General features: G+C 65.8%; 229 protein-coding genes and 3 tRNA genes (2 of these 232 only partly in view). 129 read left to right on the plus strand and 103 right to left on the minus strand.

What is annotated here, in order from left to right; translation table 11 throughout:
• From AC1RT8_RS03805 to ychF, 6 genes are all read left to right on the plus strand, one after another.
• A protein-coding gene (locus tag AC1RT8_RS03805) for a TraB/GumN family protein (RefSeq protein WP_493074247.1) crosses the window boundary here: on the plus strand, positions 1 to 43 show its end. The gene continues 1103 nt to the left of window position 1, outside the view; 43 of the gene's 1146 nt are visible here — the last part of the coding sequence; its start codon lies off the left edge, out of view; it ends in the stop codon at positions 41 to 43.
• 52 nt (positions 44 to 95) lie between these two features.
• Positions 96 to 1031, plus strand: a complete 936-nt coding sequence (locus tag AC1RT8_RS03810; protein ID WP_493074248.1) for a TraB/GumN family protein — start codon at positions 96 to 98, stop codon at positions 1029 to 1031.
• A 248-nt stretch (positions 1032 to 1279) separates the two neighbouring features.
• Positions 1280 to 1984: a 50S ribosomal protein L25/general stress protein Ctc gene (locus AC1RT8_RS03815; protein WP_493074249.1), complete on the plus strand. Its 705-nt coding sequence runs from the start codon at positions 1280 to 1282 to the stop codon at positions 1982 to 1984.
• A 93-nt stretch (positions 1985 to 2077) separates the two neighbouring features.
• The gene (pth, locus tag AC1RT8_RS03820; RefSeq protein WP_493074250.1) at positions 2078 to 2653 is read left to right on the plus strand and encodes an aminoacyl-tRNA hydrolase; all 576 of its coding nucleotides are present in this window, start codon (positions 2078 to 2080) and stop codon (positions 2651 to 2653) included.
• On the plus strand, positions 2650 to 3249 hold the full coding sequence (locus AC1RT8_RS03825; protein WP_493074251.1) for a TIGR02466 family protein: 600 nt from the start codon (positions 2650 to 2652) through the stop codon (positions 3247 to 3249). The genes pth and AC1RT8_RS03825 overlap by 4 nt, the downstream gene beginning before the upstream one ends.
• Positions 3250 to 3338: 89 nt before the next feature.
• The gene (gene ychF, locus AC1RT8_RS03830) at positions 3339 to 4439 is read left to right on the plus strand and encodes a redox-regulated ATPase YchF (RefSeq protein WP_493074252.1); all 1101 of its coding nucleotides are present in this window, start codon (positions 3339 to 3341) and stop codon (positions 4437 to 4439) included.
• Between the two features lie 201 nt (positions 4440 to 4640).
• Here ychF and AC1RT8_RS03835 read toward each other — a convergent pair whose 3' ends face one another.
• The gene (locus tag AC1RT8_RS03835; RefSeq protein WP_493074253.1) at positions 4641 to 5966 is read right to left on the minus strand and encodes an MFS transporter; all 1326 of its coding nucleotides are present in this window, start codon (positions 5964 to 5966) and stop codon (positions 4641 to 4643) included.
• Between the two features lie 143 nt (positions 5967 to 6109).
• On the opposite strand from AC1RT8_RS03835, the gene cyoA reads away from it, so the two are divergent.
• From cyoA to AC1RT8_RS03890, 11 genes are all read left to right on the plus strand, one after another.
• Positions 6110 to 7102 carry a ubiquinol oxidase subunit II gene (gene cyoA, locus AC1RT8_RS03840; protein WP_493074254.1) on the plus strand — a complete coding sequence of 331 codons (993 nt, stop codon included), beginning with the start codon at positions 6110 to 6112 and terminating at the stop codon, positions 7100 to 7102.
• An 8-nt stretch (positions 7103 to 7110) separates the two neighbouring features.
• On the plus strand, positions 7111 to 9117 hold the full coding sequence (gene cyoB, locus AC1RT8_RS03845) for a cytochrome o ubiquinol oxidase subunit I (RefSeq protein ID WP_493074255.1): 2007 nt from the start codon (positions 7111 to 7113) through the stop codon (positions 9115 to 9117).
• A 3-nt stretch (positions 9118 to 9120) separates the two neighbouring features.
• Positions 9121 to 9750 carry a cytochrome o ubiquinol oxidase subunit III gene (gene cyoC / locus AC1RT8_RS03850; RefSeq protein ID WP_493074256.1) on the plus strand — a complete coding sequence of 210 codons (630 nt, stop codon included), beginning with the start codon at positions 9121 to 9123 and terminating at the stop codon, positions 9748 to 9750.
• Positions 9747 to 10109 carry a cytochrome o ubiquinol oxidase subunit IV gene (gene cyoD / locus AC1RT8_RS03855; protein ID WP_493074257.1) on the plus strand — a complete coding sequence of 121 codons (363 nt, stop codon included), beginning with the start codon at positions 9747 to 9749 and terminating at the stop codon, positions 10107 to 10109. The genes cyoC and cyoD overlap by 4 nt, the downstream gene beginning before the upstream one ends.
• The gene (locus tag AC1RT8_RS03860; RefSeq protein ID WP_493074258.1) at positions 10106 to 10786 is read left to right on the plus strand and encodes an SURF1 family protein; all 681 of its coding nucleotides are present in this window, start codon (positions 10106 to 10108) and stop codon (positions 10784 to 10786) included. Before cyoD ends, AC1RT8_RS03860 begins: the two co-directional genes overlap by 4 nt.
• Positions 10787 to 10795: 9 nt before the next feature.
• Entirely contained in the window at positions 10796 to 12109 is a 1314-nt protein-coding gene (locus AC1RT8_RS03865) for an ATP-binding protein (protein ID WP_493074259.1), read from the plus strand.
• Positions 12102 to 12638 (plus strand): response regulator transcription factor, encoded by a 537-nt coding sequence (locus tag AC1RT8_RS03870; protein WP_493074260.1) that lies wholly within the window; start codon positions 12102 to 12104, stop codon positions 12636 to 12638. The genes AC1RT8_RS03865 and AC1RT8_RS03870 overlap by 8 nt, the downstream gene beginning before the upstream one ends.
• 36 nt (positions 12639 to 12674) lie before the next feature.
• Positions 12675 to 12995, plus strand: coding sequence for a hypothetical protein (locus AC1RT8_RS03875; protein WP_493074261.1), 321 nt, complete (start codon positions 12675 to 12677; stop codon positions 12993 to 12995).
• A 53-nt stretch (positions 12996 to 13048) separates the two neighbouring features.
• On the plus strand, positions 13049 to 14431 hold the full coding sequence (locus AC1RT8_RS03880) for a hypothetical protein (protein WP_493074262.1): 1383 nt from the start codon (positions 13049 to 13051) through the stop codon (positions 14429 to 14431).
• 71 nt (positions 14432 to 14502) lie between these two features.
• A complete protein-coding gene (locus AC1RT8_RS03885) occupies positions 14503 to 15783 on the plus strand; it encodes an alkaline phosphatase family protein (RefSeq protein ID WP_493074263.1) in 1281 nt (426 codons plus the stop codon).
• A 2-nt stretch (positions 15784 to 15785) separates the two neighbouring features.
• Positions 15786 to 16235 carry a MaoC family dehydratase gene (locus tag AC1RT8_RS03890; protein ID WP_493074264.1) on the plus strand — a complete coding sequence of 150 codons (450 nt, stop codon included), beginning with the start codon at positions 15786 to 15788 and terminating at the stop codon, positions 16233 to 16235.
• Between the two features lie 19 nt (positions 16236 to 16254).
• Here AC1RT8_RS03890 and AC1RT8_RS03895 read toward each other — a convergent pair whose 3' ends face one another.
• From AC1RT8_RS03895 to AC1RT8_RS03920, 6 genes are all read right to left on the minus strand, one after another.
• Positions 16255 to 16623 (minus strand): hypothetical protein, encoded by a 369-nt coding sequence (locus AC1RT8_RS03895; protein ID WP_493074265.1) that lies wholly within the window; start codon positions 16621 to 16623, stop codon positions 16255 to 16257.
• Between the two features lie 129 nt (positions 16624 to 16752).
• The gene (locus AC1RT8_RS03900; protein WP_493074266.1) at positions 16753 to 17340 is read right to left on the minus strand and encodes an adenine phosphoribosyltransferase; all 588 of its coding nucleotides are present in this window, start codon (positions 17338 to 17340) and stop codon (positions 16753 to 16755) included.
• Positions 17315 to 18160, minus strand: coding sequence for a cytochrome c1 (locus AC1RT8_RS03905; protein ID WP_493074267.1), 846 nt, complete (start codon positions 18158 to 18160; stop codon positions 17315 to 17317). The genes AC1RT8_RS03900 and AC1RT8_RS03905 overlap by 26 nt, the downstream gene beginning before the upstream one ends.
• Before the next feature lie 15 nt (positions 18161 to 18175).
• Positions 18176 to 19453 (minus strand): cytochrome b, encoded by a 1278-nt coding sequence (locus tag AC1RT8_RS03910; protein WP_493074268.1) that lies wholly within the window; start codon positions 19451 to 19453, stop codon positions 18176 to 18178.
• Positions 19454 to 19463: 10 nt separating this feature from the next.
• Entirely contained in the window at positions 19464 to 20048 is a 585-nt protein-coding gene (petA, locus tag AC1RT8_RS03915) for a ubiquinol-cytochrome c reductase iron-sulfur subunit (protein WP_493074269.1), read from the minus strand.
• Positions 20049 to 20186, minus strand: a complete 138-nt coding sequence (locus tag AC1RT8_RS03920) for a hypothetical protein (RefSeq protein WP_493074270.1) — start codon at positions 20184 to 20186, stop codon at positions 20049 to 20051.
• 258 nt (positions 20187 to 20444) lie between these two features.
• On the opposite strand from AC1RT8_RS03920, the gene AC1RT8_RS03925 reads away from it, so the two are divergent.
• The 4 genes from AC1RT8_RS03925 to AC1RT8_RS03940 all read left to right on the plus strand — a co-directional run bounded on the left by AC1RT8_RS03925 (position 20445) and on the right by AC1RT8_RS03940 (position 22786).
• A complete protein-coding gene (locus AC1RT8_RS03925; RefSeq protein ID WP_493074271.1) occupies positions 20445 to 20651 on the plus strand; it encodes a hypothetical protein in 207 nt (68 codons plus the stop codon).
• 93 nt (positions 20652 to 20744) lie between these two features.
• On the plus strand, positions 20745 to 21197 hold the full coding sequence (locus AC1RT8_RS03930) for a tRNA (cytidine(34)-2'-O)-methyltransferase (protein WP_493074272.1): 453 nt from the start codon (positions 20745 to 20747) through the stop codon (positions 21195 to 21197).
• Between the two features lie 162 nt (positions 21198 to 21359).
• Entirely contained in the window at positions 21360 to 22199 is an 840-nt protein-coding gene (gene hemF / locus AC1RT8_RS03935; protein ID WP_493074273.1) for an oxygen-dependent coproporphyrinogen oxidase, read from the plus strand.
• A complete protein-coding gene (locus AC1RT8_RS03940; RefSeq protein ID WP_493074274.1) occupies positions 22190 to 22786 on the plus strand; it encodes a GNAT family N-acetyltransferase in 597 nt (198 codons plus the stop codon). The genes hemF and AC1RT8_RS03940 overlap by 10 nt, the downstream gene beginning before the upstream one ends.
• On the opposite strand, the gene AC1RT8_RS03945 is transcribed toward AC1RT8_RS03940, so the two are convergent.
• Both AC1RT8_RS03945 and AC1RT8_RS03950 read right to left on the minus strand, forming a co-directional pair.
• Positions 22753 to 23499 carry a hypothetical protein gene (locus tag AC1RT8_RS03945; protein WP_493074275.1) on the minus strand — a complete coding sequence of 249 codons (747 nt, stop codon included), beginning with the start codon at positions 23497 to 23499 and terminating at the stop codon, positions 22753 to 22755. The genes AC1RT8_RS03940 and AC1RT8_RS03945 overlap by 34 nt on opposite strands.
• Positions 23496 to 24326 carry a hypothetical protein gene (locus AC1RT8_RS03950; protein WP_493074276.1) on the minus strand — a complete coding sequence of 277 codons (831 nt, stop codon included), beginning with the start codon at positions 24324 to 24326 and terminating at the stop codon, positions 23496 to 23498. Before AC1RT8_RS03950 ends, AC1RT8_RS03945 begins: the two co-directional genes overlap by 4 nt.
• A gap of 108 nt (positions 24327 to 24434) precedes the next feature.
• Here AC1RT8_RS03950 and lipB point away from each other — a divergent pair, with 108 nt between their 5' ends.
• The 3 genes from lipB to AC1RT8_RS03965 all read left to right on the plus strand — a co-directional run bounded on the left by lipB (position 24435) and on the right by AC1RT8_RS03965 (position 26315).
• Positions 24435 to 25103, plus strand: a complete 669-nt coding sequence (gene lipB, locus AC1RT8_RS03955; RefSeq protein ID WP_493074277.1) for a lipoyl(octanoyl) transferase LipB — start codon at positions 24435 to 24437, stop codon at positions 25101 to 25103.
• Positions 25104 to 25204: 101 nt separating this feature from the next.
• Positions 25205 to 25456 (plus strand): hypothetical protein, encoded by a 252-nt coding sequence (locus AC1RT8_RS03960; RefSeq protein ID WP_493074278.1) that lies wholly within the window; start codon positions 25205 to 25207, stop codon positions 25454 to 25456.
• Positions 25457 to 25631: 175 nt separating this feature from the next.
• Complete coding sequence (locus tag AC1RT8_RS03965; protein ID WP_493074279.1) at positions 25632 to 26315, plus strand: hypothetical protein; 684 nt, start codon at positions 25632 to 25634, stop codon at positions 26313 to 26315.
• A gap of 3 nt (positions 26316 to 26318) precedes the next feature.
• Here the strand turns inward: AC1RT8_RS03965 and queE are convergent, their stop codons facing one another.
• The 10 genes from queE to AC1RT8_RS04015 form a co-directional block, all read right to left on the minus strand.
• Positions 26319 to 26951 (minus strand): 7-carboxy-7-deazaguanine synthase, encoded by a 633-nt coding sequence (gene queE, locus AC1RT8_RS03970; protein ID WP_493074280.1) that lies wholly within the window; start codon positions 26949 to 26951, stop codon positions 26319 to 26321.
• A 10-nt stretch (positions 26952 to 26961) separates the two neighbouring features.
• Positions 26962 to 27651 carry a 7-cyano-7-deazaguanine synthase QueC gene (gene queC, locus AC1RT8_RS03975; protein WP_493074281.1) on the minus strand — a complete coding sequence of 230 codons (690 nt, stop codon included), beginning with the start codon at positions 27649 to 27651 and terminating at the stop codon, positions 26962 to 26964.
• A gap of 171 nt (positions 27652 to 27822) precedes the next feature.
• Complete coding sequence (locus AC1RT8_RS03980; RefSeq protein WP_493074282.1) at positions 27823 to 28257, minus strand: DUF3617 domain-containing protein; 435 nt, start codon at positions 28255 to 28257, stop codon at positions 27823 to 27825.
• 95 nt (positions 28258 to 28352) lie between these two features.
• Positions 28353 to 29267, minus strand: coding sequence for an Hsp33 family molecular chaperone HslO (gene hslO / locus AC1RT8_RS03985; protein ID WP_493074283.1), 915 nt, complete (start codon positions 29265 to 29267; stop codon positions 28353 to 28355).
• Between the two features lie 126 nt (positions 29268 to 29393).
• On the minus strand, positions 29394 to 30311 hold the full coding sequence (gene argF, locus AC1RT8_RS03990) for an ornithine carbamoyltransferase (protein ID WP_493074675.1): 918 nt from the start codon (positions 30309 to 30311) through the stop codon (positions 29394 to 29396).
• A gap of 7 nt (positions 30312 to 30318) precedes the next feature.
• Positions 30319 to 31491 carry an aspartate aminotransferase family protein gene (locus AC1RT8_RS03995; protein ID WP_493074676.1) on the minus strand — a complete coding sequence of 391 codons (1173 nt, stop codon included), beginning with the start codon at positions 31489 to 31491 and terminating at the stop codon, positions 30319 to 30321.
• 128 nt (positions 31492 to 31619) lie between these two features.
• Positions 31620 to 33023: an NAD(P)H-dependent flavin oxidoreductase gene (locus AC1RT8_RS04000; protein WP_493074284.1), complete on the minus strand. Its 1404-nt coding sequence runs from the start codon at positions 33021 to 33023 to the stop codon at positions 31620 to 31622.
• A gap of 66 nt (positions 33024 to 33089) precedes the next feature.
• Complete coding sequence (locus AC1RT8_RS04005; protein WP_493074285.1) at positions 33090 to 34226, minus strand: glycosyltransferase; 1137 nt, start codon at positions 34224 to 34226, stop codon at positions 33090 to 33092.
• Positions 34227 to 34322: 96 nt separating this feature from the next.
• The gene (locus tag AC1RT8_RS04010) at positions 34323 to 35438 is read right to left on the minus strand and encodes a glycoside hydrolase family 130 protein (RefSeq protein ID WP_493074286.1); all 1116 of its coding nucleotides are present in this window, start codon (positions 35436 to 35438) and stop codon (positions 34323 to 34325) included.
• Between the two features lie 71 nt (positions 35439 to 35509).
• Positions 35510 to 36385 carry an alpha/beta fold hydrolase gene (locus tag AC1RT8_RS04015; RefSeq protein ID WP_493074287.1) on the minus strand — a complete coding sequence of 292 codons (876 nt, stop codon included), beginning with the start codon at positions 36383 to 36385 and terminating at the stop codon, positions 35510 to 35512.
• A 37-nt stretch (positions 36386 to 36422) separates the two neighbouring features.
• Between AC1RT8_RS04015 and AC1RT8_RS04020 the strand changes: the two genes are divergently transcribed.
• From AC1RT8_RS04020 to AC1RT8_RS04075, 12 genes are all read left to right on the plus strand, one after another.
• Positions 36423 to 37793 (plus strand): protein adenylyltransferase SelO, encoded by a 1371-nt coding sequence (locus tag AC1RT8_RS04020; RefSeq protein WP_493074288.1) that lies wholly within the window; start codon positions 36423 to 36425, stop codon positions 37791 to 37793.
• A 48-nt stretch (positions 37794 to 37841) separates the two neighbouring features.
• Positions 37842 to 39254 carry a succinylglutamate-semialdehyde dehydrogenase gene (astD, locus tag AC1RT8_RS04025; RefSeq protein ID WP_493074289.1) on the plus strand — a complete coding sequence of 471 codons (1413 nt, stop codon included), beginning with the start codon at positions 37842 to 37844 and terminating at the stop codon, positions 39252 to 39254.
• 283 nt (positions 39255 to 39537) lie between these two features.
• On the plus strand, positions 39538 to 40077 hold the full coding sequence (locus AC1RT8_RS04030; RefSeq protein ID WP_493074290.1) for a DUF5681 domain-containing protein: 540 nt from the start codon (positions 39538 to 39540) through the stop codon (positions 40075 to 40077).
• A 139-nt stretch (positions 40078 to 40216) separates the two neighbouring features.
• The gene (locus AC1RT8_RS04035; protein WP_493074291.1) at positions 40217 to 41029 is read left to right on the plus strand and encodes a hypothetical protein; all 813 of its coding nucleotides are present in this window, start codon (positions 40217 to 40219) and stop codon (positions 41027 to 41029) included.
• Between the two features lie 235 nt (positions 41030 to 41264).
• Positions 41265 to 42080, plus strand: a complete 816-nt coding sequence (locus AC1RT8_RS04040; protein ID WP_493074292.1) for a hypothetical protein — start codon at positions 41265 to 41267, stop codon at positions 42078 to 42080.
• Between the two features lie 61 nt (positions 42081 to 42141).
• Entirely contained in the window at positions 42142 to 42531 is a 390-nt protein-coding gene (locus tag AC1RT8_RS04045) for a cupin domain-containing protein (RefSeq protein ID WP_493074293.1), read from the plus strand.
• A 229-nt stretch (positions 42532 to 42760) separates the two neighbouring features.
• Entirely contained in the window at positions 42761 to 43153 is a 393-nt protein-coding gene (locus tag AC1RT8_RS04050; protein WP_493074677.1) for a DUF4279 domain-containing protein, read from the plus strand.
• A 248-nt stretch (positions 43154 to 43401) separates the two neighbouring features.
• On the plus strand, positions 43402 to 43758 hold the full coding sequence (locus AC1RT8_RS04055) for a hypothetical protein (protein ID WP_493074294.1): 357 nt from the start codon (positions 43402 to 43404) through the stop codon (positions 43756 to 43758).
• A 6-nt stretch (positions 43759 to 43764) separates the two neighbouring features.
• Positions 43765 to 44973 (plus strand): hypothetical protein, encoded by a 1209-nt coding sequence (locus AC1RT8_RS04060; protein WP_493074295.1) that lies wholly within the window; start codon positions 43765 to 43767, stop codon positions 44971 to 44973.
• Positions 44970 to 45842 carry a hypothetical protein gene (locus AC1RT8_RS04065; RefSeq protein ID WP_493074296.1) on the plus strand — a complete coding sequence of 291 codons (873 nt, stop codon included), beginning with the start codon at positions 44970 to 44972 and terminating at the stop codon, positions 45840 to 45842. Before AC1RT8_RS04060 ends, AC1RT8_RS04065 begins: the two co-directional genes overlap by 4 nt.
• A complete protein-coding gene (locus AC1RT8_RS04070) occupies positions 45839 to 46651 on the plus strand; it encodes a hypothetical protein (protein ID WP_493074297.1) in 813 nt (270 codons plus the stop codon). The genes AC1RT8_RS04065 and AC1RT8_RS04070 overlap by 4 nt, the downstream gene beginning before the upstream one ends.
• Before the next feature lie 35 nt (positions 46652 to 46686).
• A complete protein-coding gene (locus AC1RT8_RS04075; RefSeq protein WP_493074298.1) occupies positions 46687 to 47232 on the plus strand; it encodes an alpha/beta hydrolase in 546 nt (181 codons plus the stop codon).
• Positions 47233 to 47274: 42 nt separating this feature from the next.
• Here the strand turns inward: AC1RT8_RS04075 and AC1RT8_RS04080 are convergent, their stop codons facing one another.
• The 3 genes from AC1RT8_RS04080 to AC1RT8_RS04090 form a co-directional block, all read right to left on the minus strand.
• Positions 47275 to 49158, minus strand: coding sequence for a methyl-accepting chemotaxis protein (locus AC1RT8_RS04080; RefSeq protein ID WP_493074299.1), 1884 nt, complete (start codon positions 49156 to 49158; stop codon positions 47275 to 47277).
• Between the two features lie 235 nt (positions 49159 to 49393).
• The gene (locus AC1RT8_RS04085) at positions 49394 to 49906 is read right to left on the minus strand and encodes an SRPBCC family protein (RefSeq protein ID WP_493074300.1); all 513 of its coding nucleotides are present in this window, start codon (positions 49904 to 49906) and stop codon (positions 49394 to 49396) included.
• The gene (locus AC1RT8_RS04090) at positions 49890 to 50249 is read right to left on the minus strand and encodes an ArsR/SmtB family transcription factor (protein ID WP_493074301.1); all 360 of its coding nucleotides are present in this window, start codon (positions 50247 to 50249) and stop codon (positions 49890 to 49892) included. Before AC1RT8_RS04090 ends, AC1RT8_RS04085 begins: the two co-directional genes overlap by 17 nt.
• A 134-nt stretch (positions 50250 to 50383) precedes the next feature.
• Between AC1RT8_RS04090 and AC1RT8_RS04095 the strand changes: the two genes are divergently transcribed.
• Positions 50384 to 51538, plus strand: a complete 1155-nt coding sequence (locus AC1RT8_RS04095) for a cytochrome-c peroxidase (protein ID WP_493074302.1) — start codon at positions 50384 to 50386, stop codon at positions 51536 to 51538.
• Between the two features lie 185 nt (positions 51539 to 51723).
• Here AC1RT8_RS04095 and AC1RT8_RS04100 read toward each other — a convergent pair whose 3' ends face one another.
• Complete coding sequence (locus AC1RT8_RS04100; RefSeq protein ID WP_493074303.1) at positions 51724 to 53361, minus strand: hypothetical protein; 1638 nt, start codon at positions 53359 to 53361, stop codon at positions 51724 to 51726.
• A 211-nt stretch (positions 53362 to 53572) separates the two neighbouring features.
• On the opposite strand from AC1RT8_RS04100, the gene AC1RT8_RS04105 reads away from it, so the two are divergent.
• The 6 genes from AC1RT8_RS04105 to AC1RT8_RS04130 all read left to right on the plus strand — a co-directional run bounded on the left by AC1RT8_RS04105 (position 53573) and on the right by AC1RT8_RS04130 (position 58980).
• Positions 53573 to 54901 carry a glycoside hydrolase 5 family protein gene (locus AC1RT8_RS04105; protein ID WP_493074304.1) on the plus strand — a complete coding sequence of 443 codons (1329 nt, stop codon included), beginning with the start codon at positions 53573 to 53575 and terminating at the stop codon, positions 54899 to 54901.
• A gap of 68 nt (positions 54902 to 54969) precedes the next feature.
• A complete protein-coding gene (gene cobA / locus AC1RT8_RS04110) occupies positions 54970 to 55758 on the plus strand; it encodes a uroporphyrinogen-III C-methyltransferase (protein WP_493074305.1) in 789 nt (262 codons plus the stop codon).
• On the plus strand, positions 55755 to 56051 hold the full coding sequence (locus AC1RT8_RS04115; protein WP_493074306.1) for a DUF2849 domain-containing protein: 297 nt from the start codon (positions 55755 to 55757) through the stop codon (positions 56049 to 56051). The genes cobA and AC1RT8_RS04115 overlap by 4 nt, the downstream gene beginning before the upstream one ends.
• A 1-nt stretch (position 56052) precedes the next feature.
• Positions 56053 to 57684, plus strand: coding sequence for a nitrite/sulfite reductase (locus AC1RT8_RS04120; protein WP_493074307.1), 1632 nt, complete (start codon positions 56053 to 56055; stop codon positions 57682 to 57684).
• Between the two features lie 122 nt (positions 57685 to 57806).
• On the plus strand, positions 57807 to 58232 hold the full coding sequence (locus AC1RT8_RS04125) for a DUF934 domain-containing protein (RefSeq protein WP_493074308.1): 426 nt from the start codon (positions 57807 to 57809) through the stop codon (positions 58230 to 58232).
• Positions 58225 to 58980 carry a phosphoadenylyl-sulfate reductase gene (locus tag AC1RT8_RS04130; protein ID WP_493074309.1) on the plus strand — a complete coding sequence of 252 codons (756 nt, stop codon included), beginning with the start codon at positions 58225 to 58227 and terminating at the stop codon, positions 58978 to 58980. Before AC1RT8_RS04125 ends, AC1RT8_RS04130 begins: the two co-directional genes overlap by 8 nt.
• Before the next feature lie 116 nt (positions 58981 to 59096).
• On the opposite strand, the gene AC1RT8_RS04135 is transcribed toward AC1RT8_RS04130, so the two are convergent.
• A complete protein-coding gene (locus tag AC1RT8_RS04135; protein WP_493074310.1) occupies positions 59097 to 60587 on the minus strand; it encodes a replicative DNA helicase in 1491 nt (496 codons plus the stop codon).
• Between the two features lie 238 nt (positions 60588 to 60825).
• On the opposite strand from AC1RT8_RS04135, the gene AC1RT8_RS04140 reads away from it, so the two are divergent.
• Genes AC1RT8_RS04140 through AC1RT8_RS04150 form a run of 3 tightly spaced genes read left to right on the plus strand, consistent with a single transcriptional unit; the run spans position 60826 to position 62457 of the window.
• Positions 60826 to 61308, plus strand: coding sequence for a UPF0262 family protein (locus tag AC1RT8_RS04140; RefSeq protein WP_493074311.1), 483 nt, complete (start codon positions 60826 to 60828; stop codon positions 61306 to 61308).
• Between the two features lie 4 nt (positions 61309 to 61312).
• The gene (locus AC1RT8_RS04145) at positions 61313 to 62002 is read left to right on the plus strand and encodes a glycoside hydrolase family 25 protein (RefSeq protein WP_493074312.1); all 690 of its coding nucleotides are present in this window, start codon (positions 61313 to 61315) and stop codon (positions 62000 to 62002) included.
• On the plus strand, positions 61981 to 62457 hold the full coding sequence (locus AC1RT8_RS04150; protein WP_493074678.1) for a cytidine deaminase: 477 nt from the start codon (positions 61981 to 61983) through the stop codon (positions 62455 to 62457). The genes AC1RT8_RS04145 and AC1RT8_RS04150 overlap by 22 nt, the downstream gene beginning before the upstream one ends.
• Positions 62458 to 62466: 9 nt before the next feature.
• Here AC1RT8_RS04150 and AC1RT8_RS04155 read toward each other — a convergent pair whose 3' ends face one another.
• Positions 62467 to 62655 carry a hypothetical protein gene (locus tag AC1RT8_RS04155; RefSeq protein WP_493074313.1) on the minus strand — a complete coding sequence of 63 codons (189 nt, stop codon included), beginning with the start codon at positions 62653 to 62655 and terminating at the stop codon, positions 62467 to 62469.
• Positions 62656 to 62820: 165 nt separating this feature from the next.
• On the opposite strand from AC1RT8_RS04155, the gene AC1RT8_RS04160 reads away from it, so the two are divergent.
• Both AC1RT8_RS04160 and dcd read left to right on the plus strand, forming a co-directional pair.
• Positions 62821 to 63159 (plus strand): RcnB family protein, encoded by a 339-nt coding sequence (locus AC1RT8_RS04160; RefSeq protein WP_493074314.1) that lies wholly within the window; start codon positions 62821 to 62823, stop codon positions 63157 to 63159.
• 127 nt (positions 63160 to 63286) lie between these two features.
• A complete protein-coding gene (gene dcd / locus AC1RT8_RS04165; protein WP_493074315.1) occupies positions 63287 to 63841 on the plus strand; it encodes a dCTP deaminase in 555 nt (184 codons plus the stop codon).
• Positions 63842 to 64153: 312 nt separating this feature from the next.
• Here the strand turns inward: dcd and AC1RT8_RS04170 are convergent, their stop codons facing one another.
• The 5 genes from AC1RT8_RS04170 to AC1RT8_RS04190 all read right to left on the minus strand — a co-directional run bounded on the left by AC1RT8_RS04170 (position 64154) and on the right by AC1RT8_RS04190 (position 67259).
• Complete coding sequence (locus AC1RT8_RS04170; protein ID WP_493074316.1) at positions 64154 to 64510, minus strand: tetratricopeptide repeat protein; 357 nt, start codon at positions 64508 to 64510, stop codon at positions 64154 to 64156.
• 186 nt (positions 64511 to 64696) lie between these two features.
• The gene (locus tag AC1RT8_RS04175) at positions 64697 to 65125 is read right to left on the minus strand and encodes an ExbD/TolR family protein (protein WP_493074317.1); all 429 of its coding nucleotides are present in this window, start codon (positions 65123 to 65125) and stop codon (positions 64697 to 64699) included.
• A 27-nt stretch (positions 65126 to 65152) separates the two neighbouring features.
• Positions 65153 to 65638, minus strand: a complete 486-nt coding sequence (locus AC1RT8_RS04180; RefSeq protein ID WP_493074318.1) for an ExbD/TolR family protein — start codon at positions 65636 to 65638, stop codon at positions 65153 to 65155.
• A gap of 94 nt (positions 65639 to 65732) precedes the next feature.
• The gene (locus tag AC1RT8_RS04185) at positions 65733 to 66515 is read right to left on the minus strand and encodes a MotA/TolQ/ExbB proton channel family protein (protein ID WP_493074319.1); all 783 of its coding nucleotides are present in this window, start codon (positions 66513 to 66515) and stop codon (positions 65733 to 65735) included.
• A gap of 84 nt (positions 66516 to 66599) precedes the next feature.
• Positions 66600 to 67259: an energy transducer TonB gene (locus AC1RT8_RS04190; RefSeq protein ID WP_493074320.1), complete on the minus strand. Its 660-nt coding sequence runs from the start codon at positions 67257 to 67259 to the stop codon at positions 66600 to 66602.
• A 254-nt stretch (positions 67260 to 67513) separates the two neighbouring features.
• On the opposite strand from AC1RT8_RS04190, the gene AC1RT8_RS04195 reads away from it, so the two are divergent.
• Positions 67514 to 68323 carry a hypothetical protein gene (locus AC1RT8_RS04195; RefSeq protein WP_493074321.1) on the plus strand — a complete coding sequence of 270 codons (810 nt, stop codon included), beginning with the start codon at positions 67514 to 67516 and terminating at the stop codon, positions 68321 to 68323.
• A gap of 10 nt (positions 68324 to 68333) precedes the next feature.
• Here AC1RT8_RS04195 and AC1RT8_RS04200 read toward each other — a convergent pair whose 3' ends face one another.
• The 3 genes from AC1RT8_RS04200 to AC1RT8_RS04210 all read right to left on the minus strand — a co-directional run bounded on the left by AC1RT8_RS04200 (position 68334) and on the right by AC1RT8_RS04210 (position 69737).
• The gene (locus AC1RT8_RS04200; protein WP_493074322.1) at positions 68334 to 68675 is read right to left on the minus strand and encodes a Rossmann fold domain-containing protein; all 342 of its coding nucleotides are present in this window, start codon (positions 68673 to 68675) and stop codon (positions 68334 to 68336) included.
• Positions 68672 to 69043, minus strand: coding sequence for a dihydroneopterin aldolase (locus AC1RT8_RS04205; RefSeq protein ID WP_493074324.1), 372 nt, complete (start codon positions 69041 to 69043; stop codon positions 68672 to 68674). The genes AC1RT8_RS04200 and AC1RT8_RS04205 overlap by 4 nt, the downstream gene beginning before the upstream one ends.
• 61 nt (positions 69044 to 69104) lie before the next feature.
• The gene (locus AC1RT8_RS04210; RefSeq protein ID WP_493074326.1) at positions 69105 to 69737 is read right to left on the minus strand and encodes a glutathione S-transferase family protein; all 633 of its coding nucleotides are present in this window, start codon (positions 69735 to 69737) and stop codon (positions 69105 to 69107) included.
• Positions 69738 to 69827: 90 nt separating this feature from the next.
• Between AC1RT8_RS04210 and AC1RT8_RS04215 the strand changes: the two genes are divergently transcribed.
• Genes AC1RT8_RS04215 through AC1RT8_RS04230 form a run of 4 tightly spaced genes read left to right on the plus strand, consistent with a single transcriptional unit; the run spans position 69828 to position 72755 of the window.
• The gene (locus tag AC1RT8_RS04215; RefSeq protein ID WP_493074327.1) at positions 69828 to 70340 is read left to right on the plus strand and encodes a GNAT family N-acetyltransferase; all 513 of its coding nucleotides are present in this window, start codon (positions 69828 to 69830) and stop codon (positions 70338 to 70340) included.
• 38 nt (positions 70341 to 70378) lie between these two features.
• The gene (locus tag AC1RT8_RS04220) at positions 70379 to 70945 is read left to right on the plus strand and encodes a DUF1285 domain-containing protein (RefSeq protein WP_493074328.1); all 567 of its coding nucleotides are present in this window, start codon (positions 70379 to 70381) and stop codon (positions 70943 to 70945) included.
• Positions 70942 to 71544, plus strand: coding sequence for a CoA pyrophosphatase (locus AC1RT8_RS04225; RefSeq protein ID WP_493074329.1), 603 nt, complete (start codon positions 70942 to 70944; stop codon positions 71542 to 71544). Before AC1RT8_RS04220 ends, AC1RT8_RS04225 begins: the two co-directional genes overlap by 4 nt.
• Positions 71532 to 72755, plus strand: coding sequence for a CCA tRNA nucleotidyltransferase (locus AC1RT8_RS04230; RefSeq protein ID WP_493074330.1), 1224 nt, complete (start codon positions 71532 to 71534; stop codon positions 72753 to 72755). Before AC1RT8_RS04225 ends, AC1RT8_RS04230 begins: the two co-directional genes overlap by 13 nt.
• Here the strand turns inward: AC1RT8_RS04230 and AC1RT8_RS04235 are convergent.
• The 3 genes from AC1RT8_RS04235 to gcvA all read right to left on the minus strand — a co-directional run bounded on the left by AC1RT8_RS04235 (position 72725) and on the right by gcvA (position 77707).
• On the minus strand, positions 72725 to 74368 hold the full coding sequence (locus AC1RT8_RS04235; RefSeq protein ID WP_493074331.1) for a putative bifunctional diguanylate cyclase/phosphodiesterase: 1644 nt from the start codon (positions 74366 to 74368) through the stop codon (positions 72725 to 72727). The genes AC1RT8_RS04230 and AC1RT8_RS04235 overlap by 31 nt on opposite strands.
• Before the next feature lie 147 nt (positions 74369 to 74515).
• A complete protein-coding gene (gene parC / locus AC1RT8_RS04240) occupies positions 74516 to 76768 on the minus strand; it encodes a DNA topoisomerase IV subunit A (protein WP_493074332.1) in 2253 nt (750 codons plus the stop codon).
• A 39-nt stretch (positions 76769 to 76807) separates the two neighbouring features.
• A complete protein-coding gene (gcvA, locus tag AC1RT8_RS04245; protein ID WP_493074333.1) occupies positions 76808 to 77707 on the minus strand; it encodes a transcriptional regulator GcvA in 900 nt (299 codons plus the stop codon).
• A 114-nt stretch (positions 77708 to 77821) separates the two neighbouring features.
• Here gcvA and AC1RT8_RS04250 point away from each other — a divergent pair, with 114 nt between their 5' ends.
• From AC1RT8_RS04250 to purC, 5 genes are all read left to right on the plus strand, one after another.
• The gene (locus AC1RT8_RS04250) at positions 77822 to 78004 is read left to right on the plus strand and encodes a hypothetical protein (protein WP_493074334.1); all 183 of its coding nucleotides are present in this window, start codon (positions 77822 to 77824) and stop codon (positions 78002 to 78004) included.
• 45 nt (positions 78005 to 78049) lie between these two features.
• A complete protein-coding gene (locus AC1RT8_RS04255) occupies positions 78050 to 78955 on the plus strand; it encodes an alpha/beta hydrolase family protein (protein ID WP_493074335.1) in 906 nt (301 codons plus the stop codon).
• On the plus strand, positions 78952 to 80166 hold the full coding sequence (kynU, locus tag AC1RT8_RS04260) for a kynureninase (protein ID WP_493074336.1): 1215 nt from the start codon (positions 78952 to 78954) through the stop codon (positions 80164 to 80166). The genes AC1RT8_RS04255 and kynU overlap by 4 nt, the downstream gene beginning before the upstream one ends.
• 64 nt (positions 80167 to 80230) lie before the next feature.
• On the plus strand, positions 80231 to 81130 hold the full coding sequence (locus AC1RT8_RS04265) for a hypothetical protein (protein ID WP_493074337.1): 900 nt from the start codon (positions 80231 to 80233) through the stop codon (positions 81128 to 81130).
• 147 nt (positions 81131 to 81277) lie between these two features.
• Positions 81278 to 82057 carry a phosphoribosylaminoimidazolesuccinocarboxamide synthase gene (gene purC, locus AC1RT8_RS04270; RefSeq protein WP_372855393.1) on the plus strand — a complete coding sequence of 260 codons (780 nt, stop codon included), beginning with the start codon at positions 81278 to 81280 and terminating at the stop codon, positions 82055 to 82057.
• Positions 82058 to 82068: 11 nt separating this feature from the next.
• Here the strand turns inward: purC and AC1RT8_RS04275 are convergent, their stop codons facing one another.
• Positions 82069 to 82218 (minus strand): hypothetical protein, encoded by a 150-nt coding sequence (locus tag AC1RT8_RS04275; protein ID WP_493074338.1) that lies wholly within the window; start codon positions 82216 to 82218, stop codon positions 82069 to 82071.
• Between the two features lie 143 nt (positions 82219 to 82361).
• On the opposite strand from AC1RT8_RS04275, the gene purS reads away from it, so the two are divergent.
• The 4 genes from purS to AC1RT8_RS04295 all read left to right on the plus strand — a co-directional run bounded on the left by purS (position 82362) and on the right by AC1RT8_RS04295 (position 83676).
• Complete coding sequence (gene purS, locus AC1RT8_RS04280; RefSeq protein WP_465173797.1) at positions 82362 to 82592, plus strand: phosphoribosylformylglycinamidine synthase subunit PurS; 231 nt, start codon at positions 82362 to 82364, stop codon at positions 82590 to 82592.
• The gene (gene purQ / locus AC1RT8_RS04285; protein WP_493074339.1) at positions 82589 to 83257 is read left to right on the plus strand and encodes a phosphoribosylformylglycinamidine synthase subunit PurQ; all 669 of its coding nucleotides are present in this window, start codon (positions 82589 to 82591) and stop codon (positions 83255 to 83257) included. Before purS ends, purQ begins: the two co-directional genes overlap by 4 nt.
• A gap of 149 nt (positions 83258 to 83406) precedes the next feature.
• Positions 83407 to 83482, plus strand: a tRNA-Pro gene (locus tag AC1RT8_RS04290).
• Between the two features lie 122 nt (positions 83483 to 83604).
• Positions 83605 to 83676: transfer RNA gene (locus tag AC1RT8_RS04295), tRNA-Cys, on the plus strand.
• An 8-nt stretch (positions 83677 to 83684) separates the two neighbouring features.
• On the opposite strand, the gene AC1RT8_RS04300 is transcribed toward AC1RT8_RS04295, so the two are convergent.
• The gene (locus AC1RT8_RS04300; protein WP_493074340.1) at positions 83685 to 84032 is read right to left on the minus strand and encodes a hypothetical protein; all 348 of its coding nucleotides are present in this window, start codon (positions 84030 to 84032) and stop codon (positions 83685 to 83687) included.
• Entirely contained in the window at positions 84025 to 84768 is a 744-nt protein-coding gene (locus AC1RT8_RS04305) for a queuosine precursor transporter (protein ID WP_493074341.1), read from the minus strand. The genes AC1RT8_RS04300 and AC1RT8_RS04305 overlap by 8 nt, the downstream gene beginning before the upstream one ends.
• Positions 84769 to 84849: 81 nt before the next feature.
• Between AC1RT8_RS04305 and AC1RT8_RS04310 the strand changes: the two genes are divergently transcribed.
• Positions 84850 to 84926, plus strand: a tRNA-Arg gene (locus AC1RT8_RS04310).
• Between the two features lie 24 nt (positions 84927 to 84950).
• Here the strand turns inward: AC1RT8_RS04310 and AC1RT8_RS04315 are convergent.
• From AC1RT8_RS04315 to AC1RT8_RS04350, 8 genes are all read right to left on the minus strand, one after another.
• The gene (locus AC1RT8_RS04315) at positions 84951 to 86219 is read right to left on the minus strand and encodes an RES family NAD+ phosphorylase (protein WP_493074342.1); all 1269 of its coding nucleotides are present in this window, start codon (positions 86217 to 86219) and stop codon (positions 84951 to 84953) included.
• A 43-nt stretch (positions 86220 to 86262) separates the two neighbouring features.
• On the minus strand, positions 86263 to 86613 hold the full coding sequence (locus AC1RT8_RS04320) for a DUF1801 domain-containing protein (protein WP_493074343.1): 351 nt from the start codon (positions 86611 to 86613) through the stop codon (positions 86263 to 86265).
• A 94-nt stretch (positions 86614 to 86707) separates the two neighbouring features.
• Complete coding sequence (locus tag AC1RT8_RS04325; RefSeq protein WP_493074344.1) at positions 86708 to 87124, minus strand: DUF1801 domain-containing protein; 417 nt, start codon at positions 87122 to 87124, stop codon at positions 86708 to 86710.
• A 4-nt stretch (positions 87125 to 87128) separates the two neighbouring features.
• On the minus strand, positions 87129 to 87347 hold the full coding sequence (locus AC1RT8_RS04330; RefSeq protein WP_493074345.1) for a hypothetical protein: 219 nt from the start codon (positions 87345 to 87347) through the stop codon (positions 87129 to 87131).
• 31 nt (positions 87348 to 87378) lie between these two features.
• Positions 87379 to 87789: an SRPBCC family protein gene (locus AC1RT8_RS04335; RefSeq protein WP_493074346.1), complete on the minus strand. Its 411-nt coding sequence runs from the start codon at positions 87787 to 87789 to the stop codon at positions 87379 to 87381.
• Complete coding sequence (locus tag AC1RT8_RS04340; RefSeq protein ID WP_493074347.1) at positions 87786 to 88100, minus strand: ArsR/SmtB family transcription factor; 315 nt, start codon at positions 88098 to 88100, stop codon at positions 87786 to 87788. The genes AC1RT8_RS04335 and AC1RT8_RS04340 overlap by 4 nt, the downstream gene beginning before the upstream one ends.
• Positions 88101 to 88278: 178 nt before the next feature.
• Positions 88279 to 88761 carry a hypothetical protein gene (locus tag AC1RT8_RS04345; RefSeq protein ID WP_493074348.1) on the minus strand — a complete coding sequence of 161 codons (483 nt, stop codon included), beginning with the start codon at positions 88759 to 88761 and terminating at the stop codon, positions 88279 to 88281.
• A 146-nt stretch (positions 88762 to 88907) separates the two neighbouring features.
• Positions 88908 to 89492 carry a cysteine hydrolase family protein gene (locus AC1RT8_RS04350; RefSeq protein ID WP_493074349.1) on the minus strand — a complete coding sequence of 195 codons (585 nt, stop codon included), beginning with the start codon at positions 89490 to 89492 and terminating at the stop codon, positions 88908 to 88910.
• Between the two features lie 55 nt (positions 89493 to 89547).
• On the opposite strand from AC1RT8_RS04350, the gene pncB reads away from it, so the two are divergent.
• Both pncB and AC1RT8_RS04360 read left to right on the plus strand, forming a co-directional pair.
• A complete protein-coding gene (pncB, locus tag AC1RT8_RS04355; protein ID WP_493074350.1) occupies positions 89548 to 90852 on the plus strand; it encodes a nicotinate phosphoribosyltransferase in 1305 nt (434 codons plus the stop codon).
• A gap of 87 nt (positions 90853 to 90939) precedes the next feature.
• A complete protein-coding gene (locus AC1RT8_RS04360) occupies positions 90940 to 91374 on the plus strand; it encodes a hypothetical protein (protein WP_493074351.1) in 435 nt (144 codons plus the stop codon).
• Here AC1RT8_RS04360 and AC1RT8_RS04365 read toward each other — a convergent pair.
• On the minus strand, positions 91371 to 91574 hold the full coding sequence (locus AC1RT8_RS04365) for a hypothetical protein (protein ID WP_493074352.1): 204 nt from the start codon (positions 91572 to 91574) through the stop codon (positions 91371 to 91373). The two genes, AC1RT8_RS04360 and AC1RT8_RS04365, sit on opposite strands and share 4 nt — an antisense overlap.
• A 40-nt stretch (positions 91575 to 91614) precedes the next feature.
• On the minus strand, positions 91615 to 92280 hold the full coding sequence (locus tag AC1RT8_RS04370) for a DJ-1/PfpI family protein (protein ID WP_493074353.1): 666 nt from the start codon (positions 92278 to 92280) through the stop codon (positions 91615 to 91617).
• 178 nt (positions 92281 to 92458) lie between these two features.
• On the opposite strand from AC1RT8_RS04370, the gene AC1RT8_RS04375 reads away from it, so the two are divergent.
• The gene (locus tag AC1RT8_RS04375; protein WP_493074354.1) at positions 92459 to 92764 is read left to right on the plus strand and encodes a hypothetical protein; all 306 of its coding nucleotides are present in this window, start codon (positions 92459 to 92461) and stop codon (positions 92762 to 92764) included.
• A 113-nt stretch (positions 92765 to 92877) separates the two neighbouring features.
• Here AC1RT8_RS04375 and AC1RT8_RS04380 read toward each other — a convergent pair whose 3' ends face one another.
• Entirely contained in the window at positions 92878 to 95754 is a 2877-nt protein-coding gene (locus tag AC1RT8_RS04380) for a TonB-dependent receptor domain-containing protein (RefSeq protein WP_493074355.1), read from the minus strand.
• A 317-nt stretch (positions 95755 to 96071) separates the two neighbouring features.
• Between AC1RT8_RS04380 and AC1RT8_RS04385 the strand changes: the two genes are divergently transcribed.
• From AC1RT8_RS04385 to AC1RT8_RS04395, 3 genes are all read left to right on the plus strand, one after another.
• On the plus strand, positions 96072 to 97757 hold the full coding sequence (locus AC1RT8_RS04385; protein ID WP_493074356.1) for a carboxylesterase/lipase family protein: 1686 nt from the start codon (positions 96072 to 96074) through the stop codon (positions 97755 to 97757).
• Positions 97751 to 98491: a dienelactone hydrolase family protein gene (locus AC1RT8_RS04390; RefSeq protein WP_493074357.1), complete on the plus strand. Its 741-nt coding sequence runs from the start codon at positions 97751 to 97753 to the stop codon at positions 98489 to 98491. The genes AC1RT8_RS04385 and AC1RT8_RS04390 overlap by 7 nt, the downstream gene beginning before the upstream one ends.
• Positions 98492 to 98644: 153 nt before the next feature.
• Positions 98645 to 99907, plus strand: coding sequence for an MFS transporter (locus AC1RT8_RS04395; RefSeq protein ID WP_493074358.1), 1263 nt, complete (start codon positions 98645 to 98647; stop codon positions 99905 to 99907).
• Between the two features lie 12 nt (positions 99908 to 99919).
• On the opposite strand, the gene AC1RT8_RS04400 is transcribed toward AC1RT8_RS04395, so the two are convergent.
• The 5 genes from AC1RT8_RS04400 to AC1RT8_RS04420 all read right to left on the minus strand — a co-directional run bounded on the left by AC1RT8_RS04400 (position 99920) and on the right by AC1RT8_RS04420 (position 107348).
• Entirely contained in the window at positions 99920 to 101629 is a 1710-nt protein-coding gene (locus tag AC1RT8_RS04400) for a thiamine pyrophosphate-binding protein (protein WP_493074359.1), read from the minus strand.
• Between the two features lie 178 nt (positions 101630 to 101807).
• Positions 101808 to 103520, minus strand: coding sequence for a hypothetical protein (locus tag AC1RT8_RS04405; protein ID WP_493074360.1), 1713 nt, complete (start codon positions 103518 to 103520; stop codon positions 101808 to 101810).
• Positions 103521 to 103681: 161 nt separating this feature from the next.
• The gene (locus AC1RT8_RS04410) at positions 103682 to 104545 is read right to left on the minus strand and encodes a glucosamine inositolphosphorylceramide transferase family protein (RefSeq protein WP_493074361.1); all 864 of its coding nucleotides are present in this window, start codon (positions 104543 to 104545) and stop codon (positions 103682 to 103684) included.
• Entirely contained in the window at positions 104542 to 106674 is a 2133-nt protein-coding gene (locus tag AC1RT8_RS04415) for a GNAT family N-acetyltransferase (protein WP_493074362.1), read from the minus strand. Before AC1RT8_RS04415 ends, AC1RT8_RS04410 begins: the two co-directional genes overlap by 4 nt.
• Entirely contained in the window at positions 106671 to 107348 is a 678-nt protein-coding gene (locus tag AC1RT8_RS04420) for a class I SAM-dependent methyltransferase (protein ID WP_493074363.1), read from the minus strand. The genes AC1RT8_RS04415 and AC1RT8_RS04420 overlap by 4 nt, the downstream gene beginning before the upstream one ends.
• A gap of 173 nt (positions 107349 to 107521) precedes the next feature.
• Between AC1RT8_RS04420 and AC1RT8_RS04425 the strand changes: the two genes are divergently transcribed.
• Positions 107522 to 108199, plus strand: coding sequence for a hypothetical protein (locus AC1RT8_RS04425; protein WP_493074364.1), 678 nt, complete (start codon positions 107522 to 107524; stop codon positions 108197 to 108199).
• Here the strand turns inward: AC1RT8_RS04425 and AC1RT8_RS04430 are convergent.
• Positions 108196 to 109347 carry a glycosyltransferase family 4 protein gene (locus tag AC1RT8_RS04430; RefSeq protein ID WP_493074365.1) on the minus strand — a complete coding sequence of 384 codons (1152 nt, stop codon included), beginning with the start codon at positions 109345 to 109347 and terminating at the stop codon, positions 108196 to 108198. The two genes, AC1RT8_RS04425 and AC1RT8_RS04430, sit on opposite strands and share 4 nt — an antisense overlap.
• A gap of 125 nt (positions 109348 to 109472) precedes the next feature.
• Here AC1RT8_RS04430 and AC1RT8_RS04435 point away from each other — a divergent pair, with 125 nt between their 5' ends.
• Positions 109473 to 110693: a hypothetical protein gene (locus AC1RT8_RS04435; protein WP_493074366.1), complete on the plus strand. Its 1221-nt coding sequence runs from the start codon at positions 109473 to 109475 to the stop codon at positions 110691 to 110693.
• A 32-nt stretch (positions 110694 to 110725) separates the two neighbouring features.
• On the opposite strand, the gene AC1RT8_RS04440 is transcribed toward AC1RT8_RS04435, so the two are convergent.
• From AC1RT8_RS04440 to AC1RT8_RS04455, 4 genes are all read right to left on the minus strand, one after another.
• Positions 110726 to 112327, minus strand: coding sequence for a hypothetical protein (locus tag AC1RT8_RS04440; RefSeq protein WP_493074367.1), 1602 nt, complete (start codon positions 112325 to 112327; stop codon positions 110726 to 110728).
• A 67-nt stretch (positions 112328 to 112394) separates the two neighbouring features.
• On the minus strand, positions 112395 to 114260 hold the full coding sequence (locus AC1RT8_RS04445; protein ID WP_493074368.1) for a WD40 repeat domain-containing protein: 1866 nt from the start codon (positions 114258 to 114260) through the stop codon (positions 112395 to 112397).
• Positions 114247 to 115005: a hypothetical protein gene (locus AC1RT8_RS04450; protein WP_493074369.1), complete on the minus strand. Its 759-nt coding sequence runs from the start codon at positions 115003 to 115005 to the stop codon at positions 114247 to 114249. The genes AC1RT8_RS04445 and AC1RT8_RS04450 overlap by 14 nt, the downstream gene beginning before the upstream one ends.
• Positions 115002 to 115640, minus strand: coding sequence for a RibD family protein (locus AC1RT8_RS04455; RefSeq protein ID WP_493074370.1), 639 nt, complete (start codon positions 115638 to 115640; stop codon positions 115002 to 115004). The genes AC1RT8_RS04450 and AC1RT8_RS04455 overlap by 4 nt, the downstream gene beginning before the upstream one ends.
• Before the next feature lie 595 nt (positions 115641 to 116235).
• Here AC1RT8_RS04455 and AC1RT8_RS04460 point away from each other — a divergent pair.
• Positions 116236 to 116733 carry a DUF5681 domain-containing protein gene (locus AC1RT8_RS04460; RefSeq protein ID WP_493074371.1) on the plus strand — a complete coding sequence of 166 codons (498 nt, stop codon included), beginning with the start codon at positions 116236 to 116238 and terminating at the stop codon, positions 116731 to 116733.
• A gap of 129 nt (positions 116734 to 116862) precedes the next feature.
• Here the strand turns inward: AC1RT8_RS04460 and AC1RT8_RS04465 are convergent, their stop codons facing one another.
• Positions 116863 to 117876, minus strand: coding sequence for a LacI family DNA-binding transcriptional regulator (locus tag AC1RT8_RS04465; RefSeq protein ID WP_372851145.1), 1014 nt, complete (start codon positions 117874 to 117876; stop codon positions 116863 to 116865).
• 55 nt (positions 117877 to 117931) lie between these two features.
• Between AC1RT8_RS04465 and AC1RT8_RS04470 the strand changes: the two genes are divergently transcribed.
• From AC1RT8_RS04470 to AC1RT8_RS04495, 6 genes are all read left to right on the plus strand, one after another.
• Complete coding sequence (locus AC1RT8_RS04470) at positions 117932 to 119473, plus strand: MFS transporter (protein WP_493074372.1); 1542 nt, start codon at positions 117932 to 117934, stop codon at positions 119471 to 119473.
• Positions 119474 to 119826: 353 nt separating this feature from the next.
• Entirely contained in the window at positions 119827 to 123243 is a 3417-nt protein-coding gene (locus AC1RT8_RS04475; protein WP_493074373.1) for a TonB-dependent receptor, read from the plus strand.
• Positions 123244 to 123311: 68 nt separating this feature from the next.
• Positions 123312 to 124832, plus strand: a complete 1521-nt coding sequence (locus AC1RT8_RS04480) for a tryptophan halogenase family protein (RefSeq protein ID WP_493074374.1) — start codon at positions 123312 to 123314, stop codon at positions 124830 to 124832.
• Entirely contained in the window at positions 124829 to 126310 is a 1482-nt protein-coding gene (locus AC1RT8_RS04485) for a tryptophan 7-halogenase (RefSeq protein WP_493074375.1), read from the plus strand. Before AC1RT8_RS04480 ends, AC1RT8_RS04485 begins: the two co-directional genes overlap by 4 nt.
• Complete coding sequence (locus AC1RT8_RS04490) at positions 126307 to 127347, plus strand: cupin-like domain-containing protein (protein WP_493074376.1); 1041 nt, start codon at positions 126307 to 126309, stop codon at positions 127345 to 127347. The genes AC1RT8_RS04485 and AC1RT8_RS04490 overlap by 4 nt, the downstream gene beginning before the upstream one ends.
• A gap of 33 nt (positions 127348 to 127380) precedes the next feature.
• The gene (locus AC1RT8_RS04495; protein WP_493074377.1) at positions 127381 to 129843 is read left to right on the plus strand and encodes a glycoside hydrolase family 31 protein; all 2463 of its coding nucleotides are present in this window, start codon (positions 127381 to 127383) and stop codon (positions 129841 to 129843) included.
• Positions 129844 to 129855: 12 nt separating this feature from the next.
• Here the strand turns inward: AC1RT8_RS04495 and nagA are convergent, their stop codons facing one another.
• From nagA to AC1RT8_RS04510, 3 genes are read right to left on the minus strand one after another with little or no spacing between them, the layout of a single operon-like run.
• A complete protein-coding gene (gene nagA / locus AC1RT8_RS04500; protein WP_493074378.1) occupies positions 129856 to 130992 on the minus strand; it encodes an N-acetylglucosamine-6-phosphate deacetylase in 1137 nt (378 codons plus the stop codon).
• Positions 130992 to 132026 (minus strand): SIS domain-containing protein, encoded by a 1035-nt coding sequence (locus tag AC1RT8_RS04505; protein ID WP_493074379.1) that lies wholly within the window; start codon positions 132024 to 132026, stop codon positions 130992 to 130994. The genes nagA and AC1RT8_RS04505 overlap by 1 nt, the downstream gene beginning before the upstream one ends.
• Complete coding sequence (locus AC1RT8_RS04510; protein WP_493074380.1) at positions 132023 to 132766, minus strand: GntR family transcriptional regulator; 744 nt, start codon at positions 132764 to 132766, stop codon at positions 132023 to 132025. The genes AC1RT8_RS04505 and AC1RT8_RS04510 overlap by 4 nt, the downstream gene beginning before the upstream one ends.
• Positions 132767 to 133023: 257 nt before the next feature.
• Between AC1RT8_RS04510 and AC1RT8_RS04515 the strand changes: the two genes are divergently transcribed.
• From AC1RT8_RS04515 to AC1RT8_RS04545, 7 genes are all read left to right on the plus strand, one after another.
• Positions 133024 to 135678 carry a TonB-dependent receptor gene (locus AC1RT8_RS04515; RefSeq protein ID WP_493074381.1) on the plus strand — a complete coding sequence of 885 codons (2655 nt, stop codon included), beginning with the start codon at positions 133024 to 133026 and terminating at the stop codon, positions 135676 to 135678.
• Positions 135679 to 135737: 59 nt separating this feature from the next.
• Positions 135738 to 137987 carry a family 20 glycosylhydrolase gene (locus AC1RT8_RS04520; protein WP_493074382.1) on the plus strand — a complete coding sequence of 750 codons (2250 nt, stop codon included), beginning with the start codon at positions 135738 to 135740 and terminating at the stop codon, positions 137985 to 137987.
• Complete coding sequence (gene ptsP, locus AC1RT8_RS04525; RefSeq protein WP_493074383.1) at positions 137984 to 140437, plus strand: phosphoenolpyruvate--protein phosphotransferase; 2454 nt, start codon at positions 137984 to 137986, stop codon at positions 140435 to 140437. The genes AC1RT8_RS04520 and ptsP overlap by 4 nt, the downstream gene beginning before the upstream one ends.
• Positions 140437 to 142077, plus strand: a complete 1641-nt coding sequence (gene nagE, locus AC1RT8_RS04530; RefSeq protein ID WP_493074384.1) for an N-acetylglucosamine-specific PTS transporter subunit IIBC — start codon at positions 140437 to 140439, stop codon at positions 142075 to 142077. Before ptsP ends, nagE begins: the two co-directional genes overlap by 1 nt.
• A 319-nt stretch (positions 142078 to 142396) precedes the next feature.
• A complete protein-coding gene (locus AC1RT8_RS04535) occupies positions 142397 to 143461 on the plus strand; it encodes a Glu/Leu/Phe/Val family dehydrogenase (protein ID WP_493074386.1) in 1065 nt (354 codons plus the stop codon).
• Positions 143458 to 143718 (plus strand): ACT-like domain-containing protein, encoded by a 261-nt coding sequence (locus AC1RT8_RS04540; protein WP_493074387.1) that lies wholly within the window; start codon positions 143458 to 143460, stop codon positions 143716 to 143718. The genes AC1RT8_RS04535 and AC1RT8_RS04540 overlap by 4 nt, the downstream gene beginning before the upstream one ends.
• A 107-nt stretch (positions 143719 to 143825) precedes the next feature.
• Positions 143826 to 144296, plus strand: a complete 471-nt coding sequence (locus tag AC1RT8_RS04545) for a GNAT family N-acetyltransferase (protein ID WP_493074388.1) — start codon at positions 143826 to 143828, stop codon at positions 144294 to 144296.
• Positions 144297 to 144562: 266 nt separating this feature from the next.
• Here the strand turns inward: AC1RT8_RS04545 and AC1RT8_RS04550 are convergent, their stop codons facing one another.
• Positions 144563 to 144907: a RidA family protein gene (locus AC1RT8_RS04550; RefSeq protein ID WP_493074389.1), complete on the minus strand. Its 345-nt coding sequence runs from the start codon at positions 144905 to 144907 to the stop codon at positions 144563 to 144565.
• Positions 144908 to 144939: 32 nt separating this feature from the next.
• On the minus strand, positions 144940 to 145065 hold the full coding sequence (locus AC1RT8_RS04555) for a hypothetical protein (protein ID WP_493074390.1): 126 nt from the start codon (positions 145063 to 145065) through the stop codon (positions 144940 to 144942).
• Between the two features lie 279 nt (positions 145066 to 145344).
• On the opposite strand from AC1RT8_RS04555, the gene AC1RT8_RS04560 reads away from it, so the two are divergent.
• The 17 genes from AC1RT8_RS04560 (at position 145345) to AC1RT8_RS04640 (ending at position 163802) form a co-directional block, all read left to right on the plus strand.
• On the plus strand, positions 145345 to 148488 hold the full coding sequence (locus AC1RT8_RS04560; RefSeq protein WP_493074391.1) for a TonB-dependent receptor: 3144 nt from the start codon (positions 145345 to 145347) through the stop codon (positions 148486 to 148488).
• Positions 148489 to 148663: 175 nt separating this feature from the next.
• On the plus strand, positions 148664 to 149380 hold the full coding sequence (locus AC1RT8_RS04565; protein WP_493074392.1) for a SapC family protein: 717 nt from the start codon (positions 148664 to 148666) through the stop codon (positions 149378 to 149380).
• A gap of 16 nt (positions 149381 to 149396) precedes the next feature.
• Positions 149397 to 150425, plus strand: coding sequence for a cupin-like domain-containing protein (locus tag AC1RT8_RS04570; protein WP_493074393.1), 1029 nt, complete (start codon positions 149397 to 149399; stop codon positions 150423 to 150425).
• 1 nt (position 150426) lies between these two features.
• On the plus strand, positions 150427 to 151926 hold the full coding sequence (locus tag AC1RT8_RS04575) for a tryptophan halogenase family protein (protein WP_493074394.1): 1500 nt from the start codon (positions 150427 to 150429) through the stop codon (positions 151924 to 151926).
• A gap of 118 nt (positions 151927 to 152044) precedes the next feature.
• Positions 152045 to 152740 (plus strand): endonuclease/exonuclease/phosphatase family protein, encoded by a 696-nt coding sequence (locus AC1RT8_RS04580; protein WP_493074395.1) that lies wholly within the window; start codon positions 152045 to 152047, stop codon positions 152738 to 152740.
• Positions 152740 to 155034, plus strand: coding sequence for a patatin-like protein (locus AC1RT8_RS04585; protein WP_493074396.1), 2295 nt, complete (start codon positions 152740 to 152742; stop codon positions 155032 to 155034). The genes AC1RT8_RS04580 and AC1RT8_RS04585 overlap by 1 nt, the downstream gene beginning before the upstream one ends.
• A 189-nt stretch (positions 155035 to 155223) precedes the next feature.
• Positions 155224 to 155568 (plus strand): hypothetical protein, encoded by a 345-nt coding sequence (locus tag AC1RT8_RS04590; protein ID WP_493074397.1) that lies wholly within the window; start codon positions 155224 to 155226, stop codon positions 155566 to 155568.
• Positions 155565 to 156239, plus strand: coding sequence for an orotidine-5'-phosphate decarboxylase (pyrF, locus tag AC1RT8_RS04595; protein WP_493074398.1), 675 nt, complete (start codon positions 155565 to 155567; stop codon positions 156237 to 156239). The genes AC1RT8_RS04590 and pyrF overlap by 4 nt, the downstream gene beginning before the upstream one ends.
• Positions 156240 to 156242: 3 nt before the next feature.
• Entirely contained in the window at positions 156243 to 156752 is a 510-nt protein-coding gene (locus AC1RT8_RS04600) for a GNAT family N-acetyltransferase (protein WP_493074399.1), read from the plus strand.
• A gap of 16 nt (positions 156753 to 156768) precedes the next feature.
• Positions 156769 to 157407, plus strand: coding sequence for a phosphoribosylanthranilate isomerase (locus AC1RT8_RS04605; RefSeq protein WP_493074400.1), 639 nt, complete (start codon positions 156769 to 156771; stop codon positions 157405 to 157407).
• A 74-nt stretch (positions 157408 to 157481) separates the two neighbouring features.
• Complete coding sequence (trpB, locus tag AC1RT8_RS04610; RefSeq protein ID WP_493074401.1) at positions 157482 to 158711, plus strand: tryptophan synthase subunit beta; 1230 nt, start codon at positions 157482 to 157484, stop codon at positions 158709 to 158711.
• Entirely contained in the window at positions 158708 to 158902 is a 195-nt protein-coding gene (locus AC1RT8_RS04615) for a hypothetical protein (RefSeq protein ID WP_493074402.1), read from the plus strand. Before trpB ends, AC1RT8_RS04615 begins: the two co-directional genes overlap by 4 nt.
• Positions 158899 to 159711, plus strand: coding sequence for a tryptophan synthase subunit alpha (gene trpA, locus AC1RT8_RS04620; protein WP_493074679.1), 813 nt, complete (start codon positions 158899 to 158901; stop codon positions 159709 to 159711). Before AC1RT8_RS04615 ends, trpA begins: the two co-directional genes overlap by 4 nt.
• A complete protein-coding gene (gene accD / locus AC1RT8_RS04625) occupies positions 159708 to 160562 on the plus strand; it encodes an acetyl-CoA carboxylase, carboxyltransferase subunit beta (RefSeq protein WP_493074403.1) in 855 nt (284 codons plus the stop codon). The genes trpA and accD overlap by 4 nt, the downstream gene beginning before the upstream one ends.
• A gap of 119 nt (positions 160563 to 160681) precedes the next feature.
• Positions 160682 to 162019, plus strand: a complete 1338-nt coding sequence (locus AC1RT8_RS04630) for a bifunctional folylpolyglutamate synthase/dihydrofolate synthase (protein ID WP_493074404.1) — start codon at positions 160682 to 160684, stop codon at positions 162017 to 162019.
• 70 nt (positions 162020 to 162089) lie between these two features.
• On the plus strand, positions 162090 to 162521 hold the full coding sequence (locus AC1RT8_RS04635; protein WP_493074405.1) for a DUF6628 family protein: 432 nt from the start codon (positions 162090 to 162092) through the stop codon (positions 162519 to 162521).
• 78 nt (positions 162522 to 162599) lie between these two features.
• On the plus strand, positions 162600 to 163802 hold the full coding sequence (locus tag AC1RT8_RS04640) for a M23 family metallopeptidase (RefSeq protein ID WP_493074406.1): 1203 nt from the start codon (positions 162600 to 162602) through the stop codon (positions 163800 to 163802).
• 23 nt (positions 163803 to 163825) lie between these two features.
• Here the strand turns inward: AC1RT8_RS04640 and AC1RT8_RS04645 are convergent, their stop codons facing one another.
• Together AC1RT8_RS04645 and AC1RT8_RS04650 are read right to left on the minus strand one after the other, a co-directional pair.
• Positions 163826 to 164575, minus strand: coding sequence for a tetratricopeptide repeat protein (locus AC1RT8_RS04645; protein WP_493074407.1), 750 nt, complete (start codon positions 164573 to 164575; stop codon positions 163826 to 163828).
• Positions 164572 to 165900, minus strand: a complete 1329-nt coding sequence (locus tag AC1RT8_RS04650; RefSeq protein ID WP_493074680.1) for an AmpG family muropeptide MFS transporter — start codon at positions 165898 to 165900, stop codon at positions 164572 to 164574. The genes AC1RT8_RS04645 and AC1RT8_RS04650 overlap by 4 nt, the downstream gene beginning before the upstream one ends.
• Positions 165901 to 166362: 462 nt before the next feature.
• On the opposite strand from AC1RT8_RS04650, the gene AC1RT8_RS04655 reads away from it, so the two are divergent.
• The gene (locus AC1RT8_RS04655; RefSeq protein ID WP_493074408.1) at positions 166363 to 167502 is read left to right on the plus strand and encodes an aromatic ring-hydroxylating oxygenase subunit alpha; all 1140 of its coding nucleotides are present in this window, start codon (positions 166363 to 166365) and stop codon (positions 167500 to 167502) included.
• A 185-nt stretch (positions 167503 to 167687) separates the two neighbouring features.
• On the opposite strand, the gene AC1RT8_RS04660 is transcribed toward AC1RT8_RS04655, so the two are convergent.
• Positions 167688 to 168119, minus strand: coding sequence for a response regulator (locus tag AC1RT8_RS04660; protein ID WP_493074409.1), 432 nt, complete (start codon positions 168117 to 168119; stop codon positions 167688 to 167690).
• A 144-nt stretch (positions 168120 to 168263) separates the two neighbouring features.
• Here AC1RT8_RS04660 and AC1RT8_RS04665 point away from each other — a divergent pair, with 144 nt between their 5' ends.
• Together AC1RT8_RS04665 and rsmD are read left to right on the plus strand one after the other, a co-directional pair.
• Entirely contained in the window at positions 168264 to 169601 is a 1338-nt protein-coding gene (locus AC1RT8_RS04665) for a pseudouridine synthase (protein WP_493074410.1), read from the plus strand.
• Positions 169602 to 169604: 3 nt separating this feature from the next.
• Positions 169605 to 170144, plus strand: coding sequence for a 16S rRNA (guanine(966)-N(2))-methyltransferase RsmD (rsmD, locus tag AC1RT8_RS04670; protein WP_493074411.1), 540 nt, complete (start codon positions 169605 to 169607; stop codon positions 170142 to 170144).
• A gap of 485 nt (positions 170145 to 170629) precedes the next feature.
• On the opposite strand, the gene AC1RT8_RS04675 is transcribed toward rsmD, so the two are convergent.
• Together AC1RT8_RS04675 and AC1RT8_RS04680 are read right to left on the minus strand one after the other, a co-directional pair.
• Entirely contained in the window at positions 170630 to 171892 is a 1263-nt protein-coding gene (locus AC1RT8_RS04675) for an MFS transporter (protein WP_493074412.1), read from the minus strand.
• Between the two features lie 267 nt (positions 171893 to 172159).
• Positions 172160 to 173812, minus strand: a complete 1653-nt coding sequence (locus AC1RT8_RS04680; RefSeq protein WP_493074413.1) for an inorganic phosphate transporter — start codon at positions 173810 to 173812, stop codon at positions 172160 to 172162.
• A 254-nt stretch (positions 173813 to 174066) separates the two neighbouring features.
• Between AC1RT8_RS04680 and AC1RT8_RS04685 the strand changes: the two genes are divergently transcribed.
• Positions 174067 to 176382 carry an ATP-dependent helicase gene (locus tag AC1RT8_RS04685; protein WP_493074414.1) on the plus strand — a complete coding sequence of 772 codons (2316 nt, stop codon included), beginning with the start codon at positions 174067 to 174069 and terminating at the stop codon, positions 176380 to 176382.
• A gap of 71 nt (positions 176383 to 176453) precedes the next feature.
• Here AC1RT8_RS04685 and AC1RT8_RS04690 read toward each other — a convergent pair whose 3' ends face one another.
• From AC1RT8_RS04690 to AC1RT8_RS04705, 4 genes are all read right to left on the minus strand, one after another.
• Positions 176454 to 177251 carry a hypothetical protein gene (locus AC1RT8_RS04690; RefSeq protein WP_493074415.1) on the minus strand — a complete coding sequence of 266 codons (798 nt, stop codon included), beginning with the start codon at positions 177249 to 177251 and terminating at the stop codon, positions 176454 to 176456.
• Between the two features lie 69 nt (positions 177252 to 177320).
• Positions 177321 to 178097: a DUF4304 domain-containing protein gene (locus AC1RT8_RS04695; RefSeq protein ID WP_493074416.1), complete on the minus strand. Its 777-nt coding sequence runs from the start codon at positions 178095 to 178097 to the stop codon at positions 177321 to 177323.
• A 141-nt stretch (positions 178098 to 178238) separates the two neighbouring features.
• A complete protein-coding gene (locus AC1RT8_RS04700; RefSeq protein WP_493074417.1) occupies positions 178239 to 179294 on the minus strand; it encodes a phosphotriesterase family protein in 1056 nt (351 codons plus the stop codon).
• A gap of 271 nt (positions 179295 to 179565) precedes the next feature.
• The gene (locus AC1RT8_RS04705) at positions 179566 to 180582 is read right to left on the minus strand and encodes a hypothetical protein (protein ID WP_493074418.1); all 1017 of its coding nucleotides are present in this window, start codon (positions 180580 to 180582) and stop codon (positions 179566 to 179568) included.
• Between the two features lie 218 nt (positions 180583 to 180800).
• Between AC1RT8_RS04705 and AC1RT8_RS04710 the strand changes: the two genes are divergently transcribed.
• The 5 genes from AC1RT8_RS04710 to AC1RT8_RS04730 all read left to right on the plus strand — a co-directional run bounded on the left by AC1RT8_RS04710 (position 180801) and on the right by AC1RT8_RS04730 (position 185169).
• Positions 180801 to 181253 carry a hypothetical protein gene (locus tag AC1RT8_RS04710; protein ID WP_493074419.1) on the plus strand — a complete coding sequence of 151 codons (453 nt, stop codon included), beginning with the start codon at positions 180801 to 180803 and terminating at the stop codon, positions 181251 to 181253.
• A gap of 130 nt (positions 181254 to 181383) precedes the next feature.
• On the plus strand, positions 181384 to 181515 hold the full coding sequence (locus AC1RT8_RS04715; protein WP_493074420.1) for a hypothetical protein: 132 nt from the start codon (positions 181384 to 181386) through the stop codon (positions 181513 to 181515).
• A 158-nt stretch (positions 181516 to 181673) separates the two neighbouring features.
• The gene (locus AC1RT8_RS04720) at positions 181674 to 182891 is read left to right on the plus strand and encodes a hypothetical protein (protein WP_493074421.1); all 1218 of its coding nucleotides are present in this window, start codon (positions 181674 to 181676) and stop codon (positions 182889 to 182891) included.
• Positions 182891 to 184129 (plus strand): DNA cytosine methyltransferase, encoded by a 1239-nt coding sequence (locus AC1RT8_RS04725; RefSeq protein ID WP_493074422.1) that lies wholly within the window; start codon positions 182891 to 182893, stop codon positions 184127 to 184129. Before AC1RT8_RS04720 ends, AC1RT8_RS04725 begins: the two co-directional genes overlap by 1 nt.
• A 236-nt stretch (positions 184130 to 184365) precedes the next feature.
• Positions 184366 to 185169: a DUF6454 family protein gene (locus AC1RT8_RS04730; RefSeq protein WP_493074423.1), complete on the plus strand. Its 804-nt coding sequence runs from the start codon at positions 184366 to 184368 to the stop codon at positions 185167 to 185169.
• Between the two features lie 307 nt (positions 185170 to 185476).
• Here AC1RT8_RS04730 and AC1RT8_RS04735 read toward each other — a convergent pair whose 3' ends face one another.
• The 3 genes from AC1RT8_RS04735 to AC1RT8_RS04745 all read right to left on the minus strand — a co-directional run bounded on the left by AC1RT8_RS04735 (position 185477) and on the right by AC1RT8_RS04745 (position 186802).
• Positions 185477 to 185875: a response regulator gene (locus AC1RT8_RS04735; protein ID WP_493074424.1), complete on the minus strand. Its 399-nt coding sequence runs from the start codon at positions 185873 to 185875 to the stop codon at positions 185477 to 185479.
• A 71-nt stretch (positions 185876 to 185946) separates the two neighbouring features.
• Positions 185947 to 186225: a hypothetical protein gene (locus AC1RT8_RS04740; protein WP_493074425.1), complete on the minus strand. Its 279-nt coding sequence runs from the start codon at positions 186223 to 186225 to the stop codon at positions 185947 to 185949.
• Between the two features lie 97 nt (positions 186226 to 186322).
• Positions 186323 to 186802 carry an Lrp/AsnC family transcriptional regulator gene (locus AC1RT8_RS04745; protein ID WP_493074426.1) on the minus strand — a complete coding sequence of 160 codons (480 nt, stop codon included), beginning with the start codon at positions 186800 to 186802 and terminating at the stop codon, positions 186323 to 186325.
• A gap of 94 nt (positions 186803 to 186896) precedes the next feature.
• Between AC1RT8_RS04745 and AC1RT8_RS04750 the strand changes: the two genes are divergently transcribed.
• Positions 186897 to 187856, plus strand: coding sequence for a threonine ammonia-lyase (locus tag AC1RT8_RS04750; protein ID WP_493074427.1), 960 nt, complete (start codon positions 186897 to 186899; stop codon positions 187854 to 187856).
• Positions 187853 to 188212 (plus strand): VOC family protein, encoded by a 360-nt coding sequence (locus tag AC1RT8_RS04755; RefSeq protein ID WP_493074428.1) that lies wholly within the window; start codon positions 187853 to 187855, stop codon positions 188210 to 188212. The genes AC1RT8_RS04750 and AC1RT8_RS04755 overlap by 4 nt, the downstream gene beginning before the upstream one ends.
• Positions 188213 to 188228: 16 nt before the next feature.
• Here the strand turns inward: AC1RT8_RS04755 and AC1RT8_RS04760 are convergent, their stop codons facing one another.
• Positions 188229 to 188612, minus strand: a complete 384-nt coding sequence (locus AC1RT8_RS04760) for a VOC family protein (protein ID WP_493074429.1) — start codon at positions 188610 to 188612, stop codon at positions 188229 to 188231.
• A gap of 12 nt (positions 188613 to 188624) precedes the next feature.
• Positions 188625 to 189359, minus strand: coding sequence for a methanethiol S-methyltransferase (gene mddA / locus AC1RT8_RS04765; RefSeq protein WP_493074430.1), 735 nt, complete (start codon positions 189357 to 189359; stop codon positions 188625 to 188627).
• Positions 189360 to 189519: 160 nt separating this feature from the next.
• Between mddA and msrB the strand changes: the two genes are divergently transcribed.
• Together msrB and msrA are read left to right on the plus strand one after the other, a co-directional pair.
• On the plus strand, positions 189520 to 189969 hold the full coding sequence (msrB, locus tag AC1RT8_RS04770) for a peptide-methionine (R)-S-oxide reductase MsrB (RefSeq protein WP_493074431.1): 450 nt from the start codon (positions 189520 to 189522) through the stop codon (positions 189967 to 189969).
• Positions 189966 to 190475 carry a peptide-methionine (S)-S-oxide reductase MsrA gene (gene msrA, locus AC1RT8_RS04775; protein ID WP_493074432.1) on the plus strand — a complete coding sequence of 170 codons (510 nt, stop codon included), beginning with the start codon at positions 189966 to 189968 and terminating at the stop codon, positions 190473 to 190475. Before msrB ends, msrA begins: the two co-directional genes overlap by 4 nt.
• 45 nt (positions 190476 to 190520) lie before the next feature.
• Here the strand turns inward: msrA and AC1RT8_RS04780 are convergent, their stop codons facing one another.
• The 3 genes from AC1RT8_RS04780 to AC1RT8_RS04790 all read right to left on the minus strand — a co-directional run bounded on the left by AC1RT8_RS04780 (position 190521) and on the right by AC1RT8_RS04790 (position 192335).
• The gene (locus tag AC1RT8_RS04780; RefSeq protein WP_493074433.1) at positions 190521 to 190823 is read right to left on the minus strand and encodes a hypothetical protein; all 303 of its coding nucleotides are present in this window, start codon (positions 190821 to 190823) and stop codon (positions 190521 to 190523) included.
• A gap of 76 nt (positions 190824 to 190899) precedes the next feature.
• Entirely contained in the window at positions 190900 to 191343 is a 444-nt protein-coding gene (locus AC1RT8_RS04785; protein WP_493074434.1) for a GFA family protein, read from the minus strand.
• Between the two features lie 59 nt (positions 191344 to 191402).
• Positions 191403 to 192335 (minus strand): hypothetical protein, encoded by a 933-nt coding sequence (locus AC1RT8_RS04790; RefSeq protein WP_493074435.1) that lies wholly within the window; start codon positions 192333 to 192335, stop codon positions 191403 to 191405.
• Between the two features lie 227 nt (positions 192336 to 192562).
• Here AC1RT8_RS04790 and AC1RT8_RS04795 point away from each other — a divergent pair, with 227 nt between their 5' ends.
• Positions 192563 to 192718: a hypothetical protein gene (locus AC1RT8_RS04795; protein WP_493074436.1), complete on the plus strand. Its 156-nt coding sequence runs from the start codon at positions 192563 to 192565 to the stop codon at positions 192716 to 192718.
• A 13-nt stretch (positions 192719 to 192731) separates the two neighbouring features.
• Here the strand turns inward: AC1RT8_RS04795 and AC1RT8_RS04800 are convergent, their stop codons facing one another.
• Entirely contained in the window at positions 192732 to 193244 is a 513-nt protein-coding gene (locus AC1RT8_RS04800) for a DUF2867 domain-containing protein (RefSeq protein ID WP_493074437.1), read from the minus strand.
• A gap of 123 nt (positions 193245 to 193367) precedes the next feature.
• On the opposite strand from AC1RT8_RS04800, the gene AC1RT8_RS04805 reads away from it, so the two are divergent.
• Positions 193368 to 195155 (plus strand): aspartyl protease family protein, encoded by a 1788-nt coding sequence (locus tag AC1RT8_RS04805; RefSeq protein ID WP_493074438.1) that lies wholly within the window; start codon positions 193368 to 193370, stop codon positions 195153 to 195155.
• A gap of 24 nt (positions 195156 to 195179) precedes the next feature.
• On the opposite strand, the gene AC1RT8_RS04810 is transcribed toward AC1RT8_RS04805, so the two are convergent.
• From AC1RT8_RS04810 to AC1RT8_RS04820, 3 genes are all read right to left on the minus strand, one after another.
• Complete coding sequence (locus tag AC1RT8_RS04810; RefSeq protein WP_493074439.1) at positions 195180 to 196697, minus strand: hypothetical protein; 1518 nt, start codon at positions 196695 to 196697, stop codon at positions 195180 to 195182.
• A 113-nt stretch (positions 196698 to 196810) separates the two neighbouring features.
• Positions 196811 to 198745, minus strand: coding sequence for a S9 family peptidase (locus AC1RT8_RS04815; protein WP_493074440.1), 1935 nt, complete (start codon positions 198743 to 198745; stop codon positions 196811 to 196813).
• A 192-nt stretch (positions 198746 to 198937) separates the two neighbouring features.
• Positions 198938 to 199108 carry a hypothetical protein gene (locus AC1RT8_RS04820; protein WP_493074441.1) on the minus strand — a complete coding sequence of 57 codons (171 nt, stop codon included), beginning with the start codon at positions 199106 to 199108 and terminating at the stop codon, positions 198938 to 198940.
• Positions 199109 to 199209: 101 nt separating this feature from the next.
• On the opposite strand from AC1RT8_RS04820, the gene AC1RT8_RS04825 reads away from it, so the two are divergent.
• Entirely contained in the window at positions 199210 to 199677 is a 468-nt protein-coding gene (locus AC1RT8_RS04825) for a hemerythrin domain-containing protein (protein WP_493074442.1), read from the plus strand.
• Here the strand turns inward: AC1RT8_RS04825 and AC1RT8_RS04830 are convergent.
• Positions 199674 to 200183, minus strand: a complete 510-nt coding sequence (locus AC1RT8_RS04830; protein WP_493074443.1) for a hemerythrin domain-containing protein — start codon at positions 200181 to 200183, stop codon at positions 199674 to 199676. The two genes, AC1RT8_RS04825 and AC1RT8_RS04830, sit on opposite strands and share 4 nt — an antisense overlap.
• 231 nt (positions 200184 to 200414) lie before the next feature.
• Between AC1RT8_RS04830 and AC1RT8_RS04835 the strand changes: the two genes are divergently transcribed.
• From AC1RT8_RS04835 to AC1RT8_RS04845, 3 genes are all read left to right on the plus strand, one after another.
• Positions 200415 to 201413 (plus strand): phosphatase PAP2 family protein, encoded by a 999-nt coding sequence (locus AC1RT8_RS04835; RefSeq protein ID WP_493074444.1) that lies wholly within the window; start codon positions 200415 to 200417, stop codon positions 201411 to 201413.
• 67 nt (positions 201414 to 201480) lie between these two features.
• Positions 201481 to 202302 carry an alpha/beta fold hydrolase gene (locus AC1RT8_RS04840; protein ID WP_493074445.1) on the plus strand — a complete coding sequence of 274 codons (822 nt, stop codon included), beginning with the start codon at positions 201481 to 201483 and terminating at the stop codon, positions 202300 to 202302.
• On the plus strand, positions 202299 to 202715 hold the full coding sequence (locus AC1RT8_RS04845; RefSeq protein WP_493074446.1) for a cupin domain-containing protein: 417 nt from the start codon (positions 202299 to 202301) through the stop codon (positions 202713 to 202715). Before AC1RT8_RS04840 ends, AC1RT8_RS04845 begins: the two co-directional genes overlap by 4 nt.
• Here the strand turns inward: AC1RT8_RS04845 and yfiB are convergent.
• The 6 genes from yfiB to AC1RT8_RS04875 form a co-directional block, all read right to left on the minus strand.
• Positions 202712 to 203203 carry an outer membrane lipoprotein YfiB gene (yfiB, locus tag AC1RT8_RS04850; protein ID WP_493074447.1) on the minus strand — a complete coding sequence of 164 codons (492 nt, stop codon included), beginning with the start codon at positions 203201 to 203203 and terminating at the stop codon, positions 202712 to 202714. The genes AC1RT8_RS04845 and yfiB overlap by 4 nt on opposite strands.
• 22 nt (positions 203204 to 203225) lie before the next feature.
• A complete protein-coding gene (gene dgcN, locus AC1RT8_RS04855; protein ID WP_493074448.1) occupies positions 203226 to 204446 on the minus strand; it encodes a diguanylate cyclase DgcN/YfiN in 1221 nt (406 codons plus the stop codon).
• Positions 204443 to 204988, minus strand: coding sequence for a regulatory sequestration protein YfiR (gene yfiR / locus AC1RT8_RS04860; RefSeq protein ID WP_493074449.1), 546 nt, complete (start codon positions 204986 to 204988; stop codon positions 204443 to 204445). The genes dgcN and yfiR overlap by 4 nt, the downstream gene beginning before the upstream one ends.
• Before the next feature lie 211 nt (positions 204989 to 205199).
• Positions 205200 to 206759 carry a tryptophan halogenase family protein gene (locus tag AC1RT8_RS04865; RefSeq protein ID WP_493074450.1) on the minus strand — a complete coding sequence of 520 codons (1560 nt, stop codon included), beginning with the start codon at positions 206757 to 206759 and terminating at the stop codon, positions 205200 to 205202.
• Positions 206756 to 207253, minus strand: a complete 498-nt coding sequence (locus AC1RT8_RS04870; RefSeq protein WP_493074451.1) for a type II toxin-antitoxin system VapC family toxin — start codon at positions 207251 to 207253, stop codon at positions 206756 to 206758. The genes AC1RT8_RS04865 and AC1RT8_RS04870 overlap by 4 nt, the downstream gene beginning before the upstream one ends.
• Positions 207253 to 207501 carry a type II toxin-antitoxin system Phd/YefM family antitoxin gene (locus tag AC1RT8_RS04875; RefSeq protein WP_493074452.1) on the minus strand — a complete coding sequence of 83 codons (249 nt, stop codon included), beginning with the start codon at positions 207499 to 207501 and terminating at the stop codon, positions 207253 to 207255. The genes AC1RT8_RS04870 and AC1RT8_RS04875 overlap by 1 nt, the downstream gene beginning before the upstream one ends.
• Positions 207502 to 207729: 228 nt before the next feature.
• Between AC1RT8_RS04875 and AC1RT8_RS04880 the strand changes: the two genes are divergently transcribed.
• Positions 207730 to 209106: a cation:proton antiporter gene (locus AC1RT8_RS04880; protein WP_493074453.1), complete on the plus strand. Its 1377-nt coding sequence runs from the start codon at positions 207730 to 207732 to the stop codon at positions 209104 to 209106.
• 70 nt (positions 209107 to 209176) lie between these two features.
• The gene (locus AC1RT8_RS04885) at positions 209177 to 210391 is read left to right on the plus strand and encodes an alginate export family protein (protein ID WP_493074454.1); all 1215 of its coding nucleotides are present in this window, start codon (positions 209177 to 209179) and stop codon (positions 210389 to 210391) included.
• On the opposite strand, the gene AC1RT8_RS04890 is transcribed toward AC1RT8_RS04885, so the two are convergent.
• Positions 210388 to 210726: a hypothetical protein gene (locus AC1RT8_RS04890; protein WP_493074455.1), complete on the minus strand. Its 339-nt coding sequence runs from the start codon at positions 210724 to 210726 to the stop codon at positions 210388 to 210390. The genes AC1RT8_RS04885 and AC1RT8_RS04890 overlap by 4 nt on opposite strands.
• A 297-nt stretch (positions 210727 to 211023) precedes the next feature.
• Between AC1RT8_RS04890 and AC1RT8_RS04895 the strand changes: the two genes are divergently transcribed.
• The gene (locus AC1RT8_RS04895) at positions 211024 to 212415 is read left to right on the plus strand and encodes an MFS transporter (RefSeq protein WP_493074681.1); all 1392 of its coding nucleotides are present in this window, start codon (positions 211024 to 211026) and stop codon (positions 212413 to 212415) included.
• On the opposite strand, the gene AC1RT8_RS04900 is transcribed toward AC1RT8_RS04895, so the two are convergent.
• The 5 genes from AC1RT8_RS04900 to eno all read right to left on the minus strand — a co-directional run bounded on the left by AC1RT8_RS04900 (position 212412) and on the right by eno (position 217563).
• The gene (locus tag AC1RT8_RS04900; protein ID WP_493074456.1) at positions 212412 to 213023 is read right to left on the minus strand and encodes a cytochrome P460 family protein; all 612 of its coding nucleotides are present in this window, start codon (positions 213021 to 213023) and stop codon (positions 212412 to 212414) included. The genes AC1RT8_RS04895 and AC1RT8_RS04900 overlap by 4 nt on opposite strands.
• 61 nt (positions 213024 to 213084) lie before the next feature.
• Complete coding sequence (locus tag AC1RT8_RS04905; RefSeq protein ID WP_493074457.1) at positions 213085 to 214077, minus strand: GlxA family transcriptional regulator; 993 nt, start codon at positions 214075 to 214077, stop codon at positions 213085 to 213087.
• On the minus strand, positions 214074 to 215804 hold the full coding sequence (locus AC1RT8_RS04910) for a DUF885 domain-containing protein (RefSeq protein ID WP_493074458.1): 1731 nt from the start codon (positions 215802 to 215804) through the stop codon (positions 214074 to 214076). Before AC1RT8_RS04910 ends, AC1RT8_RS04905 begins: the two co-directional genes overlap by 4 nt.
• Before the next feature lie 92 nt (positions 215805 to 215896).
• The gene (locus AC1RT8_RS04915; protein ID WP_493074459.1) at positions 215897 to 216211 is read right to left on the minus strand and encodes an FtsB family cell division protein; all 315 of its coding nucleotides are present in this window, start codon (positions 216209 to 216211) and stop codon (positions 215897 to 215899) included.
• A gap of 74 nt (positions 216212 to 216285) precedes the next feature.
• Positions 216286 to 217563, minus strand: a complete 1278-nt coding sequence (gene eno, locus AC1RT8_RS04920; protein ID WP_493074460.1) for a phosphopyruvate hydratase — start codon at positions 217561 to 217563, stop codon at positions 216286 to 216288.
• A gap of 145 nt (positions 217564 to 217708) precedes the next feature.
• On the opposite strand from eno, the gene AC1RT8_RS04925 reads away from it, so the two are divergent.
• The 5 genes from AC1RT8_RS04925 to AC1RT8_RS04945 all read left to right on the plus strand — a co-directional run bounded on the left by AC1RT8_RS04925 (position 217709) and on the right by AC1RT8_RS04945 (position 219785).
• Positions 217709 to 218302 carry a hypothetical protein gene (locus tag AC1RT8_RS04925; protein WP_493074461.1) on the plus strand — a complete coding sequence of 198 codons (594 nt, stop codon included), beginning with the start codon at positions 217709 to 217711 and terminating at the stop codon, positions 218300 to 218302.
• A gap of 22 nt (positions 218303 to 218324) precedes the next feature.
• A complete protein-coding gene (locus AC1RT8_RS04930; protein ID WP_493074462.1) occupies positions 218325 to 218684 on the plus strand; it encodes a phage holin family protein in 360 nt (119 codons plus the stop codon).
• Positions 218681 to 219058, plus strand: coding sequence for a DUF3618 domain-containing protein (locus tag AC1RT8_RS04935; RefSeq protein ID WP_493074463.1), 378 nt, complete (start codon positions 218681 to 218683; stop codon positions 219056 to 219058). The genes AC1RT8_RS04930 and AC1RT8_RS04935 overlap by 4 nt, the downstream gene beginning before the upstream one ends.
• Positions 219055 to 219474, plus strand: a complete 420-nt coding sequence (locus tag AC1RT8_RS04940; protein ID WP_372851350.1) for a hypothetical protein — start codon at positions 219055 to 219057, stop codon at positions 219472 to 219474. Before AC1RT8_RS04935 ends, AC1RT8_RS04940 begins: the two co-directional genes overlap by 4 nt.
• An 80-nt stretch (positions 219475 to 219554) precedes the next feature.
• Positions 219555 to 219785 carry a DUF4170 domain-containing protein gene (locus tag AC1RT8_RS04945; RefSeq protein WP_493074464.1) on the plus strand — a complete coding sequence of 77 codons (231 nt, stop codon included), beginning with the start codon at positions 219555 to 219557 and terminating at the stop codon, positions 219783 to 219785.
• Positions 219786 to 220098: 313 nt separating this feature from the next.
• On the opposite strand, the gene AC1RT8_RS04950 is transcribed toward AC1RT8_RS04945, so the two are convergent.
• From AC1RT8_RS04950 to AC1RT8_RS04960, 3 genes are all read right to left on the minus strand, one after another.
• Positions 220099 to 220659, minus strand: coding sequence for a YkgJ family cysteine cluster protein (locus tag AC1RT8_RS04950; RefSeq protein WP_493074465.1), 561 nt, complete (start codon positions 220657 to 220659; stop codon positions 220099 to 220101).
• A 183-nt stretch (positions 220660 to 220842) separates the two neighbouring features.
• Entirely contained in the window at positions 220843 to 221313 is a 471-nt protein-coding gene (locus AC1RT8_RS04955; protein ID WP_493074466.1) for a DUF1801 domain-containing protein, read from the minus strand.
• A 38-nt stretch (positions 221314 to 221351) separates the two neighbouring features.
• Positions 221352 to 221486: the 3' portion of a hypothetical protein gene (locus tag AC1RT8_RS04960; RefSeq protein ID WP_493074467.1), read on the minus strand. It continues 567 nt past the right edge of the window; the window shows 135 of its 702 coding nt (coding positions 568-702); its start codon lies beyond the right edge, outside the window — the gene reads right to left on this strand; the stop codon is at positions 221352 to 221354.

The raw sequence follows: 221486 nt of genomic DNA on the forward strand, positions 1-221486 counted from the left end.
CTTGCTCCGCCGGCGCGGAATCGCGGTAAAGCGGGTGGAGTGACGCCCCGATTGCCGATAAGCACCGCCAAATTTCTTTCGGGATTCCCATCAAGATGAAGATGCTCGGCAAGCTGATCGCGCCGTTGACCCTGTTGTTCGCGGCCCCGGCCTGTGCCCAGCCCGCCCCTGCCCCAAAGCCGACACCGACCCCCGTGGCCGATGCCGGCAAGCCGGCGGTGCGCGATGCCGATCCGGCGCTCTGGGTGGTCAAGGACAAGGACACGACCATCTATCTGTTCGGCACCATCCATGTGCTGAAGCCGGGACTGAGCTGGTTCGACGACGGGGTGAAGAAGGCGTTCGATGCCTCAGGCCAGGTCGTGCTCGAGCTGGTCATGCCCGATGCCGCGGCGATGCAGGCGCTGATCATGGCAAAAGGCATCGCGCATGACGGCACGACGCTGACCCAGAAAATGCCCGAGGCGAAGCGCCCGGCTTTAGCCAAGGCGCTGGCCGACCTGAACCTGCCGGCGACGGCGTTCGATGCGATGGAGCCCTGGTATGCGGCGACCAACCTGTCGCTGCTGCCGCTGATGAAGAAGGGCTACGACGTCAGCAACGGGCCGGAGCAGTCGATCAGCAAGGCAGCCGCCGCGCAGGGCAAGCCGGTTATCGGACTCGAGACGGCGGAGGAGCAGCTGAGCATCTTCGACGCGCTGTCGATGCCAGCGCAGGTCGCTTTCCTGTCGAGCACGATCGACGAGCTGCCCAAGCTCGATGCGACGATGAACACCATGGTCGACAGCTGGGCCAAGGGCGATCCCGATGCGCTGGGCAAGACGCTGAACGACGATCTCGACGCCTCGCCCGAGGTGAAGAAGGCCCTGCTGACCGATCGCAACAAGCGCTGGGCCTTTTGGATCAACAACCGGATGAAGCAGCCAGGTACGGTGTTCATCGCGGTCGGGGCCGGGCATCTGGCGGGCAAGGACAGCGTGCTGGAGCAGCTTCGGGGGTATCGGCTGAAGGCGAAGCGGGTGAAGTACTAAATCCTTCTCCCATCGGGAGAAGGTGGCGCGAAGCGCCGGATGAGGGTGAACAATGGAGGCGCTACGTTCGCCCTCGCCCTCCCACCGCTTCGCGGCGGGCCCCTCCCTCTCCCGCTGGGAGAGGTGTAAGGGAGAGGGAGTGAGAGCTTGCCTCCAGCCCCCCTCTCCCCTATAGGCGCCCGCTTCCGGTCAGGGTCATCCCTGGAGGCCTGCCCGGAGATTTGAAACCAAGCATATCGGAGACTGCAATGAGCGAACAGCTTACGCTCGCAGCCGAGACGCGTGGACAGGTTGGCAAGGGAGCCTCCCGTTCGCTTCGTCGTGAAGGCCGCGTACCCGCCGTGATCTACGGCAACAAGCAAGACCCCGCCTCGATCCATGTCGAGGAAAAGGCGCTGATGCGCCTCCTCATGACGGGTCATTTCATGAATTCGGTGGTGATGGTGGAAGTCGACGGCAAGGCCGTCCGCACCCTCCCCAAGGACGTCGCGTTCGACGTCGTGTCCGATCGTCCGGTCCATGTCGACTTCCTGCGCATCTCCGAGCACGCGACCGTGCACGTGAACGTGCCGGTGGTGTTCACCGATGAGGACGAATCGAAGGGCATCAAGCGCGGCGGCGTGCTCAACATCGTGCGCCATGAGCTGGAGCTGATCTGCGACGCGGCCGAGATTCCCGACGAGATCGCCATCTCGCTCAAGGGCACCGACGTGGGCGATTCGATCCACATCTCGCAAGTGAAGCTGCCCAAGGGCACCAAGTCGGCGATCGACGACCGCGATTTCACCATCGCGACCCTGATCGCGCCGTCGGCGCTCAAGTCCGAGACGCTCGAGCAGGTCGCCGAAGAGGCAGCTCTCGCCGAAGCGGCGCATGAAGAGCATGTCGCCGAAGTCGAAGCCGAGGAAGCTGCTGCGGAAGCCGCTCCCGACGGCGAAGCCTCGGAAGGCTGAACGAACGATCCGCGCCGCTCGCGGCGTGGGACAGGATCGGGGGCAGCGGAAGCAACGGCTTCCCTGCCCCTTTTCTTTGGGTAAAGGACTTCGATGCAACTCTGGGTCGGCCTCGGTAATCCCGGCGCGCAATATGCGCTGCAGCGGCACAATGTCGGCTTCATGGTCGCCGATACGATCGCCGACCTGCATGATTTCGGCCCGGTGAAAAAGGCATTCCAGGGCTGGACCCAGGAGGGTCGGATCGGCGCCGAGAAGATCCTGCTGCTCAAGCCCGCGACCTTCATGAACGAGAGCGGCCGCTCGATCGGCGAGGCGATGCGCTTCTACAAGCTTGAGGTCGGCGACGTGACGGTGTTCCATGACGAGCTCGATCTCGCGCCGTTCAAGGTGAAGGTGAAGATCGGGGGCGGCACCGCGGGGCATAACGGCCTGCGCTCGACCGAGGCGCATATCGGCAACGAATTCCGCCGGGTGCGGATCGGGATCGGCCATCCCGGGCACAAGGACAAGGTCAGCCCCTATGTGCTGGGCAATTACGCCAAGGCCGAGATGGATCCGCTGGCGGACCTGCTCGGCGCGGTGGCGGCGGAGGCGAAATGGCTCGCCGAGGGCAATGATGCCCGATTCATGAGCGATGTCGCATTGCGGCTGGGGGATTCCAAATGACGGTGCGCAACCTGTTCGCGACGCGGCTTTACGAGGGCGTGCTGGGCGACGCCGCTTTCGTGGCGGAACTCGACCATTCGTGCCGCGTGCTGGCCGAGGACGACCGTGCCGGGCGGCACTGGTCCAAGGCGAACGGCTATCGCGGCTATACCAGCTACGCCTCGCTCAACGACCTGCCGCAGCGCGACCCGGTCTTCGGCGAGCTGGTGAAGCGGCTCAACAGGCATGTCGCGGCCTTCGCGGCCGAGTGTGCGTTCGATCTCGGGAGCAAGCTCAAGCTCGACAGCTTCTGGGTGAATGTCCTGAAGCCGGGCGGCACGCATTCGGGCCATATCCATCCGCACAGCGTCGTCTCGGGCACGGCCTATATCGCGGTGCCGCCGGGCGCCGGGCCGCTCAAGCTGGAGGACCCGCGCCTGCCGCTGATGATGGCCGCCCCGACCCGGCTCGACGATGCGCCGGAGGATTTGCGCAGCTTCGTCTATGTCGAGCCCGAGGCCGGCAGCGTGCTGCTGTGGGAGAGCTGGCTGCGCCATGAGGTGCCGGCGGGTACGGCGAAGGACGAGCGGATCAGCATCAGCTTCAACTATCGGTGAAGCTGGCATTGAGGCGACGAAACGCCTATCTGGCCGCGCAATCACGGCGACCTGAAAGACCGGTCGCGACACTCTGACAAGGAACGAAGATGGGTTTCCGTTGTGGTATCGTGGGCTTGCCCAATGTCGGCAAGTCGACGCTGTTCAATGCGCTGACGGAGACCGCCGCGGCGCAGGCGGCGAACTATCCGTTCTGCACGATCGAGCCGAATGTCGGCAACGTCGCGGTGCCCGACAAGCGGCTCGACCAGCTTGCGGCGATCGCGGGCTCGGCCAAGATCATCGAGACTCAGCTCGGCTTCGTCGACATTGCCGGCCTGGTGCGTGGCGCCTCCAAGGGTGAGGGTCTCGGCAACCAGTTCCTCGGCAATATCCGCGAGGTGGACGCGATCGTCCATGTGCTGCGCTGCTTCGAGAATGGCGATGTGACTCATGTCGAGGGCAAGGTCGATCCGATCGCCGATGCCGAGACGGTCGAGACCGAGCTGATGCTGTCCGACCTGGAGAGCCTCGAAAAGCGCGTGCCCAATTATGCGAAAAAGGCCGCGCAGGGCGACAAGGAAGCGAAGATCGCTGCCTCGGTGCTCGGCCAGGCGCTCGAACTGCTGCGCGAGGGCAAGCCTGCGCGCCTGACCAAGCCGAAGGACGAGGAAGAGCAACGCGTCTTCGCTCAGGCGCAGCTGCTGACGTCCAAGCCGGTCCTCTATGTCTGCAACGTCGATGAGGGCGATGCGGCGCACGGCAATGCGCTGTCGGCAAAGGTGTTCGAAAAGGCCAGGGCCGAGGGCGCCGAGGCCGTTGTCGTCTCCGCGGCGATCGAAGCCGAGATCGCGACCATGGCGCCCGACGAGCGCGGCGAGTTCCTGTCCGAGCTGGGGCTTGAGGAGACCGGCCTCGCCCGCGTGATCACCGCCGGCTACAAGCTGCTCCACCTGCTCACCTTCTTCACCGTCGGCCCAAAGGAAGCGCGCGCCTGGACCGTCCATGTCGGCGCCAAGGCCCCGCAGGCAGCGGGCGAGATCCACACCGATTTCGAACGCGGCTTCATCCGCGCCGAGACGATCGCCTTCGACGATTATGTCGCGTTCAAGGGCGAAGCCGGCGCGCGCGATGCGGGCAAGCTGCGGTCGGAGGGCAAGGAATATGTCGTCCAGGACGGCGACGTGCTGCTGTTCCGGTTTAATGTCTGAGGTTGAACGACTAGCACAATAAGCACCTTTCCTCTCCAGTGGGAGAGGATACGAAAGCTTAGCAGCTTGCTGCTTAGCTGAAGTTGGAGAGGGGCTCCGGAAGCTATCGAGGGCTCCCGGAGCCCCTCTCCAACTTCGCCTAATTCGCTGCGCTCATAAGGCTCCGTATCCTCTACCACTGGAGAGGAAGAGCAGTCCTTCCTAGGCTGTCTTCCCCGCCAGGTTCCGGTTCACCAACAGCGCCACCAGCGTCCCGAGCGCGCCCGACAGCAGGTACAGCCCCGCCGCGATCAGCCCGAGGCGGGTCGCCAGCAGCAGGGCGACGAGCGGCGCGAAGCCTGCCCCGAACAGCCAGGCGAGATCGGACGTGAGGGCCGATCCGGTATAGCGCGACTGGAGCGAGAAGCTCGACGCCACAGCGCCGGACGATTGGCCGAAGGAGAGGCCGAGCAGCGCGAAGCCGACGATCATGAACGCCGCCGCGCCCAGTTCCCCGGTCGCGAGCAGCTGCGGCGCAAACCCGCTATAGACCGCGATCGCCGCCGCCGAGACGCCGAGGACCGAGCGCCGGCCATAACGGTCCGCCAGCAGCCCCGAGCTGACGATGGCGATCAGCCCGACCACCGCGCCGGCGATCTCGACCAGCAGGAAGCGCGCCGCGGTCTCGTTGGTGAACAGTACGACCCATGACAGTGGGAACACCGTGACCATGTGGAACAGCGCGAAGCTGGCAAGCGGGGCGAAGGCGCCGACGACGATCTTCCAGCCGTCCGATCGGATCGTCGCGGTGATGCGCGAGGGCTTCAGTTCGTCGTTGCGGAACAGGGTTTCGTAATCGGGCGCGACGACCATGCGCAGCCGCGCGAACAACGCCACCACGTTGAGCGCGAACGCCACGAAGAAGGGATAGCGCCAGCCCCAGTCGAGGAAGTCCGCCGTCGACAGCGCGTTGAGGAAATAGGCGAACAGGCCACTGGCCACGATCAGCCCGAGCGGTGCCCCGAGCTGCGGGATCATCGCAAACCAGCCGCGCCGATTCTCGGGCGCGTTGATCGCGAGCAGCGAGGCAAGCCCGTCCCACGCCCCGCCCAGCGCGACGCCCTGGCCGATGCGGAAAGCACAGAGGATGATCGCGGAGAGGCTGCCGACCTGGGCATAGCCGGGCAGGAAGGCCACCGCGACGGTCGACGAGCCGAGCAGGAACAGCGCGATCGTCAGCTTCGCACTGCGCCCGTAATTCCGGTCGATCGCCATGAAGATGGCCGAGCCGAACGGGCGTGCGACGAAGGCGAGCGCAAAGATCGCGAACGACCAGAGCGTGCCGTTCAGCCGGTCGAGATAGGGGAACACGACCTGCGGGAACACCAGTACCGAGGCGATCGCATAGACGAAGAAATCGAAGAATTCCGACGTCCGCCCGATGATCACGCCGATCGCGATCTCGCCGGGCTGCACTTTGGAGTGGCCCTTGGCATGCAATGCCAGCGCATCGCGTTCCAGCGCGTTGGAAGGTATCTGATGGGCCATCCGGCAGCTCTGTTCCTTGATTCCCGCCGCGCAGGCGATCGGTATCGTTTCTCTTGCGCCCTCTTAGCCCCAGAGCGGGTTTCGAGGGCATAGGACAAATTGTCCAATCGTGCGGACACCCGCTGCGGGCGTAGGCGGCGGTCATGACCTCCCATGGCCTCTTCCCCTTGCGCATGATCCGCCGGATTGCCCCCCTGGCGCTGCTCCCGCTCGGCGGGTGCAGGTTTCAGGTGCTCGATCCGGCCGGCGACGTCGCAAGCCAGCAGGCGCAGATCCTGATCATCTCGACGGTGCTGATGCTGGTCATCATCGTGCCGGTGATGGCGCTGACGATCTTCTTCGCCTGGCGTTACCGCGCGTCGAGCACAACGGCCGAGCATCGCCCGGACTGGGACCATTCGACTGGGCTCGAGCTGATCATCTGGTCGGCGCCGCTGCTGATCATCATCATGCTCGGTGCGATCACCTGGATCAGCACGCACACGCTCGATCCCTATCGCCGGCTCGAACGGATCGCGCCGGGCCGCGCCGTCGCGGCACACGCCAAGCCGCTAGAGATCCAGGTCGTCTCGCTCGACTGGAAATGGCTGTTCATCTACCCCGAACAGGGCATCGCCACGGTCAACCAGCTCGCGTTGCCGGTCGATCGTGAAGTCCGGTTCCGGCTGACCTCCGGCAATGTGATGAACTCCTTCTACGTGCCCGCGCTGGCCGGGCAAATCTACACCATGGCGGGCATGGAGACGAAGCTCCACGCCGTGCTCAACCAGCCGGGCGTGTTCGAGGGCTTCTCCGCCAATTACAGCGGCGCGGGCTTTTCCGGCATGCATTTCAAGGTCGCCGGGATGGACGATGCCGGCTTCGCCCGCTGGGTGGAGAAGGCCCGCAAGGGCGGCGGCCTGCTCGACCGCAAGGCCTATCTGGCGGCGGCCCGCCCGAGCGAGAATGTCCCGCCCGGTTACTGGTCGTCGGTCGATCCGCAGCTGTTCGCCCGCATCGTCGACATGTGCGTCGAGCCGGACAAGCCCTGCATGACCGAGACGATGAAGCACGACATGGCCGGACCGCACGCTGCCCATGACATGCCCATGCCAGCTGCCTCCGCCCAGCCCCCCGCACACCCATCGCATCGCTGAGGACCATCATGTCCCCCGACCTCTTCAAGACCATCTTCGGCCGCTTCACGCTGGAGGCGCTGCCGCTGCACGAGCCGATCGTGGTGATGACCTTCCTCGCGGTCGCGGCGGGCGGCATCGCGCTGCTCGCGGTGCTGACCTATTACAAGTGCTGGAGCTATCTCTGGAACGAGTGGTTCACCAGCGTCGACCACAAGCGCATCGGGGTCATGTACATGATCCTCGGCTTCATCATGCTGCTGCGCGGTTTTTCCGACGCGATCATGATGCGCCTGCAGCAGGCGATGGCGTTCGGCCCGAACCAGGGATATCTGCCCGCCGACCATTACGACCAGATCTTCACCGCGCACGGCGTGATCATGATCTTCTTCGTCGCGATGCCGTTCGTCACCGGGCTGATGAACTTCGCCGTCCCGCTGCAGATCGGCGCCCGCGACGTGTCCTTCCCCTATCTCAACAATTTCAGCTTCTGGATGACCGCGGCAGGCGCCGCGATCGTCATGATGAGCCTGTTCGTCGGCGAGTTCGCGCGGACCGGCTGGCTGGCGATGGCGCCCTTGTCGGGGATCGACGCCTCACCCGATGTCGGGGTCGATTACTATATCTGGGCGCTTCAGGTCGCGGGAGTCGGGACGCTGTTGTCCGGCATCAACCTGATCGCGACGATCGTGAAGATGCGCGCGCCGGGCATGACGATCATGAAGATGCCGGTGTTCACCTGGACGGCGCTCTGCACCAACATCCTGATCGTCGCCGCCTTCCCGGTGCTGACCGCGGTGCTCGCGCTGCTCGGCCTCGACCGCTATTTCGGCACGCATTTCTTCACCAACTCCATGGGCGGCAACCCCATGATGTATGTGAACATGATCTGGATCTGGGGCCATCCCGAAGTCTACATCCTGATCCTGCCTGCCTTCGGCATCTTCTCCGAAGTCACCTCGACCTTCTGCGACAAGCGGCTCTTCGGCTATACCTCGATGGTCTATGCGACGGTGGTCATCACCATCCTGTCCTATCTGGTGTGGCTCCATCACTTCTTCACCATGGGCTCGGGCGCGAGCGTCAATAGCTTCTTCGGCATCACGACGATGATCATCTCGATCCCGACGGGCGCGAAGATCTTCAACTGGCTGTTCACGATGTACCACGGCAAGATCCGCTTCGAGTTGCCGATGATGTGGACCATCGCGTTCATGCTCACCTTCACCGTGGGCGGCATGACCGGCGTGATGCTCGCGGTGCCGCCCGCCGATTTCGTGCTGCACAATTCGCTGTTCCTGGTCGCGCATTTCCACAACGTCATCATCGGCGGCGTCGTGTTCGGCATGTTCGCCGGCATCACCTACTGGTTCCCCAAGGCGTTCGGCTTCAAGCTCGATCCCTTCTGGGGCAAGGTCAGCTTCTGGTTCTGGGTATCGGGCTACTGGTTCGCCTTCACCCCGCTCTATGTGCTCGGACTGATGGGCGTGACGCGCCGCCTGCGCCATTTCGACGATCCGTCGCTGCAGGTCTGGTTCCTGATTGCCGCGTTCGGCGCGGCACTGATCGCGCTCGGCATCCTCGCCCAGCTCGTCCAGTTCTATGCCAGCATCCGCGACCGCAACACCGATCGATTGCGCGATACGACCGGCGATCCCTGGGGTGGCCGCACGCTCGAATGGGCGACTTCCTCGCCCCCACCAGCCTATAATTTCGCGTTCACGCCGGTGATCCACGATCTCGACGCCTGGTACGACATGAAATCCCGCGGCCATGTCCGCCCGGTCGATGGTTTCCGCGCGATCCTGATGCCGAAGAACACGCCCACCGGCCTGTTCCTGGCCGGCCTTAGCTTCACCTTCGCGGTCGGCATGATCTGGTATGTCTGGTGGCTGGCCGCCGCGAGCCTGATCGGCGTGGTCGCGGTCGCGATCCGCCACAGCTTCAACTACGACCGCGAATTCCACGTGCCCGTCGAAGAAGTGACCGCGGTCGAAGGCGACCGCACCCGGCGGCTCGCGGCGCTGGGAGCCTGAACCATGGCCCATGCAGCAACCATGACCGAGAGCGGCGAGCCCGCCTTCTACCTGACCGACGAGCACGACCACGAAGCCGGCGGCAGCACGATGCTCGGCTTCTGGATCTATCTGATGAGCGACTGCCTCATCTTCGCGATGCTGTTCGCCTGTTACGGCGTATTCGGCAGCGCCTATGCCGGCGGCCCGAAACCAGCGGAAATCTTCGAGCTGCCGCTGGTTGCGGTCAACACCTCGATGCTGCTGCTATCGTCGATCACGTACGGCTTCGCGATGCTGGCGATGGCAGAGGATCGCAAGGCCGGTACGCTTACCTGGCTGGCGGTCACCGGGCTGTTCGGACTGGCGTTTGTCGGGGTCGAGCTGCACGAATTCTCCGCGCTGATCGCCGAGGGCGCGACGCCGCAGCGCAGCGCTTTCCTCTCCGCCTTCTTCACGCTGGTCGGCACGCACGGCCTGCACGTCTCGCTCGGGATCGTCTGGCTGGTGACCTTGATGGTCCAGGTCGCGAAGCATGGGCTGGGCGCCGCCAACCGGCGCCGGCTGATGTGCCTGTCGCTGTTCTGGCACTTCCTCGACGTGATCTGGATCGGCGTGTTCACCTTCGTCTATCTGCTCGGAGTCATCAGATGAGCGCTGACAGCCACAGCCACGACGCCCCCGCGCACGGCACGCGCCGCAGCTATCTGACCGGGTTCGCCCTGTCGGTGATGCTGACCGCCATCCCCTTCTGGCTGGTGATGACCGGCGCGCTCGGCAACAATCAGGTCACTGCGCTGGTGATCATGGGCTTCGCCTTCGTCCAGGTGATCGTCCACATGATCTTCTTCCTCCACCTCGACACGCGGTCGGAGGGCGGCTGGAACATGCTGGCGCTGATCTTCACTTTGGTGCTGGTGGCGATCGTGCTGATCGGATCGCTCTGGGTCATGTACCACATGAACCTCAACATGATGCCGGCCATGGGATCGCATGACGCGAGCGTGATGTGAAACGCGTCCTTCTGGGGGTGATTGCGCTCCTGGTCGTGGCTGGACTGGTATCGCTAGGAGTGTGGCAGCTCGAACGCCGTCAATGGAAGCTCGCCCTGATCGAGCAGGTCGACCGCCGCCTCGCTGCGGCGCCCGTCCCTGCCCCCGGACCAGCGCTCTGGCCGCGCATCGCGCGTGGCGACGCCTATACCCGCGTCACCGTCCACGGCAGTTTTCGCAACGACCGCGAGACGCTGGTGCAGGCAGTGACCGAACTGGGCCCGGGCTATTGGGTGCTGACCCCGCTGGTCACCGATCGCGGCTTCACTGTGCTGGTCAATCGCGGCTTCGTACCCACCGACCGGAAATCCTGGGCGCGCGCCGCCGCTCCCGTGACGATCACCGGCCTGCTCAGAATCAGCGAACCCAAGGGTGGTTTCCTGCGATCGAACGATCCGGCCGCCGGCCGCTGGTATTCGCGTGACGTTCCGGCGATCGCCGCGGCAAGGTCGCTGGGCACAGTCGCTCCCTATTTCATCGACGCCGACGCCGCGTCGACCACAGGCTGGCCGCGCGGCGGGCTGACGGTGATCGCTTTCCCCAACAACCATCTCCAATATGCGCTGACCTGGTTCGCCATGGCCGCGCTGCTCGCCGGGGCAAGCCTGCGCATGGCGCTCCGCCGCAAGGCCGCCTAGATGTGGCCGATGGCCGCCACCGACGCCCTTCCGCCCGCCGAGCGATCGACGCAGAGCGCCGCGGTCGCCAGCGCGCGCAACATGCTGTTGCTCACGCATCTGCGCTGGCTCGCGGCGGTGGGGCAGCTCGGCACGATCCTGTTCGTCAATCTGGTGCTCGGCGTGGCGCTGCCGATGGCTGCGATGATCACGGTGGTCGGCGGGCTGATCCTGCTCAACCTCGGCACCTTGATCACCCTCGCGCAGCGTCGCCCGGTCTCCAACTGGCATCTGTTCCTCGCCCTGCTGGTGGATTTCGCCGCGCTGACCGCGCAGCTCTATATGAGCGGCGGCGCGACCAACCCGTTCGCCCCGATCGGCCTGCTTCAGGTGGTGCTCGGTGCAGTGCTGCTCGAAGCATGGTCGAGCTGGGCCTTGCTGGCGCTGCACAGCGCCGCGTTCGGCCTGCTCGCGATCTACCACGATCCGCTCGACCTGCCGCTGGCCTATGCCAGCACGCTGTCGCCAGCCCATCTCTTCGCGAGCTGGGTCAATTTCGTGCTCGCGGCGGTGCTGCTCGTGTTCTTCGTCACGCGGATCGGGCGCAATCTGCGGCGGCGCGACGCGAGCCTGGCCGAGATGCGCCAGCGCGCGGCGGAGGAGGATCATATTGTGCGCATGGGCCTGCTCGCCTCGGGCGCGGCGCATGAGCTGGGCACGCCGCTCTCCTCGCTCTCGGTCATCCTCGGCGACTGGCGCAAGCAGCCCGCCCTGCACGCCGATCCGGCGCTGTCGGTGGAGATCGAGGAGATGCAGGCCGCCGTCGCGCGCTGCAAGGAGATCGTCGGCGGCATCCTCTATGCCTCGGGCGAAGCACGCAGCGAGGATCTGGAGCGCACCACGCTCCGGGCCTTCCTCGCCAGCGTCACCGGCCCCTGGTCGGCACAGCATCCGGGCAAGTTCGCCTTTATCGACCGGCTGGAGCGCAATCCGGCGATCGCCGCCGACCGCACCCTGGCGCAGATCGTGACCAACGTGCTCGACAACGCCGCCGAAGCGGGCGCGAGCCGGATCGCGATGACCGCCGAGATCGCCGAGGGCAACCTTATCCTTGCCGTCCACGACAATGGCGGCGGTTTCCCGCCCGACATGCTCGACCGGGTGGGCAAGCCCTATGCCTCGACCAAGGACCGGCGCGGCGCCGGGCTCGGCCTTTTCCTCGCGGTCAATGTGATGCGCAAGCTCGGCGGCAGCCTCGACGTCCGGAACGCCGAGGACGGGGGTGCGATGGTCACCCTGTCGGTGCCGCTGGCCGCACTCGCGCTGGACGATGCCCATGGCTGACCCAAGGCTGCTCATCATCGAGGACGATGAGGGTTTCTCGAAGACCTTGTCGCGGTCCTTCGAGAAGCGCGGCTACGACGTCCGCGTGCTGAACGACCCGGCCAGGCTGACCGCACTGCTCGAGACGTTCACGCCCGCCTTTGCCGTGGTCGACCTGCGGCTCGGCGGCGCGTCGGGCCTCACCTGCGTCCAGGCGCTGCATACGCATGACGCGACTACCCGCATCGTCGTGCTGACCGGCTTTGCCAGCATCTCGACCGCGGTCGAGGCGATCAAGCTCGGCGCGACCAACTATCTGACCAAGCCGTCCGACAGCGACGATATCGAGCGCGCATTCGACCGGGTCGAGGGCGATGCCAGCGCCGACCTCGCGGTGCGCCCGACGTCGATCAAGACGCTCGAATGGGAACATATCCACCAGACGCTCGCCGATGTGGACTTCAACGTCTCGGCGGCCGCGCGGCGCCTCGGCATGCATCGCCGCACGCTCGCGCGGAAACTGGAAAAGCGGCATTTGCCGCGCGATTGAGTTGCCGGGGCGCCCGCACCTCCCTATTCTTGTCCCATGATCGCCCGGTTGATCCTGTCGCTACTGCTAGCCGCCCTCACGCTTCCCGCGATGGCGGCGGCATCGTGCCATGAGGCGCCGGCAACCGAGATGGCGACATCGCATCACGGCATGCCGATGCCGGCCGCGCCCGCCCATGACGACAAGGCAGTGGTCGGGCACGCGTGTATCGGCTGTATCCCGCCATCGACGCTGAAGAGCGCCGCTGCGGACGCGCCCGTGCCGAGGAGCGCCGAAATCCGCGTCGCGCGCACCGCGACCTTCGATCCCGGCAAGGCGCCGGCGCCCGACACCCCACCTCCGCGCGCAGAAGCATGATCCCGGGGGCAGCCCTGCCCCGATCATGTTCCTCCTTGCGAGAGTTTCAGACGATGATTCGATATGAGTTGCTCGCGGCTACGGCCGCGGCGGCGCTGATCCCCATGGCTGCATCGGCGCAGACCATGGACCATGGCATGCATATGCCGGCGCCGACACCTACGCCCGCACCAGCCGCCCCGGCGATGGCCCCCGATATGCCCATGCCGGCCCCCGCACCCGCGCCCGAAGCGCCGCAGGACCATCACGACCATCATCCCGGCATGGTCATGTCCGGTGATGCTCCCGCGATGGATGTGCCGGCGATCGCCTATGGCTCCGGCACGTCGCGCCTGCCCGCCAATGAAGGCGCGATGCATGGCGTGCACATCCCGGCGGGCGACTGGATGGTGATGCTCCACGGCTATGTGTGGGCCACCTATACCGACCAGGGCGGCCCGCGCGGCGATAACGAGGCCTTCGTCCAGTCGATGGCGATGCTCAGCGCGGCCGGCGAGGTCGCGCCTGGTGTGCGCCTCGGATTCCAGTCGATGCTGAGCCTCGAGCCGCTGATGGGCGCAAAGGGCTATCCCAACCTGTTCGCCACCGGCGAAACCGCCGACGGCACCACGCATCTGGTCGACCGCCAGCATCCGCACGACCTGTTCATGGAATTGTCGGGCCGGATCGATGTGGATGTGGCGCCCGGCGCCAGCCTGTTCCTCTATGGCGGCCCGGTCGCCGAGCCCGCACTCGGGCCATCCGCTTTCATGCACCGCGCCTCGGCGCAATATCTGCCGCTCGCGCCGATCACGCATCACTGGTTCGACAGCACGCATATCACTTACGGCGTGGTGACGGCGGGCGTGGCGACGCCGCGCTTCCAGATCGAGGCCTCCGCCTTTCGCGGGCGCGAGCCGGACCAGTTCCGCTGGAACATCGAAACGCCGAAGCTCGACAGCTGGAGCGTGCGCGCGACCTGGACGCCCTCGCCCGCCTGGGCGCTGCAGGTCAGCCATGGGCGGATCGAGAGCCCCGAACAGCTCGAACCCGCCCGCAACGAGGCGCGCACCACGGCAAGCGTGCAATATGCGAAGGGCGGGCTTTCCACGCTGGTCGCCTTTTCGGCCAAGAAGGACCTGCCCGGCCGCACCTCGACCGCGTGGCTGGCCGAGGCCAACTGGAACATCGGCAAGCACCACACGCTGTTCGGCCGCGCGGAGAATGTCGCCAATGACGAACTCTTCCCCGATCACGCCGATCCGCTGCACGATCGGATGTTCCGGGTGAGCAAATTCGAGGGCGGCTATGCCTATCGCTTGCCGCTGCCCGGGCCGTTCGGGCTGGCGCTCGGCGGGGCGCTGGCGGCCTATGCCAAGCCGGCCGCGCTCGATGCGGCCTATGGCGACGCGCCGGTCAGTTATACGCTGTTCGCCAAGCTCTCGCTGGGGCAATAGGCAAACCGCGAATCCCACCGTCACCCCGGACTCGTTCCGGGGTCCACCGAGCGGCGGGCGCTGGAGGTCACATGAGCCAGTACGCCAGGCCGCAGAGTGGATGCCGGAACAAGTCCGGCATGACGGGGTGGGTATTGGCTCTGGCGGCACTGGCGCTTTCCGCCTGTGCCGCCACACCGCCACCCGCGCCGACCGTGCAGGCACCGGCCGAACAGCGCGCACCCGTCACCATCCTGATCTCGATCGACGCCCTCCGCCCCGATTATATGGGCCGCGGCGACACGCCGGTGCTCGACGCACTGGCGCAGCAGGGCATGCGCGCGACGATGCGGCCGAGCTTCCCGACCCTGACCTTCCCCAACCACACCACGCTCGTCACCGGGCTGCGCCCGGATCGCAACGGCATCGTCGCCAACACCATGTATGACCCCAAGCGGCCGGGCGTGCGCTTCTACAGCAAGGAGCTGGAGAGTTCGGATCCCTTCTGGTGGGCCGAATCCGAACCGCTCTGGATCACCGCTGAGAAGAACGGCGTCCGGGCTGGCACGATGTTCTGGCCGGGTGAGGAAGCGGCGCATGGCGATGTCCGGCCCTATGACTGGATTCGGTTCGACCCGAATTTCACCAGCGCGCAACGGGTACGCACGGTGACTGACTGGATGCGGCGTCCAGCCGATATCCGGCCCGGTTTCGTGGTGATCTACTTCGACGATGTCGACAAGGCGGGCCACAAGTTCGGGCCGGCAGCCCCGGAAACGCGCGACGCGGTGCGGCTGATCGACCGGTTGATCGGCGATCTCAAGGCCGGGCTGGACTCACTGGGCCAGCCGGTGAACCTCGTCATTGTCTCCGACCATGGCATGCGCGCGATCCAGCCCGAACGCACCGTCTCGCTCGACAGGATCCTGCCCCGGGAAAGCTATCGGCTGGCAAGCTATGGCCCGTTCGCGACGCTCGATCCGGTCCCCGGCCATGAAGAGGAGGTCGCCCGCGCCCTGCTCGCGCCCAACCCGGACATGACCTGCTGGCGCAAGGCGGACGTCCCCGCGAAATTCCATTACGGCGCCAATCCCCGGGTCGGCGCCTTTGTGTGCCAGGCAGCCGCGGGCGGCGAGGTGATGCCCGGCATGCCGACCAACAAGGGCGACCATGGCTATGAGCCCGACGATCCCGAGATGACCGCCCTGTTCCTGGTCAATGGTCCGGCCTTCCGTCGCGAGGCGCGCGTGCCCGCCAAATTCGACAATGTCGATCTTTACCCGATGCTGGCGCGCCTGATCGGCGTCCCGCCTTTGCCCAATGACGGGGATGCGGCAACGCTCGCTCCCCTGGTCGCCCCGACGGAGAAATGACCATGCAATATTTCGAGGACATCGAGGTCGGCGCGACGTCAAGCTTCGGCCGCTACGAGGTGACGCGCGAGGAAGTGATCGAGTTCGCCTCGAAATATGATCCCCAGCCCTTCCACCTCTCCGACGAAGCGGCCGCGGCCACGCATTTCGGGCGCCTGTCGGCCAGCGGCTGGCAGACCTGCGCGATGACCATGTCGATGGTCGTCGCCAATCTGAAGGCACACAAACAGGCCGGGCTGGGCTCGCCGGGCGTCGACGAGTTGCGCTGGCTCAAACCCGTCTATCCCGGCGACGTGCTCCGCTGCGAGACCGAGGTGCTCGACAAGCGCGCGTCGCAGAGCCGGCCCGAAATGGGCAGCTATCGCAGCAGGATGACGGTGCTCAACCAGGACGATGTCCCGGTGATGACCTTCACCTCGATCGGCCTGATCCGGACTCGCCCGGCCGGCTGACCGACCGGGCTGTCGCCCCTCAGCGGCGGCGGCGGCCGCCGCCATTGTTGCCGCGCGTCACGCCGTAATCGCGCCAGACCGGGCGGATGTCGCGGCGATCGCGATGCCAGGTCTGCGAGCGGCCCTGCCAATAGCCCCGCTGCCCGTCGTTCCAGCGGTGGCGGCGGTTCTGGCGATCATAGACGTAATAGCCGGTGCCCGGATAATAATAGTCGTTGTACCAGCCCCAATAGGGGCTGCCGCTATAACCGCCATAATAGGGATCCCAGTCGGTATAGCCGTAACCCGCAGACACGCCGCCATAGCCATAACCGTCGGTGGCGCAGCCGGAGAGACCAAAGCCGGCAGCAAGCGCTAAACCGGCAACGGAAAGCTTGAAGGGTGACATTGACGCAACTCCCGTGATGGGAGCGCCGATGTGGTGCGGCAGCGGCGCTTCGATGCGCAATCAACGGGAAAAACCCGTACCGGTTCCAAAGTGCGAAATGGGAAAGCGATGCCCGCGAGGGCGCGCCGATCAATGCCCTTCGAACGCCACCAGCGAACGAACGGCGATCCCGTCCTCGCGCAACGCCTCGGCGCCGCCAAGCTCGGGCAGATCGACAAGGAACCCGGCTTGGGTCACCACGGCCCCGGCCTTGCGCAGCAGGCGGACGGCAGCACGCGCAGTACCACCGGTGGCGATCAGGTCGTCGACCAGCAGCACGGTCGCGCCGGGCGCGCAGGCATCGGCGTGCATCGCAATCCGGTCGGTGCCATATTCAAGCGCATAATCTTCGGCGATCGTCGCGCCGGGCAGCTTGCCGTCCTTGCGGATCAGCAGCACGCCGGCGTTCAGCGGCGCGGCCAGCGCGGCGGCGAAGATGAACCCCCTCGCCTCGATCCCGGCAACCAGGTCGACCTTGCCCTCGACCGAGGCCGCCATCCGCTCGATGGCGAGGGCGAACCCCCGCGCATCGAGCAGCAATGTCGTGATGTCCCGGAACATGATCCCCGGCTTCGGAAAGTCGGGGATCGTCCGGATCAGTGCCCTGAGATCGTCATTGGCGCCAGGCGCGCCAATGTCGGAGCCTTCAGCCTCAGTGCTTAACGTTGCGCCAAACATTCTGATACGCTCCCCACGCAAGGAAGACGAAGATCAGCAGGAAGATGATCACCGGCCAGCCATAGGAATGGCGCGCCGTCAGGTTCGGCTCGGCGGTCCACACCAGGAACGCGGAAACGTCCTTCGCCATCTGGTCGACGGTCGGCTTGGTGCCGTCGAGATAGGTCACCTGGCCCTCGCTGGTCAGCGGCGGCGGCATGGCGATGTTCATCGTCGCGAAATAGGGATTCGCGTGCAGGCCCTCGGGCGTCTTCACGTCCGGGAATTCCTTGAGCATCTCGGCCGACTGCGGCTCATAACCCGTCAGGAGCGAATAGACATAGGCCGGGCCGTCATGGCGCGCCTTGGTCATCAGCGACAGGTCGGGCGGGTTCGCGTTGTTGTTCGCGGCCCGCGCGGCGATCTCGTTCGCGAAGGGCGACGGGAAATGATCCGACGGCACGTTCTTGCGGGTCGCCGGCTCGCCGGTCTCCGGATTGATCGAAGGCTGCTCGATCACCCACTGGTTGGCGATCGCCTTCACCTGGGCTTCGCTATAGCCGATCTTCTGCAGGTCGCGGAACGAGACGTGATGCAGCGAATGGCAGGCCGAGCAGACTTCCTTGAACACCTGGAAGCCGCGCTGCAGCTGGCGGTTGTCGAACTTGCCGAACACGCCGTTGGATTCGAGTTCGAGCTCCTTCGGGTGCTTGTGCCATTCGGTCGTCTCGATCGACGCCGCCGCCGGATCGGTGATCTGGCCCTGGACGGTCCAGAAGAGAGCCCAGCCGAGCACGACGACGAACGCCGCACCGACCAGCATTGCAAGATTGCGGACCATTGTACCTATTGCCCCTTATTCGGCCGCGAGCGCGGGCTGGCCACCATGCTTCGCCAGCACCGCCTCGGTGATCGAGTTTGGCAACGGCGTGGGGCGTTCCGCCCGCGAGATGATCGGCAGGATGATCAGGAAATGCGCGAAATAATAGGCCGCGCAGATCTGGCTGAGGATGACGTAGAGCGGAGTCGCGGGCGAACCGCCGCACCAGCCCAGGATCAGGACGTCGACCACCAGGATCCAGAAGAAGGTCCGGTAGGTCGGCCGGTAATTGGCCGAGCGTACCGGCGAGCTGTCGAGCCAGGGAAGGAAGAACAGCAGCAGGATCGACCCGAACATCGCCAGCACGCCCCACAGCTTCGCCGGGAGGATGAAGTCCGAGGTGAAGGCCCGCAGGATCGCGTAGAACGGCCAGAAATACCATTCGGGCACGATATGCGCCGGCGTGGAGAGCGAGTTGGCCGGGATGTAATTGTCCGGATGGCCGAGATAGTTCGGCGCCAGGAAGATCAGCACCGCGAACAGCACCAGGAACACGCCGAGGCCGACGCCGTCCTTGGCGGTGTAATAGGGGTGGAACGGCACCGTATCCTGCTCGCCCTTCACCTCGACGCCGGTCGGGTTGCTCGAACCCGGAATGTGCAGCGCCCAGATATGCAGGATGATGACGCCCGCGATCACGAACGGCAGCAGGTAATGGAGCGAGAAGAAGCGGTTCAGCGCCGCCTGGTCGGGCGCGAAGCCGCCGAGCAGCCAGACGCGGATATAGTCGCCGACCACGGGTATCGCCGAGAAGAAGCCGGTGATCACCTGCGCGCCCCAGAAGCTCATCTGACCCCAGGGAAGCACATAGCCCATGAAGGCGGTCGCCATCATCAGCAGGAAGATGACCACGCCGAGCAGCCAGACCATCTCTCGCGGTGCCTTGTAGGAACCGTAATAGAGGCCGCGGAAGATGTGGATATAGACGACGATGAAGAACATCGCGGCGCCGTTGGCGTGCGCGTAGCGCAGGAGCCAGCCGCCGTTCACGTCGCGCATGATGTGCTCGACCGAGTTGAACGCGCCGTCGGCCGTCGCGCCATAATGCATGGCGAGCACGATGCCGGTGATGATCTGGATGCCGAGCGCGGCACCGGCGAGAACGCCGAAGTTCCAGAAATAATTGAGGTTGCGCGGCACCGGATAGCCGGCGCCGACCGCGTTATAGACGAGGCGCGGGAGAGGCAGCCGTTCGTCGACCCACTTCATCAGCGGGTTGGTGGGTGCGTAATGCTTGGCCCAGGGAAAGCTCATGATGCGTACCTCAACCGACCGTTACGGTGGTGGCAGAATTGAAGGTGTAGTCGGGCACCGCGAGATTCTTCGGGGCCGGGCCTTTGCGGATGCGCGCTGCGGTGTCGTAGGCCGAACCGTGGCATGGGCAGAAATAGCCGCCGAACGGCCCGCGATTCTCGCCTTCGCCCGCACCCAGCGGCACGCAGCCAAGATGGGTGCACACGCCAAGTGTGATCAGCCAGTTGGCGTGCCCCGCCTTGGTACGCTGCTCCAGCGTCTCCGGGTCGCGCAGCTCGCTCAGCGGGACCGCATCGGCCTCGGCAATCTCCTTCGGCGTCAGGTTGCGCACGAACAGCGGCTGCTTGCGGAACGAGGTCTTGATCGCCTGGCCGGGCTGAATCTTCGACAGATCGATCTCGGTGGTCGACTGGGCGAGCACGTCGGCCGACGGGTTCATCTGGTTGAGCAGGGGCAGCACGGTGATGGCACCGCCGACGCCGATCCAGGCCACAGCCGCGATATTGATGAAATCGCGGCGGCGGGGATCCTCCACCTCCTCATGGAACGGTGCCGGGTCTTCCCCAGGCGGTACGGCGGTATCAACAATTGCCATTCACTTGCCCTTGCACTTCAGGTCGCGGCGACGTTCGGAGAAGCGCGTTGCGATTGGTCCGCGCACGCCCGCCGATCCTCCGTCCCCACGGAGGCTGGCGGCCTGATAGACGCGGGCGGCACGCTTTGCCAACTGCATTTTCGAACACTTTTCCCGTCCGATCTCCGTTCCCTCGCGCGGCGCCCGAAAATGCCGCGCACAATGCCGCATTTCCCCCGCTCATGCCGTGAGTATCGACCACGGAAGCAAGGGGCGTGATCGATGTCAGGGTGAGGATCTCGATAAAAGGGCGGCCTGAACGCCCATGTCGCGACTGCCCGACCCCATCCGGACGTTCCACCAGCCTGGTGGAGCGGCGGAGGGACCTCTCCTTCGACGCAATGCAAGGAGAAAACCATGTCACTTCATCATGTTGGTCACGCAGTCCATGTGGTACGCGAAGGCATCAAGGAAGGCGGCGTCAAGGGTACGGCGATGGCTGCCGCCGGTACCGCGCTCGGTGTGGCGGCGGCGGTCGGCACCATCGGGCTTGCGCTTACGCCGCTCGGATGGGCGACGGCGGCCGGTATCGGTGCCGCGGCGGTCGCGAGCAGGAAGCGCTGAGGCGAAGTCGAAGGGGGGAGCAAGCACCGCGCCTGTTCCCCTCCCGATTGTCCGGCTTGTCGATCGGAAGCGGCACTTCTATCGCACAGCATCATGCGCCTGGCCCTTTACCAGCCCGACATCGCCGGGAATGTCGGCACGATCCTCCGGCTTTCCGCCTGTCTCGAGGTCGGGGTTGACCTGATCGAACCGATGGGATTCGCCTGGGGAGATCGCGCGCTGGCCCGGGCAGGCATGGACTATCTCGATACCGCCCAGGTGGTCCGCCATGTCGACTGGGCAGCGTTCGAGGCACAGGTAGCGGGCCGTATGGTCCTGCTGACGACACGCGGCGGCGTACGCATCGACGAGGCTGTGTTCCAGGCGGACGATGTCCTCCTTCTCGGCAGTGAGAGCGCGGGCGTGCCGCCGGACGTCCATGCGCGCGCCGATCTGGCCGTCCGCATTCCGCTGGCATCGGACAGAAGATCGCTGAACGTCGCCGTCGCCGCGGGAATCGCGCTGGGCGAGGCGCTACGACAGACCAAAGGCTGGCCGGTCGACTGACCCAGCGCCAAACATGTTGTGTTCCCGCGAAGGCGGGAACCCAGGCTGGGCTCCCGCCTTCGCGGGAGCACAACATGTGAGGTCGATTCAACTGTTGTCGGGCTCGTCCTAGGACAATCCGTCTTCTCGACTTCAACCGAATCCATCGGCAAAGGCTGGCGCATGGAACTCGACTCCGAACAATCCACCGCCCGTACCTGGTTCGAAAGCCTGCGCGACCAGATCTGCGCCGAATTCGAATCGATCGAGCGCGAGGCCGGATCGGACGCTCGGTTCGACTATATCGCCTGGGACCGCACCGATCCCTCGCGCGAGCCGGGCGGCGGCGGCGTGCGCGGTGTGATGAAGGGCAAGGTGTTCGAGAAGGTCGGCGTCAACGTCTCGACCGTCGGCGGCACCTTCGAGGGCGATTTCGCCAAGTCGATCCACGGCGCCGGCGAGGATCCGCGATTCTTCGCGACCGGCATCAGCCTGGTCGCGCATATGGCCAATCCGCAGGTGCCGGCGGTGCATATGAACACGCGGTTCCTGGTCACGACGAAGCGCTGGTTCGGCGGTGGCGCGGACCTGAACCCGCCATTGCCCCGCCCCGAGGATACCGAGGATTTCCATGCGACGCTGAAGGCAGCGTGCGATGCGCACGATCCGGCCCATTATCCGCGCTTCAGGAAATGGGCCGACGATTATTTCTATATCCCGCACCGCCAGGTGCACCGCGGCGTCGGCGGCATCTTCTACGATCACCTCGAAGGCGATTTCGCGGCGAATTTCGCCTTCACCCAGGATGTCGGGCGCGCCTTTCTCGACGCTTTCCCGCGAATCGTGCGGCGGCGGATGGGCGAGCCGTTCACCGATGCCGATCTCGCCACGCAACGCGCCTGGCGCGGGCGCTATGCCGAATTCAACCTGGTCTATGACCGCGGCACGCTGTTCGGGCTCAAGACCGGCGGCAATATCGACGCGATCCTGATGAGCCTGCCGCCGGTCGCCACATGGGACTGACGCCGGTCTCGCCGAACGAGGTGGCGACGATCGTCACCACGCTCGAGATGCGGCAGCGGCCACCGCTGCGACCGATGCCGGCCTCGCGCCTGCACCTCGTCGCCTGGCCGACACCATCGCCCGACAAATATCGCACGCTGTTCAAGCGAATCGGTGCGCCTTGGCTATGGTTCTCCCGATTGGCGATGGACGAGGCGGCCCTGACCCGGATCATCCATGACCCGGCTATTGCGATCTTCGCGGCGGTCGATCCTGCCGGCGTCGAGGTCGGCATGCTCGAACTGGACTTCCGAGCCCAGCGCGAGTGTGAAATCTCCTATTTCGGCCTGATTCCCGAGCTGGCGGGTCAGGGCCATGGCCGCTGGCTGATGGCCGAGGCGCTGGCACGCGGCTGGACCAGGGGGATCGAGCGGGTGTGGGTGCATACCTGCACGCTCGACCATCCCTCGGCGCTCGGTTTCTACCGGGCGTCGGGCTTCACCGCGATGTCGCGGACGATCGAAACCTTTCCCGATCCGCGCGCGACCGGTCTGCTCCCGCCCGAGGCGGCGCCTCAGGTCCCCCGGCTGGACGTCAGCCGCCGGTAGAGCGCGACCTGGACCAGGATCCCGCCGAGCACGCCGATCGTAGCGCCCGCCGCCGACCCGATATCGAGCAGCGCGGCGACCACCGGATTGGCCATGGGGGCGCCGTCGAGCGTCCCGCCGATCGCCTCGAACGGCCAGGAGAGCAGGTTGCCGGCCAGCAGCGACATGCAGCCGAACCCGGCCAGGATCAGGCCGTGGCCGCGGGTAAGCGCCAAGCTGCGCGACATGGAGCCCAGCGCGCCATAAGGCTGGTCGGCCACCGCCACCGGTGTCGCCAGCAACAACCGCCCCTGAGCGTAGAAACCCGGTAGATAGAAGAGCATCAGGCCGAAATAGACGGGTATCGCGACGAGGATGCTGAGCAGCAGGAGGCGCGGAAAGAGACGCAGGGCGCGCACCAGCCCTCGTCCGACATCCGGGCGTTCCGGATCGAGGTACAGGGTGAAGACCGCCACGATACCGAACAACGATACCAGCGCGAGCAGGACGACCAGCAGGCTGTACTGGTTGGACCAGGATTCCATGGCATCCAGCCACGCCTTGAGCGTCGCCTGATCGAGCGTGGCGGGCGTCTTCGGCGGCAAGGCGACGAACAGCTTCATCGCCAGCTCGGGCACGAACAGGAAGAAACCCGCCACGCCGATCAGCAAGTCGCGATCGCGCTTCCACAGCCGCCAGGCGTCACCGAAGACGCCGTTCACATCGAGGGTCATAGCGAGTCGACGATCGCCTCGCGCGCATCGCGCACCGCCAGATAGAGTCGCCCGATGAACGCGGAGGCGAGCACGCTGAATATGGTGGCGATGAGGCTGACCACGACCGCGGTCAGCACGGTGCCGATCGTGACCGGGCCGTCGCTCCATCCGATCAGCCTGAAGATCGACCCGAAGACCAGATTGGCGGCCAGCACCGAGACGCCCCACACGATCACGTACAGGATCATCACGCCGACGATCTTCAACGTGATGGGGCGGGTAAGCCTGAACGAGCGCGCAAGGGCGCCGAACCAGCGCCCCTCCATCAGCAGGACCGGCGTGATCAGCGCCAGGCGCGCGCCGAGCCAGATCAGGATGACCGCCAGGAAGAGGCAATAGAGCAGCAGGAATCCGCCCACGCCCGAGGGAAGCTCCGCCGCGCCCGCGCCGCCGTTCATGGCCGCCTCGAAATCGAACCCGGCAAGGCCGAGCGCGACCGGGATCGGCAGCATGGGAATGAACAGGCCGATCAGCAGGACCAGCATCAGGCCGATCACCGGAACGAGCCGCTTGCTGGCGAGCGCGGTCGCGGCGCTCTTGCCCGAACCTGGGTCGAGCACCAGCGCGGTGATGGCGAGCTGCCCCCAGAGCGAGACGATCATCAGCACGAGGGAAAGGGCCTGCACCGTCATCGCGGTCGCGCCGGGCTGGGCGGTCAGCGGCTGAAGGCTTGACGACAGGGCGGACGGAAGGAAGATCGCAAAAAAGGCGATCGGGGCGATCGCGGAGAGATTGTCGCTCAAGAATTCGGTCGCGCGATCCCAGACCGTTCCCATGCTTACCATATGCGTCACGTCCTCCCGTGGCGCATCAGCGCCGCCGCCCTGTTAGCGCAGCTTCCCGCGGCACGCCAATGCTTGCGCAAGACGCGCGACTGGCGCAATCGGGCCCGCGTGACTGCCCTTCCCGACGAGATCGAATGGCGCGTCGAACCGGCGCCTGTGCCCTATGACGAGGCGATCGCCGTGATGGAGGCGCGCGCGGCGGCCGTGGCCGCTGGCGAGGCGCGCGAGTTGATCTGGCTGCTGGAACATCCGCCCGTCTATACCGGCGGCACAAGCGCGGACCCAGCCGAATTGCTCGACCCGCGCTTTCCCGTCGTCCAGACCGGACGCGGCGGCCGTTACACCTATCACGGGCCCGGCCAGCGGATCGGCTATCTCGTCCTCGATCTCAACCGGCGCGGGCGCGACGTGCGGCATTTCGTCCACAGCCTGGAAGGGTGGCTTATCGCGGCGCTGGCGGAGATCGGCATCGCGGCGTTCCGCGCGCCCGGCCGGATCGGCATCTGGACCGATATGCCCTCCCCCTTCGGCGGCGCGGCCGAGGCCAAGATCGGCGCGATCGGCGTTCGGGTACGGCGCTGGACCACGCTCCACGGCTTCTCGGTCAACCTCTCGCCCGACCTGTCGCACTTTGGCGGGATCGTCCCGTGCGGGCTGCCGGATTATCCGGTCACCAGCGCGGCGGCGCTCGGCAAGCCGTCGGATTTTGCAACTTTTGACGCCGCGCTGGCGTTGGCGTGTTCCGCGTTCCTCCAAACTCTTTCTTCTGGCCGATAAAACGAGGCTTGAGGGGCGCTCGATATCAGACTAATGTCCACCACGGTTTGGGTATTAAGGGTCTCGAGACCATCCAAATCCACTATCTAGGGAGCTTTCCAATGCGTGCATTCATTTCCAAGGTCGTTACCGGTTCGATGATCGCCGGCGCGGCGCTGATGGTTTCGGCGTGCGGCCCGAAGACCGAGACGACCACGACCAACGACACCACCATCACCGAGATGGGCAACGACACCACGATCTCCGACAACATGACCACCGTCGACAGCACCTCGATGGACGGCAACATGATGGGCAACGACACCGCGGTCGTCACCAACGAGACCTCGACGACGACCACGAACGTCCAGTAATCGCCCGCCAGGGTTTGATTATTCGGGGGCCGTCCGGGAAACCGGGCGGCCCCTTTCGATTCAACCCGCGCCAGAAATCGCTACGAAGGAAAAGGCTTGGGTTGGGAATCGAAAAGCCTTAACCACGCCGCATAATGTGCCTGAATACTGTACCTGAGAGGATGACGAGGCGATCATGAAGCTGTTGCGTATCCTTTGTTCGTCCGTCGTCGCGATCGGCGCCTTTGCCGCTGCCCCCGCTTCGGCGCAATTCTTCCTGGTCGAGAAGGACATGTCCGGGGTGGCCGTGCGCGGCCATGAGACGGGCCTTGGCCAGGAATTACCCGGCGCGACCGAGGCCGAACAGCGCGCGGCGCTGGTGTGGAACATGCGTGCCGCGCTCAATGTGGCGGCGCTGCAATGCCAGTTCGAGCCGACCCTGATGACCCAGGCCAATTACAACGTGATCCTGATGAATCACGCTGACGAGCTGAAAAAATCCTACGACACGCTGACCAAATATTTCACGCGCACCGGCAAGACGGTGAAGGCCGGCCAGACCGCGCTCGACCAGTTCGGCACCCGCACCTATTCCAGCTTCACCACCGTTTCCGCGCAATATGGCTTTTGCCAGACGGCCGCCCGGATCGCCCGTGACGCGATCTTCGCACCGCGCGGCTCCTTCTACACGATTGCCGAGGGCCGCACGCGCGAGCTGCGCAACAGCCTGATCCCGACCGGCGAGCAGCGCTTTCCGCGCGGCATCCTGTTCACACGCCAGGCAGGCACCCTGCCCCGTTTCGACGAGATGTGCTGGGACAAGAAGGGCTATTGGATCGCCAAGAAGTGCGGCGCCTTCCAGTTGAGTTCCATCAACTAGGTCCTAGCGCAACCCCAACGCCTTGTGCGCCTGCAGGGTCAGGCGCCAATGCGGCCGGGCGAGCACGAAATCGATCGCTGCGGCCTGGTTCGCGGCGAGCCGGGCATCGTCCATCGGCTGGACCAGGAAATGGGTGAAGTCCCAGCCCTCGATCGCCGCGACATCGGTGCCCGCCTGCGGCCAGACCAGCTTCAGCTCATCGCCTGACCGTTGCACGACCGCACTGCCCGCCTTGGGGCTGATGCAGACCCAGTCGATGCCCGGATGCGCGGCAATGGTGCCGTTGCTCTCGATCGCGATGGTGAAGCCGGCCGCATGGAGCGCATCGACCAGCGCATCGTCGACCTGCAGCATCGGCTCGCCGCCGGTGAGCACGACGAAGCGCTCCGCTCTGCCCTCGCCCCAATGCTCCACGACCGCCGCCGCCAGCGCGCCCGCGTCCGCGAACTTGCCCCCGCCCGCCCCATCGGTACCGACGAACTCGGTGTCGCAGAAGCGACATACCGCGGTCGCGCGGTCCTGCTCGCGCCCCGACCAGAGGTTGCAGCCGGCAAAGCGCACGAATACCGCGCGACGCCCGGCGTTCACGCCCTCGCCCTGCAGGGTGAGGAACATCTCCTTGACCGCATAGCTCATCGTCAGGGTCTCAGTAGAATTCGGCGTAGCGGGTAGGATCGGGGACGCCGGCTTCCTCGAAACCCTTGGCGCGCAGCCGGCAGCTGTCGCACAGCCCGCAGTGCACCCCGCCGGGCGCCGGATCGTAGCAGGACCAGCTGATCCCGGCGTCCAGCCCGAGCCGGGCCGCCTCGCGCACGATATCCGCCTTGGTCATGTGCTGGAGCGGCGCATGGATGCGGAACGGCTGCCCTTCCACCCCGGCCTTGGTGGCGACTTCGGCGAGCTTCTCGAACTCGGCGATGAATTCGGGGCGGCAATCGGGATAGCCCGAATAATCCAGCGCGTTGACGCCGATATACAGGTCGCGCGCGCCCGCCGCCTCGGCCCAGCCCAGCGCCAGGCTGAGGAAGATCGTGTTGCGCGCCGGGACATAGGTGACCGGGATACCCTCCTCCACGCCGGTCTTGGGCACGGCGATGTCGGAGGTGAGCGCCGAGCCGCCGAATTCGGAGAGATCGAGCGGCAGGACGATGTGGCGCTCCACCCCAAGCAGCTTCGCGATGCGCCGCGCCGCGGCGAGTTCGAGCCGATGGCGCTGGTTATAGTCGACCGACAGGGCGAGCAGGCGATGCCCGTCCTCGCGGGCGCGCGCCGCCGCCACCATCGAATCCAGACCGCCCGACACCAGGGCGACCGCCAGGGTCGTTGAGCTTGTCATGATGCGGCGAGAGTTAGGGCCTGCATCGCGGCTCCGCAATCCCGCGCCGACCTCCCACAAAAAACGGGCCGCCCTGAAGCGACCCAGTGATGCCCCTCAGGGCCTATTAGGGAGAAAACCGTGCCCACGAATGACACCCGCCCTAGATAGCAGGATGCGGTAACCAACGCGTTAATGCGCGGCCATTGCCTTGGGCACGCAGGCGCCGGTGCGGCGAGCCTCATAGTCCAGGTCGAAGGGCGCACCGCTGGCGATGCCCTGGGTCTGCAAATGCAGCAGGCGCGGCGTTTCCAATGTCAGCGAGGTGCGGCCATGGCCGGCACCCGGGCAAGTATAATGGACCGTCGCGCTGCCCGGCGTATCAGCAATGACGAAGCGCGAACATTGCGCGCCGAGATGGCCGATCTGCAGCAATATCGCGGGATCGGACACACAGAGCGAGCGCGGAGCCGCAGTCGATCCGGCTTCGCGGAGCTGCCACTGGCCGGCCTCAATTTGCCCAAGCACTGCGAGCTGCGGCGCGCGCGCGGGGGCGGCCGTGCCAAGGCCCGCCGCAAGGAGCAGGCCGGCCAATGCGCGCCGCGCGATACGCTGAACATCGATCATCTAGAACCTCGCTCGCCACAGGTGCCCCCTGCAGGGCATCAAGCCAGCGACCCTGATCACTGTCTGCCGCAGTTGCGAACGAGATTCAACACCGTTCAGGCAGCGTAATGATCGGTCACGGGCACCGGAAACTTCCGCGCGCAAAAGGCGCAATCGACTATGATCATGCCGTTCTCGTCCGCCATAGAGCGTTGTTCTTCAGGTGGAAATTTCGACAGGACCGAGGCGATATAGTCGGGCGAGCAGCGGCAGCCGCGGACCAACGCTGCGTCGGCCTGCAGGCGGACCTCGTCCTCCTCGTTGAACAATCGCCATACCAAGGCGTCGAGCGGGATCGACGAATCGGCGAGTTCGTCGACGCCCATGGTCTGACCGAGCACCGCCACATGCTCCCATTCGGGATGGTCAAGCCTCGTATGGATGCGGTCGCGCCCATCCTCGCCCTCGGGCAGATGCTGCAGGAACAGGCCGCCCGCGACATGGTGGCCATCCGCCCCGCGCGCGATACCCACACGGACCAGCGTCGGGATCTGCTCCGACTGGACGAAATAATTCTGCGCGGCCTCGGCGAGCGTGGCGCCGTCAAGCGGCACGATGCCCTGGTACCGCTCCTTCGTCGCCGCCTGATCGAAGGTGATGGCGAGATAGCCCTGACCGAACAGGGCGAACAGCGTGGGATCCTGCGGCCCCTCCGCGAGGCGTTCCTCGTCGAACTGGACATAGCCGCGCAGTTCGCCGCCACGATAATCGCAGACGAGCAGCTTCACGACCCCGCCATCGGTCTGGGCCTGGAGGGTGAGCTGGCCGCCCGCGTCCTTGAGAGTCGAGCCGATCAACGCGGCGAGCGTCAGCGCCTCGGCGAGCAGCGCCTCGATCGCGGGGGGATAGGCATGAGCGGCCAGGATCTCGTCGAGCACTGGGCCCAGGCGCACGATCCGGCCGCGCGCATGGCGTGCGGGGATGGTGAAGCCGAGCGCGCGATCCAGGTCCCGGGATTCTGTCTGAGTCATTCCACACCGTTCGGACTGAGCTTGTCGAAGCCCCGCTCTTTCTTCGGCGAAGAAAGAACGGCCCCTCGACTGGCTCGGGGCGAACGGGATTCCATCAAGCGGAAGATAGGTGCGCCGGTGCGCCGATCAACCAATCTGGCCGAAGCACCAGCGCAGGACGGACTTCTGGGCGTGGAGACGGTTCTCCGCTTCCTCCCAGATCAATGATTGCGGGCCGTCGATCACTGCGGAGACGACCTCCTCCTCGCGGTGCGCGGGCAGACAATGGAGGAACTTCGCTTCCGGCTTGGCCATGCCCATCAGCGCCTCGGTGACCTGATAGGGCATCATCGCCGCGAGCTTGGTCTCGGCGTGTAGCTGGCCCATCGAGATCCAGGTGTCGGTGACGACGACATCGGCGCCCTCGACCGCCTCGCGTGGATCGCCCACGACGCGGGCGCGGCCAGCCGCGCGGGCAATGACGTCCTCCTCGGGCTGGAAGCCCTGCGGGCAGGCCGCCGTGACGTCGAAGTGCAGCAGCGTCGCGGCTTCGATGAAGGAGGTCAGCACATTGTTGCCGTCGCCCAGCCAGGCGACCTTGAGCCCGGGCAGCGACTTGCCGCTTTCGACGATCGTCAGCAAGTCGGCAACGAGCTGGCAGGGATGCGACCAGTCGGTCAGGCCGTTGATGACCGGCACGCTGGCATGGGCGGCCATCTCCTCGACCTTGGCATGATCGTCGGTGCGGATCATGATCGCGTCGCAATAGCCCGACAGCACGCGTGCCGTATCAGCCACCGTCTCGCCGCGGCCGAGTTGCATCGTACCGGCATCCATCACGATCGAGCTGCCGCCAAGCTGTCGGATCGACATGTCGAACGACACGCGGGTGCGGGTGGAGTTCTTCTCGAACACCATCGCCAGCGTGTGGCCGGCGAGCGGGGCGTCGGCATCCGCCCTGCCCTTCGGCCAGGCGGCGCGCGCCGCCTTGCGATCGATCGCGTCAGCCAGCATCGCGGCGATGCCGTCAGCACCTGCGTCCGACAGGTCGAGGAAGTGGCGGATCGCCACGCTAGTCGTCCGAAGCGGGCACATAGACCCGCGCGGCCTCGGAAAGCTTCTCGATGCACTCGGCGATATGGCTTTCGTCGATCACCAGCGGCGGCAGGATGCGCACGACATTCTCGCCCGCCGCCACCGTCAGCAGGCCGTGATTGTCGCGGCAATGCGCGACGAAGCGGCGGCTGTCGGACTTGAGCTTGATGCCGAGCATCAGGCCCTTGCCGCGCACGCTGTCGAACAGATGATCATGGTTGGGGATCATCTGCTCCAGGCCCTGGCGCAGCCGGTCGCCCATCTTGGTGACGTTTTCGAGGAAGCCCGGCTCCTGCAGGACATCGAGGATCGCCTCGCCCGCTGCCATCGCCAGCGGGTTGCCGCCATAGGTCGAACCATGGGTCCCGATGACCATGCCCTTGGCCGCTTCCTCGGTCGCAAGGCACGCGCCGAGCGGGAAGCCGCCGCCGATGCCCTTGGCCACCGACACGATATCCGGCGTCACGCCGTAATGCTCATGCGCGAGGAAGGTGCCCGTGCGGCCATAGCCGGCCTGGACCTCGTCGAGCACCAGCAGCAGTCCGTGCTCGTCGCACGCCTTGCGCAGGCCCTGGAGGAACTCGTCGGTCGCGACACGGATGCCACCCTCGCCCTGGATCGGTTCGACCAGGAAGCCGGCGGTGTTGTCGTCGATCAACGCCAGCGCACCTGCGAGATCGTTGAACTTCGCATAAGCGAAGCCCGGCAGCAGCGGTTCGAACCCATCCCGCATCTTCGGCTGGTTGGTGGCGCTGATCGCCCCCAAAGTACGGCCATGGAACGCGGTGTCGAAGGTGATCAGCGTGTGACGCTGCGGGTTGCCATTGGCATAATGATAGCGCCGCGCGGCCTTGATCGCGCATTCGACCGCTTCGGCACCCGAATTGGTGAAGAACACGGTGTCGGCAAAGGTCGCGTCGACCAGCCGCTGCGCGAGATGCTCGCCCTGCGGGCTGCCGTACAGGTTCGACACGTGCATCAGGGTCGCGGCCTGATCTGCGATCGCCTTGACCAGTTTCGGATGGCCGTGGCCGAGCGCGTTGACCGCGATGCCGCTGGCGAAATCGAGATAGCGTTCGCCCTGCTCCCCGATCAGGTAGCAGCCCTCGCCTCGCACCGGCCGCACCCCGCAGCGGGGATAGACGGGCATGAGTGGGGTGATGGGCACCGCAGGTCTCCTCAATAGAAAAGGGCGGCCCAGCCGGGCCGCCCGGAGCGGGTGTTTACGAGGGAGGGGCCACCTGCGTCAATATTGCAGGCAGAGCGCCCCCGATACCATCAATCGCCGGTCAGAATCCGGTCGACGAGCTGCTTTACCGTCGGCACGAAGCCGTTCGAGTAGAACGGGTCCTTCTTGAAATTATAGGCGCCGTGCCCGGCGAACATCAGGTTCTGTTCGATCGGCCCGCCATGGGCGATGTCCTGCAGCGTCTTCTGGATGCAGAAGCTGCGCGGATCGGCAAGGCGGCCGGTCGAGTTGGTCTCGCTGTCGGCCCAGGACGAGAAGGCGCACTGGCTGAGGCAGCCCATGCAATCGGCCTGATCCTTGCGGATCACGCCCTTTTCCTCGGGCGTGACAAAGACGAGTGTGTTGTCCGGGGTCTTGAGCGCGTCGGTGAAGCCTTCGCCGAACCACTGCCGCGCGCGCAGCAGATCATTGCGGGTCACCCAGAAATTCTTGCCCTTCACGCCCACGTCGAGCTGGAAGACATGGTCGCCGGCTTCCTGGGTGGAGAAGGCGATCTGACGCTCTGATCGCGCCTCGAGCGCGCGCAGGAAGGGATTACGCACCGCGCTGGAATAGAAGCCGGTCGGTGAAAAGCGGTGAAGCAGGACCTCGCCTTCCTCGATATCGGTGAGCTTGGCTTTCCAGCCTTCCGGGATCGGGCTTTCCTGGGTCAGCAACGGGCGCGTGCCGAACTGGAAGGCGATGCTGCCGAGCTCAGGATTGTCGATCCAGTTGTTCCAGTCGCGCAGATACCAGACGCCGCCGGCCATGATGATCGGCACATCGTCCGAAATGCCGCCCTCCCGCATCGTCTCGCGCAGCGCCTTGACGCGGGGATAGGGATCCTCGGGCTTCAGCGGGTCCTCGGCATTGGACAGGCCGTTATGGCCGCCGGCGAGCCAGGGATCCTCGTAGACCACCGCGGCGAGCCAGTCGGCCGCCTTGGAATAGGCCCGCTTCCACAAGGCGCGGAACGCACGGCCGGAGCTGATGATCGGCAGGTAGTTGACGTTGTAGGACGCAGCAATCTCGGACAGCTTGTACGGCATGCCGGCACCGCAGGTGACTCCAGCGACCATGCCGCGGGTCCGTTCAAGCACGCCGTGCAGGATGCGCTGGGCACCGCCCATTTCCCACAACACGTTGATGTTGATCGCGCCCTTGCCGCCGGCGATGTCGAACGCGCGCTTGACCTGCTGCACGGCGCCCTCGATCGCATAGTCGATCAATTCCTCGTGCCGCTCGCGGCGATTGAGCGCGCGGTAGACCTGCGGAATGATCTTGCCTTCGGGGTCGTAGCTGTCGGCGTTCACGGCGGACACGGTGCCGATTCCGCCGGCTGCCGCCCATGCACCCGCTGATGCGTGGTTGGTCGCGGCAACGCCTTTTCCACCCTCCACCAGCGGCCAGACTTCCTGACCGTTATAGATGATGGGCTTCAGACCTTTGAACACACGACCTCCAATCTTAACATACGTTCGATATAGCGCCTGGGTTGCGCTTAGCGAGAAAATTGCGACTCAGCCGAGAGCCCCTGGCCTGCCCATCGCCTCTTCGTAAAGCGCGGTGTAGCGGGCGATCATCACGGCCTCATCATAGTCGGCCACGGCCTTTGCCCTGTTTCGGGACCCGACAAAGGCGCGCGCGGCCGGCGCGCACCCGGCTAACGCCTGGAGCGAGTCCCGCAACCGGACCTCGCCGCGATCGACAATATACGCCTCATTCTCGGGCGCGACCATGTGGGGGATATCGCCGACCTTGGGCGCCACGATCGGCAGGCCGGCGGCCATGCCCTCGATCACCGCGATAGGGAATTGCTCGCTCTTCGACGACAAAGCGAGGATGTCGAACAGGCCGATATAGCGGTGCGGATCGGGCAAAAAGCCGGGCAGATGGAGGCGATCCTCCATGCCCATCGCCTCGGCGGTATCCATGATCCGCTCGCGTTCCGGCCCTTCGCCGACGATCACCAGCCGCACGCGGGCGGAAACGCCGCCGGTTGCCCGGACCAGGGCGGGCAGATCCTTGACCTCGCGCAGGCCGGCAAGCGTGCCGATCACCACTTCGCCAGGCTTGCGGCGGAAGCCGGGGATCGCCTTCGGATCCGGCTTGCCCGCATAGAGCGCGGTGTCGATGCCGTTGGGGATGCGGTGGAGACGGTTCGCGGGCTGCTTCCAGCTACGCTCGGCGATCTTCTCCAGCGTCTGCGACGGCACGACCAGGGCGTGCGCCGCCGGCAGCGCGAGGCGGCGATACATGTTGCGCTCGATCTTCAGCCCGCCAGCCTCGTCGGCGTTGAAGCCGTCCTCGTGATGGACCAGCGGCGGCATGGCTTTCGAGAAGACGCGCCGCGCCATCACCCCGTCGACCGCGCCCCAGTTGTATGTGAGCACGAGGTCGAAGCGGCGCATGAACTTCGCCAGTGCCTCGTAGCGCGAGACCGAGGGTTTGCCGGTGAGCGGCGGCGGGTTCTGCGCGATCTCGTAGATGATGCCGGCCGCGATGGCGTCGCGTGCGCCGAGCTGGTCGGGCATGCCCGAGACGATGGTGTGGCGCGCACGATCGCCGAACGCGTTCATCAGGCGGACCGCCCGCGCCTCCTTGCCGCCCAGGCTGAAGGTCGAATGGAGGTGCAGGATGTTGACGGGCTGCGGCATCGGGAGGGTGCGTTAGCGGGAAATGATTGGTGCGTCATTACCTGCCGCTCGTCCTACTCCCCTCCCGCAAGCGGGAGGGGGATCAGAAGAAGGGGATCAGGCGAACGCAGTCTTCGGCACATGCGTGATGCGGCAGGCCAGGTCAGCCTCGCCGCTCGCCACGATATAATGATCGCCCGCATCGGCGATGCCGGTCGTGAACACCACATTGTCGAGGTACATCAGGTTCTTGAGCGGCTCGGTCAGTGCGGGCGCCGGCTCGATCAGCGGAGCGTGGCTGGTGCGGATCACCTGCGACGGATCGTCGCGGTCGAGCAGCGACCAATAGGTGCGGTAGATGCCGACCACGCCGAGCGGCTCCACGCCGTGCCACAGGCTGAGCCACCCGTCATCGGTCAGGATCGGGGGCGTGCCGCCACCCATGCGCGCGGTCGCCATGGTCGCCGAATGCGGGCGGATGCCGGGATGGTCATGCGGCTTCCAGTGCAGCGCGTCGGGGGAGGTGGCGAGGTTGATCGACGGCCCGGCCCGCCATTCGGCGCCGGGCGGATAGGCGAAATAGAGATCGCCGAGCGGACGGGTCTGCGCCCAGTGCTTGCCGCCGATCAGGCCTTCGAAGATCAGCATGTCCTTGTTCTGATGATCGAGCACGATGCCTTCGAGCACCCACTCCACCGCATCTTCGGAGCTGTAGAGCGTGGTCGAATGGCGTTCCGGGCTGACCGAGCAGGTCGTCATCAGATAGCGGTCGCCGACCTTGCTGATCCGCGCATCCTCGACGCCATAGCATTGGTACGGCGCGCGCGGCGTGATCGCGCGGTCGTAATGCACCATGACGACACCACGGCCGTCGGCGGACAGCTCGACCGGGAGCAGCCAGGACAGCGAGGTCAGCGCCATCACCTTCCAGCCGCCGCCGCGCATCATGAACTTGCGCGGATCGGAGGTATCGACGAAATCGAGCGGCCAGGCATCGAGCACATAGCCGTCGCCGTCGCTGCGAATGGCATGGATATGCCCGTCGGCGATCGGCGTGCGCAGCGCCTCCGCCACGCGGACCATGAGCAGCAAATTGCCGTTGGGAAGCCGGGTCATGCCGGGATTGAACGCGCCAAGCACATAGGTCTCGGCGCCGAGCTTGCCGGCGAGCGGCGAACGCGACAGGTCCACGTCGGTGGGTGCGAAGACGAGGCGATCGAAGGAAAAGGTCATTCTTCAGCCTCTATGCGGGGCACGATCGTCATGAGCATGGGGTCTCTCGCGGATATGGGAGGAAGACGCGCTCAGGCAGTGGCCGGTTCCCTCGTCGTGCGATCGAGCAGGCGCCCGATCGCCGCGATCGCCTCGGGCTCGTCGAGCGTCGGCGTGTGGCCTACCCCCTCGACCGTCACCAGTTCCGCGTCGTCCAGCGTGGCCACCATGCGTTCGGCCGTCCGCGCCCCCAGCACGTCCGAACGGCCGCCCCGCACGATCAGGGTCGGTACCTGCTTCAGCTGGCCGAGCGCGCTCCACATGTCCGGCCCGGCCTCATTGCCGGGGACCCGGAACGGCTCGGCGATCTTCATATCGTAGTCGAGCACGATCCTCCCCGAGCTGTTGAGCCGGTAGAGCCGCTTGGCCATGGCCAGCCAGTCCTCGATCTCATAGGCCGGATAGACGTCCGCATTGGCCTCCGCCACGGCGCGCGCGGCGTGCATCCAGGTCGGCCAGGTGTTCGACTTGCCGACATAGGTGCGGATGCGCGACAGGCCGGCCGCCTCGATCTCCGGCCCCACATCGTTGAGCAGCGCGCCCACGATCTTCTCCCGCGCCGTACCGGCGAGCAGCATGGTGACGATGCCGCCGAGCGACGTGCCGAACGCGATGTAGGAGGACACGCCGAGCTCGCCGAGCAGCCCCTCGACATCCTGGACATAGGTCAGCGGGACATAGGTCATCGGGTCCTTAGCATAGGCGCTTTCGCCGCGCCCGCGCAGATCGACCGCGATCACGCGCCATTCGGGCGACAGCCGGGCGGCCAGATCCTCGAAATCGCGCGCATTGCGGGTCAGGCCCGGCAGGCACAGGATCAGCGGGCGATCTTCCCGCCCGGGATAATCGCGATAGTGAAGCCGCAGGCCGTCGTTCGACCACCAGTAACGATTTTCATACGCCGACATGGTTGCATCCTGCGGTTTGCGCCTCCCATATCGCCGGATGACCCGCCCCCCGCAAGCATATCGGCCCGAAACCGCAATTCTGGAGCTGGGGGACGGATTCTACGACCCGGTCGACGCCGCCGATTTCCCGGAAACCCGGCTGCGCTTCCGCAACGACCGGGCCGCGGCGAGCCTGGGACTCGAGGGGCTGAGCGATACCGAATGGATCGCGCATTTCGGGCGGTTCCAGCCGCTGGAGGGCAGCCTGAGCCAGCCATTGGCGCTGCGCTATCACGGGCACCAGTTCCGCGTGTACAATCCCGATATCGGCGACGGCAGGGGTTTCCTGTTCGCGCAGTTGCGCGACGATCGCGGGCGGCTGATGGATTTGGGCACCAAGGGATCGGGCCAGACGCCGTGGAGCCGGTTCGGCGACGGGCGGCTGACCTTGAAGGGCGGCGTGCGCGAGGTGCTGGCGACCGAGATGCTCGAGGCGCTGGGCGTGGGGACGTCGCGCAGCTTCTCGCTGATCGAGACCGGCGAAGCGCTGGAGCGCGGCGACGAGCCCTCCCCTACCCGCTCCGCAGTGCTGGTGCGGCTGAGCCATGGGCATATCCGGATCGGGACGTTTCAGCGGCTGGCCTATGGCCGCGACGAGGACGGCATCCGCCGCCTGACCGCTTATGTGTTGCGCCATTATTATGGGGAGGAAGCGGGCGATGACGCGCCCGTCCGGCTGCTCGACCATGTCGTCGGGCGCACGACGCGGCTGGCGGCGAGTTATATGGCGGCAGGCTTCGTGCACGGCGTGCTCAACAGCGACAATATCAACGTGACCGGCGAGAGCTTCGACTACGGCCCATGGCGTTTCGCTCCGACCTGGGACCCGGGCTTCACGGCCGCCTATTTCGACCATGCCGGGCTCTATGCCTTTGGGCGGCAGCCCGAAGCGATCCACTGGGACGCGATGCAGCTTGCCGTCTCGCTGCGGCTGATCAGCGCGGCGGAACCACTGATCGAGGTGCTGGAGCGGTTCGGCGAGCAGTATCAGCCGGCGGTATCGACCGCGATCCTGTGGCGGCTGGGCATCGTGCCGCGCGATCCGGAGAGCGACCGCGCCGTGGTGCAGGCAGTCGAGCGCGCCCTGCGCAGCGGGAATGAGTCGATCGACCGGTTCTTCTTCGACGCCTTTGGCGGGGCGCTGCCCGACAGCTATGACGCGGCGTTCGACGAGGTACGCGCGATCCTCGGCTCCTATCAGGCGCGCGGCGATCGCAGCCATGCCTATTGGCGCGGCGCGCCCTGTTCGATGCTGATCGACGAGGTGGAATCGATCTGGTCGACGATCGATGAACGCGACGACTGGTCCGTCTTCAACGCCAAGATCGCCGCGATACGCGAAATGGGTGACGCGCTGTCGGCCGGCTGAGCGGATCAGTGGAATTCGCCGGCAAACTAGGGCAAGACCGAACGCAATATGGCATCCGAGATCGTTTCGACTGAACCCGCAACCGGCGCGATCCTGTGGCGGCGCGAGATCGGCGACGTCGATGCCGAGGTGGCGATGGCCCGGGCGAGCTGGGCCGAATGGGCCGCCCGCCCGCTCGCCTATCGCATCGAGACGCTGCGCCGCTTCGCCAATGTGGTGCGCGCCAAGGCCGACCCCCTTGCCGACCTGATCGCCCGCGAGACCGGCAAGCCGCTGTGGGAATCGCGGACCGAGGTCGAATCGGTGATCGCCCGGGTCGATATCTCGGTCACCGCTTATGCCGAGCGCACCGCGCAGCGCCGGCTCGACGCGCCGATGGGATCGCGCATGGCGCTGCGGCACAAGCCGCACGGCGTGCTGGCGGTGCTCGGCCCGTATAATTTCCCGGCGCATCTGCCCTGCGGGCACATTTTGCCCGCGTTGCTGGCGGGCAATGCCGTGGTGTTCAAACCGTCGGAGAAGACGCCCGCGGTCGGCGCCTTCCTGGTCGAGTGCTTCCATGCCGGCGGGGTGCCGGAAGGGTGCATCCGCGTGCTGATCGGCGGGCCGGCCGAGGGCAAGGCGCTGGCCATCCATGACGGCATCGACGGCCTGCTCTTCACCGGCTCCGCGCATGCCGGCGTCTCGCTCCACCGCGCCTTCGCCAACCGGCCGGAGAAGATCCTGGCGCTGGAGATGGGCGGCAACAACCCGATCATCGCCTGGGACACGCCCGACATCCACAGCGCGGCGATCGTCATCGTCCAGTCCGCCTTCACCACCGCCGGCCAGCGCTGCACCGCGGCGCGCCGGCTGATCGTCGACGAGCGGCTGTACGACCCGCTGATCGATGCCGTGAACAGGCTCGTCGGCCGCCTGATCGTCGGCGAGCCGCATGCGACGCCCGCGCCCTTCATGGGGCCGGTGATCGACAATGAAGCGGCCGACATGCTGACCGAGAGCTTCCTCGAGCTGATGATGCGCGGCGGGCGGCCGATCCGGCATCTCGAACGCGTGGTCGAGGGGCGGCCCTTCCTGATCCCCGCGCTGATCGACACGACCGAGATGCGCGAGCGGCCCGATATCGAGCTGTTCGGCCCGATCCTTCAGGTGATCCGCGCCAAGACCTTCGACGAGGCGCTCGCCGAGGCGAACAACACGCGCTACGGCCTGTCCGCCTCGCTGCTCAGCCAGGACCCGAAGCTCTACGACCGGTTCTGGGCCAATGCCCGTGCCGGCATCGTCAACTGGAACAAGCCGACCAACGGCGCCTCGTCGAAAGCGCCGTTCGGCGGGATCGGCTGGTCGGGCAATCACCGGCCCAGCGCCTTTTATGCTGCGGATTATGCTGCGTATCCGGTCGTGTCGAACGAGGCGGACCAGGCGCGTGCTTCGATCGGGGTGGGGTTGCGCGAGGGCTGAGGCGGCCCCCTGGCGGCGCGGGCCGAGGCGGCGCCGCGCCCTGTTATCGGCCAGGAACAGGGCAGAACAGGGCGCCGATTTTTTTCTGCCCTGTTATCTCCAACTTTGTTGGATATATTATTCTCATATCTCAGATACATAGCTGGCATCCGCCCTGTTCCGGCATAACAGGGCAGAAAAATCGCGGAACAGGGCACGGCCCGGCACCGAACAGGGCGCGTCGATTCAAATATCCGGCAGAAACTGGTCTCATGCTGCGATCCTTCATTCAGGGGACGATGACATGACGCGACAGAACATTGAATCGAAGAAACCAGCTGATGCCGCGAGCGGGAGCAAGCGCGCGGAGCGGGACAAGCCCCCGGTCGAATATCAGTTCCAGCCAGGGCGATCGGGCAATCCGGCGGGCCGGCCGCGCCGATCCGGGGCGCCGGGCGACCGGCTGCGCGGGGCGACCGAGCCGACGCGGCAGCTGATCCTCGAGGAAGCGTACCGCATGGTCGAGGTGCGCGACGGCGACAGCGTGATCCACATGACGATGAACCAGGCCGTGCTCCGCGCGATCGGCGCCGCGGCGCTGAACGGCAATCCGAGCGCGCAACGCCGCTGGGCAGCACTGGTGCAGGAAGCCGAGGCACAGCAGAAGCGCGCGCAGCTGGCGATCTTCAATGTCGCCGAGCGCGCCGACAAGGAATGGGAAGTGAAGCGGTGGGAACGCGACGGGGAAGGCGATTATGATCCCTATGCCGAGGAGATTTTGATCGATTCTCGGTCGGGGTCGGTGGTGATCCGGGATGTTGGGGATGGGGACGAGGGGGCCTGATCCGAGATCCATGGCCACCGCGTGCGGTGACACTCCACTTTACTACCGTACACGCTGACACGGAGATCTATTGAGTGGAGTGTCACCGGAACCACAGATAAGGTCTTCCAATCACGCGATCATGTGAAGGGCAATTGATATGCGAAGCTGGCGCGCGTTCGTCTCCGCATTTATCCTGTTGCAGATGACCGGCCCGGCGAGCTTCGCGAGAATGGCTGTGCTTCCCGAGTTCGTGGGCCCACCCTCCTACATGGCGAACGTCGATTGCCCCACGCAGATTGCCAGGCCGGGCGGGACGAAGACGGGGACGGCGATCCCGGTGCCGGCGCTACGCCTGGGTTCCTTTGTGCAACGCGCGAAGGACTCTTTCGCGACCGGCGGTAGCGGCACCGCCAACGCAGCTGAATTTGCGCGCCGCAGGAGTCTTGGCCTGCCCACCGCGCCCAGGACGTTCGATGTTGCGGGATCCGCGCTCCCCACAGTCTATGCTCCCGACGCGGCTCAATCGGCGTCGGGATTCTATCCGTATCAGCGACTGCCCCTGAAGACGGCATCGAAAGCCTATTGGCCGAACGGGTTGATTTATGCGCAGCCGACTTCCGCAGCCATGGGGCGTATCGCTGCGCTGGCGCTTACGCTTTCACGGCCACCTGCCGCCAGGGCAAAGTTTCGGATCACGACTGCCCAAAGAACGAATGAAGGCGTTTGCCAGCGACAACCGAGCATCGACGTCTTCGCATCCGCCATGTCGGCCGACCAGCTCGGCAGGTTGTTCTCGTCATCGGGGTGTAGCTGGCGCCAGCTAGCCTCCTGCAAGCCCACCGAGTGGCCGCGCGGGCAGGTCTTGTTCGTTCAAAAGACGCGCAGTGGTGTCGGCTATGAGCATCGCTGGGTCGATTACGACATGCTGGCCGCAGCGCGTTTCGGGACCCGCACGAGCGCCCATCGCTGATTGTGCTCCGATCTGCGTCCGACCTGTTTGCGCATAGCCAGGCCTGAAGCGCTGCAGATAGTTTAGTATAGTGTCCCCCAAATCATATAGCCGCTAGCAGAATGGCTGGTTTCGGGAATTAGGATGATACAAGCGGTCGTTCGCCTTTTGGCAACCGCCTGAAAGCTATCGAATGGCTGATCGTCGGTCGCCAGATAGGTCGTCCAGTCACGCGATCATATGAAGGGTAACCGATATGCGAAGCTGGGGCGCGTTCGTCTCCACAGTGATCCTGTTCCAGATGGCGGGCCCGGCGAGCTTCGCGTTTGTGGCTGTGCCTCCCGAGATCGTAGGACCACCATCATCCTACATGACGAACGGCGATTGCCCCACGCAGTTTGCCAGGCCGGGCGGGACGACGATGGGCACTGCGATCCCGGTGCCGGCGCTACGCCTGGGTTCCTCCGTGCAACGCGCGAAGGAGTCCTTCGCGACCGGTGGTAGCGGCACCGCCAACGCTTCTGAAGCTGCACGCCGCAGGAGCCTCGGCCTGCCCACCGCGCCCAGGACGTTCGATGTGGCGGAATCCGCCCTACCCGCGGTCTATGCTCCCGACGCGGCTCAGTCGGCGTCGGGCTTCTATCCATATCAGCGGCTGCCCCTGAAGACGGCATCGAAGGGCTATTGGCCGAACGGGATGATTTATGCGCTGCCGACTTCCGCAACCATGGGGCGTATCGCTTCGCTGGTGCTTACGCTTTCAAGGCCGCCCACCGCCAAGGCAAAGCTTCGGATGACACCTGCGTTGAAAACGAATGAAGGCGTTTGCCAGCGACAACCGAGCATCGACGTCTTCGCATCCGCCATGTCCTCCGACCAGCTTCGCAAGCTGTTCTCACCATCGGGCTGCAACTGGCGCCGGCTCGCCGCGTGCAAGCCCGCCGAATGGCCGCGTGGGCAAATATTGTTCGTTCAGCAAACGCGCAGTGGTGTCGGCTATGAGCATCGGTGGGTCGATTACGATATGCTGGCCGCGGCGCGTTTCGGGAACCGGACGAAGGTCCATCGCTGATAGCACTCTGCAAGCATCTACGGCCGCATAATGAAGGTCAGTCGCACCCAGGAGAGGACAGATGTCACGGAAGGATTTCGACCCCGCAACGGTTGAGGCAGATGGACGACCTGCATCGCAGGCCAGGCTCTTCGATCCTGCGCAAGGGGGTCCGTGGAGGGGCTCTCTCGACGGGATCGCGTTGGGCGGGCCGGTGACGGTGCTTGCTTATGGTACGGATGAAATCGGTGCCGGGCCGCGTCTTCACGTGCACCCGTATGACGAGACCTTTATCATCATCGAGGGCCATGCACGATTTTTTGTCGGGGATACGACGCTTGATGCATGCGCGGGAGAGGTGGTTCTAGGTCCAGGAGGGGTACCACATACCTTCAAGAATCTGGGGCCTGGCCGCCTCCAGACGATCGACATTCACCACTCCCCAAGATGGATCCAGACGGATCTGGAGTAGGCCGCTGTGACCCTGCGCTGCAGCGATGTGATATGAAAGGCAGGTTTCGGGGTCGAGATGAGCAGCGCTAAATCGCTGGAAGTGAATTGCGGTGGCAGTACACCGTAATTCCGGATCAACGAACTGCCGCCTTGGAACTGGGCAGGCGTTTTGGGATGACCGACATGAGGTAGATAACCGGCGTACCGACGGGTATAGCACCGGTATGGCTGCGATATACGAAACAAGAATGTGCCTCAGATTGTTCGGTGACGAGCTCGATCCCGACGAAATCACTTCACGCCTTGGCCGCCCTCCTTCGATCGGAATGAAGAAGGGAGCCACTTGGATTACGAAGTCGGGGGTGGAAAAGATCGCTCGCAGCGGCTCATGGCGTCTGGAAGCCGTTGATTGTCAGCCAGGAGACTTCGATAATCAAATCGCTCAAATTCTCGACGGCTTAAGCGATGACTTAACCGTATGGGAGGACTTGACCGCGCGGTTTCGAGCGGACGTCTTTTGCGGTGTTTTCATGAAGGAAAGCAATGAAGGCCTGAGCCTGTCCGCAAAGTCGATGCTGGACCTCGGCGCTCGTCGCCTGTCGCTTGACTTCGATGTCTATGACCCAGGCACACCAGACTGAGGGTAGCGTAGACCAATGGTCTCGGGTTCGGGTGACACTCCACTTAACTACCGAACGCACCGGCGCGCTGGTCAATTGAGTGGGGTGTCGCCGGAACCCCCTGCCGGAACCCCTGTGACAACAGAAGCGGGCGCTGACGCCGGGGCGGTGCGATCGGACGTCACGCTCTCGAATTTACATGAAACAAGGTCGGGTGTAGCCTTGCCCTTCACGGGGGGGTGCTGAGGATGCGGGCTGTCTTTCCGGTCGTGGCGCTCGCGGCAATGCTGGTTGTCGGGTCCTCGGCGGCTGCCTGGCAGACCCGGCGCGCGCAAAGCGGGCGAAGCGGCACGCCGGATGCGAGGATCAATCCCGGCGGAACCCAGGGAAATCCCACCGGAGGCTCCGGCGTGGTATGGAACACCGACCTGGGCGGCACGATCCGCACCTTTCCGGCGCCGACCCCCGACCAAAATACCGGCGGCACGACGCAGGGAAGCGTTGACGAGACATCCGCCGCCGCCGACGTCCCGGCCGACCCGGTTACCGATCGCGCCGCGGATCGCGCCGTCGATCAGTTGATCGAGCGGCTGCCGCTCGTGGCGAAGCAGCGCCGCTATGAATGAACGCGGATGCGCCGCTTCCTGCTGATCGCAGCAGCGCTGCTGCCCGGCGGGGCGGTGGCGCAAACCGCGCATCCCTGGTTCGACCTCTATGTCGAGCAGTCCAACCGGCCGGCGGGTAAGATAGCGCGCGAGGTCGTCGCCAAGGGGCTGATCGGCACCGTCAGCACCAACCCGCTCGGCTGGATGGCGGCCGCCACGTGGAAGGGGGCCGACCTGCTCGCCTCGCTCGGCGACGGGGCGCTGCATGCCGAGGACGAACACCGCCGGACGCTCGTGCTCTCCACCAACGCTGACGCCCTGCTGCTCAAGGCGCTGCACGATCAAGAAGCCGATCTGAACACCGATCCCCGCGCGATCGCGGCGAAGGCGCGGTTGAAGCAGGCCGGCGAACGGATGAGCGCTTCGGGGCTGAACTCGGGCGCCTTCCTGTACCGCGTGACCCAACGCCATTTCGGCGTTGCCGTGTCGCGCGTCGCGATGAAGGAATTCGCCTCCTGGGGGCTGGGAAGGATCGTCGAGCTTGGCCCCGGCCGCTGGCTGACCGGGCGATGGTATGGCCGCGGGGTCGCGGGGCTCGTCGACGGACGCGGGCGCTGGCGCAACCAGCTGCGCGCGAACGGCTGGAGCCGGTTCGACGACCGCGCGGAAGCGGCGAAGGCGATGGTCGAGAACGTCGCCAAAAAACTGAACGACATCGCAGCCGACAGGATCGTCGACGAGTTCCTCGACCTGGACGGCGCCGACGGCTTCGACCTGCTCTGCCGCCGGCTCAATTGCTTCGAGCGCACCACGCCGATCTACCGCCCGCTGCTGCGGATCGAGGCCGCGCGGCTTGCACTGCCGATCCCGCCCCGTGCCGCGGTGCCGCTGCCGCAGCCCGTGATGGCCGCCGCGCCCGCACGCGCGCCGGAAATCCAGCCATACTGGTCGCCGCTGCCGCACGCGGCGATGGCCGCTGCTCCGGCGGCTTCCGGGCCCGACCCGCAATGGGCGGTCATCGACCAGGAGGATCGTTCCACCTGGCGCTCGCAGGGCCTGGCGACGCCCACCCCGCCTCCACCGCCGCCGCCCGAGCCGGAAATCCGGCAGGGGCCGACCGCGCAGGAGCTTCGGTGGAGCGAGGAATGGCGGTGCGCGGGAGGCTTCGCCAAGCCCGGCTGCGGCGATCCCGATTGGGACGGGAGGAACCAGCGGCCGGGCGGTCAGGGGCAATGAAGCGCCGCACCGCCATCCTGCTGACGCTGGCCGCCGCGCTTGCCGGCGCGACTGCCTGGGCAACGCCGCAGTTCCTGCGGGCCCGGGCGCAGACGCCGATCGAGCATCTCGCGGGGCTGAGCATCGATTATCTGCTGGCCCCCGAGCACTATGCGGAGCTGGGGCCGCTGGGCGCGGATTACGGCATCGCCGCGGGCGGCGACGCTTTCGTGCGATCGCCGCACGGCTTGATCGAGATCACCCCCGGCGGCTCGGCCTCGCGAGTCGATCCGGAGGGCTCGCCGAAGATCGACAGCCTTGCGATCGGCGCCGACAATTCGCTACTCACCATCGCCGACGGCTTCCTCGGCACGCTCGGCGACGACGGCGCGCCCGTCGGGGGCGTGCCGTTGCCCTATGCCGGGGCCCGGCTGGCGCCGTCGGCCGCACAGGGTTCGGTCTATCTGTTCGGGCCCTCGGGCACGGGACACCGGCTCTATCGCTTCTTCGAGGACGGCAAATACCGCATCCTGCTGCAGGCGGACGCGCCGATCCGATCGGTATCCGACACACGCGATTCGCTGTTCATTGCCAGCGATCGCGCTGTGGTGCGGCTATCGGCCGGGGGACAGACGCTCGTCTTCCGCCTCCCCGAGGAGGCGGACCCCAGCCCCATCGTCTCGATCGCGGCGCGCGACGACACTTTGCTGTTCGTCGCCACCGCGTCGCGCGTCTTCGCCGTGGTGGGCGGCGAGGCGCTGTCGATCGTCAACGACAGCGGCGGCCAGCTGCGCCTGTCGGGGGAGAATCTGTTCGTGCTCGATCACAAAAGGGGGCTCTTCTACCGCCTCTCACCCGCCACACAGCGCATGTTCGAGGGGGCAAGATGAGAAGCAGGCCGCGCTGGATCACCATGATCGTCCTCGTGCTGGCGGTCGCCTGGCTGGAGGGGTGCGGCGGCGGGAAAGACCTGTTCTCCGCCGTCAGCGACGGCGACGTCACCATCATCGCAGCCGCCGAGCGGCCTGATCGCGCCCGGGTGACGGTGACGCGGACGAGCGGATCGGAAGCGCGGAGCTTTACACTGCCCGCGGGGACCATCCTGATGCCCTCGAACGAGCGCACGCAGCGCCTGATGACCGCGGCAACGGTGACGGTGCGCTTCGCCGCGGGCGAGACCGAGACGGCGATCGACGTCGAGACCTATTGCCTCGACCAGTTCAAGGCGCCGCCGCTCGAACCCACGCCGATGGCGCCGATGGCGCCCGATCAATCCGTCGCGCAGGAAAATAGCGAGTTCGCGAAGCTTGCCGACTGCCTGCAGGACAAGGACGCACCGCTGCGCCGCCGTCAGGTGGCGATATGGATCGTCAAGAGCGGCTTCCTCGACAAAAGCTATGACGAGGCAACGGACGAGGCGACGCGCCAGTTCGAGGACGAGCTGTCGCTCGAGCTTCAGGAGCGGATCCGGGGCGAGTTCGGGACCCGGCTGCGGCGGGCCCGCCCGGGCATCAGCGATGTCGAGGTGCAGCGCCAGCTCGACCGCTTCACGCCCGAGACGCTCCGCGAGCGGGTCCGCGCCAAGGCCGCCGCGATGACGCGCCAGGCCTTTGGCCATGCCAAGGCCGACGCGCAGACCCTGCTGGAGCGGTGCGGCTATCCCGCCGCCACGGCGCACTTCTTCCAGACGGCGCCGTAGTGCCAAGATGCCTGCTTCCCGGGCTACTCGCCTTGATGGGTGCGATGATGGCGCCGGGCGCGTCCGCCGCCGAGCCGTTCACCGCGGGCGAGCGGCACCTGGTGACCACCTCGCCGACGGCCGCCGCGCGCCATCGGGGCGACGCCGCCCTGCGGCTCATCCTGTGGTACCCGGCCTCGGCGCCGGAGGCTCGGGTGGCCACCGGCCCGCCCGGGTCCCCGATCTTCATCGCCGGCACGGTGGCCAGGGACGCCCCGTTCGCCGATGTCGCGCGCCATCCCCTGATCCTGCTCTCGCACGGCTTTGGCGGCTCGGCCCGGCAGATGCCCTGGCTGGGCACCGCCCTGGCACGCCATGGCTATGTGGCCGTCGCCGTCGACCATCCGGGGGCCAACAGCATCGACGGCGTTTCGGATGCCGGCGCCATATTGCAGCGCGACGGGGCCGATGGCGTGCGCAGGGTCGCGGGCGGAATCGACCGTCTTTCGACCGTTCAATGCGATGGAAAGACGTCGCCGCACGCGCGGCTACCGAACGCACCGGCGCGCCGGTCAATCAAGTGGGGTGCTGCGAACAATTAGTATAGTGTCCCGAAATACCCCCGAAATACCTGCGCCTCGCCGTCACGCAGCGCGCAAGGTCGCCGCGAACCGAGTCAGCGTCGCGGTCAGTTGTTCGGCGCCGTCCCGCACCAGGCCGGCGTTGCGGCGGGTCAGTTCGGCCTGCTCGCCAATATCGTCGAGCGCCGTGGTGAACGCGCCTGCGCCCTGGATCACGGTGTCCGCCTGTTCGTCAACGCTGTGCGAATTCCGGCCGACTTCGTCGGTCATCGCGCACTGGTCGTTGACGATCCGCAACGTCACCGCCGCCGATTGCGCCAGCGCCTCGAGCGACAGGCGGACGCCCTCGCTCAGATCCGAGCTCGCCTGCGCCGCGATGCCCATCTTCGAAACGCTCACCCCGACGGTGGCATTGAGCTGGTTGGTCTGGGTGGCGAGCGCCTTGACCTCGTCCGCGACGACGGCAAAGCCACGCCCCGCCTCGCCCGCGCGCGCCGCTTCGATCGTGGCGTTGAGCGCCAACAGGCGGGTGCGCGTCGTGATCGCCGCGATCTGATTCGCCGCCTTGCCGATCATCTCGACCTGGTCGCACATCGCCTGATTGGCATTGCGCGCCACCGCCGACCGATCGGCCGAATCCTGGATCGAATCCCGAGTCCGCGCCGTTTCCGCGCTGACATTGCCCAGCATGTCGCCCATCGCCCTGACGCTGTTCATGACGGCCCCGATCGCGGTCGCCGCCGCGCGCGAGCTGTTGGTGATGCGCAGCGCATGGCCGTGCTGCGACTGGACGCTGCCCAGCGTGCTGTCGGCGCTGGCCTCGAGGTTGCGCGCCGCCTTCATCAGGTCGCCGGTCAAGGTCGATACCATCTGTTCGATCTGGTCGGCGGTGCGCGCGTTGGAGTCGCGGAGCTGGCCGCGATGCTGGATCTGCTCGTCGACCTCCCGGGCTGCCAGATGGGCCGCCAGTTCGCGATCGCCAAGGGACTGAGCAAGGGCGGCGTCGGCGCATCGCCGCGCCTCCTCCGCCACGCGCATGCTCTCCCGTGCGTCGCGACCGCTTGATTCCAGGCCGTCGCGGTTCCGCGCCACCAGCAGGGTGGAGATCGTCGCGGCGAGCACGAACAGCAATGTCACCACCACCGCCATCGGCCAGAGCTGGGCGATCGCGTCGCGGCCGGGTGTCGGCGCCTGCCAATCGAGATATCCCAGGGCTGGCGAACCGCCGGGATCGACCGCCAGGTTCGCCTTGCCGGAATCGTCGGCGGGCGCGCGGTGCCATGACAGCCCGGCAATGCCGAACGTCCGCTCCCACTCCTTCAACAGACCGGCATCGATCTCCCGCACGCTGACCAGATAGCGAAAGCCGCCCGCCGGCGGCGCGATCTCCGGCGATTCACGCACGATGGTCGATGCAGCGATGATCGCCGCGCGCCCGTCATAACGCGCGATCATCCCGACACCGCTGCGAAGCGCTGCCAGTGCGGCGGCGTCGTGCGGCAGTCGCGCCAGCAAGGCCTTCATCGCGACCGGCGCGGCCACCGCCAGCGGCGGTGTCGCCTTCCTGTCCCACCGCAGCGCGAACAGCGATGTGCCGCGCTCGTCGATGACATAGATATGTTCCGGCCGCGCCGCGTTCATCACGATGTTGGAAACGGCCCAGCGCTCGTCCAGCGCGCCGTAGAGATTGGCGGCGGCATCGTTCCAGCGCGAGGTGCTGAAAGTGCTCTTCTCGATCGATGCCAGCCTGGCCTTGACGGCGCCCGCGACCGTCGCGTGAAGCGCGATTTCGGCATTGTCGTTCATCCGGCCGACCAGCGCATTGACGAGCAGCGCGCATCCCGCCAGCGCAACGACGAACGCGCCGATCAGAACGCGGTTCAACATCGCGTTGCTCAGGCGCCGGCTGGCCGATATCACGGGAATGGCCTTGAAGAAGGTCAACATCGCGCGACCCTGTGCCGGATTGATTAAGATCGCGCCGCAGACACCTAAGTGAATATACCAAGGCCAGCGGCGATATCCGCACTCTCAACGGACTGATCGCCATCGCGCTCGACAGCGTCGACGGCCATCGGTTTCCGGATCGTGCGTTGAGCCCGATCCGCCCCCAACGTCACCATATTCCGCCCATGGTTCACCCCCGGCTCCCTGAAACCGACCGTGAGAGTGAAGTCGGCGCTTACGATCCTCCCGCGTTCGCGCCCAGGCTGGCAAGAAGCTCGTCCAGCTGCTCCAGCTGCTCGGGCATCCCGCCCTCCATGCCGATAAAGGCTTCGTCGAGCGCTTCTTTCGATGGGTAGAGTTCGTGGAAGGTCAGCAGCGTCTTGCCGTCCTTTTCCTCGAAGGTCACCGTGGTCACGGCGCCGTCCTCGCCCTCGTCATTGGTCCAGACGATCCGCGAGTCCGGGATCACGTCGATATAGTTGCCGAAAAAGGCAAAGGCGCTGGCGGCATCTTGCCCGAACGCGATACGGTATGTGCCCCCGATACGAACGTCCATCTCGCAGGACAGCAGGGGCACGCCCATCGACCTGGGTGCCCACCACCGCATGAACAGCTCCGGCCTGGTCCAGGCCTCGAACAGGATGCGCGCGGGAGCGTCGAAGGTACGCGTGACGACCAGTTCCCGGTCGGACTTCCGTTCCACCCTGGTGCGGCCCTGCATGCTGGGCTCATTACCGCTCAGACCCATCTACTCTCTCCTTGAGTTTCAATTCCTCGACCACCTTGTCAAGCTCGTTGAAGCGCGCGTCCCAGAGCCGCTGGTGGTTCCCGATCCATGCCGCCTCTGCCTCCAGGCCGCGCAGGCCGAGCTTGCAGGTCCGCACGCGCCCGACCTTCTCGGTCGTGACGAGGCCTGCCCGCTCCAGCACGCCGACATGCTTCTTCATGCCCGTGAGGGTCATGTGGAATTTCGCGGCAAGGTCCGTGATCGACGCTTCCGCGCGGCCGAGCTGCTCCAGAACGCCGCGTCTCGTGGCGTCCGAGAGCGCGGCGAACGAGGCATCGAGGCGAGCGGCTACATGCTGAACCATATGGTTCAGTGTTTAACGCGCAAATCGGCGACGCGCAAGGGCCTCGAAATCAAGCCCTGGGGTCGCGCAGGGCGATCGCGGCTCGCCCCGGCGCCGGAACGGCAGTACGATCGACGGCGGACAAAGGGGTGAAGATGCGTTTGGGGAGCATGGGATGGCTGATCGCGGGCGCCTTGACGCTGGCGGCGTGCGGCGACGGGGGCAGCGCCAAGCGGTCCGCCACGCCCGCGGGCGTCGCGGCGCGCACCACCATCGATTTCGCCAATGTCGCCCCTTATGCCGCACCGACGCTTCCCGCCTATTTCGACCGGACGGTGACGGCGCTCGACCACAGCCCGGCGTCCAACCCCGCCAATGATCGGGTGGCGACGCTCGGGCGGGTGCTGTTCTACGATTTGAGGCTGAGCACCAATGACCGGGCCTCATGCGCCTCCTGCCATCGGCAGGCATTTGGTTTTACTGACTCGATGCGGTTCAGCAACGGGATCAGCAGCGCCGCCACCACCGACTTCCACGCGATGCGGCTGGGCAATCTCCGTTACTGGAAGCCGGGCTCAATGTTCTGGGACAGGCGCGCGGCCAGCGTTGAGGCGCAGGCGAGCCACCCGTTCCACAGCCTGGTCGAACTGGGCTGGGGCGGCGCGGCGGGCGGCTTCGACGCCCTGATACGGAAGATGGGCAAGACGACCTATTATCCGGATCTGTTCGCCTGGGCGTTCGGCAGCTCCGCGATCACCGAACCGCGTATCCAGCAGGCGCTCGCCCAGTTCGTGCGCGCGATGGTCTCGAGTTCGAGCCGGTGGGACACGGGCTATGCGCAGGTCTTCTCGCCCACCCGGCCGAACCGCGCGCTGGACGTCGACCTGCCCAATTTCACGCCGGCGGAAAATCGTGGCCGGCAGCTGTTCATGACGGCGCGCGCGCAGGGAGGCGCCGGCTGCTCCTCCTGCCACCTCCCCCCGACCTTCGCCCTGGCGGCCGATGCGCGGAGCAACGGCCTGGACGCCGGCGAGACACGCTTGTTCAAGGCGCCGTCGCTGCGGAGCGTCGGACTGACCGGGCCTTATATGCATGACGGCCGGTTCGTGACTCTGGCGGAGGTCGTCGACTTCTACGACCATGGCATTCAGGAGGGCCCAGCGCTCGATCCGCGCCTGCGCCGGGGCCGCAGGCCGCAGCGCCTGAATCTCGGCGCGGCGGACCGGGCGGCGCTTGTCGCCTTCCTGATGACGCTGAACGACGGCGCGCTAACGACGGATGCGCGCTTCAGCGACCCGTTTCGCCGGTGAAGCGTCCGCTCAGGGTGAGGCATCGCGATCGCGCCGAACTCTAGAGTCGAATGCGGTCAGGGCCTAACGTCATGCCGGACTTGTTCCAGCATCCACTGCGCCGCACAGCTATCAGCCTTTGGCTTGCTGCACTGTGGACCCCGGAACAAGTCCGGGGTGACGGTCAGAGTCGATCGGACGTGACTCTACGTGGCGCGGATCGAATACAGCGTCGCGTTGCTGATCGCGTAGACAGCGCCATCGGCGCCCACCAGCGTCGGCGTATAGGCTTGCCCCAGTCCGGCGTTGAGCCGCACATTCTGCGACAGCGTGTTCGTCGTGAGGTCCCAGCGGTAGAGCACGCCGTCCTCGTTGTTGGCGAGGATCGACTTGCGCGCCGGATCCGCGGCCATGGTGTTGATGCACCATTCGCGCCGCGACGTGGCCGTGGTGCCGTCCAGCGTCGGCCCGAGGATCGTCAGCACTTCGCGCATCACCTGCACGCCCGGCGCGATCGCATCGGTCTGGCTCGCCTTCGGGTCGAGCACGGCGATCCGGTTCAGCCCGTCGCCCGTGCCCACGCCGGCATAGTTGTTGTACTTCTGCGCGAGCAGATAGGTCGAGGTGCCGGCATAGGACGGCACCATCGAGGCGGGGATGACGCTGGGCGACACGTCCCAGCCGAAGCTGCCCGGAACGCCCACCGGATTGAGCAGGGCATCGAACTGCAGCAGCCAGCCCCGCGCGTTGTGCGTCGGAAACACCGATTCCAGCACGCCGTAGAATACCCGGCCGTCGGGGCCGATCACCGGCGATGCCGTACCGTCGTCGCTGAGGCGCGCAGGAGTGAGCAGGTTCGGATCCGTCAGCGCGACCCTGGCACGCGTCGCGAGCGTCGTGCTGTCGAGCGCGAGCAGGAAGCCCGTCTGCGTTGCGCTGGTCGAGCCCCGGTTCACCGCGATATAGACCGTGGTGCCGTCGGTCGAGATCGCCGGCGCGCAGTTCATCACGGGTTTCTGGACTGAAGGATCGGTCGCCGCCGCGGCCGCGCCGACCCAGATGCCGGTGCCGTCGGGCGCGACCCGCGCGATGCCGCTCACCAGCCCCGCCGGGTTCGCGCCGGTCACGTGGAAGCCGAAGAAGATATTGCCGTTCGCATCCGCGGTGAGCGGCGTGTTGACGAAGACAGTGCCGTCGAACGCGGCGGCATTGGCGTTGTAGGTGGCGGCACCGAAGAAGACCTGCGCGGCGAAAGTGCCGGTCGCCGCATCCGCGTCGGCCCGCATCATCAGCTTGCCGCCGGCACCGGGCGCGTAGAGCCGGCCCTGCTGGGTGAGAAGCACATTGTACGGCGGCAGCCAGTTGCGTGGCGGCATGACATAGTCGGTGGTGGCCGACCAGATCAGCACGCCATTCGCGCCGTTGCGGCCTTCGACCCGGTAGCTGCCGGTGGCGGCCGTCTTCACCGGGATCACCACGGTGTTGTGAGTCGTCACGACCGGCGAGCCGTAATGGGTGAGGAGCGCGCCGCCAGGCGTGTATTGCGGCGCGAGGTCGACGGCGGACGACCAGGCGATACGCCCGAGATCCTGCGACGCGATCGCGCTCACGGCGGTATGCTGCGCATCATGGCCATAGCCGAACCAGGCAGGGCCGGTCACCGGCGCGGGGGTCGGCGTCGGCCCGGGTGTCGGGGTCGGCGTAGGGCTCGGTGCGGGCGTGAGCGACCCGCCGCCACCGCCGCATGCGGCGAGCAGGACGGTCGAGGACAGCATCGCGAGCGTGTTGCGACGCGAAACCAGAGTGAGAGAAAAGGGATCGGGGCGGACAGGATCGTTGCTCATGGGCGCCAGCATATCCTTCCGCCACCCGAAATACACTGCTTCCTATGCCCGATGGCGCTTTTGGGTGGTTCTGTGTCCCCCAGCCATCAAATATCGCTATTCCTGTGACTTGCCGGAGCCGGGCTTCCTCAACCGCTGGTGGCCAGCCCCCGCCCCTTCCAATTCCCGACCTCCGCGTTATCTTCTTGTCCAACGATAGACAGGAGGGGTCATGTTCACGCGCAGAGAGGTGGTAGGCGCCGGTGTTGCGATCGCGCTTGCCGGACCGGCAATGGCTGCAAAAGCCCGAGACCGCTTCGTCCGCCGCGAGGGCATGCGCTTCACCATCGACGGCAAGCCTTATCGCTATGCCGGTGCGAACATGTGGTACGGCGCGTGGCTCGGGGCCGATGCGCCTTATGGCGACCGGGACCGGTTGAAGCGCGAACTCGATGCGCTGGTCGCGATGGGCGTCACCAATCTGCGCGTGCTTGCCTCTTCGGAGAAATCGCCTTTGCTCAACGCGGTCGAGCCGGCGATGCATGACGGGCGTGGACAGTACGACCCGGCGCTGCTGGGTGGGCTCGATTTCCTGCTGGCCGAGATGGGCAAAAGGCACATGCGCGCGGTGCTGTACCTGACCAATTTCTGGGAATGGTCGGGCGGGATGATGACCTATCTCAGCTATGTCGATCAGGGGCGCTTCATCAACATGGGCGATCCGGCGCACCCCTGGCCGGAATTCCCCGACCATGTCTCGCGCTTCTACGGCCGGGCGGATGCGGTCGCGCTGTATCACCGCCACATCCGCGCGATCGTCGGGCGTACCAACCGGGTCACCGGCACGGCCTATGCAGACGATCCGACGATCATGGCGTGGCAACTCGCCAACGAGCCGCGGCCGGGCGGGAGCGACACAATGGGGCTGGCCGCCCTGCCCGCCTTCCAGGCCTGGGTGCAGGGCACCGCGCGGCTGATCCGGTCACTTGCGCCGCGCCAGCTCGTCTCGACCGGGAGCGAGGGGCTGAAGGGGGCGCTGGAGCGGGAGGCGATCGTGAAGGCGGAGCATGCGATCCCGGAGATCGACTATCTGACCTGCCATATCTGGCCGCTCAACTGGGGCTGGGTCGACGCCGCGAACCTGGCGCGTACCGAGGAAGCCGGCGCAGTCAAGGTCGCCGATTATATCGCGCAGCATATCCGCATCGCCACCGAGCTGGGCAAGCCGCTGGTGATCGAGGAATTCGGTTATCCGCGCGACGGGGGCAGTTACGATCCCTCGGCGGCGACGGCGTTCAAGGACCGTTATTACCGGCAGATCTATGGCGCGGTGGAGGCCGATGTCGCGCGCGGCGGCCCGGTTGCCGGGAGCAATTTCTGGGCCTGGTCGGGCGAAGGACGGGCGGCGCATGCCGATCATCGCTTCATGGCCGGCGATAAGGCATGGCTTGGCGATCCACCGCATGAGCCGCAGGGTTGGTACGGCGTGTTCGACAGCGACGCCTCGACCCGGGCGATCATCCGCGCACACGCCGCCGCCGTAGCTACGCCGGCGGCATAGATTCGCTAAGGGCGCCCCAAGCAAGCATCCGTTGCGGCTTGCGGGCCCGGGGACCATCTGCACTCCCCATGGCAAGCCTTCTCGATCCTTCCGCGCGCGGGCGCGTGATCCTCGTTGGTGCCGGCCCGGGCGACCCCGGGCTGCTGACCGTTCGTGCGGTCGAGGCGCTGAAGACCGCTGACATCCTCGTCCATGACGGGCTGATCGATCCGCGCGTGCTCGATATCGCGCCCGCCTCGGCGCAGCGCATCTCGGTCGCCAAAAGCCGCGCGCGGCACACGTTGCCGCAGGAGGCGATCAACGCGCTGATCGTCGCGCATGTGAAGACCGGCGCGATCGTCGTGCGGCTGAAGGGCGGCGACCCGTTCATCTTCGGGCGGGGCGGCGAAGAGGTCGAGGCAGTGCGCGCGGCCGGGCTGCCAGTCGAAGTCATTCCCGGCGTGTCGGCGGCTCTCGGCTGCGCGGCCGAAGCGATGCTGCCCCTCACGCACCGCGACCATAGCAGCGCGGTCAGCTTCGTAGCGGGCCAATGCAAGGGCCTGACCGAGCAGGATTGGTCGGGGCTCGCCGGCAAGGGCCGCACGCTCGTCATCTATATGGGCGTCGCGACCGCGAACGACATTGCCGACAAGCTGATGCGCGACGGCGTGGCGCCGGACATGCCGGTGGCGGTGCTCGAGCGCGGTACCCTGTCGGGCAGCCGCGCGATCAAGACCTTGCTCGCCGATCTCGGATCGATGGTCGATCGCGAGAAGGTGGCGAGCCCGGCGATCATCGTCGTGGGCGAAGTCGTCGAGCTGTCGGACGCCCAGGACAAGCTCGGCCGCTGGGCCCGGATTGCGGAGAGTGTAGCGTGAAATTGCTGACCGGGAACGACCTGCCGACCGGCGACGTGATCTGGTGGACCGGCCAGGGCTGGTCGCGCCATGTCGAGGATTCGGTCGATGTCGGCGACCAGGGCGAAGCGATTGCCGGTGCGGAAGAAGGCGCCCGCCGCGTCAACGCCCCCTATGTGATCGATGCGACCGCAACGCCCGAAGGGCCACGCCCCGCGCATATTAAGGACCGCGTCCGTGCGCTCGGGCCCACGGTGCGGCTCGACCTGACATTGAAGCCCGCCGATCCGGCCGCGGGGAGCTGGGTGATCTGAGATGTATAAATACGACCAATATGACCAGGCGATCGTCGATGCCCGCGTCGAGGAATTCCGCGACCAGGTGAAGCGCCGTCTTGCCGGGCAGATCACCGAGGACCAGTTCAAACCGTTGCGGCTGATGAACGGCCTGTACCTCCAGCTTCATGCGTACATGCTGCGCGTCGCCATCCCGTACGGCACACTCGACGGGCGGCAGATGCGCATGCTCGGCCACATCGCGCGCAAGTACGATCGCGGCTACGGCCATTTCACCACGCGGCAGAACATCCAGTATAACTGGATCAAGCTGGCGGATGCGCCGGATATCCTGGCCGATCTCGCCACGGTCGAGATGCATGCGATCCAGACCAGCGGCAATTGCATCCGCAACATCTCGTCGGATCAATATGCCGGTGCCGCAGCGGACGAGGTCGCGGATCCGCGCCCCTGGGCCGAGCTGCTGCGCCAGTGGAGCACATTCCACCCGGAATTCAGCTATCTGCCCCGGAAATTCAAGATCGCGGTGATCGCGGCGGATGAGGATCGCGCGGCGATGCGGCTGCACGATATCGGCATCCAGCTGCTCGAACGCGACGGGGAGTTGGGCGGCAAGATCTTCGTCGGCGGCGGCATGGGCCGCACGCCGATGGTCGCGCCCGAGATCAAGGATTTCGTCGGCGCCGACGATCTGCTCAGCTATGTCGAGGCGTGCCTGCGTGTCTATAATCGCTATGGCCGGCGCGACAATATCTACAAGGCGCGGATCAAGATCCTGATCCATGAGCTTGGGGCGGACGAATATCGCCGCCAGGTCGAGGAGGAGTTCGCGCTCGTAAAGGCGCTGGGCATCGATCCGCCCAAGGCCGAGTTCGACCGGATCACGGCGTTCTTCGCCCCGCCCGCCTTCGAGCAGGACGCGAGCGAGCTGGTCAACCGCGGCGACCCCGATTTCGCGGTGTGGATCGACCAGAACGTCAAGCCACACAAGCAGCCGGGCTATGCGATCGTCAATATCAGCCTGAAGCCGGTCGGCGGCATTCCGGGCGATGCGACGGCCGAGCAGATCGACCTGATGGCCGCGCTGGCCGAGCGTTATTCGTTCGACGAGCTGCGCGTGACGCATGCGCAGAACATCGTGCTGCCGCATGTGCGCAAAGCCGATCTCTACGCGGTGTGGCAGGCGCTGAACGAAGGCGGGCTGGCCGAGGCCAATCTCGACCTGATCAGCGACATCATCGCCTGCCCCGGCCTGGATTATTGCAGCCTCGCCAATGCGCGCTCGATACCGGTCGCGCAGAAGATCGCCGCGCGTTTCGCCGATCCGGCGCGTCAGCGCGATCTGGGCGAGCTCAAGCTGAAGATCAGCGGCTGCATCAATGCCTGCGGCCATCACCATGCCGGTCACATCGGCATCCTTGGCGTCGACAAGAAGGGCACCGAGAATTACCAGCTGCTGCTCGGTGGATCGGGGGCGGAAGATGCGAGCCTCGGCAAGATCACCGGCCCCGGTTTCGACGAGGACGGCATCGTCGATGCGGTCGAGCGTGTGACCGACCGTTATGTCGCGCTGCGCGAGGAGGGCGAGCGTTTCCTCGACACCTATCGCCGCGTCGGCATCGACCCGTTCAAGGAGGCGATCTATGGGTGATCGGCTTCCTTTCGCTCTCTCTTCTCCGTTCGTTTCGAGCGACGTCGAGAAACAGGCAGCGGGCGCGCATTCAATGTGTCTCGACTTCGCTCGACACGAACGGATGGGGACGGAGTCTTATCATGGGTGATCTGCTGCGCTTTCGCGACGACGCGGCGCATGACGAGCCCGCGGTCACGCTCGATGCGTTCATGGGCCAGACCAACGCCACTGCGGTCCGCATCGAAGCGGGCGACGACGCGCGCGCGCTGATCCCGCATCTCGGCCAGATCGCGCTGATCGAAGTGAGCTTCCCCAAGTTCCGCGACGGGCGCGGCTATTCCTCGGCGCGGGTGCTGCGCGAGGCGGGCTATACCGGCGAACTGCGCGCGGCGGGCGATGTGCTGGTCGACCAGATCCCACTGATGAAGCGTTGCGGCTTCGACAGCTTCGCGCCCGAGGCGGAGATCGACGCGGCGACCTTGCAGGCGTCGCTCGCGCGCTACGAGCATGTCTATCAGGCGGCGGCCGATGGCGCGGTGCCGGTGTGGAAGCTGCGGCATGGCTGAGGCCGCGCGGAAGATCGACGTCATCGACGCCCGGCCCGCCTTTACGCAGGGTGACGCGGACGCGCTCAACGCGCGTTTCGCGGGGGTCGATACGCTGACCATGCTGAAGGCGCTGTTCGCCGAGGGCATTCTCGGCACGACGGCGGTCGTCTCCTCGTTCGGCACCGAAAGCGCGGTGCTGCTTCACCTGGTCGCGCAGGCCGATCCGAGCGTGCCGGCGATCTTTGTCGATACGCTCAAGATGTTCCCCGAGACGCTTGCCTATCGCGAGACGCTGGTGAGCGCGTTCGGGCTGACCAACAGCTGGGTGGTCGAGCCTGACACGGCGGTGCTCGCGGCGAAGGACGACAAGGGCCTGCGCTGGTCCTATGACCCCGATGGCTGCTGCGACATCCGCAAGGTCGAGCCGTTGAAGCGCGCCAAGGCAGGACTCGACAGCTGGATCTCGGGGCGCAAGGCGTTCCAGTCGGTCACCCGCCAGAACATCCCGCGCTTCGAGGTCGAGGACGGCCGGCTGAAGATCAATCCGCTCGGCGACTGGGTGAAGGCGGATCTCGAGGCCTATTTCGCTGAGCACCACCTGCCACGGCATCCGCTCGAGGCGGAGGGGTATCTGTCGATCGGCTGCCAGCCCTGCACGAGCAAAGTGCAGCCGGGCGAAGATCCCCGCGCCGGGCGCTGGCGCGGGTGGGACAAGGTCGAGTGCGGGATTCATGTCGACAAGCCGGGCGAAGAGCCGGTTTTCTAAAGCCCCTCCCCTTCAGGGGAGGGGTTGGGGTGGGGGACTCCGAGCCGCCCAAACGCGCTGCGCTTGCGGGACTGCCTCACCCCCAACCCCTCCCCTGAAGGGGAGGGGCTTTTAGGCTAGTACCCCACGAAATCGCTGAACCTGGTCACGCTCGGCTCGAACTTCAGGATTACCTTGCCGGTGGCGCCGTGGCGTTGCTTGGCGATGATCAGTTCGGCCAGGCCGAACACGCGCTCCATGTCGGTCGCCCATTGCGCGTGATCCTCGAAGATCTTGGCGCTGTCGCCTTCGACCGGGCGCTTGGGCTCCTTGGCGGCGACGTAATAATCCTCGCGGTACACGAACATCACGATATCGGCGTCCTGCTCGATCGAGCCGGATTCGCGCAGATCCGATAGCTGGGGTCTTTTGTCCTCGCGCTGCTCAACTGCACGGCTGAGCTGGGAGAGCGCCATCACCGGCACGTTCATGTCCTTGGCGAGGGTCTTGAGACCGCGGCTGATCTCCGAGATTTCCTGCACGCGGCCGTCGCCCGAGGCCTTGGCCGATCCGGTCAGCAGCTGGAGGTAATCGACCACCACCAGCCCGATCTGGTTGTTGTGGCGCCGCTGCAGCCGCCGCATGCGGGTGTGGAGCGCCGCGATGCTGAGGCCGGCGGTGTCGTCGATATAGAGCGGCAGATTCTCCAGGTCGGCGGCGGCGGCGGCGAGCTGGTTGAACTCGGCCCGGCTGATCTTGCCCATGCGCAGTGCCTCGGAGCTGATCCGGGCCTGTTCCGACAGGATACGCGTCGCGAGCTGGTCGGCGGACATTTCGAGACTGAAGAAGGCGACCTTGGCGCCGACCGATTCCTCAGGCGATATGCCATCCTGCATGTCGCGCATCCAGCGTTGCGCCGCGTTGAACGCGATGTTGGTGGCGAGCGAGGTCTTGCCCATGCCGGGGCGTCCGGCGAGGATCATCAGGTCCGAATGGTGCATGCCGCCCATCTTGGCGTTGACTGAGTCGAGCCCGGTGGTGACGCCGGACAGGTTGCCGCCCGAGTTGAGCGCCCGCTGCGCCATCTTCACCGCGAGGGTGGTCGCCTGGGCGAAGCTCTTGACCTGGCTCTCGGTGCCGCCATCGGCCGCGACCTTGAACAATTCCTCCTCGGCAAGCTCGATCTGAAGGCGTGGATTGACCTCTTCCGAGGTGTCCAGTGCGCGATCGACCAGGCCGCGGCCGACCGTCACCAGCGTGCGCAGCATGGCGAGGTCGTAGATCTGCTGGGCGAACTGGCGGGCGCCGATCAGGCCGGCGCCCGAGCCGGTGAGCTGGGCGAGATAGCTGGGGCCGCCCAGCTCCTTCATGCCCTCGTCAGCTTCGAACATCGGGCGCAGCGTGACCGGGGTCGCGAGCATGTCGTTGCCGCGCGCCTGCTTGATCGCGGCGAAGATGCGGCCGTGCACGGGCTCGTAGAAATGATCGGGCTCGAGCTTGTCGACCAGATCGTCTGCCAGCCGGTTGTCGATCATCATCGCGCCGAGCATCGCCGCCTCGGCCTCGACATTCTGCGGCAGAGTCTGGGCTTCGGGGAGAATCGGTGTGGTGAGGATCGCTGTGGCCATGGCGCTCCTTTCACAGACCCGGTGAGTCTGCTCAAGCGTGGAACCCGTGGATAACATATTTTCCCTCTCCCGGCGGGAGAGGGAGGGAGCCGCGAAGCGGCGGAAGGGTGAGGGTGACGGTTGCGAATAAAACTCGCCCTCACCCTCCCATGCTGCGCATGGGCCCCTCCCTCTCCCGCTGGGAGAGGGATAAAGCGAGATTGTTGTTCCGCACGCGCTTCCCCGATAGGGCCTCATCATGGCCGACCCGCGCATCATCGCCGTATCCCTCGACGAGCGCACCATATTGTGGCGGTCGGCGGATATCGAGCAGGAACGGCGAATCGCGATCTTCGACCTGGTCGAGGGCAATTATTTCTGCCCGCAGCGCCCCTATCCCGATGGCTATGCCGGGCCATTCAGGATCGCGCTCGCAGTGGAGGAAGGGCGGCTCGCCATCGCGATCCACCGCGAGGACGAGTCGCATCTCGAAACCTATGTGCTGGCGATGGGGCGCTTCCGCCGGCCCATCAAAGACTATTTCGCGATCTGCGACAGCTATTACGAAGCGATCCGAAACGCGACACCTGCCCAGATCGAGACGGTCGACATGGCGCGCCGCGGCATCCACAACGAGGCGGCGGCGTTGCTGAAGGAACGGCTGGAGGGCAAGATCGAGATCGACTTCGACACCGCGCGGCGGCTGTTCACCCTGATCTGCGTCCTGCACATCAAGGGCTGACGGCGTGGCGCTGCGCCTCTGGGGCCGCCGGATCGGGCGGATCGGCGCACTGGGCATCGTCCTGGCGCTGACCGGCGTCGTCGCCTGGACCTTCGCGCTGAGCTGGCGCCCCTCCGACAAATACGCTTTCCAGGGCGTCGACGTGTCCGAGGACCAGGGCGTGGTCGAATGGTGGACGGTGAAGGCGGGGGGCGCGGATTTCGCCTATCTGCGCGCGACCTATGGCGCCGATGGCCGCGACGAGCGGTTCGCGACCAACTGGGCTGACACCTATGCCACGGGCATGCGGCGCGGGGCGCTCCACGTCTATTCGCTGTGCCGCCTCGCCGCCGACCAGGCGAATAATTTCAACACCACGGTGCCGCGGGTCAGCGACGCCCTGCCCCCCGCGGTCGAGATCGATTTCGATCCCGATTGCGATTCGCGGCCGGTGCGGGGCGTGGTGCTCGGCGAGATCCGGCGGTTCCTGACCATGGTCGAAGCGCACAGCGGCAAGCCGGCGCTGATCAAGATCAGCAAGCGGTTCGAGGCGACCTATCAGGTGACGAGCGCGATCCCGCGGACCATCTGGGCGGTGCAGGATTTCTTTCCGCCCGATTATACGGCAAGGCCGTGGCGGATGTGGCAAGCGAACGACATGCGACGGATCGACGGGATCACCGGGCCGGTGCGCTGGAACGTGGTGGCGCCATGAGTGAGGATACCGACATTCGCGATCGGCTGGTCGCCGCCGCGCGCGAGGCTGCGCTCCAGGCCCATGCCCCCTATTCGCGCTTCGGCGTCGGCGCGGCGGTGCTGCTGACCGATGGCAGCGTGGTGACCGGCACCAATTTCGAGAATGCAAGCTATGGCCTGTCGCTCTGCGCCGAGACGGTCGCGCTCGCCACGACCAATGCCCAGGGGCGGCTGCGCGACGTGGTCGCGATCGGCGTGATCGGCGGCGTGATGGACGCAGCGGGCAAGCCGACCGGGACCAAGCCCGTCGGCCCGTGCGGCCGCTGCCGCCAGGTGATCAACGAGGCAGCACAGCTCGGCAAGCGCGACATCGTGGTGTGGTGCGCGGGGGCCGAGGGCGACGCCCATGAGCGGCATCTTTTGTCGGAACTGCTGCCGCACGCCTTTGGGCCGGGCGATCTCGGGATCGACTGACCCTGTCCATCAGCGGAGCACGGCTCCTACGAGGCCGATCGCGAACAAGGTTCCGGCATAGATGAAAGCGATGCGGCGCAGACTGGAGGCATAGCCCCGGCGCAGAAAGAACCAGACGGATACTGTCGGAAGCAACAGCATACCGGCGAGCAATAAGGCACTCATGCGCCTCGGCTCGCTCTGATCGTCGCGCTTCATTGCTCTTCCCCCCGTCGAGCGACAGATGGTCGCACGCCCGCCGGGGATCATCAACCTGGCGCCGCATGTCGTTATTTCAGCGAAATAAAATGGCCCCATCGGGCCTATTGGAACGTCCTGGCGCCGCGGCCGTATTGACCGGGGTTAACCAGGAGAACCTCCCCCATGAAGAACAAAATTCGCGCCGGCGTCATCGCCGCCCTGCTCGCCACCTCGGTCAGCGTGCCCGTAGTCGCGCAGCAACGCCAGCCTTCCCATCCCCAGGCCCATGGCCAGCAGCAGCGGCCGTCCTGGCGTGAGGTGAGCGCCTCGCGCGGCCACAAATGGCGCAAGGGGCAGAAACTCGCACGCAACCAGCGCCGCTATGTGGTGAGCGACTGGAACCGTCGCGGCCTGCGCACACCGCCACGTGGCTATCAATGGGTACGCGAGAACAACAATAGCGGCGACTATCTGCTCGTCGCGGTCGCGACCGGCCTGATCGCCAGCATCCTTACCCAGTAAACGGTAGCGACAGGCATGGCGGCCGGCGCGCCTCGCAAAGGCGCGCCGGCCGTTGTCGTTTTGGCGCGATCGGTCTTGCCCCGGACGGCCATTCCCGCGAAAGCGGTCGGCCAGAGGGAGGCGCTTTATGTCGATCATGTCGGACCGGTGGATTCGCGAGCAGGCGCTCGCCAACGGCATGATCGAGCCGTTCGTCGATGGTCAGAAGCGCGACGGATGCATTTCCTATGGCCTGTCATCCTATGGCTATGACGCCCGGGTTTCCGACGAATTCAAGATCTTCACCAACATCGACAGCGTGATCGTCGACCCGAAGGATTTCGCGGCGAACAGCTTCGTCGACCGCAAGACCGATGTCTGCATCATCCCGCCCAACAGCTTCGCGCTGGCGCGGACGGTCGAATATTTCCGGGTACCGCGCGACGTGCTGGTCATCTGCCTCGGCAAATCGACCTATGCGCGCTGCGGGATCATCGTGAACGTCACGCCGCTCGAGCCCGGCTGGGAGGGGCATGTGACGCTGGAATTCTCGAACACCACGCCCCTGCCCGCGAAGATCTATGCGAACGAAGGCGCCTGTCAGTTCCTGTTCCTGGAGGGCAACGAGCCCTGCGAGACGAGCTATGCCGATCGCGCCGGCAAATATATGGGACAGCGCGGCGTCACCCTGCCAAGGCTCTAGCGGAAACATCTGCAGGACGGCACCCGCACTTGCCCATGACGCCGGCCCGTCGCGAAGCCGCGATTTCCCTGTTCCGGGTCACGTAACAGGGAATTTTCCCGGAATAACAGGGAATTTCCTCCCCGCCGGCGTTCATCCTGAGCCCCAATATCATCTCGTCACAAGAAAGAGCCGGACGGACACCAAGGCATACCGTCCAGCCCCATGATGCCCCGATCTCTACCCCGGTTGAATCGATGCCCTATCGCGGCGATCGACAGCCCGGTTACGGCTCCCTGAACCCTGGCCCGCCCCGAAAAGGGCATTGCGCGATCAGCGTGAGGACAATTGTCGCGCGTCGAGCCGGGCAAGCCCTGCATTGGCCAGCATATGCGACGACGCCGTACGCTCGGCCGTGACGTCCATCAGCGCGTCGGGCTGGGCCAGAACCGCCTGGTACAGGGCGCGTGCCTCTTCCTGGCGACCGGTGCTGCGATAGACCGCGGCCAGGTTCAGCATCAGTTCGGGACGCGAGGGGAAAATCCGGCGCTCGGCGAGCAGGGTCCGCTCAGCCGTGTTGAAATCACCTTGCTTGATCGCGGTGAACCCGGTGCGGTCGCTGGCGACAGCCGCGCTTCCCGCACCAGCCAGGACAATTCCCGCAATCAGCACTCCAAAACCGATACGCATTGCTCGTCTCCTACCGACCTTTCCACGAAAGGTTTCACTTTTGTGACACTGTTGTGTCACTTCCATGACTCCACCGCAACAGTTTTGCGACAGATCGGTTACGGATATGCGTATCGTCTTCGGACAACAAAAAAGGGGCGGTCCCGAAGGACCGCCCCTTTCCTGTTTCGCCCCTGATCGACGCGATCAGAAGTCGTTGCGATACTGCTCGTTGCCGATGAAGCCGAGCTTCGTCACGCCAGAGCGCTTGATCACCGCGAGAACCTCGTCGACCCGCGCATAGCGCGCCTGAGGATCGGGCTGGAAGTGCAGCTCCGGTTCCGGGTTGATGGCCTTGGTCGCCTCCAGATATTGCTGGAGAGTGACCTTGTCGACCGGCGCGCCGTTCCAGGCGATCGTGCCTGCCGGGTCGATCGTGACCTTGTTCTTCTGCGGATCGATCGGCGGCGGCTGGTTGTTCGGGTCGTTGATCGGAAGATCGACCTTCACCGCGTGCGTCTGGATCGGAATGGTGATGATGAACATGATGAGGAGCACGAGCATGACGTCGATAAGCGGCGTCGTGTTCAGATCCATCATCGGCTGGCCATCATCGGAGCCACCGCTCATTGCCATATCAAATTACTCCTAAGCTCTGACCGGTCACATGCGCTCGGCGTTACCGCCGGGCGGAGGCTCGGAAATGAAGCCGACCTTGGCAAAGCCTGCCATCTGCATCGTGTAGATCGCACCGCCAACGCAGCGATACGGCACGTTCACGTCACCACGGATATGTGCTTCGGGAAGCTCCAGATCGGGATTGCCGACGCCACCCTGGCGCGCAATCTCGGCCTTCAGCTTCGCCACCGCGCGATCGAGCAGCTCCGTATGCGTCACCGGTGCGGTGCCCCAATAGATGCCGCAGGTACCATCCGGCTTGGTCAGGATCGAAAGCGACACATTCTCGGGCTTCGTGGTCGTGGGGTCGTAACGAATGTCGGGAAGCTTCAGCTTCACCGCCTGCAACACGACGGGCACCGCGATCAGGAAGATGATGAGCAGAACCAACATGACGTCCACCATCGGAGTCGTGTTGATGTCCGACATCGGCTTTTCTTCGGCGCCATCGCCGCCAACGCTAATTGCCATTGAGGACTATCCTATCCTTGCAACTGCGCCGCCGGGAAACTCCGGCGGCGAGGAGGCGGGGCAGCGCCGACGTGGCGCACGCCCCGCCCCGTCATCAGCGTGCCGCCGTGGTGGTCGCAGCTGCCGGCTTCGCTGCCGGAGCCGCCGCACCCTTGCGGGCCGCAACCGTCGGGCGAACCGCACCGTCGGACGCCAGGTAGCCGAGCACGTCGTTCGAGAACGCGTTCAGGTCTTCGGCGATCGACTTGTTGCGACGCTGCAGCCAGTTGTAGGCGAGCACCGCCGGAACGGCGACGACGAGACCGAGGGCGGTCATGATCAGTGCCTCACCGACCGGGCCGGCGACGGCGTCGATCGATGCCTGACCGGCCGCGCCGATCTTGATGAGCGCGCGGTAGATGCCGATAACCGTACCGAACAGACCGATGAACGGCGCGGTCGCGCCGACGGTCGCGAGGAAGGCCAGGCCCGAGTTCAGCTGCGAGTTGATCGAAGCCTCCGAACGCGCCAGCGAACCGTGCAGCCAGTCATGAGCCTCGACCGGATCGGTCAGACGGGTATGCTGCTCCTGAGCCGACAGGCCGTCGTCGACGATCTGCTTGTAGGCCGAGTTCTTCTCGAGCTTGGCCGATGCCTCACGCAGGCTGTTGGCGTTCCAGAAACCGCTGCGCACGCGCTTATGCTGGTTGATCACCTTCTGCTGCTCGAACAGCTTGGTGAACAGGATGTAGAGCGAAACGAAAAGCATCAGCACGAGAATGCCGAACACGGTCTGGGAGATCAGGCCGCCTTCACGAAGGGCGGGGACCAGGCCGTACGGGTTGTCGCCCTTGGGGGCGGCTGCTGCGGCGCCGGCCGCAAGGATGGTGGTGAGCATTTTGGTTGGTTTCCTCTAGGCTGTATTACTGTAAATTCATCGAGAAACGGCCCGGGCACGATGCGCCGGGCCGAATCCCTACCCTCAATCCTCGGGCAGCACCCACTTCACCGGCAGGTTCGCGGTCGAGACGATCGGCTGACCATTCTCGTCCTTTGCCGGGGTGTAGCGCACCCTGCTGCGCGCGATACGGCACGTCGTATCGTCCAGCGAGCTGTTACCGCTCGACGTGGAGATCGTGCACGCGCTCACGCGGCCATCGACACCAACGGTCAGCCTGGCAACCACACGACCCTGTGCACCGGCGCGAATCGCCTCCGACGGGTAGGAATCGTTGTTGAAGAACTGGCCCGGGTTACCCTTGAGACCGGCAGCCTGCGAAATGCGGGGCGGTGCCGGCGGTGGGGGCGGCGGAGCAGCGACCGGCGTCGGCACATATACCGGCGGCGGAGCCTGCACCGTCTGGATGACGACTTGCGGCGGCGCCTGGGTCTGCACGATCGGCGGCGGCGAGACGACCGGAGGCGGCTCGAGCGGCTGATCTGGCGGAGGGGGCGGCGGCTCGTCAGGCGGCGGGGGCGGCGGCTCCTCGACGTCGAAGGTCTTCAACTTCTCCGACATAGCCTTCACGTATTTGTACGTGAGACCGGTGACGAAGGCGTAACCCATGACGGCGACGATCACCGACACGATCACGATCGCCACCACGCGGTTGCCGCTTACATTACGGTCAGCATAAGCCATTCAGAAACGAAACTCCTCTATCCGTACACGACGCGTATCGCCGATCCGTAACGTCCGTTCGTTCGATCCGCCTGTCATGGGCTGATGTATCCTTGGACAGGGGCGATCCTATATGACCCCCAAAACCCTGACGCAAACGCTTTGTCTCGCGCAACAAACGTACAAACCGAACATGGCAGAATTATTTCTGTATAATATCGGTACGAAAGCGTAACCCCCGGCGCATGATTCCCGTTCCGAAACTCATGCTTGCGATGGCCTTCGCGGCCGCCGCAAACACCGCTTCCGCCCAGCAGCGCCCGCCGATTCCCGCCGATTCGGTGGTAGTTACCCCCCCTTATGCCGACTATGCGGACCTGGTCCTCGCGGCCCCCGCGATCGTCGATGCGAGCATCCGCAGCACCACCCGGCTGAAAGGCCCCGATGCGGCAGGCGTCGCGGCCGGAAAGGCCCGGCTTTATATAGAGGCCGACGTGCTGGCACTGATTCGCGGCGCTGCAGCATTGCCGCCGCGAATCGCCTATGTCCTCGACGTACCGGTCAATGCGCGGGGCCAGCTGCCCAAGTTACGCAAGCTTCGCGTGCTGCTCTTTGCCCGGCCCGTTCCGGGTAACGCGGCGCTCGTCCAACTCGTCCGGCCCGACGCCCAGCGCGACTGGTCGCCCGGCGCCGACGCGCTGACCCGCCGAATCACCCAGGAAACGCTCGGCCCCGACGCCCCGCCGCAGGTGACGGGCATCGGCAACGCCTTTCATGTCGCGGGCGACCTGCCCGGATCGGGCGAAACCCAGATCTTCCTCACCACGGCCGATGGCCGGCCCGTGTCGCTGGGCATCCAGCGCACGCCGGGCGAACAGCCGCGCTGGTCCGTGGCGCTGAGCGAGCTGGTCGGCGAAGGCGCGACGCCGCCGGCGCGCGATACGCTCTTATGGTATCGCCTCGCCTGCGCCCTGCCGCCGGCACTGCCCGATGCGAGCGTGGCGTCGCTTGACGAGGGCGATGCCGCCATCGCGCGCGAGGATTATCGCCTGGTGATTCGCTCGCTCGGGGCCTGCGCCCGCTAACCTGCGCCCGCTAACCTTCCGGGGCGACCGTCAGGACCTGTCCCGTAGTGGAACGTGCGGCGACCAGGAAGCGAGCGGCGGCGGCGACATCGTCCGGAGCGGCCCCAGCCGCCACGTCGATCGCCCCGATTCGGACGCGCGGCGCCCGCTCGACCGCAAGCGGACCGATCGCGGCGACCAGCATCGCACGGTCGACCGGCGGGACCGACGAGTCGATCAGCAGCAGGACGACCCCGTCCTCAGCCGCGCGCAGCAATTCCACGACCTCCCCTGCCCGCCCCGCTCGAGCGCTGACGAGGGTTGCGCCGGACACCGTCGCAAGCGAATCGCGAACGGCCTCCTCCAGGGTCATTTCCGGTGGCGGACGAGCGTGATGCCGATCGATTCGCCATTTTCGGCGATCGCCAGCTTGACGATCTTCACCATCACCCGCGCGACGCGCTTGTCCTGCAGGAACAAGGTTTCGGCGATATGATCGGCGACACCTTCGACCAGGGTGAAATGCACGCCTTCGGGCAGCGCCGTCGTCGCCGCGCGCTTCAGATCGAGATAATTCTTGGTCGCGCCCAGGGGTGAATCCGGCGCGAAATGCGCCGGACAGTCGAGATCGACGGTCAGCGAGATCCGCAGCGGCTGCGGCAAATGGGTTTCTTCGGAATAGATGCCAGTCAACACCGGCACCTCGAGATCATGCACTTCAAGGCTGAGACGATCGTCCAAGCGCGGCCCTTTCATTCTGTGGCGGGCGCCATAGCAGATGGCGGGGCGGTGGAAAGCCGCGTCAGGCGGCGGCGCTTGGCCGGGCGCTGACGGCGGCATGCCAGCGCACGACCGCCCGGCAGCCATCGGGCACCTGGAATTTGGCGGCGCGGGCGAAATCGATCGTCACCAGCGCGGTGATGTCGGCAAAGCTGAAGGCGTCGGTCGCGATCCAGTCGCGATCCGTCAGCCGCGCGTCGAGGGAGTCGACAAAGGCGCCCCACATGATGAGGCCCCGCGCGCCCAGCTCCGGTATCTGCGGCATGGCCGGCCATTTGCCAGGCGCGGCGCGATCCTGGAAAGCGGGATGCACGTTACGAAAGGCATAGACGGCGGCGGCATAGCCGTCCGATTCGATTCGCCTGGTCCAGGATTCGATTCGCCCGATATCGAGCGGGGTGGTGCCGAACAGAGACGGCGCCGGCTGCATGGCCTCGAAATAGCGGCAGATCGCGGCCGATTCGCAGATCACCTCGCCATCGTCGAGTTCGAGCGCCGGCACGGCACCGCGCGGATTGACCGTGAGATAGGGGTCGGTGAGTTGCTCGTTGCGGCGCAGATCGACCATCACGCGTTCGATCTCGATGCCCTTCTCCGCAAGGAAGATGCGCACGCGCCGCGGGCTTGGGGCGAATTCGGCATCGTACAGCTTCATTGGACGACTCAATTCGGCTTGCGTTCAGGCCTGCCAAGGCTAAAGCGCGCGGCCCCGTGCGTCCATGCCGGGACTCGCAGGAGCACTCTCTTGATCAGGATCGCGCCGATTTCCGAAGTTGAACCGCAGGCGGTGGAGCATCTGCTCGATCGCGCGTTCGGCACGGACCGGCACGAGCGAACCGCCTATAGGATTCGCGAGGGCATGCCCGCGATTCCCCGGCTGAGCTTCGCCGCGTTCGAGCATGACGCGCTGGTCGGCACCATCCAGTGCTGGCCGATCCTGTTCGACGGCGATGACGGCCGGGACGTGCCGCTGGTGATGGTCGGCCCGGTCGCGGTCGAGCCGGCACGCCAGCGCGACGGGATCGGGCGCGACCTGATGCTGTCGGCGCTGAACGCGGCGGTCGCGACAGGCGATGCCCATGCGCTGATGCTGATCGGCGACCCGGAATATTATGGCCGTTTCTTCGGCTTCACCGCCGACCGCACCGCCGGATGGCGCGTGCCGGGTCCGGTCGAACAGCGCCGGTTGCTCGCCATGGGCGATGCGGTGCCGGACGGCGCCGGGATGCTCGGTCCGCGAATCGCCGCGCTCGCCTGACGCTTTACGCCCGGGCGGGCCTGCCGTACCGCGACCCAATGCCGATGGACCCCCTGCCCGATCTTGCCGCACTGTCGCTCGCCGACATCGCGCGCCTGGCCGAGGAGCGGAAGCTGCCGCCGGTCGAGCGCTGGAACCCGACTCATTGCGGCGACAGCGAGATGCGCATCGCGCGCGACGGCACCTGGTTCCACCAGGGATCGCCGATCGGGCGCCAGGCGATGGTGCGGCTGTTCTCGACCATCCTGCGGCGCGAGGCGGACGGGAGCTATGTGCTGGTCACCCCGGTCGAGAAGCTCGATATCGCGGTGGAGGATGCGCCCTTCGTCGCGGTCGAGATGAAGGCCGAGGGCGAAGGACGCGACGCGCGGCTGGCGTTCCGACTGAACACCGGCGACCTGGTGACCGCCGGGGCCGAGCATCCGCTTCGCTTCGAGGAGCGCGAGGACGGCCCCCGCCCCTATCTGCATGTCCGCGGCGGGCTCGAGGCGCTGGTCGCCCGCCCGGTCTATTACGATCTCGCCGCACTGGCGCTGACGAACGACGATGTGCCGCCCGGCGTGTGGAGCGACGGCGCCTTTTTCCCACTGGAGCCGACCGAATGAGCCTCGCCGACCGCCTGCGCAACGCGCTCGAGACCGGGCATGGCATCGACACCGTGTTGCTGACCGGGGATCACCGGGACCTCGAGCTCGACCAGTCGGTGCCGCTGATGAACGCCGCAGTGCTCGTCGCGGTGACCGACCGGCCGGAACCCGGCGTGATCCTGACCCAGCGCACCGACACGCTGTCGCGCCATCCCGGCCAGGTCGCCTTTCCCGGCGGCCGGATCGACCCCGGCGACAGCGACGCGATCGACGCGGCGCTGCGCGAGGCGGAGGAGGAGATCGCCCTGCCGCGCGACCGGGTGATCGTGATTGGCGAGGCCGACCGCTATCGCACCGTCACCGGGTTCGAGGTGACTCCGGTGATCGGCATCGTCCCGCCCGACCTGATCCTGATCCCCAGCGCGGCCGAGGTGGCGCAGGTTTTCGAGGTGCCGCTCGATTTCGTGCTCGATAGCGCCAACCATGTCGAGGCGACCGTCGAATGGCAGGGCCGCAACCGGCATTTTTACGAGATCAACTGGGACGGCCACCGCATCTGGGGCGCGACCGCTGCGATGATCGTCAACCTTTCCCGGCGGCTTCGATGGAACGGGTGACCCTGCCCCAGGCTGCCTGGCGCGCCCGCGAAGGGCTGACGGAACTCTGCGACGTGCTCGGCGCGGCGGAGGGCAAGGTGCGCTTCGTCGGCGGCGCGGTGCGCGACACGCTGCTCGGGATCCAGGTCGCCGATGTCGATCTGGCGACGACTCATTCGCCGGAGCGCGTGATTGCCGTGCTCAAGGACAATGGCATCAAGGCAGTGCCGACCGGCCTGGCGCACGGCACGGTGACGGCGGTGTTGCCGGGCGGCGTTCCGGTGGAGGTGACGACCTTGCGCTGCGATGTCGCGACCGATGGCCGGCACGCGACCGTCGCCTTCACCGACGACTGGCGGGAAGACGCAGCGCGGCGCGATTTCACCATGAACGCGCTCTATGCCGATCCGCTGACCGGCAAGATCTTCGATTATTTCGGCGGGATCGACGATCTGGAGGCGCGGCGGGTGCGCTTCATCGGCGATCCGTTGAAGCGGATCGCCGAGGATCATTTGCGTATCCTGCGCTTCTTCCGCTTCCACGCCCGGTTCGGCGATGCGCCGGATGCGGCAGGGCTGGATGCCTGCACCGAGCGCGCGAACGACCTGATGGCGCTGTCGCGCGAAAGGGTCGCGGCCGAGATGTTGCGCCTGCTGGTCGCAGTGTACGCGGTGCGGGTCGTTGGTTTGATGATCGAGCGGGGCATCCTTGCGCCTGTCTTGCCCGAGATCGGCGCGGAGGGTGTTGACCGCCTCGCTCGTCTCGCCAGCTTCGAAGAGATGGCGGAGATCACGCCGGACCCGATTCGTCGTCTCGCCTCGCTGTTGCCCAGGGATATCGCGATTGGTGAAACAATTGGCGCCCGGCTCAAACTGTCGAAAGAACAGCGCAGGCGGCTGGTTTCAGCGCTATCGGATTCGGTCGGATCGCCGCATCCCCTCGCCTATCGCCTTGGTACTGAGCTGGCGATCGATCGCTGGCTACTGAACGTCGAGGAACCGATGGATGCGGTGATCGGTGCGCGGGACATCAAGGCGTGGCCGGTGCCAGCCTTCCCCCTCACTGGTGGCGCACTGGTCGAACGCGGCCTGCGCAAGGGTCCGGAAGTTGCAGCGACGCTGCGCGCGATCGAAGACCGGTGGATCGCGGAAGGCTTTCCCGATGCGACACGCGTGGAGCAAATCGCCGACGAGACGGTGGCTCAGTTCCTGCGGGCTTCCAACAGCGCATAGGCCGCGTCGGCCTCGAGCGGCCGTGCGTAGACGAACCCCTGGCCATAGGTGCAGCCGAGCGCCGCGAGCGTCTGGCCGAGTTCGTTGGTCTCGATCCCTTCGGCGGTGGTCTGCATGCCCAGTGCCTGGGCGAGCGACAGGATGGCGCGCACGATCGCGATCTTGTCGCGATCGGCGAGCATGCCGGTGACGAAGCTGCGGTCGATCTTCAATATGTCGATCGGCAGTTTCTGGAGATAGGCCAGGTTCGAATAGCCGGTGCCGAAATCGTCCATCGCCAGCGTGGTGCCCAGGCCCTTCAGCGCGTGCATGATACCGGCGATTCGATCGGGATCGGTGACCAGTGCGCTTTCGGTGAGTTCCAGGGTGAAGCGCGATCCTTCGAGCCCGTTGGCGCTCAGCGCACGCTCGACCACCGGCGCGATGATGTCGCGCTGCAGCTGGATCGCCGAGAGGTTGACCGCGAGCTTCACGCCGCAATTGCCCCCGGCCCGGCGATCCCACAGAGCAAGCGTGCGCGACGCCTCCTCGATCGCCCAGCGGCCCAGCGGCACGATCAGGCCGGATTCCTCGGCGACCGGGATGAAATCGCAGGGCGAATATTCGGTGCCGTTCTCGTCAGCCCAGCGCGCCAGCGATTCGAAGCAGACGATCTGCCCGGTCGCGAGATCGCAGATCGGCTGATAGGTCAGACGCATCTGGCCGCGATCAAGCGCGCGGCGCAGCGCCGTCTCCATGCCGAACTGTTCGCGCGCGATGTCGAAGGCCTGGGTCTGATAGGCTTCGGCGCGACCGCTCGTTTTGGAGCGCCGCACCGCGAATTGCGCGTGGCGGATCAGCTCCTCGGCATCGTCCACATCGCTCGATCCGAAGGCGATGCCGATCGAGCAGGCGACGCGGATCTCGAAATCGGAGAGGCGGAAAGGCGTGGACAGCGCGTTCTGGATTCTTTTCGCCAGATGATCGGCATCGCCCGGCCCCTCTTCCAGGGTCATAAGGATGCCGAATTCGTCGCCGCCGGTGCGGGCGAGCACGTCATGTGCCCGGAGCGCGCCCTTTAGCCGGCGGGCAACGGTGATGAGCAGCTCGTCGCCCGCCATCGAGCCGAGACAGGCATTGACCCGGCTGAACCGGTCGAGATCGACGATCAGCACGGCATAGCGAGCACGCTGCGCCGTATCGTCGATCAGCGTTTCGAGGTGATCGCTGAAGCCAGCGCGGTTGGCGAGGCCGGTGAGGCTGTCGGTCATCATCTCGCGGCGGAGATTATGCTCGGTGCGCAGTTCCGACGTCTGGTCGATCAGGGTGATCAGGCACCGCCCCTCGGGATTGCGACTCAGCCGAGCGAGCGTGACCTGATAGTAACGGCAATCGACCGCGTCGCCGAACTGCCAGGGGAAATCCTCCCGCAGCGACTCGCTTTCGATGAAAGTCGTGATGCGCGCCGCGATCAGCGCGATCAGCGGCGATGCGCCGGTCGCGGCGCCCAGGCCGGCAAGACGAAAGGGACGGTTCGCCATCTGGATCGCGACCTTCCCGCCGGACGCGACGACGATCGCGGCAGGAATCGGAAGAAGATCGAAAGTCGCGGCGATGCGGTCCGCGTCGCTCATGCGTGATTCATCGGCCTCCATCGCCATGGGAGGCTCTTCCGTCTTCAAGACCCTGGACCTGAATGACATCATCCAGGGTAGCGCTACTTGAAACAGGTTAAGACCGGCTGAAGCTTGGGCCGTATTTCAGCCACTTGATGTGGTGAATTAGAACCGATTGTCTCGGGGAAATCCCGTAGGCGGCATGCGCCCCGCCGCGCCGCGCGCCGCGCGCCACGGCGCGAGATCGGTTTCGGTCCGGGTCCGCCCGGTCTCGCCACCCATCGCCCAGCTGAGGCCATTGGCGAAGACGAAGGTGATGGCGTCGGACAAGCCGCCGTCGCGATAGCGCTGGAGCTGCACCCCCTGCCCGCGCGACAGCTCGGCCAGTTCGGCGAGCGGAAAAACGAGCAGGCGGCGATTGTCGCCGATCGCGGCGACATAATCCGCCGCCGGATCGACCGGCCGGACGACCTTGAGCTTCGCGCCAATTCGCGGGGTCACCACCGTCTTGCCCTTGCGTGTCTCCGCGATCGTATCCGCCGTCCTGACGATGAAGCCGCGCCCATCGGTGGCGGCGACCAGCAGTTTCTCCGCGCGGCTCGCCGGCATCAGCTCGACGATGCCGACATCGCCGTCGAGGTCGATCATCGCGCGCACCGGCTCGCCGAAACCGCGCCCGCCGGGCAGCTTGTCGGCGGCCAGCGTGTAGAAACGACCATTCTCGGCCGCGAGCAGGATCTTGTCGGTGGTCTGCGCCGAGAAGTGCAGGAACGGCGCATCGCCTTCCTTGAACTTGAGCTCAGCCGCGGCGGCCGCGTCGATATGGCCCTTCATCGCGCGGATCCAACCGCGCTGCGAGAGGATGACGGTGATCGGCTCACGCTCGATCATCGCCTCGAGCGGGATTTCGCGCGCGGGCGCGGCTTCCTCGATCGTGGTGCGGCGCTTGCCCAGCGCCGTCTCGGGGCCGTAGCGGTCGCGCAGCTTGGCGAAATCGCGCTTAAGCCGGGTGCGCTGGCGCGCGTCGCTGCCCAGCAGCGCTTCGAGCCCGGCCTTTTCGGTCTCCAGCCCCTCGCGCTCCTTGCGCAATTCCATCTCCTCGAGCCGGCGCAGCGACCGCAACCGCATGTTGAGAATGGCCTCGGCCTGGCGGTCGTTCAGCTCGAACTCGGCGATCATCACCGGCTTGGGCTCGTCCTCGGTGCGGATGATCGCGATCACCCGGTCGAGGTTGAGGAAGGCGATGATATAGCCGTCGAGCAGCTCCATCCGGTCGGCGATCTTCGCCAGCCGATGCGCGGTGCGGCGCTGGAGCACGATGAACTGATGATCGACCCAGCCGAGCAGGGCCTCACGCAGCGACATCACGCGTGGCGTGCGGCGTGCGTCGAGCACGTTGAGATTGAGGCTGACGCGATTTTCCAGATCGCTCATCCGGAACAGGCTTTCCATCAGCAGGGTCGCGTCGACCGTGCGGCTGCGCGGCTCGATGACGATGCGGATCTCGGAATCGGATTCGTCGCGGATATCGGCGAGGATCGGCAGCTTCTTGTCGTTGATGATCGTCGCGATCTGCTCGATCAGCTTGCCCTTCGGCACGCCGTACGGAATTTCGGTGACGATCGCGTTCCAGGTGCCGCGGCCCTGATCCTCGACATGCCAGCGCGCGCGGACGCGGAAGCCGCCGCGGCCGGTGGCATAGGCCTCGGCAATGGCCGAGGCACTGTCAACGACGAGGCCACCGGTCGGGAAATCCGGGCCGGTCACATGCTCAAGCACCTGCGTGTCGGTCGCGTTCGGCTGTTCGATCAGCAGAATCGCCGCGTCGAACAGCTCGGCGGCATTGTGCGGCGGGATGCTCGTCGCCATGCCGACCGCGATGCCGGCCGCGCCATTGGCGAGCAGGTTCGGGAACATGCCCGGGAACAGCTCGGGCTCCTGCTCCTCGCCATTATAGGTAGCGCGGTAGTCGACGGCGTCCTCGTCCAGGCCGTCCATCAGGTCGATCGCGACCTGGGTCAGCCGCGCCTCGGTGTAGCGATAGGCGGCGGCGTTATCGCCATCGATATTGCCGAAATTGCCCTGGCCGTCGACCAGCGGGTAGCGCATGGCGAAGCTCTGCGCGAGGCGAACCATCGCGTCATAGACCGACTGGTCGCCGTGCGGATGATATTTGCCGATGACGTCGCCAACGACGCGGGCGCATTTCTTGTAGCCCTGCGCCGGATCGAGCCGCAGCAGCCGCATCGCCCATAACAGGCGGCGGTGCACCGGCTTCAGCCCATCGCGGACATCCGGCAGCGAGCGCGCGGTGATCGTCGATAGCGCATAGACGAGATATCGCTCGGACAGCGCGCTGTCGAACGGTGCATCGACAATGGCATTGAAGGGATCGGGTTCTAGGATTTCGGTAGGCATTGCACCCCGGTTAGCAGGCGGAATCGGGCAAGGCTAGGATCAGACGGGGCTGGGAAGATCGCGCGCCAGTTCGGCGAGCAGCCATTCGCGGAATCGCTTGATCTTCGGCACGCTGCGTCGCGGCTCGGGACAGACCAGCCAATAGGCATAGCCGCGGGTCGAGACCTGATCGAACAGCCGCACCAGCCGCCCCTCCGCCAGATCGTTGCGCCAGAAAAAGGGCGTCAACATCGCCATGCCCTGCCCCGCCATCGCGGCATGCCCCTCATGCGCCTGGGAATCGAGCCTGACGCCGACGCGGAGCGGCCCGTCCGGCGTATCGACGCCGGCCTCGTTCAGCCAGTGCGACCACCAGGGATCGTGCGGGCTGATCAGCGGCAGGCGCAGCAGATCGGCCGGTTCGAAGGTCGGCCCGTGCCGTCGGAGAAAGCCGGGGCTGCACATCGGGGTGAAATCGATCGGGAGCAGCAGATCCTGCGACAGGTCGGGCCAGGGGCCGCGGCCGGCGCGAATCGCGATGTCGACATCATCGGTGGCGAAATCGGACAGGGCGTCGCTGGTCAGCAGGCGCACCGCCATGTCGGGATGCGCCATCTGGAAGCTGCCGAGCCGCCAGGCGAGCCAGGTGTTGGCGAAGGTGTTGGAGGTGGAGACGGTCAGCAGCCCCTCATCCTCCGACCGGATCGTGGCAAAGGCGGAATCGAGCGCGTCAAAGGCGCGGCCGACCTGCGGCGCGATGCGGCGCGCTGCCTCGGTCAGCACGACGCGCTTCTTCTCGCGGCGGAACAGCGGCACGCCGAGCCGCTCCTCGAGCAATTTCACCTGATAGCTGACCGCCGCCTGGGTCATGCCGAGTTCGGCCGCGGCAGACGTGAAATTCTCGTGGCGTGCTGCCGCCTCGAACACACGTACGGCAGAGAGAGGCGGGATGCGACGCATGCGCAAAAAGATAAGGCAGCCTTATGGATCATGTCCAACGATTTGTTGGCGCGGCACGGCGCGCAGGCGCATATTCCTCCTGTGTTCAACGCCAAAGCATAGAGGAGAATGGCGATGCGCGACGATTTCCACAGCCAGGCCTGGGCCGAGAACCACCGCCAGCTCAGCACCGCGATCCATAAGCTGGTTCGCGCGGTGGCCGAGACGTTCGACAAGCTGACCGCTTATCAGTTCGAGGCGCCGTGGCTCGTGCGCCGGAACAAGCGCGAGAAGGCGACCTGCGGACCCGCCGCCTGAGGCGACCGGCTTCGACAGCATGGCGTGAAGCGCGTATCGGGGAGCATGTTACGGCTTGCCTCGATCGCGCTTCTCGCGTTGATCCCCGCGGTGATGACCGCAACCGACCCACCCCTGCTCACCTGGGACGATCTTTCGGCCCGACCCCGACCCAGTCCGGATGCAACGATCGCCTATGGCGATGACGAGATGCAGAAGGCCGATGTCTGGATACCGGCGGTTGCTCCTGCTTCCGGGGCTTCCTTCCCGACCGTGCTGATGGTCCATGGCGGATGCTGGACGACCGGCATCGCCGACCGCAGCCTGATGAACTGGATCGCCGGCGACCTCCGCGCCCAGGGCATCGCGGTCTGGAATATCGACTATCGCGGCGTCGACCGTCCGGGCGGCGGCTATCCGGGCACCTTTCTCGATACGGCCGCCGCGGCTGACGCACTGGCCGCGAACGCCGGGCGCTTCCGTCTCGATAGCAGCCACGTCGTCGCGGTCGGCCATTCCGCCGGCGGACACCTTGCCTTGTGGCTCGCGGCGCGACCGAAATTGCCCAAGGACAGTCCGCTCCGAACCGCCGCGCCCCTCCCGATCGTACGTGTGATCAGCCTGGGCGGCCTGCCCGACCTCGAAGCGACGGCCGCCAGCCCCGACAATGGCTGCGGCGTCGACGTCGTCGCCCAACTCGTCGGCGCACCGGGCACGCGGCCAGATGTCTATGGCGACACATCCATTCCGCGCCTGCTGCCGATCGGCGTGCCGCAGGACCTGATCAATGGCCGCGCGGACCGGATCATCCCGGTACGGCTCGGCACGGGCTATGAAGCGCAGGCAAGAAAGGCCGGCGACACGGTCGCGCTTCACTTCGTGCCCGCAACCGGCCATGTCGAGCTGGTGACACCCGATACCAAAGCATGGACCGAGACCACGCGGCTGATCCGCGCGGCGTTCGACCGATGACCCTCGACGACGCACGCGCGCTCGACGACGCCGACCCCTTGCGCGCTTTCCGCGACCGGTTCGCCCTGCCCGAGGGCGTGATCTATCTCGACGGCAATTCGCTCGGCCCCTTGCCCCGTACCAGCAGCCCGGCGCTCAGCGACGCGATCGAGCGGCAATGGGGCGAGCGGCTGATCCGAAGCTGGAACGAGGGCTGGATCGAAGCACCGCGCCGCATCGGCGCCAAAATCGCCCCGCTGATCGGCGCGGGCGCGGACGAGGTGATCGTCGCCGATTCGACCTCGGCCAACCTGTTCAGGCTGATCGTCGCAGCGCTCCGGCTCGATCCGGCGCGCAAGACCGTGGTGAGCGAGCTCGGCAACTTTCCGACCGACCTGCACATCGCCGAGGGGGCGGTCGGATGCGTGCCGGGCGCGACCCTGAAAGCGGTGCCGCGCGAGTCGATCGGCGAGTCGCTGGACGACGACACGGCGCTGCTGCTGCTTACCCATGTCCATTACAAGACGGCCGAGCGGTTCGACATGGCTGCCTGGACCGAGCAGGCGCATGCCGCCGGCGCACTTGTCCTGTGGGATCTGAGCCACAGCGCCGGCGCGGTGCCGGTCGACCTGAACGGTGCGGGCGCCGATCTCGCGGTCGGCTGCGGCTATAAATATCTGAACGGCGGCCCGGGTGCGCCGGCTTTCCTCCACGTCAACCGCGCATGGCAGGAAAAGCTGGGCAATCCCCTGTCGGGCTGGATGGGCCATGCCGCCCCCTTCCTGTTCGAGGATGGCTATCGCCCCGCCTCAGGCATGACGCGCTGGCTCACCGGAACGCCGCCGATCCTCGGCCTCGCCGCGCTCGAAGCCGGAGTCGATATCTGGTCCGACGTGCCGACCGATCAGGTCTGGGCCAAGAGCGCCGCACTGTTCGATGCCTTCGCCACAATCGGCGACGACCTCGGTCTCGAATGCGTCTCGCCGCACGATCCGGCGCGGCGCGGCAGCCATATCAGCTTCCGCCATCCCCAGGCCTATGCGCTCTGCCAGGCGCTGATCGCCGGCGGCGTGATCGGCGATTTCCGCGATCCCGATATCCTGCGCTTCGGCCTGACGCCGCTCTATCTCGGCTTCGAAGACGTGGTGCGGGCCGGCGAAAAGCTGCGCGATCTGCTTGAAACCGGCGCCTATCTCGATCCGGCATTCTCGAAACGGAACGCCGTCACCTGATCCATCGTTTCCGCGTTAACCATTTCTATACTATGTTCCGCCGCGATCGACGGGGGAAACATCGATGCGAATCGTGGCAGTGGCGGTGGCGTTCCTTTTGCTCGCCGGATGCGAACAAGTGCCCAGCCAGGGCGCGGGCGCGGCCGGTAGTTCTCCCGATCCCTCCGCAAGCCTCGGATCGTCCAGCGCTTTCGATTATCGCTATGCTTTCCGCATGCCCGCCTCGCGCATCGCGTCCGTGCAGGAAAGCCATGCGCATGGCTGCGACCAGCTCGGCCCTGCGCGCTGCCGAATCACCGCCATCCGCTACAATGTCGACGACCAGAACCGGGTCGAGGCAGCCTTGACCCTCAAGCTCGATCCGACGGTCGCCCGCGCCTATGGCAAGGCCGCCACCGACACGGTGACTCGCGCCGGCGGATCGATGACCAGGGCCGACATCGCGGGCGCCGATTCGGGCGCCGCGGCCGGGCGCAGCGACCGGGTGATAGCGCGCTTGCGCGATTCGCTCGGCAATGCCGAGGCGCAGCTGCGCGGCACGGTCTCCCCCGAGCAGCGCGTGCAGCTTTCGGCCAAGGCGGACCGGCTGCGCACCGCGATCGCGACGATCGGCGAAGTCGATCAGGGCGCCGGCACCTCCGTCGCCACGACGCCAGTGATCCTCACCTATGCCTCGGGCGGGGCTGGCGGCGCCTTGGGCGCTTCGGACGCGACCTTCGACACGGCGGGCCAGACCCTGCTGTCGTCATTGGCGGGGCTGGCGACGGTGCTCGCGGGCGTAGGTCCCTGGCTGTTGCTGTTGCTGGGCGGCGCGCTGGTGCTGCGCAGGATCGTCCAAGGGCCCGCCGACCAGGCCCTCGCGCCGGAACTGCCACCCGCACCGCGCGAAACCGGCGAGGACCGCAACGTGATCCAACGGTGGTTCGCGCGCGACGAGCATCGGGAACGGGAAAGCGTCGACTAGGCAGCGCAAACCGCCGCCCTATCCGTAGAACCCCGCGGCCAAGCTGATTGCGCCACTGCCGCCCTTCCGATATAGCGCCGGTCTTCCGGCCCCGGCCCGCGCTTCCGCGCCGCCGGGGCTGCTCATTTTCCCAAGGGTAACGCCATCATGGCTCGCCGCCGCCAGATCTACGAAGGCAAAGCCAAGATCCTCTACGAGGGTCCCGAACCCGGCACGCTGATCCAGTATTTCAAGGACGATGCGACTGCGTTCAACGCCCAGAAAAAAGGCACGATCAGCGGTAAGGGCGTGCTCAACAACCGCATCTCCGAGCATGTCTTCACCCTGCTCGGCCATATCGGCGTACCGACCCACTTCATCCGCCGCCTCAATATGCGCGAGCAGCTGATCCGCCAGGTCGAGATTATCCCGGTCGAGGTGGTGATCCGCAACGTCGCAGCCGGATCGCTGTCGACACGCCTCGGGATCGAGGAAGGCACGCAGCTGCCCCGCACGATCATCGAATATTATTACAAGGACGATGCGCTCGGCGATCCGATGATCACTGACGAGCATATCGCGGCGTTCGGCTGGGCGAGCCAGGAGGAGATGCACGACATCGCCGACCTGGCCATCCGCGTGAACGATTTCCTGTGCGGCCTGTTCGCCGGCATCGGCATCCGCCTCGTCGACTTCAAGCTCGAATTCGGCCGCATCTGGGACAATGACTATGCCCGGGTGATCCTCGCCGACGAGATCAGCCCCGATGGCTGCCGGTTGTGGGACATGGAAACCAACGAGAAGCTCGACAAGGACCGGTTCCGCCGCGATCTCGGCGGCGAAGTCGAGGCCTATCAGGAAGTCGCGCGCCGACTCGGCCTGCTGCCCGAAGGCGCCGACGGTGCGGTGCTGGATCTCGAAAAGCACCGATTGAGCAAGGGCAAGTAAGCCCCGGGGCTTCAGCCCCTCACGCGGTAGCCGCCGATGATGCCGAAGATATAGGCGCTGAACAACGCAAGCTGGACTCGGCCGCCCGGGTCGCTCCAGCCGAAATATTGCCCGCCGAACGCGAACAGCGCGATGAACATGATCGTTGCCAGAGTGGCCATGGCCGAAACTCCCCTACCCGCCCTGCCCTGCACGGGACGCAGCCGGGAGGCTGATCCGCCCGCGTAAATTTTCCATGAAGCTTGCGGCAGGGCGCCGCGCTCGCCATAGGGTCGCCAACCAATCCCAAGCTCAGGAAACGCCCATGAAGCTTCGCATCTTCGTCACGCTGAAGAACGGCGTGCTCGATCCGCAAGGCAAGGCGATCCACAAGGCGCTGGACGGCCTCGGCTTTGCCGGGATCAACGATGTCCGCGCCGGCAAGCTGATCGAGCTCGACGTTGACGACGGCACCAGCGACGCGAGCATCGACGAGATGTGCCGCAAGCTGCTCGCCAACACCGTGATCGAAAACTACCGGGTGGAACGGGCATGAAGACGGCGGTCATCGTCTTTCCGGGCTCCAATTGCGACCGCGACATCGCCGTCGCGCTGGAAGCCATCACCGGTGTGAAGCCGGCCATGGTGTGGCATGGCGAGACCAGCTTGCCCGACGGCACCGGCCTGGTCGCGCTGCCCGGCGGCTTCTCCTATGGCGACTATCTCCGCTCCGGCGCGGTCGCGGCACGATCGCCGATCATGCGCGCCGTGATCGAGGCGGCAGAGGGCGGCCTGCCGGTGCTCGGCATCTGCAACGGCTTTCAGGTGCTGACCGAGGCGGGGCTGCTGCCGGGCGCGCTGATGCGCAACGAGGGACTGGATTTCGTCTGCCGCGATGTCGAGTTGACCGTCGCCAATGCGCAATCCGCCTTCACCAGCCGCTATGGCCAGGGCGAGACGATCACCGTCCCCGTCGCGCACCACGACGGCAATTATTTCGCTGATGCGCAGACGCTCGACCGGCTCGAAGGCGAGGGCCGGATCGCCTTCCGCTATGCCGGCCAGGTCAACGGGTCGGCGCGCAAGATCGCCGGTGTGCTCAATGCCGCGGGCAACGTGCTCGGCATGATGCCGCATCCCGAGCGCCGCATCGAGGCGGCCCATGGCGGCGTTGACGGCCGGCGGCTGTTCGAAGGCCTGCTGGAGACCGTCGGGGCCTGACGCGCCCCGGCGCAACCATTATCCAAATAGGCTCTTGCGCTCCACGCGTTACGCTGTCATAGCCCAATCATGGCTATCACCATTCTCTCTGCGCGACCGCGGCCCGATACCTGTCGACATTGACGGACGCTTTGCTGCGCCCTGTCGATAAGGGTGTAGCTCAAATGGTAGAGCGCCCGGTTTGGGACCGGGAAGTTGTGGGTTCGAGCCCCGCTGCCCTTACCATCTAAAATCCCCAGAATTCTGCTGCCTTCAGGTGTGGCCGAACGCAATGCAGTGCGCGGCCGGTCTGTGATTCCGGTGCTAGCGGGTGCAAATCCCGCCGGCCACCCCTGAGGGCAGCAGCCGTCCGAGTGGCGAAATGGGAACGCAGCGGACTGCAAATCCGCCAGGAGCCGGTTCGATTCCGGCCTCGGACTCCCTTTGACTATAACCTATTTGGTTTCTCTTCGGCGCGGAACAGGCGCGTGTGACGCACCAGCAGAGTGAGCACGGCCGGCCAGAAACAGCTATTCCAGATATCATGCCAGTTCGCCGCGAGATCGGGCTTCACATTGACGACGATCAGGTCGCGAATGTCCCAGGCCTCGCCCGCCAGGGCGAAGGCCGCGACCACTAGAAAGGGGCGCCAATCGCCCACCCGCCATTTGAACAGCCGCGCTACCCCGAGCAGGATCAGCAGGCCGATATAGACGTGCAGGGCATCCTTGGAGAGCCCGGTATGGTTGGTCAGCCAGAGTTTGCCTTGCTGGAAGGCGCTGAGATGATCAAACACGCGCTTTGAACGGTGTGAAATCGGTGCCTTCGTCGAACACGTCCACGCCCTCGCGGCGCTTCAGGAAATTGACGACGAGATAGGTGACCGGCGTGAGCAGCACTTCCCACGACACCTTCAACACCCATTGCGTGACCAGCACCTTCAGCACCAGGTCGTTGGTCCAGCCCTCGGCATAGAGGAAGGCGAGCGGATAGAAGATCAGGCTGTCCACCCCCTGCCCCGCGATCGTCGAGCCGATCGTGCGAGTCCAGAGGTGCTTGCCCTTCGTCCAGATCTTCATCCGCGCAAGGACATAGGAATTGACGAACTCGCCCGCCCAGAAGGCGATCATCGAGGCGAACACGATGCGCGGCACCTGGCCGAAGATGACTTCGTATGCCGCCTGGTTCTTCCAGTCGGGCGACGGCGGCAGCGCGACGACAACCCATGACATGAACGCCATGAAGGCGACCGCGACGAAGCCAGCCCAGATCACACGGCGCGCCCGGGCATAGCCATAGACCTCGGTCAGCACGTCGCCGATGACGTAGCTGATCGGGAAGAACAGGATGCCGGCGCCGAACGGCCACAGGCCGATGCCGGGCAGGTTCACCACCGCGACCTTGCCGGCGCCCAGGACGTTGGACAGCAGGATGATCGCGACGAACGCGGCCATCACGAAATCATAATAACGGAAATGGCCCCCGGCCACCTCCCCCGCGCTGACCGTCTTCAGTCCGCTGCCTTCCGCCATGCCGTCCCCCGATGTTCGTGCAGGCATTTTATGAAGCCGGTTTCGCCCCCGCGCAATCCGCGCTAATCCCCGCGCCATCGCGCGCCCGTAGCTCAGTTGGATAGAGCACGAGACTTCTAATCTTGAGGCCGCAGGTTCGACTCCTGCCGGGCGCGCCATTCCGCCACCGACCCTTTCCGCATTCAGAAGTCGGGCTCTCCTTTGGGCGGAAGATTCTCCTCCTCGCTGATATAGTTGGCGCTCGTGATCGAACGGACTCGAAAGGATCTCGCCACCACCTCCAGGGCCGGCTCGGGAGTTGCGGCTGCCGGAAGCATGGGGATGTCGCCAAAGTCGAAGTCGCCGCTGCTGGGCGGAGCGCCCCGGCCGTGACCATCGATGACCAGCCCGGCATCGCCGAACAACACCAGGTTGCGTCCGCCGGCATGCTGCGCCGATCGAAACACAAGCCCCTCGATCCGCCGCTCTGCGTTCCGGAACATGACGACTTTGCTGGTGAGATATTCGGCAACCACCTGAGCCGGCACATATTCGAGATGCTCGTCGTCGGGCAGAATCGGCTTGCTGATCTCATGCTGGAAGCTCTGCATGAACGCCCATTGGGTGGTGCGGCTAGCATAGTTTTTCGCGAAGATATCGATGTGCCTTCCGGGCTGCTCGAACCTCGTGAAGTCCAGCACGTAGACAGGCCGTTTCAACCTGAAGGTGGCCAGGCAGACGAGGCTGCCGACCGGGGGCCTGAGTTCGGCCAGGCATGTTTCTTCGTCGAGCGCACCATAGAAGGCACCGATGCCCGCGGCGTTCATGCGCCCGGCTCGGCGGAGCAGTTGCGGCGGCGGCCCGATCGTTTCCGCCGGATTGACACTCACTCGTTCGGCCTCCGCCATCGTCTTCACCCGGCGCGCCCGATGAATGTCGGTCACCGTTTCGATCATGTAGAAGGCTGGTCGCCCTCCTTCATCCGACTGAAAATGGACCTTGTCGAAAATTTCGTCGAGCAGCGCTCTGGCATCGTCATTGAAGAACCGCCGCCCGTGGATGATCGAGAAGCGGAACTCGGCCCATAGCTGGCTTTGCAGCCAGCCATCGGGTTCGATCTGCTCGTAATTCTGGTCCTCGCCATAGAACGGGAAATCCCCGTCGCGCTCATCGACCTCGTCCGCATCGATCAACGCGTCGGACAGGGCCTGTACGATCCGGTCATCCACCGCTCCGGTCACCTCCGCCAGCAGTTCATGGAAGCTACTGCCTGGTGCGATACCGAACGCGTCCTCAGCGATCGTATAGTTGGACCTCAGGACGGCATCGACGAGGCGCGCGACCTCGGCAACCGGGACGCCCTTGAATCCCTTGTGGAACGAACAATGCGGCAACGTCCGCTTGATCCGAAGTTCGGCGATACGGCGCTTGAGGATGCTTTTTTCGAAGCAGTTCGGGCACAGATGAGTCATGCGCTGCTTCTAGGCGCCGCCGCCGGTCCGGTCGACGGTACTCCTAGCTCTTCCGCGAACGCACAGGGCGAACCGACGACCTGTTGAGCGCCACCGCGGCGCGAACCAGCGCCTTCACCGCATCCTCATCGACCCTGTCACCCTCGCGGAAATCGATGGCGCGCCTGACATTGCCGTCGAGGCTCGAGTTGAACAGGCCCGACGGGTCCTCCAACGACGCCCCCTTGGCGAAGGTCAGCTTCACGACCTGCTTGTAGGTCTCGCCGGTGCAGATCATGCCGTCCCGTTCCCACACCGGAACGCCGCGCCACTTCCACTCCTCCACCACATCTGGCTCGGCCTGTTTGATCAGGCCGCGGAGCCGGGCAAGCATCTCGCCCCGCCAATCGCTCAATTCCCTGATCCTTGCATCGATCAACCGGGAGGGGGAATCTCCGCCCTCTTCCTTCGAACTGCTCATCCTCTGCTCCATGCTTGTTCGGAATCACTCACATCCGCTCGCCGGGCAATTGGCTGGCCTGCTTCACCCAGGCGGCGAGTTGCTCCTCGAAGTCATCGCCTTCGCGGATATGGAAATACCGCGTGTCGTTGCTCTTCGACTCGACCGGCGGCACCGGGCTCAGCGACGTGCCGCGGAAGAAGGCCAGCTTCACATAATCGGTGAAGCAATGCACGCCGAGGAACCAGCCCTCACCCTCCACGCCATACAGCGGTGAGTTCCATTTGACCGCCTTGCGCACGCCGGGGACGGTGCGTTCGATCAGCGTGTCGAGGCGGCGCCCGACCTCGCTCTTCCAGCCCGGCATGGCCGCGATATAGGCCTGCACCGGGGCGTCACCCTCGCCCTTCGCGATCTGAGGATTGCCGCCCGCGAGGAGGGGCGGCCCTTTTGATCTGCCGGACATCGCCCTATCCGGCGACACGTCGCCCGCTGCGCCACCGGACGGCATAGGGCAGGAAGAACATGTACAGGCCGCTGAACAGCAACAGGAAGAGCGGGAGCAGCGGCGAATAGACGATCCAGGGCGGCGGCGTGCCCAGCGTCATCGCCACGAAATTGGCGATGACAGTTGTTGTGAAGATGATCGACAGCCAGCGATGGGTCTGCCGAATCCAGATGCTCAACATAGAATCTCCTTTTCGAAGAATGTCGTCGACCTTAGTCGATCCGTGCCAGCAGTTGCTCCAGATTGCCAAAGAAGCGCGGCCACCCGGCCTTGGCTCCGAAATAGGCCTGTTGCTGATCCGGCTTGAAGCCCGTCTGCTCCATGCGCAGGCGCGTGCCCGTGTCGGTGGCGCTGAGAGTCCAGGTGACCACGCTCTCGAGGCCCATGCCGCCCCAGCTATAGGACAATGTCCTGTGCGGCTCGACTTCCAGGACCTGGCAATCCACGCCGCCCCAGTCCGCACTGAAACGGAACTGATGGTCCACGACAGGCTTGAAGTCGGTCTTCATCAGCCACTCCGCGATCAGATGCGGTTGCGTGAGCGCGCGCCAGATCTTTTCCGGCGGATACGCTATCTCGCGTTCGACGGCGACGGTGCGCGTTTCGGTCGCGGTATCGGTCATTGGTCCATCCTTCTGAGCAGGTCTTCGAGATCGTCGAACCGGCTCTGCCAGAAGCCGGCCATCTGGCTCGTCCAATCGATCAGGGGAGCCAGGGCGCCAGGCTGCGCGCTATAGTGCGTCAGGCGGCCATTGGGCCGGTCGCGCACCAGCCCGGCCTGTTTCAGGACTCCGAGATGCTTCGACACCGCCGGCTGCGAGACCCCGGCCCGCGCCGTCAGCGCCCCGACCGTCTGCTCTCCCTCGCGGCACAACCGCTCGAAAATGGCGCGGCGGGTCGGATCGGCGAGCGTCCTGAACAGTACGTCCTGCATGTTCATCATTCGGGATCGATAACTCTCTGGCTATGATTTAACTCATAACCAGCGAGCTATGAGTGAGTCAAGTGAGCTGGGCTGAGCGCCATGATCATCGGCATCAGAACCGGGCGGCGGCCGGCAAGGGCGGCCCGATTGTGTCGCTGGTATTGAATGGGTCGAGGGCCAAGCCCCCTTATTTGGCTGTTCGCCCCAGCGGCCAGCGGGCCGCCTTGTCCGAACGTGCGCTCGCCCGGGCCAGGGTATCCTGGCACGCACGGCTTCCATCGTGCAGCTCGCGTTCGCCCGCGAGATAGTCGCCGCGCAGCCCCTGCAGGCTCGACGCGGTCATTTGCAGCGCACCGCGGACCATCTTGATCGTCGCGAAGTGCCGGTCGGCATAATCGTCATCGAACCTCGACCAATCGACATCGCCCCACAGGCGATCATGGTCGAGGAATTCGGTCAGCTCCTGCCCGGGCAGCCGCCCGAACGCGTCATGATATTCCTGGAAGGATTCGATCAGGGCCATGGCCTGGCTGCCGACATCCTTCGCCTGGCCTGCACCGCGCGATACGAGGATGAGATTTGCCGTCAATTCCCGGATTGCCGAGGCGACGGACGTCATGGCCGCCTCCTGCGCGATGACTGCCTCGGAGCGTTCACTGACCAGCTTCATCTAGCGCCCTCATTCGTCGGGCTGTCCCGCCGCGATCTTTCGACCGGACAATAGCGCGGGCGTTGCGCTCGCTCCAAGGGCAAGCACGGGCCTCCACCATCCCAAAGCGGCACGGTCAGGTCCATATTGGTGCAAGGGCCCGCGCCTCAGACCAACGCAACCGCCTGTCCCGCAAAATCATCGGCCAGGACCTGGTCGATCGGACGGGCGATACCGCGCGTGAGCGCTTGCGGCACGGTGACGCGGAAACCACGCTCGACCAGACCATCGATCGCCCAGCGCACGCAATAATCCGCCGCCACGCCGATCACGACGGCTTGTTCGACGCCGGAGGCTTTCAGGTCGCGGAAAAAAACGTCGCGATCGATCCGCGTACCGCCGCCGATCGGCTCGACCGTCAGTCCCTCTTCCTGCCACATCGCGAACACGCCCTTTTCCAGCCGCCATGTCGGAATGGCGGGATCGACCTTCGTTGCGTCGAGCACATTGTGCCAGCCAGGCGTCTCGCGGACGCAGTGGATCGGAAACTCCTTCGCCTCTTCCGAGAGCGGATAGGTATCGGCGAAATGCGTGTCGAAGGTGAACAGCACCCCGGCCGTATCGTCGGGGCTGAGCGCCCCGAGCCAGGCGTTCATCGGCCCGGCCAGCGCATCGGCACCGCCCACCGCCAGCGCGCCGTCCGGATTCATGAAATCCGCCTGGGTGTCGACGACGATCACGATCTTCTTCATCTCATGCTCCAGCATTGGGGTAGACGCCCGCGGCGTTTGCCGGGAAAAGCTTGCCATGGTCCTGACTGATATCGCGACGCGCACCTATAATCACGGCTGGCGGCTCGACCCGATCGTGCGCAGCCTGCTCGATACCGATTTCTACAAGCTGCTCATGCTGCAGATGATCCGGCATCTCCATTCGGATGTAGAGGTGACCTTCTCGGTCCTCAACCGCACGAAGACCGTCAGGCTCGCCGACACCATCGACGAAGGCGAATTGCGCGCGCAGCTCGACCATGCCCGGACGGTGCGCTTCGGCAAGAAGGAACTGATCTGGCTCGCCGGCAACAGCTTCTACGGCAAGGAGCGGATGTTCGCGCCCGACTTCATCGCCTGGCTCGCCGAATTCCGGCTGCCACCCTATGAGCTGCACACCGTCGACGGCCAATATGAGCTGCGCTTCGCCGGGCCCTGGACCCATACGACGATGTGGGAGATCCCGGCGCTCACCATCATCAACGAGCTTCGCTCCCGCGCGGCGCTGCGCAATCATGGCCGCTTCGAACTCGACGTCACCTATGCCCGCGCCAAGGCGAAACTGTGGGACAAGGTCGAACGGCTCAGGCAATTGCCCGATCTCGTCCTGTCGGATTTCGGCACGCGGCGGCGCCACGGCCATCTCTGGCAGCGCTGGTGCGTCGAGGCGTTGAAGGAAGGACTTGGCGACCGGTTCATCGGCACCTCCAACATATTGCTGGCGATGGACGGCGACCTGGAGGCGATCGGCACCAATGCGCATGAATTGCCGATGGTGGCCGCAGCTCTCGCCCGCGACGATGGCGAGCTCGCCGCCGCGCCCTATCGTGTGCTCGAGGAATGGCGCCAGCATTATGCCGGCAATCTGCTGATCGTGCTGCCGGACGCCTTCGGGACGACCGCATTCCTGGCCGATGCGCCTGATTGGGTCGCCGACTGGACCGGCTTCCGCCCCGACAGCGCCCCGCCGATCGAGGCGGGCGAGCAGATCATCGCGTGGTGGGTGCGTCACGGAGTCGATCCGCGCGACAAGCTGCTGATCTTCTCCGACGGGATGGACGTCGACTCGATCGAGCGGACCTATCGCCATTTCCACGGCCGCGTGCGCATGAGCTTCGGCTGGGGCACCAACCTCACCAATGATTTCCGCGGCTGCGACCCGCACGGCAATGAGGGGCTCGAGCCCATCTCGCTGGTGTGCAAGGTGACGAGCGCCAACGGGCATCCAGCGGTCAAGCTTTCCGACAATCCGGCCAAGGCGACCGGCGATCAGAACGAGATCGCGCGCTATCTGCGGGTTTTCGGGGATGCCGGCCGTGTCGAGAGCGAGGTCGTCGTTTAGCGACCGCCTGCCGCTTTACGGGCCTTTAATCCCCTCCGGCTACGCACCCCGATCAGTGGCACCCGGTGCCCGGACATGGGGAATATCGTGCCGCAGCCACTCTCGATCCGCCTGTTCGCGCTGTTCTTCGGTTGCTCGGTCGTGCTTTCCATCGCGCTCGCCCTCTATACCGCACGATCGATGAGCTTCGGCTTTGCGATCACGCCTGAGGCAAGCGCTACCCTTGCCGGCAGGATCCTCGCGATCAGGATGTTCGGTGCTGCTTTCGCCGTGTCGCTGATGCTGCTCGTCTTCTTCTTCAAGTCGCGACCCGCGCGCGGCGCTCTGGTTGCGCGCTGGGTGCTGGGCGTGGTGACGAGCGTCGCCTTTCTGCGCAGCATCGGTGTGGTCGATCCGGTCAATGACGGCGGCGCCGCGGCCCTGGTTGTATCGCTCGTCCAGCTGACCATGGAAGCCTTTGCCATCCTGCTGCTCTTTGGTGAGGAAGCGGCCGACTGGTTCGATGCGCGGGTCTGGCGCTAGCCCTCGATCAGATCCAGATACGCCACCACATCGTTATCCGTCGCCAGGAACAGGCCCTCCTGCACCTCTTCCGGCTGGGCCGCGGCGATGACCATGGCCTCGCTGAGCGGCCCGTAGAACAGGGTCGAGGCCCCTCCCCCGTCATTGCCGTCGGATAAATGATACAGGCGTACGGACACGCTGTCGGAGGTGGTTCGCATCGACGCTAGATGCGGCGCATGGCAGCCCGCCGCAAGTCCGTCAGCAGGGAATGCAGAGCGGCACCTGATCGCCTGCCGTATCCAGCGGACAATCGTCGGTATCCGGAATGGCGCCGCCCACCGGCGGGGATGGATAATATTGAGTCATCAGCTGGACCTGCTCCGCCGCGGCTGTGCCGTTGAGCAACTCGATCAGCCGCAGTGCCTCATCCAGACCCGAGGAGATGCCGCCCCCGGTGAGCCGGTCACGGTCGAGATGGTAACGCGGATGGCCTTCGACCACTTTCACGCCCTGGACTCGCTTGAGGCACGGAATGAACGCCCAGTGAGTCGTCGCCTCATAGCCGTCGAGCAGGCCCGCCGCCGCAAGCAGCATCGCCCCTTCGCACACCGAGGCGACGAGGGGCGTCACCGCCGCCTTGTCACGCAGGAAGCCGAGATAGGTCTCGTCCTTCATCAGCACGTTAAGCGCGGCGGGGTCGCCGCCCGGCACCCATAGCGCAGCATAGTCCGGGCTCGCCTCGGCGAAGGTCTTGAGCACCTCGAAGCGGAAGCCCTCGCGGAAGCAGTGCATGCGGCTTTCCGCCGCGACCAGCTCGATCTCGAACCCCGCCCAGGTGAACATCTCATACGGGCCGGTCACGTCGAGCATGTCGACTGAATCGTACACCGGCATGCCGATGATCTGCTTGACGTCGCTCTCCATGCTGCCCTCCTTCGCCCCTATGTCCGCACACCATAGCGCGTCGCCGTTTGGGCCGATGCGGTGTTGACGCCAAATCGGGGCCTTTTGCGGTCGTAGAAGCGGGCAAAGCGCTTCATGATGCCCCGGCTGATAGGCTGCGGATCGCCGCCGCTTCAGGAAAGGGCTTTGCGTGCCGGCCGTGGAAGAGAGCCTTTGCGACGAGGATGAGGCCGGCCCACGTCGTCGCCTGTCCGGCGAGCGCGTGGGGCTGATGCTGGTCGGGCCAGCGCTTTTCGTGCTGTCGGCATCCCCGGTCCAGGCGGCCGGGCCCGGACAGCATTTCGTCGAACTCTGCACCGCGGAGGGCATCACCTGGATGGCGCTTCCCGACACGGGCCAGATCCCGGCGGACGAATCGGACAAGGCGAATGGTCACGCCACCTGCGCGCATATCCTGCGACCGCGTGCCTTGCTGCGCGCCCGCGGAAACCGCACTGAGACGTGATCCCTGCTATCCTGCGGCCGCTCGGTTCTTTGGCATGCCGCCCGGAGTTCGCAGGACAAGAAAAAGCCCCCGGCTTTTGGCCGGGGGCAGCGAAGGGATCTTGATCCGTATGGCTAGAATTTCACGCGGAAGCCGGCGGTGAAATAGCGGCCGATCGGGTCGTCGGTGATGACGAAGCCGCCGAACCCGCCGGGCGAGGTCGCGGTGCCGGGCGCATTGGCCGCCGGCGGAATGGCGTCGAACAGGTTCTGGACGTTGAAGAATAGTTCGCCCTTGGTCGATCCCTTGGTCGGCAGCTCCCACGCGACGTTGAGCGAGGCCTGCCCATAAGGCGCGATCGTGCCTTCTCCCGGCGCCCAGACGACCGTGGGGTCACCCCATAGCTTCATCCGGTTGCGCCAGCGGTACATCGCGCTGACCTTCAGCGCGTTGGTGACCGCATAGTTGGCGATCGCGGTGAGCCGCCATGACGGACTGGCGGTCAGGCCGGCCGAGCCGAACGCAACGCCCCCCTGATCAATCGTGGGCACCGACGGCTGGATATATTTGATATGGGGCTGGTACGCGGCGAGGCCGCGCACGCTGAAGGCCTGCCCAAAGAGCTGGCCGGCATAATTGGCCTCGAAATCCACACCGTGCGTTTCGATCGTCGCCAGGTTCACCGGCCTGACGAGCCATGAGGTCACCACGCCCGCCGCGTTGCGCACGATCAGGTCGCAATAGAGCGCCACGCCGTTGAGGTTACAGCCATTCTGGATGTTCGGCTGAAAGCCCTGAACGGTCGTGATCGCGCCGTTGATCTTGATATTGTAATAATCGACCGCGAAGCTCAGGCCCGGCGCAAAGCTCGGCCGGTACACCGCCCCCACCGTCTTGGTGTTGCCGATCTCGGCCGTCAGGTTGGGATTGGGCAGGTTGACCGACGGAACCTGGTTGGTCGCCCCGGTGAGCAGATCCTGATTGTTGACGATCACCACCGAGACCGGCGCGTACAAATCGTTCAGGGTAGGCGCGCGAATGTCGCGCGAGATCGTGCCGCGGAAGCGGAGGTCGTCGGTCAGGTGCCAGTCGGCGCCGATTTTCCAGGTCCAATAGCTGCCCACCGTGTCGTATTTGGTGTAGCGGACGGCACCGTTGACGTCGAAGGACTTGGCGAGCGCGAAATCCTTCAGCAGCGGCACATTGGCCTCCGCCGCGACTTCCCACACCGACTGCTTGATCAGCGGACTGGACGGGAAGGTCGATCGATACAGGAAGGTACCGGCGCCGGTCGCTGTGTTCTGGGGCGTACAATTGTAGCGCAGGTTCGTGCAGTCGGCATACATCGACGGCGTGGCCGCGCTGGTTGATGCGAAGGTCTGGCGCCGCCACTCGCCCGAAAGTGCCACGGTCAACGGCCCGGCCCAGGTATCGATCGGCGAGCCAGAGATATCGGCGGTGATGTCGTCCTGCTTGGTGCGCGCGACATACAGCGTGTCGTCGAGGATATAGTCGATCGCGGCGGCGCTGGCCGATGTCGGCCCGAACAGGTTGAGCGGCTGGCAATTGGCATAGGCAGCGGCGGTCGCTGCCTGGGTCGCCGCGTAGCAGGCCACGCCTCCGCCGGGTACGGCGACCACATCGAGCGCCGCGGACAGCTTCTGGTTGTTGACGTTGTTGCGCAGCAGCGTCTCGAGCCGCGAGTCACCATGCGTATAGGCGAGGTTCCAGGCGAACCCGCCGATCTTGCCGTCGAGCCCGGCCGCGAACATGAGCTGCCGCGATTCCGGCACGGCGTTGGCGCGCACCGGCTGAGTGAACATCCGGTTGAAGGTGAAGGTCGCGGTCGGAATTTGCGCGCTGTACGCGGCCGGGAGGAAGCCGTTGGTCTTGCTGAGCGTGATGCTCTGGAGCTGGACTTCGTCGGTGTAGAAGGAGTTGCGCTTGAAGGTCCCGCTGCCGAGCACGTAGAGATGCACGTCGTCGCTCACGTCGAAGTCGAAGCGGCCATATATCTGATGCATCCGCTGCTCGGCCTTGAGCGTCAGATCGACATAGCCCCCGCTCCCACCGACCTGGGTGTTCGCGGTGCCCGGATAGGCGGTGCCGTTGACGAACGGGCTCAGCACGCCGTCCGAAGCGAAATACTGGCCGTTGATCGCACAGGCGCCGGTGCAGGTGATGCGTCCGCCAAAGGGCAGGTTGGCGAGCGTGGCGTTGGTGATCAGCCGATACGGCGCGGCCGCCGTGCCGCTGCCCACGACCACCGGGCGCGTGTACCAGTCGCGGGCCGAGCGGCGGTCGACGCCCTGGTCGTCGCGATATTCGTAGCTCGCGGTGAAATGGCCGCGGCCGTCGAACAGGTCAGCACCGGCGGCGATGCCGGCCGCCATCTGGCCACCGTCGCCATATTCGGAAAGGCCGCCCTGCGCATAGGCTTTGACGCCCTTGAACTTCTTGTTGGTGATGAAGTTGACCACGCCGGTGACCGCGTCGGAACCATAGACCGCAGACACGCCGCCGGTGACCACGTCGACCCGCTCGATCAGCAGCTGCGGGATGACGTCGGCGTCGACGATGTTGCTGATCGACGTCGGCGGCACGCGGCGGCCGTCCATCAGGACCAGGTTGCGGTTGGCGCCGATGTTGCGGAGGTTGAGCTGCGCGGCGACGCCGTTGCCGCCGCCGACGCCGCCGGTGGCGGAAGGATTGCTCGTCTGGCTGCGCGAGCCGGAAAAGACCGGCAGCACCTGAACGGATTCGGTCAGGCTGGTCGGGCGGACATTCTGCAGCGTGTCGGTGGACACCACGGTGACCGGCGTCGGGCTGCTGTTGCCATTGGTGATGGTGCGCGAGCCAGTGACGACGATGTCGTTCGCAGCCTCTGCGGCCGGCGCATCCGCCTGGGTTTCGGGGTCGGCCTGGACAGTCGCTTGCGCGAAAGCCGTCGCGCTGAACACGAGCAGGCTGGCGCCGGCAAGCAGGGTCGAACCGATCTTGAAACGAGTCACTTTCATCTCCTCCCGTGCAGGTCCCCGCAGCCTGGTTCTCGTCGCGGGCGATGACCCGGAACCCGGTCTGCCGCCGAGGCATATCCTGCACAGCACAGCGCACTGCTCTCGACTGTGACAACGATGACAGCTCGCCACGCCCGGCGCTCATTCATTTCCGGGCGACGCATATTGATAATGGAACCGTTTCGGTGGCGCCCGCCGCGGCGCCGACCGAAATTATCGAAGCGTGCGCGAAACCTATTGTCCGGTCGGATCGGCCGGACCCTATGGGTGCGGATCGACGGCCAAAATATTGCCGGCAATGGAGAGTGACTATGCTTCGCAAACGCGTGTCGAAGGGACGTGCCGCCCTCGTCCAGGGGTTGCTCGCCACCACCCTCGTCATGGCGACCCAGGCCGACGGAAAGGTCGCGCAAGCGCCGGGCCTGAAGACGGTCCGTATTGACAGCGGCCGCCTCTCCGGCACGCCCGGCCGGAACAAGTCCATTCAGGTGTTCAAGGGCATCCCCTTCGCCGCACCGCCCATCGGTGCGCTGCGCTGGCGGCCCCCCGCCCCGGTCACGCCCTGGAGCGGCATACGCAAGGCTGACAGTTTCGGCCCTGTCTGCCCCCAGCCCGCCTCGCGGATTGGGTCGGTCCCGATGAGCGAGGACTGCCTGACCGCGAATGTCTGGACTGGCGCCAGGTCGGCGACCGAACGCCGCCCCGTCTTCGTGTGGATCTATGGCGGCGCCTTCATCGAAGGCCATGGCTCCAACCCGCAGTTCGACGGCGAAGGCCTGGCGCGCAAGGGGGTGATCGTCGTCACCTTCAACTACCGGCTGGGCGCGCTCGGCTTCCTGGCAACCCCGGAGCTGAGCCGCGAATCCGGCCACAACGCCTCGGGCAATTACGGCATCATGGACGATATCGCGCTGCTCAAATGGGTCCAGCGCAACATCGCTGCCTTTGGCGGCGACCCGAAGCGCGTGACGATCGCGGGCCAGTCGGCCGGCGCCGGCTCGGTCGGTTTCCTCTCCAATTCGCCACTCGCCAAGGGCCTGTTCCAGCACAGCATCGCCGAGAGCCAGGTCCGCCATCCCGGCGATCTGGAACTCCGCTATCTCAACACCTCCTGGCGCCCGCTCAAGGGCGCCGAAGAGGCCGGTGCCAAATTCGCGCAGGAACATGGCGCCACCTCGGTCGAGCAGCTGCGCGCGCTGCCCTGGCAGAAGCTGCTCGAAGGCGGCGAAGCGGTCGATGACGGCGTCTATACCGGCAGCGGCTCGCGCCCCCCGATCTTCCGCCCCGTGGTCGATGGCTGGATCATCCCAAAAAGCTATAGCGAGACCTATGCCGCGGGCACCCAGAACCAGGTGACCTATGCCGCCGGCAACAATCTGGACGAGAGCGGCGCAGTGCCGGAAACCGCGTTCGCGCGGCTGCGCGCCAACCCCAACCCGCCCCGCGCCGGCATGCCCAACACCAGCGTCACGCTCGATGCCTATCTGAAATGGGCCAGGACCAAGTTCGGGCCGATGTCCGACGAATTCCTGCGGCTCTATCCAGCGACCAACGACCTGGAGGCGGCACGCGCGAACAATGCCGCGGTGCGCGACAATTCGCGGACCTCGACCTATCTCTGGGGGATCGAATGGACCCGCACGGTGAAGAAGCCGGTCTTCACCTATTTCTGGACCCATGCCCTGCCCGGCCCGACCCGCGAGATGCGCGGCGCCTTTCACGGATCCGAGATCAACTATATGTTCAACAATCTCTACGCGACCGATCTTCCCTGGACCGACGACGACCGCCGGATCGCCGACACCATGTCGTCCTATTGGGCGAACATCGCGAAGACCGGCAATCCCAACGGCCCCGGTCTGCCCGTCTGGCCCGCTTATGACCCGGCGTCTCCGGTGGTGATGGAAGTCGGCGCCCGCTTCGGCCCGATCCCGGTTGCCAGCCCCGAGAGGATCTCCTTCTGGAAGCGGTTCTTCGAAAGCCAGCAGCAATGGTGACCCGGTTCGATGTCGGTACAGCTGACGGGCTATGTCCGAGCTATCTCCACACGCGGGATGGAAAGGGCCCCTGGCCGGCGATCCTGATGTTCATGGACGGGCCGGGCATGCGGCCCGCCGTGCAGGAGCTGGCCGGCCGGCTGGCGGACAATGGCTATGCGGTCCTGCTGCCAGACCTGTTCTATCGCTCCGGCACCTATGAGCCGGTCGATCCGCGTGTGGTGTTCGCCGACCCGAAGCTGCGCGAGGCGCACCGCGAAAGGTTCATGGCCCTCGCGACCCCGGCGAAGATCATGTCGGACACCGCGGCCCTGCTCGACTTCCTCGAGACCCGCCCCGAGGTGATCCCCGGTCCGGTCGGCGTGGTCGGTTATTGCATGGGTGGCCGCCTCGCGTTGATCGCGGCGGGGCGGTTCCCCGATCGCATCGCCGCGGCCGCATCCTATCATGGCGGCGGCCTGGCGAACGACACACCGTCCAGCCCTCACCTCCTCGCGCCGGACATGAAAGCCAGGATATATGTCGCCGGTGCGATCGAGGATCCGAACTTTCCCGACGAGATGAAGGATCGGCTCGAGGCGGCGCTGACCGAAGCGGGCGTGGATCACCGGATCGAGACCTATCCGGCGAAGCATGGCTGGGTCCCCCGCGACACGCTGGTTCACGATGCCCGAGAAGCCGAGCATCATTGGCAGACGCTGGTGCCGTTCCTCGATGGGGTGCTCAAGGGCTGAGAAACTCAGGCTCCGATCAATCCCCACTCGCTGAGACCGGCGGAAAAATCGACGAACGGTTCATTCCCGCAACGCTTCCTATCAACATCGGCTGCCGTTGCGCGCTAAGGCGCCACCGACTCAAACGCCTGGTGTCGAGAAGGACGAATCGAATTGGTCGGCAATCGACATCCCTTCGCCTACCGCGATTTCCGCTTCTTCTGGACGGCACGACTATGCTCGACGATCGCCCAGAATTGCATGGTGATCGTGATCGGCTGGCAGGTCTACGACATCGCGCGGCGTACCATGGGGCCCAAGGACGCCGCGCTTCAGCTCGGCCTGATCGGCCTGTGCCAGTTCATACCGCTGTTCGCCCTCACCCTGATCACCGGCTGGACCGCCGACCGGCTCGACCGGCGCCTGATCTCCCGCCTCTGCACGGCGCTTCAACTATTCTGCGCAGCCATCCTCGGCTGGTACAGCTTCACCGGGCAGATATCGCTCGAGATCCTGTTCGCCGTCGCCGCGCTGCTGGGGGTCGCGCGCGCCTTTGCCGGCCCGGCGCTGAACGCGTTGGCGCCGAATCTCGTCCCGCTTGAGGTGCTGCCGCGCGCCATCGGCACCAACGCGATCGCCGGGCGCGTCGGCGGGATCGTCGGGCCCGCCGCAGGCGGCTATCTCTACGCCTGGACGCCGCATATGCCCTACACGGTGAGCGCCGGGCTTTTCGCCATCACCCTGTTCGCGACATTGCTGATACGGCCGACCGTCCGCACCGCGATGAGTGCGAGCAATCCGTGGAAGCAGATGGTCGAGGGGCTCCATTATGTCCGCAACCATCAACTGGTGCTCGGCGCGATCTCGCTCGACCTGTTCGCCGTGCTTCTCGGCGGCGCGACCGCGATGCTGCCCATCTTCGCCCGCGACATTTTGCAGGTCGGCCCGGCCGGGCTCGGCCATCTCCGCGCCGCGCCTGCCGTCGGTGCGATCCTGACCGCAACCTGGTTCTCCTACCGCCCGCTCAGGCATAATGTCGGGATGAAGATGCTATTGTCGGTCGGCATCTTCGGGCTCGCGACGGTGGTGTTCGGCCTGTCGCGCTGGCTGCCTTTGTCCCTCGCCTGTCTCGCGATCCTGGGCGCGGCCGACATGCTGTCGGTCTATGTCCGCCAATCCCTGATCCAGCTTTCGACGCCTGACGAGATGCGCGGGCGGGTCGGCGCGGTCTCGTCGCTCTTCGTGTCGGCCTCCAACGAACTGGGCGAAGCTGAATCGGGGTTCCTCGCCGCGCTCGTCGGGCCGGTCGCCGCGGTCATCGGCGGAGGAATCGGCGCCATCGCGATCACCCTGTTATGGGCGAAATGGTTCCCGGCGCTTCGCCTCGCGCGAAGCTTCGACGAGGCGAAAAGCCATCGCGAGAGCGCTCAGGCATAGGGATTCCCGACCTCAGCCCATCCACTGGCTGACCGGTACGGCCGATTCCTCCAGCGGCTGGGCGATCACGTCGATCAGCGCCGGCCCGTCATGGGCGATCGCCGCGCGCATCACCGCGTCAAGCTCGGCCGGGTCGCTCACCTTCCACGCCCTGAGGCCGAACGCCTCGGCGATGCGCGCATGGTCCGAACGGTTGAAATCCACCGAGAAATAGCGCCCGCCATAGCCGTCCTTCTGGCTCGCCTTGATCCAGCCATAGGAGGCGTTCGAAAAGACGATCAGCAGCAGCGGCGCCTGTTTGCGCACGATCGTCTCAAGCTCGCCGACGGCGAAACCGAAGCTGCCGTCGCCCATCACCGCGACCACTTTCGACGACGGGCTGCCATACCATGCGCCCAGCGCCGCCGGCAGCGAATAGCCGAGCGCGCCCTGCGCCCGGTTGGTGATGAACCGACGCCCGGCACTGTTGAAATCGAAATGACCCGACAGATAGGGACAGGGCGTGCCGGGATCGGCGACGATGATCCCGTCCGGCGGCAAGGCGGCCTGAAGCGCGGCAAGCACCCGCTCGGGGCGGATCGGCCGGTCGGTCGATCGTGCGAGCCGGTCGAATGCGGCGCGCTTCGCCTGTTTGAGCGCCCGCAACCGGCCGGCAGCGCCCGTGTCGCGCGCGCGTCCCTCGAGCCGCCGCGCGATCTCGCCGCCGAGCGCGGCCAGGCACAGACGTGCATCGCCGACCATTCCAGCCTCGATCCGGTAATTGGCGCCGACCACCATCGGGTCGATATCGATATGGACGATCGGCACGCCGGGGCGCGGCACCTTGCCATGCTCGGTCGTGGTCGAGCCCGCGCGGCATCCGACGAAGATCACCAGGTCGGCCGCGGTGACCATTTCACGCGTGTGGACCGTGCCGCCATTCGCCCCGACGACACCAACTGCGAGCGGATGATCGTCGGACACCGAGCCATGGCCGCTGACCGTCGAGGCGATCGGCGCGTCGAGCACTTCGGCCAGCGCCGCCAGTTCCGCCGTCGCGCCAGCGATGATCACCCCGCCGCCGCAGATGAACACCGGGCTTTTCGCAGCGAGGATCGCCTCGGCGCAGGCAGCGACCGTCTCCGGGTCGGGCGCGGTGCGAAAGGCCGGGAAGCGCGCATGCTCGGCCTGCGCCCAGACCGTATCGGCATCGAGCGCCTGCTTCTGGAGATCATAGGGCAAGCCGATATGAGTCGCGCCCGGGCGGCCCGTCGTCGCCGCACGGAAGGCGGTCCGGAACAGATGCGGGATCTGGCCGACATGATCGGCCACCGCATTCCATTTGGTCAGCGGCGCGAACAGCGCCTTCTGGTCGAGTTCGGTCAGCGGGTAGCGGCCCCGCGCGGTCACCGGCACGTCTGACGTGATCGACAGCAGAGCGATGGAGGATTCGTTCGCCTCGATCACGCCGGGCAGGATATAGGTCGCGCCGCCCCCGCTCGGCCCTTCGCAGGTGCCGACCCTGCCCGTCACGCGGGCATAGGCGTCGGCCATATAGGCGGCGCTGCGCTCGTCCCGGGTCAGGATATGCTCCATGCCGTGATCGAGCCGGCAGAGCGCATCGTAGAATGGCAGGCTGGTATCCCCGCACAGCCCGAAGATATGCTTCACGCCGTGATGCTGCAGCATCCGGACCGCGGCTTCCGCACCCGTCATCGTCGACACCTGATCGTCCTCCGTCACCCGGAGCAGTACAGGGGCGACAGACGAACCCGGCTATCCAAGCTGGGCCCTGTGCTATCGGATCAGGTTCCGGACCGAGGCGGCGGGCTCGCACCATGGCGTGCTACGCTCCACGGATGCCGCCCTGATGCCAAGGGAGCGGCCATGGCGCGGCCGCTTTCTCCCGTTGGTTCGACAGCTATTTCTGGAAATACTTCTTCTTCGCCAGCCGCACCGCCGCGACCTGGGGCGTCGGCAGGCCCGCCGTCTCCGGCGTGAAGCCGCCCCCGTTCACCCCGAAGAACAGGAAGCTGAAGTCGAACCCGTTCTGGGTCTGGGCGATGCCATGACAGCCCTGGCAACCGCCGCTGGAGGTCAGGGTCGGGGCGAGAGTCGAGGCCCCGGTATGATAGTCGATGACATTCACCTGGTTGCGGATATTGGTCAGCGTCGGAACCTTGGTCTTGGGGTTCGGTGCGATCGGCGGGAAGCCACGGAACAGCTGGATGCCCGGCTGGCTGCTCTCGACGACGATATTGGCCAGATAGAAATCCCGGGTGGTTTCGTCACTGGTCGGGACTGCCTGGACGCCGGTCAGCTTGTAATATTGCCATATGAAATTCTGGTTGAAGCCCGGAATCCCCTTCATCGCGGCGAGCGTCTGGTTGTTCACCGCGGCGACTTCAAGCACGGTCGGGACTGGCGAGGTCACCGGAATGGCCACCCTGCCGCCCCCCACCGGCTTGGCGCCGGGAAAGCCCAGGGTGTTGCCGAGCGGCAAGGCCACCCCGCCCGGAACGCCATAAGGCATCGCCTTCGGCGCAGCGGTGTTGAAGCCGATATTCGGATTCTGCACAGTCTGGCCGCTGGGCGGGAAGGTCGTGGTGGGAGGGGTCGTGTAGGCAACCGCGCCGTAAGCCGGCACATAATAGACGCCGGTCGGCTGCCCGGTGACCTGGTTCGTGAAATCGTCGACCTGCTCGAAGGTCGCGAAGATGAAGGCGGGATAATTGGGCGTCTTGTGGATGATGTGCAACGCGATGAGCGCATAGGGCACCACCTTCGGCACCGGCGCGGCGTCGGTGCCGGCATAGGTCAGCACGTTCGCGATATGATAGCGATAGCGCTGGTTCGACGGGATCGACGAGACCGGACGCCAGGCCGCCTTCACTTCCACCGTGGTGTTCGGGAGGGTGATTCCCGGCGACAGATGGAACGGGCCGAACTTCGGGATGAAGCTCGCATAATTCTGGTTCACATAATTGGATTCATACTGGTTCACCTTCGCCTCGAACAGAACCTGGGCATCAGTGGCCGGTTGCGGGCTTCCCGGCTTGGTCGGGTAGAACAGCGTGTTCTGTCCGATCTGGTTGGCCTCATCCAGATTGTTGAAGGGAAGCGGCCCGCCACCCGGCAGGGTGATGGTGCTGCAGAGCTGCGTGCTCGAGGCCGTCGTGACATATTTTGGCGGCGCGCCCCAAGGCTGGGGCGCTATCGGCGATGTTGTCGGCCCCGTCGGCGAACTCATCGCATTGCAGGGGAAAAGTTCGGTCCGGTGTTGATAGGTCTCCCAGACCAGCGGCCCGTTGCTGGCGCCGCTGCCCGAGGCCGCGAAGCTGCCGCCCGGCACGCCGCGGAAGCCAGCTGCGTTCGGCGATACCGCGGAGATGAACTCGAGCCAGGCGAAGGTCGCCAGATCCGAATGCGCGACCGCGCCACTGCGATAGATATCGCCGGGGATCAGCGGGTTGGTGTTGGTCATATCGGCCGTCTGCAGAGTCCGGCCCGGTCCAACCACCGGCCCGAAGGGCGGCGGTGGCGGCGCGGCGGACGAAGATGACGAAGAGTCCTGAGCCACAGCGGCGACAGCCGCCAGCGATCCCGCACAAAGCAGCAAAGTAAGAGTCTTCATGACGGCCCCCATGTTAGAGAGATCGACGAACGCCTTTAAATTCTGAAAATATCTGTATTGCCTCAACCTATAATGTGGCCTGAGAGGCAGCAATCGAAGAAGAGGCCAGAATGGCTACATCCGTGAAGGAAACTCTTTCGCGATGGTAACCGGATCGGAAATCATTTGATGCGAATGCCGTCAACGGCGGCGATCCATCGACCCGGCGCGATCGGCCAGGCGTCGACATGATGCATACCCTTGCCGTTCCATCCCTCGCCCGCCGGGCCGAGGATCGGGCTTTCGGCGCATTCCCGCTCGGCATAGAGATCTGGTGTCAGGCAGGTGATCTCGAATACCCGCACGCCACTGCCATAGCGCGGCCCGCAATCCTGCGCGAAGCGATAGAGACGGCCATCGCAAGCGACCACGCGCCCACCCGGCCGGGACCTGCTCCTGTCGCCGGTCAGCGGCGGCCTGGCGGGATGTTCGCGCCAGAGGCCGTCAAGGGCATCGGCGCAGAACAGCGAGAGCGCATCGTGGCTGGACGGGGCCGGACAGGCGAACATCCACCAGCGCCCCTCGAACTGGAACGGGGTCGGATCGGCCAGCCGCCCGTGGATCAGCTCGGCAACCGGCACCCAGCGGATCGGGAACGGATCGGCGCGGTAGAGGCGGACCGCGCCGGCATCGAGCGTCTCGGGCATCATGAAGACCTCGCCCTCATGCTCGAACACGCATGGGTAGGACAGATGGAACGGCTCGCTCAGCACGATCCCGCGATAGGTCCAGGCGGTTGCATCGGGGCTGCTCGCCCAGCCGATCTCTCCCGTCCGCCGATCATGGTTCAACACCTCGAAGAACAGGTGCCATTCCCCCCGATAGGGCAGCAGGAACGGGTCTGCGACGAACGCGGCCGGTACATCGGTCACCTGCTCGCGCGTCATGATCGGATTGGCGATGTCGGGCGGCGGCGCGAGGTGCAGCGGATCGGGGCCGGCATAAAGGCCGATCGACCAGGGATCGTCGGGTAGCGGGTCGGTCATTCCAGTCGGCCGATTTCGCGGCGCCCGGAGCACCAGCGCAATTTGTAGGCTTCGAGACCGCGGAGATAGTCGAACTCGGCCACGCCCAGCGCGCACGCCTCGCGCACCGCTGCATCGGCCATCAGCATGCCGGGAGAATAGGTTGCGAAGTCGGCGATGAACCCTGCATTCCAGTTGCCGAGGCTGTCGGCACCCAGCATGCAGATGTTCAATCCGATCAGCCGGTCCCCGGCCCACAGGCCAAACAGCGGTACAGCCCCTTCACGCCACAGCGCCGGGAGCATATTGCTGGCGAAAGCCCGAGCCGCCGGATCGCGCAGGAACAGGCTGCGATCGCCGAAGCGGGCGCGCTGCATCTCGAGGAAGAAGGCGCCGGGATGGACCGCCGTGTCGCGCTCTGGATCGAGCCGGCGGGCGACAAGGCCGTTGCGCGCCGCGCGGCGGATGACCAGCGCCAGCTCGCGCTGGAAGCCGGGGCTTCGCGCGGCGAACCAGCCATCATAGCCACCGGAAAGATCGGCGGTCGGGCAGATGAATTTCTTCTCGATCAGCACCGGCGTCCTGCCCTCGGCCGTCGCGCAGTTGGCATCGACGCGGATGCAGGTGAGGTCGAGGCGCGGGAAGCGGTGCCGCGCGAAGATCATGAGCCGCCGCGCCGCCGCCAGGTCGCCGTCCGCCACAATCAGGTCGTTATAGTCGCTCAGCAGCGTGGCGAAGCGCGCCGTCTCGCCCTTGGGGTCCGAGACCAGCGGAAAAATGCCGGCAAGGCGCCCGGCTCGCCGAGCGGCGATCACGTACGGCGATAGGTCCGGCCAGGCATCGAGCGCCGCGAGATACCAGGTCGGCCCGCTAAAGGCGCGGTTGCACCGCGAGCGCTCAAGCAGCGCGCGCCACTCCGGTGCGATGGCTTCGATTGCCGCACGACTGTCGAGCAACTCGCAGGCGACCCCGCCCGTGACGATCTCGAGGTCAGCCACGACCGTATCCCGGTCTGCATGGATCAGTGTGGCGACGCCGGCCACCGGCGGCTGAGGTTCCCCGGGCGGTGCGTTCCAGGCAATGCGCTGGGCGGAGGGCAGATTTTCGATCTGTCCCCTGAGGCTGTCGTCGCGCAGCAGCGCCATCGCGGTGCCTGCGGTTAGCGTGTAGCGCCGCGAGACCCCGTCGAGAAAGCCCGCCGGATCGAGGCAGGATTGCACCAGCAGGTCGAGCTGGCTGGTCCCGGTCGCCGCCCGGCACATGAGATGCGCCGGCGGGCCGCCATGCAGGCGGGCGCCGATCTCCACCAGCGCGGGCCCGTCCCCGTCGACGATCACCTCGCAATGCCCGGCGCCGTGACGGATCTCCAGCGCATTCAGTACCCGGATGGCGAAGGCGAACAGCATGTCAGCCAGTTCGCCTTCCGGCGGCAGCAATTCCTTGGTGGAGAGAAGGCCGATCGAGTCGAAGCCCGGCGTCGGCTTGCCATAGGCCCATAACGCCGCAAGGCGGTGGCGCCCGTCACGGCTGACGGTGTCAACGACATATTCCCGACCGGCCAGGAACTCCTGCACCAGCACGGTCTCGTTGCGGTAACCGAGCCGGTCGACATGGTCGTGAACGGCGTGGAAGGCACGCGACACCTCTTCACGCGACGCGCACAGATGCACGCCGTCCGATCCCTTTGCCAGGCGGGGCTTGAGCACGGCCGGCCAGTGACCGCCGGTATCGATCCAGGCCATGATGTCGTGGAGGCTCCCGGACTCGATCTGGCGTGGCACCCGGATGCCGCTCCCACCAACCGCCTCGATCATGCGGGCCTTGTCGCGGCGTGCCTGGCTGAGGCGCGTGCCGTTGCTCGCTACGCCCAGCGCCTCGCTCAGCCGGTCGGCCAGCATCACGCCCCTCTCCGACCCGGCAAGGACGTGACCGACCCCATGGCCGCGCAGCGCGGCAATCGTTTCCGCGCTATCGTCGTGCCAGAAGAGCAGGTCATGAAAGGTGGCCGGATCGAAGGATGACGCTGCCTCCTGCGGAACCTCCGCCGTGCTGCCCACCATCACCGCGGCGACGCCGTGCTCGGCAAAGGCGGGCGCCAGCATCGAACCGGCATCATAGGGATCGACGATGGCGATGGTGCGCGGCGTCACGGTTTGCGGAAGGCCCCGCGCCAGACATTCTTGATCGGACTGCCATCCGGATCGAAGCTCGTCGCCGGTTCCAGCAGGAGTTGCTCCCAGTCGGCGAGCAGGGCCTCGCAGGTGTCGCGGCCGAGGAAATGCATGGTCTGGCCGCCGGCCAGGACATAGGAGCCCGGACCGAGCTGGCGTTCGGGCGGCTGCACCGCCAGCCGCCGTTCGAGATCTTCGACGGAATTGGCGTGGAACAGGAAAAGACCGCCTGGCCGGAGCGTGCGACCGACCTCCGCGACGATCCGCCGAAGCACGGTGTCGTCAAAACTGTGCAGTACCAGGTTGCTGATCACCGCGTCGAACGCGCCGTCCGCATAGGGCAAGGGCAGGCCGATATCGCCCTGACGGAAATCGATCGCGAGCCCTTCGCTCTCGGCCAGGCGCCTCGCCTGGTCGATCGCGACCTGAGCGAAATCCATGCCCTCGACCTGGAACCCCTGCCGCGCCAGGGCCAGCGCGTCATAGCCGGTGCCGCACCCGAGATCGAACACGCGGCGGCAATCATGGCCGTTCAACAGCGGCAGGAACGGTTCAACCCATTGGCTCGACCGGTCCGGTTCCCCTTCGGCGATGATCGAGCGGAAGCGTGAATCCCAGACGCTCGCCGCTGCGTAATGCTCTTCAATCGCCATGACAGGAAGAAGGCCCTTTCTCCGATACCGCGAGCGAGGCTAGACTTCCCACCCGAACAGTTCATGCCTTGTTGGCGCAGTCCTTCCTGGAGCGAAAGATGACGAAACCACCGGAAGCGGTTCGATTCATCATCTTGAATGCAACCAGAACCGGCAGCAATTTCCTGTGCACGGTGCTGAACTCTCATCCGGGCATCCTGTGCCATCATGAAATCTTCAACCCGCACGTGATCGGCGTCGCGCGGCATCTTCAGGACAGCGATTTCCGGCTGGGCAGCATGGAGGAGCGGGAAGAAGACCCGGTGGCGTTCCTCGACCGCGTCTGGCGCACCCAACTCGGGCGGGCCGCGGTGGGGTTCAAGATGTGCCTCTGGCAGCATGAACCGGCCTATCGCGCGGTCGTGCCGGATGCTTCGGTGCGCAAGATCATCCTCAAGCGGCGCAACCGGGTGAAGAGTTTCGTGTCGCTGCTGCTCGCGCGGCAGACCGGGGAATGGGTCGTCTATGATGATCGCGGCGCACCGGCGCCCCGCCCTCAGGTCCATGTCGATCCGGCCGACCTGTTCGAGAACATCGCGCTGCACGAGCGCTTCTATGCCGAGACCGAGCGCGCGCTACACGAGTCGGGGCAGGACCATGTGCTGCTCTGGTATGAGGATCTGTTCTCGCCAGACGGGATCGAGCCCGTCCTCGCCTTTCTGGGCGCCGAAGGCCGGCCGGCCCAGCCGGAAGGCCAGACCTGGAAACTGACCCCGGTCGCGCTGCGGGAAACGATCGCGAATTTCGATGCCCTCAGCCAAGCATTGCGGGGAAGCGATCTCGAAGCGGAATTGCACGAGACGGGGCGCTAGAGCGATTCCAGATAGCGCGCGAAATGACCGGCATCGGTTTTCGGCAGGAAGCGCAAGGCCGCTTCCCGGGAAACGCTCGAACAGCGTTGATAGGCCGCTTCGTCCGACAGCAGCTCATGCAATGCGGCTTGCCATGGCGCGATATCCTGCGGTGGCGCGACATGGCCTGTTTCGGTCCGGCGCGCGGGTGCCAACGGCAGGATGAAATCGACCCCGAGCTTGGCTTCGGGCTGACCGCCGAGATTACCTGCGAGGACTGGAATGCTGCGCAGCATCGCGTCCAACGCGACATAGCCGAATGTCTCGGGAACCAGCGACGGTGCGACCAGAATGCGGGTGTTGTGAAGGACGGTGCCGATATCGTCGGCCGGTTCGAGCATTGTCATATTCGGCAGGCGCGCGAGTTGCTCCCGGACGGCAGCATCGCCGCCCCAGGTCGGCACCGCGGCGAAGGGCGTATCGGGGAACAGCGCCGCCAGTTCGAGGAAGATCGGCAGCCCTTTGACGAGGCAGGGATTGATCATCGTCACAGTGCCGGAGTCCGGGTGCCCGGGCGGTTCGAAGGGACCTTCACCGAATACCGGGAAATGCAGCACGACCGAGTCCAGGCCGCCGAACTCCCGGAGATAGGCCCGGCTATGCTCGCTCACCGCGACGATGCTCCGCACGCGCCGCAAGCGCTCATGTTGTTCTGGATCATGGGTTTCGGCCTCAGGGCCGAACGGCAGGTGGAAATGGGTGTGCACCAGCGCCACCACCCGGTCCGGCGCGCAAGCCAGCGCGATATCGAGCAGCATGGCAGGGCGATCGTCAGAGACGAGGATCCAGTCGGGCTCGATCCTCCGGATCACTTCAGCGATCCGCTCGGCAACTTCGGGGGCGCCGAGATCCAGTGCCTCAACGCTCACTCCGTCGTGGCGATAGGACATGCTGCGCGCGCCGGTTTCGACCTCGATACCGCGTGCGGTAAGGGCCTCGGCGCTGAACCGGTCGGACAGGACCCGTCCTGCACCGGGCATTCGCGAGACGGCGCGACACTCGAAGCCGCGCGCCGCCAAGGCCGTCAGCAAGAGGCGGTTGGCCTTGTTGCCCCCGCCATAGGACGGAAAATACGCGGCATCCTGCAGCAGGAGTATCGTGGCGCCCATTGCCTCCACTACGCGCCGCGGCACCGCGCACGGTCAAGCCGGGTTAGCTGTCAAAATGGGGGCATCGACTATGCGCCTCCCCCGATCCGCCCGGTAGAGTCCGGTATCGACCTGGGGAGAGACATGTGCGCGACCTGATCTGCGGATTGCTCGGTTCACCGGAAACCGCGGGTGCCGGTACGGCGGCGGGCCGGGCACGCGACCTGACCGTATCGTGGCTGCGCTGGCATTATTTCGGCGAGATCGTCGAGGATGTCGACCTGCACCAGCTTCTCATCCGGGCTAGCGCAACGAGCGCCCGCTATTGCCTCGTTCAGGGCTATGGCCATGTCGTTGCCGAGCATGCCGGCCCGAATGGCGGCAAGGCACGCAGCTTCTTCGATGCGCTGGAGGAATGGACCCGCGACCATGAGTTCATCTTCGCCGGCGTGCCTGGCCGCTGCCTGCTCGTCGACCTGACCGCCTGGACGCGGAACGGAAAGCCAGGCCTCGACGCCGCAATGCCGTTCGGCCCCGGACTGGAAGGGCATCTGATCGACCTGCGGCCGGACCTCACCAATGCGGCGGGTTTCCTCGGCTTTCTCGATGAGATGTCCGAAAAGGCGGGCCGCGGCGTGTTCGTGCTGAACTATGAATCCTATGACGATATCGCGGAGCCCCCGCCCGGGTTCGCGGCGCCTGTATCGACCCTCTACTGCGTCGCTGCCGGGCTGAAGCCCAACCGAATCCTTGCGACCCACGGCGTGGATGCGGACAGCCGGGTGGTGTTCTTCGACTATAGCAGCCAGGCGCTGGATTTCCGCCGCCGGCTCGACGGTGAATGGGACGGGCGTGACTATCCGCACTTCCTGCGCGGGCTGTTCGAGCAGCAGAAGGGCGCTCATTATTATCTCTGGCCCGGCGCCTCGCCGGACAACATGGATTGGGCCGAACTCGAACGGCTATGGGCGGCCGAGCTGGTCCGCTGGGGCGGTGCGGAGAGCTTCGAGGAGCATTGGCAGCAGTTCCGAACGCTGAAGCGGGAGTATCTGCTCTGCAACATCCTGGAGGCCGACGCCCTGCTCGCGCGCATCCGCAATGAGCCCGGCGCGCTGATCTGGTGGAGCAACGCCTTTTGCACGATCTTCAGCGCGACGCATTTCAGCCTGGAACAGAAGCGCCGCCTCTATGAGGACTGGATCGTCCGCCTCGCCGAGGCCGCGCCGGACATCTTCCTCTACGGATCGGACCACAGCAACAGCAGCGTCAACGCCATCACCGCGCGCGACTATCGCGAGCGCTATTTCGCGCATGGCGGCGATCCCCTTCTCGCCCGCGCCTTCCACCGCCATTCGATCAGGTTCTGACCCCGCCGCGAACGGCGGGGTCAGAGTAGAGATCAGCGGAACACCACCGTGTTGGGGAAGACGTGGCTGATGCTCGTCCCCTGCGTTCCGTTGAAGTCGCCATGGCAGCTGAAGCAGTTGCTCGCCGTGGCGTTCGGATCGGGATTGCCCGGGCGCACCTGCTGGAAAGTCTCCATCGTGGTGTTCGCCACGAACAGCGAGCCGATCTGCTTGCTGCCCGGCTGGGGCGGGATGATACGGTTGCTCCAGAGCGCGCCGACCAGGAAATAGTTGGACAGCGCCTTGCCGGCACCGCCCGACGCGGCGAGCTTCGGCTGGAGCGACTGCATCAGCGACACCAGCAGGGTGTTGTTGAGCACGGCCGGATCGGTCGGTGACGGCGTCGCCGGCTGCTGGCTTCCCCAGGGATTGAGACGCGCCACGCTGGTCGCCGTCAGGGTCGGCCCCGCCGAGACGACGCTGCTGTCATCACCCGACGATGCCGTCTCGGCGATCACCTCCGGTGCGGTCGCCGCCCCCTTCGGCCCGTTATAGAAGATCGAGGGCTGGCTGCTCGTCGTGCTGAAGCTGACGGTGTTGAGGCAGGTCGTGCCCGATTTGCACGCCTGGGTGGCCGGATCGTAATTCTGGTTGAGATAGGAATAGGTCGCGTCCGGGCTGTTGAAGTTCGATTCGAAGGTCGCCCAGACCATTTCCGGATGATGGTTGACCGACCCCACCACATGCATGCCGACCATCGCCAGAGTGCGCGTGACCATGGTCTCGCCATCCCAGCTCAGCACCAACTGCCCCTTGCTGTTGGTCGATTGCGTGAAGGCCGGGACGTCGGACTTGATCCGGATGAGGCTGCCGGCCTGGGCGGTGGTGAGATAGGCGGTATCGACCCAGGCGCTCTTCACCTCGATCGCCAGCTGGCTGAGATTGGGAAGCGTCTTGCCCGAGGCCTTCTGGATTTCCTTGGCCTGGTCGAGCGTGATCGGGAAATTCGTCTTGTTCGGGCCGGCCCGGTAATAGGGCACCTTGCGCCAATCCTCCTTGAGCGCGGTGAAGACGTCATTCTCCTGGATCGCATAATAGACGACCGGATAGGTCGAGAGGCCGGGCTTGCCGGGCGCGGCGATGGGCGATCCATTGACGACCAGTACGCCGCCGCCCGCCTGGCCGGTCGAGTCGGTATCGCCCGCCGGGCCGGCGGCCAGGTTGGTGGCGGTGTTGGCCGACTTGAGCAGCAGCACCTTGGCCTTGTTGACCCGCACCCGGAACGACACGTTGGACTTGCCCTGGGCATCCAGGCCGGTGCTGTTGACCAGCTGGAAGGCACCGGTGCTGACATCCTCGACCGCATTGTCGAACTTCGGCGAGAACATCAGCAGGTTGCCGCGCGCGTCCTTGGTCGTCAGCCACAGGAACATCTGCGACGACCATTTGTAGAATTTGCAGTCCGATGACGGATCGAAGCTGGCGCTGTCCGGCGGGATGAAATTGCCGCCGGCTTTCCAGGTGGCGAATTCCGCGCTGGTGACCGCGCAGAGCGGCGCCGGGCCGATCGGCGTCTGGGACTGGACGGACGATTTGGCGGCGACGCCCACGAACAGAAACAGGCACGCCGACAATAGCCATTTGCTCGGTTTCATTTCGTATGCTCCTTCAAGAACCGATGAAAATCTGGGACGCTGACACGATGGGGCGATTGCTGCCGGGCTAGGTGCCGCCGACCCGCTGGGTCATCGCGCGGTAGACGTTGCGCACGGCGAGATCGGCGACCGACACGAGATAGACCCCGCCGTCATAGGAGGAGGCGACCATCCCATCGCCGCTGCGCGACAGGGAACTGATGCCGTTGGCGGCGATGGTCCGGCGGGTGACCCGGCCAGTGCGCAGGTCGGCCTTGATCAGCGCACCCCAATAGTCGCCGACGATGACCGTATCGGCGTCCCAGAAGCAGAGCGATTTGGGAGAGCGGCGGCCAAGCTCGATCGAATGGGTCAGCCGCGCGTCGGCCATATCATAGACGTTCAGGGTGAAATCGCGCGACGCGCTGGCGATCCGGTCGCCCGTGGGGGAGATATCGACATCGTCGACGATCGCGGTGTGACCGGGGAAGTGGTTGAGGATCTCGCCGTCGAGCGTCCAGGAGAGCAGCCCGCCATCGGCGCTGCAACTCACGCCCAGCGCTTCGCTCGGATGCAGGCGGAGCGCCTTCACCGCGCCGTCGTGCAGCGCATGGGCCAGTATATCGCGCCCGTCCGGCGAGACGCGGACGATGGCGCCGCTATAACAGGCGGCGAACAGCGCGCCCTCATGGCCCGCGCACCGCGCGACGCGGATCGAATTGATCGGCCCCTGCCCCAGCGCCACCTCGGCCTGACTTTCCAGCCCGCCGCCGAAGATGTGCAGCTTGTGGTCGTGCGAGCCGGCGATCACCCGGTCCGCGCCAGGATCGCGCGTCACCGCGTTCATCAGCCGGCGCCCGCCCGGCGGTGCGGTGCGCGCGACGAGTCCGGCTTCCCGATCGGTCAGGCGGATGAGCCGCACCATGCCGTCATCGGCGACCAGCGCGACGCTGCCGTCCGAAGCGGCCGAGCCCTCGTTGAAACAGGCATTGCCCTGGTCGTCCGGCGCGCCGCCGATCTCGCGCAGGATCCGGCCCGACGCAGCATCCCATTGCACGACGGTGCCGTCGAAGGTGCCGGCCAGGATCGTGCCGCCATCCGGCGACCAGCCGAAGGACCGCTCCCATTTTGCCGCATGGTTTTCCAGATCGCCCTTGGGCGCGAAGGATGCCGCATCCCAGATCCTGATCCGCTGGTCATAGGCGCAGGACAGGATGTCGCCATTGACCGGCGAGACAGCGACCTTCTTGATCCCGGAGCTGTGCGCCTCGATCGAGGCGAGCGCCGTGCCGTCGCGGCTGTCGAAGATGCGAATGACGCCGTCGTCGCAGCCGAGCACCACGCGGCCGTTGAGCATGTCGATGGCGCAGGTGTCGGTTTCGGTCTCGAACGGACCCCAGGTGCGGATCAGCGCGCCGGTGGCGAGATCCCATTGCCTGAGCGTCATGTCGTCGCCCGACGAATAGATCAGCCCGTTGCGGCAAGCGACAGACAGCACATCCTTCTCATGCCCCTCGATCGTCCGGCGGATGGCGCCGGTGACGAGATCCCACACGATGATCCGCCGGTCGCGCGAGGCGGAAACGCCGGTCGACTCGTCCACAAAGGCGAACCCTTCGACATCGTCGCTATGCCCACGCAGCACGAGGGCCAGCTTTCGCGCGTCGAGATCCCAGATGTAGATGTCGTAGTCGGACGAGGAGGAGGCAGCCCAGGCGCCATCCTCGCTCACCGTCACGTGATTGGCGAGATGGCGGTGATAGCCGAGCAGGTCGGCCGTGCCGGCATCCAGATCGAACAGGCTGACCGCGCCGTCATAGGCAACGGCAACGGCGGCGGCGCGGCCCGGAATGGCGGCGACCGAGGTGACGGGCCCGCGGTGACGGGTGAAGCCATCGGCTGCGATCGGGGCAAGACTGGCGTTGAGCATCGGCGGCGTCCTACGGGGTGACATCGTGGTGATGGAGTTCGGGCATGTCGCGGCGGTAGAGATCGTCGAGCAGCGCCGTTCCCCGCAGGGCGCCGGCCAACTCGTCGAAATTCTCCACCACGGCGCCCAGATCGTCCGGCCCGCGCTTGTGGCTGGCGGCCGACAGCGGCGCAGGAGCCGCGATTCCGAGGAAAGAGAGGATCCCGGCCATCTCGTCCGGGTCGCTCAGTGCTTCATAATGCGTGTCGAGCCAGCGCTGCCCGGTCGGGCGGAGCGAGTCCTCGATCTTTCCATAATAGGCCGCGTTCAGGGCACAGTGCCGGATCAGATCGTCCACTTCGATATGCACCGCCGGCAGCGTCGCATCGAGCGCGTCGTAGCTTTCCCAGATGCCGGTCAGTTTCGCGATCTCCTCGGACACATAGGTCCGCACGCGATTGCGCCGCCTGAGCAGGACCTTGCGCACCGACGGGTCGCGCAGCAGGGCGTGGACCGCATCGTCATTCTCGTCCCGGTTCATCTTGAAGCCGACCGCCCGGGCATCGCCGCCCGAGGCCCAGATTTGGGCGATGAAGCCAGCCGGATCGCGGTCCCGATCGGCCATGCTGCCGCTGCCCGGCCAGCCTCGCGCCCAATGGATCCCGCCGGGATTGAACAGGCCGTGATGGCACAGCATTTCGGGATGGGCATTCAACAGGCTGCACAGCAGGTTGCTGCCCGTTCGCGGCGCCGCGAAGATGACGAACCGGACAGCGTCGCCGCTCTTCATCGCCCCGCTCCCGCCGCGACCGCAACCTCCACGTTGCCGGACTCGGGGCCGGACTCGAGCAGGAATCCCTCCCCGAACGCGCTGGCCCGAAATGCGACGGGCAAGGTGCCGAGCGTATCGCGGGCACCACGGTCGGCGCCTTCGGCATCGCCGGCACGGACATAGATGGTCACACGGTCAGCGAAGCCCTGACTGAAGAAGGACCGCAGCAATGTCGGGCCGCCCTCGACCAGCAGGCTTTCGATGCCGTGATCGAAGAGCGAGGTCAGCGGCCCGTGCAGGTCGTGGCCGCTCATCGTCAGCGCGACGGCGCTCGGATCGACATGATCGTGCGAGCTGATCACGAAGGCGGGCGCGCCCGGGTGCGACATCGCGCAAGGCTGCGACCCGGCGAAGATGACGCGGTTCGGCTGGCGCCGCGGCTCGCGCCCGAGCTTTTCGGGGCGAACCGTCAGCCGGGGCCGATCGATGTTCCAGGTCTTGCCGCCGACCGCGATGGCGTCATAGCGCTCCCGCAGGACATGAACCCGGTGCCAGTCGGCACCGCAGGAGATGTTCCCGGAAATGCCCTGCGGCCGGGATATGCTGCGAATGTCTTCGGTGGCGAAGTTGATGTGGATGAAGGGCCGCCGCATTCACTTCTCCAATGCTTTTCCACCCAGGATTGCCGTTGCCGGCGACAAAGGGTTTTTGAAGGAAACGGGGCACCACACCCGCGCTGAATAGCATGGAGAGAAAGGCGAGAAAGAAGTGTTGCAACCAATTTAGAATGGAATTGCATGAGACTAGGCAAATTCTGTCAACCAGGCATAGTTGATTGGAATTTTACCACCAATCATGCGGTATATTACCACCATATATGCGCCATCTTATATGGACTTTCGATTTCTTAACTGCCGCGACCATTTCCCACTATAAAGATATACATTAGCTTTGGCACCCGCCGACTCAAGTGAGCGGCCTGGGTCCGTGAGGGAAATCGGCCGCCCGCGGACCTGTTCCACCTGTTTTTACAGGCGGAATTTTTTCTGCACCTGTTATGTTGGATTTTGCATGCCAAATTATCGTTTCGATCCAGAGCCTTGCGCCGGTCCACCTGTTATTCCCGGAACAGGTGGGAACAGGTGCGATAACAGGTGAGATCGCCGCCGGAACAGGCGCGGCTTGATTCAAATCTTCGGCGCGATCGGGTTTGAAGACAGTGGGATCAACCATGGCCGGAACGATGACATGACCAGGCACAGATTTGAATCAAGCGTCGACAGGGCGGATAACCAGGATGCGCCGCGCGTCCGGGGACGGTTCGCCAAGGGCAGATCAGGCAACCCCGCCGGCCGCCCGCCGGGGCGGCGCGCGACGGGCGCGCCGGGCGATCGCCTGCCCGGATCGGATCAGCCGACGCGTGCGATGATCCTCGAAGAGGCCTATCGCCGGGTGACGATGAACGACGGCGATGCCGTGATCGAGTTGCCGGCGCACCGGGCCATCTTCCGATCGCTGACAGAAGCGGCGATGAAGGGCAACCAGGCCGCGCTGCGCCGCTGGACCGACCTGGTGCGGCAGGCCGAGAACGACCAGATGCGCGACCAGCTCGCACTGTATAACCTCATGGAGCGGGCACCTTATGGGCGCGAGCCCGAGGCTTCCTATGAAGATGATATCCTGGTGGATTCGCGATCGGGGCGGGTGGTGATCAGGGGTGGGTTGGATGAGGAGGAGGATGGGTAGGACAGGGCCCCGCTAGCTAAGAACCCTTCCTCCGTTCGGGCTGAGCTTATCGAAGCCCTGCCATTCTCTTCCGCAGAAGAAAGAACAGCCCTTCGACAAGCTCAGGGCGAACGGGGGGTGGAGGATCGTCTACCCCCCACAGGATTCCCTGACGATGAGCTCGGTCGGCAGATAGCCGGGCGAGCGGTCCTGGCTCGGCTCGAGGATGCTGGTGACCAGCAGCTGACCGGCATGGAAGGTGTCCTGCCGGATCGTGGTGAGCGCCGGCGTGCTGAGTCGGCTGAGCAGCATGTCGTCATAACCGACGACCGATACGTCCGACGGGACCGACAGGCCCGCCTGGCGCAAGGCGCGGATAGCGCCGAGCGCGATGAGGTCGCTGGCGGCCACCACGCCGTCGAATGCAATGCCACGCCGCAGCAATCGGGTGATAGCGGCCTCGGCGGATTCGAGTTCGAACTCGACCTGGGCGACGAGCTTCGGGTCGAAGTCTATCCCGTTTTCCGCCAGCGCCTCGAGATAGCCGCGCCGCCGCTGCTCGGCCTCGGGATCGCTGCCGCCGATGAACAGGATCGCCTTGCGGCCGAGCCGGGCCAGATGCGACGTCGCACGGCGGCCGCCGAGCAGATTGTCCGAGCCGATCGAGCGGTATTTCTGCCCCGGCATATGCGCGCCCCACACCACGAAGCGGGCATTGGTCTCGGCGAGCTGGTTGAATTCCTCGTGCAGCATGCTCTGGCCGAGAAAGATCACCCCGCTGGCGCGGCTGGTGGTGGTCGCAAGCACGAGGTCGTCGAGGCTGGCCGGCGCGACATGGCTGACGGTGAAGTCGCAGCTGCGCGCACGCGCCGCCTCGCCGATGCTGGCGAGCAGTTCGAGGAAGAACGGATGCGACAGCGGCAGCGCCCGGCCGCGCATATGCGGTGTGACGATCGCGATCGACCCTTCCGCCCCGATCGGCGCGGTCGGCATCGAGGCGCGGAACGGATAATTGTGATCGCGCGCGAGCGCCCAGATGCGCTGCTTGGTGCGCATGCTGATCAGCGGCTGATCGTTGAGTGCGCGCGACACCGTCGAAATGGAGACCCCGGCGAGCCGGGCCAGGTCCTCGAGCGTCGTTTTGCTGTTGCTGTTATCGGTCATTGCGATCAGTTTGAACCGTAAGAGGATGGGGCCTTAGGACACCGAAGGGGCGGCTTTGCAAGCGGGGGCGGCGTCGGAGCGCGAAGCCGGGGATCCGGCCATCAGACCAGCGCTCTCGCGGATCGCACTGGCCAATATGTGCTGCGGCCTGCTCGGCGTGCAGATCGTCTGGGGCCTGCAGAACGTCAACACCAGCCGCATCTTCCAGACATTGGGCGCCAATCTCGACGAACTGCCGATCCTGTGGATCGCGGCGCCGATCACCGGGCTGCTCGTCCAGCCGATCATCGGCCATCTGAGTGACCGGACCTGGGGGCCGCTCGGCCGCAGGCGCCCCTATCTGCTCGGCGGGGCGCTGGTCAGCGCGGTGGCGCTCGTCCTGATGCCCAATGTCCAAAGCGTGTGGGCGGCGAGCGTCATGCTGTGGCTGCTCACCGGATCGATCAACGTCGCGATGGAGCCGTTCCGCGCGCTGGTCGCCGATGTCGTGCCCGAGGAACAGCGCACCACCGCCTTCTCGCTTCAGGTCGTCTTCATCGGCATCGGCGCGGTGTTCGCATCGGCCATGCCGTGGATGCTGGCGAATTGGGTCGGCCTGTCGAGCGAAGCGCCGCCGGGCATCCTGCCGCCCTCGCTCCGCGCCGCCTTCTATATCGGCGCGGTCGGGTTGCTCGTCAGCGTCGGCATCACCGTCGCGACGACCAGGGAGCGGCCACCCGCAAGCCTCGTCGCCGATCCCGCCCCGCTCGCGCGTGCCGAATGGGCGAGCGGCAGCCAGGCGTCGCTTGTCCGCAACGGGGCGCTGTGGGTGCTCGCGGGCGCAGCGATCGCGCTGGCCACGGGACTCGAGGGATATCGCCGCGAACTCTATCTGGTCGCCGGGATCATCGGGCTGCTGGGCATCGGGCAATGGGCCACGGCCTGGAGTGCGCGGCACGGCATCCGCCCGACCGGCCTGCTCGAGATCGTCGACGACATCATCCACATGCCCGACGTGCTGCGTCGGCTCGCCGTGGTGCAGTTCTTCACCTGGTTCGGGCTGTTCGCAATGTGGATCTACGCAGTGCCGGCGATCGCCGTCGACAGCGGCGCCGGCAGCGACCCGACCAGTGCCGCCTATAATGCCAGCGCCGACTGGGTCGGCGTGATGTTCGCCTTCTACAATGGCGTGGCGGCGATCGGGGCATTCGCCCTGCCCTTCCTCGTCGCGCGGATCGGACGGCGCGAGGCGCATGCCGCCTGTCTGTTCCTCGGCGCGGCGGGGCTGCTCGGCCTGGCGCTGGTCACCGATCCGCAATGGCTGTGGATTCCGGCGCTCGGCATCGGCCTTGCCTGGGCGTCGATCCTGTCCGCGCCCTATGCCATGGTCTCCAGCGCGGTGCCGCCGAGCCGGATGGGCGTCTATATGGGCATCCACAACGTCTTCCTGGTGCTGCCGCAACTCGTGGCGGCGGCTCTGCTCGGCTGGACGGTCGATCGTCTGCTGGGAGGCGAGCCGGCGCGGGCCCTGGTGCTCGCCGGCATTTCCCTCGCGCTTGGCGCGGTCATCGCGCTGACCATTCCCGATCGCGCCGGTCGGCCCCACGCCCGCGCTTGAGCGGACCAACCGGGTGCGCGGCCGGCGCGTCCCGGAATTCCCGTCGAAAAGGTGGATCGGGGCCATGCCGTCGCTTTTATAACGCGATTCGAATTTATGCAAACTTTTGCATAAATCGCCTTTCCCGATCGATTTCCCTGCAAACACCCGTTGCATTTTTGCCGCACGACTCGGCCAGATCGAGCATGATTCTGGCCACAACTATATGATAATACTGCACTAAAATTGAATCTCGCAAAGATGCTTGCGCAACAAGCAAATTTGCGCAAATTTACGCAAATAGAATTGAGCCGCGGCAGATTCGTCTTCGCGCGCCAACAGCCCGGCAAGGGGCGAAAAGAGAGGGGAGAGGGATGAATCGCATCGTATCGACGCGTCGCTGCAGTTTGCAGGGCAGTGCTTCACTGCTGGCACTCACCGCGATGGGGCTTGCCGCACCGGCTTATGCCCAGACGGCCGACAACACGGCCCGGCTGCAGCAGATATCCGCCACCACCGCGCCGGAGGACGACCCCACGCCCGAGTCGGACATCGTGGTGGTCGGCGTGAAGCAGGCCCTCGCCACCTCGCAGAACATCAAGAAGAATGCCGACACCTTCGTCGATTCGATCACCGCGACCGATATCGGCGCCTTCCCCGACAAGTCCGCCGCCGAAGCGCTGCAGCGCGTTCCCGGCATCACGGTCAACCGGCTCCAGTCGGCCGACGACAGCACCCACCCGTCGGGCGAGCCGACCGGCGTGCTCATCCGCGGCCTTCCCCAGGTCCGCACCGAATTCAACGGGCGCGACAGCTTCTCCGCCGATTCGGCGCGCGGCCTGAACTTCAACGACATCTCGCCCGAGCTGCTGGCCGGCGTCGATGCCTACAAGAACCAGACCGCGGAAATGATCGAGGGCGGCATCGCCGGCACGGTCAATCTGCGCACACGCATGCCGTTCGACCAGAAGGGGCTGGTCATCGCGGCCAATGCCCGGGCGAATTACGGCGACCGGTCGGGCAAATGGACGCCTGAATTCTCGGGCCTGATCAGCGACACCTTCGAAACCGGGATCGGCCGCTTCGGCATCCTCGGCGATTATGCCTGGTCGCACGTCATCACGCGCACCGAGAGCGTGATCATGGACAAGATCGACACCTATTGCACGACCGGCGCGGTCGACGGCAGCGGCAAGGCGATCGTCTCCAACGGCGTGCCCCAGTGCGGCGGCAATCCGTTCGGCGGCAGCAGCTGGGCCTATGTCCCGGACGGCGTGCGTTTTTCGGAGGTCGATTACGACCGCAAGCGCCACGGCTTCGTCGTCGCCGGGCAGTTCGAGAATACTGCCGGCAATTTCCGCGCGTCGGTGCAGTATACGGACTCGCAGTATCGCAACGCCTGGCTGGAACGGGCGAGCCATACGATCTTCGAAGGAGGCTATTTCAACACGCCTTCCTACAATCCGCGCACAGGATCCGTACTCGGCCCGGCCGACGGGACCCCGGCTTTGTCCTTCGGGCCCGACGGCATGCTGCGCTCCGGTGTGCTGACCCGGCCGCATGGCGACTGGGCGGGCTCCTATTCAAGCCTTCAGGATGCGATCAATACGGGATCGGCCGTGCCCGGCATGCCGTTCGTGAATTTCTGCGGCGTCGGATCGCCCTGCACGACGTTGCGCGACGGCCTGTATCTGCAGAATGAATCACGCGATTTCGACCATCGCGAAGGCACCAAGGATCTGTCGGGCAACATCCAGTGGGATGTCGGCGACCGGCTCCATCTCAACCTCGACGTGCAGCACATCACCGCATCGACCTATAACAACGACATCCTGGTCGCGACGGGCTCGATCGCCAATTTCGACTATAGCGTGAACAAGGACGGCACGCCGCAGGTCAAGCTGCTGCCCGGCTCCAACGTGAACTATGCGGCGGGCGGCCTCGCCAACCCGCACAATTACTGGATCCCATTCATCCAGGGCCATGTCGAGGACAATGACGCCGACGAATTCACGATTCGCGGCGACGTTGGCTATGATTTCGCCGAAGGCGGGTGGCTCGACTCGCTGAAGGTCGGCGTGCGCTATGCCGATCGCCGGCAGACGGTGCGTTATTCGACCTTCAACTGGACGCCGATCGCGGCGAACTGGAACTGCAACGGCCCTGGCTTCAACGCCGACAACACGACGGGCGGCGCCTATCCCGCCTGCGCCGCCGGGCATGCGCCGTTCAAGGGGTATGGCGCGGGTATCTTCGGCCCCTATCCGATGGGCGGCCTGTACGACGGCGATGTCTTCCCCAACGGGTCGCTCGCCTTCGTCAACCAGTCGATGCTGACCAATTATCAGGCGCTGATGACCGGCCTGAGCGGTGCGACGACCAACTCGCCGCTCGGCACGGGCTATACCCCGATCTGCGACCGCCCCGAGGCGACCGTGGACGAGTGCTTCACCCCGTCCGAGGTGATGCATCTGCGCGAGGAGACCCAGGCAGCCTATGCGATGCTGCGCTTCGGCGGAGACGACAAGACGATCTTCGACGGGATCAGCGTGGTCGGTAATATCGGCGTCCGCGTGATCCGCACGATCGAGCATAGCGACGGCGCCGCCGGCTTCCCGCAGAGCAGCGTGCTCGACCAGCTCGTACCGTGCAATACGCCGATCACGAACCCCAACACCGTGGTCAATCCGAGCTGCTATGTGACGCCGGCGATCCGCGCGTTCGCCAGCGGCGGGGGTGCGCCCAACAGCTACAAGAGTTCGTTCACCAACTGGTTGCCGAGCTTCAACGTCCGGTTCGGGCTCGACACCAAGAACTTCGTGCGTTTCGCCTATTCGCGCGCATTGTCACGGCCCGATATCGGGCTGCTCCGCAACTTTGTCGCGATCAACCCGCCGACGATCAACACCACGCCGGACTCGCCCTATGTCGTCTACAATTCGCCGACGGCGGCGCACGTCAAGGAGAACGTCGTCGGCTACAACTTCGTCTTCCAGGCCAATGCCGGCAATGCGGCGCTGAGACCGCTGATTGCCGACCAGTTCGACCTCTCGTTCGAGCGCTATATGGGCAACAGCTCGTCCCTCACCCTCAGCGGCTTCTACAAGAAGCTGAGCAACAGCGTCTCCTATGGCCAGACGTTCCGCAACTTCACCAACAACGGCTCGACCCAGCTCGTCCAGGTGAACGGCCCGCATAACGTCAAGGATGGCGGCGAGCTGTACGGGTTCGAAGCCGCCTACCAGACCTTCTTCACCTTCCTGCCCGGCCTGCTCAGCGGATTGGGCGCGCAGCTGAACTACACGTTCGTGCAGCAATCGGGGATCAACAACTCCAACCTGATCAACGCCACCTCGGGCGGTGACGTCGGCGCGGTCGGCATCGGCATTCCCGCCGCCGGCGGCGCAGGCCCGGTGATCGACTCGCACCAGCTGGCGGGCATCTCCAAGCACACCTTCAACGTGGTCGGGCTGTACGAAAAGGGCCCGATCGGCTTCCGTCTCGCTTACAACTGGCGGTCGCGTTACCTGACCCAGAATCTCGACTGCTGCATCGGCCTGCCGGTGTTCCAGAAGGCTTCCGGGTTCCTCGACGGGTCGCTCCGTTTCTCGGTCAACCGCTATATCGAGCTGTCGGTCGAGGGCACCAACCTGCTGAACACGACGAGCGTCTATCAGCAGCAGATCTTCGGCGACTCCCCCGTCACGCCCGGCGCGAAGCCGGTCTACCGCGACTCCGCCTGGAGCAGGGTCGACCGCCGCTTCCAGTTCGGGGTGCGCGCGAAGTTCTGATGAGGCACCTCCCTAACTGCGCTGTCGTCCCATGGACGGCAGCGCAGCCCTTGTGAGAGGATTGTCTGATGCAGGACACTCGATATCGCATCGTCATCATCGGCGGCGGCACCGCGGGATGGATGACCGCCGCCGGGCTCGCCCGGCAATTGCCCGGGGCCGACTATAGCGTCACGCTGGTCGAATCCGACGAAATCGGCACCGTAGGTGTCGGCGAGGCGACCCTGCCGCATATCAAGCTGTTCAACGACATGCTCGGGCTCGACGAGGCGCAGTTCATGCGCGAGACCCGGGCGACCTTCAAACTGGGCATCGAGTTCTGCGACTGGGACAAGCCCGGCGACCGCTATATCCATCCGTTCGGCGCGTTCGGCGAGCCATGGGGCGGCGTCGAGTTCCAGAACCACTGGCTCCGCGCCAAGGCGAGCGGACGCCAGGTCGCGCCGTTCGGGGCCTATTCCTATGCCGTCGCCGCGGCACGCGCCAACGCGTTCGAGCTGCCCGACGAGGATGCCAAGTCGATCCGCTCGACCTATTCCTATGCCTATCATTTCGATGCGGGTCTCTATGCCGAGTTCCTGCGGCGCTGGGCAACCGCGCGGGGTATCGTGCGGATCGAAGGCCAGGTGAACCAGATCGATCGCGACCAGACCTCCGGCGCGATCACCCAGGTCACGCTCAAATCGGGCCAGTGCATCCCGGGCGACCTGTTCATCGACTGCACCGGTTTCCGCTCGTTGCTGCTCGCCGGGCAGTTCGAGGTGGGCTGGGAGGACTGGACGCCTTGGCTGCCCTGCGACCGCGCGCTGGCGGTGCCCTGCGCGCATGGCGGCGATTTCACGCCCTATACCCGCGCGACCGCGAGGCCGGCCGGGTGGCAATGGCGCATCCCGCTGCAGCACCGCATCGGCAACGGCTATATCTTCTCGAGCAACTTCCTCTCGCAGGAGGACGCGCAGGAAACGTTGCTCGCTCATCTCGACGGCGCGGCACTGGCCGAGCCGCGATTGCTGCGCTTCTCGCCCGGCCGGCGTGCCCTTTCCTGGCGCGGCAATTGCGTGGCGATCGGGCTGGCCAGCGGGTTCCTCGAACCGCTCGAATCGACCAGCATCTATCTGATCCAGGCGGCGGTGATCGACCTGATCAATTTGATGCCGACGCCGCGCATGGCGAAGGACGGCATCGATCCCCGGCTTGCGGACGAGTTCAATCGCCTGACCGTGATGCAATATGAGCGGGTGCGCGATTTCCTGGTGCTTCACTACATCGCCAACCGGCGCGAGGGCGAGCCGTTGTGGGATTATCTGCGCCATATGCCGATCCCGGACAGCCTGGCGCACAAGCTTGAGCTGTTCCGCGCCCGGGCGACAGCACCCAATTACCAATATGGCCTGTTCGCGCGCGACAGCTGGCTGTCGGTGCTGGTCGGCCAGGGAGTGATGCCCGAAGGGTATGACCGGCTGGCCGATACGTTCGATCTCGACATGGTCGCGGCCAGGCTCGATGATTTTGCCGGGCGGATCGACAGCGGCGTCGCAGCGATGCCGTCGCATGCCGATTTCATCGCCAGCTATTGCGCGGCGGCATGAGCGGCGGGCCGGCCCGCCTCGTCATCGTCGGGCGCGATGCGGCGCTGTGGCTGAGCGCGACGGTGCTGCGGCGTGCGCTGGCAGCAGCTGGGGTGTCGATCGTCGCGGTCGAGCTGCCGACCGAACTGACGCCCGCAAAGGCCTATGCGTCGCTGCCGCCGCTGGAGGCGTTGCACAACAAGCTCGGGCTCGACGAAGCCGCGCTGCTCCGCACGACGGGCGGAAGCTTCTCGCTCGGCCAGAACATCGTCGGCCCGGCCGGTCCTTTCTTCCTTGCTCATGGTTCCTATGGCGCACCGATCGATGGCGGGGGCTTCTTCCCTTTCTGGCTGAAGGCCCGGCAGTTCGGGCTCGAGGCGGCCTTCGAGGATTTCTGCCTGACCGCGATGGCCGCCCGGCAGGGCCGGATGCTGCTGCCCGACGAGGAGACCGAGCTCTTCGGCCGGACCGATTACGGCTATCACCTCCCCGCCCTCGCCTATGTCGCGATGCTCAAGGCACGCGCATCGAAGCTCGGCATCGCGGTGCACCACAGCCGCGCGATCCAGGTCGAACGCCAGGCGGAAAGCGGCGCGATCGACACCATCCGGCTCGACGACGGGACCCGCGTCGAGGGCGATGTGTTCGTCGATGCGAGTGGCGCGGAGGCGGTGCTGACCGGCCGGTCGCTCGATAGCTGGCGGCCCGCCTTCGCCGCCGATCGCCGCCTGACGGCGCGCGCCGCGCCTTTCGCCTCGGTTCCGGCCTATGCCGAGATCCGGGCGGGTGAATCCGGCTGGGCCGCGCTGCACGCAACCCAGGCCGGGACCTATGTGACCCACGCCTTCTCTTCCCGCGATCAGGACGACGAGGCGGCGTTGATTGCCGCCGGGAGGCTTACCGGTCTTAAGCTGTCGGACGCATCGACTTCCTCCATCGAGCCTGGCATCCGGGCACAAGCCTGGACGGCCAATTGCGTCGCGATCGGTGCTTCGGCCTGCACTTTCGATCCGCTGTTCGATGTCGAACTGCATGCGATCCAGCTCGGTATCGTGCATCTGCTGTCGCTGTTTCCTGTGGCGTCCGCCTTCGCCGCGGAGCGCGCCGAATATAACCGCATCACCCGATCCGCGTTCGAGCGCGTGCGCGACTTCCAGTCGGCCTTCTACGCGACCAATCGCTTCGGCTCGTCGGGCTTCTGGTCGGCTGCACACGATGCCACTGCCCCGGCCTCGGTCTTGCACAAGATCGCGACCTTCCGCGCACGCGGCGACATCGCGCCGATGGAGGATGAGAGCTTCGCGCCCGATCTCTGGCAGGCGCTGTTCCTCGGCCTGGGCGAGGTGCCGGAGAGCTGGCCGCCGGCGATCGACCGCACCCCGCCCGAGCGCATGAAGGAGGATTTCCGCCGAATCCTCGGCTTCATCAAGCGCAAGGTGCTCGAGCAGCCGACCCATGACGCCTATCTGCGCGGCCTGTGCCGGAGCGAGGCGGCATGACCGCGGCATCGCGCGCCACCCCGTCCGATCCGCTCGACACGCTCCCGCCGGTCGCGACGGCGACGGTGCAATCCGTCGCGGATATCGACGCACTGCTCATCGCAGGGACGCCCGTGATCCTCAAAGGGCTGATCGAGCATTGGCCCGCGCTTGCTGCCGGGCGCCGCTCGCCGGCAGCGCTCAGCGCCTATTTCCGCGCGATGGATCGCGGCGCTCCGGTGCCGGTGATGGAGGCATCGCCGGCCAGCGACGGGCGGTTCGGCTATGCTGCGGATCTGCGCGAGTTCAGCTTCACCAAGCGCCAGCGCCCGCTCGGCGAGACGCTGGACCGGATCGAGCGCGCGGCCTCAGCCCCCGGCGCGCCCTATATCGCGATCCAGATGCTGCCGCTTGCCGCGCAGCTGCCGGATTTCGTGCGCGACAACGCAATGCCGCTGGTCCCGGCTGGCACCGAGCCGCGCTTATGGCTGGGCGGGCCGGTCAAGACCCAGATCCACAACGATCGTGACCATAATCTCGCCTGTGTGATCGCCGGGCAGCGCCGTTTCGTGCTGTTCCCGCCGGAGCAGGTCGCCAACCTCTATGTGGGCCCGATCGACAATCCGCCGCCGCTCTCGCTGGTCGACCCTGAATCACCGGACTTCGACCGCTTTCCACGCTTCCGCGCGGCGCTGGAGGCGGCGCAGGTCGCGCATCTCGGGCCGGGCGATGCGTTGCTGATGCCGCGCTACTGGTGGCATCACGTCACCTCGCGCTCCCCCTGGAACGCGATGGTCAATTACTGGTGGGGCGATGTGCCGCGCGGGCTGGGTCACGCCCAGGATGCGTTCCTGAGCGCGCTGCTCGCGATCAAAGCGCTGCCGCCGGGCGAGCGGCGCTACTGGCGCGCGATGTTCGAGGCCCATGTCTTCGACGGTGGCGGTGAGGCCGTCACCCATATCCCTCCTGCCCTGCGCGGCCCACTCGGGGAGATGCGTGCTGACCAACGGGCCGAACTCAAACGTCAGCTCCGCATGACGATCCTCAAATCCTCGTGATCGCCCATGCGTATCCGTAACCGGGAGTTTTTCATGTCAGTATCGAGCCTGTGCCTGCGTTCCCTGTTGCTCGGAACGGCGATGGTCATGGCAACCCCCGCCCCGGCGCAGGCCGGGCAGGCGGCGCCGGCGGGCCTCGCGACACGGCCGGACGGCGTCGAGGTGCGTCAGGGCCAGATGCTGCTGAGCGTGAAGGCGCTGACCGACTCGATCCTGCGGGTGCGGATCGGCCGGGACGGCACCCTGCCCGAGGATTCAAGCTGGGCGGTATCGAAGGACCGCCGCGCGCAATCCGTCGCGGTCCAGCGAACGGCGGACGGCTTTGCGACGGCGGCGCTGCGGGTTCATGTCGGCCCCGATCTGCGCCTCAGGATCGAGGATAAGGACGGCAAGCTCATCACCGCCGACGATGACTCGCCGGTCAAGCTCGACGGCAGGGGCTTCGCCCTGCGCAAGGCGCTGGCGCGGAGCGAGCATATCTTCGGGCTGGGCGACAAGACCGGCGGACTCGATCGCCGCGGCAAGAGCTTTGTCGACTGGAATACCGACGCCTATGCCTTCACCGGCTCGACCGATCCGATCTACAAATCCATCCCCTTCTTCATCAGCGCCGGTGGCGCGGGCGGGAGTTACGGCGTGCTGCTCGACAATACGTGGCGCGCCTGGTTCGATTTCGGCCACCGCGAGGACGAGGTCACGGCGTTCGGCGCGCCGGACGGCCCGATCGACTATTATGTCATCGCTGGGCCAAGCACGGCGGAGGTGGTGCGCCGCTATACCGATCTGACCGGCAAGGCGCCGCTCGCGCCGCTCTGGTCGCTCGGCTACCAGCAGTCGCGCTACAGCTATATGTCCGCGGACGAGACGCGGGAGATCGCCGCCAGGTTGCGCAAGGACGCGATCCCGACCGATGTCGTGTGGCTCGATATCGACTTCCAGGATCGCAACCGGCCCTTCACGATCAACCGCACGACCTTTCCCGACCTGAAGGGGCTGACGAGCGATCTCGGCAAACAGGGCATCCGCCTCGTCACCATCGCCGACCTCCATGTCGCGGCGGCGCCGGGCGAAGGCTATGCGCCGTACGATAGCGGCACGGCGGGCAATCATTTCGTCCACAATGCCGATGGTTCGGTGTTTGTCGGCAAGGTCTGGCCGGGACCGTCGGTGTTTCCCGACTTCACCGATTCCGGCGCCCGCAGCTGGTGGGGCAAGCTCCACGCACCCCTGCTCGCCGATGGCGTCGCGGGCATCTGGAACGACATGAACGAGCCGTCGGTGTTCGAATCGCCGAACCTGACGATGCCGCTCGACACGGTGCACAGAATCGCGAGCGACGATTTCGCCCCCCGGTCGGCCAGCCATGCCGAGATCCACAATGTCTATGGCATGCAGAATACGCGGGCGACCTATGACGGATTGCGCGCGCTGAAACCCGATGAGCGCCCCTTCGTCATGACCCGCGCCAGCTATGCCGGCGGCCAGCGCTATTCGGCCACCTGGACCGGGGACAACAGCGCGACCTGGGATCATCTCAAGCTGTCGGTGAATCAATTGATCAATCTCGGCCTGTCCGGCTTCTCCTATGCGGGGGCGGATGTCGGGGGCTTCACCGGCGGCCCGAGCCCGGACCTGCTGACCCGCTGGTACGAGATCGCGGCGTTCACGCCGGTCTTCCGCAATCATTCCGCCAAGGACACCCCGCGCGTCGAGCCTTGGCTGGACGGGCCGGAGCATCTTGCGATCCGCCGCCGCTTCGTGGAAGAGCGCTATCGGCTGATGCCTTATCTCTACGGCCTGGCCGAGGCGAACGCCCGCACCGGCGATCCCATCATGCGGCCGGTATTCTACGATTATCCCCAGGCGCTCACGGCGCACTGCGACCAGTCGATGGCCTTCACCCTGGGCAAGGCACTGCTGGTCGCGCCGCCGCCCAAGCCCGAATCGCCGCAGCAATATGACATCTGCCTGCCCTCGGGTGGCTGGTACGACCTGTGGACCGGGATGCCGGTGACGAAAGCCGCTGCAGGTGGCGCGGCGTTCGATACGATCAAGGAGACGCCGAAACTCGATCGCCTGCCGGTCTATGTGCGAGCCGGCACCATCCTGCCCCGACAGCCTCTGGTGCAGAGCACGTCGGAAACGCCGTCGGGGCCGCTCTCGCTCGATGTCTATCCGGGAGCTGATTGCACCGGCACGCTCTACGCGGACGACGGTCACAGCATGGCGTTCGAACGTGGCGCTTATCTGCGCCAGGCGATTCGCTGCGAGGTGTCGGACACTGGGCTGCGCATCGTCTTCGCCAAGGGCGAGGGCAGCTACCGTCCATGGTGGCATGACATCGCCGTCACGGTCCATGGCATACCGGCCGAGGCCCGCGTCTCCTTGCGAGGCAAGGCCGTCGCCGCGAGCCATGACGGTGCCGCGCAGACGCTCGGCTTCACCCTGCCCTATGTGCCGGGCGCCTCGGGAATCGTCATCGGTGGCGTGAAGTAGCGTCCGGAGCGATCAGTCCGCGCTCTGGCCGCCAATCCAGGTCGCCAGCGCACGCCCTTCCGGATCGAGCGCGACGAGATCGGCGGCATACCCCGCCGCGATCCGGCCATGGCTTGCCTCCAGGCGCAGGAAGCGCGCGGGGTTGAGTCCCGCCATGGTCAGCGCCTCGGCCTGGGACACGCCCAGCATGGTCTCCGCGTTGCGCACTGCCTGGGCCATGTCGAGGTCCGACCCGGCAAGCGTGCCGTCCTCGTTGACGCAGACGCCGTCGATCACCTCGACCCGGTGGCCCTGCAGCACGAAGCTCTTGTCGGTCTGGCCCACGCTCGGCATCGCATCGGTGACGAGCATGATCCGATCGGATTTCGCATTCACCGCCACGCGCATCGTCGCGGGATGGACATGCCGCCCGTCGACGATCAGCCCGCACCAGCTTTCCCGGTCCTCGAGCGCAGCGCCGACCGCGCCGGGCTCGCGCGAGGCGAGCGGCGACATGGCGTTGAACAAATGGGTGAAGCCGGTCATCCCCGCATCGAGCGCAGCGCGGATCGCGTCATAGCTGCCATCGGTATGGCCCGCGGCGACGATCAGGCCGGCGGCGGCGAGCCGCGCGATCATCGCCGGGCTGGTCTTTTCCGGCGCGAGCGTGACCAGCGTCACGCCGTTCTTCAGGCCGGTGACCGCGGCATAGCCCTCATCGTCCAGGGTGATGATCTTGTCGGGATCATGGATGCCCTTGCGATCGATATTGAGGAACGGGCCCTCGATATGGATGCCAAGCACACCCGGCACGCCCCGCGCGATCGCCTCGTCCACCGCAGCGACCGCCGCACGCACCGTGGCCAGATCGTCGCTGATCAAGGTCGGCAGGAACCCGGTCGTCCCGTAACGCCGATGCGCGGCACCGATCGTCGCGATCGTCTCCACCGTCGGCGAATCGTTGAACAGCACCCCGCCGCCGCCATTGACCTGGGTGTCGATCAGGCCCGGCGCCAGCACCGCGCCTTCCAGGTCGCGCCGTTCGGCCGATACGGGAATGTCGCGCTCGGCGATAACGGCCGCGATCGCGCCGCCGTCGATGAGGACGGCCATGCCGTCGACCAGCGCGTCGTCGATCAACGTGCGGCAATTGAAAAGGGCAGTGGCCATCAGACGGTTTCGGTCACTTTGCGCAGATGAGGCGGCGAATCGGGATCGAACCCGCGACGCACCGATAGCGCGTTGACCGCGCGGTAGAAGGACTGGATCTGCAGCATCGGCTGGATCGCCGGCGCGGCATCGACCGTCGGCAGAGTCACCGCGCCGGCAATGGCACCGCCCGCGCAATAGACGATACCGCCCTGCCCCAGCGCCTCGCGGACCAGATCGTCGATACCCGGCGCGGTTTCGTCGTCCTGGCGGAACACCAGCACGGGAAAGTCGGGGCCGATCAGCGCCATCGGCCCGTGCCGCACCTCGGCCGCGCTGAACGCTTCGGCATGAAGCCCGCAGGTTTCCTTGAACTTCAGCGCCGCTTCCTGCGCGACGCCGAGCCCGAGGCCACGCCCGATGACGTACAAGCCCCGCGCGTCGACGAGCCCATCGACCAGCGAAGTCCAGTCCGCCTGCCAGGACCGGCTCAGCAAGGCCGGCGCTTCGTCGAGCGCTGCCGACAGTGCGCCGTCTTCGGCCCAGGCTGCGACCAGCCCGACGATCGCCGCCAATGAGGCGATATAGCTCTTGGTCGCCGCCACGCTCTTCTCGGCCCCGGCATGGAGCGGCAGCGGCGCATCGGCCAGCGCGGCAAGTGGCGATGTGGCATCATTGACCATCGCCGCAAGATAGGCGCCGCCGGCCTTGCCCGCCTCGACCATGCTCAACAGATCGGGGCTGCGGCCGGACTGCGAAATGGCCAGCAGCAGCGTGTCGTCGAGTTGCGCCGCGGCATGGTAGACCGAGGACACCGATGGCGCGGCCGAACTCACCGGCACGCCGATCACCGTCTCGATCAGATATTTGGCGAAGGTCGCCGCATGATCGGAAGAACCGCGTGCGCAGGTCGACACCGCGCGCGGCGGTGCATCGCGCAACCGCGCGCCGAGCGCCTCCACCGCCACGCGATTGGCCTCGCGCTGCCGGACAATGACCTGCGCGGCCTCGGCTGCCTCGACGAACATCAGGGTCGATTCGGGGGAGATACTCATGCGAGCGCGTTCAGCTCTGCAACGAAGTCATAGGCGTCGCCCCGGTACCAGCTGTGAGTCATCTCGATCGCGCGGCCATCCTCCAGGAAGCCGCGGCGCTCGATGAACAGGCCAGGCGCGCCGGCTTCGATGCCGAGCAGTGCTGCCTGATCCTTGTCGAACAGCACCGCCCGCAGCCGCTGCAACGCGCGCACCGGGCGGTGCCCCGCACCCTCGAGCGCTTCATAGAGCGATACGCCGACCGCTTCGAGCCCGGGCAGGCCGAAGCCCGGCACCGTCGAATATTCGAGCGCCATGGGCTGATCGTCGGCGTAGCGGATGCGGTGGAAGCGGAACACGCGCGACCCGGGGCTGAGACCAAGGGTGAGCGACTCGTCGGAATTCACCGTGCTCTCGGTCTGCATGATCCATTCGCTGCGCGCGGTGCGGCCCCGCGCGGCCATGTCTTCGGAAAACGACGTGAGCTTCGAGAATTGCTTCTCGACTCGCCCGCCGACAAAGGTGCCCGCGCCCTGGCGCCGGGTCAGCATGCCGTCAGCGACCAGTCCGTCGACCGCCTTGCGCACGGTGATGCGAGAGATGCCGAACTCCTTGGCGATATCGCGCTCGGGCGGCAGCGCCTCTTGCGGCCGAAGCGATCCGGTCTCGATCCCGCGGCGCAGGGCGTCCTGCATCTGCTGATAGAGCGGCGCCCGCGCATTGCCGTTAAGCGACCCGATCTTGTCGGCCAGATTGGTCATTCGCGCATCCCTGCTCCTGCTCGCCAGCCGCTGCCGGCACAGTCCCTATAAGACCAATCAAATACCATTTTCCACAAGAAAATTGCACCAACTCGACTTGACTTGCAAAAATCCTGCTTGACGCTGTCATTGGTATGGCACATGTTTCACTAATTGGTCTGCGATTGGTCCGCAATTGGCATGCCAACAGGGACAAGAAGGGGAGAACGGCAATGACCGCAATACGACTTCTGGCTGCATCCGTTAGCTCGTTAGCATTGGCCGCCACCGCGCAGGCCCAGAGCACCGCCACCGCCAACAACACACAGCCCGGCCCGGTCCAGGCAGCCGAGGGCGATACCGCAGAGCCGGACATCGTCGTCACCGGTATCCGCGCATCGGTCCAGGCATCGATCGCCGCCAAGCGCGAATCGAGCGTCATCTCCGATGTGCTCACGGCCGAGGACATCGGCAAATTCCCCGACAAGAACGTCGCCGAGGCGCTGCAGCGTATCCCCGGCATCGTCATCAATCGCGAATTCGGCGACGGCGAGCGCGTATCGCTGCGCGGCACCGCGCCGAACCTGACCAAGACCCTGGTCAACGGCCATTCGATCGCCACCGCCGACTGGTTCATTCTCGACCAGGTCGCCTCGACCCGCAGCTTCAACTATCTGACCCTGCCAGCCGAGATCGTCGGCCAGCTCGAAGTGTACAAGAGCCCGCAGGCGGATGTGGAGGAAGGCGGCGTCGGCGGCACGATCAACGTCCACACGCGCAACCCGCTCGACCTCAAGCCGCTCACTCTCTCGGCATCGGTGCAGGGCGTCTATTCCGACCGTTCGGGGAAATTCGATCCCCAGATCTCCGGCCTGGTGAGCTGGAAGAATGCCGACGAGACGTTCGGCATCCTGATCGGCGGCATCTACCAGAAGCGCCAGACGCGCCGCGACGGCATCGAGATATTCGGCTATGCACCCTTCCCCGTCGCCGGCGGCACGGCGCTCGTGCCGACCCTGATCGGCTCGACCATCTTCCAGCAAGACCGCGAACGCTACGGCGGCAATATCGGCATCCAGTTCCGCCCGACGGACACGCTGGAGATCAACGTCACGGGCCTTTATTCGCGGTTCGGCGCGAACAATTTCAACCAGAACTACCTTGCCTGGCCGGACCGGGCACTCGGCAGCGGCGGAACGATCACCAATGCCACGGTGCAGAACGGCGTCGCCGTCGCCGGCACCGTCACGTCGAGCAACAATGCCGCCAGCGGCGCGCGCGCCATGGTCTTCGATGCCATCGACCGCCAGGCCTTTGCCGAAACCTATTCGGCCGATCTCGACGTGACCTACAAGCCGACCGATCAGCTGAGCGTGCACCTCAAGGCGGGCTGGACCAAGGCGACCGGCGAAACGTCGAACGAGAACTTCCTCGAAACCGCGGCCACCGGCTCGTTCCGCTACGATCTGCGCGGCAAGGCGCCCCAGGTGACTTTCACCTCGCCCAACCCGACCTCGCCGGCGGGCGCGCTCATCGATTTCGCGCGCATCCAGTCGGTGAGCAACGAGGACAAGGAGAAATACGCCTATCTCGATCTCGAACAGGAGGTCGATTGGGGGCCGATGACCGCGCTGAAGGTCGGCGTGAAATATACCGATCATGACCGTTCGGCGCTTCGCCTCGCCACCAATGGCGGCGCGCTCACGCCCGGGCTGCTGTGCAGCGGCGCGCCGTGCACTGCGGCCAGCTTTGCGAGCGGCCATGGCACGCCTGACGATTTCCTGGACAATATCGGGGACTCGGGAACGCTGAAGGATTATTGGACGGTCGATCCCGCCCGGCTCCGCCAGATCTACGGATCGCAATCGGCCGCCATCAGCGCGAAGTTCCTCGTGCCCGGCAACACCTATTCGATCAACGAGAAGGCCTATGGCGGCTACGCCATGGCCAAGTTCGGCGGCGAAGGATGGCGCGGCAATATCGGCGTCCGTGTGGTCAGGACCGACCAGACATCGACCGGCAACCTGATCGGCGGCGCCAATCCTCAGTTCACCAACCCCTTCGGCGGTTACACCCCGATCACGTCCGATCGGTCCTATACCGACGTGCTGCCGAGCGCGAACCTGTCGATCGACCTGTCGCCGAAATTCGTGCTGCGCTTCGCCGCGGGCAAGACGGTCACGCGTCCCGACTTCGTCGATATCACCCCGGGCGTCGACCTCAACGGAACCCTGCTCACCGGCCAGGGCGGCGACCCCAATCTCCAGCCCTATCGCGCCAACCAATATGACGCGTCGCTCGAATGGTATCCCGACGCCGAGACGATCGTCGCGCTGGCCGTGTTCTACAAGGACATCCAGTCCTACATCGTCAACCGGACATCGACGGAGATCCTGCCCGGCGTGTTCGTCCCAGGTACCCAGCCCGCATCCTGCGTGGTGGCGCCGGGCGGCAACCCGAACCTGTTCAACTGCCCTTATCAGATCAACCGCCGCTCCAACGGCAGCGGTGGCCGGAACCAGGGTTTCGAATTCCAGGTTTCGCGGCCGATCTGGGGCGGGTTCGGCGCGATCGCCAACTACACCTATTCCGATGCGAAGGCGAGCAACGGCGATCAGATTCCCGGCAACAGCAAGCATTCGGTGAACCTGACCGGCTATTACGAGAACGACCTGCTCACTGCCCGGGTCTCGTATAATTACCGCTCGGCCTTCTTCATCGACATCGATCGTTCGGCCCCGCTCAACCAGGCGGCATTGTCATCGCTCGACGCATCGCTCGGCATCAATGTGACCAAGAACATCACCCTGACGGCCGATGCGGTGAACCTGACCAATGAAAAGATCGTCCAATATTCGGGCACGCCCGATCGTGTGCGGGCGATCTACGACAATGGGCGCCAGTTCTTCGTTGGCGCGCGCTTCAAGTTCTGATCTGAATAAGCGGGCCGGCCCTGCCGGCCCGCTATCCTAGGTTCGTAAAGGCGCCCGGCGTGTCGAGCATTCAGATCCTCCGGGCCCTTCCCCTGCTAGGCGGGGTCCTTTTCTCTCCCGCCGCCATCGCGCAGCCCGTCATACTGCTGCCGGCGCCGCAATCGTTGAACATGGCCGAAGGCGGCTTCACGCTGTCTGCTGCAAGCGGCATCTCGGTTCCAACTGGAGACAATGGTGCGCGCAACGCGGCCGACCGGCTTGGCGAGTTGCTCCTCCGCACTGGCGGGCCGAAGCTGGCGGTGACCGACGACGGCAAGATCCGTTTCGAACGCGTCGCCGGCCTTCCCGCCGAAGGCTATCGCCTGACCACCTCGCCCTCCGGCGCGACGATCAGCGCGAGTGACGATGCCGGCCTGCTCTATGGCGCCGTCACGCTTTGGCAGCTCGCCCGCGCAGGGGAGGCCAGCCCCTTCATCCCCGCTGTCTCGATCGACGACGCCCCCCGTTTCAAATGGCGCGGGCTGATGCTCGACAGCGCACGGCATTTCCAGTCGCCCGCCTTCGTCAAGCGCCTGATCGACGCGATGGCGGCGAACAAGCTCAACACGCTGCACTGGCATCTGGTCGACGATCAGGGCTGGCGCATCGAGATCCCGAAATATCCGCGCCTGACCAGCGTCGGCGCCTGGCGCCGCCCGGCGACCGCGCCCGGCGCGCCCGCCCTGCCCGTCATCGGCGGTTTCTACACCCGGGCGCAGATCCGCGACGTGGTCGCCTATGCCGCTGCGCGCGGCATCACCATCGTGCCGGAGATCGAAATGCCCGGCCATGCGCTGAGCGCGATCCGGGCCTATCCGCGGCTCGGCATGGGCGTCCCGATCCCGCCGGGCACGGAGAGCGACTGGGGCGTGTTCCCCTGGCTCTACAACACCGACGACGCGACCTTCGGCTTCCTGCAGGATGTGCTCGACGAGGTGATGGCGCTGTTCCCGTCGCGCTATGTGCATGTCGGCGGCGACGAGGCGGTGAAGCAGCAATGGGCGGCCTCACCCGAAATCCAGGCGAAGATGAAGGCGCTCGGCATCACGTCCGAGAATGCATTGCAGAGCTGGTTCATCCAGCGCATCGGCCGCTATCTCGCCGCGCATGACCGGCGGCTGATCGGCTGGGACGAGATTCTCGACGGTGGGATCATGGCGGACGCGACCATCATGTCGTGGCGCGGCCTGGACGGTGCGATCGCCGCGGCCAAGGCCGGCCATGATGCCGTGCTGAGCCCCGCGCCGACGCTCTATCTCGACAACCGCCAGGGCACCACCGCGGCCGAGGGCACCGGACGCGGCAACCTCATCGCGCTCGCGGACGTCTATGGGTTCGATCCGGCCCCTGCCTCGATCCCGCAGGAACAACAGCGTCACATTCTCGGCCTCCAGGGCAATATCTGGACCGAGCATCTGCGGGGCGAGGCCAATGTCGCCGCCGCCGCCTTCCCACGCGCTGCCGCCATCGCCGAACTGGGCTGGTTGGGCAGGAAGCGCGATTTCAGCGACTTCGTCCGCCGCCTCGCCCCGCAGATGCAGCGCCTGACCAAACTCGGCATTGAGCCCAGCGCTGCCGTGTTTCGTCCCGTGGCAAGGCTCGCCCCGGGGGGCGACCGCGCCAAGGTCATACTCAGCGGCCAATCGGACTTGCCGGTTCGTTACACGATCGACGGCACTCTCCCCGGCCCCGCATCGCCACTCTACGCCGGACCGGTGACCGTGAAGATGCCGAGCCGCCTGCGCGCCGCGACCATGCTCGACGGCGTGGCGCTACCGGGCGCGATCGACCTGCCCCTCACCCCAGCCTCGATCCGCCGGCGCGATGATACCCAGCTCAAGCTCTGCTCCCAGGGCATCGCGCTGCGACTGGCCGATGACGCGCCGGCCAAAGGCCCGCGTGCCGCGCTGCTGATCGACGTCGCCAACCCGTGCTGGATCTATGACGCGGCACCGATGGACGGGGTGCGTTCGATCGCCGTCTCGGTCGGGCAAGTGCCGTTCAACTTCCAGATCGGCGCGGACAAGGACAAGATCACCTTCCGCCCGCCCGCGACGCCCGCCGGCGAGATCGAGATACGCGACGGATGCGACGGCCCGCGTGTCGCGACCCTACCCCTCGCCCCCGCGGCACACCGGCCAGGGATCACCTCGCTGACCGCGCCGATCGCCCCGCTCAAGGGCGCGCATGACCTGTGCATCACCTATACCGCCAAGGGCGTGAACCCGCTCTGGGCGGTGAGCGCGGTACAACTGGTGACCGCTCCGTGATCGTCCGCCTGCACGCGCCCATGGCCGGCTGGGCGCTCGATCTGGCCCAGGTGCCCGATCCGGTCTTTGCCGAGCGCATGATGGGCGAGGGTTTCGCAATCGATCCGCTCGAGGGCACGATCCGCGCGCCGTGCGACGCCATTGTCATCGCGGTCGCGCCGACCCGTCACTCGGTCACCCTCAAGCTGGCCAACGGTGCCGAGTTGCTGATCCATGTCGGGCTGGAGACCGTCGCGCTGGCGGGAGACGGCTTCGTCGCCAGGGTGCACGACGGCGACGCAGTCGCGCTTGGTCAGGTGCTGCTGGAGGTCGATCTCGATCCGGTCGCCGCCAGCGCGAAAAGCCTCGTGACGCCGATCACCATCACGAGCGAGGGATTTGCCATCACGCTCCACGACCTTGATGCCCGGGTGAAGGCCGGCGACCCACTCGCCGAGATTGCGCCGCTGGCCACCGACGGCGTCGCGGCCGAGCTTGGCGAGGACACAGCGCGCTGCACGATCCGCGTGCCGCTGCCCAGCGGCATCCATGCCCGCCCCGCCGCGCGTATCGTCGCGGCGCTCAAACCCTTCACGGCGGAGGTGACGCTCTCAGCCCATGGCAAGACCGCGAACGCGCGCAGCATCGTCGCCTTGCTGTCGGCCGGCATCCGCAATGACGACGAGATCGAGATCGCCGGACTCGGCCCCGATGCCCGCGCCGCCATCGCCGCGATCGCCACCCTCATCGAACAGGGCATGGAGGAGGAGGCGCACCAGCCCGTCGCCCCCGTCGCCGCACCCGCTGCCGGCGGCCTGATCCACGGCGTCCGCGCCGCGCCCGGTCTCGCGATCGGCCCGGTCTTCCAGTTCCGCCCCACCGATATCACCGTGCCCGAACAGGGCAACGGCGCCGCAGCGGAGAGTACCTCCCTTGCCACCGCCCGCGCGCAATTGCTGGCCGACGCCGGAAATGGCCATGGCACCGGCGCAGACATCGCCGCCACACACCGCGCTCTGATCGACGACCCCGAATTGCTCGCCGCCGCGCAACGCCTGATCGCCCAGGGCAAGAGCGCCGCCTTTGCCTGGCGCGGCGCGATCCGTGGCCACGCCGAAGCGATCCGCGCGACCGGCGACCGTCTGCTGATCGAGCGTATCGCCGACCTGAAGGATATCGAGCGCCAGATGATCGCGCTCCTCGTCGGCGCCGATATCGCCATGCCGGTGCCACCACGCGGCGCCATCCTGATCACTGACGAACTGCTCCCCTCGCATTTCGCCGCGCTGACCGATGCAGGCGTTGCGGGCATCTGCACCGCTTATGGCGGGCCGACCGCGCACGCCGCGATCCTCGCCGCTTCGGCAGGCATCCCCATGCTGGTCGCCGCTGGTCCGACGGTCCTCGATCTGGAGGATGGTCGCGACGTCGTGCTCGATGCCGATCGTGCCTCACTCGATCCAACGCCCGAACCGGCCGCCCGCGAACGAACTGCCGCGCAATTGCTCCGCCGGCGCGATCGCGCCGTTGCGCAGGCAGCGGCCGCGCAGGACGATTGCGTGATGGCTGACGGCACGCGGATCGAGATCTTCGCCAATCTCGCAGCGAGTGCGGAAGCGGCCCCCGCGGTTTCGCTCGGCGCCGAAGGCTGCGGCCTGCTGCGTACCGAATTCCTCTTCCACGATCGCAGCTCGGCTCCGGACGAGGAAGAGCAGCGCGCTGCCTATGCCGCGGTTGCCGAAGGGCTGGCCGGCCGCCCGCTGATCGTCCGCACGCTTGATATCGGCGGCGACAAGCCGGTCGCCTATCTGCCCTTTCCCCATGAGGAGAATCCGGCGCTCGGCGCGCGCGGCATCCGCTTCTCGCTCGCCAATCCCGCCCTGCTCGCGATCCAGTTCCGCGCCATCCTGCGCGGCATCCCGGCCATGCAATGCCGCATCATGCTGCCGATGGTGGTGGATGCGGGCGAACTCGCCGCCGCCCGGGCGATCCTCGACAAGGCCCGCGCTGACCTAGGCATCGACACGCCCGTTCCGCTTGGTGTCATGGTCGAAACGCCCGCCGCCGCCCTGCTCGCCGACAGTCTCGCCCGCGATGCCGACTTCCTCTCGATCGGCAGCAACGATCTCACTCAATATGCGCTCGCCGCCGATCGCGGCAATCCGACCGTGGCAGCAATGGTCGATGCGCTTCATCCGGCCGTGCTCCACCTCATCGCCTGGGCCGCCGAGGGTGCGAAGGCGCATGGCCGCTGGCTCGGCGTGTGCGGCGGCATCGCCTCCGATCCGGCCGCCGCGCCGATCCTGATCGGCCTCGGCGTCACTGAACTCTCCGCAACGCCCGCGACCATCCCCGGGCTGAAGGCAGCGGTCCGCGCGCTCGACATGCCCACCTGCCGCGCCCTCGCGGCAAAGGCGCTGTCGACGTCCACCGCCGCCGGGGTACGCAAGCTGCTGGAAGGAACCGGATGATGCGCCTGCGGATCGACGCCCTCCAGCCGCTCGGCCGTGCGCTGATGCTGCCCATCGCGGTGCTGCCGGTGGCGGGCCTGCTGCTCCGCCTTGGCCAGCCGGACATGTTCGACATCGCCTTCATCGCCGCCGCGGGTGAGGCGATCTTCTCCAATCTCGGCCTGATCTTCGCGATCGGCGTCGCGGTCGGGCTGGCGCGCGAGAATAATGGCGCAGCGGGCCTGGCCGGCGCGGTCGCCTTCCTCGTCACCGTCGAGGGCGGCAAGGCCCTGCTCACTGTCCCACCCGAGGTAACCGCCGCCTTTGCCGATCAGGCCGCCCGCGATCTCGCCACCGCCGCGTGGAAAGCGAAGGAGCTGGGCAAGCTCAGCGTACCGGCGGGCATCCTCTCGGGGCTGGTCTCGGGCTGGCTCTACAACCGTTATTCCGGAATCAAACTGCCCGACTATCTCGCCTTTTTCGGCGGACGCCGCTTCGTGCCGATCGCGGCGGGGTTCGCGGGGCTGATCGGCGCGGCTTTGTTCGGTCTCGGATTCCCGGCACTCGAAACCGCGATCGATACGCTGAGCCGCTGGGTGGTCAGCGCTGGCCCGGTCGGCCTGTTCATCTATGGCGCGCTCAACCGGCTGCTGATCGTCACTGGCCTGCACCATATCCTGAACAATATCGCCTGGTTCATCCTTGGCGATTTCAACGGCGCGACCGGCGACCTGAAGCGTTATTTCGCGGGCGACCCGAGCGCGGGCGCGTTCATGAGCGGCTTCTTCCCGGTGATGATGTTCGGCCTGCCAGCTGCCTGCCTCGCCATGTACCGCTCCGCCCTGCCGGAACGGCGCAAGACCGTCGGCGGCATGCTGCTCAGCCTCGCGCTCACCTCGCTGCTGACCGGCGTGACCGAACCGATCGAGTTTACCTTCATGTTCCTCGCGCCCCTGCTCTACGCGGTGCATGCGGTGCTGACCGGCCTGGCGATGGTGATCATGGACGCGCTGGGCGTCAGGCTCGGCTTCGGCTTTTCGGCGGGGCTGTTCGACTATGTCCTCAACTACGGCCTGGCGACCCGTCCGCTGTTGCTGCTCCCGGTCGGCGCTGCCTATTTCGCCATTTATTATTTCGCTTTCCGCTTCTGCATCGTCCGCTTCAATTTGAAGACGCCCGGGCGCGAAATGGAGGTGGACAAGCCAGCCGGCTCCGGCACCGCGGGCGACCAGGCGGCCGGACTGGTGCTTGCGCTGGGCGGTGCCGCCAATCTCCAGTCGATCGACGCCTGCACGACGCGCCTGCGGCTGATCCTTGTCGATCCGGCCAAGGTCGATGAAGCCGCGCTCAAGGCGCTGGGCGCGCGCGGTGTCGTGCGGCCCGGCGGCAATGCGCTGCAGGTCGTGCTCGGCCCCATCGCCGACCGTGTCGCCGGTGAAATGCGGGCATTGGGGAAAACCGCCCCCGTCATCGAGGCAAAGGACGACATGTGGCTGGCAGCGCTCGGCGGCCGGCAAAATGTCCTGGAGATCGCAGTGAACGCGGGGCGGGTGCGAGCGCGGATCGCCGATATGGCAGCGATCGATCGCGCGGCGCTGGACAAGGCCGCGCAGCGGGGCTGGAGCGAGGTATCGCCCGGTATCGTACACGCCTTGACGTGAGCGTTTTCGAAAAAAGTTACGGATTTTTCGTTCTCGCCCGTCTATGATTGCGCCAGCGATGAAGAATCGCGCCGTCGAAACGAGGACCACCGGACCGTGCAGGGCATGTTGGCAGTGACGAAGAAAGCAGCGGCTTACGCCCTGTCTTCGCACGCCCGAATGCCCGGCGTCCCCGCTCGCGCCTCGATCCGACTTATTATCCGGACCCGAATTACGACCGGGCAGATCTCCGCGATCTGACCCCAAAGGTCACAGGCGCTGGCGCGGGACGCATCCGCCACGCCGACTTACATAATTCAGTGTTTTCCGGAGCTTTACCATGGACTTTTCCCATGCGCGCGATGCGCATCCGCCCGAGCAGGTCGTGCGCCTGCAGGATTCCGCTAGCGGCCTTGACGGCGTCATCGCCCTTCATTCCACCCATCTCGGCCCGGCCGCCGGCGGCTGCCGCTTATGGACCTATCCCGACTTCAACCATGCCACGCAGGACGCGCTCCGCCTCGCCGAGGGGATGAGCTACAAGAACGCGCTGGCCGGCCTGCCGCTCGGCGGCGGTAAGGCGGTGCTGCGCCGCCCCGAGGGCGATTTCGATCGTGCCGCCCTGTTCCGTGCCTTTGGCGAAGCGGTCGAGGAGCTTGGCGGCCGTTATGTCACCGCCGAGGATGTCGGCACGACCGTCGGCGACATGGCCGAGGTGGCGCGGCACACCCGCCACGTCGCCGGCCTGCCGCCGCGGGATGGGCGGCCCGGCGGCGATCCGTCGCCCTGGACCGCGCTCGGCGTGTTCCGCGCGATGCAGGCGGCGGCCGAGCACCGGCTCGAGCGGCCAATCGGCGACTGCACGGTCGCGATCCAGGGGCTCGGCTCAGTCGGCGCGGCGCTCGCCTATCTGCTCCATGACGCGGGCGCGAAGCTGATCGTCGCGGAGCCCCGTTCCGCCGTTGTCGCGGCGGTGGCGACACGTACCGGCGCCGACGTCGCGTCGCTGGGCGGCGTGCTGGAGGCGCGGTGCGACATCCTCGCGCCCTGCGCGCTGGGCGGCGTGCTCAATGCGCGAAGCATCCCGAAGCTGCGCGCCGCCATTGTCTGCGGCGCGGCGAACAACCAGCTTGGCAACGAGGAAGACGGCACGGCCCTGGCCGAGCGCGGCGTGCTCTACGCGCCGGATTATGTCGTCAACGCCGGCGGGATCATCAATGTCTGCGCCGAATATCTCGGCTGGGACAGCGACGAGGTCGCGGCCCGGATCGACGCGATCCCGGATCGCCTCCACCAGGTCTGGGCCGATGCCGAGCGCAGCGGCATCGCCGTCAACCTCGCCGCCGACCGATTGGCGCGCACGACGATCGCGCGCGGCCGATCGCCAGCCATGGCGCTTCCATGATGGAGTACCAGCGCCCCGTCGCGCGGTACCGGGTGCACGGCAACGACGACCCCGAATTGGTCCCGCGCGTGTTCGGCCAGTTCGCGCGGCGCGGGCTCGTGCCCGCTTTCGCGCTGATACGGCGTTCGGCCGGACTGATCAGGATGCAGATCGAGGCCGATGTCGTGGATCCCCACGTCGCGCATATTCTGGCGGAGACCTTGCGTGCCCAGTTCCTGATCGAGGAAGTAACACTCGACTATGGGGACCCGGCGTGACGGCATGATCAGGAACGCCGTCGAAGCGGATCGATGCCCGACATTGCCTATTCCGCCCTGACCGCGAGAGGCTGGCGAAAATCCGCGTCAAAAGGCAGAGAGGGTTCATGTCCTTTTCTCCCACCGACGCCCCGCGTATCGAGACCTTCGCCGGCACCGCGGCTGAGGCCGTCGCGCTGCTCCTGCCGTTATGCGATGCGGTGTTCCCCAGCTTCGACCCTGCCTATCTGGCGGGCAGGCTGCCGCATGTCGTCGATCCGCACCTGCTGCTCGCCCGGCGCGAGGATGGCCTGCCGGTCGGGTTCAAGCTCGGTTATCGGCGGGGCGAGAGCCTGTTCTACAGCTGGCTCGGCGGTGTCGCGCCGGAGGCTCGCCGCATCGGCCTCGCCGCGCTGATGATGGAGCGCCAGCATGCGGAAGCGCGAGCGCTCGGCTATCGTCATGTGGAAACCCGCACGCGTGCCGCCAATAACCCGATGATCCTGCTCAACCTGCGTCACGGATTCCACATCGCCGGATTCGAGGTCGATGCGCACGGCAATGCGGTGGTCACCCAGCGCAAGGCGCTCGAGGAATAGCGCGCCACAATCTGCGCAAGTCCCATGCCGAGCATCGCCTATGCTGCATTAAATATCTGATGTACAATGATATTATAAAGAAACGCTCGCCGAGGCGGCGGCGGAGATATGGGACATGGTGGTGTCCCATATCTCCCGCCGCTCACCCCCACAGCCCTGTCATCGGCATCGATTCAAGCGCGACACGGAATCTGGCATGCCATCGCTTGCCGGACGTGCCCGGCTCGCTCTTTCTTATCGCCGGAACAACATGGCAAAGAGCTGCGTCAGCGCGCGGCGGTGACGATGATCTCGACCTTGTACTCGGGCGTCGCCAGCTTCGCTTCGCCGGTGGCGCGTGTCGGGGCGTCCTGACCGCCGATCCACGCGTCCCACACCGCGTTCATCTCGCTGAAATCGGCCATGTCGGCGAGCCAGATCGTCGCCGACAGCAGCCTGGACTTGTCGCTGCCCGTCCGCGCGAGGAGATCCTCAATCTGCGCCAGCACCGCCCTGGTCTGCTCCGTCACGCTCTCGCCCGGCGCACCGACCTGACCTGCGAGATACACGGTGTCGCCATGAACCACGGCCTGGCTCATGCGCGGGCCTGAATCGATGCGAGTAATGGTCATGCTTCAAATCTCCCGGCGCAGGCGCGCGCTCTTCAGGTGCAACGGACGATCGCGCGGTCGCCCGAGTCGATCGCGCGCTGCCTGCCGGAGATGCCATCGGCACGCAACGCCCCTGTCGGGGGATGGCCCGACAATTGCCGCGCCGCATCGTCGGACACGCTATTCGCATCATGAACGACACGCCAATCCGCGTATTTGGGCGGGAATCATGCTGCTCGCGGTCCGACAAGGCCTTTGCTGCGCACGCTAACATTCCTTAGCCGAAAACCCTTCTCCGCGGAAAACAGCGTCATTCTGGTTTTATTCGCTGCGCCAAACCTGCTTTCGTGCCGTTGACAACGTCAGACAATTTGGTACCGTTACCATCAAGCAGCGCGAATCTGCTTGCAGAAAACAATATCGGCCGCCTTGGAGCGCGCCGTTGAGGAGGGGTGATCATGAAAAGTTTTGGGCGTTCGTCGGCGTTTGCGCGGTCCACATCCGCAATCGCGGTCGCGGTGTGTCTGATGATGCCGGGCGCGGCACTGGCGCAAGCGGCGCCGGCAGCAACGGCCGACGGACAGGCTGGCGACGGCGAACAGGACATCGTTGTCACCGGCATCCGCGCCAGCCTCGAGCGCTCGATCGCGATCAAGCGCAACTCGTCCGGCGTCGTCGATGCGATCTCCGCCGAGGATATCGGCAAGTTCCCCGACACCAACCTGGCCGAGTCGCTTCAGCGCATCACCGGCGTCTCGATCAACCGCACCAACGGCGAAGGCGCGCTGGTCACGGTGCGCGGCTTCGGCCCGAACTACAACCTCGTCACGCTCAACAGCCGCACCCTGGCGACCTCGATCGTGTCGGTGGTCGGCGGCGACCAGAATTCCGACGGCGCGCAGGGCACCAGCCGTTCCTTCGACTTCTCCAACCTCGCTTCCGAAGGCGTGAAAACGCTTGAAGTCTACAAGACCGGCCGCGCCGCGATCCCGTCCGGCGGCATCGGCGCGACGATCAACGTCGTCTCGCGCCATCCGCTCGACGGCCCTTCCGGCCTGTCGGGCAGCATTGGCGCCAAGGCGGTCTATGATACCAGCGTCAACGGCTGCCTCGATTGCGGCTCCAAGGTCACGCCCGAGGTTTCCGGCGTGCTGAGCTGGAGCGATCCGTCCGACATGTTCGGCGTCTCGCTGTTCGGCAGCTACCAGAAGCGCAATTACACCTCGATCGCCGCGACGTCGAACAACTGGAACATCATTCCTTACAGCACCTTCCTGAGCGGCGGCTTCGCCCGTTCGGGCGGCGCCTGCGCGGGCACGACGCCGACTCCCACCTGCACGGTCGTCAACAACGCGCCGACCAATGCGAACCAGCTCGTCGCGATTCCGAACGATAGCCGCTATCACTATGCCGAGGGCACGCGTGAACGCTTCAACGGCCAGGCCGTCCTGCAATTCCGCCCGACCGACTCGCTCACGCTGACTGCCGACGCACTCTATGCCGAGAACAGGCAGCGCGAAATCCGCTCGGATCTGTCGAACTGGTTCAGCCGGCCGTTCGATGTCGTGACTTTCGACGGGAATACGACGGTCGCCACCGCCACCTATCTGCACGAGACGATCAACGGACAGAAGGACGAGGGCTTCGAGGCGCAGAACCGCGCGCAGCGTAGCAAGCTCCAGGATTACGGCCTGAACGCCAAATGGGATTTCGCCGAGAATTTCTCGCTGAACCTCGACGGACATATCAGCAAGTCGTCGAGCCGGCCGGACAATCCGAACGGCAACAGCTCGACGCTGGTCGGCATGGGCGCCAATGTGATCGCCGCGCACTCGGTCAATTATAGCGGCGGCATCCCTCAACAGGTGATCACCATCGGCAGCGCCGGCAACGGCCAGCTCGACATCAACGATGTCGGCTCGCAGGTCGGGCGTACGTTCCGGTCGACCCAGGACCAGACGATCAAGGAAGCCCGCGCCGATTTCGGCTGGGATCTGGGCGGCGGCAGCCGTTTCGATTTCGGCGGCAACTATCGCAACTCGGACATGCACCAGACTTTCGTCGCGACTCAGCAAACGCTGGGCGACTGGGGCATCACCCATCCGGGCGACGTGAACCAGCTCGCCCCGGGCGGGCTCCAGGCCTTCTGCCTCGAATGCAAGTTCAACCAGTATAATCCGGGCGGTGATCCGCCGTCGCAGCTCGCCTTCCGCGGCGATGCCGCCAACCTCTATTCGATCCTCTCGCCTTATTATGCGACCGCCGGCAACGCCGTCGGCGTCACGGCGAACCAGGACAATCGCGTGAAGGAAACCATCTGGGCCGCCTATGGCCAGATGACCTGGAAGGGCGAGATCGCCGGTCGCAACGCCAGCATGGTCGCCGGCGTGCGCTACGAGAGCACGAAGTCGACCTCGACCTCGCTGGTTGCCGTCCCCGCTGCGATCAACTGGGTGTCGGACAATGACTTCACCGTGGTCATCTCGAACCAGAACAGCTTCCTCACGGACAAAGGAAGCTACAACAACCTATTGCCTTCGTTCGATTTTCAGATCGAACCAATCAACAATTTGATCGCGCGCTTCTCGTTCAGCAAGACGATCGCCCGGCCCAACTACAGTGACCTGTTCACCTCCACCACGGTGGGTGGACCGCCGCGGCCGATCAACAATGGCGGCGTCGCCTCTGGCGCCACAGGGAACGCGCGCCTCTCCCCGCTGACTTCCGACAATTTCGACGTCTCGCTCGAATATTATTTCAAGCCTGACAGCTATGTGTCGGTCGGCCTGTTCGAAAAACGGGTGCATAACTTCATCGGGCGCGGCCAGTTCACCACTGACCTGTTCGGTCTGCGCGATCCAAGCTCCGGCGCAGCCGGTACGCGTTCGGGCGCCGCCAAGACGGCGCTTACCGGGCTCGGGGCGGATATCAGCGACGTGAACCTCTTTGCCATGACGGCGCTGATCCAGTCGACCGGATCGGTGGCGGCAGCGACGGCGCAGTTCAACGCGCATTTCAACCCGGTCACGCGCACGCTGGACGATGCCTATGTCCAGACGATCAACAACACGCTCGACGTGATGGCCAACTCGTCCGACCCGCTCTACCAGTTCCTGGTGACGCGTCCGATCAACAACAGGGACGCGAAGATCTGGGGCGTCGAGATTGCCGGCCAATATTTCCTCGGCAATACTGGGTTCGGCGTGTCGGCCGCTTACACGATGGTCCGCGGCGATGTCGGCTTCAATCTGGGCGCACCCACGAACGAGGATCAGTTCGCGCTGCTTGGGTTGAGCGACACGTTCAACGCGACGCTGATCTACGACAAGAACGGCCTCTCGGCCCGGCTTGCCTATAACTGGCGCGACAAGTTCCTCTCGGGGATCAATCGCCAGGATTCGCGCAATCCGGAGTTCACGGCGCCGTTCGGTCAGCTCGACATGAACATCAGCTATGACGTCACGAAGAATGTGTCGGTGACGCTGGAAGCCATCAACCTGCTCGAGGAAAGTGTGCGCACCTATGCCCGCGCCGAAACCGAATTGTGGTTCGCGCAGGAACTCGATCGCCGCTTCATGTTGGGTGCCCGGTTCAAATTCTGATCCGAGGTTCCGACGCCAGGAGGGGGAGAAAGGCCGCTGTTCGCAGTGGCCTTTTTTCCCGTCCGGAATTGAGCTGGCGCGGCCTTTGCCGCATCATGACTGCCAACGCCCGCCTCGGCGGTTGGAGAGCCGCCCGGTCGAGAGACCGCATGCTCCACGGGCTGGAAAAGATCGCATGACCAACCGGGTACCGCTGAACAATGTCGATCACCCGGACCTGAAGGTGATCGCCCATCATCGGGCCGAGTTCGGTGACAGCGTCAACCAGGTGCTGGTCTTCCCGACCGAGTTCGAGGAGATTCAGCGTGAATACCCGATCTTCTTCCGTCGCGAGGAGAGTGGCGCGCTCCAGGCCGTCGCCCTGCTTGGGCTGGACCGCGACGAGAATCTCTTCCTTGGTGAGACTGGCTGGCAGGGCCGCTACGTCCCGGCCACGTTGCAGCGCGGGCCGTTCCTGATCGGCTTCAAGGATGGCGGGACGGAAGGCGAGCCGATGATCCATATCGACCTCGATCATCCCCGCGTCAGCCAAACCGACGGCCTCCCACTCTTCCTGCCGCATGGCGGGAATGCGCCCTATCTCGAACATATCGCTGGCATTTTGCGGACGATCTATACCGGCCTCGAAGCGAACCGGCCCATGTTCGACGCGTTCGACCTGGCAGGCCTGATCGAGCCGGTGGCGGTCGAGATCGAGCTGGATGAGACGCGCAAATATGTTCTGCCCGATCTCTTCACCATCTCCCGCAGTGCCCTGGCGCAGCTCGATGGCGCCAGGCTCGAGCGGCTGAATGCCAGCGGCTTCCTGCCCCTCGCCTTTTTCGTGATCGCGTCCATGGGCAATATGGGCCGCCTCATCGACCTCAAGAACCGAAAGGCCAGCGCCGACTGACCGGCGCGAACCCATGATGATCAGCCTCAGCAAAACCAGGGTGTTCGAGGGCGTCGCACCGGACGCGATCCCGCTCGACGCGCTGATGGAAGCCCAGCAGCCGACCATCCTGAAGGGCGTCGCGCGCGATTGGCCGCTGGTGCGCGCCGGGCTGGACTCGCCGGAAGACGCGATCGGTTATCTGAAGTCCTTCTACCGCGGAAATCCGGTTATTGGTTTTGTTGGCAAACCCGAGATCGAAGGTCGTTTCTTCTACAATGACGCCGTGACGGCGATGAACTTCGAGGCCGGCCGCGTGCGCCTCGACGAGCTGCTCGACCGGCTCCAGGCGGAATGGCACCAGGACCGGCCGCCCTCCTATTATGTCGGCTCCACCGACCTCGACACCTATCTGCCGGGCCTGCGGCAGGAGAATGAACTCGGCCTCGATCAGGCGACGCTCGGGGACAGCCCGCCCATCGTCAGCATCTGGATCGGCAATCGCACGATCGCGTCGGCGCACTACGACATGTCGAACAACATCGCCTGCTGCATGGTCGGCCGGCGCCGCTTCACCCTCTTCCCGCCCGAACAGGTGCATAATCTCTATCCCGGGCCGCTCGAACCGACCCCCGGCGGCCAGGTCGTCTCGATGGTCGATTTCCGCAATCCGGACCTAGATCGTCATCCACGTTTCGCTGAGGCGCTGGCGGCGGGCCAGGTAGCCGATCTGGAGCCGGGCGACGTGCTCTTCTACCCAGCGCTCTGGTGGCATCATGTCGAGGCGCTTGATCGCTTCAACATACTGATCAACTATTGGTGGAACGCCTCCCCAGCCTTCATGGACACGCCGCAGAACACGCTGCTGCACGCCCTGCTCAGCCTGCGCGATCGTCCCGAGCCGGAGAAGCGCGCCTGGCGCGCTCTGTTCGATTATTATGTCTTCGGCCCCGCCGATCAGGCGGGCGCACATCTGCCCGAGGCGGCGCGCGGCAACCTCGCACCGCTCGACGAGACCAGGGCACGCCGCTTGCGCGCCATGCTGCTCAACCGCCTGAATCGCTGACATGGAAGATCCTGGCATGGACGGACAGATCGTACGCAAGGTCGTCATCGCCGGCGGCGGCACCGCGGGCTGGCTCGCTGCCGCGGCGCTTTCGAAACAGCTCGGCGGGCTGCTCGACATCACGCTGGTCGAATCCGACGAGATCGGTACGATCGGCGTGGGTGAATCCACCATCCCCACGGTCCGCGCGTTCCACACGCTGCTCGGCATCGACGAGCAGGACTTCATGCGCGCCACCCAGTCCAGCTTCAAGCTGGGCATCGGATTCGAGGATTGGAGCCGGATCGGCGACCGCTACCTCCACTCCTTCGGCGTGCTCGGCAAATCGACCTGGATGGCCGATTTCCATCATTTCTGGCTTCAGGCCCGGACTGACGGCTTTGGCGGTGACATCGGCGAGTATTGCTTCGAGCTGCAGGCGGCGAAGGCGAGCAAGTTCGCGACCGGCGAGAATGCCCAGATCAACTATGCCTATCATCTCGACGCGACGCTCTATGCCCGTTTCCTGCGCGCCCGGAGCGAGGCGGACGGGGTCAAGCGCATCGAGGGCAGGATCGCCAAAGTAAAGCAGAATGAAACCGGCTATATCCAGTCACTTGTGCTGGAGTCCGGGCAAATTGTCCCAGGCGACCTGTTCATCGACTGCACCGGCTTTCGCGCCCTGTTGATCGAGCAGGCACTTCAGACCGGTTATGAGGATTGGGGCCATTGGCTCACCACCGACGGCGCCTATGCGGTGCAGACGGAGTCGGTCGGCCCCGCCGTCCCCTATACCCGCGCGATCGCGCACAAGGCCGGCTGGCGCTGGCGTATCCCGCTCCAGCACCGCATCGGCAACGGACTGGTCTTCTCCAGCGAACATATGGCGGATGAAGATGCCAAGGCGCTGCTACTCGACCAGATCGAGGGCGAACCCTTGTTCGATCCGCGCCTGATCCGGTATCGTACCGGCGCGCGCCGCAAGGTCTGGAATAGGAACTGCATCGCGCTCGGCTTGGCCAGCGGCTTCATCGAACCGCTCGAATCCACCAGCATCCATCTCATCATGATCGCGGTGACGCGGCTGATGCAGTCCTTTCCCTTCAACGGCTTCGATGAGGCGCTGATCGATCGCTACAACCAATTGTCGCGCACCGAGCTGGAGGGGGTGCGGGACTTCGTCATCCTGCATTATTGCCTCACCGAACGCGACGACAGCGCCTTCTGGACTCGGTGCCGGACCATGGAACTGCCGGCGTCGCTCGTACGGCGCATTTCCCTGTTCCGCGAGAATGCCCAGGCCTATCAGGCATCGGACGAGCTGTTCCGGGTGGATTCCTGGGTTCAGGTCATGCTCGGCCAGCGGATCGAGCCGCGCGGCTATCACCACCTCGCCCGCCTGATGCCACCGGGCCAATTGCGCCAGGCGCTGGGCGATCTGAAAGCCAATATCGCCAGCGCGGTCGCGAAGATGCCGAGCCACCAGGATTTCCTCCAGCGCTACTGCGCCACCCCTGGGTGAGGTCTTGCCCGTCATTTTCGCGCTGGCTTGGCGCGAAACTGGGCATATACGGCAGGAAAGCCGGGCGTATCGTGACGCGCGGCGAACCAACTTCACCGATCGGCGTTGCATCACGCACATGATCAAGGTCGCCAGCTACAATATCCACAAGGGCATCGGCCTCGATCGCCGTCGCGATCCCAACCGGATCCTCGAGGTCCTGCGCGAGGTCGATGCCGACATCATTGCGCTGCAGGAGGCGGATCGCCGCTTCGGGACCAAGGCTGGCGTCATCCCCCTCCACACGCTGGAGGAGCACAGCCCGTGGAAGGCGGTGCCGCTCGGCGCGCACACCGGCAGCATGGGCTGGCACGGCAACGTCCTGCTGATCCGCAAGGATTCCGTCGTGATGGATTGCGAGGCGATCCACCTCCCCGCGCTCGAACCGCGCGGCGCGGTCATGGCCGATGTCCGCGCCGCCGGCGTGCCGATCCGCATCGTCGGCATGCATCTCGACCTGTCGGGCCTGTGGCGTCGCCGCCAGGCGCATGCGATCCTTGCCCATGTCGATTCGAGCACCACGCGCCGCCCAACCGTGCTGATGGGCGATCTCAACGAATGGAGCGCGCATGCCGGCTGCCTGCGCGATTTCGGTCGCGACTATAGCTTCGCCTCCACTGGCCCCAGCTTCCATGTCCGCCGCCCCGTCGCCCGGCTTGACCGGATCATGGTTTCCGCCGACCTTCGCGTCGCCGATTGCGGCGTCCATCACAGCGCGACAGCGCGCAAGGCATCGGATCATCTGCCGATCTGGGCGATGGTGGAGCCAGCCTGATGCGCCAGAAGGAGCTTCGCCTCGCCCTGGTCTGCTATGGCGGCATCAGCCTCGCCGTCTATATGCACGGCATCACCAAGGAGATCTGGCGCCTCGCCCGGGCGAGCCAGGCCTTCCACAAGGGCGAGACGCCCGCCGGCGGCAGCCAGGGCGTCTATCGCGACCTTCTCCAGGAAATCGAGGAAGAAACCGGCCTGCGCATGCGCGTACTGGTCGACATCATCGCCGGGGCCAGCGCCGGCGGCATCAACGGCGTGTTCCTGGCTCAGGCGATCTCGACCGGCCAGTCGCTCGAACCGCTGACCAAGCTGTGGCTCGATTCGGCGGATATCGAGGCACTGATCGACACGCACCAGGCCCCGTCCTCGCGTTTCTCCAAGATGTGGGCACTGCCAATCGCCTGGTATGCCGAGAAACGCAGCGGCGACAACATCGACGAGCTGGTCGAGGCCGGCGCGCGCACCGAAGTCCGCGCGAAGCTGTCGCACTTCATCCGCTCGCGCTGGTTCGAGCCGCCCTTTGGCGGCGCGCTGTTCACCGGCCTGATCCTCGATGCGCTCAACGCCATGGCGTCGGCACCGCGCGGTGCACGCCTGCTGCCGGAGGGCCAGCCGCTAGACCTGTTCGTCACCGTCACCGATTTCCGCGGCCATCCCGAGCGCCTGATGCTCAACTCGCCGCCCGAGGTGCTGGAAACCGAGCATCGCCTTGTCGTTCCCTTCACCGATCACGGCGTGGCCGGCGATACCCTGGCCCATGCGGCCGAACTCGCCTTTGCCGCACGCTCGACCTCAAGCTTCCCCGGCGCCTTCCCGCCCTTCATGGTCGGCGAGCTCGACAAGGTATTGAAGCACCGCAAGGTCGAATGGCCCGAACGCGCCGGGTTCCTGAAACGCGTCCTGCCGCGCCAGTTCGCCGCCAATGCGGCCGACCAGGCGGTGCTGATCGACGGCTCGGTCCTCGCCAATGCGCCCTTCCGCCCCGCGATCGAGGCCCTGCGCGAACGCCCCGCCCGCCGCGAGATCGACCGCCGCTTCGTCTATATCGACCCCTCACCCAATGTGAAACTGCGCTTCGGCCCGCACAATCCCAACGCGCCCGGTTTCTTCCAGACGATCATCGGCGCCGTGTCGGAGCTGCCCCGCCAGCAGCCGATCCGCGACAATCTGGAGGACATCGCCGAACGCTCCCGCACGATCGAGCGCATGCGCGGTATCGTCGCGAGCATCCGGCCCGAGGTCGAGGCGCGGGTCGAGGCGTTGTTCGGCTATACCCTGTTCCTCGATTCACCGACCGTCTCGCGTCTCGCGACATGGCGCGCCCGGGCGCAGTCCGCTGCGGCCAAGGCCGCTGGCTATGGCTATGCCGCGTATGGCCATCTCAAGATCGCCGGCGTGGTCGAGGCGCTGACATCCCTCCTCTACCATGCCGGCGGCGAACCGGGGCCGCAGCGCTGGAACCGCATTCGCGGCCATATCGCCGATGCGGTCAGCGAACGTGGTTTCGACGATCTGAAGCCAAGCTTCTCGGACGGCGCGAGCCCGACCACGATCGGCTTCCTGCGCTCCTACGATCTCGGCTTCCGCATCCGCCGCCTCCGCCTGCTCGCCCGCCGCCTGACCGAGCTGGAAGCCGATCACGACGAGGCCGACCTCGAGCCGATCCGCGACGCGATCTACGCGTCGCTCGCCGATTATCTCGAATGCAAGCGTACCGACCGGCATGCCCATCTGCGCAAGGACGTGCGGCTGCTGCGCGGCGATGCCGGACCATTGCTCGACAAGCTCGCCGCATCGCTCGACCTCAAGCAACTCGACACCGATACCGAAGAACGCCTCGCCGCCGCCTTCACCGGCCTGCCGCGCGAATTGAAGCGGCCGATCCTGCTCACCTATCTCGGCTTCCCCTATTTCGATGTCGCCACCCTGCCTTTGCTCCAGGGCGAGGGGCTGGACGAGTTCGACCCGATCAAGGTCGATCGCATCGCCCCCGACGACGCCAAGTCGATCCGCGCGGGCGGCGCCGAAGCGACGCTCAAGGGCATCCAGTTCAACAGCTTCGGCGCCTTTTTCAGCCGCGCGTACCGCGAGAACGACTATCTCTGGGGCCGTCTCCACGGCGCAGAGCGGATGATCGACATCGTGCTGTCCTCGCTCCCAGCCACCGCAAATCTGAAACCCGGCCGCGTCGCGGCCATCAAGCGCGCCGCCTTCTGCGCCATCCTCGACGAAGAGGAACCCAAACTGGAGGCGATCCCGGGGCTGATCGCGTCGCTCCGCAAAGAAATCGGGTAGCCACTGCTTCTCGTCCCGTCACGCCGGACTTGTTCCGGGGTCCATCCCTCAACGCGCGATGATTGCACTTGCGGCACGATGGATACCGGAACAGGTCCGGCATGACGAACTTGGCGGCTAGGCTGGTCAAAGCGGCACCGGAGACGTAAGAATTCCCCATATGGGAAATTTTGGAGGCCACAGCGCTCGATGCAGTTCCTGAAGATCCTGTTCTGGTGCCTGCTCGCCTTCGTTGCCGCGGTGTTCACCCTGGGCAACTGGACCACGGTGCCGATCAAGCTGTGGGGCGGCTTGATCGCCGAGGTGAACCTGCCGCTCCTACTGTTCGTCACCTTCCTGATCGGCCTGGTGCCGACCATGATCTATTACAACGCGATCCGCTGGCGGCTGCGCAACCGGCTGTCGACGTCGGAACGCACCCTGGCCGATCTGCGCGGCGTACTTGCCCCCGCCACGCCAACCCCGCTCGAGCCCGACGCGCCGGTCATCCCGCCCGCCGCCGTGCCCACCGCCGTTCCGCCGGGGGGCGCATGACCAGCCGCATCTTCGTCGCGCTCGATACGCCCGACCTCGAAAAGGCGAAGGCGATCGCCCAACGAGTCCACCATCATATCGGCGGCATCAAGCTCGGCCTCGAATTCTTCATGGCCAATGGCCGCGCCGGGGTGCGCGAGATGGCCGAGCTCGGCCTGCCGATCTTCCTCGACCTGAAATTCCACGACATCCCCAACACCGTCGCCAAGGCGATCATGGCGCTGCGCCCGCTCGAGCCGGCAATCCTGACGGTACACGCAGCCGGTGGCCGCTCGATGCTCGAGGACGCCAAAGCCGCCGCACCGACCGGCACCAAGGTGGTCGCGGTCACCACGCTCACCAGCCTCGACGCGCGCGATCTCGCCTCGATCGGCTGCCCCGACGATCCGCACGATCAGGTGCTGCGTCTGACCGAGCTTGCGATGAAGGCGGGTGTCGACGGCGTGGTCTGCTCCGGCGCCGAAGTCGCGGCGGCCAAGGCACTGTGGCCCAAGGGCTTCTTCGTCGTCCCCGGCGTCCGCCCCGCCAATGGCGCGGTGGGCGACCAGAAAAGGGTGGTGACGCCGCGCCAGGCGCTCGACGCCGGCGCCTCGATCCTGGTCGTCGGCCGGCCGATCACCCAGGCCGACGATCCCGACACCGCTGCGCGCGAGATCGGCGCGACGCTCTAACCCATGTCCGATCCTGTTATTCGCCTCGCCACGCCGGACGATTTGCCGCGCCTGCATCCCGTGATCGAGCGGGCCTATCGCGGCGACACCGCTCGTATGGGCTGGACCCACGAGGCCGACCTGCTCGACGATACACGGACCGACCTCGCAACGCTTCAGGCAGCGCTGACCAACCCGGCCGAACGCCTGCTGATCGCGCTCGACGGCCACACGCCGATCGGATGCGTCGAGGTGACCGATCGCGGCGACGGCCTCGCCTATCTCGGCCTGTTGTGCATCGAACCGGCCCTGCAGGCCGCCGGCCTCGGCAAGCGGTTGATCGAGGCAGCGGAAAAGCTCGCCGGCGACACTTTCGGCGTCTCGACGATGGAGATGACCGTCATCGAGAACCGGGTCGAACTGGTCGCTTATTACGAGCGTCGCGGCTACACCCGCACCACGGAACGGCGCGATTTCCCCGTCGCGGTCGTGCCGCCGCTTTACATGACGGTACTGGTCAAGCCCCTCCCCTGACGACTATGGCGGCGCCATGCCCGTCACTGCCAAGATCTGCGGCCTTTCGACGCCCGAAACCCTCGACGCCGCGATCCGTGGCGGGGCGAGCCATGTCGGCTTCGTCTTCTTCCCGCCTTCCCCGCGCACCCTGAGTCGCGAGCGCGCCGCGCAGCTCGCCGCGCGCGTCCCCGGCCATGTCACGCGCGTCGGCGTGTTCGTCGATCCCGACGACGCGCTGCTTGAGGCGTCGATCGGGGCCGGCCAGCTCCAGGCGCTCCAGCTCCACAATAGCAGCCCCGCCCGCGCCGCTGCGATCAAGTCGCGTACCGGCCTCGCCATCTGGGCCGCCATCGCGGTCAAGACCCGTGCGGATCTCGCGGTCGCCGAGACCTACACGGGCGCCGCCGACCGAATTCTCTACGACGCCAAGACTCCGCCCGGCGCGACGCTCCCCGGCGGCATGGGCGTACGCTTCGACTGGAGCCTGCTCCAGGGTTTCCGCCACCCCCTTCCCTGGGCGCTTTCGGGCGGACTCGATCCGCTGAACCTCGCTGAAGCCGTGACGGTCACTGGCGCGACGATGGTCGACGTGTCCTCGGGCGTGGAATCCGCGCCCGGTATCAAGGACCTGACGAAGATCGCCGCCTTCCTCGACACGGTCAAAACCCTCTGACGTCGCCAGCCTTCATCGGAGAAGAGTTTTACTCAACTCGACACGCCCATCCGAGGTGCTAAAGCGCCCGCACCATGAACGTCCCCAATTCCTTCCGCGCCCAGCCCGACGAACGCGGGCATTTCGGCGAGTTCGGCGGCCGCTATGTCGCCGAGACGCTGATGCCGCTGATCCTCGAGCTGGATGAGGCCTATCGCGCCGCCAAGGCCGATCCCGCCTTCGCCGCCGAGTTCGAGGATTTGCTCGAACATTATGTCGGGCGCCCCAGCCCGCTTTATTACGCCGAGCGGCTGACCGAGGCGCTCCGCGAGTCAGCGCCCGAAGGCAAGGGCGCGCAGGTCTGGTTCAAGCGCGACGAGCTGAACCATACCGGCGCGCACAAGATCAACAATTGCATCGGCCAGATCCTGCTCGCGATGCGCATGGGCAAGACGCGGATCATTGCCGAGACCGGCGCGGGCCAGCACGGCGTCGCCACCGCGACCGTCTGCGCGCGCTTCGGCCTGCCCTGCGTCATCTATATGGGCGCGCGCGATATCGAGCGGCAGCAGCCCAATGTGTTCCGCATGAAGCTGCTCGGCGCCGAGGTCCGCCCGGTCACCTCGGGCGCGATGACTCTCAAGGACGCGATGAACGAGGGGCTGCGCGACTGGGTCGCGAACGTCCACGATACCTTCTACATCATCGGCACCGCCGCCGGCCCGCACCCCTATCCCGAGTTGGTCCGCGACTTCCAGAGCGTGATCGGAAAGGAAGCCCGCGCGCAGATGCTGAGACGCATCGACCGCCTGCCCGACCTGCTCGTCGCGGCAATCGGTGGCGGATCGAACGCGATCGGCCTGTTCCACCCATTCCTCGACGATGCCGACGTCGCGATGCTCGGGGTGGAAGCTGCCGGCCACGGCCTCGACAAGCAACACGCGGCGAGCCTCGCCGGCGGATCGCCCGGCATACTCCACGGCAACAAGACCTATCTGCTGCAGGACGAGGACGGCCAGATCGCCGAAGCGCATTCGATCTCGGCCGGGCTCGACTATCCCGGCATCGGCCCGGAGCATAGCTGGCTCCACTCGATCGGCCGCGTGCAGTATACCAGCGCGACCGATACCGAGGCGCTCGACGCCTTCCAGCTGCTCTGCCGCACCGAAGGCATCATCCCCGCGCTGGAGCCGAGCCACGCCATCGCCGCCGTCGCCCGCGTCGCGCGCGAGATGAACCGCGAGCAGATCATCCTGTGCAACCTGTGCGGTCGGGGCGACAAGGACATCTTCACCGTCGCCGAGGCGCTCGGGGTCGAGATATGAACATCCCCAACCTCGTGACCGGCGCCGTGGTGGGCGCCGCGGCCGCGCTTATCGTGCGCGAGCTGAACCAATATGGCCTCGCGCTTTCCGACTGGCGCCTGCCGCTGCCCCGAGGGCTTGAAGCCGTCGAAATGGGCGCCCTGGTCGGCATTCTCTCTCAACTCTTCAGCCAATGGCGCTCCGCACGATGACCCGCCTCTCCACTGCCTTCGACCGCGCGCGACACCAGCATCGCGCTGCGCTCGTCACCTTCGTCACCGCTGGCGACCCGGCGCCCTGGACCAGCGGCGCGATCCTCGATGCATTGATTGCCGGCGGCGCCGACGTGATCGAACTGGGCATGCCCTTCACCGATCCGATGGCCGACGGCCCGGCGATCCAGGCCGCAAACCTGCGCAGCCTCGGTGCCGGCACCACCACCGCCGACATCCTAGCCATCGCCAAGGCCTTTCGCGAGCGCCATCCCGACGTGCCGGTCGTGCTGATGGGCTATGCCAACCCGATGCTCCGCCGCGGCGCCGACTGGTTCGCCAACGCCGCGCGCGATGCGGGCGTGGACGGCGTGATCTGCGTCGATCTGCCGCCAGAGGAGGATGACGAACTCGGCCCGAATCTGCGCGCCGCCGGGATCGACCTGATCCGCCTCGCCACTCCGACCACCGACGTGGCCCGCCTGCCCGCGGTGCTCGGCGGCGCAAGCGGCTTCCTCTACTATGTCTCGGTCGCCGGCATCACCGGCCTCCAGCAGGCCGCGCAGGATTCGATCGAGAGCGCCGTCTCGCGCCTCAAGGCCGCGACCGACATCCCCGTCGCGGTCGGGTTCGGCATCCGTACGCCGGATCAGGCGGCCGCCATCGCCCGTGTCGCCGACGGCGTCGTGGTCGGCTCGGCGATCGTCGAGCTGGTCGGCCAGTATGGCGAGGGTGCAAGCGCGCCCGTCGAGGCCTATATCCGTTCCCTGTCCACGGCGATCGCCGCGGCCCGAAAGGAAACAGTATGAGCTGGCTCACCAGCGTCAGGAACGCGCTGTCGTTCGTCGTTCCCAAAAAGGATTCGCCCGACAATCTCTGGCATAAGTGCAAGGGATGCGGGAACATGGTGTTCGTGAAAGAGCTGGAGGACAATCTCCATGTCTGCCCTAACTGCCAGCATCACGAGCGTATCGGGCCGGTCCTGCGCTTCCAGTACGTCTTCGACGCCGGCAGCTACACGATCATCCCGCTGCCCCGGGTGCAGGACGATCCGCTCAAGTTCCGCGACACCAAGCGGTACGTCGACCGCATCAAGGCGGCCCGCCTTGCCACCTCGGAGGGCGACGCGCTGATCAACGCGCGCGGTACGATCGAGGGCCGCAAGGCGGTCGTCGGCGTGCAGGATTTCGCCTTCATGGGCGGATCGATGGGCCTGGCGGTCGGCGAGGCGTTCGTGCGCGGCGTCGAGAACGCGATCGAGGATAATTGCCCGTATATCATCTTCACCGCCGCCGGCGGCGCGCGCATGCAGGAGGGCATTCTCAGCCTGATGCAGATGCCCCGCGCGACGGTCGCGATCCAGATGCTGCACGATGCCGGCCTGCCCTACGTCGTCGTGCTGACCGACCCGACCACCGGCGGCGTCACCGCCAGCTATGCGATGCTCGGCGACGTGCAGATCGCGGAGCCCGGCGCGCTGATCGGTTTCGCTGGCCAGCGCGTGATCGAACAGACCATCCGCGAAAAGCTCCCCGAGGGTTTCCAGCGCGCTGAATATCTGCTCGAGCACGGCATGCTCGACATGGTGAAGCATCGGCGCGACCTGCGCGCCACGCTCGCCAGCCTGATCGACTATCTGTGCACGAAGAAGGCGGCATAGCCTTCCCCCTCCCGCTTGCGGGAGGGGCTGGGCTCCCGCTCTCCGCTGGCGGAACGCTTGTTGTTGCCGGGCGCCCACCCCCAGCCCCTCCCGCAAGCGGGAGGGGAGGAAGTTTTAGAATGCTAGACTCCGCCACCTCCACCTCCCCCGCCGTCCAGCACCAGCTCGACCGCCTCTGGTCGCTCTCCCCCGGTGCCGACATCCTCGGCCTGGAGCGCATCACCGAACTGCTCGATCGCCTCGGCAACCCGCAGGACAGCCTCCCGCCGGTGCTCCATGTCGCCGGCACCAACGGCAAGGGCTCGACCTGCGCCTTCCTCCGCTCGGCAATCGAAGCGGCCGGCCTGACGGTCCATGTCTATACCAGCCCCCATCTCGTTCGCTTCAACGAGCGGATCCGCATTGCCGGTACGCTGATCGAGGACGATGCCCTCGCCGCCTTGCTCGAAGAAGTGCTCGATATCGCTGGAGACATCGGTGCGAGCTTCTTCGAGGTCACCACCGCTGCAGCCTTTCTTGCCTTTTCGCGCACCCCGGCCGATGCCTGCATCGTCGAGGTCGGCCTGGGCGGCCGGCTCGACGCGACCAACGTCATCGCCCGGCCGCTCGTCACCGGCATCGCCCAGCTCGGGGTCGACCATCAGAGCTTCCTGGGTGACACCGCCGAAGAGATCGCCGGCGAAAAGGCCGGCATTGCCAAGCCCGGCGTGCCGCTGGTCACCATGCGCTACCCCACCCCCATCGCCCAGCGCGTCGAGGCGGTCGCGCGCGCGGCGCGCGCGCCGGTGTCGGCCGCCGGAGACGCCTGGTTCTTCGCCGCGGACGACGGCAAGCTCGGCTACCGCGACGCCGCCGGCCGTGTCGAAACCCCGCTGCCCAGCCTGGCCGGCCCGCACCAGCCCGAGAACCTCGCCCTCGCCATTGCGATGCTCCGCCACCAGACCCCCCTGGTCATCCCGCCTGAGGCCTATCGCATCGCCGCCGAGACGACCCGCTGGCCCGCGCGCATGCAACGCCTCGGCACCGGACCGCTGGCCGACCTGCTCCCGCCGGGCAGCGAACTCTGGCTCGACGGCGGCCACAATCCCGCCGCCGCTGCCACGGTCGCGGCGACGCTCCGCCAGATCGCCTTTCCCGGTATTGGCCGGAGCGAAGTCCATCTCATCCTCGGCATGTTGTCCAACAAGGATCCTGCCGGTCTGCTCGCGCCCTTCGCCGATCTCGCCACCACGCTCCATGCTGTTCCGGTGCCCCATCACGAGCACCATATGCCCGAGGCGCTGGTCGCCATCGCCCGCGGCCTCGGCATGATCGCGAACACCGCCACCGACGTGCCGACCGCTCTCGCCGACATCACCGCTGCCGCCGATCCAGCCGAGCCGCCGATCGTCCTGATCCTCGGCTCGCTCTATCTCGCGGGCGAAGTGCTCGCCGCAAACGGGGAAGCTCCGAACTGACATCTTATTGCTATTGACTTGCAATAACTGAAACGCGAGGCTGCTATTCCAGCAGATGGAGTCGCGTATCATGACGGTCACCCCAGCCCCAGCCCCCACCCAGATGTTGCCACACGCCATGCCGACCTGCCCGAACGGGCGGCTCGCCTTGTTCGCGATCCGGCGCATCGGCGCACATGGCCTGGCCGACGCGCATGCCGCGCACGCCATGCTCAATGGCTTCGGCGAAGGCTTTCGCCGCCCGCTGGTGCTGATGCGCGCGTTGATGGCCGATCTCGCTGCCACCGCGAACGGCCCCATCGCGATCGCGCCCTGCTGCTGCATGCGCATGACCGCGGCGGAGGGCGCGGTGCTGACCGTCCTCGCCCGCGCCGAGACAGCGCCGGAGACGGCCCGGCTGCTCCTCGCCGACCTGCTCGGCATCCGCCGCATCGACGGCGTGCTCGCCAGCGCGACCGCCCTCGCCGCCGCCTTTGCCGATGCGGGAAGGCCAATATCCTGAGCATGCGCGCCAAGGCGGGTTGACTGCGACGACACCATCCGGCCCAAGTCTTCGACCATCCCGGAAGAAAGGCCGCCAATGAGATTCCGAGTCATGGTGCTGGCCGCGAGCCTGCCCTGGATGGCACCCGCCCATGGCGATACGCCCTCTACGCCGACCATTGCCGCCACGACGATCCACCAGGCCCAGATCGAAGCCCGTATCCCATGGGAGCCACGCCCCATCCCCGGCAGCGATGGACGACGCCATCTCGCCTATGAACTCCACATCACCAATTTCAATTCCGGCGACGGGCCGCTCATACTGACGGGAATCTCGGTTTTCGCCGACGACTCTTTGCAGCCCTTGCTGAGCGCCGACGGGGAAAGCGTGAACGCCCTGCTCGCCCATCCCCAGGAAAAGGGGGCCGCCAAGGGCGTCGCGATCGAGCCGGGGCATCGCCAGACCCTGTTTCTGTGGCTGACCCTGCCCGGCGGTGCCATGCCGAAGCGGATCCGTCATCAGCTCGATTTCCGGACCGCGAGCGGCGACCTGCAACGCGCGGAGAATGTGACCGGTCCGGTCAGCGACCGGCCGCCGGTCCCGCTTGGGCCGCCGTTGCGCGGCGGCTCCTGGCTGGCGATGGAAGGGCCGGGCAATCGGCATTCCCATCATTGGGGGAGCCTCGTCGCGGTCGATGGAGCGCTCACCATCCCCCAGCGGTTCGCGATCGACTGGTTCGGGCTCGATCAGGGCGGGCATTCGATGCGGGGAAGCCATGCATCTCCCGCCGGGACGACTGATGCCGACTGGGTCGGCTTCGACAGCGAGGTGCTCGCAGTTGCCGATGGCGTGGTACGGGACATGCGAAACGATGCTCCGGACGGCACGCCGCTCGCCCCTCAGCCAGTGCCCGAAGACCTGACAGCCCGCACCCTTTACGGCAATTTCGTCGTGCTTGAGATCGCACCAGGCGTGTTCGCCCACTATGCGCATTTCCGAAAAGGGAGCGTCACCGTGAAGATCGGCGATCGCGTCACGCGCGGGTCGGTCATCGGGCGCCTTGGGCAGAGTGGGGCCACCGGTGCGCCTCACCTGCATCTCCATCTGAGCGACAGGCCGACCTTCGAGGAATCCGAGGGCCTGCCCTTCACGATCGACGCTTTCTCGCTCCTCGGCAAAACCCGGATCGAAGAGACCTTCGACACTGCCGTTCCGGTTTCGCTGGGCGGCGCGGCGCCAACCGATCGCCGCAACGAGATGCCGCTGGACGGCGATGTCGTCCGTTTCGGTCAGCCGTAACGGTCCAGACGACGACGCCATCGTCACCGCGCCGCGCGGAGTTCGCCCAGCCGGTCCATCGCCCAGCGATACATGTCGGCCTCGGCCGCGCGCTGCTGCCGGTCGAGCCGCTTCATCCGTGCCTCGACTTCCTCCAGCACCGTCCGCGCCTTCTTCTCCCAGCCCTGGTCGAGCAGCAGCGCGGCGTAGCGGCATCGCCCCTCCTCGCCCGGCAGGCGCGTGACGAGATCGGCATAGAGCGCCAGCGCCTCCTCCTTGCGCCCGAGCGCTTCCAGGATGCGCGCGCGGAGCAATCCCTGCCGGTCGCGGTCGCTCTGCGCGCTTGCCGGATCGTTGGCGTCGAGCACCGTCAACGCCCCGGCCGCATCGTCCGTCTCGAACAATGCCCGCGCAAGCTTTTCGCCCGTCCGCATATCGGCCGGCCCACGCTCGATCGCCTCGCGCAGCAGCGGCAGCGCCTCGTCGTACCGACCCAGCGCCGCCAGCGCGTCAGCCAGCCGGATGCGGTTGGCCGCCGTATCGGCGAGGTCGAGCGCATCGCGCGCCGCGCGCACCTCGCGCTCGGGATCGAGTGCCGCCACCGCCTTGGCCCGCGCGGTACGGACGTGGCGATTGCCCTGCAGCCGCGGATAGACCTCGATTACCAGATAGGCGATCGTGCTGGGCCCCGGCAGGAACATCAGCGCCATGATCCACAGCTGGTTGCGCCCGTTGCGGATAACGTCGATCACCAGCATCACCTGGATCGCCAGGATCGCGAGATAGATGATCATGCTGCCGGCGGCTCCGATGCCTCCGCCGTTCCGGCGTCACCGATGGAACTGTCCACCAGCCCGGTTCGGATCATCCACCAGAACAACAGCACACCCGGCAGGGCCACGATCGTGGTGAGCCAATAGAAATTAACATAGCCGAATCGCTCTACCAACGCCCCGGCAGTGGTCGCCGTCAGCAACCGTCCGACAACACTCGCACCGGCGGAAATAAGAGCATATTGCGCGGCGGTGAAGCGGAGGTCGCAGAGCGCTGCAAAATAGGCAATCACGGTAACGCCGCCAATGCCGCTGGCGATATTCTCGAACCCGATCGCACCGGCCAGGCCCCAGTTGCTATGGCCCGCACCTGCGAGGAGCGCGAAGCTCGCGTTCGACACAGCCATGAGGATCAATGAAATCAGCACCGAACGCTTCATCCCGAGGCGCGCGTACATCGCGCCGCCGATGAAGATGCCGATCAGATAGGCGAAGAACCCGATGCCCACATCGTAAAAGGCGATCTCGTCATTGCTGAAGCCCAGATCGTTGAGCAGCAGACGCAGCACGATCTGGCCGAGCGTGTCGCCGATCTTGTGGATCAGGATGAAGATCAGGACGATGATGGCGCCGTTCCGGCGGAAAAACTCCAGGAACGGCCCGACGATCGACGCAAACATCTCTCCTATTCCGCGTCGTGCAGTTGGCTCGCGCCGGCGCTCCGGTTCGCCGAGCACGAGCCCGGTGATCATCGCAGGGAGAGCGAACATCGCGCAGACAAGATAAGCGCCGGTCCAGCCGATCCGGGCCGCCAGCACCAGCGCCAGCGCGCCGGCCGCGACCGAGCCCATGCGCCAGCCATATTGCGTCATGCCGGATCCGACACCCAGCTGATATGGCTTCAGCGTCTCGATCCGATAGGCGTCGATCACGATGTCGTAGGTCGCCCCGGCAAAGCCGACAAAGATGGCGGCGGCGATCGTCGCACCGATGTTCGAAGCCGGATCGACGAACGCCAGGTTCGCGACGGCGACGATCACCAGCACGCCCGACAGGATCAGCCACGATACGCGCTGCCCCAGTCGTCCGAGCAGTGGAATATGCACACCGTCGACTATCCAGGCCCAGAATGGCTTCAGGTTATAGACGAGGAAACCCATCGTGAACGCAGTGATGGTGGCCTTGTCGATCCCGTCCTGCGCCAGCCTGCTGGTCAGCGTCGCGCCGATCATCGCGTAGGGGAATCCCGATGAAATGCCGAGAAAGAAGGCGGCGAGTGGCTCGCGCTCGACATAGGGCCGGATGCCCTCGGGTAATTCTTCACGCCAGCGGTCCGCGGCGATCAGATGGCTGCACAGGATCGCCACCGCCAGCATCGTGATGCTGGCCCAGAAACCAATCGCCGGTGCGTTGGTCTTGGCGAAACCGAATACCATCGCCAGCACGATGATGATCACCGCAATGGCCAGGCCGACCAGCGATATAGCCGCGCTGCGGATTCGGCTTCCGACGAAGCTATATACGAGGCAACCGGCAATGAGGGCGACGGAGAGGATCAACGGGATCGACGGCCGCGGAGCATCCGCGACCGTGACATCCCAGTTCCGGGTCAGAATCTGCAACCCGGTTTCAGCCGCCATCAGCCCGTCAGCAGAAGCGAGCCAAGGCAGCAGCAAGGCGAGTAACGACAGGGCCATCGCCATGCGCGCGGCATAGGACCAGGTCCGTTCGGTCACATCGCTCATTCGGACTTGCTCCCCCTGGTGATCGCGCAGACACTAGCGTCAAAAATCGGGAGAGGAAGCGAGATGAACGCGCCCGCGAAGATTACCGTGCCGACCGAGGGCCAGCTTGCGCTTGCCGCGCAGCTTGCCGCCGGCGGCACCCGGCCGACGCTCGGCATCACCCATGTCGATGCCCGCGCCTATACCGCGCCTGAGCGCCATGCCGCTGAACAGGCACGCATCTTCGCCAAGGTGCCGCTGGTCATCGCCCCCTCCGCCCTGCTGCCGCAGAACAACATGGCCGTGCCACATGACGGCTTCGGCAAGCCCCTGCTCGTCGCCCGCGACAAGCAGGGCAAGGCGCAGGTCTTCCTCAATGTCTGCCAGCATCGCGGCACGCGGCTGGTCGAAGGCAGCGAGCCCGTCTGCGCGCCACGGCTGATCTGCCCCTATCATGCCTGGAGCTATACGCTCGACGGCGCACTCGCCGGCTTGCCCCGGCCGGACAGCTTCCCCGGCCTCGACAAGAGCGGTTTCGGGCTGAAGCGTCTGCCCACCTGCGAGGCGGGCGGCCTGATCTGGTTCGCCTTCGACGAGCATGCCGACTTCGCCGAGGCCGAAGCGCTCGGCCATGATTTCGATGCGTTCGATCTCGCCGGCCAGCATCTCTTCCGTAGGCGCACGCACGATGTTGCGGCCAACTGGAAGCTGATCATGGACGCCTTCCTCGAGAGCTATCATGTCCAGCGGCTCCACGCGGAGACGATCGGCCCCTTCTTCAAGGACGGCGTCTCCACCGGCGACCATATCGGCCCGCACCAGCGTTCCGCCGTCGGGCGCGAGGCCGCGCTTGCCGCCTGTTCGGCCGAGGACTGGCCGACGCTGCGATCGGCGATCACCTACACTTATCAGATGTTCCCGGGCACCGTGCTGATCGTCAGCCCGGATTACATGAACCTGATGGTGTTGATGCCGCAGTCCGAGGGCCGGGTGCTGGTCGAGGACTTCATGCTGATCCCCGAGGCGCCGACGACCGAAAAGGCGTTGGCGCATTGGGAGAAGAGCTGGAACCTGCTCGATGCCGGTGTTTTCGCTGCGGAGGATTTCCGCGCGGCTGCCCTGGGACAGGAAGGTCTCGCCTCGGGCGCGATTGACCGCGTCACACTCGGCACGCTTGAAACCGGCATCCGCGCCTTCCACGATCAGGTCGAAGCCCGCCTCTAGAGTCGGTCGAATCGTCACCCCGGACTTGTTCCGGGGTCCACCATGCCGCAAACCAAGGTGCCGATGGATGTGCATCGCCGTGGATGCCGGAACAAGTCCGGCATGACGGTTTAACCCGATCGCCAGCAACCCTATTCCTTTATCCCTCATGATGCTCCCGTATCGCGGCGAGAGGGAGATTTGAATCAAGCCGCCTTTTCGAACAGGCTGAACCCGTTCGGCAGCTTTTTGGGCTTCTTGCCCTCGATCACCGCCTCGATCGCGGCGATCGCCGCCAGCAGATCGCGTTGCGCATAGGGTTTCGACAGGCATCCCGCCGCCACGTCGCGCGCGCCTTCCGGGCAGGCACCGGTGACGAACAGCACCGGAATGCCGACGCCATGCGCCGCGTGCGCCACATCGAGCCCGCTGCCATCGGCCAGGCTGATGTCGACCAGCACCAGGTCGAGATCCTCCTCTGTGCGAATCACTTCCACCGCCGTGGCGACGCGGTCGACCGTCGCGACGATCTCGAATTCCGCCTCGCGCAGGAAATGCTCGGTGTCGAACGCGACAAGGGGCTCGTCCTCGACGATCAACAACCTCGAAATGCGCCGTTTCTTCCTGCCGAACAACATCGTCCGGTACCCGCCTTTTTTACTGGGCCGCTGGAAGCAACTTCCCCCGACCTTGTTACGCACCCGTCCCTTAACGCGCGGCTTCGGGATCGGGCGCAACATTTTTTTCATGTCGTCGCGAAGAAAAGCGGTATCAGCGCGTCCGTGTCCATTTTCAGAGAATCCAAGGAGCAGCAGCGCATCGCCAAGCTGCTCGCCCGCGCCGGTATCGCCTCGCGCCGCGAAATCGAACGCATGATCGCCGAGGGGCGTGTCGCGCTCAACGGCACCGTCATCGATACGCCAGCGACGATCCTCACCTCGCTCCACGGCGTGACGGTCGACGGCAATCCGGTGCAGGCCGCAGCGCCCGCGCGCCTGTTCCTCTATCACAAGCCGAGCGGCCTGCTCGTCACCGAGCGCGATCCCGCCGGCCGGCCGACCATCTATGACAGGCTGCCCAAGGACCTGCCGCGCCTCGTCCCCGTCGGCCGGCTCGATCTCAACACCGAGGGGCTGCTGCTCCTCACCACCGACGGCGAGCTGAAGCGCCAGCTCGAGCTGCCCGCGACCGGCGTCGAGCGCGCCTATCGCGCCCGTGCCTATGGTGCGGTCACCCAGGCCCAGCTCGAGGAGCTGATCCACGGCGTCGAGATCGAGGGCGTGCGCTATGGATCGATCAACGCCAATCTCGAACGCCGCACCGGCGCGAATGTCTGGATCGAGATGATCCTGACCGAGGGCAAGAACCGCGAAGTCCGCCGCGTGCTCGAATATCTGGGCTTGCGCGTCTCCCGCCTGATCCGCACCCGCTACGGCCCGTTCGTGCTCGGCGACCTGCCGGTGGGCGAAGTCGGCGAGGTGCGCCAGGTCGATGTGATCGCCTTCCGCAAGAACCCGACGAAGAACATCACGCCCGAATCCACGCCCCCGGAGTTGAAGCGCCACGCGCCGGCGCCTTCCCCGGTTCCCGGCGACCGGTTGAAGCAACCGCGCGGCATCACGCCCCAGCGGGCCCCGCGTCCGCGCCACGAAGAGCGGCCCGCCGCCGCCCGCGACGCGCGGCTGGCACAGGAGGCGCCGAAGCGTGCCGTCCGCCCGGCGGCACGCATCACGCGCGAGGACGCGGCCAAGGCGGACCGCGCCGCGTTCGACGTCCGCCCGGCCCGCCGCGCCCCGCGCGATGGCGACAAGCCCTCGACCTGGTCCCCGCGCGACAGCCGCCCGGCCGAGGAACGCGCCGCCCGCCCGGCCGCGTCGCCCGCCGGCGTGAAGCCCAAGCGCTTCTACGACGCCAGGGCGAAGGGCGGCGGCAAGGCCCCGCCCTCCGGCGAAACCCGTCCGGCGCGCGTGTTCAATCCGGAACTCGGCCGCAACGTCCGCGCCAAGCCGCCGCGCCCTCCGCGCGAAGAAGGCGACGCACGCCCGGCCAAGCCCGCCGGCAAGCCGCGCCCCAAGGCCGGCTGGGCCAAACCCAAGCCCAAACCCCGCACCCGGAAATAAGTCATGCGTATCATATCCGGCCAATGGCGCGGCCGCGCCATCGTCGCCCCCAAGGGTGACGCCACCCGCCCCACCGCCGATCGCACCCGCGAGGCCCTGTTCTCGATGCTCACCAGCCGCCTCGGCAGCTTCGAGGGGCTGGCCGTCGCCGATCTCTTCGCCGGCTCCGGCGCGCTCGGGCTCGAGGCGCTGTCGCGGGGCGCGGGCTCGTGCATCTTCGTCGAGCAGGATCGCGCCGCGATCGACGCGCTCAAGGCGAACATCGCCAAGCTCGGCACGAAAGCCGATGTCCGCGCCCAATCGGTGCTGGCGCTGCCGCCCGCCACCCAGCCGCTCGACGTGATCCTGATGGACCCGCCCTACGGCACCGGCGCCGGCATGGTCGCGCTCGACCGGCTCAACCGGCTCGGCTGGGTGAGCGATGCGACCTGGATCAGCATCGAGACGGCCAAGACCGAGACGGTCGAGGTCGAAGGCTTCACGGCGGACGCCGAACGTACCCATGGCAAGATGAGGATCACCCTGCTCCGGCGCACCGCCTAATATTCCGCCATCCTCTGCGGAGCGCCGTCCGTATTCGTGCGGGGCGCGGCAGGCGTACCCGCAAATAAAGACGGAATTATGCGACCCACTTAGGAGGGGGCGAAAATCGAGCGCTATTTGGCGCCGGCGCGCGGCCTCACGACGAGGCCTTTCGCTGTTCGAGGCGACTCCGCATGGCATAGTGACGAGTATTCGACTCCCTTCAACAGCGCTTCGGACAAACGACTTGCCGAATTGTGCGAGGGGTATCGGAATTTCTTCCGGCTTTACTTGAGGCCCCTCGTAACGAGCGCGTCCACGGGTCTAGCGCGATGTTGAGTTGGCTTGAATCAGGCCCTTCCCCCGTTCGGCCCCGGACTTGATCCGGGGTCGTCGAAGCCCTGCTCTTCGCTTCCGCAGAAGAAAGAACAGCCCTTCGACAAGCTCAGGGCGAACGGAGTGGGGGATCAACCAGCTCGACGAAGCGTCAGGCAGAGTTGGTGTCGTCAGCGCGGCTTGTGCAGCAGTGCCAGCCCGCCGAAGCTGAGCAGCCCCGCCACCATCAGATAGACGCCGACCAGCCCCAGCCCGCCCTTCCCCGCCAGCCAGGACGCGGCGATCGGCGCCATCGCGCCGCCCAGGATGCCGCCGACATTGAAGGTCATCGACACGCCAGTATAGCGTACCTCGGCCGGGAAGAGTTCGGGCAGCCAGCCGCCGAGCGGGCCATAGGCAAAGCCCATCACGAACAACGCGAAGGCAAGCCACAGGAACACGATGAAGAGCGATGCGGCGCCGAGCATCGGCCCCATCAACAGCCCCGCCACCGCGGCGCCGGCAAAGCCCCAGCGCAGCATCGCCATCGCGCTGTGCCGGTCGGCGAGCACGCTCGCGACGATCACCCCCAGGGCCAGGAACAGGATCGCCGCCAGCTCGACCGCGAGGAACGCCTGGCGGTTATGGCCCAGCGTCGTCGTGCCGTAGCCGAGCGCAAACGCCGTCGCGAGGTAGAAGAGCGCGAAGCACGCCACCACACCGAAGATACCCGCAAGGGTCGGGCGGAGATGATCGCGGAACAGGGTGACGATCGGCACCCTGGGCAGCTTTTCTTCCTTCGCCGCCTCCAGAAAGGCCGGCGTCTCGGTCAGCTTCAATCGCACCCATAGCCCGAGCGCGACCAGCACCGCGCTGGCCAGGAAGGGCAGCCGCCAGCCCCATTCGCGAAACTGCGTATCGGTGAGGGTGGCGCCGAGGATCAGGAAGAAGCCGTTCGCCGCGATGAACCCCACCGGCGCGCCGAGCGGCGGGAACATGCCGTAGCGGTTGCGCCAGCCCGGCGGCGCATTCTCCACCGCGAGCAGCGAGGCCCCGCCCCATTCGCCGCCCAGCCCCAGCCCCTGGCCGAAGCGCAGGATGCACAGAATCAGCGGCGCGACCCAGCCGATCTGGGCATAGGTCGGCAGGAACGCGATCGCGACGGTCGATCCGCCCATCAGCATCAGCGAGGCGACCAGCGTCGACTTGCGCCCGATCCGGTCGCCGAAATGGCCGAAGATCGCGGCGCCGACCGGGCGGGCGATGAAGGCGAGGCCGAAGCTGGCATAGGACAGCAGCAATTGCGCGCCCTGGTCCTCGGCCGGGAAGAACAACGGCCCGAACACCAAAGCCGCGGCGGTCGCGTAGATGTAGAAATCGTAGAACTCGACCGAGGTGCCGATCAGGCTGGCGAGCAGCACGCGCTTGTGTGCGGTCATGGGGAGCGAGGTCATCCCCGCTGGTTCGCGCGGGGGTGCACGTTGGTCAAGAAACTATTCCCTTCTACCCCTCCCTTCCCTTCACACCTCTCCCAGCGGGAGAGGGAGGGGCCCGTTCGGCGAAGCCGAATGGGAGGGTGAGGGTGAGTGGTGCGTAAGAGGGTCGCCCTCACCCTTTCCGTCGCTTCGCTCCTCCAGTGTCGGGTGAACAGCGCCCCGCGCTGTTCAGGTCATGCCGGGGGCATGACCGACCCGACACTCTCTCCCGCTGGGAGAGGGAAATTACCGCGTCGCGAAGGCATCCAGCAGGGTCAGCATCAGCCAGTACAGCCCGCCCGCCAGCAGCATCGCCGCCGGCAGGGTCATCACCCAGGCAAGCGCCATGCTGCCGATGGTCCGCGCGCGCAGGCCCGCGCCGTTCGCCACCGAGGAACCGGCCACGCCGCTCGTCAGGATATGCGTGGTCGATACCGGCAGGCCGTAATGCTCGGCCGCGAAGATCGTGCCCGCCGCGACCAGCTCGGCCGAGGCGCCCATGCCATAGGTCAGGTGAGTCTTGCCGATCCGCTCGCCGACCGTGACGACGATCCGCTTCCAGCCGACCATCGTGCCCAGCCCGAGCGCCAGCGCAACGGTGATCTTCACCCAGAGCGGGATATAGCGCGTGCCCTGCTCCAGATGAGTCTGATAGCCGCCGATCGTCTTCAGCTCGGGTTCGGAGAAAGTCTTCGCCGCGGCCGGATCCTTGGTCACCAGGCGCGTGGTGTCGAGCACCAGATACATGTCGTTGCGCAGGTTCGGCGTCGCCGCGGCGGGCACCTTGTCGAGCGACCCGAAGCCGCTGATCCGCTGGCTCACGTCGCGCGACAGCGTGTCGACCGCGGCATAGACCTGCGGGCTCGCCGCCTGCTTGGTCTGGAGCGCCCGGGTCAGGGTATCGCGCGCCACGCCGACATCGTTGCTGGCGGCGCCCGCGGAATGGGCGCTGAATGCCGAGGCCGCGCTGGTCGCGCTGGCCACGAACGCCGGCGTCGCGCTTTCGGGCATGGTGCGGTTGAGCGCATAGGCCGTCGGCGCGCAGCCGATCAGGATGAGCATGATCAGGCCCATGCCCTTCTGCCCGTCATTGCCGCCATGCGCGAAGGAGACGGCGGTGCAGGTCGCGATCAGCAGCGCGCGGATGCCCCGGGGTGGCGGCGCATTGGCCTCCGGCTCGCGGTACAGCTTGGGATTGCGCAGCACCATCCGCATCACGAACAGCAGCGCCATCGCCGCGAAGAAGCCGATCAGCGGCGCCATCCACAGGCCGGTCAGGATCTTGTACGCCTGGCTCCAGTCGACGCCCGAGGTGCCGCCCTTGCTCGCCGACAGCAGCTGGTTGGCGAACCCGACGCCCAGGATCGACCCGATCAGCGCGTGGCTGGAGGAATTGGGCAGCCCGACATACCAGGTCGCGAGGTTCCAGATCACCGCCGCGAGCAGCAGCGCGAAGATCATCGCGAAGCCGGCATTGCTGCCGACATGCAGGATGAGATCGACCGGCAACAGCGTGATGATCGAATAGGCCACCGCCCCGCTGGAGAACATCACGCCGAGGAAATTGAAGAAACCCGACCATACCACTGCGACATGGGCGGGCATGGAGTTGGTGTAGATCACCGTCGCGACGGCATTGGCGGTGTCGTGAAAGCCGTTCACGAACTCGAAGCCGAGCGCGATCAGCAGCGCGAGGCCGAGGAACAGGAACACGCCCGTCGCCATCTGCTCGCCGACCTGCGCGGTATCGGTGAAGATGCTGAACCCGGCATAGGCAAGGCCGCCGAGCAGCACCGCGAGGAACAGCCAGCGCCCGGCAGGGTGCATCGCGTGGTCGAGCCGGGGCCCGCTGGACGGGCGCTCGACCGACTCGGGGAGCGCTGAAACGATCGTTGCCATGGTGAACCGCTTTGCGCGCTTATGTGACAGGTTGATGACAATGGGGCGGGGCGCCCTGACCCTATCTCGGAATCCCTCTCCCAGCGGGAGAGGGAGGGAGCCGCCGGAGGCGGCGGAAGGGTGAGGGTGAGTTCGAGCCTCACTATCCAGTCGCCCTCACCCTCCCGTCGCCGCGCTCCTCCTTCCCCTCTCCCGCTGGGAGAGGGAGCTAAGCACGCTTGCCCCAAACCGCCGCGTTCCCTACCTGTTCACCGATGAGTCTTCCCGCGCCTTCCCCCCCAAATCCTTCTGGCGACCCGCCCTATCTGGCCGGCCTCAACGCCCCGCAGCGTGAGGCCGTGCTCACCACCGAGGGCCCGGTGCTCGTCCTTGCCGGCGCCGGCACGGGCAAGACGGCCGCGCTTACCGCGCGCCTTGCGCATCTACTGTTCACCAAGAAAGCCTGGCCGTCCGAGATCCTGTCGGTCACCTTCACCAACAAGGCCGCGCGCGAGATGCGCGAGCGGGTCGGCCGGCTGGTCGGCGATGTGGTGGAGGGCATGCCGTGGCTCGGCACCTTCCATGCGATCGCCGCGAAGATGCTGCGCCGCCATGCCGAGCTGGTCGGGCTGCAGAGCAATTTCACCATCCTCGACACCGACGATCAGCTGCGCGTGCTGAAGCAGCTCATCCTCGCCGCCGATCTCGACGAGAAGCGCTGGCCCGCGCGCCAGCTCGCCGGCTTCATCGATCAGTGGAAGAACAAGGGCCTCACGCCTTCCGATGTGGATGCCGGCGAGAGCGAGCTCTACGCCAATGGCCGCGGGCGCGAGATGTATGCGCAATATCAGGCCCGGCTGAAGGCGCTCAATGCCTGCGATTTCGGCGACCTGCTGCTGCACATGCTGACCATCCTGAAGCGCGACCGCAGCGTGCTCGCCGATTACCAGCGCCGCTTCAAATATATCATGGTCGACGAATATCAGGACACCAACAGCGTCCAGTATCTCTGGCTGCGCCTGCTCGCGCAGGAGAGCAAGAATCTGTGCTGCGTCGGCGACGACGACCAGTCGATCTATTCGTGGCGCGGCGCGCAGGTGGAGAATATCCTGAAGTTCGAGAAGGACTTCCCCGGCGCAAAGGTGATCCGGCTCGAGCAGAATTACCGATCCACCCCGCACATCCTCGCCGCGGCCTCGGGCGTGATCGCCAATAACAGCGGGCGGCTCGGCAAGTCGCTGTGGACCGATGCGCGCGAGGGCGAGAAGGTCAAGGTGCTCGGCGTGTGGGACGGCCCGGAGGAAGCGCGCCGCGTCGGCGAAGAGATCGAGAGCTGCCAGCGGGCGGGCAAGAGCCTCGACGATATCGCCATCCTGGTCCGCGCGCAGCACCAGACGCGCGAGTTCGAGGAACGCTTCATCACCATCGGCCTGCCGCACAAGATCCTCGGCGGGCAGCGCTTCTACGAACGGCTCGAGATCCGTGACGCCATCGCCTATCTGCGCGTCGTCGCGCAGCCGGCGGACGACCTTGCCTTCGAACGCATCGTCAACACGCCGAAGCGCGGCCTTGGCGACAAGGCGGTGCAGAAGGTCCACCAGCTCGCCCGTGCCGAGGGCGTGCCGTTGACCGTCGCCGCCGCGCGCATCCTCGACACCGACGAGCTGACCGGCGCCGCGCGCCGCGCGCTCGGCAATCTGGTCGGCGACATGGCGCGCTGGCGCGGCATGGCGGGCGACATTCCGCATCCCGAGCTTGCCCGCCAGATCCTCGACGAGAGCGGCTATACCGGCATGTGGCAGGCCGAGAAATCGGCCGAGGCCGCGGGCCGGCTGGAGAACCTCACCGAACTCGTCCGCGCGATGGAGGAGTATGAGAATCTCGGCGCCTTCCTCGAGCATGTCAGCCTGGTGATGGATAACGAGGCGCAGGCGGGCGAAGCGCGGGTGACGATCATGACGATCCACGCCGCCAAGGGCCTGGAATACGACACCGTGTTCCTGGTCGGCTGGGAGGAAGGCCTGTTCCCCTCGCAGCGCTCGCTCGACGAGGGCGGCATCGCCTCACTGGAGGAGGAACGCCGCCTCGCCTATGTCGCGATCACCCGCGCCCGGCGCCGCGCGATCATCCTCCACGCTGCCAATCGCCGCATTTACGGCCAATGGACGTCGAGCATCCCGAGCCGCTTCGTGAACGAACTACCCGATGCGCATATCGAGCAGGAAAATTCGATGAGCGGCGGCGAAAGCCTGTGGCGCGCCAACTGGTCCGAACGCGCCGATCCCTTCGCGGACGTGGCGCGGGGGACGGGGCGTGGACCGGGGTGGCAGCGCGCGGCGGGGGTGGCGCCCAATGGGGGTGGGTTCACCAGCCGGACCTTCACGCGGGAGCCGTCGCGGGTGGTTGAGGCGCGGGCGAGCGCGGTGAGTATCGGGAACAAGGGGCGCGATGATCTGTCCGTGGGGATGCGGGTGTTTCACCAGAAGTTTGGGTACGGATCGATCGCGGAGATCGAGGGAAACAAGCTTGAGATCGATTTCGAGAGCGCTGGTCGGAAGCGGGTGATGGATAGTTTTGTGACGCTGGGGTGAAGGAGCCACGCTCTAAGACCACCGATTAATACCTCACCACACAACCTCTTGGATGAAGATAAAGCCAATTGTCAGAAGTTCCCACTTTTAATCCTGAACGCAAGATCATTCGCCAATAAATCGACCTGCTCATGATTAAGTATTGGCGCGTCGCGCCAAATTTGTTCCGCCCCGGGCCATTCCGGAAAAATAGGAATAACGCCGAATATTTTGGCATATTGCAATTCGTCTACATCCAGGGTACCTGGAGGGCAACTAAGACAATGCAATATAAGCTTATTCAGCTTAATAGTCATAATTTGCGCGTTATAATCCCCGCTCGGGTTAACATTGGATGACGCCGGCATTAGACTGAATGTCCGATGATACTCGCCGATGGTATCTCCTCCAGTAGCCCGTCCGATCCAAATTTTCCAGTTATCTGGTGGCTTACGGGTCGCGAAGAAACTATGGCGTTCTTCCGGCGTTATCCCAGGTTTTCCATCGGGAGTCGCTGCATCAATATTAATAGTAGTCATCGTAGACCAAGCAGCAATATCGCGAAAAATATTGGCATCAAGGTGAGACCAATCACCTTGGATCAGAGGCGTTAACAGTGGCTTGGCTACTCCTTGAAGTGCACTCATCCAACCATTGTTACAGACTTCACATACCGTTCTAATCTTTCGCTGGCCAAGCGATCCTTGAAATTCTGTTATGGGAAGGGCGGCAGGTCCGTGTTCGCTAAACGCATCCTCAAGAGAAGCTGAAGCTGCCTCGTACGCATCGCCATGCGGAACCAAACGACTGACCCAGTCGGCAATCAAATGCTCCTTGGACATTTTACGTCGCAAACTACAATAAATGCATTCCGCCGCCGCCTGTTTCATCGACATTTCCTCAAAAAAATTCGGAATTACGGTGGGAATTACGGTGACAGTTTACTAATTAGCGCTCCGTTATTCAGAAAATCGCAAGTCGGTCGCAACTGACAGAGCTGCAAGATCGCGGGCAAGATCGCCCTGAGGACTCACTACATTTTTCTGCGACAATTCTAGAAACGCCCTCTCGAATCGACGCTTGATAAGGGGATGGGCAGCCAGGTACGAAGCGCCCGCCTCGCTCGCCGCGTCAGGCCCCGCGACGACGAGAAGATATTCCACGAGCGACGGCTGCCCAATGACCATATGGTTCACCAGGGGCAAGACCGTTTCGGCCCGCTCGAACGCTGCGAAGAAGGGGAAGATGATCTCCCGGATTGCGTTAGCGGCATCCTGCGCAATCCTCGTGCGGCTGGCCTTGTCCGCGAAATCCCACTCCCTCCAATCGAGACGCGGCGTCAGGTTGCCGATTTGCGCCCCCACGACATGGCCGGCGAAGGCGCCCTTGCGATGAAGGACAGGTTGCGTTTGCTCCTCACGCCAGGCCTTTAATCGCCGCGAGTACACCGCGGCGTGGATCCAGACGGCAGCGCGAACGCCCGCGATATTGTGGCGATCGGACTGGAAAATGATTTCGAAAGTAAGGTCGCCGCTTTCCTTCTTGAACTTCGGGCCGCTCTTCAGGAACCGGAAACCTTCCGGGATCACATCGTTTCCGATGATCGAGATCGCCTCGAGGATGGCGTCCTTGGGTTTCTCGTCTGACACCGCGGAGCCACGCCGCGCCTGCGCCGCCGCCAGCTTTCTGCGAGCAGTCGCAGCGAGAAGGTCCATCAACTGTCCGTGTCCCGCCATCAGCTCATCCTACTTATGGTGCCAAGTGCAGTGCCGGTTTACTTGACCCCGAGACCCGCGCCACAGCGGGCGTGACGAAGAGATAGAACAAGCTCCCACTGTTTGACCACGATCCGGGTGACGATGACGTGCAATTACCCCTTAACCCCCGGCCCCGCCCAGGCGCAGCCGCACCGTCAATGCGGCGGCCGGATTGGTGACCAGCAACAGGTGTATATCGGCGGCCGTGAAGCCCTTCGCTTTCAATGCCGGGACAAAATCCGCGATGAGGATTTCATAGCTTCGCGGGGTTCCTCCATCCGGCTTGGCGACGTCGTACCAGCCGGCATCCTGTGAAATCAGCACATGGTCCAGCAACCCCGCCTGTTTCATCGCGCCGACCAGCTCGACATGGAGCGGCAGGGAATCGCGATCGATCCCGTCGAACTCGACCCAGGCGCCGCGCCGCGCCGCCTCGACATGGCGGCCCCGGTCCTTTTCGTTCTGGGCGTGGATCCAGATCCATGCTGACGGATGCACGCCTTCCTGCTCCAGAATCGCGAGCTGTTCGAACGCGGAAACGGCGGGCCCCGTGTGCGCGCCGATGGTGAGCCCGGTCTTCCGGTGCGCCATCGCCGCCGCGCGGATCAGCTTCTGCTCGACGGCGCTGAGCTTGCCTTCGTTGAAGCCGAGCTTGATGAAGCCAGGCCTGATCCCGGTTCCGCCGATGCCATGCTGCCATTCGTCGATCCACCGCCCGGCAAGCTCCACGGGCGTGAGATCATGGACCCAGGGCGGCAGGAACCGGTTGTCGAAGGCCGCATAATTGCCCGTGACCGTCAGGATGTTCAGGCCGCTTTTCTCCGACAAGTGCCGCAACAGGACTGGGTCTCGCCCGAGATACGCGGCCGTCGCGTCCACGAAGGTCCGAACTCCCTGATCGGCAAGGCGGCGCATTCGGGGCAGGACGATGCCGGTGACCGTATCCAGATCATAGGGGATGGGTGCGCGGCTCCAGGATTCATAACCCTGGAAGTTCGCCAACGCGTGTTCATGCATCAGAGTCGTGCCGAGCGTGGCAGCATCGATCCAGCCGCGCACGGTCATGATCCCGTTCGTCGGCACGGCGCCTTGCGGCTCGGCCAGCGCGCTTCTTGCCGGAAAGATACCGAGCGCGGCGATGCCCCCGGCGGCGTTCAGAAAATCGCGCCTGCGCATCGGTGCTTCCCGTCGAGATGATTGAGTGGCGAAGCGATTTTATCTGCGCCTGTCGCGTGAGCGCAACCCCCGGACCTGCTCGAAACCGCCCAATGCCTCTTTCCGGCGGCCCGCCGCGCGGCGCGGACCTTTACCCGCATTTTTTTCGACGACGGTCGCGTGCCCATGGCCTGCGGGCCACCAGTTCATGCTGCTCGCGACACCTGATCCGGGAATCCCGGTGATGTTGCCCTTTTAGCCACCGGAAAGCCGCCATCGGCCGGGCGTGGCGTCACGGCCCAACGTCAGGGCAGGTGATACCGAACGAGCCAGCCGTCACCGCCCGTACCCTCATACCATAGCGATCCAGGCGAGGCTGACCGGTGCGCCGATCCGGAGCCACGTCGAATGCGATGTCGTAGAGCCGCCGCGAGGCTCCCTGGAGGAGATCGGCGCGGATCGTGACCTTCGGTTTCTGGCCCGCGGGAATACCCGCCCAATCGCCCCCGAACGTAACCGCGCAGGTAAAGAGCGTGCTCCAATTCGCCGGGATGTTGAGATCAATCCACGCATAGGTGAAATTGTTGTCGATCGTGTTGGCGTCGCCATGGCTGAGCACCTGACCGTTCAGCGGCGTTCCCGAGGAAATGGTATAGCTGCTGCCCTTGGGGATGTTCTCGAATTTCACCGAGAGGTCGACCAGGTCTTCCTCGGAGCCCTGATCGTACCGTGGTTGAAAAACGACCTGGGGGATTTTTCCGCGGATCGTATGGACATTGCGCTGGGCGATGTTCGCGTTGCGCGACAGCGCCTCGGCGAGTCTCGTGATATCGCCGATGCCCTGGAGCGGATTGCCATGCCCGGGCGTCGCGGCGATCGCGATCAGGCAGTAATGGTCCTCGATATCGTGCGGCACCCAGAAGAAGGGATCGGTCGTGGCGCCGACCGCCCCCGGGTCGATCTTGAAGCCCGGGAGCATGTTGCCATCCGAGGTGCCGAGCTGATTTTGCTCCCACAGATAGGGATAGAGCAGGATGTTCGGCGGCGCCCAGAACAGGTTCCACATGCCCGACAGCGCATCCGGCGTGCAGTTCTTTCCCCGCACATAAAGATAGTTCGGCCTGCCGATATAGAGGCCGTCGTCATAGACGGTGCCGTAATTGCCAGGATCGGTGAGGAAGCCGGGATCCGGAAATGGGGCCCTGCCGGCGAGAGCGATGTCCGGCGAAGTCGCCGGGGCGGAGCGCGGGACCATGCCCTGCTCGCTCAGGGTGGCCCGGGTGACGATCCCGTCCCATTGCTTCGTCATCGCAATTCTCCTCCCCCGCCGATTGCTTCCACTTGGCCGAGTGAATTGCGGTGCCAGTTCGCTTAGCCCCAAAATGATCCGCTGGCGGCGGAGATAGAACAAGCTTCCGCTGTTTAACCACGATCCGGGCTTACCCGACCGACCCGACCATGGCCTCTTGCCGCCGGCTCCCCGGACCTCGCCGCCCCGGCGCTCCCGCGAGCCCGATGGAGGTGCTTATGAGCGATGCACAACCGATGAGCGACACGGCCCCGACCGATCAGCCCAGCGTCACGGGGGCGGATTTCACCTCCACCACCTGCGGCAACGACAATGGCGGCGCGGCGGTCGGCACGACGCCGTTGCTGCCCGAGGCCGGGTGGCTCGCGATCAATGGCAGCACCGATCTGTCGGGCTGCGTGATCGGGCCGCACGGCGCCTCCGTCACCAGCGCCTATGTCACCAATCAGCCGCCGCTGACGTATGAGCGCTTCGCTTTTGGTGTCTGGGTCTATGGCCAGGGGCCTTCCGGCTTCGGATCTGGCTCGCTGGAGCTGACCTTCACCGATCAGACCGGATCGGACTACAGCGTGAAGCTCTATTCCTCGACGCCGGCCTGGCATTATGTCGATTACAACTCGACGTCGCCGGGCATCACCGCGATGCGCTGGGAACCGAGCGAACTGGCCTGAGCCTGGGGTTCGCCCGCGATCGCCGATGGGGCCGGGAACACGGGCGTCCGTTTACTTTGCTTCTGAACATTTTGGGCGCGGTGGGGAGCCTAGCTGACATGTGCAATTCCCCCGTGGAAAAGGGGTCAGAGTGATTTATTGCTCGCGCCGTATCGGCAACAAGGGGCACGACGACCTGTCGGCGGGGATGCCCGTGTTCCATCAGAAGTTCGGCTATGGCGAGATCGCCGTCCTCTTCGGCGACAGGTTCGTCAACCAGTGACGATAGCCGGCCTCGCGCACAAAAATCCTGACAGTCCAGACTCTTGATCGGCGGACCTTGGGTTCGAGTTCAGACGCGTATCGAGCACCCCTTCAAGAGCGTAGCGCCACCAAGCCACACATGCGCGCTTTTCTATCGCCTCGTCCTCGGCCACTATCATGACCATGATTCTGGGACTTCGCCGCTACCGAGTCCAGCGCGCCGCGCGGGCGCCGTTGGTCGGCTTCATGCTCGACAGCCTGCGCGCGTCGGGCTGCCGCATCCTGCACGCGTCCGATCCTGGCGAGGCGCCGTTCGTGATCAACTTCGAGACGGCAACGGGCGAGCGAATGGGCGTCGTCGCCTATGCGTTCCTCGCCAACGAGTCACCGACCAAGGTCAATCGCCCGCAGGACGAGCGCAGCTTCCAGATCAAGTACGGGCCGAACGACGGCAAGCTGCATACGCTGTTCCAGGACCCGCTTGGACTCTACACGACGTTGTTCCTCGGAATCGACCCCAAAGAGGGCTTCTTCGTCGCGGCCGACCCCGAGATGCATAACCCGACGCGATTCTATATCCGGCTCGAGTTCAAGGAACGCCACGCGCAGGCGATCAGGCGCGACGGCTGGCATGCCTGGGAGCGCGAGAGCCGTGGGCGCAAGGATCTCAAGCCCGGCGAGCGCACCTACGGCTTCGAGACGCTGGTCGGCGGCACCAGGGATGCGTTCCTCGACCTCATCCGCTTCGAGCGCGCCGCGCAAGGCTTGTCGCCGGGCGACCGGCACCTGCTCGCGGTGCGCCCCGAACTGTTCGCGAGCGGCGCGCCCGACACGGCAGGCGACGGTCCTGCATTTTCCAATGCCGCCATTCATCCGCTCGCCGCCGAGTTCGAGCTGGAGCCCGAGCAAATCCTCGAGCTGATCGCCGGGGCGAGGCGACTCAAGATGGCGGTGCGCGGCTGGGTCGCCGAGGAGAAGCTTCGCGACGTGCTGAGCCGTACCGCGGGTGTCACATACTGCGAGCGACTCGACGAGGAAGGCGGCGCCGATCTCAGGGTGCGCTGGCGCGAGGGCCCGCCCCTGCTCATCGAGTGCAAGAACGTGCTGCGGCAGACCAACGCCGCGGGGCTTGCCAAGATCGACTTTCAGCGCACCCGTGCCTCCAAATCCGACCCCTGCTCGCGCTATTATGCGCCGACCGACTTCGACGTCGTCGCCGGATGCCTGCACGCGATCAGCGAGGAGTGGGAGTTCCGCTATGTAGATCCCTATCTGCTCGATCCGCGCTCCGGCTGCCCCGGAAAGCTCGACAATCGGGTGCTGATCGACAGACGGTGGACGAGCGAGGCCGGACGGGCTTTCGAGGTCGCTTATGCGCGTGTAGGGACCACGTGATGGAGCGTCTCAAGGCAATCAGCTTGTTCACGGGAGCTGGCGGGCTCGATCTCGGATTCGAGGCGGCGGGGTTCGACACTGCGGTCGCGGTCGAGATGGACGGGCGCTGCGTCGAGACGCTGCGCGCCAACCGTTCCTGGCCGGTGATCGCGCGCGATGTCGGCCAGGTGCCGACCGAGGAGCTGCTCGAAGTAGGCGGGCTTGAGGTTGGCGAAGCCGACATCCTCATCGGTGGCCCTCCCTGCCAACCCTTCTCCAAGTCGGGATTCTGGGCGACCGGAGAAGCGCGCAGGCTCGACGACCCGCGCGCGACCACGATCGACCACTATTTGAGAATCCTTGAGGAGGCGCGCCCTCGTACCTTCCTGCTCGAGAATGTCGAAGGGCTCGGCTTTCGCGGCAAGGATGAAGGCCTGGCGCACATCCGCGACGCGGTAGCGGTGATCAACGAGCGCTACGGCACCGCGTACAAGCCGGAGATCGCGGTGCTCAACGCTGCCGATTACGGTGTCCCGCAGCTACGACGGCGCCTGTTCGTTGTGGCGGCGCGCAACGGAACGTCCTTCCGTTTTCCCGAGGCCACACATGTTGGCCCTGACGGGCAGCGCCCCGGCGACAATCGGCGTCGCTGGCTGACGGCGTGGGACGCGCTGAATGACCTACCTGCCCCGCACGACGCCACGCTGGAACTAAAAGGCAAATGGGCAGGCCTGCTTCCCTCGATTCCGGAGGGTCAGAACTATCTCCATCATACCGACCGCGGCGGCGGGGAGCCGCTTTTCGGGTGGCGCCGGCGGTACTGGTCGTTCCTGCTCAAGCTCGCAAAGGATCAACCGGCCTGGACCCTGCAGGCACAGCCCGGGCCTGCCACTGGCCCGTTTCATTGGACCAGCCGGCGCCTGAGCATGCGTGAGATGGCCAGGCTCCAGACCTTTCCGGACGACTTCGTGGTGCTTGGCTCGGTGATTGATGCGCAGAAGCAGCTGGGAAATGCCGTGCCGTCGCTGCTGGCAGAGGTACTTGCGCGCGCCATCCGGACACAGTTGCTAGCAACCCCCGCCTCAACGCAGGAGTCGAAATTGCAGCGAGCGCGCGCCGAAACCACGCCGTCGGCGGAGGCGCCAGCGTCGGTTCCCGCTTCCTATCTGGCACTCAAGGGCGAACATACTGCGCACCCTGGCACAGGACGCGGATTTCGTGCGTCCGAGAGGGATCATGTCGCTGTCGCTGCCGAATAGCGATCGGATTGCGGTATAGTCCACGTGCAATAACCAATTCAAAATAGCGAGGTCGCTCGACCAGCACCCATAGCACCCCGGATCAGGGGTTTTTGCGCGTGCACCGAGATCCAGCCGCCCACGTCACCGTCGGTCAAACAATCAGCCCCACCGCCCCCATTCACATCACCGTCGCATAACGACGCTACCGGGCGCGCATCCAGTGCGGATGAACCGAAAGCCGGGAGCGACACGATATGCCGCGCAAGACGATACGGACCGCTCTGACCGCCCTCTCCCTGCTGTTGCTGAGCCTGACCGCGGCGGCGGCGCAGCAGGAGAGCAGCGACCCGATCGAGCACGCGCAGCTCATGGGCACCCTCCCCCTCGCCGGGGAGTTGTTTCACGTCCAGGGCGTCGATCTCGACAGCCGGCGCATCTGGATCACCTCGGTCGATCTCGCCAAGCACAGAGGCTATCTCCATGAATTCGACCGGCATAGCGGCAAATTGCTGCGGCGGCTGGAGCTGACGGACGGCCCCCGATATCATCCGGGCGGGATGTCGCTCCACCAGGGGTCGATCTGGGTTGCCGTGGCGGAAATGACGCCGAACAGCTCCGCCACGCTGATGGAGATCGACACGGACTCCCTGGCGGTGCGCCGCAGGATCCCCGTCGCGGACCATCTCGGGTGCGTCGCGGTATCGGGTGACACGCTCGTCGCGGGCAATTGGGACAGCCAGTTGCTGCGCATCTTCGACCTGCCCAGCGGGAAGCAGGTCCGGGTCGTGCCCAACCCCTTCCCCACACGCTATCAGGACATCAAGTTCGTCGATGGTCAGCTCGTCGCGGGCGGCGTGGTGACGCCGATCAGCGGGACGATCGACTGGATCGACTGGCCGTCGATGAAGCTCGTGCGGACGGCACGCACCGGCGTCACCGACCGCGCCAGGGCCTATACGGGCGAAGGCATGGCAGTGAAGGGCCACGACCTGTTCCTCGTGCCCGAAGACGGCCCGAGCCGGTTGTTCCATTTCCGGCTGGGGGATCGGGAGGTTTAGGTATCCACGATTCGACATCGTGTTTATCGGTGCGCCTACCGCCCATCACGCGCCAAAAAACGGAGTTTTCTTGGAGGATCCGGTGCCAGAGGAAGCCAATTCGCCGCCGGTAGAAGACGGCCGCGGCAGGGACAATGGCTGTGGCACTTGGGGTGTTATTGCTGTTCTAGTCCTATTCGCGGTTATCTTTCAGGTCGACAGTTGCGTGAGGATCACTCACCCTTCCGGACTGCGAACGAAAGAGTCTTTGGACTGATAGGTCGTTGCTCTCAGGACGCCGGTACAAGCGGCCTTGTACGTTCAGCCCCTACGCCGCCCCGATCCGCTGCAGCTTGGCCAGCAAGGTCTGCTCGTCGAACGGCTTGGTGACATATTCGTCGGCCCCGGCGCCGATGCCCTGATAGATGTCGGGCGTCTGGGACTTGGAGGTGCAGAACACCACTTTCGGGGTCACCCCGCCGTCGATCCGGCGCAGCGCGGCGACGAATTCGACCCCGGTCATCACCGGCATTTCCCAGTCGAGCAGGATCAGGTCCGGCATCGCCGCCTTGCAGCGGGCGAGCGCCTCCTCGCCATTCTCGGCCTCGATCACCTGATAGCCGAGGCCGGAGATGATGCGATGCGCAACCTTGCGCATCACCCGCGAATCGTCGACCAGCAGGCAGCGCCGCTGGCGCGGCGGCGCGGCAGGTTCGGGCGCCGCCACTTCCGGCTGCTGGGGGTCCGCGGGGAGGGGCGCGGAGCGGCCGATGGCCGCCGGGCTCCCCAGGCGCTTGATCAGACCGTGAATGACTGCGGTTCCCTTTGGCTGAGGACCTGGCTCGCGGCGGCGACCACGGCCTTGTCCGCTTCGGTCATGCGGACGTGGATATACGGCACCCAGATCTCGCCGAACTCGGCCTTCTGGTACCACACATCGATGACATCATAGGACGCCCAGAAGCCGTCCGGCTGACGCAGCCGCAGGCCCTCGCCGATCCGCGGGACGGCGGCGAAGCGCAGCCCGACCTGGGTCTGGTGCGTCTCGTTCTGGACTTCGATCTCGATCAAGGACAACAGCCTCCAGTGCGACGGGGCATCCTAGCCTGCAATCCTTGCCGAAAAGCGAACGGCGTTGCGGTGGCGCGCGCTCTCCGTTTCCCGCGAGCGTCCGTCAATCGTCCAGTGCGATCGGGATCGCCAGGCTGCGCTTGGCGACACCAAGCGCGACATTGGTGGTGAAGCGCCGCACGTTCGGGTTTTCCGCCACCAGCCGGCTCATGAACGCGTCATAGGCCTCGATGTCCGGCGCGGTCACGACCAGGATGAAGTCGGCCGTGCCCGTCACGTAGAAGATCTCCTGGATGCATGCCTCCGCCGTCATCCATTGCCGCAATCGCCCGATCAGCTCCGGCCGCTCGCGCTCGATCTCAAGCGCGACGATGAAGAAGGCGGGCTTGCCGGCCCTGGCGGGATCGACCACCGCGACATTGGCCAGGATCACCCCGTCCTGCCGCAGCCGCTTCAGCCGCCGCAGCACGGCCGAAGCTGACAGGCCGACCCGCTCCGCGAGCATCTCGGCGGTCAGGTCGTTCTCGTGCTGCACGATCTGCAGCAGCTTGCGGTCGAATCGATCCAGGTCAGTCTTCGCCATGATCCGTCATCTATAGCGATATTGCGCCGAATTCCGGCAATTCGACGTACGCCTTCGCCGATTTCCGGTGCCCGGCCGCGATATCCTCCCGGTCATGCACTATCCCTCCGCTACCGCCATCGCCGCCGCCCGCGACACGATCGATGGGGTGTTTCTCGACACCCCGACGCGCCGCGCCGCCTCGCTCGACCGCGCGCTCGGCATCACGGTGCAGTTCAAGGACGAGACGGCCACCCCGATCCGCTCCTTCAAGGGGCGCGGCGCCTGCGCGTTCGTCGCCGGGCTGGCCCGTGCCGAGCACCTGGTGTGCGGATCGGCCGGCAATTTCGGCCAGGGCCTCGCCTGGGCCGCACGCCGCCGCGCCATGCCGCTCACCGTCTTCGCCGCCACGGGCGCGACCGCCTGCAAGGTCACCGCGATGCGCGATCTCGGCGCCGACGTAAGATTGGCCGGCCACGATTATGACGCCGCCAAGGCCGAGGCGGAGGACCATGCCCGCCGCACCGGACGGGTTTATGTCGAAGACGGCGCGGCGCGCTCCATTGCGGAGGGTGCGGGCTCGATCGGCATGGAATTGTCGCGCGATGCGGATGCCTTCGATCACATCCTGCTGCCGCTCGGCAACGGCGCGCTGGTCTCGGGGGTCGGCGCCTGGTTCCGCCACGCCGCGCCCGGGGTACGGATCGTTGCCGTCGCTGCCGCCGGCGCGCCCGCGATGGCGCGGGCCGTGCTCACCGGCGAGGCGGCCATGGGCACGCAGGCCGACACCATCGCTGACGGCATCGCGGTGCGTGTGCCGATCCCCTATGCCGTCGCATGCGTGCGCCGCGTCGTCGACGATGTCGTGCTGGTCGACGACCATGCGATCCGCACCGCGATGGCGCTGATTGCCGACCATCTCGGCCTCATCGTCGAACCCGCCGGCGCGGCCGGCCTCGCCGCCCTGATCGCCGAGCCCGACCGGTGGCGCGGGCAGAAGGTCGTCGTCCCGCTGTGCGGCGGCAATGTCGACGCGCCACTCTCCCTTCACGATCCTAAGGAACGACCGTCATGATCGACCATCTCGAGCTCAAGACCCGCGATCTCGCCGCGAGCCAGCTTTTCTATACCGACCTGCTCGCCCTGCTCGGCTACACGCTGACGGTCGACGGCCCGGCCAAGGGGTTCGGCGACGGCCTGTCGCTCGATCTCTTCCTGATCGAGGGCGATCCCTCGGCCAATGTGCATTTCGCCTTCCGCGCGGCCGATCGCGCCACGGTCGACCGTATCTATGCGATGGGGCGGGACGCCGGCCACCGGACCGACCGCGAACCCGCCCTCGCCCCGCATATCCACCCGAATTACTATGCCGGCTATCTCCGCGACCCGGACGATCGCCTGGTCGAATTCGTCTGCCACGGGCCGGAGTGACGGAGGGGTCGCCGCCTCACCTCTCCTCCCAGGCGAAATCGTAGAACACGCGGAAGATGTTCCCGTCCAGGTCCTCGGCATAGAATTCGTACAGCTTATAAGGCTGGGCTTCCGGTGGTTGCTTGATCCTAGCGCCGGCGGCCACCCATTCGGCATGCAGCGCATCGATCTCGGCTCGATTGTCGAGATTGAGCCACAGCACGATCGGCGCCCGGTTGCCGAGGTTGGTCCGATACCCGGCGCTGGTCATGAACACCCGCGTCGCACCCCGCGACAACCCGGCAAGACCAATCCCGGGGTCAGCCCAGTCGATGGTGAAACCGAGCCTGTCGCGATAATAGGCCGTGCCCTCGGCGATGCTGGCAACGGGGATTTCCGGGCATATCGACGGGAATTGCACGGGTGAGCCCCTTCAGCGGCGCAGCTTCGGCGCAAGCATGCCGACCTCGTCGCGATACTGGACATAACGGTCGCCGAACATGCCGACCAGATCGCGCTCCTCATGCCGGATCGCGATCAGGATATAGACGAACATCGCCATGGCGAGCAGCAGATGCCCCGCGGTCATCACCGGGATCGCCCAGAAGGCCAGGATGAAGCCGCTATAGAGCGGATGCCGGACGAGCTTGTAGAAGAAGGGCTTGCGGAACACCGGCGCGACCGGGGCGGCATTGCGTGCATGGCCCCAAACCTGCTTCAGGCCGAACAGCTCGAAATGGCTGATCAGGAAAGTGCTGAGCAGCACGATGCCCCAGCCCGTCGCGAACAGGGCATAAATCGCGATCACGGCCGCCGGATTCTCGACCGACCAGATCACCGTCGGGATCGGCCGCCAGAACAGGAACAGGATGATCAGCGCGATGCTGGCCAGCAGTACATAGATGCTGCGCTCGATCGGTTCCGGCACGATCCGGGTCCAGTGCCGCTTGAACGCCGGACGCGCCATCACGCTGTGCTGCACGCCGAACAGCGCGACCAGCGCGAGATCGACGAGCGCGGCGAGCGCCACGCCGCCGACCGGTCCGCCGCGATCGACCGTCAGCGGCACCCAGGGCAGGTTGCCGACAAAGGCGACGAGATAGAGGAAGGTGGCAAAGAAGATCAGATAGGCGGCGAGGCCGAACAGCAGGAAAAATCCGCGGGTCATGATCACGCTCCGACGGCAATGACGCCCTATCAGCGACGGCGCGATGCTGCGACCGATCAGTCCCGGAATATAGGCGGGAATCGACATCAGGCCCGCGCCGGCGTCCTCTGGAACAACGGAGTCCGCCACCCCATATCCCTCGCCGAAACGGAGGTACCCAATGACCGAGTATCGCAAGACGGCCGAGGCCGTCGCCGCCCTCACCCCCGAAGAGTTCTACGTCACGCAGAAGAGCGGCACGGAACGCCCCGGCACGGGCAAATATCTGAACAACAAGGAGCCCGGTATCTATGTCGATATCGTCTCCGGCGAGCCGCTGTTCGCCAGCAGCGACAAATATGAATCCGGCTGCGGCTGGCCCAGCTTCACGAAGCCGATCGAGCCCGCCAATGTGAACGAGTTGCGCGATGCCAGCCTGGGCATGGTCCGTACCGAAGTGCGCTCGGCGGGTGGCGACAGCCATCTCGGCCATGTCTTCGACGACGGCCCGCGCGATCGCGGGGGTTTGCGCTATTGCATCAACTCGGCCTCGCTCCGTTTCGTGCCGCGCGACGAGATGGCGGCTCAGGGCTATGGGGCATATCTCGACCAGGTGGAGGAAGTGGCATGAGTCAGGAAACCGCGATCCTTGCTGGCGGCTGCTTCTGGGGCGTGCAGGATCTGGTGCGCCGCCAGCCCGGCGTGATCTCGACCCGCGTCGGCTATTCCGGCGGCGAAGTGCCCAACGCCACCTATCGCAACCATGGCAACCATGCCGAGGCGATCGAGATCGTCTTCGACCCCGAGGTGACGAGCTTCCGCACCCTGCTCGAATTCTTCTTCCAGATCCACGATCCGAGCACGAAGAACCGCCAGGGCAATGATGTCGGCGCCAGCTACCGCTCGGCGATCTTCTACACGAGCCCGGAGCAGAAGGCGGTTGCCGAGGACACCATCGCCGATGTCGATGCCTCCGGCCTGTGGCCCGGCAAGGTCGTCACCGAGGTGACTCCAGCCGGCGATTTCTGGGAAGCTGAGCCCGAGCATCAGGATTATCTCGAGCGCATCCCCAACGGCTATACCTGCCACTTCGTCCGCCCGGGCTGGAAACTCCCGCACCGCGCCGACGCAGCATGACGCTATCGCGGGGAGGGTGGCCCTCCCCGCTTCATTCCGCAATGATCAGCGGCAGCGGCGTTTCTTGGTGATCGTGCGGTCGATCGCGCGACCGGCCAGGGCGCCGCCCACACCGCCGGCGGCCGTGCCGAGCAAGCCGTGGCCGAAGATCGACCGACCAACCAGCGCACCGCCGACACCACCTACGACGAGTCCTGTAGTGCCCTTCGAATGGCGGCACCCATGATGCCGGTAGGTGCCGTGGTTGTAATGATGCCGCGTGCGCGCTTCCGCGGCACTGCTCGGGAAGGCCAATGTCGCCGGGATGGCGAGCGAAAAGGCGCTGAGCGCAAGGATGGCGGTACGCATCGGATGCTCCGGATCGAAGAGGACGATAGCGGCAAAACCGACAAACCGCCCCGAAAGTTGCGTTCTCGCCAGCCGGTCAGGCACCCCGAGGGAGCGGATTCTCCTCGAACGTCTCGATCCCTTCCGGAAGGCTCAGCCAGCCATGGCCTTCCCTCGTCCACACCGCCTGCACCGGCATCGGAAAATCCGGATCGGCGAAGGCCCCCGCCGCGACGCCGATCAGATGCGGCATCCGTGCCGGTTCCCAGAAGACGTTGGACCCGCACGCCGCGCAGAAGCGGAAGGTCACCGGGAAACCGCTTGCCGATGCGCGCTCGAAGCTGCCCATCGCCCCATGTTCGATCGTCACCTTTTCCCGCCCGTAGAACACGGCAACGCTGAACAGGCTCCCGGTGCGGCGCTGGCACTGCAAGCAATGGCACAGGGAGATCTTCTTCGGCTCCCCCGCACAACGCAGGACGAGCGCGCCGCAATGACAGCTGGCGGTGCGAGGAATCATGCGCTGGGCCTGCCGATCCATGAAGGAGGTGCCGGGCAGTCTATGCCGCCCGGCGTCCCACGCAAAGTGCCGGCGATCGCCTAGCCACTGGCTGCCTCATCCTCGCTCGCCGGCGCTGCCACCGCGGCGCGCTTGCGCGGCCGGAAACGGCGCCACGCCAGCCAGCCGAGCAGCAGGACGATCCCCGGCGGCCCGAAAAAGGCGAGCAGGCCAAGAATGACGGCGATCGTCACCTGCACCGATCCGATCGCGGTATCCGCCGCGCTGGTCAGCGGCGAGCTCGCGTCGAAGCCGCGGACCGCCTTGCCCGATCCATAATCGAACACCATCGGCGTATCGGCCAGGCTCTCCTGCTGCTCCGCCGTGCTGTCCTTGGTCGCCTCGATCCTCTGCGTGATCTCGGCGCGCTGGCGCTGCAATTCCGCGCGCTCCTCCTCGGAGAGCTTGGGCTTGGCCAGTTCGGCATCGATCCGCTTCAGCTCTTCGGCGGCGCGGCTCCGCTGGGTATTCAGCCGGCTGATCGCGGCGCCCGCATCGTTGCCCGTGATCTCGGCATCGACCAGAGTGCCCTGCGCGGCCTCGACCACGCCGATGCCCTTCTTGCCGAAGTCGCGGGCGATCGCCGGATCGAGCTTGAAGGCGAGCATCGCCTCGACATTGTTCTCGCCGATCAGCCGGTATCGCATGCCGGTGATCCGGCACCGCGCCACGCCGAGCTTCTCGCAGGCCTGGGCATGCGCCTCCTGTGCGGCGGCGATGCGGGTCGAGGGCAGGCGGAACGCGTAATGATAGGAAAAGGCGACGCCCGGCGCGGCGGTCACCCCGATCCCGCCCGGCGCAACGGCAGCGGGTGGAGCAGCCACATCATAAGTCATCGCCCGATCGGACGTCTGGGGCGGCTGCATCTGGGCGGTGGGCGCAGAGGAGGTCGACGCTGAATCGGCCTCCCCGTCAGGAGCCTTGCCGCAGGCCGCGAGGCACAGGCAGGTCGTCGCCAGCAACAGGGTACGCATCGTCGATCTCTCCCGTTATTTGATACATCATCACATCGATGGAGTATCCCGTCAATGGAGGTTGTGCGGAGGCAGATCGAGGTTTACCTTCATTTTCAGACGGCATTCCGGGTCCAGACCGTTGCCGGATCCGCCTTTCGCCGGTCTGCCCCGCAACCCCGACAGGATGCGGAACCGGTCCTCGTCGCCCCCGTTCATCGGGCGGAACGCAACGCATGGAGGCACATATGTCCATCAATGGCGCACAATGGGAAAAGGAACTCCGCGCCCTGCTCGACCAGATCCAGGCACATCCCTCCCGGGACTGGAGCGCGGAACGCCAGCGGGTTGCCGTCCTGAAGAACCTGCTTGCGGCGCGGGGCAAGGCGGCGGTCGCCGCCTGATCGTAGCGGTCGCCTAGGGCCCGACCGGCCAGCCCCGCTGCCCCGCCCGCGTCAGATAGGATTTCACGATCACCCGGTGGAACGGCGTGATCACCGCCAGATAGATGCGCCCCAGCACATTATGGCAGTGCACCACGGTGGTCGCGACCAGTTCCCGCCCCTCCCCCGCCGCATCGCGGATCAGCGTGGAGGTGCGGAAATCGAGATGCCGGTCGTCTTCGCCCAGCACCAGTTCGCGCGGCGAACGACCCTGCACCGGGAAGAAATCGATCCGCTCGCCCGGCCGGTCCCGCGCGATCGCGGCCGATGTCTTCACCCCGAGCGGTGCCATCACCCCATCGCGGATCCGCATCAGCCCCCGCACCCAGCCCGCAGGCCGGCCAAGCACCGCGCGCGCCAGCCGCTCGATATCGCCCGTCGCCTCTGCCGGCAGCGCGATGGCATAGGCGTCCACCAGGTCGGCGCCCGCATAAAGCGGCGCCAGCATGCTGTCGGTCGGGGCGGGTACCTCGCGGGCTTTGCTCATGGTGCTGCGTAGCACGAACCCACGGCACGGCCGAAACAACCAATCCGCACGACACCCTGTTGACCGCGCCGCCCCGGCGCGCGACCAATGCCCTGCGATAGCGCGACAAAAGAAGGACCTCAGGTGCGGACTCTCCCCATTCTTGCCGCGCTCGCCGCCGGCGCCGCCACCCTTCCCGCGTCGGCCGAAACCAAATGCTCCGTCGGCAAGATGCTGGAGCTGCCCGTCACCATGTCCGGCCTCCGCCCGATGGTGCCGGCCAGGATCAATGGCCATGATGTCAGGTTCATCGTCGACAGCGGCGCCTTTTACAGCAACATCTCGCCGGGCTCGGCCGCCGAGCTGGGCTTGAGGCTCGGCGCCGCCCCGGGGAACATTCGGGTGACCGGCATCGGCGGGGATACGCGCATTTCCATCGCCCGGGTGAAGGATTTCGGGCTGGGCGAGGCCAATCTGCACAATATCGAGTTCATGGTCGGCGGCGGCGAGATGGGCGGCACCGGACTGCTCGGCCAGAACGTCCTCGGCATCGGCGACGTGGAATATGATCTTGCCGGCGGCGCGATCCGGCTGATGAAGTCGAAGAACTGCGGCAATGTGAACCTCGCTTATTGGGCGTCGGAAAAGAACCTCGCCGTTTCCATGATCGAGATCGACGCGCCCACGCCGCTTGCGCCGCACACCACCGGCACCGTGATGCTGAACGGCGTGAAGATCAGGGCAATGTTCGATACCGGCGCCGCGACCACGATGCTGACCAAAAGCGCCGCCGCGCGGGCCGGGATCAGGCCGGACTCGCCCGGCGTCGAACCCGCCGGCGAGTCCGGCGGCATCGGGCGGCGCACCTATGCCAGCTGGATCGGGCCGTTCCAGAGCCTGAAGATCGGCGACGAGGAGATCCGCAAGATCCGCCTGCGTTTCGCCGACATCAACGAGACCGATTTCGACATGCTGATCGGCGCGGACTTCTTCCTGTCGCATCGGGTCTATGTGTCGAACGCGCAACGTCGCATCTTCTTCACCTATAATGGCGGTCCTGTATTCGATCTCAGCGTCAGGAAGGCCCAGACGATGGCCGCCGCGGCGGAAGCGAAGACCGCGCCTGGCTCGGGCGCGACCGGAACCGCCGCCGGCCCTGCCACCGCGCAGGACTTCAGCCTTCGCGGCAATGCGCGCGCGGCGCGCAGCGACTTCAAGGGTGCCTTGGCCGACCTCACCCGCGCGGTCGACCTCGCACCCGATAATGCCGATTATCGCTATCAGCGCGCACTGGTCCTGATCCGCACCGAGAAACCCGGCGACGCGCGGAGCGATCTGGATCGCGCGCTGACCTTGAAGCCCGCCTATCCCGAAGCGCTGCTGATGCGAGCCGGACTGCGCTTCCGCGCGGAGGACAGGGCCGGCGCGCGCGCGGATGTGGACGCGGCGGAGCATATGCTGTCGGAATCCTCCGATATGCGCCTGTCCCTCGCGGGCCATTACGAATCGCTCGACGATCCAGGCGCCTCAGTGGCCCAATTTGATCGCTGGATCGCCGCCCATCCTGCCGACAACCGCATGCCGATGGCGCTCAACGGCCGCTGCTGGGCGCGTGCCCTTGCCGGCAAGGACCTGGACAAGGCGATCGGCGATTGCGACCGCGCACTCAGGCTCCGTCCGAAGACCGCCGCCTTCCTCGACAGCCGCGGCCTCGCCCGCCTGCGCAACGGCGATCTCGACAAGGCGCTGGCCGATTACAACGCCGCGCTCGCGCTTGAACCCAAAATGGCCTGGTCGCTCTACGGACGCGGCGTGGTCGAGCACCGCAAGGGCATGACCGCCCAGGCCAAGGCCGACATCGATGCCGCCGTGGCCCTGCAGAAAGACCTGCCGGAAAGAGCGAAGAAGATCGGGCTCGAGGTTCCGGAATAACGACGCACGCTCGCCGGTTCGCCGTTACAATTCCACGTTCTGGAGATGGATTCGACGGGTGCCACCAGCATGCGCGATCGCGGCCTGTACATCCGGTCTGGCCCTGACCTTTTTCAAGTTCACCTCAATGGGATCGGCCGGAAGGACCACCGGCGGCTCGTCGAAATCACTGAGGTCGACCAATGTAGCGATGCGCCGCTCGGGGTCTTCGAGCTGCCGGATGATGGTGGCTGCGGCGCCGTCCAGGTCGTCCATGCATAGCTGGAGCTCCGCCAGCGCACGACGACTATCCGTTTCATGCGCCTTGGCATAGGCGAGGTCGGCCGCTGCGGCCTCTTTCCTCCCCGCGAGGATATTTGCGCATCCTCGGGTGCTGCGCAGCGCCATCTCCCCAAACGGGCTGACCGGGCGTTTCGAGGCAGCGAACGGCGTTAGTGTCGTCAGGGCGAGTTCCGGCTTGCCAAAACGCGTTTGCACGCTGGCAAGATTGATCAGCTGGCTGACATTGATTCCACCCTGCTCCTGCGCACTGGCACCGGACTTCATGGCCGCGACGGCCTCGTCATACTGCCCGAGCATTGCATGACTGTTGGCGATCCCGTCCCACCACCAGTTCAGCTTAGTCGACACATCGGTGAAGGCGCCCTCACGTCCGACCAACGGCCGTGCCGTTTCCAGCACGGCGAGCGCTTCTTTCGGCCGCCCCAACTGGCGCAGGCGGATTCCGGCCTGGACGATCGGCGCCAACTGATCGGGATGCTGCCGCATCAACGACCGCGCCTCTTCAAGGCGCCGCTCGACATTGGCGCGCACATCGAACGTGGGGGACAACATCGATCGGAACCTGGCATCGAAGCTGATCTGGTTGGCCAGATAGGGCTCGACGATCTCTCGAATCTGCGCCGCCGCACTCGGCTTGTCGCCCGCCGCAAACAATATCTCGGCATATTGGTGGCGAAACAGGTCGACCGGCTCGAAAGGATCATCGGGCAAATAGCCATTCTCAAGTAGGGCTTTGAGAAGGCGACGACGAGCGTCGCCCTGACGGCGATCCTTCAACTCTCGCGAAAGGTCGATCAGCCATCGGATGGGCGTACCGTTCAGCACGGCGGTGCGTCCCTGAGTCAGCGCTTCGATGGTCACTACAGCAGGGGCATATTGTTGCTTTTGCAGTTCGGTCGCGAGGCGGAACCGCCAGATCAAGTCGGAAGCTTCGTTCAGCGCGGTGCCCTCGACCGCATACCGATATGCGGCATCGCCTTCTCCATTCCTGATCGCGCAGCTAACTGCCATGTCGTATCCCATCGCCAGCACCTTTTCAGGCGCTTCCTTTGCGAGGGGTGGTTTCAGGCGTGGCTCCACCACCTTCATCGCCGTCGCGCAGTCGCCGCGATCATATGCCGCGGCGGCCTGAGCCCACACCGCCAAATCCTGCCGTGTTAATTCTGTTCGATCCGGCGGAAAGGCGCGCGCGGGAGCGGCGGCCGATCCGCCGATTGCCATCAGCAACATCAACAAACCGGCATGATTGACAGACGACATAACTTCCCCCGAAATCCGATTCGCCTCACCGTGCGCGAAATCTCATTCGGAGCCAATCGGTTCGCGCCGTGATCGTCTCGACTCTCGATAGATCGGCACGTTCAGCGCGAGTCTCAACGCTTCAGCGCCTTCGCCAGAAACGCATCCGATTGCGCCAGCATGTCGGTGCGCACCGTGCTGTCATGGAGCTGATGATCCAGCCCTGGAAAGATGACCAGCCGGGTTGATTTGCCTGCCGCCCGCAGCGCCGAATCCATCTTCCGCGAATCCTTGATGTCGACGTTCAGATCCTGGTCGCCATGGAACATCAGTACGGGTGCCTTGAAGATATCGGCGTGCCGCACCGGCGATCCTTCGGCCGCGTTGGCGTTCGACCCGACATATTTCGAAACCAGCACGGCATTCTGCGATTCACGTGAATCATTCCGCAATGCCTGCAGATCGGTCACGGGCGCCACCGCGACCACTGCCTTGAACAGTCCTGGGTCGAGATAATTGACCTGGAGCGCCGCATAGCCGCCATAGGACCAGCCGAAGATGCCGAGCCGCTCCTGATCCGCAATGCCCTGTTTGGTCAGCCAGCGCCCGGCATCGGTCACGTCGCCGATCGCGGTGCGCCAGGATTTGAACCCGCTCTCGTTCAGGAAGGCATCGCCATAGCCGGTCGATCCGCGGAACTGCGGTTGCAACACGGCATAGCCCCGGGCCGCGAAGAACTGGGCGAGCCAGTCGAAGCCCCAAACGTCGCGCGATGCCGGTCCGCCATGCGGCATCACGATCGCCGGCAACCCCTTCCCGCCCGATCCCACCGGGAGGGTAAGGTACGCCGGGATCATCGTCCCGTCCGCGGCCGGATAGGAAATGGCGCGCTGCTCCGCCAGTTTCCGCTTCTCGAGCTCGGGGCGCGCCACCAGCACCTCGGTCAGTCGCTTGGTGTCGCGGTTGAACAGATAATAATGCCCCGGATCGACATCGCTCGCGGCGAACACCAGTAATTTGCGCTCGTCAGCGCTCGCCCCGGAGAAGACGATCGTCGGCAGGTTCGGCAGCACCTTGGTCAGGCTGACCGCCAGGGCGTGATATTCCGGATCGAAATAGACGACATGCTGCCGGTCGGTGATGTAGCGATAGCCGATCGGCCGTTCGTGCCGGCCGATCGTCTCGACCCCGCCGACATCGACCTGGGGGTGGGCGAAGACCAGGTCGGTCTTCATCGTGCCGTCCAGCGCGACGCTGTACAGCGCATCGCGCCCGTCGAGCTTCTGAAAGGCATAGGCAATGTTCTTCTGCGCGTCGATGACGGCCGGCCTCAGGCCCTTTTCGTCGGCATCGATCTTGCTGAAGACCTGCCAGTCGTCACCGATCCTGGGCCGATAGCGATAGGTGACCTTCCCCGTATAATTATACTGGTTGTTGAAGTTGTATTCAGCGGTGATACGGACCACGCCATTGCCGTCGGTGATGTAGCTTTGGGCGTAGGGATAATCCTTGATCCTCTCCCCATTCGCCGTGCGCGTGTCGACCCGCTCCAGGCCCATCGAGCCGTCCTTCAGGAAACGGACCATCAGTATCTGGCCGTCTCCCGACAGCCAGTCGACAACGCGGCCATCATAGGTCCTGGGGCCATAATACATGGAGCGATTGGGCTTTCCCATCGCGAGCGGCCTGGTGCCATCGGCATTGACCGCGACGATGCGATTCCAGCCGAGCTTGCGATTCTCCAGGACCGAGACACCGTAAAGCTGACAGACCAGCCGGTCGTTGGCGGACCAGCCGCAATCGGTGATCCTCAGCGGCTTGCCGTCCGCATAGGTGATGGTCTTCCTGTCGCCGGTGGTGACGTCCTCCACCATCGCCACGTTCATCGGTCCGGCGCCGGGCGACACGAAAACGACATGCTTGCCGTCCGGCGACAGGCTGACGCTCTGCACCCAGGGCTGGGCGCCGAATGCCTCGGCGACTTTCGACGGATCATCCGCGAGAGGCGCCGCGCCGCTCCCGGCAACCGCGACCAAGCCGAGAGCTGCAAATCGCCGTAATTTCTTCACCGGAATCATCCCCCGCACTCCGGAGCGACTCTATCCGCCCACCAGGACCAGTGACAATGAAATCCGCGTCACGATGGAGCGAGAGCGTTGGAATACCGGCAATATGCCAGATACCCGACTATGCTGCCCTCGCCGACTTTCTTGCCTGTCCTCGCCAAAGGGGGGCGCGACACAGGATCGCGCCGCACCGGATCAATGCCAGAAGATCAGCAGCAGGATAATGATCGGGAGCGGAATGCCGATCAGCCACAGCAAGATGCCTTTACCCACGATATGCTCCTCTCGATTGTTTCGTTGGCAACACAACAGTCTCACAAGCTGGCCGTTCCATTTGGCGACCGACCTTCCGGGTGCGTTTTCCATTGCGGCAGAATTGGCGTGCTACGTATTTTCACAATGCCCCCCGTCAACACCTTGGTTGCCGTCACGCCGCTAGGCGTCGAGTCCAACGCAAGGGGAAATCGATGCCGATCGCAAAGCTGGAAGCGGAGCACCGCCGTGTCCTGGAAATGGCCGACGCGCTCGACGCCATGGCGGCAGGCCCTTTCCCGGAAGCGCCCGGTATCTTCACCCAGAAATTATGGAGCTTCACCCGCGAGGTACTGGCCCATCTGTCCAACGACGAGGCGCTGGTGGTGGTGCCGCTGATGGACGACCGGCGCCCGCATATCGCCCAACTCGCCGCCCAGTCCTACGCCCAGCTACGGACGCTGCATGCCGATTTCGAACGGCACATGGCAGATTGGAGGGGTCTTCCCGAAGCCCGGGACTGGCCGGGTTATCGCCGTAGCGTGCAGACCCTCATCCGGCGTCTGCGCGCCCGGGTCGCGGCGGAGGAAACGGGCATCTATCACTTCATGCCGGTGCAGCGGGTCGACCGGCAACCCGATCTCCCCGCCAATTGCGCCAGTGCCGCCTCGAAAGCAGCCTAGACCGTCACCGTCTCCAGCGTCGTCGTTTCCGGCCTGGGCAGTCCGGACACCTGGTAGGTCGCAACCAGTTCCTCCTTCCGCGCGCGGAGCTGCTCGCCCAGCGCATCCATGTCGATCCCGGCGTGCCGCGCCTGGGAGAACATGCCCTCCATGCGCTTCTCTTCCTCCTCGACATGGTGCTCGATCTGCTCGGACAGCACCTTCACCTTCGCGTCGTAATAGTCGTCGTCGGGGCTGCCCGCCTCGATCTCGGCGATCAGCACCTTGGCGCCGTCATGCTCGACATAGGCTTCCTTGAGCAGGTCCTCCTCGATCTTGCCTTCGCAGGCCGGATAGAAGATCTCCTCCTCGATCCGGGCATGGACGGTCAGCTCAAGGCAGATCTGCATCGCGATCTTCTGCTTCTTCGTCGAGCCGGTCGCGCCCTCGAACTGCTCGAACAATGCCTCCACCATGCGGTGATCCGCCTTGAGGAGAGCGATCGCATCCTGTTTCGTATCGGCCATGAGAACCTCCTGCTTGTCGCGGAATCAACCGCAGCGCATCGGGTTCGTTCCGCGATCTCAACCTGTTGCGAGTCGTTAGCGATCCGCGTTGATGCAGATCAGGTCGGATGCATCACGAACGACAAGTTCATGCAGACGTCACGGACAGTTCACGCTATCGCGGGCACATCACGGCGATCGTGAACCAGATCACAGGACCGCCGCTCACGGCGCCCCATTCGAGGCACGCGCTTGCTCCACTTCTCCCGATCGGCCTTCCGTACCGCACGCCTCCAGAATCCCTCGCTTTCCGACGCCGCGGCCCATGCGATCCCCGGTACATGGGTGATGGGCGGGACCTTGCTCAGCCTCGCCACCCTGATCGGGCTGATGGCGTGGCAGGGGCTCAGGATCGATCCCTGGGCATGGAGCACGCTCGTCTTTTCCACCCTGGGCATCGCCGCGGCCGCTACCCGTTACGCCCTGCGCCACCCACCGACGAAAGGACGCCGCATCGTACGCGACGTGGCCGAATATTTCGGGCTGTTCATCCTGATCTCGCTGATGGGCGCGACCGCGACCTATCCGCTATCGGCCGGCAGCCACGGCTTCATCGATCCGACGTTGCAGCGGATCGACGCGATGCTGCGCTTCAACTGGATCGCCTGGTACGATCTGGTCGCGGCGCACCGCTCGCTGCAGCTGCTCGGCATTGCCGCCTATCAAAGCATCTTCGTGACGCCCGCGATCCTGCTCGGCTATTTCGCCTGGCACGACCATCGCGGTGCCGCGCGTTCGTTCATCGCCTCCTTCTGGCTCGCCGCGGTCATGTCGCTGATCCTGTTCCGCTTCTTCCCGGCGGAGGGACCGCTCGCCTTTCTGTGGCAGGGCCCGATCCCCTATATGCCGGTCAGCCAGCTCTCCGAATCCACGATCATCCCGGAACTGCGCCTGCACCTGATGAGTCACGTCGACCTGGGTAACCTGCGCGGATTGGTGTCGGCCCCCAGCTTCCACACCGCGAGCGCGGTGCTCTACATCGCCGCCGCCTGGCCGTTCCGCCGGCTGCGCTGGCCACTGACCATCCTCAATATCGCGATGCTGCTGTCGACGCCGGTCGAGGGCACGCACTATCTGTCTGACATGATCGCCGGAGCGCTGGTGGCGCTCGTCGCGATCGTCGCCGTCAAGCACCTGGAAGCACGCCGTTCATCCTTAGGGATGATGGAAAGTGTCATCATGCCGGCCTAGATCACGCCCATCGCGGACGGACGGTCCGGCCCGCGACCCATCTTCATCCCCCCGAGGAGATACCGCGATGAGCACGATCACGACCAGGGACGGTACCGAGATCTTCTACAAGGACTGGGGCACCGGACAGCCCATCGTCTTCCATCACGGCTGGCCGCTGACCGCGGACGACTGGGACGCGCAGATGCTGTTCTTCCTCGCCCAGGGCTACCGCGTGATCGCCCATGATCGCCGCGGCCATGGCCGTTCGAGCCAGCCGTCCTTCGGCAACGAGATGGACACCTATGCCGACGATGTCGCGGAGCTGACCGCGGCGCTCGACCTGAAGGACGCGGTCCATATCGGCCATTCCACCGGCGGCGGCGAAGTCGCCCGCTATCTCGGGCGGCATGGCACGTCGCGCGTCGCCAAGACGGTGCTGATCGGCGCGGTGCCCCCGATCATGGTCAAGAGCGACAAGAACCCCGGCGGCACGCCGATCGAGGTGTTCGACGGCTTCCGCACCCAACTCGCCGCCAACCGCGCGCAACTCTACAAGGACGTGCCCTTCCCCTTTTACGGCTATAACCGCGAAGGCGCGCAAATTTCCCAGGGCATCATGGATCATTGGTGGCTGCAGGGCATGACGGGTTCCGCCCAGGCGCATTACGACTGCATCAAGGCCTTTTCGGAGACCGACTTCACCGAGGATCTGAAGAAGATCGACGTGCCCTGCCTGATCCTGCACGGCGACGACGACCAGATCGTGCCTTACAAGGATGCGGCCTTGCTCTCGGCCGAGCTGGTCCAGAAGCCGACCTTGAAGATCTACCCCGGCTATCCGCACGGCATGTGCACGACTCATCCCGACGTGCTGAATGCCGACCTGCTGGCCTTCATCAAGGCATGACCGACGCCGCCGCTCTCATCGCCCGGCTAGGGCTCGAACCCCATCCCGAGGGCGGATGGTATCGCGAGACGTTCCGCCAGCCCGCGCACGACCAGGCGCGCGGGCTGGCGACCGCGATCCTGTTCCTGCTCGACCTCGGCCAAAGCTCGCACTGGCACCGCGTCGACGCGGTGGAGCTGTGGCTGTGGCACGCCGGCAGCCCCTTGCGGCTGCTGATCGACGACGGCACGCCGCAGGAGCATCTGCTCGGTGGCGATGTGCTGGCGGGGCAGCTCCCCCAGGCGATCGTTCCGGCCAATGCCTGGCAGGCGGCGGAAGCGCAGCTCGGCTGGGCGCTGGTGAGCTGCATCGTCACTCCGGCCTTCGAATTCTCCGGCTTCGAGCTCGCACCGCCCGGCTGGTCGCCCCGCTAGGGCGCGGCGATCAGGATCACGACGCGGCGATTCTCCTGCCGGCCCGCCGCGGTCGCGTTGGTGTCGATCGGATGGTGTTCGCCCAACCCTTCCACCAGGATGTTGCCGCGCGGCATGCCGCCTCCGGCCATCGCTTCCGCCACCGCCGACGCGCGGCGCACCGACAGTGCATCATTGTGCCGCGCGGTCCCGGTGTCGTCCGCATGCCCCTCGACCTGCGCCCGGCGGATGCCGACCGCGACCAGGCGGCCGGTGATATTGCGAATGATCGTCACCTGTTCCGGCCGGATGTCGCTCTCGTCGCTCGCGAACAGCAAGCGGTCCTGCATGCCGAATTCCCAGCCGCGCGGCGTCTTCACGAATCCGCCGGAGCGGAGTGCCGCGATCTGCGCCCTCGTCCAACCGCCATGATCGGCCATGGTCTGGCACGCCGCGAGCAGCAACAGGCCGATGCCGAGCAACATCTTCGGAAGCAGTCGGGGCATCATGGTCGAACCGCCTTTCCCTTGGTCATGATCGTTGTGCACGGGCCTGCTTGCTCGCGTACATCACCGCATCCGCCGCGTTGAGCAGCGTCGCGGCGTCCCTGCCATCCTCCGGGAACACCGCGGCGCCGACGCTGAGCCCGAGGATAAGCGTCTCGCCCGAGGACAGCGAGATCGGCTCCGCCATGCGCTGGGCCAGGCTCTCGCATACCCGCGTGACGGCCTCGCGACCGCTCGGCGCGGGCAGCAGCACCGCGAACTCGTCGCCGCCGAGCCGCGCGGCGATATCCTGGGCGCGTACCGACGCCTTCAGCCTTGCCGCGATCTCCACCAGCACATGGTCGCCCGCCGTATGGCCATATCGGTCGTTCACCGCCTTGAAGCCATCGCCGTCGAGATAGAGGATCGCAAAGGGCTCGCCGTCGCTGAGCGCCTGCTCAAGCGACACGGCGAGGTGATGCTCGAAATCGGCGCGGTTCGGCAGGTCGGTCAGCGTGTCGTGCCGCGCCTGGTGGCTCAGTTCCTCATGCTCGCGCCGCAGATGCGCGTGCCATTTGTCCAGTTCGTCGAGCAGGGCGTTGAAATCGTCGCCCAGCGCGTCGATCTCCGCGATCCCTGCCGGCGGCGCGCGGCGGCCGAAGCTGCGCTCCTCCCGCACGCTGTGCGCGACGGCGGCGATCTCGCGCAGCGGCCCGATCACGCTCTGCTGCAGCCGGCTGGCCAGGAAATGGGTCGCGATCGCGGTGATCACCAGGCAGGCGAGCGCCCCCGCCAGGCCGCTGCGAATATAGCCCGCGACCACTGCCGGGTCGCCGCGCACCCGCACCTCGCCGATCGTTACGCCGCGGTGCACGACCGGCGCCGTGACGATCGTCGGGAAGACGAGCCGCTCGGTCAGCCCGTCGATCCCCAGCATGTCGCGCTGCTCTCGCCCATGCGCCAGCCGGACCAGCTCGCGCCCGCCACGCGACGCGATGACGATCTCGGCCACGCCATTGGCCGCCGCGAGCGGGGCGACGCTTTCGCGCGCGGCATCCGGATCGTCGAAGATCACCGCCGGCGCGACGGTATAGCTGGCCGACTGCGCGATCAGGTACAGGTTCTGCTGGGCATAGCCGGCGATCGTCGCGAAGCCGGCGAGCAGCACCGTCAGCCCGGCCATGCCGACCGCGAACAGCGTGACGCGGAAATGCACCCGCGCGAGCACCGCGCGAAGGGTCGGGAGCTGGCGTGCGGCCGGGCTCACGAATCGTCTCCATTGGCATCCGACAGACGCAGGACACGGGGATCGACCCGCACCGCCCCCCGCGAAATGGCATCGACGCTGAGCCGGAACGATATCTCCAGCTGGTCGATCTCGAGGCAGAACATCGCACCGCCCCGGCACAAGGGATCGGACTCGGCGATCGACAGCACCCCCCGGCCACGGATCGAAGCGATCGCCCGCTGGCTGCCTTCCGTGGCCATCGCACCAAGATACAGGACGTCGCACCCCTGGCCGATCGTCGTGGCCCCGGCCGCGAGATAGTTGACGGAGACGGTGCGCCCCACGACCTGGCCTGCCTCACCCAGCCGGCCGGCGAAGCGCGCCTTGCCCATCACGCACAGCCGCGTCGCCGCGACGGGCTCGTCCGGCCAGCGCGTATAGCTGATGATCCCGCCGACCATGCGCGCGACGGCACGGGCCTGCTGGTCGGGGCCCGGCGCGATCCGGGTCCGGACGGGAAAACCAGCAGCAGTCGGCAGTGTCGAGAACAGGTACGCGATCAGCGCGATCGGGGTCAGCATCGCGGCAGCCCTGCCACACGCACGACCGCACATTCCCGAAGGAGGTTCGCGGATCGCGAAGGGTGGTTGGCTGGACTAGACAACAGGCGGATGAGTTTGGTTACACAACTGGTTACTATACCGTCACAGCCTTACAGGCGCCGGCCGATGACTGGCAAGCGCATCCGACATTGCCCGGCGGACAATGCGACGAAACTGCAATGGAGAGGCCTCAGCCCGCGCCGTTGATCTGCTGGATCAGCGCGCGGTGCGGCGGCAGGTCGAGCGTCGCACGCTCCCCGAAATTGCGGATTCGGGCGAAGGTCTTCTCCGCTGCGCCGACATTGGGAAAGTCGCTGCGGCTGGGCGCCAGGTCGGTCCTGAATTCCATGCCGTAGAGAATGTACTGATAGTTGAAGAAGGCGAAGGATTCGAGGTCGAGCGTGAAGTCGAACCGGCCCGGCGGCCGGTGCCGCCACTGGTCGAGCATCTCGGTGAGGCGCTCGGGGATCGAGGCGGGATCGGCATTGTCGCGCCAGAAGGGCTCGCTGCGCTGGCTCAGGCAATAATGCAGCTTCAGGAAATTGACGATATTGTCGTAGCGCGCCGCCATCAACTCGTTGAAGCGCCGCGCCGGCGCATCGACCGGGCCGTTATGCGGGAACATCTCGGCGATCATGCCGATCGCCGCCTCGATGACCAGTACGCCGGTCGATTCGAGCGGCTCGAGGAAACCGCCCGACAGGCCAACCGCGACGCAGTTCTTGACCCATTGCCGCTCGCGATAGCCCGGTTCGAACAGAATCCGGCGCGGCACGAACTCCTGCGCGCCAGGTCCGATATAGTCGCGCAGGATCTCGGCGGCACGGTCGTCGGACATATGGTCGCTCGAATAGACGCAGCCGATCCCCCGCGCGCCGTTCAACCCGATGTCCCAGGTCCATCCGGCCTCATGCGCGGCGGCGATGGTGTAGCTCTCGATCGGCGCGTCGGGCCGTTCATAGGGGATCTTGCAGGCGAGCGCCCGGTCGGTGAACAGGATCGACCGGACCGATTTGAACGGCACCTTCAATGCTCGCCCGATCAGCTCGGCGCGGAATCCGGTGCAGTCGATGTAGAGATCGGCGTCGAGCCGGCCCTGCTCCGCCGTGACGACATGGTCGATCGCGCCGGTTTCGCCGATCTCGACATGGTTGACCAGGCCCTGGAGGTGAATCACGCCAAGCGCGCGCGCCCGCTCAGCCAGGATGTTCGCCAGCATCGTCGCGTCGAAATGATAGGCATAGCTGAGCGGACCGGAGAAATCGCCTTCGCCCGGCCCCTTGGGCCCGCGTTGCGCCTCGGCCACGCGGTTCTGGATCGTCATCGCCTCGGCGAAGGGCCGGCGCGTTTTCTCGTCCTGCAACAGCCAATAGGGCACCAGGCTCACCCCCTCGACATGGAAGGGCGCCTCGAACGGATGGAAGAAATGACTGTGCTCGCCCTCTTTCGGCGTGTGCACCCAGTCGACGAAGCGGATGCCCTGCTTGAAGGTCGCCGAGGTTTCACGGATGAAACGGCTCTCGTCGATGCCGATGAACTGAAGCGTGTTTCGGATCGTCGGGAAAGTGCCCTCGCCCACCCCGATGATGCCGATCTCGGGCGATTCGAGCAGCCTGATCTCGAGCCGTTCGTTGCCGGACAGCTCGAGGAACTTGGCGAGGTACGCCGCCGTCATCCAGCCGGCCGTGCCACCGCCGACGATCAGGATGCTGCGCTTCCGGTTCATGCCGCCGTCTTGCCCCATGATCATGCCCTGACGAACAGGTTTTTGAGCCAGAGTGGCCCGGCCTTCGCCGCCTGTCGCCAGTCGCCATCCTCCTCGGCCGCATCTGGCGTATAGGCCCAGGGGTTGATCAGCTTGACCCGGCCTGCCTTGAAGGCACCCGGATGGCGCGTCGCCAGGGTCAGCCCGTGCTCGACCGCGGTCGCGGCGAGCAGCCCGTCGCGCGGATCGGCGAAAGGCAATTGGCCACGCCGCCGTACGATCGCGGCATCGACCGGCAGGATGCGCCCGTCGAATGCGCCGAGCACCTGGTTGTCGATCCATTGGCGCAGTGCCATGCCGATGGCCTTGTCGCGTTTCGCCGTGCGCGCCACACCGCTGTCCAGCTCGAGCAGGGTCAGCGCGGAAATGAACAGGCTCTGCCGGGCAAGTCCCGCGGCCCAACTCGCGAAACGCGGATCGGTCTGTCCCGAGCGCGCGTTGCGCAGTTCGAAGACCACGCCGGTGTCGAGCAGATACATCAGCCAATCCCCTCTTGCCGGCTCCAGGCTTCATCGGCGCTGCCCGTCAGATCCATCTCCGGCAGGCCCGGCATCGCCAGCAGATCGACGATCGTCTCGGTCTGGCCGGTAAGCTGCCGGAAGGCGTCGATGCTCATCAGCACATGGGTCGGCTTGCCGCGATCGGTGACGAACACCGGTTCGAGTCGCGCGGCCCGCTTCGCAGCGGTCACATCCTGGTTGAAATCGCGGCTTGAGACGAGCTTCATCGTGCCGATTCCCGAATCTACAAGGTTACAATGTTCACGCTAACTTGTAGGTACATTACTACTCTGTGGCCACTTCGCAACAACTGACATACGGTCGCCGGGAAAATGACAACGAACGGCATCCCGACCGCATTTTCCTGTTGCGCCGAGCGCCGGATTTCGTCCCCATCACGGCCGGGCAACATGGATTGCCGCGGGAAAGACCCGAAATTTAGGAGGGGGAATCATATGGCCGACGGGGTCATCGACAGCATCTGGTCGACGGTGGGGGGCATCTTGTCAGCCCATGGTCCGGCCGTTCCGGCTGCGGCCGCGAGCTATACGCCGGGCGATTTCAGCGTTCATTTCTTCCTCCAGCTCGCGGTCATCCTGCTCGCGTGCCGGGTGGTCGGCTGGGCCGGCAAGAAATTCCTCGGCCAGCCCCAGGTCGTCGGCGAGATGATCGCCGGCGTGATCCTCGGTCCATCGCTGATCGGCCTGCTCTTTCCGGGCCTGCAGGGCGCGATCTTCCCCAAGGAAACCCGCAACGTCCTTTATGCCGGGTCGCAGCTCGGCGTCGGGCTGTACATGTTCCTGGTCGGCACCACGCTCCAGCTCGACAAGTTCAAGTCGAAGGCGAAGAGCGCGATGAGCGTGTCGTTCGCCGGCATCGCGGCGCCGTTCCTGATTGCGTTCCTGATCACGCCGTTCCTGCTCGGCGTGCCGGGCCTGTTCGCGGCGGGCATCTCCACCGCCAATGCCACGCTGTTCATGGGTGCCTGCATCGCGCTGACCGCTTTCCCGATGCTCGCCCGGATCATCAACGAACGCGGCCTTGCCAATACCTCGCTCGGCACGCTGTCGCTGACCGCCGGCGCCTTTGACGATGCCGTTTCGTGGTGCGTGCTGGCGGTGGTGCTGGCCACCTTTGGCGGCGGACCGGGCGTCGCCGTGCTCGCGATCGGCGGGGGCCTCGCTTATGCCGCCTTCATCATCATCTTCGGCCAGCGCCTGCTGGCGCCACTCGGCCGCGCGGTCGAGCGCGCCGGGGAGATGAGCATCACCGTGCTTGCCATCACGCTGATGCTGTTCTGCATGTCCGCCTTCCTGATGGACGCGGTCGGCATCCACGCGATTTTCGGCGGCTTCATCCTCGGCGTCGTCATGCCGCGCGGGCTGTTCGTCGAGGAGCTCAAGAAGAAGGTCGAACCGCTCGCGGTCGTGCTGCTGCTGCCGATGTTCTTCACCTATTCGGGCCTCAACACCCGGCTGGACATGGTCAACTCGCCTACCCTGTTGCTGATCGCGCTCGGCGTGCTCGCCGCGTCGATCCTCGCCAAGGGCGGCGCCTGCTATCTCGCGGCACGGCTCGCCGGCGAGGACAACCGGACCGCGCTCGGCATCGGCGCGCTGATGAACTCGCGCGGGCTGATGGAATTGATCATCATCAATATCGGCCTGCAAAAGGGCATCATCGGCCCGACGCTCTTCTCGATGCTGGTGCTGATGGCGATCGTCACGACGATGATGGCCGGGCCGCTGTTCGAGCTGGTCTATGGCCGCTCGGCGCGTGCCTCCGGTGAGCTCGGCGCGATCGACGGCGGGCTCGTCGCCAAGCCGGTCTGAGAGCTTCTCCCCTGGAGCGGGCGGCCCCACCCCTGCCCGCTCCATTTTTTACGAATTCAAGGATTTGCTCATGAGCAAGACGATGGCGCGGGCCCTCGGGCTCGCGGCGCTGGGGACATGTGCTCACACCGCCCACGCGCAGGACATAACGCTGAAGCCACTGATCGACGCGCGCCTCCGCTACGAACATGTCGACCAGGACGGTATCGCCGACCAGGCCGACGCTGCCACGCTCCGCGTCCGCAGCGGCGTGCAGGCAAGCACCGGCCCCTGGTCGGCTTTGGTCGAGAGCGAAGCGACGATCGGCATCGCCAATCACTACAATGACGGGCTGAACGGCCGACCGTTGCCGCTGGTCGCCGACCCGCAGAATATCGAGATCAATCGCGCCCAGATCCGCTACGCCGCGCACAAGGCGAGCGTCACCGCGGGGCGTCAGGTGCTCGACCTTGCCGACCAGCGCTTCGTCGGTCCGGCGCCCTGGCGCCAGAACGAGCAGACTTTCGATGCGGTGCGCGTGACCTGGGCGGGCATCCCACGGCTCAGCATCGACGCGAGTTATGTCTGGAGCGTGCGCACCGTGAACGGTATCGACGGCACTGGCGCGCGCCCGACCGCGATACCGGGCAGCAACTGGTTCGGCCTGGTCAGCTATGCCGCGCCGATCGGCACGCTCACCGGCTTCGCCTATCTCGTCGACCAGGATCTGGCGGCGGTGCAGGGCTTCCGCCTGTCGAGCCAGAGCTACGGCGTCCGCTTCGCCGGCAGCCGGCCGATCGCGCCGGGCTGGAAGATCGGCTATATCGCCAGTGCCGCGCGGCAGAGCGACTATCGTCGCAACCCGAACCGCTATGCCGCGAGCTATTATCTCGCCGAGGCCAATGTCAGCGGCAAGGTGGTGGCGGCGACGGCTGGCTATGAAGTGCTCGGCGCCGATCGCGGCACGGCACTGACCAGCTTCCAGACGCCGCTCGCCTCGCTATTCCGCTTCCAGGGCTGGGCCGGCAAGTTCGGCACCACCCCGCCCAACGGCATCCGCGATCTCTACGGGACGCTGGGCGCCAACTGGAAGACGAAGGGACCGATCAGCGGGGTCGGCCTCGGCGCGACCTGGCACCATTTCGACAGCGACCGCCTGTCGCAGCATTATGGCGACGAACTCGACCTGCTCGCCCAGGCGAAGCTGAAACGCTTCACCGTCGCCGCAAGGCTGGCGCGCTACAAGGCCGACCGGTTCCAGACCGATACGACCAAGGGCTTCCTGTCGGTGGAGTGGGTGCTTTAAGCCGCTTCGACCGCGATCAACGCCTCGACATATTTCGCGTCATTGGCGTGGAACAGCGTGCTCGCGGGGAATTCGCGCTCGGTCAGCTGGAGCTCGTTGAGACCGGCCAGCTTGAACGTCCCGATCTTCTCCTCGCGCGGCGGCTTGCCGTCCTTCTCGATCGCCACGGCGTCGATGAACAGGTCGCCATGCTTGGTGTAGATCACGTGCGGCGCCAGCGTCATGGTGACGCGGTTATAGGTCGCGACCACGCAGCGCTTGCGCACGATCGCCTCGAAAATGGTCGGGACAGGACCCTGGGGGGCCGCCTTGTCGCTCTCGATGGGTAGCTTCATGGAAATAGTCATACAATAAAATGCTGCATCGCAGCAAGTGCAGATCGACGAACCAGATGCCCGATTTGGGGAACCCCGGCGATCCAAAACAGGACCGGAATGGCAAGGTCGCCGATTTCGAAATATTTCCCCAACCCATCGATTTTGTCGCATAGGCCGCGCGTGACGACTCCGCCCTCCCCTCCCGATGACACCGGACCTGCCGCTTCAGCGGATACCGGCGCCGCCGGCGCTTCGGGCGCGCAAGGATATACGCTCGGCTTTTTCCGCCGCCAGCAGGAACCCGACAAACATAATATGGGGGACGGCCTGCCGCTCCCGCGCCGCTATGTCGCGATCGCCGCCATGTCGTTCGGCTCGGCGCTGGTCATCATCGACGGCGGCGTCGCCAATGTCGCCTTGCCGACCATCGCCCGCGACCTGGGCGTCGGGCAGAGCGCGATCGTCTCGGTCGTCACCGTCTATCAGGTGATATTGGTGATGCTGCTGCTGCCCTTTGCGGGCCTGGGCGAACGCATCGGCCTCAAGAATGCGTACCAGGCCGGCCAGGCGATCTTCACCATCGCCACGATCCTGTGTTTCTTCGCCAAGAGCCTGCCGTTCCTCCTCATCGTGCGCGCGGCGCAGGCGATCGGGGCAGCGGGGGTACTGAGCGTGTCCTCGGCGCTGATCCGCCAGATCTATCCCTCGACTCAGCTCGGCCGCGGGCTCGGGATCAATTCGGTGGTGGTGACCAGTTCGGCGGCGATCGCGCCCACGCTCGGCGGCCTGATCCTGTCGGTGGCGCCCTGGCCCTGGGTGTTCGCCAGCGCCGTGCCCTTCGCGCTCGCCAGCCTCGCGCTGGGCCATGCGATTCCCAACCCGCGTGCGCGCCATGCCACTTTCGACGTGTTCGGCGCGGTGCTGTGCGCCGCGATGTTCGGCCTGGTGATCGGCGGGCTGGAAAGCATGGTGCATGGCGACAGCCCGGTCGTCTCCGTGGCGATCGTCCTGGTCGGCGTGCTCGTCGGCATCTATTTCGTCCGGCGCGAACGCGGCGAGCCCAATCCGATCCTGCCGATCGACCTGCTGGTCCGCCCGGTGCTGGCCTTGTCCGCGATTGGCGGCTTCATCGCCTTCACCGCCTCGATGACCCTGCTTATCTCGACGCCCTTCCGCCTGCACGCGCTTGGGTTCAGCGCAGCGGCGATCGGCGCCGCGATCGCGCCCTGGCCGCTCACCAACATGATCGTCGCGCCGGCCGCAGGCTTCCTGTCGGATCGGGTGCCCGCCGGCATCCTGGGCGGCATCGGCATGACCATCTCGATCATCGCGCTGCTGCTGCTTGCGTTCATGCCGGCCGACCCGACGCTGTTCGACGTCGCCTGGCGGATGGCGCTGTGTGGATCAGGCTTCGGCATCTATCTGCCGCCCAATGCCCGGTTGCTGGTCGGCTCGGCCCCGCGCGAGCGCGCCGCCGCCGCGGGCGGGCTGGTCTCGACCGTCCGCCTCTCGGGCCAGACCACCGGCGCGACCCTGGTTGCGGCGCTGCTCGCACTTGGCATCGGCGAGGGCCGCATTCCGCCGATGGTGTCGGCCGGCCTGGCGGTGATCGCCGGCCTGTGCAGCATCGCCCGCCTGCGCCCCTCGATCCGCAACCCCCGCCCGGAGGAAGCGGAGAACGTCCAGCCCGAGGCGCAGAACCGCTAGGGTTTGGCCGCGGCCTTCTCGTTGGCGAGATAATTGGCGCTGAGCGTCGCATGTGTCGTCGCGACGGGCAGCAGGGTCGGGTAGAATTGCACGAAGGTCGTATCGACCGCCGCATTCGCCTGGTGGCAGGCATAGCAGCTCGCGTCATAGCCGATCATCGCCGCGGGCTTCTTCCCGTCAAAGCCGAAAAAGCCCCAACCGCCCTTGAAGCGCTTGCTGTCGCGGACATGCACCTCCACTGCCAGCGGCTCGCCCGACTGGAAGGCACCGCTCTGGTTGATCGAGCCCTTCGAGGTACTGCCGCGTATCTCCAGCACCAGCACCGTCCCCTCGGGCCAATGCCCGGTCTTCAGGAATGCGGCATGCGCCTCCGGATTGACGAAGACATTGTCGAACGGCCCCTCGGGCGAAGCGGCATTGGCCGAGGCGTTGTAGCTCATCGCATGGCCCGAGGTGACGAAGGTCCAGCTGCGATAATCGGCCGGAAAGAGCATCTCGCCCTTGTCGTTATACTGCGCGGCCGGCGCCTCGGGCGCTTTCGCCAGCGCGACCGACATGACGAGCATCGCCGCCGCGCCCGCAGGAACCAGATATCGCCCGAACCGCATAACATCCTCCCGTCTTCAGACGGGGAGGCATAAGGCGCGGACGGCCCTGCGGGGATGTCGACTATCCTGCCGTTCCGGACATGCGCCGCCGGTCGCGCGTCACTTCCGGCGGTTCGCCATGCGCGCGGGCATAGGCGCGGCCGAACGCGTCCGGGCTGCGATAGCCGGTCAGCCGCGCGACTTCGCCCACCGGCACCGCATTCCCGCTGAGCATGTCACGCGCCGCCGCAAGGCGAAGTCGCGTGACCAGCGCACCGGGGCTTTCGCCCAGGCCCTCGCGGAACATGCGCGACAATTGCCGTTCCCCGATCGCCGCGCGTTCCGCCAGCGCCGGCAGCGACAGATCGGCATCGAGATTGGTCCCGATCCACGCCACCAGATCGGCCAGCCGGTGCGGCGCGCGTGCCTGCGCACGGAGCGGCTCAGAGAATTGCGCCTGCGGCCCGGCGCGCATGCTCGGCACGACCATCTCGTGCCCGACCGACAGCGCCAGGGTCGGTCCCAGATCGGCGCGCACCATCGCCAGCGCCAGGTCGATGCCGGCGCAGACCCCACCCGAGGTGAAGCACGGCCCGTCCTCGACATAGATGCAGTCGCTCTGCATCCGGATCGCCGGGAAACGCCGCTGCACATCCGCGATGAAGCGCCAGTGCGTCGTCGCCCGCCGCCCGTCGAGCACGCCCGTCGCTGCCAGCCCGTAGATACCAGTACAGACGGATGCGATCCGCCGCGTCGTCGCCAGCCGCGGCGTCAGCCAGCCGACCACCGCCGCGTTGACCCCGGCATCGCGCAGGCCCGCCCCGCCCGGTACGATGATCGTGTCATAGGCAGGCGCATCGTCGAAGCTGCGGCCGGGCAGGATCCGCATGCCCGCCTCGGTCGCAATCGGATCGAGCGACGCCGCAACCACCTCCACCGCATAGGCCGGCCGCGCCGGATCGGCCGCCGCGGCGGTGGCGAACACCTCGAGCGGCCCGGTCAGGTCGAAGCCATTGACCTGGCCGAACGCGATCAGGCCGATCCGCCGCACGGCGGAAAGGCCGGACCCGTTCAAATCACCGCTTTCCCGTCGCCGCCCATCATCGCCTTGCGCACCAGCGGGATCGGCGGGCCGCCATAGCTCAGGAACTGGTCGTGGAACGCCTTCCAACCCTGTCGCCCGCCATGAGTCGCGGTCCAGTCGTCGCGCAGCTTGCGGATCAGCAGCTTGCCCATGGTGTAGTTGAGATAGGCCGGATCATAGGTGCCGCGCGCCGCCTGCTGCTTGGCATTGCCCTCGTCCTGATAACATTCGTCGCGGAACATCCGGTACGATTGCTCCTGAGTCATGCCGCGCGCGTGCAGCCCGATCGCCGAGAGATAGCGGCAATTGCGCAGCAAGGCGTTGGAGAGCTGGCCGACATGAGTCTCCGGGTCGCCATTGTTGAGGCCCGCATCCCACATCATCTCCTCGGCATAATGCGCCCAGCCTTCGGCATAGGCATAGCCGACGAACAACCGCCCGAAGAGCGAGGGCGATTTGTTGGCATGGCGGAACTGCAGGAAATGTCCCGGCATCACTTCGTGCACCGACGTGAACAGCAGGTCCATCTTGCCCGGCACGAACGCGTCCTGCACTGCCTTGGTCCAGGTCGGATCGGGCGGCGAGATATAATAGACCGAGGGGATGCCCTTCTCGAACGGTCCCGGCGGATCGATGTACGCGGAATTCTGCCGGTTATAGGGCGGGCTCTCCTCGACCAAAGCCTGTTCGGCATCGGGGATCGAGACGATGTCCTTGGCGATCACGAACGCCTTGAGCGTCGGGATCTGCCGCCGCGCTTCCGCGACCGGCCCGCCCTCGGGCTTGTTGGCGTTCATCTTGGCCATGCAGGCGGGGATCGTCGCGCCCGGCGCGAACTTCGCACAGGCCGCCGTCAGCGCATCCTGGTTGCGCTTCAAATCCGCCTTGCCCGCCGCCTCGAGCTGGTCGAGCGGCACGTCGACGCCCTCGGTCATCTTCACCATGCGCGAGAATTTCTCGGCGCCAAGCGCGAAATCCTGCGTCGCCGTGGCGCGCTGGCCGTCGAGATAGCCGGCCAGGTCGTGCATCGATTTGGCCGCGGCGCCCGCCACCTGGTCGAACTCGTCCTGCAGCGCCGGGCTCTTCACGCCGGCAAAGGCCTTCTTCGCGTCGCCGGTGTAATAATCGGCGAACCCGTTGAAGCCCGCCACGCCGTAATTGATGAAGCTCAGCGGCATCGGCGTCTTCAGGTTCGCGCGGATGTTCGCCGCCGCGCCCGGGATCTGGCGCAGGAACTTGATCATCGCCTTCATCCGCGTCGGCGCATCGGCATAGTTGCGCGCGATATAGACGTTCGGGTCGAGCCCGTTGCCGATATACCAGGCCGGGCTGGTGTGCGGCTGGTCCGCATCGGTCAGCCAGAACAGCTTCCCTTCGGCGACGTTGACCAGATAGTCGCGCTCGAACGCATCCTGCTTGCTCAGCTTGCCCGCGTCGAAGGCAGATGCCTTGACGACCGAAGCGCGCAGGAAATCGGCCTGGCGCTTCAGCCCCGCCTCGCTCCAGTCGGCCAGCCCGCCGTCGAAATCATGCCGTCCCTGATAGACCGCATTCGCCGGATCGAGCTTGAACCAGCCTTCGATGAACGCATCGCGAAACGCCGGCCAGTCGGTCGTCGGCAGTGCCAGCTCGGCATCGTTGGTGATGGGCTTCGTCCCAGACGGCCCGCAAGCCGTGACCGCCAGCAAGGCGATCCCGGCAAGCAATATCCTGCGCATACCCGCTCCTTTTGATTCGTCTATGGCAGGATGCTGGCAGGTTGAATCGAGGCGCGCCAGCCCGGCGCAAGGCCGCCCGCAGCGTTGAGGGGCTATTTGCCCAGGTCGACGATCATGTCGTCGGGATGCACCACGTTGAGCTTCTTGCGCGCCAGCTCGTCGACCATGTCCGGATCGGCATGGCGCGGATCGAGCAGCGCGACGCGGTTCTTCAACTCCGCGCGCTGCTGCTCCAGCACGGCGAGGTCGCTCTGGCGCTTGTCGAGCTGGCGCTGGATGTCGCCATACGCGAGCGCGCCGTTCGGGCCCATGATCGCATAGCCACCGAAAAACGCGCCCACGATCAGCAACGCGGCCGGCGGACCGGCGCGGCGGAGCATGGTGCGGAAGGTGGAACGCCTGGCCATCCCACGATTCTCGCAGGTCGCGACTCGTGGATCAAGCAGGAATTTTACCTATTCAACCTGAATCAGGCACCCCATCACGCACGCAGAATCGAGCGGCCGGCATAGACCGCCGCTTCGTCCAGCTCCTCCTCGATGCGGATGAGCTGGTTGTACTTGGCGAGCCGGTCCGAGCGGGCCAGGCTGCCCGTCTTGATCTGCCCGCAATTGGTCGCGACGGCGAGGTCCGCGATGGTCGCATCCTCGGTCTCGCCCGAACGGTGCGACATGACCGCGGTATAGCCCGCGCGGTGCGCCATCGACACCGCCTCGAGCGTCTCGGTCAGGGTGCCGATCTGGTTGACCTTCACCAGCAGCGAATTGGCCAGCCCGTCCTTGATGCCCTGCTTCAGCCGCTTCGGGTTGGTCACGAACAGATCGTCGCCGACCAGCTGGACCTTGTCGCCGATCAGGTCAGTCAGCGCCTTCCAGCCCGTGAAATCGTCCTCGGCCATGCCGTCCTCGATCGAGAAGATCGGATAACGACGCGTCAGGTCGGCGAGATATTCGGCCATCTCGTGGCTGGAGAGGATCCTGCCCTCGCCCGAGATGTCGTAGCTGCCGTTCTTGAAGAACTCGGTCGCGGCGCAGTCGAGCGCAATCATCACATCGTCGCCCGGCGTATAGCCCGCCTTCTCGATCGAACTCATGATGAAATCGAGCGCATCGCTGGTCGACGCGATGTTCGGTGCGAACCCGCCCTCGTCGCCGACCGAGGTCGCCAGGCCCTTGTCGTGCAGGCCCTTCTTCAAGGTGTGGAAGATCTCCGAACCGCAGCGCACCGCCTCGGCGATCGAGGAAGCGCCCACCGGCACGACCATGAATTCCTGGAAATCGATCGGATTGTCGGCATGCTCGCCGCCATTGATGATGTTCATCATCGGCACCGGCAACACATGCGAGGAGACGCCGCCGACATAGCGGTAGAGCGGCAGCCCCCGCGCATCGGCCGCCGCCTTGGCGACCGCGAGGCTGACGCCCAGGATCGCATTGGCGCCGAGCCGGCTCTTGTTCTCGGTGCCGTCGAGCTCGATCATCGCGCGGTCGACATCGCTCTGGTCCTCGGCCTCGAGCCCGAGCACCGCATCGGCGATTTCGGTATTCACCGCCTCGATCGCCTTGAGCACGCCCTTGCCGAGATAGACGCCCTTGTCCCCGTCACGCAGCTCGACTGCCTCATGCGCGCCCGTCGATGCGCCCGAGGGAACGGCGGCGCGGCCGAACGAACCGTCATCGAGCAACACGTCGACTTCCACGGTCGGGTTGCCCCGGCTGTCGAGGATTTGGCGCGCATGGATGTCGATGATTGCGGTCACTTCATGATCCTTCTAACGATTGAGGCCCCAGGCAGACGGGCGTGCCTCTATCGGCTATCATCGGCGGCGGCAAATCGTCTCGACCGATGGAACCGTGGACTGTGCTGACCGGTTGAAGTTGGACAAGCGAGGAAAGGGCGACAGCATGGCCGACGAAACTCCAAAGGCCCCCAAGCCGGCCAAACCGGTGAAGAAGGCCGCGACCACCGCGACGCCGCGCAAGGCCGCTGCTGCCCCCAAGCCCTCGCCTGCCGCAAAAACCGCAAAGCCGGCTCCAAAGCCGGCCAAGCCGAAGAAAGGCCCGACCGTGGACTCCACCGCAGACACCGCCATCCCACGCTTCAAGGCCGAAACCAGGGCCGCGACCCAGACGCTGAAGGACAGCGCCTCGAAACTCACCAGGGACGCCGGCGACAAGGCCCGTGCCTATGCCGAGGACGGCAAGGCCCGTGCCGGCGGCGTGCTCGACGAGCTGGCCAAGATGATGACCGAGGCCGCCGGCACCGTCGACGAGAAGGTCGGCCCGCAATATGGCCAATATGCCCGCAGCGCCGCCGATGCGGTCTCGGGCTTTTCGGACTCGATCAAGCAGAAGAATCTCGACGACCTGATCGAGGATGCGCGCGGCTTCGTGAAGAAGAGCCCGGCGATCGCGATCGGCACCGCTGCCGCCATCGGCTTCGTGCTGGTCCGGCTGATCAAGTCGGGCATCGACGCCGCCGACCGCGACGACGCCTGATCCGACACGCCCCGGGGGGAACATGGCCGAGCGACCGCCGGAAGAGCATGACAACAACAGCATCGCGGCCCTGTTCTCGCGCCTGATCGACGATGCCGAGCGCTTCGTGCGCGCCGAGATCAGGCTGTACCGCGCCCAGTTCCTCAGTCGCGTCGGCGAGGCACGGAGCGCGATAGTATTGGGCGTGGTCGCGCTGCTGCTGGCGCAGTCGGCGATGATCGCGACGGTGCTCGGGCTGCTGCTGATCCTGCGGCGCCCCCTGGGCGAAGTCGGGGCGACGATCCTGGTCGTCACCCTGTCGCTCGGCGTCGCTGCACTGCTCGTTCGTCTCGCCATCGCCAAGGTGCGCCGGATCACCGACATCCCGGACAAGCCCGAATGACCCCGCCCCAGAACCTGCCGGAAGCGATCGACGACGCAACGAACCTCGCTTTTGCGCGGCAGCGGGCCGAGGCGGCGCGCGCGCGGCTGGCGGGCACGCTCGTCGATCTCCAGGCCCGGCTCAACCCCAAGGCGCTTGCGCGCGAGGCCTTGGGGGAGTTGAAGGAGGCAGCGCAGGAAATCGCGCGAGACGGGCTTGAAGGCCTCAAGCGCCATCCCCTGACCCTGGCCGGCGGCGCCGCGGCGGTCGGCCTGCTCCTCGCCCGCGGGCCGCTCAGGCATCTCATCGAGGTCTATCTCGATGAAACTCCCGAGCCGCCCGCGAGTTTGAAACCCAAACGGGCGCGTGCCCGACGGAAAGGACCCTCCGAATGAACGCCCCCACCACCGACAAGCCCGCCACCGCGAAGCCGACTCCGCGCACCGCCGCCGAGAGGGCGCTCGACACGACCCGCGACACCGCGCGCGAGGCCGTCCGCCGCACCGCCCAGGGCATCGAGGCCAATCCGCTCGCCGTGCTGGTCGGCGGCGTCGCGATCGGCGTGCTCGCCGGCGCGGTGATCCCGCGCACCGAACAGGAGGGCAAGCTGCTCGGCCCGGTCGGCAAGCGCCTCACCGATACCGCCGCCGGCGCCGCCCAGGCAGCGAAGGAAGCGGGCAAGGCGGAACTCGACGCGCTCGGCCTCAACAAGGATGCAGCGCGCGATCAGGTCGGCAAGCTGCTCGACGGCGTGGTCAAGGCATTGTCGAGCGCCGGATCGGCCGCTGCCGCCAAGGCCTCCAGCAAGTAACAAAAAGCCGCCCAGGCGGTTCACCTCATGGAATTCACGCTCTAAGGACGAGGCGACTCCTACCTTTGGAAGCCCGATCCATGAGCAAGCTCCACCTGGTCTTCGGCGGCCGCGTCAAGGACCCCCGCCATCTCGACTTCGACGATCTCGACTCGATCGAGATCGTCGGAGTCTTCCCCGATTATGCCAGCGCCGAAAAAGCCTGGCGCTCGGCCGCCCAGCGCACCGTCGACGATGCCGAGATGAAGTTCGTGGTGGTCCACCTCCACCGCCTGCTCGAACCCGACGTGCTGGATCCGCCAAAGGCCTGATCCTTTCGACTGCCGACGTTGAACCTTCCTATCTAACCCCTCCGGGACAGCATCTACTTCAACCTCTCCCCTTCAGGGGAGGGGCGCACCCTTACTTCAACCCCTCCCCTTCAGGGGAGGGGCGCACCCTTACTTCAACCCCTCCCCTTCAGGGGAGGGGCGCACCCTTACTTCAACCCCTCCCCTTCAGGGGAGGGGCAAGGGGTGGGGCAGCGGTGAGGAGGGCTCGACGCCCTCTTCACCGCTTCGATCCTGGCGAGAAGCCATATCAAGCCGAGCAGACGTACCCGCGCCCCCGGACCGTCACCGAACTCTACCTGCCGCCCGCAAAAACCCCATAACGCTCGCGCCACGCGGCCACCTCGTCCTGCAGATGCGCCGGCGCAGTGCCCCCCGAAAGCACAAGCGAAGCGACCTCACTCTCCGGATGCATCAGCATCTTCTTCGCCCCATCGCTGAACCAGACGGGCACCAGTTGATCGCACAGGCTGTCGAGGATCGTCGCGGCCATGCCATTCTCGATCGCCTCACTCCCGGCGAGCGCGCGGACATGGATCGACACCCCTTCGAAGCAGTTGCGCGGCGCACGCTCGAAATTGATCGACACGAGAAGACCCGACCGGTCCGGCCGGGCTTCATCGGGCATGGCCGCGACCCGTCGCCAGGCGCAGAACCATGTCCGGCAGATATGCGGGCGCACCGCATGGATGCCGCACCCACGCGAACAAAGGTGCGTGCAGGGCGTCCCCGCCGGCTTCTTGAAATCGGGCGTATCGACCGTGAGCACGGTGCAGCACGCCACGCAATCGCCGCAGTCGCGATCGGCGAGGACCGGTCCCAGCAGGATGGTTTCCAGGTCAGTCTCGGTGTGCATCCGCGCAGGAGGTGCCTCGACCCCGGTGGGAACACAAGAGTCCGGCGTGGAATGATATCGGGGCGCGGCCCATGGCGAAACCGGTGGCGACAAATCCGCGATGCCGCCATTCGCCTTTCGGCAAGCCGGTCGGTTGAGCGGCTTGAACCGGCACATGGCATTCCGGCGACCGACCACGGACCATCAGCCTGATTTCGGCTTCTTCCCTGAAGCGAGCGGTTTCAACGCGGCTTGCGACATCCATGAAATTATCCGGGCTTCGTCCAGCTCCTCCGTCGATGCCAGTTCGACGCCGCGCGTCGCTTTGCCCATTCCAATAGGCGTTACCGGAGGCTCGGGGCTGATCTCGGTGCCCCGTATGAACATCAGCTTCACATGACCGACAAAAGCGCCGGACGAGAAGCACCAACCGTCAGGCACGCCATAATAGGCCATGCCCCACTTCACCGCGCGTTTGAGGTCGGGCACTGCCTGCACGGCCAGTGCGTCGATACGCTCGGCGATACCGCGCTGTGGTTGCGGCAAACTGGCGATGTAGGCGAACACCGGCGTGTCCCCTTCCGCGGCCTTGGCCGAACTGGCTTTGCCGGTCATGGCGACAAGGAGTTCCGCCTCTCTTGTGTCGGCAGGCTGATTGCCCGAAACTTTCGTCATGGAATGTTCCTTTCGCGTGTTTGGCAGGCAAAGGACGACTACATCCCGGCCATCGCGGCCGGCGTGCCGTCAGACCAGGTCGGCGTGCCGACCAGGACGACCGAAACCGGCGGAAGCGTCGCTGCTTCGGCCGCGTGCTCCGGCAGGAAGAACCAGTAATTGCCGCCAAGGAC

The organism is Sphingomonas sp. GW821-FHT10F11 (assembly GCF_058809095.1).

What these genes read in the sequence shown, in the direction of transcription:
- AC1RT8_RS03810 (WP_493074248.1), top strand. Translation starts at nt 96, where the DNA reads ATGAAGATGCTCGGCAAGCTGATCGCGCCGTTGACCCTGTTGTTCGCG.
- AC1RT8_RS03815 (WP_493074249.1), top strand. Translation starts at nt 1,280, where the DNA reads ATGAGCGAACAGCTTACGCTCGCAGCCGAGACGCGTGGACAGGTTGGC.
- pth (WP_493074250.1), top strand. Translation starts at nt 2,078, where the DNA reads ATGCAACTCTGGGTCGGCCTCGGTAATCCCGGCGCGCAATATGCGCTG.
- AC1RT8_RS03825 (WP_493074251.1), top strand. Translation starts at nt 2,650, where the DNA reads ATGACGGTGCGCAACCTGTTCGCGACGCGGCTTTACGAGGGCGTGCTG.
- ychF (WP_493074252.1), top strand. Translation starts at nt 3,339, where the DNA reads ATGGGTTTCCGTTGTGGTATCGTGGGCTTGCCCAATGTCGGCAAGTCG.
- AC1RT8_RS03835 (WP_493074253.1), bottom strand. Translation starts at nt 5,966, where the DNA reads ATGGCCCATCAGATACCTTCCAACGCGCTGGAACGCGATGCGCTGGCA.
- cyoA (WP_493074254.1), top strand. Translation starts at nt 6,110, where the DNA reads ATGACCTCCCATGGCCTCTTCCCCTTGCGCATGATCCGCCGGATTGCC.
- cyoB (WP_493074255.1), top strand. Translation starts at nt 7,111, where the DNA reads ATGTCCCCCGACCTCTTCAAGACCATCTTCGGCCGCTTCACGCTGGAG.
- cyoC (WP_493074256.1), top strand. Translation starts at nt 9,121, where the DNA reads ATGGCCCATGCAGCAACCATGACCGAGAGCGGCGAGCCCGCCTTCTAC.
- cyoD (WP_493074257.1), top strand. Translation starts at nt 9,747, where the DNA reads ATGAGCGCTGACAGCCACAGCCACGACGCCCCCGCGCACGGCACGCGC.
- AC1RT8_RS03865 (WP_493074259.1), top strand. Translation starts at nt 10,796, where the DNA reads ATGGCCGCCACCGACGCCCTTCCGCCCGCCGAGCGATCGACGCAGAGC.
- AC1RT8_RS03870 (WP_493074260.1), top strand. Translation starts at nt 12,102, where the DNA reads ATGGCTGACCCAAGGCTGCTCATCATCGAGGACGATGAGGGTTTCTCG.
- AC1RT8_RS03875 (WP_493074261.1), top strand. Translation starts at nt 12,675, where the DNA reads ATGATCGCCCGGTTGATCCTGTCGCTACTGCTAGCCGCCCTCACGCTT.
- AC1RT8_RS03880 (WP_493074262.1), top strand. Translation starts at nt 13,049, where the DNA reads ATGATTCGATATGAGTTGCTCGCGGCTACGGCCGCGGCGGCGCTGATC.
- AC1RT8_RS03885 (WP_493074263.1), top strand. Translation starts at nt 14,503, where the DNA reads ATGAGCCAGTACGCCAGGCCGCAGAGTGGATGCCGGAACAAGTCCGGC.
- AC1RT8_RS03890 (WP_493074264.1), top strand. Translation starts at nt 15,786, where the DNA reads ATGCAATATTTCGAGGACATCGAGGTCGGCGCGACGTCAAGCTTCGGC.
- AC1RT8_RS03895 (WP_493074265.1), bottom strand. Translation starts at nt 16,623, where the DNA reads ATGTCACCCTTCAAGCTTTCCGTTGCCGGTTTAGCGCTTGCTGCCGGC.
- AC1RT8_RS03900 (WP_493074266.1), bottom strand. Translation starts at nt 17,340, where the DNA reads ATGTTTGGCGCAACGTTAAGCACTGAGGCTGAAGGCTCCGACATTGGC.
- AC1RT8_RS03905 (WP_493074267.1), bottom strand. Translation starts at nt 18,160, where the DNA reads ATGGTCCGCAATCTTGCAATGCTGGTCGGTGCGGCGTTCGTCGTCGTG.
- AC1RT8_RS03910 (WP_493074268.1), bottom strand. Translation starts at nt 19,453, where the DNA reads ATGAGCTTTCCCTGGGCCAAGCATTACGCACCCACCAACCCGCTGATG.
- petA (WP_493074269.1), bottom strand. Translation starts at nt 20,048, where the DNA reads ATGGCAATTGTTGATACCGCCGTACCGCCTGGGGAAGACCCGGCACCG.
- AC1RT8_RS03920 (WP_493074270.1), bottom strand. Translation starts at nt 20,186, where the DNA reads ATGCAGTTGGCAAAGCGTGCCGCCCGCGTCTATCAGGCCGCCAGCCTC.
- AC1RT8_RS03925 (WP_493074271.1), top strand. Translation starts at nt 20,445, where the DNA reads ATGTCACTTCATCATGTTGGTCACGCAGTCCATGTGGTACGCGAAGGC.
- AC1RT8_RS03930 (WP_493074272.1), top strand. Translation starts at nt 20,745, where the DNA reads ATGCGCCTGGCCCTTTACCAGCCCGACATCGCCGGGAATGTCGGCACG.
- hemF (WP_493074273.1), top strand. Translation starts at nt 21,360, where the DNA reads ATGGAACTCGACTCCGAACAATCCACCGCCCGTACCTGGTTCGAAAGC.
- AC1RT8_RS03940 (WP_493074274.1), top strand. Translation starts at nt 22,190, where the DNA reads ATGGGACTGACGCCGGTCTCGCCGAACGAGGTGGCGACGATCGTCACC.
- AC1RT8_RS03945 (WP_493074275.1), bottom strand. Translation starts at nt 23,499, where the DNA reads ATGACCCTCGATGTGAACGGCGTCTTCGGTGACGCCTGGCGGCTGTGG.
- AC1RT8_RS03950 (WP_493074276.1), bottom strand. Translation starts at nt 24,326, where the DNA reads ATGGTAAGCATGGGAACGGTCTGGGATCGCGCGACCGAATTCTTGAGC.
- AC1RT8_RS03960 (WP_493074278.1), top strand. Translation starts at nt 25,205, where the DNA reads ATGCGTGCATTCATTTCCAAGGTCGTTACCGGTTCGATGATCGCCGGC.
- AC1RT8_RS03965 (WP_493074279.1), top strand. Translation starts at nt 25,632, where the DNA reads ATGAAGCTGTTGCGTATCCTTTGTTCGTCCGTCGTCGCGATCGGCGCC.
- queE (WP_493074280.1), bottom strand. Translation starts at nt 26,951, where the DNA reads ATGAGCTATGCGGTCAAGGAGATGTTCCTCACCCTGCAGGGCGAGGGC.
- queC (WP_493074281.1), bottom strand. Translation starts at nt 27,651, where the DNA reads ATGACAAGCTCAACGACCCTGGCGGTCGCCCTGGTGTCGGGCGGTCTG.
- AC1RT8_RS03980 (WP_493074282.1), bottom strand. Translation starts at nt 28,257, where the DNA reads ATGATCGATGTTCAGCGTATCGCGCGGCGCGCATTGGCCGGCCTGCTC.
- hslO (WP_493074283.1), bottom strand. Translation starts at nt 29,267, where the DNA reads ATGACTCAGACAGAATCCCGGGACCTGGATCGCGCGCTCGGCTTCACC.
- AC1RT8_RS03995 (WP_493074676.1), bottom strand. Translation starts at nt 31,491, where the DNA reads ATGCCCGTCTATCCCCGCTGCGGGGTGCGGCCGGTGCGAGGCGAGGGC.
- AC1RT8_RS04005 (WP_493074285.1), bottom strand. Translation starts at nt 34,226, where the DNA reads ATGCCGCAGCCCGTCAACATCCTGCACCTCCATTCGACCTTCAGCCTG.
- AC1RT8_RS04010 (WP_493074286.1), bottom strand. Translation starts at nt 35,438, where the DNA reads ATGACCTTTTCCTTCGATCGCCTCGTCTTCGCACCCACCGACGTGGAC.
- AC1RT8_RS04015 (WP_493074287.1), bottom strand. Translation starts at nt 36,385, where the DNA reads ATGTCGGCGTATGAAAATCGTTACTGGTGGTCGAACGACGGCCTGCGG.
- AC1RT8_RS04020 (WP_493074288.1), top strand. Translation starts at nt 36,423, where the DNA reads ATGACCCGCCCCCCGCAAGCATATCGGCCCGAAACCGCAATTCTGGAG.
- astD (WP_493074289.1), top strand. Translation starts at nt 37,842, where the DNA reads ATGGCATCCGAGATCGTTTCGACTGAACCCGCAACCGGCGCGATCCTG.
- AC1RT8_RS04030 (WP_493074290.1), top strand. Translation starts at nt 39,538, where the DNA reads ATGACGCGACAGAACATTGAATCGAAGAAACCAGCTGATGCCGCGAGC.
- AC1RT8_RS04035 (WP_493074291.1), top strand. Translation starts at nt 40,217, where the DNA reads ATGCGAAGCTGGCGCGCGTTCGTCTCCGCATTTATCCTGTTGCAGATG.
- AC1RT8_RS04040 (WP_493074292.1), top strand. Translation starts at nt 41,265, where the DNA reads ATGCGAAGCTGGGGCGCGTTCGTCTCCACAGTGATCCTGTTCCAGATG.
- AC1RT8_RS04045 (WP_493074293.1), top strand. Translation starts at nt 42,142, where the DNA reads ATGTCACGGAAGGATTTCGACCCCGCAACGGTTGAGGCAGATGGACGA.
- AC1RT8_RS04050 (WP_493074677.1), top strand. Translation starts at nt 42,761, where the DNA reads ATGTGCCTCAGATTGTTCGGTGACGAGCTCGATCCCGACGAAATCACT.
- AC1RT8_RS04060 (WP_493074295.1), top strand. Translation starts at nt 43,765, where the DNA reads ATGCGCCGCTTCCTGCTGATCGCAGCAGCGCTGCTGCCCGGCGGGGCG.
- AC1RT8_RS04065 (WP_493074296.1), top strand. Translation starts at nt 44,970, where the DNA reads ATGAAGCGCCGCACCGCCATCCTGCTGACGCTGGCCGCCGCGCTTGCC.
- AC1RT8_RS04070 (WP_493074297.1), top strand. Translation starts at nt 45,839, where the DNA reads ATGAGAAGCAGGCCGCGCTGGATCACCATGATCGTCCTCGTGCTGGCG.
- AC1RT8_RS04075 (WP_493074298.1), top strand. Translation starts at nt 46,687, where the DNA reads ATGGGTGCGATGATGGCGCCGGGCGCGTCCGCCGCCGAGCCGTTCACC.
- AC1RT8_RS04080 (WP_493074299.1), bottom strand. Translation starts at nt 49,158, where the DNA reads ATGTTGACCTTCTTCAAGGCCATTCCCGTGATATCGGCCAGCCGGCGC.
- AC1RT8_RS04085 (WP_493074300.1), bottom strand. Translation starts at nt 49,906, where the DNA reads ATGGGTCTGAGCGGTAATGAGCCCAGCATGCAGGGCCGCACCAGGGTG.
- AC1RT8_RS04090 (WP_493074301.1), bottom strand. Translation starts at nt 50,249, where the DNA reads ATGGTTCAGCATGTAGCCGCTCGCCTCGATGCCTCGTTCGCCGCGCTC.
- AC1RT8_RS04095 (WP_493074302.1), top strand. Translation starts at nt 50,384, where the DNA reads ATGCGTTTGGGGAGCATGGGATGGCTGATCGCGGGCGCCTTGACGCTG.
- AC1RT8_RS04100 (WP_493074303.1), bottom strand. Translation starts at nt 53,361, where the DNA reads ATGAGCAACGATCCTGTCCGCCCCGATCCCTTTTCTCTCACTCTGGTT.
- AC1RT8_RS04105 (WP_493074304.1), top strand. Translation starts at nt 53,573, where the DNA reads ATGTTCACGCGCAGAGAGGTGGTAGGCGCCGGTGTTGCGATCGCGCTT.
- cobA (WP_493074305.1), top strand. Translation starts at nt 54,970, where the DNA reads ATGGCAAGCCTTCTCGATCCTTCCGCGCGCGGGCGCGTGATCCTCGTT.
- AC1RT8_RS04120 (WP_493074307.1), top strand. Translation starts at nt 56,053, where the DNA reads ATGTATAAATACGACCAATATGACCAGGCGATCGTCGATGCCCGCGTC.
- AC1RT8_RS04125 (WP_493074308.1), top strand. Translation starts at nt 57,807, where the DNA reads ATGGGTGATCTGCTGCGCTTTCGCGACGACGCGGCGCATGACGAGCCC.
- AC1RT8_RS04130 (WP_493074309.1), top strand. Translation starts at nt 58,225, where the DNA reads ATGGCTGAGGCCGCGCGGAAGATCGACGTCATCGACGCCCGGCCCGCC.
- AC1RT8_RS04135 (WP_493074310.1), bottom strand. Translation starts at nt 60,587, where the DNA reads ATGGCCACAGCGATCCTCACCACACCGATTCTCCCCGAAGCCCAGACT.
- AC1RT8_RS04140 (WP_493074311.1), top strand. Translation starts at nt 60,826, where the DNA reads ATGGCCGACCCGCGCATCATCGCCGTATCCCTCGACGAGCGCACCATA.
- AC1RT8_RS04155 (WP_493074313.1), bottom strand. Translation starts at nt 62,655, where the DNA reads ATGAAGCGCGACGATCAGAGCGAGCCGAGGCGCATGAGTGCCTTATTG.
- AC1RT8_RS04160 (WP_493074314.1), top strand. Translation starts at nt 62,821, where the DNA reads ATGAAGAACAAAATTCGCGCCGGCGTCATCGCCGCCCTGCTCGCCACC.
- dcd (WP_493074315.1), top strand. Translation starts at nt 63,287, where the DNA reads ATGTCGATCATGTCGGACCGGTGGATTCGCGAGCAGGCGCTCGCCAAC.
- AC1RT8_RS04170 (WP_493074316.1), bottom strand. Translation starts at nt 64,510, where the DNA reads ATGCGTATCGGTTTTGGAGTGCTGATTGCGGGAATTGTCCTGGCTGGT.
- AC1RT8_RS04175 (WP_493074317.1), bottom strand. Translation starts at nt 65,125, where the DNA reads ATGGCAATGAGCGGTGGCTCCGATGATGGCCAGCCGATGATGGATCTG.
- AC1RT8_RS04180 (WP_493074318.1), bottom strand. Translation starts at nt 65,638, where the DNA reads ATGGCAATTAGCGTTGGCGGCGATGGCGCCGAAGAAAAGCCGATGTCG.
- AC1RT8_RS04185 (WP_493074319.1), bottom strand. Translation starts at nt 66,515, where the DNA reads ATGCTCACCACCATCCTTGCGGCCGGCGCCGCAGCAGCCGCCCCCAAG.
- AC1RT8_RS04190 (WP_493074320.1), bottom strand. Translation starts at nt 67,259, where the DNA reads ATGGCTTATGCTGACCGTAATGTAAGCGGCAACCGCGTGGTGGCGATC.
- AC1RT8_RS04195 (WP_493074321.1), top strand. Translation starts at nt 67,514, where the DNA reads ATGGCCTTCGCGGCCGCCGCAAACACCGCTTCCGCCCAGCAGCGCCCG.
- AC1RT8_RS04200 (WP_493074322.1), bottom strand. Translation starts at nt 68,675, where the DNA reads ATGACCCTGGAGGAGGCCGTTCGCGATTCGCTTGCGACGGTGTCCGGC.
- AC1RT8_RS04210 (WP_493074326.1), bottom strand. Translation starts at nt 69,737, where the DNA reads ATGAAGCTGTACGATGCCGAATTCGCCCCAAGCCCGCGGCGCGTGCGC.
- AC1RT8_RS04220 (WP_493074328.1), top strand. Translation starts at nt 70,379, where the DNA reads ATGCCGATGGACCCCCTGCCCGATCTTGCCGCACTGTCGCTCGCCGAC.
- AC1RT8_RS04225 (WP_493074329.1), top strand. Translation starts at nt 70,942, where the DNA reads ATGAGCCTCGCCGACCGCCTGCGCAACGCGCTCGAGACCGGGCATGGC.
- AC1RT8_RS04230 (WP_493074330.1), top strand. Translation starts at nt 71,532, where the DNA reads ATGGAACGGGTGACCCTGCCCCAGGCTGCCTGGCGCGCCCGCGAAGGG.
- AC1RT8_RS04235 (WP_493074331.1), bottom strand. Translation starts at nt 74,368, where the DNA reads ATGAGCGACGCGGACCGCATCGCCGCGACTTTCGATCTTCTTCCGATT.
- parC (WP_493074332.1), bottom strand. Translation starts at nt 76,768, where the DNA reads ATGCCTACCGAAATCCTAGAACCCGATCCCTTCAATGCCATTGTCGAT.
- gcvA (WP_493074333.1), bottom strand. Translation starts at nt 77,707, where the DNA reads ATGCGTCGCATCCCGCCTCTCTCTGCCGTACGTGTGTTCGAGGCGGCA.
- AC1RT8_RS04250 (WP_493074334.1), top strand. Translation starts at nt 77,822, where the DNA reads ATGCGCGACGATTTCCACAGCCAGGCCTGGGCCGAGAACCACCGCCAG.
- AC1RT8_RS04255 (WP_493074335.1), top strand. Translation starts at nt 78,050, where the DNA reads ATGTTACGGCTTGCCTCGATCGCGCTTCTCGCGTTGATCCCCGCGGTG.
- kynU (WP_493074336.1), top strand. Translation starts at nt 78,952, where the DNA reads ATGACCCTCGACGACGCACGCGCGCTCGACGACGCCGACCCCTTGCGC.
- AC1RT8_RS04265 (WP_493074337.1), top strand. Translation starts at nt 80,231, where the DNA reads ATGCGAATCGTGGCAGTGGCGGTGGCGTTCCTTTTGCTCGCCGGATGC.
- purC (WP_372855393.1), top strand. Translation starts at nt 81,278, where the DNA reads ATGGCTCGCCGCCGCCAGATCTACGAAGGCAAAGCCAAGATCCTCTAC.
- AC1RT8_RS04275 (WP_493074338.1), bottom strand. Translation starts at nt 82,218, where the DNA reads ATGGCCACTCTGGCAACGATCATGTTCATCGCGCTGTTCGCGTTCGGC.
- purS (WP_465173797.1), top strand. Translation starts at nt 82,362, where the DNA reads ATGAAGCTTCGCATCTTCGTCACGCTGAAGAACGGCGTGCTCGATCCG.
- purQ (WP_493074339.1), top strand. Translation starts at nt 82,589, where the DNA reads ATGAAGACGGCGGTCATCGTCTTTCCGGGCTCCAATTGCGACCGCGAC.
- AC1RT8_RS04305 (WP_493074341.1), bottom strand. Translation starts at nt 84,768, where the DNA reads ATGGCGGAAGGCAGCGGACTGAAGACGGTCAGCGCGGGGGAGGTGGCC.
- AC1RT8_RS04315 (WP_493074342.1), bottom strand. Translation starts at nt 86,219, where the DNA reads ATGACTCATCTGTGCCCGAACTGCTTCGAAAAAAGCATCCTCAAGCGC.
- AC1RT8_RS04325 (WP_493074344.1), bottom strand. Translation starts at nt 87,124, where the DNA reads ATGTCCGGCAGATCAAAAGGGCCGCCCCTCCTCGCGGGCGGCAATCCT.
- AC1RT8_RS04330 (WP_493074345.1), bottom strand. Translation starts at nt 87,347, where the DNA reads ATGTTGAGCATCTGGATTCGGCAGACCCATCGCTGGCTGTCGATCATC.
- AC1RT8_RS04335 (WP_493074346.1), bottom strand. Translation starts at nt 87,789, where the DNA reads ATGACCGATACCGCGACCGAAACGCGCACCGTCGCCGTCGAACGCGAG.
- AC1RT8_RS04340 (WP_493074347.1), bottom strand. Translation starts at nt 88,100, where the DNA reads ATGCAGGACGTACTGTTCAGGACGCTCGCCGATCCGACCCGCCGCGCC.
- AC1RT8_RS04345 (WP_493074348.1), bottom strand. Translation starts at nt 88,761, where the DNA reads ATGAAGCTGGTCAGTGAACGCTCCGAGGCAGTCATCGCGCAGGAGGCG.
- AC1RT8_RS04350 (WP_493074349.1), bottom strand. Translation starts at nt 89,492, where the DNA reads ATGAAGAAGATCGTGATCGTCGTCGACACCCAGGCGGATTTCATGAAT.
- pncB (WP_493074350.1), top strand. Translation starts at nt 89,548, where the DNA reads ATGGTCCTGACTGATATCGCGACGCGCACCTATAATCACGGCTGGCGG.
- AC1RT8_RS04365 (WP_493074352.1), bottom strand. Translation starts at nt 91,574, where the DNA reads ATGCGAACCACCTCCGACAGCGTGTCCGTACGCCTGTATCATTTATCC.
- AC1RT8_RS04370 (WP_493074353.1), bottom strand. Translation starts at nt 92,280, where the DNA reads ATGGAGAGCGACGTCAAGCAGATCATCGGCATGCCGGTGTACGATTCA.
- AC1RT8_RS04385 (WP_493074356.1), top strand. Translation starts at nt 96,072, where the DNA reads ATGCTTCGCAAACGCGTGTCGAAGGGACGTGCCGCCCTCGTCCAGGGG.
- AC1RT8_RS04390 (WP_493074357.1), top strand. Translation starts at nt 97,751, where the DNA reads ATGGTGACCCGGTTCGATGTCGGTACAGCTGACGGGCTATGTCCGAGC.
- AC1RT8_RS04405 (WP_493074360.1), bottom strand. Translation starts at nt 103,520, where the DNA reads ATGAAGACTCTTACTTTGCTGCTTTGTGCGGGATCGCTGGCGGCTGTC.
- AC1RT8_RS04410 (WP_493074361.1), bottom strand. Translation starts at nt 104,545, where the DNA reads ATGACCGACCCGCTACCCGACGATCCCTGGTCGATCGGCCTTTATGCC.
- AC1RT8_RS04420 (WP_493074363.1), bottom strand. Translation starts at nt 107,348, where the DNA reads ATGGCGATTGAAGAGCATTACGCAGCGGCGAGCGTCTGGGATTCACGC.
- AC1RT8_RS04430 (WP_493074365.1), bottom strand. Translation starts at nt 109,347, where the DNA reads ATGGGCGCCACGATACTCCTGCTGCAGGATGCCGCGTATTTTCCGTCC.
- AC1RT8_RS04440 (WP_493074367.1), bottom strand. Translation starts at nt 112,327, where the DNA reads ATGAAACCGAGCAAATGGCTATTGTCGGCGTGCCTGTTTCTGTTCGTG.
- AC1RT8_RS04445 (WP_493074368.1), bottom strand. Translation starts at nt 114,260, where the DNA reads ATGTCACCCCGTAGGACGCCGCCGATGCTCAACGCCAGTCTTGCCCCG.
- AC1RT8_RS04450 (WP_493074369.1), bottom strand. Translation starts at nt 115,005, where the DNA reads ATGAAGAGCGGCGACGCTGTCCGGTTCGTCATCTTCGCGGCGCCGCGA.
- AC1RT8_RS04455 (WP_493074370.1), bottom strand. Translation starts at nt 115,640, where the DNA reads ATGCGGCGGCCCTTCATCCACATCAACTTCGCCACCGAAGACATTCGC.
- AC1RT8_RS04460 (WP_493074371.1), top strand. Translation starts at nt 116,236, where the DNA reads ATGACCAGGCACAGATTTGAATCAAGCGTCGACAGGGCGGATAACCAG.
- AC1RT8_RS04465 (WP_372851145.1), bottom strand. Translation starts at nt 117,876, where the DNA reads ATGACCGATAACAGCAACAGCAAAACGACGCTCGAGGACCTGGCCCGG.
- AC1RT8_RS04475 (WP_493074373.1), top strand. Translation starts at nt 119,827, where the DNA reads ATGAATCGCATCGTATCGACGCGTCGCTGCAGTTTGCAGGGCAGTGCT.
- AC1RT8_RS04480 (WP_493074374.1), top strand. Translation starts at nt 123,312, where the DNA reads ATGCAGGACACTCGATATCGCATCGTCATCATCGGCGGCGGCACCGCG.
- AC1RT8_RS04485 (WP_493074375.1), top strand. Translation starts at nt 124,829, where the DNA reads ATGAGCGGCGGGCCGGCCCGCCTCGTCATCGTCGGGCGCGATGCGGCG.
- AC1RT8_RS04490 (WP_493074376.1), top strand. Translation starts at nt 126,307, where the DNA reads ATGACCGCGGCATCGCGCGCCACCCCGTCCGATCCGCTCGACACGCTC.
- AC1RT8_RS04495 (WP_493074377.1), top strand. Translation starts at nt 127,381, where the DNA reads ATGTCAGTATCGAGCCTGTGCCTGCGTTCCCTGTTGCTCGGAACGGCG.
- nagA (WP_493074378.1), bottom strand. Translation starts at nt 130,992, where the DNA reads ATGGCCACTGCCCTTTTCAATTGCCGCACGTTGATCGACGACGCGCTG.
- AC1RT8_RS04505 (WP_493074379.1), bottom strand. Translation starts at nt 132,026, where the DNA reads ATGAGTATCTCCCCCGAATCGACCCTGATGTTCGTCGAGGCAGCCGAG.
- AC1RT8_RS04510 (WP_493074380.1), bottom strand. Translation starts at nt 132,766, where the DNA reads ATGACCAATCTGGCCGACAAGATCGGGTCGCTTAACGGCAATGCGCGG.
- nagE (WP_493074384.1), top strand. Translation starts at nt 140,437, where the DNA reads ATGCGCCTGCGGATCGACGCCCTCCAGCCGCTCGGCCGTGCGCTGATG.
- AC1RT8_RS04535 (WP_493074386.1), top strand. Translation starts at nt 142,397, where the DNA reads ATGGACTTTTCCCATGCGCGCGATGCGCATCCGCCCGAGCAGGTCGTG.
- AC1RT8_RS04540 (WP_493074387.1), top strand. Translation starts at nt 143,458, where the DNA reads ATGATGGAGTACCAGCGCCCCGTCGCGCGGTACCGGGTGCACGGCAAC.
- AC1RT8_RS04545 (WP_493074388.1), top strand. Translation starts at nt 143,826, where the DNA reads ATGTCCTTTTCTCCCACCGACGCCCCGCGTATCGAGACCTTCGCCGGC.
- AC1RT8_RS04550 (WP_493074389.1), bottom strand. Translation starts at nt 144,907, where the DNA reads ATGACCATTACTCGCATCGATTCAGGCCCGCGCATGAGCCAGGCCGTG.
- AC1RT8_RS04560 (WP_493074391.1), top strand. Translation starts at nt 145,345, where the DNA reads ATGAAAAGTTTTGGGCGTTCGTCGGCGTTTGCGCGGTCCACATCCGCA.
- AC1RT8_RS04565 (WP_493074392.1), top strand. Translation starts at nt 148,664, where the DNA reads ATGACCAACCGGGTACCGCTGAACAATGTCGATCACCCGGACCTGAAG.
- AC1RT8_RS04570 (WP_493074393.1), top strand. Translation starts at nt 149,397, where the DNA reads ATGATCAGCCTCAGCAAAACCAGGGTGTTCGAGGGCGTCGCACCGGAC.
- AC1RT8_RS04575 (WP_493074394.1), top strand. Translation starts at nt 150,427, where the DNA reads ATGGAAGATCCTGGCATGGACGGACAGATCGTACGCAAGGTCGTCATC.
- AC1RT8_RS04580 (WP_493074395.1), top strand. Translation starts at nt 152,045, where the DNA reads ATGATCAAGGTCGCCAGCTACAATATCCACAAGGGCATCGGCCTCGAT.
- AC1RT8_RS04585 (WP_493074396.1), top strand. Translation starts at nt 152,740, where the DNA reads ATGCGCCAGAAGGAGCTTCGCCTCGCCCTGGTCTGCTATGGCGGCATC.
- AC1RT8_RS04590 (WP_493074397.1), top strand. Translation starts at nt 155,224, where the DNA reads ATGCAGTTCCTGAAGATCCTGTTCTGGTGCCTGCTCGCCTTCGTTGCC.
- pyrF (WP_493074398.1), top strand. Translation starts at nt 155,565, where the DNA reads ATGACCAGCCGCATCTTCGTCGCGCTCGATACGCCCGACCTCGAAAAG.
- AC1RT8_RS04600 (WP_493074399.1), top strand. Translation starts at nt 156,243, where the DNA reads ATGTCCGATCCTGTTATTCGCCTCGCCACGCCGGACGATTTGCCGCGC.
- AC1RT8_RS04605 (WP_493074400.1), top strand. Translation starts at nt 156,769, where the DNA reads ATGCCCGTCACTGCCAAGATCTGCGGCCTTTCGACGCCCGAAACCCTC.
- trpB (WP_493074401.1), top strand. Translation starts at nt 157,482, where the DNA reads ATGAACGTCCCCAATTCCTTCCGCGCCCAGCCCGACGAACGCGGGCAT.
- AC1RT8_RS04615 (WP_493074402.1), top strand. Translation starts at nt 158,708, where the DNA reads ATGAACATCCCCAACCTCGTGACCGGCGCCGTGGTGGGCGCCGCGGCC.
- trpA (WP_493074679.1), top strand. Translation starts at nt 158,899, where the DNA reads ATGACCCGCCTCTCCACTGCCTTCGACCGCGCGCGACACCAGCATCGC.
- accD (WP_493074403.1), top strand. Translation starts at nt 159,708, where the DNA reads ATGAGCTGGCTCACCAGCGTCAGGAACGCGCTGTCGTTCGTCGTTCCC.
- AC1RT8_RS04630 (WP_493074404.1), top strand. Translation starts at nt 160,682, where the DNA reads ATGCTAGACTCCGCCACCTCCACCTCCCCCGCCGTCCAGCACCAGCTC.
- AC1RT8_RS04635 (WP_493074405.1), top strand. Translation starts at nt 162,090, where the DNA reads ATGACGGTCACCCCAGCCCCAGCCCCCACCCAGATGTTGCCACACGCC.
- AC1RT8_RS04640 (WP_493074406.1), top strand. Translation starts at nt 162,600, where the DNA reads ATGAGATTCCGAGTCATGGTGCTGGCCGCGAGCCTGCCCTGGATGGCA.
- AC1RT8_RS04645 (WP_493074407.1), bottom strand. Translation starts at nt 164,575, where the DNA reads ATGATCATCTATCTCGCGATCCTGGCGATCCAGGTGATGCTGGTGATC.
- AC1RT8_RS04655 (WP_493074408.1), top strand. Translation starts at nt 166,363, where the DNA reads ATGAACGCGCCCGCGAAGATTACCGTGCCGACCGAGGGCCAGCTTGCG.
- AC1RT8_RS04660 (WP_493074409.1), bottom strand. Translation starts at nt 168,119, where the DNA reads ATGTTGTTCGGCAGGAAGAAACGGCGCATTTCGAGGTTGTTGATCGTC.
- rsmD (WP_493074411.1), top strand. Translation starts at nt 169,605, where the DNA reads ATGCGTATCATATCCGGCCAATGGCGCGGCCGCGCCATCGTCGCCCCC.
- AC1RT8_RS04675 (WP_493074412.1), bottom strand. Translation starts at nt 171,892, where the DNA reads ATGACCTCGCTCCCCATGACCGCACACAAGCGCGTGCTGCTCGCCAGC.
- AC1RT8_RS04680 (WP_493074413.1), bottom strand. Translation starts at nt 173,812, where the DNA reads ATGGCAACGATCGTTTCAGCGCTCCCCGAGTCGGTCGAGCGCCCGTCC.
- AC1RT8_RS04685 (WP_493074414.1), top strand. Translation starts at nt 174,067, where the DNA reads ATGAGTCTTCCCGCGCCTTCCCCCCCAAATCCTTCTGGCGACCCGCCC.
- AC1RT8_RS04690 (WP_493074415.1), bottom strand. Translation starts at nt 177,251, where the DNA reads ATGAAACAGGCGGCGGCGGAATGCATTTATTGTAGTTTGCGACGTAAA.
- AC1RT8_RS04695 (WP_493074416.1), bottom strand. Translation starts at nt 178,097, where the DNA reads ATGGCGGGACACGGACAGTTGATGGACCTTCTCGCTGCGACTGCTCGC.
- AC1RT8_RS04700 (WP_493074417.1), bottom strand. Translation starts at nt 179,294, where the DNA reads ATGCGCAGGCGCGATTTTCTGAACGCCGCCGGGGGCATCGCCGCGCTC.
- AC1RT8_RS04705 (WP_493074418.1), bottom strand. Translation starts at nt 180,582, where the DNA reads ATGACGAAGCAATGGGACGGGATCGTCACCCGGGCCACCCTGAGCGAG.
- AC1RT8_RS04710 (WP_493074419.1), top strand. Translation starts at nt 180,801, where the DNA reads ATGAGCGATGCACAACCGATGAGCGACACGGCCCCGACCGATCAGCCC.
- AC1RT8_RS04720 (WP_493074421.1), top strand. Translation starts at nt 181,674, where the DNA reads ATGACCATGATTCTGGGACTTCGCCGCTACCGAGTCCAGCGCGCCGCG.
- AC1RT8_RS04725 (WP_493074422.1), top strand. Translation starts at nt 182,891, where the DNA reads ATGGAGCGTCTCAAGGCAATCAGCTTGTTCACGGGAGCTGGCGGGCTC.
- AC1RT8_RS04730 (WP_493074423.1), top strand. Translation starts at nt 184,366, where the DNA reads ATGCCGCGCAAGACGATACGGACCGCTCTGACCGCCCTCTCCCTGCTG.
- AC1RT8_RS04745 (WP_493074426.1), bottom strand. Translation starts at nt 186,802, where the DNA reads ATGGCGAAGACTGACCTGGATCGATTCGACCGCAAGCTGCTGCAGATC.
- AC1RT8_RS04750 (WP_493074427.1), top strand. Translation starts at nt 186,897, where the DNA reads ATGCACTATCCCTCCGCTACCGCCATCGCCGCCGCCCGCGACACGATC.
- AC1RT8_RS04755 (WP_493074428.1), top strand. Translation starts at nt 187,853, where the DNA reads ATGATCGACCATCTCGAGCTCAAGACCCGCGATCTCGCCGCGAGCCAG.
- mddA (WP_493074430.1), bottom strand. Translation starts at nt 189,359, where the DNA reads ATGACCCGCGGATTTTTCCTGCTGTTCGGCCTCGCCGCCTATCTGATC.
- msrB (WP_493074431.1), top strand. Translation starts at nt 189,520, where the DNA reads ATGACCGAGTATCGCAAGACGGCCGAGGCCGTCGCCGCCCTCACCCCC.
- msrA (WP_493074432.1), top strand. Translation starts at nt 189,966, where the DNA reads ATGAGTCAGGAAACCGCGATCCTTGCTGGCGGCTGCTTCTGGGGCGTG.
- AC1RT8_RS04780 (WP_493074433.1), bottom strand. Translation starts at nt 190,823, where the DNA reads ATGCGTACCGCCATCCTTGCGCTCAGCGCCTTTTCGCTCGCCATCCCG.
- AC1RT8_RS04785 (WP_493074434.1), bottom strand. Translation starts at nt 191,343, where the DNA reads ATGGATCGGCAGGCCCAGCGCATGATTCCTCGCACCGCCAGCTGTCAT.
- AC1RT8_RS04790 (WP_493074435.1), bottom strand. Translation starts at nt 192,335, where the DNA reads ATGCGTACCCTGTTGCTGGCGACGACCTGCCTGTGCCTCGCGGCCTGC.
- AC1RT8_RS04795 (WP_493074436.1), top strand. Translation starts at nt 192,563, where the DNA reads ATGTCCATCAATGGCGCACAATGGGAAAAGGAACTCCGCGCCCTGCTC.
- AC1RT8_RS04800 (WP_493074437.1), bottom strand. Translation starts at nt 193,244, where the DNA reads ATGAGCAAAGCCCGCGAGGTACCCGCCCCGACCGACAGCATGCTGGCG.
- AC1RT8_RS04810 (WP_493074439.1), bottom strand. Translation starts at nt 196,697, where the DNA reads ATGTCGTCTGTCAATCATGCCGGTTTGTTGATGTTGCTGATGGCAATC.
- AC1RT8_RS04820 (WP_493074441.1), bottom strand. Translation starts at nt 199,108, where the DNA reads ATGGAAAACGCACCCGGAAGGTCGGTCGCCAAATGGAACGGCCAGCTT.
- AC1RT8_RS04825 (WP_493074442.1), top strand. Translation starts at nt 199,210, where the DNA reads ATGCCGATCGCAAAGCTGGAAGCGGAGCACCGCCGTGTCCTGGAAATG.
- AC1RT8_RS04830 (WP_493074443.1), bottom strand. Translation starts at nt 200,183, where the DNA reads ATGGCCGATACGAAACAGGATGCGATCGCTCTCCTCAAGGCGGATCAC.
- AC1RT8_RS04840 (WP_493074445.1), top strand. Translation starts at nt 201,481, where the DNA reads ATGAGCACGATCACGACCAGGGACGGTACCGAGATCTTCTACAAGGAC.
- AC1RT8_RS04845 (WP_493074446.1), top strand. Translation starts at nt 202,299, where the DNA reads ATGACCGACGCCGCCGCTCTCATCGCCCGGCTAGGGCTCGAACCCCAT.
- yfiB (WP_493074447.1), bottom strand. Translation starts at nt 203,203, where the DNA reads ATGATGCCCCGACTGCTTCCGAAGATGTTGCTCGGCATCGGCCTGTTG.
- yfiR (WP_493074449.1), bottom strand. Translation starts at nt 204,988, where the DNA reads ATGCTGACCCCGATCGCGCTGATCGCGTACCTGTTCTCGACACTGCCG.
- AC1RT8_RS04865 (WP_493074450.1), bottom strand. Translation starts at nt 206,759, where the DNA reads ATGATCATGGGGCAAGACGGCGGCATGAACCGGAAGCGCAGCATCCTG.
- AC1RT8_RS04870 (WP_493074451.1), bottom strand. Translation starts at nt 207,253, where the DNA reads ATGTATCTGCTCGACACCGGCGTGGTCTTCGAACTGCGCAACGCGCGC.
- AC1RT8_RS04875 (WP_493074452.1), bottom strand. Translation starts at nt 207,501, where the DNA reads ATGAAGCTCGTCTCAAGCCGCGATTTCAACCAGGATGTGACCGCTGCG.
- AC1RT8_RS04880 (WP_493074453.1), top strand. Translation starts at nt 207,730, where the DNA reads ATGGCCGACGGGGTCATCGACAGCATCTGGTCGACGGTGGGGGGCATC.
- AC1RT8_RS04885 (WP_493074454.1), top strand. Translation starts at nt 209,177, where the DNA reads ATGAGCAAGACGATGGCGCGGGCCCTCGGGCTCGCGGCGCTGGGGACA.
- AC1RT8_RS04890 (WP_493074455.1), bottom strand. Translation starts at nt 210,726, where the DNA reads ATGAAGCTACCCATCGAGAGCGACAAGGCGGCCCCCCAGGGTCCTGTC.
- AC1RT8_RS04895 (WP_493074681.1), top strand. Translation starts at nt 211,024, where the DNA reads ATGGGGGACGGCCTGCCGCTCCCGCGCCGCTATGTCGCGATCGCCGCC.
- AC1RT8_RS04900 (WP_493074456.1), bottom strand. Translation starts at nt 213,023, where the DNA reads ATGCGGTTCGGGCGATATCTGGTTCCTGCGGGCGCGGCGGCGATGCTC.
- AC1RT8_RS04910 (WP_493074458.1), bottom strand. Translation starts at nt 215,804, where the DNA reads ATGCGCAGGATATTGCTTGCCGGGATCGCCTTGCTGGCGGTCACGGCT.
- AC1RT8_RS04915 (WP_493074459.1), bottom strand. Translation starts at nt 216,211, where the DNA reads ATGGCCAGGCGTTCCACCTTCCGCACCATGCTCCGCCGCGCCGGTCCG.
- AC1RT8_RS04925 (WP_493074461.1), top strand. Translation starts at nt 217,709, where the DNA reads ATGGCCGACGAAACTCCAAAGGCCCCCAAGCCGGCCAAACCGGTGAAG.
- AC1RT8_RS04930 (WP_493074462.1), top strand. Translation starts at nt 218,325, where the DNA reads ATGGCCGAGCGACCGCCGGAAGAGCATGACAACAACAGCATCGCGGCC.
- AC1RT8_RS04935 (WP_493074463.1), top strand. Translation starts at nt 218,681, where the DNA reads ATGACCCCGCCCCAGAACCTGCCGGAAGCGATCGACGACGCAACGAAC.
- AC1RT8_RS04940 (WP_372851350.1), top strand. Translation starts at nt 219,055, where the DNA reads ATGAACGCCCCCACCACCGACAAGCCCGCCACCGCGAAGCCGACTCCG.
- AC1RT8_RS04945 (WP_493074464.1), top strand. Translation starts at nt 219,555, where the DNA reads ATGAGCAAGCTCCACCTGGTCTTCGGCGGCCGCGTCAAGGACCCCCGC.
- AC1RT8_RS04950 (WP_493074465.1), bottom strand. Translation starts at nt 220,659, where the DNA reads ATGCACACCGAGACTGACCTGGAAACCATCCTGCTGGGACCGGTCCTC.
- AC1RT8_RS04955 (WP_493074466.1), bottom strand. Translation starts at nt 221,313, where the DNA reads ATGACGAAAGTTTCGGGCAATCAGCCTGCCGACACAAGAGAGGCGGAA.